This is a genomic window from Citrobacter sp. Cpo109 (genome assembly GCF_030332565.1).
Classification (GTDB): domain Bacteria; phylum Pseudomonadota; class Gammaproteobacteria; order Enterobacterales; family Enterobacteriaceae; genus Citrobacter; species Citrobacter portucalensis.
In genome coordinates, this window is record NZ_JAOWHQ010000042.1 from 112570 (window position 1) to 339172 (window position 226603).

244 protein-coding genes, 2 tRNA genes and 7 pseudogenes (1 of these 253 cut by a window edge) are annotated in these 226603 nt (G+C 51.5%); 153 read left to right on the forward strand and 100 right to left on the reverse strand.

The genetic code is table 11. The annotated features are described in order from the left end of the window. Positions 1-9 precede the first annotated feature (9 nt). Positions 10-83, forward strand: a tRNA-Cys gene (locus OGY71_RS01910). Positions 84-95: 12 nt separating this feature from the next. Beyond that, positions 96-182, forward strand: a tRNA-Leu gene (locus OGY71_RS01915). A 156-nt stretch (positions 183-338) separates the two neighbouring features. Here the strand turns inward: OGY71_RS01915 and OGY71_RS01920 are convergent. Beyond that, positions 339-683 (reverse strand): hypothetical protein, encoded by a 345-nt coding sequence (locus OGY71_RS01920; RefSeq protein ID WP_286612731.1) that lies wholly within the window; start codon positions 681-683, stop codon positions 339-341. 204 nt (positions 684-887) lie between these two features. On the opposite strand from OGY71_RS01920, the gene OGY71_RS01925 reads away from it, so the two are divergent. The 6 genes from OGY71_RS01925 (at position 888) to OGY71_RS01950 (ending at position 4899) form a co-directional block, all read left to right on the forward strand. Continuing rightward, a complete protein-coding gene (locus OGY71_RS01925; RefSeq protein WP_206159602.1) occupies positions 888-1577 on the forward strand; it encodes a LolA family protein in 690 nt (229 codons plus the stop codon). Positions 1578-1590: 13 nt separating this feature from the next. Continuing rightward, positions 1591-2061, forward strand: a complete 471-nt coding sequence (locus OGY71_RS01930; RefSeq protein ID WP_003833916.1) for an SRPBCC family protein — start codon at positions 1591-1593, stop codon at positions 2059-2061. Positions 2062-2269: 208 nt separating this feature from the next. Continuing rightward, the gene (locus tag OGY71_RS01935) at positions 2270-3412 is read left to right on the forward strand and encodes a transglutaminase-like domain-containing protein (RefSeq protein ID WP_032943816.1); all 1143 of its coding nucleotides are present in this window, start codon (positions 2270-2272) and stop codon (positions 3410-3412) included. Next, positions 3390-3746, forward strand: a complete 357-nt coding sequence (locus OGY71_RS01940) for a mercuric transporter MerT family protein (RefSeq protein WP_003833912.1) — start codon at positions 3390-3392, stop codon at positions 3744-3746. Before OGY71_RS01935 ends, OGY71_RS01940 begins: the two co-directional genes overlap by 23 nt. Next, positions 3743-4024, forward strand: a complete 282-nt coding sequence (locus OGY71_RS01945) for a heavy-metal-associated domain-containing protein (protein WP_003833910.1) — start codon at positions 3743-3745, stop codon at positions 4022-4024. Before OGY71_RS01940 ends, OGY71_RS01945 begins: the two co-directional genes overlap by 4 nt. A gap of 209 nt (positions 4025-4233) precedes the next feature. Continuing rightward, positions 4234-4899 (forward strand): YecA/YgfB family protein, encoded by a 666-nt coding sequence (locus tag OGY71_RS01950; protein WP_003034581.1) that lies wholly within the window; start codon positions 4234-4236, stop codon positions 4897-4899. A gap of 26 nt (positions 4900-4925) precedes the next feature. On the opposite strand, the gene tyrP is transcribed toward OGY71_RS01950, so the two are convergent. Then, entirely contained in the window at positions 4926-6137 is a 1212-nt protein-coding gene (gene tyrP, locus OGY71_RS01955) for a tyrosine transporter TyrP (RefSeq protein WP_063940420.1), read from the reverse strand. Positions 6138-6362: 225 nt separating this feature from the next. Between tyrP and OGY71_RS01960 the strand changes: the two genes are divergently transcribed. Next, positions 6363-6602: a YecH family metal-binding protein gene (locus OGY71_RS01960; RefSeq protein ID WP_003034586.1), complete on the forward strand. Its 240-nt coding sequence runs from the start codon at positions 6363-6365 to the stop codon at positions 6600-6602. 45 nt (positions 6603-6647) lie between these two features. Here the strand turns inward: OGY71_RS01960 and ftnA are convergent, their stop codons facing one another. Both ftnA and yecR read right to left on the reverse strand, forming a co-directional pair. Continuing rightward, positions 6648-7145, reverse strand: a complete 498-nt coding sequence (gene ftnA, locus OGY71_RS01965; protein WP_003833905.1) for a non-heme ferritin — start codon at positions 7143-7145, stop codon at positions 6648-6650. A 194-nt stretch (positions 7146-7339) separates the two neighbouring features. Then, positions 7340-7675 (reverse strand): YecR family lipoprotein, encoded by a 336-nt coding sequence (yecR, locus tag OGY71_RS01970; RefSeq protein WP_008785081.1) that lies wholly within the window; start codon positions 7673-7675, stop codon positions 7340-7342. 267 nt (positions 7676-7942) lie between these two features. On the opposite strand from yecR, the gene OGY71_RS01975 reads away from it, so the two are divergent. Continuing rightward, positions 7943-8581 (forward strand): RpiB/LacA/LacB family sugar-phosphate isomerase, encoded by a 639-nt coding sequence (locus OGY71_RS01975; protein ID WP_003034591.1) that lies wholly within the window; start codon positions 7943-7945, stop codon positions 8579-8581. A gap of 33 nt (positions 8582-8614) precedes the next feature. Here the strand turns inward: OGY71_RS01975 and OGY71_RS01980 are convergent, their stop codons facing one another. Continuing rightward, entirely contained in the window at positions 8615-10036 is a 1422-nt protein-coding gene (locus OGY71_RS01980) for an MFS transporter (protein WP_003833901.1), read from the reverse strand. Between the two features lie 129 nt (positions 10037-10165). Between OGY71_RS01980 and OGY71_RS01985 the strand changes: the two genes are divergently transcribed. Continuing rightward, positions 10166-10417, forward strand: a complete 252-nt coding sequence (locus OGY71_RS01985; protein ID WP_286612734.1) for a DUF2766 family protein — start codon at positions 10166-10168, stop codon at positions 10415-10417. Positions 10418-10556: 139 nt separating this feature from the next. Here OGY71_RS01985 and OGY71_RS01990 read toward each other — a convergent pair whose 3' ends face one another. Beyond that, complete coding sequence (locus OGY71_RS01990) at positions 10557-11060, reverse strand: non-heme ferritin-like protein (RefSeq protein WP_003034597.1); 504 nt, start codon at positions 11058-11060, stop codon at positions 10557-10559. A 553-nt stretch (positions 11061-11613) separates the two neighbouring features. On the opposite strand from OGY71_RS01990, the gene OGY71_RS01995 reads away from it, so the two are divergent. From OGY71_RS01995 to otsA, 6 genes are all read left to right on the forward strand, one after another. Next, entirely contained in the window at positions 11614-12171 is a 558-nt protein-coding gene (locus tag OGY71_RS01995; RefSeq protein WP_003833898.1) for a DJ-1/PfpI family protein, read from the forward strand. A gap of 318 nt (positions 12172-12489) precedes the next feature. After that, positions 12490-13479 carry an arabinose ABC transporter substrate-binding protein gene (locus OGY71_RS02000; RefSeq protein WP_003833897.1) on the forward strand — a complete coding sequence of 330 codons (990 nt, stop codon included), beginning with the start codon at positions 12490-12492 and terminating at the stop codon, positions 13477-13479. 132 nt (positions 13480-13611) lie between these two features. After that, complete coding sequence (gene araG / locus OGY71_RS02005) at positions 13612-15126, forward strand: arabinose ABC transporter ATP-binding protein AraG (RefSeq protein ID WP_126317812.1); 1515 nt, start codon at positions 13612-13614, stop codon at positions 15124-15126. 14 nt (positions 15127-15140) lie between these two features. Then, positions 15141-16127, forward strand: a complete 987-nt coding sequence (gene araH / locus OGY71_RS02010; protein WP_003034609.1) for an L-arabinose ABC transporter permease AraH — start codon at positions 15141-15143, stop codon at positions 16125-16127. A 127-nt stretch (positions 16128-16254) separates the two neighbouring features. After that, positions 16255-17106, forward strand: a complete 852-nt coding sequence (gene otsB, locus OGY71_RS02015) for a trehalose-phosphatase (protein ID WP_267965259.1) — start codon at positions 16255-16257, stop codon at positions 17104-17106. Further along, entirely contained in the window at positions 17081-18502 is a 1422-nt protein-coding gene (gene otsA / locus OGY71_RS02020) for an alpha,alpha-trehalose-phosphate synthase (RefSeq protein WP_032943805.1), read from the forward strand. Before otsB ends, otsA begins: the two co-directional genes overlap by 26 nt. A gap of 17 nt (positions 18503-18519) precedes the next feature. Here the strand turns inward: otsA and uspC are convergent, their stop codons facing one another. Beyond that, positions 18520-18948, reverse strand: a complete 429-nt coding sequence (gene uspC / locus OGY71_RS02025; RefSeq protein ID WP_063940887.1) for a universal stress protein UspC — start codon at positions 18946-18948, stop codon at positions 18520-18522. A 793-nt stretch (positions 18949-19741) separates the two neighbouring features. Here uspC and flhD point away from each other — a divergent pair. The 6 genes from flhD to cheW all read left to right on the forward strand — a co-directional run bounded on the left by flhD (position 19742) and on the right by cheW (position 25167). Then, entirely contained in the window at positions 19742-20083 is a 342-nt protein-coding gene (flhD, locus tag OGY71_RS02030) for a flagellar transcriptional regulator FlhD (RefSeq protein WP_003034622.1), read from the forward strand. Beyond that, positions 20080-20664, forward strand: a complete 585-nt coding sequence (flhC, locus tag OGY71_RS02035; protein ID WP_008785071.1) for a flagellar transcriptional regulator FlhC — start codon at positions 20080-20082, stop codon at positions 20662-20664. The genes flhD and flhC overlap by 4 nt, the downstream gene beginning before the upstream one ends. Before the next feature lie 124 nt (positions 20665-20788). Then, a complete protein-coding gene (motA, locus tag OGY71_RS02040; RefSeq protein WP_003034628.1) occupies positions 20789-21676 on the forward strand; it encodes a flagellar motor stator protein MotA in 888 nt (295 codons plus the stop codon). Next, the gene (motB, locus tag OGY71_RS02045) at positions 21673-22602 is read left to right on the forward strand and encodes a flagellar motor protein MotB (RefSeq protein WP_003034631.1); all 930 of its coding nucleotides are present in this window, start codon (positions 21673-21675) and stop codon (positions 22600-22602) included. The genes motA and motB overlap by 4 nt, the downstream gene beginning before the upstream one ends. A 4-nt stretch (positions 22603-22606) precedes the next feature. Beyond that, on the forward strand, positions 22607-24643 hold the full coding sequence (gene cheA, locus OGY71_RS02050) for a chemotaxis protein CheA (RefSeq protein ID WP_193134121.1): 2037 nt from the start codon (positions 22607-22609) through the stop codon (positions 24641-24643). Between the two features lie 20 nt (positions 24644-24663). Continuing rightward, a complete protein-coding gene (gene cheW, locus OGY71_RS02055; protein WP_003034638.1) occupies positions 24664-25167 on the forward strand; it encodes a chemotaxis protein CheW in 504 nt (167 codons plus the stop codon). Positions 25168-25243: 76 nt separating this feature from the next. On the opposite strand, the gene OGY71_RS02060 is transcribed toward cheW, so the two are convergent. Further along, complete coding sequence (locus OGY71_RS02060; RefSeq protein ID WP_003833882.1) at positions 25244-26503, reverse strand: dicarboxylate/amino acid:cation symporter; 1260 nt, start codon at positions 26501-26503, stop codon at positions 25244-25246. 406 nt (positions 26504-26909) lie between these two features. Between OGY71_RS02060 and tar the strand changes: the two genes are divergently transcribed. From tar to bglB, 10 genes are all read left to right on the forward strand, one after another. Beyond that, positions 26910-28565 (forward strand): methyl-accepting chemotaxis protein II, encoded by a 1656-nt coding sequence (tar, locus tag OGY71_RS02065; protein WP_003833879.1) that lies wholly within the window; start codon positions 26910-26912, stop codon positions 28563-28565. Positions 28566-28608: 43 nt separating this feature from the next. Further along, positions 28609-30210 (forward strand): methyl-accepting chemotaxis protein IV, encoded by a 1602-nt coding sequence (gene tap / locus OGY71_RS02070; protein WP_286612738.1) that lies wholly within the window; start codon positions 28609-28611, stop codon positions 30208-30210. A gap of 19 nt (positions 30211-30229) precedes the next feature. Then, positions 30230-31102 carry a protein-glutamate O-methyltransferase CheR gene (gene cheR, locus OGY71_RS02075; protein ID WP_032943796.1) on the forward strand — a complete coding sequence of 291 codons (873 nt, stop codon included), beginning with the start codon at positions 30230-30232 and terminating at the stop codon, positions 31100-31102. After that, entirely contained in the window at positions 31099-32148 is a 1050-nt protein-coding gene (locus OGY71_RS02080) for a protein-glutamate methylesterase/protein-glutamine glutaminase (RefSeq protein WP_003833872.1), read from the forward strand. Before cheR ends, OGY71_RS02080 begins: the two co-directional genes overlap by 4 nt. A gap of 17 nt (positions 32149-32165) precedes the next feature. Continuing rightward, positions 32166-32555: a chemotaxis response regulator CheY gene (gene cheY, locus OGY71_RS02085; RefSeq protein ID WP_003034656.1), complete on the forward strand. Its 390-nt coding sequence runs from the start codon at positions 32166-32168 to the stop codon at positions 32553-32555. Positions 32556-32565: 10 nt separating this feature from the next. Continuing rightward, entirely contained in the window at positions 32566-33210 is a 645-nt protein-coding gene (gene cheZ / locus OGY71_RS02090; RefSeq protein WP_003034659.1) for a protein phosphatase CheZ, read from the forward strand. A 158-nt stretch (positions 33211-33368) separates the two neighbouring features. Next, a complete protein-coding gene (gene flhB / locus OGY71_RS02095; protein ID WP_286612740.1) occupies positions 33369-34520 on the forward strand; it encodes a flagellar biosynthesis protein FlhB in 1152 nt (383 codons plus the stop codon). Beyond that, entirely contained in the window at positions 34513-36591 is a 2079-nt protein-coding gene (flhA, locus tag OGY71_RS02100) for a flagellar biosynthesis protein FlhA (protein WP_003034666.1), read from the forward strand. The genes flhB and flhA overlap by 8 nt, the downstream gene beginning before the upstream one ends. Further along, positions 36591-36983, forward strand: coding sequence for a flagellar protein FlhE (flhE, locus tag OGY71_RS02105; protein WP_003833862.1), 393 nt, complete (start codon positions 36591-36593; stop codon positions 36981-36983). The genes flhA and flhE overlap by 1 nt, the downstream gene beginning before the upstream one ends. Before the next feature lie 306 nt (positions 36984-37289). Then, positions 37290-38429 (forward strand): beta-galactosidase BglB, encoded by a 1140-nt coding sequence (bglB, locus tag OGY71_RS02110; RefSeq protein ID WP_125112496.1) that lies wholly within the window; start codon positions 37290-37292, stop codon positions 38427-38429. On the opposite strand, the gene mrdA2 is transcribed toward bglB, so the two are convergent. Continuing rightward, positions 38401-40338, reverse strand: coding sequence for a peptidoglycan DD-transpeptidase MrdA2 (gene mrdA2 / locus OGY71_RS02115; protein WP_286612742.1), 1938 nt, complete (start codon positions 40336-40338; stop codon positions 38401-38403). The two genes, bglB and mrdA2, sit on opposite strands and share 29 nt — an antisense overlap. Before the next feature lie 230 nt (positions 40339-40568). Next, positions 40569-42302: an arginine--tRNA ligase gene (gene argS / locus OGY71_RS02120; RefSeq protein WP_003833857.1), complete on the reverse strand. Its 1734-nt coding sequence runs from the start codon at positions 42300-42302 to the stop codon at positions 40569-40571. A gap of 238 nt (positions 42303-42540) precedes the next feature. Here argS and OGY71_RS02125 point away from each other — a divergent pair, with 238 nt between their 5' ends. Then, positions 42541-43107 (forward strand): VOC family protein, encoded by a 567-nt coding sequence (locus OGY71_RS02125; RefSeq protein WP_003833855.1) that lies wholly within the window; start codon positions 42541-42543, stop codon positions 43105-43107. Positions 43108-43109: 2 nt separating this feature from the next. Continuing rightward, positions 43110-43856 carry a copper homeostasis protein CutC gene (gene cutC / locus OGY71_RS02130; RefSeq protein ID WP_286612744.1) on the forward strand — a complete coding sequence of 249 codons (747 nt, stop codon included), beginning with the start codon at positions 43110-43112 and terminating at the stop codon, positions 43854-43856. Positions 43857-44090: 234 nt separating this feature from the next. Here the strand turns inward: cutC and cmoB are convergent, their stop codons facing one another. The 14 genes and pseudogenes from cmoB to rdgC all read right to left on the reverse strand — a co-directional run bounded on the left by cmoB (position 44091) and on the right by rdgC (position 52898). After that, the gene (gene cmoB, locus OGY71_RS02135) at positions 44091-45059 is read right to left on the reverse strand and encodes a tRNA 5-methoxyuridine(34)/uridine 5-oxyacetic acid(34) synthase CmoB (protein ID WP_003833851.1); all 969 of its coding nucleotides are present in this window, start codon (positions 45057-45059) and stop codon (positions 44091-44093) included. Next, the gene (gene cmoA / locus OGY71_RS02140) at positions 45056-45799 is read right to left on the reverse strand and encodes a carboxy-S-adenosyl-L-methionine synthase CmoA (protein ID WP_003034686.1); all 744 of its coding nucleotides are present in this window, start codon (positions 45797-45799) and stop codon (positions 45056-45058) included. Before cmoA ends, cmoB begins: the two co-directional genes overlap by 4 nt. Positions 45800-45839: 40 nt before the next feature. Further along, the gene (locus OGY71_RS02145; RefSeq protein ID WP_003833847.1) at positions 45840-46235 is read right to left on the reverse strand and encodes an MAPEG family protein; all 396 of its coding nucleotides are present in this window, start codon (positions 46233-46235) and stop codon (positions 45840-45842) included. A gap of 52 nt (positions 46236-46287) precedes the next feature. Then, positions 46288-47061, reverse strand: coding sequence for a DUF72 domain-containing protein (locus OGY71_RS02150; protein ID WP_166465560.1), 774 nt, complete (start codon positions 47059-47061; stop codon positions 46288-46290). Continuing rightward, positions 47040-48353 carry a tyrosine-type recombinase/integrase gene (locus tag OGY71_RS02155; protein WP_048216129.1) on the reverse strand — a complete coding sequence of 438 codons (1314 nt, stop codon included), beginning with the start codon at positions 48351-48353 and terminating at the stop codon, positions 47040-47042. The genes OGY71_RS02150 and OGY71_RS02155 overlap by 22 nt, the downstream gene beginning before the upstream one ends. Before the next feature lie 58 nt (positions 48354-48411). Then, positions 48412-48648: an excisionase family protein gene (locus OGY71_RS02160; protein WP_003839185.1), complete on the reverse strand. Its 237-nt coding sequence runs from the start codon at positions 48646-48648 to the stop codon at positions 48412-48414. Positions 48649-48687: 39 nt separating this feature from the next. Then, positions 48688-49257 carry a 3'-5' exonuclease gene (locus tag OGY71_RS02165; RefSeq protein ID WP_286612747.1) on the reverse strand — a complete coding sequence of 190 codons (570 nt, stop codon included), beginning with the start codon at positions 49255-49257 and terminating at the stop codon, positions 48688-48690. A gap of 1 nt (position 49258) precedes the next feature. Next, positions 49259-49870 carry a hypothetical protein gene (locus OGY71_RS02170; RefSeq protein WP_286612748.1) on the reverse strand — a complete coding sequence of 204 codons (612 nt, stop codon included), beginning with the start codon at positions 49868-49870 and terminating at the stop codon, positions 49259-49261. Next, entirely contained in the window at positions 49867-50103 is a 237-nt protein-coding gene (locus tag OGY71_RS02175) for a hypothetical protein (protein ID WP_044701701.1), read from the reverse strand. The genes OGY71_RS02170 and OGY71_RS02175 overlap by 4 nt, the downstream gene beginning before the upstream one ends. Position 50104: 1 nt before the next feature. Beyond that, positions 50105-50620, reverse strand: a pseudogene (locus OGY71_RS02180) (hypothetical protein); the annotation flags it as partial. A 20-nt stretch (positions 50621-50640) separates the two neighbouring features. After that, a complete protein-coding gene (locus tag OGY71_RS02185; RefSeq protein WP_286612751.1) occupies positions 50641-50895 on the reverse strand; it encodes a hypothetical protein in 255 nt (84 codons plus the stop codon). Then, the gene (locus tag OGY71_RS02190) at positions 50892-51068 is read right to left on the reverse strand and encodes a hypothetical protein (RefSeq protein WP_001253787.1); all 177 of its coding nucleotides are present in this window, start codon (positions 51066-51068) and stop codon (positions 50892-50894) included. Before OGY71_RS02190 ends, OGY71_RS02185 begins: the two co-directional genes overlap by 4 nt. Continuing rightward, positions 51056-51595, reverse strand: coding sequence for a hypothetical protein (locus OGY71_RS02195; RefSeq protein WP_104651387.1), 540 nt, complete (start codon positions 51593-51595; stop codon positions 51056-51058). Before OGY71_RS02195 ends, OGY71_RS02190 begins: the two co-directional genes overlap by 13 nt. A 385-nt stretch (positions 51596-51980) precedes the next feature. Next, the gene (gene rdgC, locus OGY71_RS02200; RefSeq protein ID WP_086538506.1) at positions 51981-52898 is read right to left on the reverse strand and encodes a recombination-associated protein RdgC; all 918 of its coding nucleotides are present in this window, start codon (positions 52896-52898) and stop codon (positions 51981-51983) included. Between the two features lie 425 nt (positions 52899-53323). On the opposite strand from rdgC, the gene OGY71_RS02205 reads away from it, so the two are divergent. After that, positions 53324-53824, forward strand: coding sequence for a hypothetical protein (locus OGY71_RS02205; protein ID WP_048217444.1), 501 nt, complete (start codon positions 53324-53326; stop codon positions 53822-53824). 414 nt (positions 53825-54238) lie between these two features. Here the strand turns inward: OGY71_RS02205 and OGY71_RS02210 are convergent, their stop codons facing one another. After that, the gene (locus OGY71_RS02210; RefSeq protein ID WP_032140310.1) at positions 54239-54958 is read right to left on the reverse strand and encodes a LexA family transcriptional regulator; all 720 of its coding nucleotides are present in this window, start codon (positions 54956-54958) and stop codon (positions 54239-54241) included. 69 nt (positions 54959-55027) lie between these two features. Here OGY71_RS02210 and OGY71_RS02215 point away from each other — a divergent pair, with 69 nt between their 5' ends. From OGY71_RS02215 to OGY71_RS02295, 17 genes and pseudogenes are all read left to right on the forward strand, one after another. Beyond that, entirely contained in the window at positions 55028-55285 is a 258-nt protein-coding gene (locus tag OGY71_RS02215) for a transcriptional regulator (protein WP_024195799.1), read from the forward strand. A 31-nt stretch (positions 55286-55316) separates the two neighbouring features. Continuing rightward, positions 55317-55880, forward strand: coding sequence for a YmfL family putative regulatory protein (locus OGY71_RS02220; RefSeq protein WP_016240141.1), 564 nt, complete (start codon positions 55317-55319; stop codon positions 55878-55880). A gap of 175 nt (positions 55881-56055) precedes the next feature. Further along, on the forward strand, positions 56056-56235 hold the full coding sequence (locus OGY71_RS02225) for a DUF4222 domain-containing protein (protein WP_071840634.1): 180 nt from the start codon (positions 56056-56058) through the stop codon (positions 56233-56235). Further along, positions 56225-57100 (forward strand): conserved phage C-terminal domain-containing protein, encoded by an 876-nt coding sequence (locus OGY71_RS02230; protein WP_115207171.1) that lies wholly within the window; start codon positions 56225-56227, stop codon positions 57098-57100. Before OGY71_RS02225 ends, OGY71_RS02230 begins: the two co-directional genes overlap by 11 nt. Further along, a complete protein-coding gene (locus tag OGY71_RS02235; protein WP_286612756.1) occupies positions 57100-57546 on the forward strand; it encodes a hypothetical protein in 447 nt (148 codons plus the stop codon). The genes OGY71_RS02230 and OGY71_RS02235 overlap by 1 nt, the downstream gene beginning before the upstream one ends. Continuing rightward, positions 57546-58214 (forward strand): MT-A70 family methyltransferase, encoded by a 669-nt coding sequence (locus tag OGY71_RS02240; protein WP_286612758.1) that lies wholly within the window; start codon positions 57546-57548, stop codon positions 58212-58214. Before OGY71_RS02235 ends, OGY71_RS02240 begins: the two co-directional genes overlap by 1 nt. Then, positions 58201-58419, forward strand: coding sequence for a hypothetical protein (locus tag OGY71_RS02245; RefSeq protein ID WP_196027084.1), 219 nt, complete (start codon positions 58201-58203; stop codon positions 58417-58419). Before OGY71_RS02240 ends, OGY71_RS02245 begins: the two co-directional genes overlap by 14 nt. A gap of 1 nt (position 58420) precedes the next feature. Next, on the forward strand, positions 58421-58741 hold the full coding sequence (locus OGY71_RS02250; RefSeq protein WP_009364418.1) for a LexA family protein: 321 nt from the start codon (positions 58421-58423) through the stop codon (positions 58739-58741). After that, a complete protein-coding gene (locus OGY71_RS02255) occupies positions 58738-59127 on the forward strand; it encodes a RusA family crossover junction endodeoxyribonuclease (RefSeq protein WP_286612762.1) in 390 nt (129 codons plus the stop codon). Before OGY71_RS02250 ends, OGY71_RS02255 begins: the two co-directional genes overlap by 4 nt. A 16-nt stretch (positions 59128-59143) precedes the next feature. Then, a pseudogene (locus OGY71_RS02260) lies at positions 59144-59798 on the forward strand (phage antirepressor KilAC domain-containing protein). Next, complete coding sequence (locus OGY71_RS02265) at positions 59795-60784, forward strand: DUF968 domain-containing protein (RefSeq protein ID WP_286612764.1); 990 nt, start codon at positions 59795-59797, stop codon at positions 60782-60784. The pseudogene OGY71_RS02260 and the gene OGY71_RS02265 overlap by 4 nt, the downstream one beginning before the upstream one ends. A gap of 14 nt (positions 60785-60798) precedes the next feature. Further along, positions 60799-61377, forward strand: coding sequence for a DUF1133 family protein (locus tag OGY71_RS02270; RefSeq protein WP_033558943.1), 579 nt, complete (start codon positions 60799-60801; stop codon positions 61375-61377). Positions 61378-61544: 167 nt separating this feature from the next. Then, positions 61545-62042 (forward strand): hypothetical protein, encoded by a 498-nt coding sequence (locus OGY71_RS02275; protein WP_247754133.1) that lies wholly within the window; start codon positions 61545-61547, stop codon positions 62040-62042. A gap of 444 nt (positions 62043-62486) precedes the next feature. Then, the gene (locus tag OGY71_RS02280; RefSeq protein ID WP_016150433.1) at positions 62487-62765 is read left to right on the forward strand and encodes a phage holin; all 279 of its coding nucleotides are present in this window, start codon (positions 62487-62489) and stop codon (positions 62763-62765) included. Beyond that, a complete protein-coding gene (locus tag OGY71_RS02285) occupies positions 62737-63285 on the forward strand; it encodes a lysozyme (RefSeq protein WP_115601849.1) in 549 nt (182 codons plus the stop codon). The genes OGY71_RS02280 and OGY71_RS02285 overlap by 29 nt, the downstream gene beginning before the upstream one ends. Continuing rightward, positions 63282-63797 (forward strand): DUF2514 domain-containing protein, encoded by a 516-nt coding sequence (locus OGY71_RS02290; RefSeq protein ID WP_142710296.1) that lies wholly within the window; start codon positions 63282-63284, stop codon positions 63795-63797. The genes OGY71_RS02285 and OGY71_RS02290 overlap by 4 nt, the downstream gene beginning before the upstream one ends. Continuing rightward, positions 63794-64024 (forward strand): hypothetical protein, encoded by a 231-nt coding sequence (locus OGY71_RS02295; protein ID WP_000990801.1) that lies wholly within the window; start codon positions 63794-63796, stop codon positions 64022-64024. Before OGY71_RS02290 ends, OGY71_RS02295 begins: the two co-directional genes overlap by 4 nt. Before the next feature lie 75 nt (positions 64025-64099). Here OGY71_RS02295 and OGY71_RS02300 read toward each other — a convergent pair whose 3' ends face one another. After that, positions 64100-64273 (reverse strand): YnfU family zinc-binding protein, encoded by a 174-nt coding sequence (locus tag OGY71_RS02300; protein ID WP_213083834.1) that lies wholly within the window; start codon positions 64271-64273, stop codon positions 64100-64102. Between the two features lie 141 nt (positions 64274-64414). On the opposite strand from OGY71_RS02300, the gene OGY71_RS02305 reads away from it, so the two are divergent. From OGY71_RS02305 to OGY71_RS02455, 33 genes and pseudogenes are all read left to right on the forward strand, one after another. Then, positions 64415-64612, forward strand: a complete 198-nt coding sequence (locus tag OGY71_RS02305) for a hypothetical protein (protein WP_024174517.1) — start codon at positions 64415-64417, stop codon at positions 64610-64612. Positions 64613-64640: 28 nt separating this feature from the next. After that, a pseudogene (locus OGY71_RS02310) lies at positions 64641-64805 on the forward strand (DUF2514 family protein); the annotation flags it as partial. Positions 64806-65184: 379 nt separating this feature from the next. After that, positions 65185-65397 carry a cold shock protein CspG gene (gene cspG / locus OGY71_RS02315; RefSeq protein WP_000066494.1) on the forward strand — a complete coding sequence of 71 codons (213 nt, stop codon included), beginning with the start codon at positions 65185-65187 and terminating at the stop codon, positions 65395-65397. 10 nt (positions 65398-65407) lie between these two features. Further along, positions 65408-65596 carry a cold shock small protein YmcF gene (gene ymcF, locus OGY71_RS02320; RefSeq protein ID WP_057069020.1) on the forward strand — a complete coding sequence of 63 codons (189 nt, stop codon included), beginning with the start codon at positions 65408-65410 and terminating at the stop codon, positions 65594-65596. A 73-nt stretch (positions 65597-65669) separates the two neighbouring features. Then, complete coding sequence (locus OGY71_RS02325; RefSeq protein WP_286612767.1) at positions 65670-65900, forward strand: hypothetical protein; 231 nt, start codon at positions 65670-65672, stop codon at positions 65898-65900. A 204-nt stretch (positions 65901-66104) separates the two neighbouring features. Continuing rightward, the gene (locus OGY71_RS02330) at positions 66105-66278 is read left to right on the forward strand and encodes a GnsA/GnsB family addiction module toxin (RefSeq protein ID WP_001100119.1); all 174 of its coding nucleotides are present in this window, start codon (positions 66105-66107) and stop codon (positions 66276-66278) included. A 441-nt stretch (positions 66279-66719) separates the two neighbouring features. Beyond that, positions 66720-66884 (forward strand): YnfU family zinc-binding protein, encoded by a 165-nt coding sequence (locus OGY71_RS23160; RefSeq protein ID WP_213090494.1) that lies wholly within the window; start codon positions 66720-66722, stop codon positions 66882-66884. Positions 66885-66971: 87 nt separating this feature from the next. Continuing rightward, positions 66972-67310: an HNH endonuclease gene (locus OGY71_RS02335; RefSeq protein ID WP_165712277.1), complete on the forward strand. Its 339-nt coding sequence runs from the start codon at positions 66972-66974 to the stop codon at positions 67308-67310. A 120-nt stretch (positions 67311-67430) separates the two neighbouring features. Beyond that, positions 67431-67895, forward strand: a complete 465-nt coding sequence (locus tag OGY71_RS02340; protein WP_286586593.1) for a phage terminase small subunit P27 family — start codon at positions 67431-67433, stop codon at positions 67893-67895. After that, on the forward strand, positions 67849-69594 hold the full coding sequence (locus OGY71_RS02345; protein WP_286586592.1) for a terminase large subunit: 1746 nt from the start codon (positions 67849-67851) through the stop codon (positions 69592-69594). Before OGY71_RS02340 ends, OGY71_RS02345 begins: the two co-directional genes overlap by 47 nt. After that, positions 69594-70898, forward strand: coding sequence for a phage portal protein (locus tag OGY71_RS02350; protein ID WP_286586591.1), 1305 nt, complete (start codon positions 69594-69596; stop codon positions 70896-70898). Before OGY71_RS02345 ends, OGY71_RS02350 begins: the two co-directional genes overlap by 1 nt. Before the next feature lie 13 nt (positions 70899-70911). Then, entirely contained in the window at positions 70912-71760 is an 849-nt protein-coding gene (locus OGY71_RS02355) for a head maturation protease, ClpP-related (RefSeq protein ID WP_181617480.1), read from the forward strand. Between the two features lie 9 nt (positions 71761-71769). Beyond that, the gene (locus OGY71_RS02360; protein ID WP_286612769.1) at positions 71770-72987 is read left to right on the forward strand and encodes a phage major capsid protein; all 1218 of its coding nucleotides are present in this window, start codon (positions 71770-71772) and stop codon (positions 72985-72987) included. A gap of 46 nt (positions 72988-73033) precedes the next feature. After that, positions 73034-73306: a DUF7210 family protein gene (locus OGY71_RS02365; RefSeq protein WP_286612771.1), complete on the forward strand. Its 273-nt coding sequence runs from the start codon at positions 73034-73036 to the stop codon at positions 73304-73306. 9 nt (positions 73307-73315) lie between these two features. Then, on the forward strand, positions 73316-73645 hold the full coding sequence (locus OGY71_RS02370; protein WP_165712289.1) for a head-tail connector protein: 330 nt from the start codon (positions 73316-73318) through the stop codon (positions 73643-73645). A gap of 1 nt (position 73646) precedes the next feature. Beyond that, positions 73647-74060: a phage head closure protein gene (locus OGY71_RS02375; protein ID WP_286586948.1), complete on the forward strand. Its 414-nt coding sequence runs from the start codon at positions 73647-73649 to the stop codon at positions 74058-74060. Then, a complete protein-coding gene (locus OGY71_RS02380) occupies positions 74035-74538 on the forward strand; it encodes a hypothetical protein (RefSeq protein WP_286586949.1) in 504 nt (167 codons plus the stop codon). Before OGY71_RS02375 ends, OGY71_RS02380 begins: the two co-directional genes overlap by 26 nt. Next, positions 74538-75098: a phage tail terminator protein gene (locus tag OGY71_RS02385; protein ID WP_286612773.1), complete on the forward strand. Its 561-nt coding sequence runs from the start codon at positions 74538-74540 to the stop codon at positions 75096-75098. The genes OGY71_RS02380 and OGY71_RS02385 overlap by 1 nt, the downstream gene beginning before the upstream one ends. 8 nt (positions 75099-75106) lie before the next feature. Next, positions 75107-75283, forward strand: coding sequence for a DUF2635 domain-containing protein (locus OGY71_RS02390; RefSeq protein WP_000497746.1), 177 nt, complete (start codon positions 75107-75109; stop codon positions 75281-75283). Continuing rightward, complete coding sequence (locus tag OGY71_RS02395) at positions 75273-76772, forward strand: phage tail sheath subtilisin-like domain-containing protein (protein ID WP_234662053.1); 1500 nt, start codon at positions 75273-75275, stop codon at positions 76770-76772. Before OGY71_RS02390 ends, OGY71_RS02395 begins: the two co-directional genes overlap by 11 nt. After that, positions 76772-77128: a phage tail tube protein gene (locus tag OGY71_RS02400; RefSeq protein WP_234662052.1), complete on the forward strand. Its 357-nt coding sequence runs from the start codon at positions 76772-76774 to the stop codon at positions 77126-77128. Before OGY71_RS02395 ends, OGY71_RS02400 begins: the two co-directional genes overlap by 1 nt. Then, entirely contained in the window at positions 77128-77451 is a 324-nt protein-coding gene (locus tag OGY71_RS02405) for a phage tail assembly protein (RefSeq protein WP_086550240.1), read from the forward strand. The genes OGY71_RS02400 and OGY71_RS02405 overlap by 1 nt, the downstream gene beginning before the upstream one ends. An 84-nt stretch (positions 77452-77535) precedes the next feature. Continuing rightward, positions 77536-79443, forward strand: a complete 1908-nt coding sequence (locus tag OGY71_RS02410; protein WP_286586951.1) for a phage tail tape measure protein — start codon at positions 77536-77538, stop codon at positions 79441-79443. A gap of 109 nt (positions 79444-79552) precedes the next feature. Beyond that, the gene (locus tag OGY71_RS02415; RefSeq protein WP_086550238.1) at positions 79553-79744 is read left to right on the forward strand and encodes a hypothetical protein; all 192 of its coding nucleotides are present in this window, start codon (positions 79553-79555) and stop codon (positions 79742-79744) included. A 120-nt stretch (positions 79745-79864) separates the two neighbouring features. Next, a complete protein-coding gene (locus OGY71_RS02420; protein WP_286612775.1) occupies positions 79865-81166 on the forward strand; it encodes a DNA circularization protein in 1302 nt (433 codons plus the stop codon). Continuing rightward, positions 81163-82242 (forward strand): phage baseplate assembly protein, encoded by a 1080-nt coding sequence (locus OGY71_RS02425; protein ID WP_286612778.1) that lies wholly within the window; start codon positions 81163-81165, stop codon positions 82240-82242. Before OGY71_RS02420 ends, OGY71_RS02425 begins: the two co-directional genes overlap by 4 nt. Further along, complete coding sequence (locus OGY71_RS02430; RefSeq protein WP_286612780.1) at positions 82242-82844, forward strand: phage baseplate assembly protein V; 603 nt, start codon at positions 82242-82244, stop codon at positions 82842-82844. Before OGY71_RS02425 ends, OGY71_RS02430 begins: the two co-directional genes overlap by 1 nt. Next, positions 82789-83214, forward strand: a complete 426-nt coding sequence (locus OGY71_RS02435; protein ID WP_049015482.1) for a phage GP46 family protein — start codon at positions 82789-82791, stop codon at positions 83212-83214. Before OGY71_RS02430 ends, OGY71_RS02435 begins: the two co-directional genes overlap by 56 nt. Continuing rightward, a complete protein-coding gene (locus OGY71_RS02440) occupies positions 83201-84259 on the forward strand; it encodes a baseplate J/gp47 family protein (RefSeq protein WP_234662048.1) in 1059 nt (352 codons plus the stop codon). Before OGY71_RS02435 ends, OGY71_RS02440 begins: the two co-directional genes overlap by 14 nt. Beyond that, positions 84250-84831 (forward strand): YmfQ family protein, encoded by a 582-nt coding sequence (locus OGY71_RS02445; RefSeq protein WP_270422746.1) that lies wholly within the window; start codon positions 84250-84252, stop codon positions 84829-84831. Before OGY71_RS02440 ends, OGY71_RS02445 begins: the two co-directional genes overlap by 10 nt. Before the next feature lie 11 nt (positions 84832-84842). Then, positions 84843-85149 (forward strand): annotated as a pseudogene (locus OGY71_RS02450) (gp53-like domain-containing protein); the annotation flags it as partial. A 605-nt stretch (positions 85150-85754) separates the two neighbouring features. Then, positions 85755-86006: a gp53-like domain-containing protein gene (locus OGY71_RS23255; RefSeq protein WP_479915586.1), complete on the forward strand. Its 252-nt coding sequence runs from the start codon at positions 85755-85757 to the stop codon at positions 86004-86006. 4 nt (positions 86007-86010) lie between these two features. Further along, entirely contained in the window at positions 86011-86442 is a 432-nt protein-coding gene (locus OGY71_RS02455; protein WP_257680066.1) for a tail fiber assembly protein, read from the forward strand. Between the two features lie 68 nt (positions 86443-86510). Here OGY71_RS02455 and OGY71_RS02460 read toward each other — a convergent pair whose 3' ends face one another. Next, positions 86511-86753 carry a DinI-like family protein gene (locus tag OGY71_RS02460; RefSeq protein WP_200015075.1) on the reverse strand — a complete coding sequence of 81 codons (243 nt, stop codon included), beginning with the start codon at positions 86751-86753 and terminating at the stop codon, positions 86511-86513. Positions 86754-86831: 78 nt separating this feature from the next. Here OGY71_RS02460 and OGY71_RS02465 point away from each other — a divergent pair, with 78 nt between their 5' ends. Together OGY71_RS02465 and OGY71_RS02470 are read left to right on the forward strand one after the other, a co-directional pair. Beyond that, on the forward strand, positions 86832-87164 hold the full coding sequence (locus OGY71_RS02465; protein ID WP_286612784.1) for a hypothetical protein: 333 nt from the start codon (positions 86832-86834) through the stop codon (positions 87162-87164). A gap of 191 nt (positions 87165-87355) precedes the next feature. Next, on the forward strand, positions 87356-87766 hold the full coding sequence (locus OGY71_RS02470; protein WP_001017846.1) for a hemerythrin domain-containing protein: 411 nt from the start codon (positions 87356-87358) through the stop codon (positions 87764-87766). Between the two features lie 85 nt (positions 87767-87851). On the opposite strand, the gene OGY71_RS02475 is transcribed toward OGY71_RS02470, so the two are convergent. From OGY71_RS02475 to OGY71_RS02485, 3 genes and pseudogenes are all read right to left on the reverse strand, one after another. Then, complete coding sequence (locus tag OGY71_RS02475; protein ID WP_000497460.1) at positions 87852-88091, reverse strand: DinI family protein; 240 nt, start codon at positions 88089-88091, stop codon at positions 87852-87854. Positions 88092-88352: 261 nt separating this feature from the next. Then, a pseudogene (locus OGY71_RS02480) lies at positions 88353-88448 on the reverse strand (hypothetical protein); the annotation flags it as partial. Further along, positions 88445-89011: a hydrolase gene (locus tag OGY71_RS02485; RefSeq protein WP_003833842.1), complete on the reverse strand. Its 567-nt coding sequence runs from the start codon at positions 89009-89011 to the stop codon at positions 88445-88447. The gene OGY71_RS02485 and the pseudogene OGY71_RS02480, both read right to left, overlap by 4 nt. Positions 89012-89298: 287 nt before the next feature. On the opposite strand from OGY71_RS02485, the gene aspS reads away from it, so the two are divergent. From aspS to ruvB, 6 genes are all read left to right on the forward strand, one after another. Continuing rightward, positions 89299-91071, forward strand: a complete 1773-nt coding sequence (gene aspS, locus OGY71_RS02490) for an aspartate--tRNA ligase (RefSeq protein ID WP_003833841.1) — start codon at positions 89299-89301, stop codon at positions 91069-91071. A gap of 1 nt (position 91072) precedes the next feature. Beyond that, positions 91073-91516, forward strand: a complete 444-nt coding sequence (gene nudB, locus OGY71_RS02495) for a dihydroneopterin triphosphate diphosphatase (RefSeq protein WP_003833839.1) — start codon at positions 91073-91075, stop codon at positions 91514-91516. A gap of 28 nt (positions 91517-91544) precedes the next feature. Further along, positions 91545-92288 (forward strand): YebC/PmpR family DNA-binding transcriptional regulator, encoded by a 744-nt coding sequence (locus OGY71_RS02500; RefSeq protein ID WP_003833836.1) that lies wholly within the window; start codon positions 91545-91547, stop codon positions 92286-92288. Positions 92289-92322: 34 nt separating this feature from the next. Beyond that, a complete protein-coding gene (gene ruvC / locus OGY71_RS02505; RefSeq protein WP_003034867.1) occupies positions 92323-92844 on the forward strand; it encodes a crossover junction endodeoxyribonuclease RuvC in 522 nt (173 codons plus the stop codon). Positions 92845-92924: 80 nt separating this feature from the next. Further along, positions 92925-93536 (forward strand): Holliday junction branch migration protein RuvA, encoded by a 612-nt coding sequence (gene ruvA, locus OGY71_RS02510; protein ID WP_003034869.1) that lies wholly within the window; start codon positions 92925-92927, stop codon positions 93534-93536. Positions 93537-93544: 8 nt separating this feature from the next. After that, entirely contained in the window at positions 93545-94555 is a 1011-nt protein-coding gene (ruvB, locus tag OGY71_RS02515) for a Holliday junction branch migration DNA helicase RuvB (protein ID WP_003034872.1), read from the forward strand. Between the two features lie 78 nt (positions 94556-94633). On the opposite strand, the gene znuB is transcribed toward ruvB, so the two are convergent. Both znuB and znuC read right to left on the reverse strand, forming a co-directional pair. After that, entirely contained in the window at positions 94634-95419 is a 786-nt protein-coding gene (znuB, locus tag OGY71_RS02520) for a zinc ABC transporter permease subunit ZnuB (RefSeq protein WP_003833831.1), read from the reverse strand. Further along, positions 95416-96171, reverse strand: coding sequence for a zinc ABC transporter ATP-binding protein ZnuC (znuC, locus tag OGY71_RS02525; RefSeq protein ID WP_286612787.1), 756 nt, complete (start codon positions 96169-96171; stop codon positions 95416-95418). Before znuC ends, znuB begins: the two co-directional genes overlap by 4 nt. Positions 96172-96249: 78 nt before the next feature. Between znuC and znuA the strand changes: the two genes are divergently transcribed. The 3 genes from znuA to lpxM all read left to right on the forward strand — a co-directional run bounded on the left by znuA (position 96250) and on the right by lpxM (position 99621). Continuing rightward, the gene (znuA, locus tag OGY71_RS02530; RefSeq protein WP_003844151.1) at positions 96250-97194 is read left to right on the forward strand and encodes a zinc ABC transporter substrate-binding protein ZnuA; all 945 of its coding nucleotides are present in this window, start codon (positions 96250-96252) and stop codon (positions 97192-97194) included. Between the two features lie 15 nt (positions 97195-97209). Beyond that, the gene (gene mepM, locus OGY71_RS02535) at positions 97210-98529 is read left to right on the forward strand and encodes a murein DD-endopeptidase MepM (protein ID WP_003833825.1); all 1320 of its coding nucleotides are present in this window, start codon (positions 97210-97212) and stop codon (positions 98527-98529) included. A 120-nt stretch (positions 98530-98649) separates the two neighbouring features. After that, positions 98650-99621, forward strand: a complete 972-nt coding sequence (gene lpxM / locus OGY71_RS02540; protein ID WP_020996628.1) for a lauroyl-Kdo(2)-lipid IV(A) myristoyltransferase — start codon at positions 98650-98652, stop codon at positions 99619-99621. A 46-nt stretch (positions 99622-99667) separates the two neighbouring features. Here the strand turns inward: lpxM and pyk are convergent, their stop codons facing one another. Together pyk and OGY71_RS02550 are read right to left on the reverse strand one after the other, a co-directional pair. Beyond that, positions 99668-101110 (reverse strand): pyruvate kinase, encoded by a 1443-nt coding sequence (pyk, locus tag OGY71_RS02545; protein WP_003833821.1) that lies wholly within the window; start codon positions 101108-101110, stop codon positions 99668-99670. 119 nt (positions 101111-101229) lie between these two features. Continuing rightward, positions 101230-102099: a MurR/RpiR family transcriptional regulator gene (locus OGY71_RS02550; RefSeq protein ID WP_032934480.1), complete on the reverse strand. Its 870-nt coding sequence runs from the start codon at positions 102097-102099 to the stop codon at positions 101230-101232. Between the two features lie 364 nt (positions 102100-102463). Here OGY71_RS02550 and zwf point away from each other — a divergent pair, with 364 nt between their 5' ends. The 3 genes from zwf to kdgA all read left to right on the forward strand — a co-directional run bounded on the left by zwf (position 102464) and on the right by kdgA (position 106660). After that, positions 102464-103939 carry a glucose-6-phosphate dehydrogenase gene (zwf, locus tag OGY71_RS02555; protein ID WP_003833817.1) on the forward strand — a complete coding sequence of 492 codons (1476 nt, stop codon included), beginning with the start codon at positions 102464-102466 and terminating at the stop codon, positions 103937-103939. A gap of 233 nt (positions 103940-104172) precedes the next feature. Next, entirely contained in the window at positions 104173-105984 is a 1812-nt protein-coding gene (gene edd / locus OGY71_RS02560; protein WP_003833815.1) for a phosphogluconate dehydratase, read from the forward strand. Positions 105985-106018: 34 nt separating this feature from the next. Beyond that, positions 106019-106660 (forward strand): bifunctional 4-hydroxy-2-oxoglutarate aldolase/2-dehydro-3-deoxy-phosphogluconate aldolase, encoded by a 642-nt coding sequence (gene kdgA / locus OGY71_RS02565; protein WP_003034901.1) that lies wholly within the window; start codon positions 106019-106021, stop codon positions 106658-106660. Between the two features lie 67 nt (positions 106661-106727). Here kdgA and purT read toward each other — a convergent pair whose 3' ends face one another. After that, entirely contained in the window at positions 106728-107906 is a 1179-nt protein-coding gene (gene purT, locus OGY71_RS02570; protein WP_003833812.1) for a formate-dependent phosphoribosylglycinamide formyltransferase, read from the reverse strand. Between the two features lie 132 nt (positions 107907-108038). Here purT and yebG point away from each other — a divergent pair, with 132 nt between their 5' ends. The 4 genes from yebG to ptrB all read left to right on the forward strand — a co-directional run bounded on the left by yebG (position 108039) and on the right by ptrB (position 111699). Continuing rightward, complete coding sequence (yebG, locus tag OGY71_RS02575; RefSeq protein ID WP_003833810.1) at positions 108039-108329, forward strand: DNA damage-inducible protein YebG; 291 nt, start codon at positions 108039-108041, stop codon at positions 108327-108329. A 121-nt stretch (positions 108330-108450) separates the two neighbouring features. After that, a complete protein-coding gene (gene yebF / locus OGY71_RS02580; RefSeq protein ID WP_003833808.1) occupies positions 108451-108804 on the forward strand; it encodes a protein YebF in 354 nt (117 codons plus the stop codon). A 94-nt stretch (positions 108805-108898) separates the two neighbouring features. Continuing rightward, a complete protein-coding gene (locus OGY71_RS02585; RefSeq protein ID WP_003833804.1) occupies positions 108899-109558 on the forward strand; it encodes a tellurite resistance TerB family protein in 660 nt (219 codons plus the stop codon). A gap of 86 nt (positions 109559-109644) precedes the next feature. Further along, positions 109645-111699, forward strand: a complete 2055-nt coding sequence (ptrB, locus tag OGY71_RS02590) for an oligopeptidase B (protein ID WP_196776255.1) — start codon at positions 109645-109647, stop codon at positions 111697-111699. Here the strand turns inward: ptrB and exoX are convergent. From exoX to OGY71_RS02605, 3 genes are all read right to left on the reverse strand, one after another. Further along, positions 111690-112352 (reverse strand): exodeoxyribonuclease X, encoded by a 663-nt coding sequence (gene exoX, locus OGY71_RS02595; RefSeq protein ID WP_003833802.1) that lies wholly within the window; start codon positions 112350-112352, stop codon positions 111690-111692. The genes ptrB and exoX overlap by 10 nt on opposite strands. Positions 112353-112375: 23 nt before the next feature. Then, positions 112376-113032, reverse strand: a complete 657-nt coding sequence (locus tag OGY71_RS02600) for a carbon-nitrogen hydrolase family protein (RefSeq protein WP_003833801.1) — start codon at positions 113030-113032, stop codon at positions 112376-112378. A 106-nt stretch (positions 113033-113138) separates the two neighbouring features. Beyond that, entirely contained in the window at positions 113139-113369 is a 231-nt protein-coding gene (locus OGY71_RS02605; RefSeq protein WP_003833800.1) for a DNA polymerase III subunit theta, read from the reverse strand. 143 nt (positions 113370-113512) lie between these two features. On the opposite strand from OGY71_RS02605, the gene yobA reads away from it, so the two are divergent. From yobA to pphA, 4 genes are all read left to right on the forward strand, one after another. Continuing rightward, a complete protein-coding gene (gene yobA, locus OGY71_RS02610) occupies positions 113513-113887 on the forward strand; it encodes a CopC domain-containing protein YobA (RefSeq protein ID WP_003833799.1) in 375 nt (124 codons plus the stop codon). Positions 113888-113890: 3 nt separating this feature from the next. Next, entirely contained in the window at positions 113891-114763 is an 873-nt protein-coding gene (copD, locus tag OGY71_RS02615; RefSeq protein ID WP_218667370.1) for a copper homeostasis membrane protein CopD, read from the forward strand. A 20-nt stretch (positions 114764-114783) separates the two neighbouring features. After that, positions 114784-115122, forward strand: coding sequence for a YebY family protein (locus tag OGY71_RS02620; RefSeq protein ID WP_003833793.1), 339 nt, complete (start codon positions 114784-114786; stop codon positions 115120-115122). A gap of 412 nt (positions 115123-115534) precedes the next feature. Beyond that, positions 115535-116176 (forward strand): protein-serine/threonine phosphatase, encoded by a 642-nt coding sequence (gene pphA / locus OGY71_RS02625; protein WP_003833791.1) that lies wholly within the window; start codon positions 115535-115537, stop codon positions 116174-116176. Here pphA and OGY71_RS02630 read toward each other — a convergent pair whose 3' ends face one another. From OGY71_RS02630 to yebS, 5 genes are all read right to left on the reverse strand, one after another. Then, entirely contained in the window at positions 116177-116368 is a 192-nt protein-coding gene (locus OGY71_RS02630) for a YdfD/YebW family protein (RefSeq protein ID WP_003833789.1), read from the reverse strand. A 102-nt stretch (positions 116369-116470) separates the two neighbouring features. After that, positions 116471-116707 (reverse strand): YebV family protein, encoded by a 237-nt coding sequence (locus tag OGY71_RS02635; protein WP_029139506.1) that lies wholly within the window; start codon positions 116705-116707, stop codon positions 116471-116473. A gap of 100 nt (positions 116708-116807) precedes the next feature. Further along, positions 116808-118229 carry a 16S rRNA (cytosine(1407)-C(5))-methyltransferase RsmF gene (gene rsmF / locus OGY71_RS02640; protein ID WP_286612792.1) on the reverse strand — a complete coding sequence of 474 codons (1422 nt, stop codon included), beginning with the start codon at positions 118227-118229 and terminating at the stop codon, positions 116808-116810. Positions 118230-118311: 82 nt separating this feature from the next. After that, positions 118312-120945 (reverse strand): PqiB family protein, encoded by a 2634-nt coding sequence (locus OGY71_RS02645; RefSeq protein WP_063940870.1) that lies wholly within the window; start codon positions 120943-120945, stop codon positions 118312-118314. Then, complete coding sequence (gene yebS, locus OGY71_RS02650; RefSeq protein WP_286612794.1) at positions 120914-122197, reverse strand: membrane integrity lipid transport subunit YebS; 1284 nt, start codon at positions 122195-122197, stop codon at positions 120914-120916. The genes OGY71_RS02645 and yebS overlap by 32 nt, the downstream gene beginning before the upstream one ends. A 128-nt stretch (positions 122198-122325) precedes the next feature. Between yebS and msrC the strand changes: the two genes are divergently transcribed. The 4 genes from msrC (at position 122326) to htpX (ending at position 126748) form a co-directional block, all read left to right on the forward strand. Beyond that, positions 122326-122823 carry a free L-methionine (R)-S-oxide reductase MsrC gene (gene msrC / locus OGY71_RS02655; RefSeq protein ID WP_003833782.1) on the forward strand — a complete coding sequence of 166 codons (498 nt, stop codon included), beginning with the start codon at positions 122326-122328 and terminating at the stop codon, positions 122821-122823. A gap of 96 nt (positions 122824-122919) precedes the next feature. Further along, positions 122920-123606 (forward strand): RNA chaperone ProQ, encoded by a 687-nt coding sequence (gene proQ, locus OGY71_RS02660; RefSeq protein ID WP_003833781.1) that lies wholly within the window; start codon positions 122920-122922, stop codon positions 123604-123606. Positions 123607-123625: 19 nt separating this feature from the next. Then, the gene (gene prc, locus OGY71_RS02665) at positions 123626-125674 is read left to right on the forward strand and encodes a carboxy terminal-processing peptidase (RefSeq protein ID WP_048235216.1); all 2049 of its coding nucleotides are present in this window, start codon (positions 123626-123628) and stop codon (positions 125672-125674) included. 192 nt (positions 125675-125866) lie between these two features. Continuing rightward, positions 125867-126748 (forward strand): protease HtpX, encoded by an 882-nt coding sequence (htpX, locus tag OGY71_RS02670; protein WP_003034964.1) that lies wholly within the window; start codon positions 125867-125869, stop codon positions 126746-126748. 47 nt (positions 126749-126795) lie between these two features. Here the strand turns inward: htpX and OGY71_RS02675 are convergent, their stop codons facing one another. After that, a complete protein-coding gene (locus tag OGY71_RS02675; protein WP_286612796.1) occupies positions 126796-128169 on the reverse strand; it encodes an MFS transporter in 1374 nt (457 codons plus the stop codon). Between the two features lie 174 nt (positions 128170-128343). Between OGY71_RS02675 and kdgR the strand changes: the two genes are divergently transcribed. Continuing rightward, positions 128344-129135 (forward strand): DNA-binding transcriptional regulator KdgR, encoded by a 792-nt coding sequence (gene kdgR, locus OGY71_RS02680; protein ID WP_003833778.1) that lies wholly within the window; start codon positions 128344-128346, stop codon positions 129133-129135. A gap of 114 nt (positions 129136-129249) precedes the next feature. Here the strand turns inward: kdgR and OGY71_RS02685 are convergent, their stop codons facing one another. Continuing rightward, positions 129250-129489 (reverse strand): YobH family protein, encoded by a 240-nt coding sequence (locus tag OGY71_RS02685; protein ID WP_003034975.1) that lies wholly within the window; start codon positions 129487-129489, stop codon positions 129250-129252. A 164-nt stretch (positions 129490-129653) separates the two neighbouring features. On the opposite strand from OGY71_RS02685, the gene mgrB reads away from it, so the two are divergent. The 6 genes from mgrB (at position 129654) to rlmA (ending at position 133995) form a co-directional block, all read left to right on the forward strand. Then, the gene (gene mgrB / locus OGY71_RS02690; protein WP_003833775.1) at positions 129654-129797 is read left to right on the forward strand and encodes a PhoP/PhoQ regulatory lipoprotein MgrB; all 144 of its coding nucleotides are present in this window, start codon (positions 129654-129656) and stop codon (positions 129795-129797) included. 74 nt (positions 129798-129871) lie between these two features. Continuing rightward, positions 129872-130156 (forward strand): YebO family protein, encoded by a 285-nt coding sequence (locus OGY71_RS02695; RefSeq protein WP_003833774.1) that lies wholly within the window; start codon positions 129872-129874, stop codon positions 130154-130156. A 635-nt stretch (positions 130157-130791) separates the two neighbouring features. Then, positions 130792-130935: a DUF2627 domain-containing protein gene (locus OGY71_RS02700; protein WP_003034983.1), complete on the forward strand. Its 144-nt coding sequence runs from the start codon at positions 130792-130794 to the stop codon at positions 130933-130935. Positions 130936-130947: 12 nt separating this feature from the next. Continuing rightward, a complete protein-coding gene (gene cspE, locus OGY71_RS02705; RefSeq protein ID WP_001062678.1) occupies positions 130948-131157 on the forward strand; it encodes a transcription antiterminator/RNA stability regulator CspE in 210 nt (69 codons plus the stop codon). A gap of 219 nt (positions 131158-131376) precedes the next feature. Beyond that, entirely contained in the window at positions 131377-133122 is a 1746-nt protein-coding gene (gene ftsI2, locus OGY71_RS02710) for a peptidoglycan DD-transpeptidase FtsI2/PBP3(PARA) (protein ID WP_003833773.1), read from the forward strand. A 63-nt stretch (positions 133123-133185) separates the two neighbouring features. Further along, positions 133186-133995: a 23S rRNA (guanine(745)-N(1))-methyltransferase gene (rlmA, locus tag OGY71_RS02715; protein WP_048235218.1), complete on the forward strand. Its 810-nt coding sequence runs from the start codon at positions 133186-133188 to the stop codon at positions 133993-133995. On the opposite strand, the gene mntP is transcribed toward rlmA, so the two are convergent. The 5 genes from mntP to manX all read right to left on the reverse strand — a co-directional run bounded on the left by mntP (position 133992) and on the right by manX (position 138196). After that, on the reverse strand, positions 133992-134558 hold the full coding sequence (gene mntP, locus OGY71_RS02720; protein ID WP_286612798.1) for a manganese efflux pump MntP: 567 nt from the start codon (positions 134556-134558) through the stop codon (positions 133992-133994). The two genes, rlmA and mntP, sit on opposite strands and share 4 nt — an antisense overlap. A 433-nt stretch (positions 134559-134991) precedes the next feature. Continuing rightward, positions 134992-135450, reverse strand: coding sequence for a DUF986 family protein (locus tag OGY71_RS02725; protein ID WP_003021010.1), 459 nt, complete (start codon positions 135448-135450; stop codon positions 134992-134994). A 60-nt stretch (positions 135451-135510) separates the two neighbouring features. Continuing rightward, entirely contained in the window at positions 135511-136362 is an 852-nt protein-coding gene (locus OGY71_RS02730; protein WP_003833769.1) for a PTS mannose transporter subunit IID, read from the reverse strand. Between the two features lie 12 nt (positions 136363-136374). Further along, on the reverse strand, positions 136375-137175 hold the full coding sequence (locus OGY71_RS02735) for a PTS mannose/fructose/sorbose transporter subunit IIC (RefSeq protein WP_003021004.1): 801 nt from the start codon (positions 137173-137175) through the stop codon (positions 136375-136377). Between the two features lie 58 nt (positions 137176-137233). Next, entirely contained in the window at positions 137234-138196 is a 963-nt protein-coding gene (gene manX / locus OGY71_RS02740) for a PTS mannose transporter subunit IIAB (protein ID WP_003833768.1), read from the reverse strand. Between the two features lie 313 nt (positions 138197-138509). Between manX and OGY71_RS23260 the strand changes: the two genes are divergently transcribed. Together OGY71_RS23260 and yoaE are read left to right on the forward strand one after the other, a co-directional pair. Continuing rightward, a complete protein-coding gene (locus OGY71_RS23260; protein ID WP_370766360.1) occupies positions 138510-138668 on the forward strand; it encodes a protein YoaL in 159 nt (52 codons plus the stop codon). Further along, entirely contained in the window at positions 138656-140215 is a 1560-nt protein-coding gene (gene yoaE / locus OGY71_RS02745; protein WP_008785026.1) for a CNNM family cation transport protein YoaE, read from the forward strand. Before OGY71_RS23260 ends, yoaE begins: the two co-directional genes overlap by 13 nt. 6 nt (positions 140216-140221) lie before the next feature. On the opposite strand, the gene pdeD is transcribed toward yoaE, so the two are convergent. The 4 genes from pdeD to pabB all read right to left on the reverse strand — a co-directional run bounded on the left by pdeD (position 140222) and on the right by pabB (position 145445). Then, positions 140222-141823, reverse strand: coding sequence for a cyclic di-3',5'-guanosine monophosphate phosphodiesterase PdeD (gene pdeD / locus OGY71_RS02750; protein ID WP_286612800.1), 1602 nt, complete (start codon positions 141821-141823; stop codon positions 140222-140224). A 130-nt stretch (positions 141824-141953) separates the two neighbouring features. Beyond that, on the reverse strand, positions 141954-143318 hold the full coding sequence (gene sdaA / locus OGY71_RS02755; protein ID WP_003833765.1) for an L-serine ammonia-lyase: 1365 nt from the start codon (positions 143316-143318) through the stop codon (positions 141954-141956). 183 nt (positions 143319-143501) lie between these two features. Further along, positions 143502-144080 carry a CoA pyrophosphatase gene (locus OGY71_RS02760; protein WP_003020991.1) on the reverse strand — a complete coding sequence of 193 codons (579 nt, stop codon included), beginning with the start codon at positions 144078-144080 and terminating at the stop codon, positions 143502-143504. Positions 144081-144083: 3 nt separating this feature from the next. After that, positions 144084-145445, reverse strand: coding sequence for an aminodeoxychorismate synthase component 1 (pabB, locus tag OGY71_RS02765; protein ID WP_197385807.1), 1362 nt, complete (start codon positions 145443-145445; stop codon positions 144084-144086). Between the two features lie 83 nt (positions 145446-145528). Here pabB and OGY71_RS02770 point away from each other — a divergent pair, with 83 nt between their 5' ends. Next, entirely contained in the window at positions 145529-145708 is a 180-nt protein-coding gene (locus OGY71_RS02770; RefSeq protein WP_003020986.1) for a YoaH family protein, read from the forward strand. A gap of 6 nt (positions 145709-145714) precedes the next feature. Here OGY71_RS02770 and OGY71_RS02775 read toward each other — a convergent pair whose 3' ends face one another. Beyond that, positions 145715-146059, reverse strand: coding sequence for a RidA family protein (locus OGY71_RS02775; protein ID WP_003020984.1), 345 nt, complete (start codon positions 146057-146059; stop codon positions 145715-145717). A 141-nt stretch (positions 146060-146200) separates the two neighbouring features. On the opposite strand from OGY71_RS02775, the gene yoaA reads away from it, so the two are divergent. The 5 genes from yoaA (at position 146201) to rnd (ending at position 152634) form a co-directional block, all read left to right on the forward strand. Then, positions 146201-148111 (forward strand): DNA repair helicase YoaA, encoded by a 1911-nt coding sequence (gene yoaA / locus OGY71_RS02780; protein ID WP_003833760.1) that lies wholly within the window; start codon positions 146201-146203, stop codon positions 148109-148111. A 58-nt stretch (positions 148112-148169) separates the two neighbouring features. Continuing rightward, on the forward strand, positions 148170-148865 hold the full coding sequence (gene tsaB / locus OGY71_RS02785; RefSeq protein WP_257661921.1) for a tRNA (adenosine(37)-N6)-threonylcarbamoyltransferase complex dimerization subunit type 1 TsaB: 696 nt from the start codon (positions 148170-148172) through the stop codon (positions 148863-148865). Positions 148866-148959: 94 nt separating this feature from the next. Next, the gene (locus OGY71_RS02790; RefSeq protein WP_003833754.1) at positions 148960-149544 is read left to right on the forward strand and encodes a Slp family lipoprotein; all 585 of its coding nucleotides are present in this window, start codon (positions 148960-148962) and stop codon (positions 149542-149544) included. A gap of 204 nt (positions 149545-149748) precedes the next feature. Then, the gene (fadD, locus tag OGY71_RS02795; RefSeq protein WP_122973958.1) at positions 149749-151434 is read left to right on the forward strand and encodes a long-chain-fatty-acid--CoA ligase FadD; all 1686 of its coding nucleotides are present in this window, start codon (positions 149749-149751) and stop codon (positions 151432-151434) included. A gap of 84 nt (positions 151435-151518) precedes the next feature. Continuing rightward, complete coding sequence (gene rnd / locus OGY71_RS02800) at positions 151519-152634, forward strand: ribonuclease D (RefSeq protein WP_003833751.1); 1116 nt, start codon at positions 151519-151521, stop codon at positions 152632-152634. Between the two features lie 49 nt (positions 152635-152683). Here the strand turns inward: rnd and OGY71_RS02805 are convergent, their stop codons facing one another. From OGY71_RS02805 to OGY71_RS02820, 4 genes are all read right to left on the reverse strand, one after another. After that, a complete protein-coding gene (locus tag OGY71_RS02805) occupies positions 152684-153649 on the reverse strand; it encodes a PDR/VanB family oxidoreductase (protein ID WP_003833748.1) in 966 nt (321 codons plus the stop codon). A gap of 71 nt (positions 153650-153720) precedes the next feature. Then, positions 153721-154845 carry a carnitine monooxygenase, oxygenase subunit YeaW gene (gene yeaW / locus OGY71_RS02810; protein WP_003833746.1) on the reverse strand — a complete coding sequence of 375 codons (1125 nt, stop codon included), beginning with the start codon at positions 154843-154845 and terminating at the stop codon, positions 153721-153723. Between the two features lie 44 nt (positions 154846-154889). Continuing rightward, positions 154890-156491 carry a BCCT family transporter gene (locus OGY71_RS02815; RefSeq protein WP_286612802.1) on the reverse strand — a complete coding sequence of 534 codons (1602 nt, stop codon included), beginning with the start codon at positions 156489-156491 and terminating at the stop codon, positions 154890-154892. Positions 156492-156742: 251 nt separating this feature from the next. Then, complete coding sequence (locus tag OGY71_RS02820) at positions 156743-157825, reverse strand: tartrate dehydrogenase (protein WP_164562678.1); 1083 nt, start codon at positions 157823-157825, stop codon at positions 156743-156745. 103 nt (positions 157826-157928) lie between these two features. Here OGY71_RS02820 and OGY71_RS02825 point away from each other — a divergent pair, with 103 nt between their 5' ends. Beyond that, the gene (locus tag OGY71_RS02825; protein ID WP_003833741.1) at positions 157929-158846 is read left to right on the forward strand and encodes a LysR family transcriptional regulator; all 918 of its coding nucleotides are present in this window, start codon (positions 157929-157931) and stop codon (positions 158844-158846) included. 86 nt (positions 158847-158932) lie between these two features. Here OGY71_RS02825 and minE read toward each other — a convergent pair whose 3' ends face one another. The 3 genes from minE to minC are packed head-to-tail and all read right to left on the reverse strand — an operon-like array spanning position 158933 to position 160746. Further along, a complete protein-coding gene (gene minE, locus OGY71_RS02830) occupies positions 158933-159199 on the reverse strand; it encodes a cell division topological specificity factor MinE (RefSeq protein WP_003833739.1) in 267 nt (88 codons plus the stop codon). A gap of 3 nt (positions 159200-159202) precedes the next feature. Then, positions 159203-160015, reverse strand: a complete 813-nt coding sequence (gene minD / locus OGY71_RS02835) for a septum site-determining protein MinD (protein ID WP_003020956.1) — start codon at positions 160013-160015, stop codon at positions 159203-159205. A gap of 23 nt (positions 160016-160038) precedes the next feature. Further along, a complete protein-coding gene (minC, locus tag OGY71_RS02840) occupies positions 160039-160746 on the reverse strand; it encodes a septum site-determining protein MinC (protein WP_003833736.1) in 708 nt (235 codons plus the stop codon). Between the two features lie 126 nt (positions 160747-160872). On the opposite strand from minC, the gene OGY71_RS02845 reads away from it, so the two are divergent. From OGY71_RS02845 to ycgN, 3 genes are all read left to right on the forward strand, one after another. Then, positions 160873-161166: a YcgL domain-containing protein gene (locus tag OGY71_RS02845; RefSeq protein WP_003833735.1), complete on the forward strand. Its 294-nt coding sequence runs from the start codon at positions 160873-160875 to the stop codon at positions 161164-161166. Positions 161167-161235: 69 nt separating this feature from the next. Beyond that, positions 161236-161895, forward strand: a complete 660-nt coding sequence (locus OGY71_RS02850) for a fumarylacetoacetate hydrolase family protein (RefSeq protein WP_003833734.1) — start codon at positions 161236-161238, stop codon at positions 161893-161895. 92 nt (positions 161896-161987) lie between these two features. Next, positions 161988-162434 carry a cysteine cluster protein YcgN gene (gene ycgN / locus OGY71_RS02855; RefSeq protein ID WP_003020944.1) on the forward strand — a complete coding sequence of 149 codons (447 nt, stop codon included), beginning with the start codon at positions 161988-161990 and terminating at the stop codon, positions 162432-162434. A 29-nt stretch (positions 162435-162463) separates the two neighbouring features. Here ycgN and OGY71_RS02860 read toward each other — a convergent pair whose 3' ends face one another. From OGY71_RS02860 to nhaB, 3 genes are all read right to left on the reverse strand, one after another. Then, positions 162464-162805: a TehB family protein gene (locus tag OGY71_RS02860; protein ID WP_003020940.1), complete on the reverse strand. Its 342-nt coding sequence runs from the start codon at positions 162803-162805 to the stop codon at positions 162464-162466. A gap of 110 nt (positions 162806-162915) precedes the next feature. Then, positions 162916-163446, reverse strand: coding sequence for a disulfide bond formation protein DsbB (dsbB, locus tag OGY71_RS02865; RefSeq protein ID WP_003844060.1), 531 nt, complete (start codon positions 163444-163446; stop codon positions 162916-162918). A 141-nt stretch (positions 163447-163587) separates the two neighbouring features. Continuing rightward, positions 163588-165132 (reverse strand): Na(+)/H(+) antiporter NhaB, encoded by a 1545-nt coding sequence (gene nhaB, locus OGY71_RS02870; RefSeq protein ID WP_286612805.1) that lies wholly within the window; start codon positions 165130-165132, stop codon positions 163588-163590. Positions 165133-165368: 236 nt separating this feature from the next. Here nhaB and fadR point away from each other — a divergent pair, with 236 nt between their 5' ends. Continuing rightward, positions 165369-166088 (forward strand): fatty acid metabolism transcriptional regulator FadR, encoded by a 720-nt coding sequence (gene fadR / locus OGY71_RS02875; RefSeq protein ID WP_003833559.1) that lies wholly within the window; start codon positions 165369-165371, stop codon positions 166086-166088. A gap of 102 nt (positions 166089-166190) precedes the next feature. On the opposite strand, the gene OGY71_RS02880 is transcribed toward fadR, so the two are convergent. Further along, a complete protein-coding gene (locus OGY71_RS02880; protein ID WP_003833557.1) occupies positions 166191-167723 on the reverse strand; it encodes a SpoVR family protein in 1533 nt (510 codons plus the stop codon). Positions 167724-168045: 322 nt separating this feature from the next. On the opposite strand from OGY71_RS02880, the gene OGY71_RS02885 reads away from it, so the two are divergent. The 3 genes and pseudogenes from OGY71_RS02885 to OGY71_RS23265 all read left to right on the forward strand — a co-directional run. Beyond that, a complete protein-coding gene (locus OGY71_RS02885; protein WP_003833553.1) occupies positions 168046-169344 on the forward strand; it encodes a D-amino acid dehydrogenase in 1299 nt (432 codons plus the stop codon). 12 nt (positions 169345-169356) lie between these two features. After that, positions 169357-170427: a catabolic alanine racemase DadX gene (dadX, locus tag OGY71_RS02890; protein WP_240389410.1), complete on the forward strand. Its 1071-nt coding sequence runs from the start codon at positions 169357-169359 to the stop codon at positions 170425-170427. 9 nt (positions 170428-170436) lie between these two features. After that, positions 170437-170550, forward strand: a pseudogene (locus OGY71_RS23265) (hypothetical protein); the annotation flags it as partial. Here the strand turns inward: OGY71_RS23265 and OGY71_RS02895 are convergent. Further along, positions 170509-172224 (reverse strand): annotated as a pseudogene (locus OGY71_RS02895) (potassium/proton antiporter); the annotation flags it as partial. The pseudogenes OGY71_RS23265 and OGY71_RS02895 sit on opposite strands and share 42 nt — an antisense overlap. Before the next feature lie 97 nt (positions 172225-172321). Then, a complete protein-coding gene (ldcA, locus tag OGY71_RS02900; protein ID WP_240389411.1) occupies positions 172322-173236 on the reverse strand; it encodes a muramoyltetrapeptide carboxypeptidase in 915 nt (304 codons plus the stop codon). 98 nt (positions 173237-173334) lie between these two features. Here ldcA and emtA point away from each other — a divergent pair, with 98 nt between their 5' ends. After that, on the forward strand, positions 173335-173946 hold the full coding sequence (gene emtA / locus OGY71_RS02905) for a membrane-bound lytic murein transglycosylase EmtA (protein WP_003020914.1): 612 nt from the start codon (positions 173335-173337) through the stop codon (positions 173944-173946). A gap of 11 nt (positions 173947-173957) precedes the next feature. Here the strand turns inward: emtA and ycgR are convergent, their stop codons facing one another. Continuing rightward, positions 173958-174692, reverse strand: a complete 735-nt coding sequence (gene ycgR / locus OGY71_RS02910; protein WP_003833545.1) for a flagellar brake protein YcgR — start codon at positions 174690-174692, stop codon at positions 173958-173960. Positions 174693-174893: 201 nt separating this feature from the next. Here ycgR and OGY71_RS02915 point away from each other — a divergent pair, with 201 nt between their 5' ends. Next, positions 174894-175148 (forward strand): GlsB/YeaQ/YmgE family stress response membrane protein, encoded by a 255-nt coding sequence (locus OGY71_RS02915; RefSeq protein WP_003020908.1) that lies wholly within the window; start codon positions 174894-174896, stop codon positions 175146-175148. A gap of 41 nt (positions 175149-175189) precedes the next feature. Here OGY71_RS02915 and OGY71_RS02920 read toward each other — a convergent pair whose 3' ends face one another. From OGY71_RS02920 to OGY71_RS03010, 19 genes are all read right to left on the reverse strand, one after another. Next, positions 175190-177160: a TonB-dependent receptor plug domain-containing protein gene (locus tag OGY71_RS02920; protein WP_267440925.1), complete on the reverse strand. Its 1971-nt coding sequence runs from the start codon at positions 177158-177160 to the stop codon at positions 175190-175192. Positions 177161-177183: 23 nt separating this feature from the next. Next, entirely contained in the window at positions 177184-178041 is an 858-nt protein-coding gene (gene modD, locus OGY71_RS02925; protein WP_267440926.1) for a ModD protein, read from the reverse strand. After that, positions 178038-178850: a class I SAM-dependent methyltransferase gene (locus OGY71_RS02930; protein WP_164562680.1), complete on the reverse strand. Its 813-nt coding sequence runs from the start codon at positions 178848-178850 to the stop codon at positions 178038-178040. Before OGY71_RS02930 ends, modD begins: the two co-directional genes overlap by 4 nt. 9 nt (positions 178851-178859) lie before the next feature. Further along, the gene (locus OGY71_RS02935; protein WP_003833537.1) at positions 178860-179621 is read right to left on the reverse strand and encodes an ABC transporter ATP-binding protein; all 762 of its coding nucleotides are present in this window, start codon (positions 179619-179621) and stop codon (positions 178860-178862) included. Next, positions 179618-180577: a FecCD family ABC transporter permease gene (locus OGY71_RS02940; RefSeq protein WP_370613464.1), complete on the reverse strand. Its 960-nt coding sequence runs from the start codon at positions 180575-180577 to the stop codon at positions 179618-179620. Before OGY71_RS02940 ends, OGY71_RS02935 begins: the two co-directional genes overlap by 4 nt. Positions 180578-180603: 26 nt before the next feature. Then, positions 180604-181626 (reverse strand): ABC transporter substrate-binding protein, encoded by a 1023-nt coding sequence (locus tag OGY71_RS02945; RefSeq protein WP_286612810.1) that lies wholly within the window; start codon positions 181624-181626, stop codon positions 180604-180606. A gap of 207 nt (positions 181627-181833) precedes the next feature. Next, entirely contained in the window at positions 181834-183546 is a 1713-nt protein-coding gene (locus OGY71_RS02950) for an alpha,alpha-trehalase (protein WP_286612812.1), read from the reverse strand. A gap of 170 nt (positions 183547-183716) precedes the next feature. Then, positions 183717-185147, reverse strand: a complete 1431-nt coding sequence (gene dhaM, locus OGY71_RS02955) for a dihydroxyacetone kinase phosphoryl donor subunit DhaM (protein WP_063940851.1) — start codon at positions 185145-185147, stop codon at positions 183717-183719. Between the two features lie 10 nt (positions 185148-185157). Then, complete coding sequence (gene dhaL / locus OGY71_RS02960) at positions 185158-185790, reverse strand: dihydroxyacetone kinase subunit DhaL (protein ID WP_020996617.1); 633 nt, start codon at positions 185788-185790, stop codon at positions 185158-185160. Between the two features lie 11 nt (positions 185791-185801). Continuing rightward, on the reverse strand, positions 185802-186872 hold the full coding sequence (dhaK, locus tag OGY71_RS02965; RefSeq protein WP_003833521.1) for a dihydroxyacetone kinase subunit DhaK: 1071 nt from the start codon (positions 186870-186872) through the stop codon (positions 185802-185804). A gap of 275 nt (positions 186873-187147) precedes the next feature. After that, positions 187148-189259, reverse strand: a complete 2112-nt coding sequence (locus tag OGY71_RS02970; protein WP_063940849.1) for a hypothetical protein — start codon at positions 189257-189259, stop codon at positions 187148-187150. A gap of 38 nt (positions 189260-189297) precedes the next feature. Then, on the reverse strand, positions 189298-191157 hold the full coding sequence (locus OGY71_RS02975) for an STY4199 family HEPN domain-containing protein (RefSeq protein ID WP_286612813.1): 1860 nt from the start codon (positions 191155-191157) through the stop codon (positions 189298-189300). 395 nt (positions 191158-191552) lie between these two features. Next, complete coding sequence (locus OGY71_RS02980) at positions 191553-192827, reverse strand: Glu/Leu/Phe/Val family dehydrogenase (RefSeq protein WP_032943729.1); 1275 nt, start codon at positions 192825-192827, stop codon at positions 191553-191555. Between the two features lie 322 nt (positions 192828-193149). Then, on the reverse strand, positions 193150-194118 hold the full coding sequence (locus OGY71_RS02985; RefSeq protein ID WP_063940847.1) for a Csu type fimbrial protein: 969 nt from the start codon (positions 194116-194118) through the stop codon (positions 193150-193152). Between the two features lie 13 nt (positions 194119-194131). Next, positions 194132-196417: a fimbria/pilus outer membrane usher protein gene (locus OGY71_RS02990; RefSeq protein ID WP_063940846.1), complete on the reverse strand. Its 2286-nt coding sequence runs from the start codon at positions 196415-196417 to the stop codon at positions 194132-194134. 55 nt (positions 196418-196472) lie between these two features. Beyond that, positions 196473-197195, reverse strand: a complete 723-nt coding sequence (locus OGY71_RS02995; protein WP_003833508.1) for a fimbrial biogenesis chaperone — start codon at positions 197193-197195, stop codon at positions 196473-196475. A gap of 14 nt (positions 197196-197209) precedes the next feature. Next, positions 197210-197740, reverse strand: coding sequence for a Csu type fimbrial protein (locus OGY71_RS03000; protein ID WP_275145753.1), 531 nt, complete (start codon positions 197738-197740; stop codon positions 197210-197212). A gap of 309 nt (positions 197741-198049) precedes the next feature. Further along, a complete protein-coding gene (locus tag OGY71_RS03005; protein ID WP_008784993.1) occupies positions 198050-198781 on the reverse strand; it encodes a MerR family transcriptional regulator in 732 nt (243 codons plus the stop codon). Between the two features lie 203 nt (positions 198782-198984). Further along, entirely contained in the window at positions 198985-200214 is a 1230-nt protein-coding gene (locus OGY71_RS03010) for a diguanylate phosphodiesterase (RefSeq protein ID WP_048224091.1), read from the reverse strand. A gap of 318 nt (positions 200215-200532) precedes the next feature. Between OGY71_RS03010 and ycgZ the strand changes: the two genes are divergently transcribed. The 4 genes from ycgZ (at position 200533) to OGY71_RS03030 (ending at position 202067) form a co-directional block, all read left to right on the forward strand. Then, complete coding sequence (ycgZ, locus tag OGY71_RS03015; protein WP_003833500.1) at positions 200533-200769, forward strand: regulatory protein YcgZ; 237 nt, start codon at positions 200533-200535, stop codon at positions 200767-200769. A gap of 40 nt (positions 200770-200809) precedes the next feature. Next, complete coding sequence (locus OGY71_RS03020) at positions 200810-201082, forward strand: hypothetical protein (RefSeq protein ID WP_003833498.1); 273 nt, start codon at positions 200810-200812, stop codon at positions 201080-201082. A gap of 34 nt (positions 201083-201116) precedes the next feature. Next, entirely contained in the window at positions 201117-201383 is a 267-nt protein-coding gene (locus OGY71_RS03025; RefSeq protein WP_206159782.1) for a biofilm/acid-resistance regulator YmgB/AriR, read from the forward strand. A gap of 132 nt (positions 201384-201515) precedes the next feature. Continuing rightward, a complete protein-coding gene (locus OGY71_RS03030; protein WP_206159579.1) occupies positions 201516-202067 on the forward strand; it encodes a LuxR C-terminal-related transcriptional regulator in 552 nt (183 codons plus the stop codon). 76 nt (positions 202068-202143) lie between these two features. On the opposite strand, the gene OGY71_RS03035 is transcribed toward OGY71_RS03030, so the two are convergent. The 3 genes from OGY71_RS03035 to OGY71_RS03045 all read right to left on the reverse strand — a co-directional run bounded on the left by OGY71_RS03035 (position 202144) and on the right by OGY71_RS03045 (position 205883). Then, a complete protein-coding gene (locus OGY71_RS03035) occupies positions 202144-203403 on the reverse strand; it encodes an MFS transporter (protein WP_193134056.1) in 1260 nt (419 codons plus the stop codon). A 65-nt stretch (positions 203404-203468) separates the two neighbouring features. Beyond that, positions 203469-204416 (reverse strand): PfkB family carbohydrate kinase, encoded by a 948-nt coding sequence (locus OGY71_RS03040; protein ID WP_286612816.1) that lies wholly within the window; start codon positions 204414-204416, stop codon positions 203469-203471. Between the two features lie 30 nt (positions 204417-204446). Next, positions 204447-205883, reverse strand: a complete 1437-nt coding sequence (locus OGY71_RS03045; RefSeq protein ID WP_286612818.1) for a glycoside hydrolase family 32 protein — start codon at positions 205881-205883, stop codon at positions 204447-204449. A 174-nt stretch (positions 205884-206057) separates the two neighbouring features. Between OGY71_RS03045 and OGY71_RS03050 the strand changes: the two genes are divergently transcribed. After that, entirely contained in the window at positions 206058-207053 is a 996-nt protein-coding gene (locus tag OGY71_RS03050; protein WP_003833484.1) for a LacI family DNA-binding transcriptional regulator, read from the forward strand. Positions 207054-207253: 200 nt separating this feature from the next. Here OGY71_RS03050 and ychF read toward each other — a convergent pair whose 3' ends face one another. Continuing rightward, on the reverse strand, positions 207254-208348 hold the full coding sequence (gene ychF, locus OGY71_RS03055) for a redox-regulated ATPase YchF (RefSeq protein ID WP_003020818.1): 1095 nt from the start codon (positions 208346-208348) through the stop codon (positions 207254-207256). Between the two features lie 115 nt (positions 208349-208463). Then, positions 208464-209048, reverse strand: coding sequence for an aminoacyl-tRNA hydrolase (pth, locus tag OGY71_RS03060; RefSeq protein ID WP_003020814.1), 585 nt, complete (start codon positions 209046-209048; stop codon positions 208464-208466). A 274-nt stretch (positions 209049-209322) separates the two neighbouring features. On the opposite strand from pth, the gene ychH reads away from it, so the two are divergent. Beyond that, entirely contained in the window at positions 209323-209604 is a 282-nt protein-coding gene (gene ychH, locus OGY71_RS03065; protein ID WP_003833480.1) for a stress-induced protein YchH, read from the forward strand. 126 nt (positions 209605-209730) lie between these two features. Here ychH and lysC read toward each other — a convergent pair whose 3' ends face one another. Continuing rightward, complete coding sequence (gene lysC, locus OGY71_RS03070) at positions 209731-211092, reverse strand: lysine-sensitive aspartokinase 3 (protein ID WP_286612820.1); 1362 nt, start codon at positions 211090-211092, stop codon at positions 209731-209733. A gap of 608 nt (positions 211093-211700) precedes the next feature. Here lysC and OGY71_RS03075 point away from each other — a divergent pair. Beyond that, a complete protein-coding gene (locus OGY71_RS03075) occupies positions 211701-213086 on the forward strand; it encodes a diaminobutyrate--2-oxoglutarate transaminase (RefSeq protein WP_286612822.1) in 1386 nt (461 codons plus the stop codon). A gap of 15 nt (positions 213087-213101) precedes the next feature. Further along, positions 213102-214565, forward strand: coding sequence for a pyridoxal phosphate-dependent decarboxylase family protein (locus tag OGY71_RS03080; protein WP_410198768.1), 1464 nt, complete (start codon positions 213102-213104; stop codon positions 214563-214565). Positions 214566-214662: 97 nt separating this feature from the next. On the opposite strand, the gene dauA is transcribed toward OGY71_RS03080, so the two are convergent. From dauA to lolB, 4 genes are all read right to left on the reverse strand, one after another. Next, complete coding sequence (dauA, locus tag OGY71_RS03085) at positions 214663-216345, reverse strand: C4-dicarboxylic acid transporter DauA (protein WP_071692414.1); 1683 nt, start codon at positions 216343-216345, stop codon at positions 214663-214665. A 124-nt stretch (positions 216346-216469) separates the two neighbouring features. Continuing rightward, on the reverse strand, positions 216470-217417 hold the full coding sequence (gene prs, locus OGY71_RS03090) for a ribose-phosphate diphosphokinase (protein ID WP_001518537.1): 948 nt from the start codon (positions 217415-217417) through the stop codon (positions 216470-216472). Positions 217418-217686: 269 nt separating this feature from the next. Further along, positions 217687-218538: a 4-(cytidine 5'-diphospho)-2-C-methyl-D-erythritol kinase gene (ispE, locus tag OGY71_RS03095; RefSeq protein WP_003833423.1), complete on the reverse strand. Its 852-nt coding sequence runs from the start codon at positions 218536-218538 to the stop codon at positions 217687-217689. After that, positions 218535-219158, reverse strand: a complete 624-nt coding sequence (lolB, locus tag OGY71_RS03100) for a lipoprotein insertase outer membrane protein LolB (protein ID WP_003833422.1) — start codon at positions 219156-219158, stop codon at positions 218535-218537. Before lolB ends, ispE begins: the two co-directional genes overlap by 4 nt. 211 nt (positions 219159-219369) lie before the next feature. Between lolB and hemA the strand changes: the two genes are divergently transcribed. From hemA to kdsA, 6 genes are read left to right on the forward strand one after another with little or no spacing between them, the layout of a single operon-like run. After that, entirely contained in the window at positions 219370-220626 is a 1257-nt protein-coding gene (gene hemA, locus OGY71_RS03105) for a glutamyl-tRNA reductase (RefSeq protein ID WP_003833420.1), read from the forward strand. A gap of 41 nt (positions 220627-220667) precedes the next feature. Further along, complete coding sequence (gene prfA / locus OGY71_RS03110) at positions 220668-221750, forward strand: peptide chain release factor 1 (protein ID WP_003020786.1); 1083 nt, start codon at positions 220668-220670, stop codon at positions 221748-221750. After that, positions 221750-222583, forward strand: coding sequence for a peptide chain release factor N(5)-glutamine methyltransferase (prmC, locus tag OGY71_RS03115; protein WP_003833416.1), 834 nt, complete (start codon positions 221750-221752; stop codon positions 222581-222583). Before prfA ends, prmC begins: the two co-directional genes overlap by 1 nt. Next, positions 222580-222972, forward strand: a complete 393-nt coding sequence (sirB2, locus tag OGY71_RS03120; RefSeq protein WP_003833414.1) for an invasion regulator SirB2 — start codon at positions 222580-222582, stop codon at positions 222970-222972. Before prmC ends, sirB2 begins: the two co-directional genes overlap by 4 nt. A 2-nt stretch (positions 222973-222974) precedes the next feature. Then, the gene (gene sirB1, locus OGY71_RS03125) at positions 222975-223784 is read left to right on the forward strand and encodes an invasion regulator SirB1 (protein WP_003020775.1); all 810 of its coding nucleotides are present in this window, start codon (positions 222975-222977) and stop codon (positions 223782-223784) included. A gap of 35 nt (positions 223785-223819) precedes the next feature. Further along, complete coding sequence (gene kdsA / locus OGY71_RS03130; RefSeq protein ID WP_003020772.1) at positions 223820-224674, forward strand: 3-deoxy-8-phosphooctulonate synthase; 855 nt, start codon at positions 223820-223822, stop codon at positions 224672-224674. Between the two features lie 67 nt (positions 224675-224741). On the opposite strand, the gene bdcA is transcribed toward kdsA, so the two are convergent. Continuing rightward, the gene (bdcA, locus tag OGY71_RS03135; protein WP_003833410.1) at positions 224742-225455 is read right to left on the reverse strand and encodes an SDR family oxidoreductase; all 714 of its coding nucleotides are present in this window, start codon (positions 225453-225455) and stop codon (positions 224742-224744) included. A gap of 72 nt (positions 225456-225527) precedes the next feature. Here bdcA and OGY71_RS03140 point away from each other — a divergent pair, with 72 nt between their 5' ends. Both OGY71_RS03140 and OGY71_RS03145 read left to right on the forward strand, forming a co-directional pair. After that, positions 225528-226121, forward strand: a complete 594-nt coding sequence (locus OGY71_RS03140) for a TetR/AcrR family transcriptional regulator (protein ID WP_206159575.1) — start codon at positions 225528-225530, stop codon at positions 226119-226121. 186 nt (positions 226122-226307) lie between these two features. Then, the gene (locus tag OGY71_RS03145; RefSeq protein ID WP_236115527.1) at positions 226308-226391 is read left to right on the forward strand and encodes a hypothetical protein; all 84 of its coding nucleotides are present in this window, start codon (positions 226308-226310) and stop codon (positions 226389-226391) included. A gap of 54 nt (positions 226392-226445) precedes the next feature. On the opposite strand, the gene chaA is transcribed toward OGY71_RS03145, so the two are convergent. Further along, positions 226446-226603, reverse strand: partial view of a sodium-potassium/proton antiporter ChaA gene (gene chaA / locus OGY71_RS03150; protein WP_003833407.1) — the final stretch only. Its footprint extends 943 nt past the window's final position; only the last 158 of its 1101 coding nucleotides appear in the window; its start codon lies off the right edge, out of view; its stop codon occupies positions 226446-226448.

Below are 226603 nucleotides of genomic sequence, written 5' to 3' on the forward strand. Positions count from 1 at the left end.
GAAGATTTCGGCGCGTTAGCAAAGCGGTTATGTAGCGGATTGCAAATCCGTCTAGTCCGGTTCGACTCCGGAACGCGCCTCCAATTTCTTCCCGAGCCCGGATGGTGGAATCGGTAGACACAAGGGATTTAAAATCCCTCGGCGTTCGCGCTGTGTGGGTTCAAGTCCCACTCCGGGTACCATGGGAAAGAACAGAATAATCAAAGCAATAAGCAGTGTCGTGAAACCACCTACGGGTGGTTTTTTTGTGCCTGTTTTTTACAAGCATAGATACTTTGCGTCAAGCAGCCTGCCAGAAACGTAAACTGCCCTCTATATACTCACTATTGCTAATCAATCTATCGCCGAATCGGCGCGTTAAACATAAAGCCCCCTCGGGCAGGGTTGTTGATAAACCCATCGCGGGCGGGATTGTAGTTGTGGTCCTGGAAACTATTCATCAGGATGGGATCGCCAAAGCCATCCTGTAGCGCCAGCTGTCTGTGGATTCGGTTTCGTGCCCTGAACGTGAAAGCGAAATCACCCGTCCCGCCAATGATGAACACACCATTACCAGCTCGAAGTGCCGCGCTCAACTCTTGCTCTCTGACGGCCTGGTTTTCTAACGCGCTGGCTGTGGCAGACGATGACGCCAGCAGCAGTAATATGAGAACGGCGCATGAAAATACCGATGGCAGTTTCATGATTAATACATATTAAAAGTATGGCTATTAAAGTATAGCTTTATGTTGTCATCTCAACTGAAAACATAACCAATAATGTAAACCTGCTGTCCATACTGTATTTAAAAGACCGGAAGAGTAGTGCTGCGCAGTTAAGAACTATAATAAAAACAGTCAACAGGTGATTACTTCTGTTTGCAGACAGTGCTGGTTCAGGGGGCTGCTATGAACATTTCATCTTTTCCGATAGTCATGTTCGCAGCATTGCTCACCCTTAGTGGTGCAGCATATTCGGTGGAAAAAGAAGATATCTTTTCGCAGAATGCCAGGGCTACGGATCCCATCGCATTTTCTCAACAGTCATTTAATAACCTGAGGTCTTATCAGGTTATGATGCGCTCCTCGTCGCCATCCGATGAAAGCAAAATTATTCGCTATAGCTTTCAAAAGCCTGGGTATGTGCGGATGGATTTTACCCAACCGCATTCAGGTGCGGTGCTTATCTTTAATCCTGTCAGCGGTAAAGTGACGTTATGGCCATTTGGTGTGGGTACATTGCCCATTTTGCACCTGTCGCCTACTAATTCATTGATCCAGAATGAGCGTGGTCATCGGGTGGATCGCTCTGATATCGGCGTGTTGTTGGGCAATATTCGTCATCTGCAACGCGAAGGGACAACAACCACAGTTGGTAAGGAAAACCTTGCAGGACGGGCGACAATGCACTTATCTGTGGTTGGGCCTGGAACAATGGTGATTGATGGTGTTCACCGCTATGACGTCTGGCTGGATAATTATCACGGACTCCCTGCCAAAGTGATCAGCTATGCGCCAGATGGGCAGCGATTAGAAACCGTGCTTCTGGATGCTATGGTCATTAACATCCGTTTTCCCGCCAATTTCTTCTCGCCTTGAGGGAGTCTGTATTATGGCTAACTATCGGTTTTCCACCGTCTGGCGGGTTGAGGCTTCTATTCAGGAGGTATGGGATGTTTTTTCTCATCCCGATCAGTGGCCTGAATGGTGGGAAAGTCTGGAACGCATTGTTGAGATTAAAAAAGGTGATATACAGGGCATTGGGGCGCTACATCGTTATACCTGGAAAGGAGCGCTTCCTTATCGCTTAACCTTTGACATCAACGTGTTGAATATTCTGCCCTGCTCGCTGCTTGAGGGGCAAGCCAGCGGGGCGGTTGAAGGGCGAGGCGTGTGGTCTTTTTCTGCAAGTGGTGCAGAAACTATCGTCAGATATGACTGGAATGTACGTACCACGATCCGCTGGATGAATTATCTTGCCCCGCTGGCGGCACCTGTTTTTCGCTGGAATCACGATATGGTTATGCGCGAAGGGGCCAGAGGGTTAGCCCGTAAGCTGGCAACGAATGTTTATATATTCTGAACTCGCTCTCACGGCTGTACTTTTTGCCTGCCTATGGCTTACTATCTGTCGCGCAGTTTCTTATTTCATTCACAGTTAACAGGTCTGTTATTGATGAATAACCTCCATCGGCTCACCTTTTTATGTCAGCGTCTGTCTGCTGTGATGATCGCACACGGTTTTTACCTTCTTAGCCGTAGCTCAACTCTTACAACATGGACAGACAGCAATGCAACGTCGACAATTTCTCAAAAATAGCGTTCTCCTTTCCGCCGCCGGTTTAGTCGGTCCTGCGGTTATTAGCCAGACGGTTCACGCCGCTGAGCCATCCGTTGCACCAGTCGCGCGTCGGCGCTTTGTGTTATCCCAGACGTATAAACTTAACCCTCCTAAGGGATCGAGCGGCGTGGTAAAACTGTGGATCCCGCTTCCGGTAGATACCGCGTTTCAACAAATGACGGCGCTTGCCTTTAGCGGAAACTACAAGCATGCGTACGTTACCACTAATAATACTTATGGCGCGAAAACGCTGTTTGCCACCTGGCCTGACTCGCAGGGCGAACTGTTGATTAACGTTGATATCGACATTGAAACCGCCGACTGGGAGCCGCTGAAGCAGGATGCGCTGAAAACCTGGCAAGCGCCGGAGCAGATTATTTATCCGCTGGATGTAAAACCGTACCTGCTGCCGACGACACATACCCCAGTTGATGGGCAGGTTCTGGAAACCGCACGTAAAATTACCGGTAATGAGCAGGATCCGCTGAAAAAAGCACGCCTGATTTACGAGTGGGTGAGTAGCCATATGGAGCGCGATAACGACGTTATCGGCTGCGGCACGGGGGATGTGGCGGAGATCTTAAAAAGCGGTAAGCTCAAAGGAAAATGCACCGACATGAGCTCCGTTTTTGTTGCTCTGGCACGGGCCAGCGGTATTCCGGCACGCGAACTGTTTGGCATCCGTCTGGGCAAAGCCAATAAGCTCGAACGCTACTCGAAAAGCGCTTTTGGCAAAGCTGACAGTGCAGGTGTCGCTGATGTGAGTGGCGGACAACATTGTCGCGCCGAATTCTATCTGGCCGGTTACGGCTGGTTACCGTGCGATCCTGCTGATGTGACCAAAATGCGTCTGGCAGAGAAAAAGTCGCATCAGGACGCCGATGTCCAGGCGGTAAACACTTACCTGTTTGGTAACTGGGAAATGAACTGGGTTGGATTCAACTACGGGCGTGATTTCGAGCTGTATCCGGCAACGGAGCAGGGAGCCATGAACAACTTTGGCTATCCTTACGCTGAAGTCGATGGTGACCCGATCAATTTCTATGATCCTAAAGCGTTCTCCTACAGCTATGTCGCCACAGAACAACGCTAAAGGGGCGGGACTCACCCTGTTGACGGCCGCGGCTGCTGCCGTCACCGCTGGCTTATGCTGCGTTGGACCGCTGCTCTATCTGCTGTTTGGTATTTCGGCGGCGAGCTTTGCTGTTTTCACCCAGTTTGAGTTTTTGCGAATTCCCCTGATGCTGGTGTCATTGGGTTTATTACTGCGCGTCTTCTGGCGGCTCTATTTTTCCAGGCGGCTGTGGTGCTCCGGATGGTTAACGTTGAAGCAAGCGCGCGTTCTCTACTGGTGCGCGCTGGCGTTGATTTTGCCGGTGCTATTTTATCCAACGCTCGTTGCCTGGTTTTATGAGGTATTTGAATGAAAATCTTCACATTAGTTGCATGCTTGTTGCTGCCGCTGTGGGCTCAGGCGGCCAATCAAAAAGTGGTGCTGGATATACAAAATATGACCTGCTCGCTGTGCGTTATTTCGGTCAATCAGGCGCTACGTGAAACCGATGGTGTGATTAAAGCAAAATCCTCCCTAAAAACCCGACAAGCAGAAGCGATTGTGCCAGAAGGTTTCCCAACCGATACGTTACTTAACGCGGTAGCGAAAACGGGCTATACCGCAACGCTCAACCGTATTGAACAACAGTAAACCACCTACGGGTGGTTTTATTGTGTTTTCCCGGTATGATGCCCGGCGGCTTAGTGTTCTCTTTTGTGCGTTAACTTCCGGAATTCCCCTCGTTTCCTGTTAACCTGAACAGGCGGCAGCTATATGCCGCATATGCCCATTTTTATCTGTTATCCCTCCAGCCATGTAGGATGATCACAGGCAAGATTTTTTGACTAAGGAAAAGCGTTATGAAAACGGGACCATTAAACGAGAGCGAACTGGAATGGCTGGATGATGTACTGACTAAGTACAATACAGACAAGGCTATTCTGGATGTGTCAGAACTGGATGGTTTGCTGACGGCGGTGCTGAGTTCACCGTATGAAATTGAACCAGAGCAGTGGCTGGTCGCAATTTGGGGCGGCGCGCAGTATGTCCCTCGCTGGTCCTCCGAAAAAGAAATGACGCGTTTCATGAACCTGGCGTTTCAACATATGGCGGATACGGCCGATCGTCTGGATGAATACCCTGAGCAGTTTGAGCCGCTGTTTGGTTTGCGTGAAATTGACGAGCATGAACTGACCATCGTTGAAGAGTGGTGCTTTGGTTATATGCGCGGCGTCGCACTGTCAGACTGGTCCGCGTTACCGGACACGTTAAAACCAGCACTTGAAGCTATTGCGCTGCACGGCACGGAAGAGAACTTTGCGGTGGTTGAGAAACTAACGCCGGAAGCGTTTGAAGAGAGCGTCGATGCCATCCGCCTGGCAGCGCTGGACCTGCATGCTTACTGGATGGCGCATCCTCAGGAAACGCCGGTCAAAGTACCGGTGAAAGTGGATGCCAAAGTAGGACGCAATGACCCTTGCCCATGTGGCAGCGGAAAGAAATATAAGCAGTGCTGTTTGCACTAACAGAAAGGGGCGAAAGCCCCTTTGTTTTAACCCACTTCTGGTAGTAATCCTGCTGCAATAGAAAACTGTACTGCTATCACCACAATGCCGCACAAAAATACCAGCGCCAGCGCCGGAGCACCGCCTGCTACGCGGTAGTTGGCCTGCGGATTATGTTTTCTGCTCTGCCAGGCCAGCATCGAGGGAATGAGCAGCGCCAGCACCGCCAGGGCAACGCCCGCATACCCTAATGCCATGACAAAACCACGCGGATAGAACAGCGCGAATGCCAGCGGCGGCAGGAAGGTCACCGCGCCGGTTTGCATTCTTCCCGCTACGGTATTGCGGCGCTGGAAGAGGTCGGCCAGGTAGTCAAATAATCCCAATGCAACGCCGAGGAAAGAGGTCGCCAGCGCGAGGTCAGCAAACAGATGCACCGCCAGTTCGACGTGCGGCGAAGCCACGACTTCACGCAATGCCTGCAATAAGCCGTTTAAGCCTGCGTGATTGGCTAAAAGCCCCATGAATGTTGTCGAGTTAATGCTACCAAGCGTCGCCAGTTGCCAGAAGATATAGGCGACCAGAGGAATAGCGCTACCCGTAATAAACACCCAACGCAGTTTACGGATGTTACCGTTCATATAGCTGACGATACTGGGAACACTGCCGTGAAAACCGAACGAGGTGAAGATGACCGGGATTGCGGAGAGCGCCAACCCCTGTTGCAGCGGTAGCGTAAGCAGGTTCACTTTATGAATATGCGGCATTAACAGAGCCAGCATCGCCACCAGGAAGATTATCTTGGCACTGAATAGCAGACGGTTGAACAGATCGACCAGCGAGGTCCCCACGCAAACCACGCCACCGGCAACAAAGGTGAACAGCAGTACGCCTGTCGTCGGAGATATATTTGTTCCAGTCCAGTCGCTGATGCTGGAGGCCAGCAGTTCACCTGCACCACTGATGTACGCCGCCGTCAGGGCATACATTAAAAACATCATGCTAAATCCCGTTACCCATTGTCCGTAACGACCAAGATAACGTTTTGCCAGTGTACCCAGCCCGGTGTCAGCCGGGACATGTTGATACACTTCAAGCAGCAACAGCGCGGTGTAGCACATCAACGCCCAAAGACTGATTAACAATACCAGCGTGACGCTAAACCCCACGCCTGCCGCAGCCAGCGGCATTGCCAACATACCGGCACCAATCGTGGTTCCCGCCACGATAAAAATACTACCCAGGGTTCTGTTTTTCACGCTTTCCTCTGTCCCAGAGATAATCAATGGTTATATCTGCGGCGCAGATTAAGGCAAAACGCTATTTTCGTCAAATCACCGTTACAATGGCTGTACATTAACGTTTACGATGCTTTGACCATTAAGATGTATAACAAATGACATTTATCTGCTGATAAACCTGCGTTAGCGCAAAGCGGCGCCGTGCGGTTCACATTAGGCTACGGACTTTATTAAGGAGGTAATATGGAATCTATTCACGGTCACGAAGTGCTCAACATGATGATTGAATCTGGCGAGCAGTATTCAAATGCCAGCCTTGAAGCGGCGATTACGGCACGTTTCGGCGAGCAGGCGCGTTTTCACACTTGTTCTGCGGCGGATATGACAGCAGGCGAGTTGGTGGCGTTTTTAGCGGCGAAGGGAAAGTTTATTGCAAAAGAAGACGGCTTCTCTACGCACGAAAGCAAGATCTGCCGTCACTGATTTCAAGGGGTAATGATGGCGGGCTGCCATCATTACCCTAAAATATTAATTCTGTGTATCAAGCGTAGCCAGTTCTTTGTCGATGAAATAAAGACCTTCGCCACTTTTTCCTGCCAGCGACAGCTTATCAATAACAGATTTAAATAATTTCTCTTCTTCATGCTGCTCGGCAACATACCATTGCAGGAAATTAAAGGTTGGATAATCCTGGTGGGTCATTGCCGCGTGTGCCAGCTCATTAATTTTCTGGGTGATTAACTGCTCGTGTTCGTAAGTAACACGGAACAGTTCATCCAGAGACGCATATTCAGCAAAGGGTGAAGAAACGGTATTAATACGCGGCAAACTGCCGGTATCGGTCAGGTAGTCGAACAGACGCTGCATGTGCGTCATCTCTTCCTGAGCGTGACGGCGCAAAAATGCGGCGGCACCTTCGAAGCTGTGATAGCTGCACCACGCGCTCATCTGTTGGTAGAGCAGAGATGAATATAATTCAAGATTCATTTGCTCATTCAGTTGGTTGATCATTTCTGTTTTCAGCATGGTTCTGCTCCACAAACGTTATTATATATTGACGTGGCGCCACTATAATTTGTTATTTAATTATTTGCAAAAGGTAAAATAATAAATTTATTTATTAAAAATGCGAATGGGAATAAAACGCATTAACGATATTAAACGGAGGATATAAATAATAAAGTGGTAAAAGACCAGCAAAAATGAGCTGGTCGGAAATATTAATAATTGAAAGAAGGTGATTGGGGCACCGCGACACCATGACACTGCCAGGCGAGTGTAATTTTGGTATTTAAGCACAGAGAGCCAGCATACACGCTACAGGTTGACACCGGCTGACCAAACGCTTCTGCGCTGGCATAGCCCAGGCGCTGACACTCTTTGGTGGCTGTCCCTTGGGTAACGTAGTCATCGGTACGTGCTGTTTGTAACATGGCCTGATTATAAGTGAGGCGAACCACACCAGTGATGGCGCTGGCTTCGCTGACCTGTGCCTGTTTTGTGATTGTGCATCCTGTCAGCATGAGCGGCAAAAGCGCCAGGATAAAAGTCTTCATGAGATCGCTCTGAAAGTTCGAAGATACACTATCATGGCATACAGAGACCCTCATCAATGGCTTGAATAGCCCGAAGATCACCTGCGATTAATCACAACGAGGTCATTTGTTTGCGGCAATTCTGAACTGTTCAGACAGGAATGTGAGCGCAACTTTGTTTTTTAAAACAAAATTTCATTAAATTTGAAAGTGAGATTGCAAAATAGTAATGTGGCTGAATGTTATGACTTTCAGCGGGCTACCGCAGCGCATTCAGGAGAGTACAGAATGAAAATTGCATTGATGATGGAAAACAGCCAGGCAAGCAAAAACGCCATCATCCATAACGAGCTTAAGGCCGTTGCGGATGAGAAAGGTTTTCCGGTCTATAACGTTGGGATGAGCGACGAAAATGATCATCATCTGACCTACATCCATTTAGGAATTATGGCCAGCATCCTGCTTAATTCCAAAGCTGTAGACTTTGTTGTTACAGGTTGCGGTACGGGCCAGGGGGCAATGATGTCACTGAATATCCATCCGGGTGTGGTGTGTGGTTATTGCCTCGATCCTGCAGATGCGTTCTTGTTCTCTCAGATTAACAACGGCAACGCGCTTTCTCTGGCATTCGCCAAAGGTTTTGGCTGGGGTGCTGAGCTGAATGTGCGCTATATGTTTGAAAAAGCGTTCACCGGGCGTAACGGTGAAGGCTACCCACCGGAGCGTAAAGAGCCGCAGGTGCGTAACGCCGGTATTCTGAATCAGGTGAAAGCGGCTGTGGTAAAAGAAAATTATCTGGACACGCTGCGCGCGATCGATCCTGAACTGGTGAAAACCGCTGTATCAGGCCCGCGCTTCCAGCAGTGCTTCTTTGAAAACTGCCAGGACAAAGCAATCGAAGCGTTTGTACGCGAGGTGATTGGCTAAATCCTGTTGGCCCGGCGGCGTTCACCCTCCGGGCTACCTGTTCTTGTTCGATACTGCGCTTCCTGCATCATGGGTGAGCCGCAGCGTATCCACCATACCTACCAGACAAATAATGGCAATAGCGACAAAGGCCAGCCGGAAACTGATCCCCGGAACATTGCCCAATGCCAGCTTTTCACTGACCACATCGCCAATGCGGATGCCAATAGCGGCTAAAGAAATGCCCAACCCCACCGCTAATTGTGTCGCCGTACTGAACAGCGTATTAGCGTAGCTCATTTGTGCCGCGGGGACGTCAGCGAAGGCAAGTGTGCTGACGCCGGTAAACTGAATTGAGCGGAACACGCCGCCCAGATACAACACCAGCAAAATAACCCACACGGGGGTCTGTGGCGTAATTAATGCACAGGCCAGCAGCGCCAGAACGTTAAGTGCACCGTTAATCAACAGCAGTTTCTTAAAGCCCAGCCAGCGTATCAACGGTGTGGTGGCAGGTTTAATCGTCAGATTGCCGACAAATACCGCCAGTACCAGCGAACCCGCGTGAAAAGCGTTCATGCCAAAACCTACCTGAAACATTAACGGCAGCAGAAACGGTACGGCGCTGATAGAGGCACGAAACAGCGATCCGCCATACATGGTGACGCGAAAAGTAGGGACGTTCATGGCATCAAGGCGAATCATTGGCCAGGCGGTGCGATGAAAATGATGCAGTGCAAACAGAAAGGTCACTGTTCCTAGCGCCAAAAGTCCGGCGGTCAGCCAGCCCTGAGGCTGTTGGGTTCCCAGTAACTCCATGGCATACACCAGGCTCACCATCGCAACAGAGGTTGCGATAAATCCCGTTATATCAAATGGGCGGCGCTCGTCGTCATGAATATCCGGAATAAAACGTAGCGCCAGCGCAATCGCCAGTATTCCGAGCGGTACATTAATGAAAAAGATCCAGCGCCAGTTGGCATAGCTGGTAATGAATCCGCCAAGGGGAGGGCCAATGATGGGTGCGACTAACGCGGGCCAGGTCAGGGTCGCAATAGCGGTGATCAACTGATGTTTAGGCGTGGTTCGTAATACCGCGAGTCGGCCAACCGGAACCATTAGCGCACCACCTATACCCTGTAAGATTCGCATGGCGACAAAGCTCTCAAGGCTTTCGGACAAACCGCATAAAACCGAGGCGAGAGTAAATATCGCCAGTGCAAGGGTAAACACCTTTCGGGCGCCGAAGCGATCCGCAATCCAGCCGCTGGCGGGGATCAGTACCGCGAGGGTGATCAGATAGGCGCTGATACCTATGTTTAGGTCAACTGCCTGCACGCCAAAACTTTTCGCCATGTCGGGCAGTGCGGTGGCAATCACCGTGCCGTCAATAAACTCCATAAAGAAAGCCCCGGCAACCAGTAATGCCGCCGGGGATAGACCGCGTTTGTTCTCAACCGCAAAATGTTCACTCATGTTGTGCTTGCCATCTCAAAAGAAACTGACTGGAACTATTTTTATTTTCAGCGCATTCGGAAGGCATGCGCGGCTATCGTTTCGTTCGTTGAATGGGTACTATGACGACCTTTCTATAAGGAGCTCACTATGTCCCAAACACTGAATGCCGATCAGGAACTGCTCTCGGACGTTGTTGCCTGTCAGCTGGTTATCAAGCAGATTCTGGATGTTCTTGATGTTATTGCCCCAGTAGAAGTTCGGGATAAAATGTCCAGCCAGCTGAAAAGCATCGACTTTTCCAGCCATCCTGCAGGTGCCGATCCGGTCACTATGCGCGCAATACAAAAAGCGGTTGCCTTGATCGAGTTGAAATTCACGCCGCAGAATGAATCTCACTAAAATAAACCGTTGTTTCAGGTTTTAGAAAGGTTTTTTTGCGCCTCGCAGAATGAGAGGCGTGAGCGTAGAGAAAATTAAGCACCAGCCGGATAAGGTGCGTCGCATCGTTATCCGGCATTAACACGATGAAAATTGAAGATTAGTGATGTTGATAGTTCACGACGTTCAGCAGGTGCTTATCGGTTTGCGCCATGCACAGTCCCGCACGTTTAGCGCTGCGGACTTCATCAAGAATCGTCTGTAACAGCACGCCATCCTGCTGCTGCTCTTTTTCCAGATCGTGAAGAAAATCAATGGTTGTTGCATCATTCAAGGCTTCTGCTTCATTGGTTAAGCGTGATAGCTTGCTGTAGCGCTGTTGGTATTCATCCAGCGTTTTCTGGAACAGTTCTTCAAGGGAAGTTAGTTCATCACCCGGAACATCAATAGCCTTGACGATAGGGTTAGCCCCGGCACTTTTCATAAAATTAAACATACGCATCATTTGAGTCACGTTACCTTGCGCCTGGGTGCGTAGAAAGGTTGCGGTGCCAGTCAGGCTGTGTTCGTAGCACCATTCACTAAGATGCAGGTAAAGATTCGATGCGTAGAACTCGAGGTTCATTTGTGTGTTGAGTTTATGAACAATTCCAACTGCAGCCATATCAATATCCTTATTTCCAGAAAGGGGGATGTACGTTACTAACGTAAGTGCAACGGGCTGCCGCTACACGTCACCACTACGTACAATTAAAACTGTTAGCAGAATAAATCCGTTCCGCCGGTCCTTTAGTGATCACGAATTATATTCGCTCCCGATCGAGATTCAGCATAACTCCAGTCCCGACATAAGAAAATCCTTAAATCTGCGTATTTATGATTTTTTACATATTGTCATAGCAATATTAGTGATTTTTCCGCTTGTGTATATAAATGATGTGAATATAACAGATTGATATTTATGGGATTAAAGTAAAATATTGATAATGAAATGATGTTTCATATCACGAAATGGAATTTCACAATCAGGTATTGTCTGTCGCCAGATGATTATCTGGTCTTCGGATGAAGAAATTTCACCATTGACCCGCGTCGGTGAACGCTATCTGCTGGCTAATTTTTTGCGCCAGATCAGTTTTGTGGAAATTAATAAAGTTAAGCGCCTGAATGATTCGGCATTTATTGTTTGGTGTATTTGGAAAAATCGAGGAGTGTGTATGAAAAAGGTTGCCGTGCTACTGGCACCTGGTTTTGAAGAGGCGGAAGCCATTGTTACCATTGATATTCTGCGCCGCCTGCAGATCGAAGTTGAAACACTGGCCTGCGCCGAGTCCCGTGCGGTGGTGAGCTACCATGACGTGCCGATGGTGACGGACAGCACGCTGGCTGCGCGTCAGACGGATCTTTATGATGCCGTTGTGTTACCCGGCGGGCCGCAGGGCAGTGTTAACCTTGCCGCCAGTGAGGCTGTCACCCAGTTTATCGCTCGCCATGACGATGCAGGAAAACTCATTTGCCCGGTGTGTTCTGCGGCGGCGCGTGTGCTGGGCGGCAACGGCCTGCTGAAGGGGCGCCGCTATGTGTGTTCGGGAGATCTGTGGCAAAACGTCGCGGATGGAGAATATATTGATGCGCCGGTTGTTGAAGATGGCAACCTTATTAGCGGCAAAGGGTTAGGGCATATTTTCGATTTTGCTTTCACGCTTTCAGCGCGTCTGCTGGAAGATGACATTCCGGTTCGCGATCATGCTGACCACATTTATTACAGATGGTAATCATTGTGCTCCCGAATGCTTCGGTATTCGGGAACAAGGATTCGTTGGCTGATGTTATGGACTAATCTGCTATCCCTCTTTTTTCCCGTCGACAAAACCGCGTTTTTTTATGTCATTTCCCGCTGAATTTATGTACGCAATTACTGTAATTCTGTGGTGTGATGCCGCTCTCTTATGGAGAATCAATTTCCCGCTAAAAATACTCTCAGCACTGGCATTGATCTTATCAATAAAAGGTAATGCCTTGTTTTACGTCCGAATTACAAAAAATCGTCTGATTTTACCCTACATAAAAGAACGTTAAAGCTGGAGTTAACCATGCACAAATTCACTAAAGCGCTGGCTGCCATCGGTCTGGCTGCCATTATGTCACAATCCGCTATCGCTGAATCCATGAAGCTCGGTTTCCTGGTCAAACAGCCGGAAGAACCGTGGTTCCAGACTGAATGGAAATTTGCCGATAAAGCCGGTAAAGACCTTGGTTTTGAGGTGATTAAAATTGCCGTTCCGGATGGTGAGAAAACCCTTAACGCCATCGACAGCCTGGCTGCAAGTGGAGCAAAAGGGTTTGTGATTTGCACGCCAGATCCAAAACTGGGACCAGCCATTATGGCTAAGGCGCGTGGCTACGATATGAAAGTTATTGCCGTCGACGACCAGTTTGCCAACGCTAAAGGTAAGCCGATGGATACCGTGCCGCTGGTGATGATGGCGGCAACCAAAATTGGTGAACGCCAGGGCCAGGAGCTGTACAAGGAGATGCAAAAACGCGGTTGGGATGTGAAATCCACCGCCGTAATGGCCATTACCGCCAACGAACTGGATACCGCACGTCGTCGTACTTCTGGTTCAATGGAAGCGCTTAAAGCCGCAGGCTTCCCGGAAAAACAGATTTACCAGGTCCCAACAAAATCGAATGACATCCCCGGCGCATTTGACGCCGCCAACTCCATGCTGGTTCAGCATCCTGAAGTCAAAAACTGGCTGATTGTCGGCATGAACGACAACACCGTGTTGGGTGGCGTACGTGCTACCGAAGGGCAGGGCTTCAAAGCACCAAACGTGATTGGTATCGGGATCAACGGCGTTGACGCGGTTAGCGAGCTGTCTAAAGGCGAAGCGACCGGGTTCTACGGTTCACTGCTGCCAAGCCCGGACGTGCACGGCTATAAATCCAGTGAAATGCTCTACAACTGGGTAACGAAAGGTGCAGAGCCACCGGCATTCACTGAAGTGACGGATGTGGTGCTGATTACCCGCGATAACTTCAAAGAAGAGCTGGCGAAGAAAGGCTTAGGCGGTAAGTAACAGAAATGCTGCGATGTTGTAGGCCGGATAAGGCGAAGCCGCCATCCGGCGCAATGCCCGGTGGCGCTGTGTTTACCGGGCCTACGTCCGGCGGTTTTCCAGGCCGGTAAAATCCTGACTCACGGAGACGTTATGCAACAGTCTACCCCGTATCTCTCATTTCGCGGCATTGGCAAAACGTTCCCGGGCGTTAAGGCGCTGACGGATATCAGTTTCGACTGCTATGCCGGACAGGTGCATGCGCTGATGGGCGAAAATGGCGCCGGGAAATCAACACTCTTAAAAATTCTCAGCGGTAACTATGCGCCAACAACGGGATCTCTGACGATCCGCGGACAGGAAGTTTCGTTCGCGGATACCACTGCCGCACTCAACGCCGGTGTCGCCATTATTTATCAGGAACTGCATCTCGTCCCGGAAATGACCGTTGCCGAGAATATTTACTTAGGGCAGTTACCACACAAAGGCGGGATTGTGAACCGCTCGCTGCTGAACTATGAAGCAGGAATCCAGCTGAAGCATCTGGGGATGGATATTGATCCCGATACCCCACTGAAATACCTCTCCATTGGCCAGTGGCAGATGGTGGAGATTGCAAAAGCGCTGGCTCGAAACGCCAAAATTATCGCCTTTGATGAACCAACCAGCTCCCTGTCGGCTCGCGAGATTGAGAATCTGTTTCGCGTTATCCGTGAGCTGCGCAACGAAGGACGTATCATTCTGTACGTTTCGCACCGTATGGAGGAGATTTTTGCTCTCAGCGATGCCATCACCGTGTTTAAAGATGGTCATTACGTCAAAACGTTCTCGGACATGCAGCAGGTCGATCACGATGCGCTGGTGCAGGCGATGGTCGGGCGTGACCTCGGGGATATCTATGGCTGGAAATCCAGACCGTATGGCACAGAGCGTCTGCGGCTGCATGAAGTCAAAGCTCCAGGCGTGCGTACGCCAATCAGCTTATCTGTGCGAAGCGGTGAAATTGTCGGGCTGTTTGGCCTGGTGGGGGCCGGACGTAGCGAATTAATGAAAGGGCTATTCGGCGGTACGCGTATCACGGCGGGCCAGGTATTTATTGATGAACAGCCTATCGATATCCGTAAACCAAGCCATGCCATTGAAGCGGGTATGATGCTGTGCCCGGAGGATCGCAAAGCCGAAGGGATCATTCCGGTCCATTCAGTGCGCAACAACATCAACATTAGTGCACGGCGTAAGCATGTTCTGGGGGGATGCGTGATCAACAACGGCTGGGAAGAGACCAATGCCGATCACCATATTCGTTCACTCAACATCAAAACGCCGGGTGCAGAGCAACTGATCATGAACCTCTCCGGCGGGAATCAACAGAAGGCTATCCTCGGTCGTTGGTTATCGGAAGAGATGAAGGTGATTTTGTTGGATGAGCCGACACGCGGCATTGATGTGGGCGCCAAGCATGAAATTTATAACGTGATTTATGCCCTCGCGGCGCGCGGTGTGGCCGTATTGTTTGCTTCCAGTGACCTGCCAGAAGTGCTCGGTGTCGCCGACCGTATTGTGGTGATGAGAGAAGGCGAAATTGCCGGTGAGTTACTTCATGAACAGGCGGATGAGCGCCAGGCGTTGAGCCTTGCTATGCCTAAAGTCAGCCAGGCTGTAGCCTGAATAAGGAGAGTATGATGTCTTCCGTTTCTACATCGGGTTCAGGTGCTGCGAAGTCGGCGCTAAATCTGGGCCGCATTTGGGATCAATACGGCATGCTGGTGGTGTTCGCCGTGCTGTTCCTGGTTTGTTCCCTCTTTGTGCCAAACTTTGCCACCTTCATCAATATGAAGGGACTGGGGCTGGCAGTATCGATGTCGGGCATGGTCGCATGTGGGATGCTGTTTTGTCTGGCATCCGGTGATTTCGACTTGTCTGTCGCATCTGTGATTGCCTGTGCTGGTGTTACCACTGCCGTAGTCATTAACATGACCGAAAGTCTGTGGATTGGTGTGGCTGCCGGGCTGCTGCTCGGTATTCTGTGTGGCCTGGTGAATGGGTTCGTGATTGCGCGGTTAAAAATTAACGCCCTGATCACGACTCTTGCGACGATGCAGATTGTACGTGGTCTGGCCTACATTATCTCCGACGGTAAGGCTGTCGGGATTGAAGACGAGCGTTTCTTCACACTCGGCTATGCTAACTGGTTTGGTCTGCCGGCGCCTATCTGGATCACGGTCGTTTGTTTCATTGTCTTTGGCTTACTGCTGAACAAAACCACGTTTGGGCGTAATACCCTGGCCATTGGGGGCAATGAAGAGGCGGCGCGCCTGGCTGGGGTTCCGGTTGTTCGCACCAAGATTATTATCTTTATTCTTTCCGGTCTGGTATCCGCCATTGCCGGGATTATCCTCGCATCGCGTATGACCAGCGGCCAGCCAATGACCTCAATCGGTTATGAGTTGATCGTTATTTCGGCCTGCGTGTTAGGGGGCGTTTCGCTTAAAGGCGGCATCGGAAAAATCTCATATGTGGTGGCCGGGGTGCTGATCCTGGGTACAGTTGAGAATGCGATGAACCTGCTGAATATCTCTCCGTTCGCGCAGTATGTGGTACGTGGCCTCATCCTGCTGGCGGCGGTGATCTTCGACCGTTATAAGCAAAAAGCGAAGCGTACCGTTTGATGATTTAAACCCCAACTTTTTAGTCTAGCTTCTGCCCGTCGCCAGCCGCTACCCGGCTGGCGATTGTTTTTTCAAATGGCGAGCATGGTCACACTGTCTATACTTATATCCGTCATACATCATCTATATGCCGCGATCCGCGTGGCGTTCTGACCATGATGAGGAGGATAACCGGGTGACAGCATCACTGACTTTACCCCCTGAACAATCTGCAAACTGTGCTTACTTTTTTGATCTCGATGGGACACTTGCTGAGATTAAACCCTTTCCCAACCAGGTCGTTGTCCCGAAGACAATCCTGCAATGTCTACATCAGTTAGCGACGCAGAATGCGGATGCGCTGGCATTGATTTCAGGGCGCTCAATGGTTGAGCTTGACGCACTCACTACTCCGTTTCGTTTTCCGCTTGCCGGAGTACATGGGGCAGAACGCCGTGACATCAATGGTCAGACGCACATAGTAAACCTGCCTGAAGGTATCGAACGTGAAGCCGGGGCGTTATTACACGCAGCGTTGGTGACGTTACCGGGGGTAACACTTGAAACCAAAGGCATGGCCTTCGCGTTGCATTATCGCCAGGCACCCGAACACGAAGCGGCGCTGGTTACCCTGGCTGAAGGCATCACGCGCAGATGGCCGCAGCTTGCTCTGCAGCACGGAAAATGTGTCGTGGAAATAAAGCCTAAGGGCAGCAATAAAGGCGACGCGATAGCTGCATTTATGCAGGAAGCGCCTTTTGCTGGCCGGATCCCTGTGTTTTTCGGTGATGATCTGACAGATGAAACAGGGTTTGCTGTAGTTAACCGCGCTGGCGGTATTTCCGTGAAGGTGGGGATCGGGCCGACGCAGGCGACATGGCGTCTGGATGGCGTCAGGGATGTCTGGCGCTGGCTGGAGAAAATTAACTCTTCGCAGCAAGAACCGAAAGCAACGAATAACAGAAGAGGTGGCTATGAGTCGTTTAGTCGTAGTATCTAATCGTATCGCCTCACCAGATGACAAAGGGAGCGCGGGTGGGCTCGCGGTCGGTGTACTGGGCGCGTTAAAAGCTGCTGGTGGTTTATGGTTTGGCTGGAGTGGTGATACAGGTAATGAGGATAAACCGTTAAAAAAGGTCACGCGTGGCAATATCACCTGGGCCTCGTTTAATTTGAGTGAGCAAGATTACGAAGAGTATTACTGCCAGTTTTCAAATGCGGTTTTATGGCCCGCGTTTCACTATCGACTGGATTTAGTTCAGTTTCAGCGCTCTGCCTGGGAAGGCTACCAACGGGTTAATGCCTTATTGGTGGATAAACTTCTGCCGTTGCTTGGCGATGACGACATTATTTGGGTTCATGATTACCATCTGTTGCCGTTTGCCTGCGAGTTACGTAAGCGCGGCGTGCGTAATCGCATCGGTTTTTTCCTGCATATTCCGTTTCCGACGCCGGAAATTTTTAATGCGCTCCCTCCACATCTGGCGCTGCTTGAGCAAATGTGTGATTTTGATTTGCTTGGTTTCCAGACCGAAAACGATCGCCAGGCTTTTCTGGACTGTCTCGCAGCCCAGACTCGGGTGACCACGCATAAAGATAAGCAGCACCTGGCATGGGGAAAAGCGTTTCGCACTCAGGTCTATCCCATCGGTATTGAACCGGATGAGATTGCTCGACAGGCGTCCGGTCCGCTGCCACCAAAACTGGCACAGCTAAAAGCGGAGCTTAAAAATGTGCAGAATATTTTCTCCGTGGAGCGTCTGGATTACTCCAAAGGCTTGCCGGAGCGCTTTCAGGCCTATGAGGCCTTACTGGAACATTATCCGCAGCACCACGGTAAAATTCGCTATACGCAGATAGCACCGACCTCGCGTGAAGAGGTGCAGGCCTATCAGGATATTCGCCACCAACTGGAAACAGAGGCGGGGCGAATCAACGGCAAATATGGGCAACTGGGCTGGACGCCGCTTTACTATCTGAACCAGTATTTTGATCGTAAATTGCTGATGAAGATCTTCCGCTACTCGGATGTAGGGTTGGTGACCCCGTTGCGCGATGGTATGAACCTGGTGGCGAAAGAGTTTGTGGCCGCACAGGATCCTGCTAACCCTGGCGTGCTGGTTTTATCGCAATTTGCCGGGGCGGCGAACGAGCTAACCTCCGCGCTTATTGTTAATCCTTATGATCGGGATGAAGTGGCAGGCGCATTAAACCAGGCGCTGACGATGCCACTTACCGAACGTATCTCGCGCCACGCTGAAATGCTTGAGACTATCGTCAAAAACGATATCGACAACTGGCAGGCGACGTTCATTTGCGATCTTAAAACGGTCACGCCGCGTCGGAGTCAATGCCAACTGCCAGACAATATCTCTTCCTGTTCTAAACTCGCATGAAGTCGTGGCACTGTGGATTAATCTCCAGCTAGCGGAACCAGAAGAACGTCCACCTGGCTGGTATGAATCACGCTTTTCGCTGAACAGGCAGCGCGCGAAAAAAAACTGTGGTTATGGTTGCCGTAAATGACCAGATCAACGGCGTGTTTGCGGCATACATCCAGGATATGTTCATTCAGAGCCCCATAGGTAATAAAGGTATGTTCAATGGGGTATTCTGCTTCTTTGCTAAGTTTGTCGATAAAATCCTGAGTCTCTTCCTGCATGACTTCACGCAGGTCTTCCAGCATAGGGGCAGCAAACTGGTTATACAGTTCGGGGTCTGAGACCAGTGTAATCAGGCTAATTCGGGCGTTGACAGGGCGAGCGATAGAAACCGCCTTGTCTAACAACTGCTGACTTTCAGGGGTGGCGGCAACAGCAACAAGAATGTGCGAATAGCTCATAACTCGCTCCTTTTTTTCAAGAATTATGAGAGGGCTTTTCAGCTTTACTCAGCTTACTCCATACTGCAACGTTTCCTTCCTTCATAGTGTGAATGTCATCATGATTATTCATTAATTATTCTTATAAATAGAATAATCGATTCATATTAGTTGCAGATATGTTCAAGTTACTTAAGTGAAACCCACTGCTAATGAAAACAATGTGTTAATAGAAATTAAACATATATTAACATTTGCAAGGTCGTCACATCGCGGTATTAATTAATCACTCTAAATATTTAACTTATTGTTTATAAAGAATTTAATTAAAAAAGTTTTTTGAGTTAAATATGTGATCCAGCTCGCTATTTCACGGCGTGATATTAACGGATGTGAACAAAATACTATTCGCTTTTATTGCAAGAATATTCGTACATCAGGAATTGAAATGGATGATGGCAGAGTAAAAAATAAGCAAAGTAAAAGCTACGCTGATGGATTTATGTTAAGTGTTTGGCTGGTTTATGTGATCTTGATCACATATTCTTTAAATTCGCAGCATAGCTCCGTTGTATGTGTAACTGACGGCGGGTAGAGTTGCGTCGAATTAGGAAAAATCTTAGACATTTGTAAGAATTGATGTGAGCTTGTAAGGGACGCTGCCTTCTTAAAAGGGAATGTTTAGACAACGCGTAAGTGTCGTCACGCTGCTATGTATTTGACCTTTTGCTTTTTTTTACCGGGCCTTCCCGGCGACATCACGGGGTGCGGTTTTACCGCATGAAAACAATGTTGGTTATTATGGATGCAAATAATGCATACATCCGAGTTGCTGAAACACATTTATGACATCAATTTGTCATATTTATTGCTTGCACAGCGTTTGATCGTTCAGGACAAAGCATCTGCGATGTTTCGCCTTGGTATCAGCGAGGAAATGGCGGACACGTTGGCAACATTAACACTTCCTCAAATGGTCAAACTGGCCGAAACAAACCAACTGGTATGTCATTTCCGTTTCGACGATCACCAGACTGTTACTCGCCTGACGCAAGACTCCCGCGTTGACGATCTTCAGCAAATTCATACTGGTATCATGCTTTCAACACGCCTGTTAAGCGACATCGATGATGCAGCACGTAAGAAAAGGGCTTGATGATGAGCGAAAAAAGCATTGTTCAGGAAGCGCGTGATATCCAGTTGGCAATGGAATTAATCACATTGGGCGCCCGTTTGCAAATGCTGGAAAGCGAAACGCAATTAAGCCGTGGTCGATTAATCAAGCTGTACAAAGAATTACGCGGTAGTCCTCCGCCAAAAGGGATGCTCCCGTTTTCCACCGACTGGTTTATGACGTGGGAACAAAATATTCATGCGTCGATGTTTTGCAATGCATGGCAATTCCTGCTCAAAACGGGTCTCTGTAGCGGCGTGGATGCCGTGATCAAGGCGTATCGGTTATATCTTGAGCAGTGTCCGCAGCCTGAAGAAGGGCCACTGCTGGCGTTAACCCGCGCGTGGACGCTGGTGCGATTTGTCGACAGCGGATTGCTGGAGTTGTCTCAATGCAATTGCTGCGGTGGGAATTTTATCACCCACGCACACCAACCCGCAGGCAGCTTTGCCTGTAGTTTATGCCAACCGCCATCACGGGCCGTAAAAAGACGTAAACTTTCCCAGAATGCTGCCGATATTATTCCACAACTGCTGGATGAACAGATCGAACAGGCTGTTTAACTGATACGGTGTGGATGAACACTCCAGCAGCGGTAAGCAATTACCGCTGCTTTTTTTTGTCCTGACCTTACGTTAATTGCCCGACTGCGCATCCTGTCATAGTCAATTGCGAAAGGATGATGTCGTGCTTATCTTATTAGGTTACCTGGTTGTTATTGGTACAGTTTTCGGCGGTTACATGATGACCGGCGGACACCTTGGGGCACTCTATCAACCGGCTGAGCTGGTGATTATCGGTGGTGCGGGTATTGGGGCATTCATCGTCGGCAATAACGGGAAAGCCATCAAAGGGACGATGAAAGCGATCCCGTTGCTTTTCCGTCGTTCGAAATACACCAAAGCGATGTATATGGATCTGCTGGCGCTCTTGTATCGCCTGATGGCCAAGTCGCGTCAACAGGGCATGTTCTCGCTTGAGCGCGACATCGAAAACCCAAAAGAAAGTGAAATCTTCGCCAGCTATCCGCGCATTCTTGCGGATGCTGTAATGCTTGATTTTATTGTCGATTATCTGCGCCTGATCATCAGCGGCAACATGAATACGTTTGAAATTGAAGCGCTGATGGACGAAGAAATTGAGACTCATGAGAGTGAGGCTGAAGTCCCGGCGAATAGTCTGGCGATGGTCGGCGACTCACTACCGGCATTCGGGATCGTCGCGGCCGTTATGGGGGTTGTGCATGCGCTGGCTTCTGCCGATCGCCCGGCAGCAGAGCTGGGTGCGTTGATTGCGCATGCGATGGTGGGAACATTCCTCGGTATTTTGCTGGCCTATGGATTTATTTCTCCGCTTGCCAGCGTTCTGCGACAGAAAAGCGCTGAAACAACCAAAATGATGCAGTGCGTGAAGATAACGCTGCTCTCCAATCTGAATGGTTACGCGCCGCCGATTGCCGTTGAATTTGGTCGTAAAACACTGTACTCCAGCGAACGTCCTTCGTTTATCGAACTGGAAGAACATGTTCGTGCGGTGAGAAATCCAACTGCGCAACAGACGACCGAGGACGCATGAAAAATCAGGCCCATCCCATTATCGTTGTAAAGCGACGCAAGCATAAGAATCACGGTGGTGGGGCGCATGGCTCGTGGAAAATCGCCTACGCCGATTTTATGACCGCGATGATGGCCTTCTTTCTGGTGATGTGGCTCATTTCTATTTCCAGCCCTAAAGAATTGATCCAGATTGCCGAATATTTCCGTACACCGCTGGCCACCGCAGTGACCGGGGGAAATCGTATTTCGAATAGCCAAAGCCCGATTCCAGGCGGCGGGGATGATTACACCCAGCAGCAGGGCGAGGTGAACAAACAGCCGAATATTGATGACCTGAGAAAACGTATGGAACAGAGCCGCTTGAGCAAACTTCGCGGCGATCTCGATCAACTGATTGAATCCGATCCCAAACTGCGAGCGCTGCGTCCGCATTTAAAGATTGATTTAGTTCAGGAAGGGCTGCGGATACAGATTATCGACAGTCAGAATCGTCCGATGTTTAAGACCGGTAGCGCTGAAGTTGAGCCGTACATGCGCGATATCCTGCGCGCGATTGCACCAGTGCTCAACGGGATCCCTAACCGGATCAGCCTTTCCGGTCACACGGATGATTACCCTTACGCGAATGGTGAGAAAGGGTACAGCAACTGGGAATTGTCTGCCGATCGCGCAAATGCATCGCGTCGCGAGCTGGTTAGCGGCGGTCTGGATGATGGAAAAGTATTACGTGTGGTAGGTATGGCCGCCACGATGCGTCTGAGCGATCGCGGTCCTGAAGACGCTATCAACCGCCGTATTAGCCTGCTGGTTCTCAATAAGCAGGCAGAAGAGGCCATTTTGCATGAAAACGCTGAAAGCCAGAATGAGCCGGTAAGTGTCTTACAACGGCCAGCGGAACTCCCGCCGGTAAGCGTTCCCACATCGCCACCAGCCAATCCGAGGTGATAGCGTGAGCATGGATATTAGCGATTTTTATCAGACATTTTTTGATGAAGCTGACGAACTGTTGGCTGATATGGAGCAACACCTGCTTGATTTGGTTCCTGAAGCCCCGGATTCCGAACAGCTGAATGCCATTTTTCGTGCAGCGCACTCGATTAAAGGCGGGGCGGGCACCTTCGGCTTTACCATTTTGCAGGAAACGACCCATCTGATGGAAAACCTGCTGGATGAAGCGCGGCGTGGCGAGATGCAGCTCAATGCCGACATTATCAACCTGTTTTTGGAAACGAAAGATATTATGCAGGAACAGCTCGACGCCTATAAAAGCTCAGTGGAGCCTGATGCCGACAGTTTTGAGTATATCTGCCAGGCGTTACGGCAGTTAGCGCTCGAAGCGAAAGGTGAAACCGCACCGGCAGTTGTCAACCCAGCAAAACTTAGCGTTGTTGACAGCGCCGCGATGCAGGAAGAGGCGGTTGCAAAGCCTGAACCCGCCAGTGAAGAGAGCAAAAAACGCATTACTCTCTCGCGCCTGAAAGCCAGCGAAGTGGATTTACTGGAAGAGGAACTGGGGAATCTGGCGACCTTAACCGATGTGGTAAAAGGAAGCGACACGTTATCAGCAACGCTTGATGGCAACCTCGCAGAAGATGACATCATCGCGGTGCTTTGCTTTGTCATTGAAGCCGACCAAATTGAATTCGAAACCGTCAGCGCAGAGCCTGTGGCAGCTGAAGCTGATGAGGTGGCTGTTGTCACTGAGCCGCAGCCGGTTGCTGTGGCACCTGCGGTGAAAGCTACCGCCAGTGAAGCACCACATAGCCGCGCGGAACGTGAAAAACCCGCCCGCGCCAGCGAGTCGACCAGTATCCGCGTAGCAGTTGAAAAGGTTGATCAGCTTATTAACCTGGTTGGCGAGTTGGTGATCACGCAGTCGATGCTGGCCCAGCGCTCTAACGAACTGGATCCTGTCAATCACGGCGATCTCATCACCAGTATGGGTCAGTTACAACGTAACGCCCGAGATTTGCAAGAGTCGGTGATGTCGATTCGTATGATGCCAATGGAGTACGTGTTCAGCCGTTTCCCTCGTCTGGTGCGCGATCTGGCCGGTAAGCTGGGTAAACAGGTCGAGCTGACGCAGGTTGGTAGCTCAACCGAACTCGATAAGAGCCTGATTGAACGCATCATCGATCCGTTGACGCACCTGGTGCGTAACAGCCTCGACCATGGTATCGAATTGCCGGAAAAACGCCTTGAATCCGGCAAAAGCCCAATCGGCAATCTGACGCTTTCCGCGGAGCATCAGGGCGGGAATATTTGTATTGAAGTGACCGATGATGGCGCTGGCCTGAACCGCGAACGTATCCTGGCTAAAGCTGTCTCTCAGGGCATGCCGATCCACGAAAACATGAGCGATGACGAAGTGGGTATGCTGATCTTCGCTCCAGGCTTTTCGACCGCCGAACAGGTGACGGATGTTTCCGGACGCGGCGTGGGTATGGATGTGGTGAAGCGAAATATCCAGGAGATGGGCGGCCATGTTGAGATCCAGTCTAAACAGGGACAGGGGACCACTATTCGCATTCTGCTGCCGCTGACGCTGGCGATCCTCGACGGGATGTCCGTGCGTGTGGCCGATGAGGTCTTCATTCTGCCACTGAATGCCGTTATGGAATCGCTGCAACCGCGCGAAGAAGATCTCCATCCGCTGGCCGGAGGAGAGCGCGTTCTGGAAGTGCGTGGCGAATATTTACCGCTGGTTGAGTTGTGGAAAGTCTTTGAGGTTGAAGGCGCTAAAACTGAAGCGACTCAGGGCATAGTGGTCATTTTACAAAGTGCAGGGCGTCGCTATGCGCTGCTGGTGGATCAGTTAATTGGTCAACACCAGGTGGTGGTCAAAAACCTGGAAAGCAACTACCGCAAAGTGCCAGGTATTTCTGCTGCAACGATCCTCGGCGACGGCAGCGTCGCGCTGATTGTCGATGTCTCTGCATTGCAGGGGTTAAACCGCGAACAACGTGTGGCGATCACAGCCGCCTGATTGAGTGAGAAGGGAATAATATGACCGGTATGAGTAATGTAACTAAACTGGCCGGCGAACCGTCAGGTCAGGAATTCCTCGTGTTTACGCTGGGGGATGAAGAGTACGGTATCGATATCCTGAAAGTGCAGGAAATCCGTGGTTATGATCAGGTGACGCGCATCGCTAACACGCCAGCGTTTATCAAAGGCGTCACAAACCTGCGTGGTGTGATTGTGCCTATCGTCGACCTGCGCGTGAAATTTAGCCAGAGCGATGTGGATTACAACGAAAACACCGTGGTGATCGTGCTGAATCTGGGTCAGCGTGTGGTTGGCATTGTGGTAGATGGCGTCTCGGATGTTCTGTCGCTGACGACGGATCAAATCCGTCCTGCACCGGAGTTTGCGGTCACGCTGTCTACGGAATATTTGACGGGATTGGGGGCGCTGGGTGACCGGATGCTGATTCTGGTCAACATTGAGAAGCTGCTGAACAGCGAAGAAATGGCGCTGCTGGATATTGCCGCTTCCCACGTCGCATAATCGCCATAACTCATCCGGCCTACAATGATTGCTGTTGCAGGCCGGATTAGCGTAGCGTATCCGGCAGATTTCCCTCTTACGCTTCCCGCTCAACCAGCTCGGGTTCTTCTTCCAGTAAACCTTCATCCTGCGCCAGCATCGCCGTTGCAATCCCGTTACCTAATACGTTGATTGCTGAACGTCCCATATCCAGGAAGTGGTCAATTCCCATCAGCAACAGGATCCCGGCGACCGGAATGTTAAAGCTCGGGATGGTTGCAGCCAACACTACCAGTGCTGAACGTGGCACACCGGCAATCCCTTTGGACGCCAGCATCAGCGTCAGCATCAGGACGGTGATTTCTGCGAAGGAGAGGTGAATATTATAGGCCTGCGCGATAAACATGGAGGCAAATGAACAGTAGACCATGGAACCAACCAGGTTAAACGAATAACCGATAGGTAGCACGAATGACACGATGTTGGGTGAGCAGCCAAATTTAGTTAATTGCTCCAGCGTTTTCGGATAAGCGGCCTCAGAGCTGCTGGTGGTGAATGCGACCAAAACCGGGTCTTTCAGCATGCTCACCAGGCGAAATACCTCTTTTTTCAGCATGACATATCCCACAGCCAGCAGAACCAGGCAGGTCAGCAAAATCGCCACATAGTAGCCGCCGATAAACGACGCATAGTTAAGCAGGATCCCCAGCCCTTGGGTGGAGATGACGGAAGAGATGGCGGCAAAAATAGCCAGCGGCGCAACGTACATCACGTAGCCGGTCACTTTCAGCATAATGTGGGAAACCACATCCAGCGCGGCAACCAGTGGAGCGTTAAATTTCTCTCCGAGCGATGCGCCACCAATACCGAAGAACATTGAGAACACCACAATTTGCAGGATCTCATTGTTAGCCATCGCTTCGGCGATGCTGGTTGGAATGGTATGCGTCAGAAAACCTTTCAGGCTCATGCCGCCCACGGCGAGACCGGTGTCGGTGGCTTCCAGTGGGATCGCCAGGTTCAGCCCGCTGCCGGGTTGCTCAAGGGAAACCACAAACAGACCGACCAGGATAGACAATATAGAAGAGCTGATAAACCAGATCATCGCTTTCCCGCCCACACGACCGATGGTGGACGTTTCCCCCAGACGCATAATACCAACTGTCAGGGTGCTGAATACTAAAGGCGCGATCACCATCTTAATCAGACGTAAAAAGATGTCGGTGAGAAGCGTAATATTATCGGCCCAGGCGGTTACAACGCCGGGGGAGGCATAAGAGTGGATCACCGCACCCGACAGGATCCCCGCCAGCATGAAGATCACGATAAACAACGTGAGTTTGTTTGCATTTGCCACTAAAAAGCCCTCAGTAAGGATTTAACATTTATTGATCGGTTACTCATTTTTTATACTTATTAAGTGGTAACGAGGTATTCATCATATAAATTGGATTAAAGCGTAAGCGGATACAACTTTTTTTAATTTTTTATCCATTTTGTTGTGGTATTTACGATGCGTATGTGTGATCTCAATCACATAAAAATGCGTACTTCGGCCATTCTGGCCGTGCTCATCGATGAAAATAAATGTTATTTACATGATAATTATGGTGTTTTTATGTGAATGATTTGTGGTTGCTGCGCACCCGTTTTATCTTCCCCTCGCCAGGCTTCACATCCCTTCAGGATTTCCTTTTCGCAAACGTAAAGTTATCTCAGCGAGTGCCGATAACGTTGATAACTCGTTTTCAGGAAGGTGCCTTATGTTTAACCGTATCCGCGTTGTCACAATGCTGATGATGGTGCTGGGGGTTTTCGCACTGCTACAGCTTGTTTCCGGTGGTCTGTTGTTTTCTTCATTGCAGCAGAATCAGCAAAGTTTTGTTATTTCTAACGATCTTCGACAGCAGCAAAGTGAACTCACCTCAACATGGGATCTGATGCTGCAGACACGAATCAATTTAAGCCGTTCTTCTGCGCGCATGATGATGGATGCGTCTAACCAGCAAAGCAGCGCTAAAAACGATCTGCTGAAGAATGCGAAAGCATCGCTGGCGCAGGCTGAAACGCATTACGCAAAATTTAAAAACATCACACCGTTGCCGGAAATGGCAGAAGCCAGCGGCAACGTCGAGGAAAAATATCAGCAGTACCATGCTGCCCTGGCAGAACTGGTTCAGTTTCTGGAAAGCGGCAATATGGACGCCTACTTCGCGCAGCCTACGCAGGGAATGCAAAACGCGCTCGGCGAGGCGCTGGGCAAGTACGCCAGCGTTAGCGAAAAGCTTTACGTCCAGGCATTTGATCAAAGCGCGCGGGATTACCATTTCGCCCAATGGCAGCTTGGCGTGTTGGCCGTCGTGCTGGTGTTGATTCTGGTGGTGGTCTGGTACGGCATCCGTCATACCCTGCTTAATCCTCTGTCCCGTGTCATTGCCCATATCCGGGAAATCGCCAGCGGTAACCTAACCGCAACTCTCGCTGTTAGCGGTCGTAACGAAATCGGCGAGCTGGCCAGTACGGTTGATCATATGCAGCGCTCCTTGACGGAAACCGTCACCCTGGTGCGTGAAGGCTCTGATGCGATTTATTCCGGTACCAGCGAAATTGCCAGCGGAAACACTGACCTTTCATCTCGTACGGAACAGCAGGCGTCTGCACTGGAAGAGACCGCAGCCAGCATGGAACAGTTGACCGCAACCGTGAAGCAAAACGCGGACAACGCGCGTCAGGCCTCGCAACTGGCGAAAAGCGCGTCCGATACCGCGCAGCATGGCGGCAAAGTGGTTGATAGCGTGGTGAACACCATGCACGAAATCGCCGATAGCTCGAAGAAAATCGCCGACATCATCAGCGTCATCGATGGCATTGCCTTTCAGACCAACATTCTCGCACTGAACGCGGCGGTTGAAGCAGCGCGTGCCGGTGAGCAAGGCCGCGGCTTTGCTGTGGTGGCGGGTGAAGTGCGTAATCTGGCAAGCCGCAGTGCGCAGGCGGCGAAAGAGATTAAGGCATTGATTGAAGATTCCGTTTCCCGGGTTGATACCGGTTCCGTACTGGTAGAAAGCGCCGGCGAAACGATGAACGATATCGTCAATGCCGTGACGCGGGTGACAGACATTATGGGCGAGATTGCCTCGGCATCTGACGAGCAAAGCCGGGGGATTGATCAGGTTGCGCTCGCGGTCTCTGAAATGGATCGTGTTACGCAGCAAAACGCCTCATTGGTACAGGAGTCAGCTGCCGCAGCGGCCGCTCTTGAAGAACAGGCCAGTCGCTTAACGCAGTCGGTATCGACTTTCCGTCTTGCGTCACGTCCGGCCTCGACAAAACCGCGCGATACACGATTACCTGCAGCCCCGAGCGCATCCTATCCGCGCCAGAGCATTGAACAAGATACGAATTGGGAAACATTTTGACTGATAGTTAAACCGCGGCCAGTGCCGCCCGATGGGAGCGTTGATGTTTAATCGTATTCGAATTTCGACCACGCTGTTTTTGATTTTGATCCTCTGCGGAGTTTTGCAGATTGGCAGTAATGGCTTGTCCTTCTGGGCATTTCGGGACGGTTTTCAGAACCTGAATCAGGTCGAACTGAGTAATCAGCAACGCGCTGCGCTGGCCCAAACCCGCGCTGTGTTATTACAGGCCAGTACGGCCCTTAATAAGGCAGGGACGCTGACCGCCCTGAGCTATCCGCCAGAGGACATCAAAACGCTGATGACCCTCGCGCGCGATAGCCTGACGCAGTCTGAATTGATGTTTAAACGCTTTATGGCGACGTCGGATTCGACGGAGCAAGGCAAGGCGCTGTTTGGCGCAACGGAGAATAGCTTCAGCCAGTGGCACAGCGCTCTCGCGCATCAGGCAACCTGGCTTGAAAACAATCAGTTGTCAGATTTTCTGACCGCGCCGGTGCAGGCGGCTCAGGATGCTTTTGATGCGAATGTGAATGCGTGGCAGAGCAACATTGACAGCGTGTTGCAAACGGCGGGGGAGCAGAGTCAGCGTAATTACCATATGTCGGGGGTGATTTTCGCCACCATGGTGGTACTGGCGGCACTGCTCACCAGCGGTGCGCTGTTCTGGTCACGCAAGATGATCGTTCAGCCGCTGGCGATTATTGGCAGCCATTTCGACAGTATTGCCGCGGGGAACCTGGCACGACCGGTAGCAGTTTATGGGCGCAATGAGATCTCGGCTATTTTTGCCAGCCTGCAGAAGATGCAAAAGGCGTTACGCGAAACGGTAAGTGACGTTCGTCAGGGCAGCTCAGCCATGCATAGCGGTATTTCAGAAATCGCGATGGGCAATAACGATTTGTCTTCACGGACTGAACAGCAGGCGGCTGCGCTGGCGCAAACGGCGGCCAGCATGGAACAACTGACCGCCACCGTCGGCCAGAACGCTGATAACGCACGCCAGGCATCAGGAATCGCCAAAAGTGCGGCAGACACAGCGCATAAAGGTGGCGAGCAGACGTCCCGGGTCGCCAGCACCATGCATGAGATTTCTGCCAGCTCGCAGAAAATCGGCGACATTATCGGGGTGATTGACAGCATTGCCTTCCAGACCAATATCCTGGCGTTGAATGCCGCGGTAGAGGCCGCCAGAGCGGGGGAGCAAGGGCGTGGTTTTGCCGTCGTCGCCGGAGAAGTGCGCAATCTGGCAAGCCGTAGCGCACAGGCGGCGAAAGAAATTAAGGGACTGATTGAGGAATCCGTCACCCGGGTGCAGCAGGGATCGCAACTGGTGGATATGGCGTCGCGCACGATGACGGAAATTGTCAGTTCGGTGACCCGGGTTAACGACATCATGGGCGAGATTGCCTCGGCATCCGATGAACAGCGCAGAGGCATTGAGCAGGTGGCGCAGGCCGTCAGCCAGATGGACTCCGTGACGCAGCAAAACGCCGGTCTGGTGGAAGAAGCCGCATCCGCCGCCGGACAACTTGCGACGCAGGCCGATCATCTTTCTGCTTGTGTCGCATTTTTTAAACTTGAAGAGCAAACCGTAGCAAAACAAGAGTTGGCGCAGCCTCAGGTTGCGCCCGTTGTATCCTGAATGTGATTGAGAAGGCGCTATGACATCATCTCTGCCCTCCGGGCAAACGTCATTATTGTTACAGATGACACAGCGCCTCGCGCTGTCTGACGCGCATTTTCGTCGGATATGTCAATTAATCTACCAGCGTGCGGGGATCGTACTGGCCGACCATAAGCGGGACATGGTTTATAACCGCCTGGTTCGTCGTCTGCGTACCCTGGGGCTGGATGACTTTGGTCGCTATCTCAGCATGCTGGAAGCTAACCAGAACAGCGCTGAGTGGCAGGCTTTTATTAACTCCCTGACAACCAACCTGACCGCGTTTTTTCGCGAAGGGCATCATTTTCCGGTGCTGTCAGATCACGCTCGTCGGCGCAGCGGTGAATACCGCGTCTGGAGCGCGGCGGCGTCAACCGGAGAAGAACCCTACAGCATTGCGATTACGCTTGCCGATACCTTAGGTATGGCACCGGGCCGCTGGCGTGTTTTTGCCAGCGACATTGATACCGAAGTGCTGGAAAAGGCCAGAAACGGCATTTACCGCCTTGATGAGCTAAAGACGCTGTCACCCCAGCAGTTGCAGCGTTATTTCATGCGCGGCACCGGGCCGCATGAAGGGCTGGTACGCGTTCGGCAGGAACTGGCAGGGCATGTTGAATTTTCCAGCGTGAATTTACTGGATAAGCAGTACAACGTACCCGGACCGTTCGACGCCATATTTTGTCGTAACGTGATGATCTATTTCGATAAAACGACTCAACAGGACATTTTGCACCGTTTTGTTCCACTTCTTAAACCTGACGGGCTGCTGTTTGCAGGTCATTCAGAAAACTTTAGCAACCTTGTGCGCGAGTTTAGCCTGCGTGGACAGACCGTGTATGCGCATGCGCCAGGTAAGGATAAAGCATGAGTAAAATCAGGGTGTTGTCGGTAGATGATTCTGCATTGATGCGTCAAATCATGACCGAAATTATTAATAGTCACAGTGATATGGAAATGGTGGCGACGGCGCCGGATCCGTTGGTCGCCCGGGATTTAATCAAAAAATACAATCCCGACGTCCTGACGCTGGACGTGGAAATGCCGCGCATGGACGGCCTCGACTTTCTTGAGAAGTTGATGCGTCTGCGTCCGATGCCGGTAGTCATGGTTTCTTCGCTGACCGGTAAAGGTTCAGAGGTCACGCTGCGGGCGCTGGAGCTGGGGGCGATTGATTTTGTCACCAAACCGCAACTGGGGATCCGCGAAGGAATGCTGGCGTATAGCGAGATGATTGCGGAGAAAATCCGCACCGCATCGCGGGCAAAACTGGCGGCCCATAAGCCCATGGCTGCACCGACGACCTTGAAGGCAGGGCCATTACTCAGTTCGGAAAAATTGCTGGTGATTGGGGCGTCAACCGGAGGAACAGAGGCAATTCGCCATGTACTCCAGCCATTGCCGCTTTCAAGTCCGGGTATTCTTATTACCCAGCATATGCCGCCAGGATTTACCCGTTCGTTCGCAGAACGTCTGAACAAACTGTGCCAGATAACCGTGAAAGAGGCAGAGGACGGAGAGCGCGTACTTCCAGGGCATGCGTATATCGCGCCGGGTGACAAGCATATGGAACTGGCGCGCAGCGGCGCGAACTATCAAATCAAAATTCATGACGGTCCGCCGGTTAATCGGCATCGGCCTTCAGTGGATGTGCTGTTCCATTCGGTGGCGAAACATGCGGGGCGCAATGCCGTCGGGGTGATCCTGACCGGTATGGGCAACGATGGCGCAGCCGGAATGTTAGCGATGAATCAGGCGGGAGCCTGGACCATTGCGCAAAACGAAGCAAGTTGTGTGGTGTTCGGCATGCCGCGCGAGGCCATCAATATGGGTGGCGTAAGCGAAGTGGTCGATCTTAGCCAGGTGAGCCAGCAAATGCTGGTGAAAATTAGTGCCGGACAGGCAATACGTATTTGAATCAGGAGTTTATTTTTATGGCGGATAAAGAGCTTAAGTTTTTGGTTGTGGATGACTTTTCCACCATGCGTCGCATCGTGCGTAACCTGCTTAAAGAGCTGGGATTCAACAATGTTGAAGAGGCTGAAGATGGCGTGGATGCGCTGAACAAGCTGCAGGCTGGGGGATTCGGCTTTGTTATTTCTGACTGGAACATGCCGAACATGGATGGACTGGAACTGCTGAAAACCATCCGTGCCGATGGCGGGATGGCTTCTCTGCCGGTGCTGATGGTCACGGCAGAAGCGAAAAAAGAGAACATCATTGCGGCAGCACAGGCAGGTGCCAGTGGCTATGTCGTGAAACCGTTCACGGCGGCGACGCTGGAAGAAAAACTGAATAAAATCTTTGAGAAACTGGGCATGTGAGGATGTGATGATGATGCAACCACAAATTAAACCTGCTGACGAACACTCTGCCGGGGACATCATCGCGCGCATCGGCAGTTTGACCCGAATGCTCCGCGACAGCTTGCGTGAACTGGGGCTGGATCAGGCCATTGCCGAAGCGGCAGAAGCGATTCCTGATGCCCGCGATCGTCTCGATTATGTTGTGCAGATGACCGCGCAGGCGGCGGAGCGTGCGCTAAACAGCGTAGAAGCTTCGCAGCCGCATCAGGACGCGATGGAAAAAGGGGCCAAAGATCTGACCAAACGCTGGGATGAATGGTTCGAAAATCCGATCGAACTGTCCGATGCTCGTGAACTGGTCACCGATACCCGTCAGTTCCTTGGTGATGTGCCTGGACATACCAGCTTTACCAATGCCCAGTTGCTGGACATCATGATGGCGCAGGATTTCCAGGATCTCACCGGACAGGTCATCAAGCGCATGATGGATGTTATCCAGGAAATTGAACGTCAGCTGCTGATGGTTCTGTTGGAAAACATTCCGGAACAGGGCGCACGTCCAAAACGTGAAAACGAAAGCTTGCTTAACGGCCCGCAGGTTGACGCCTCGAAAGCCGGTGTAGTGGCAAGTCAGGATCAGGTTGACGACCTGCTGGATAGCCTCGGGTTCTGATGAGTATTTGCCGGATGTGAGGCGTGGGCCTCTCATCCGGCTTACGCGCAATTCTGCTTAAAGCCATAAATCCCGTCTTTTTTACCGCTTACTCTTCCCATTGCTGGATAGCTGTTCTGGCATCATTCTCGCCTATATCTCTATCCAGGGTCTGATGCGTGGCAGAAGAAAGCGACGACGACAAAACAGAAGCCCCCACACCCCACCGACTTGAAAAAGCGCGGGAAGAAGGGCAGATCCCCCGATCCAAAGAGCTAACCTCACTGCTCATTTTGCTGGTGGGTGTGTGCATTATCTGGATAGGTGGGGAGTCGCTTGCCCGCAGACTGGCTGGCATGCTGTCGGCCGGATTACGTTTTGACCATAGCATGGTTAACGACCCGAATCTGATCCTCAGCCAAATCATCCTGCTGATTAAAGACGCGATGATTGCGCTGTTGCCGTTGATTACCGGCGTCGTTTTGGTGGCTTTAATCTCCCCGGTGATGCTTGGCGGCTTGATTTTCAGCGGTAAATCCCTGCAACCCAAATTCTCGAAGCTGAATCCGCTGCCGGGCATTAAGCGCATGTTTTCCGCGCAAACCGGCGCAGAACTGCTCAAAGCGATACTGAAGTCCACGTTAGTGGGAAGCGTGGCCGGATTTTATCTCTGGCATAACTGGCCGGCGATGATGCGTCTGATGGCGGAGTCACCGATTACGGCGATGGGCAACGCCCTGGATTTAGTCGGTATGTGTGCACTACTGGTGGCACTTGGCGTTATTCCGATGGTGGGGTTCGACGTCTTTTTCCAGATCTATAGCCATGTGAAAAAGCTACGTATGTCGCGTCAGGATATCCGCGATGAATTTAAGCAAAGCGAAGGTGACCCGCACGTTAAGGGCAAAATTCGTCAAATGCAGCGCGCGGCCGCTCAGCGTCGCATGATGGCGGATGTGCCGAAAGCAGACGTTATTGTCACTAACCCTACGCACTACTCAGTGGCGTTGAAGTATGACGAGAACAAAATGAGTGCCCCGAAAGTTGTCGCTAAGGGGGCCGGGTTGGTTGCACTGCGCATCCGTGAAATTGGCGCAGAGCACCGTGTCCCGACATTAGAAGCGCCGCCACTGGCGCGTGCGCTCTATCGCCATGCTGAAATTGGTCAGCAAATACCGGGTCAATTGTATGCCGCCGTTGCTGAAGTACTGGCATGGGTATGGCAGCTAAAACGCTGGCGTCTGGCTGGCGGCAAGCGTCCACCACAACCTGAAAACCTTCCGGTGCCTGAAGCACTGGATTTCATGAACGAGAAGAATACTGATGGCTAATCTGGTCGCGATGCTGCGTCTGCCCAGCAACCTGAAATCCACGCAATGGCAAATCCTTGCCGGACCGATCCTCATCCTGCTGATCCTGTCGATGATGGTGCTGCCGCTGCCGGCTTTCGTCCTCGATTTGCTGTTCACATTTAACATTGCGCTGTCGATCATGGTGCTGCTGGTGGCGATGTTCACCCAGCGTACGCTGGAGTTTGCCGCATTCCCGACGATTTTGCTGTTTACCACATTATTACGCCTGGCGCTGAACGTCGCGTCGACCCGTATCATTTTGATGGAAGGACACACCGGCGCAGCGGCGGCGGGGAAGGTAGTTGAAGCCTTTGGTCACTTCCTGGTGGGCGGTAACTTCGCGATCGGTATCGTGGTCTTCGTGATTCTCGTCATCATTAACTTTATGGTAATCACTAAAGGTGCAGGACGTATCGCCGAGGTAGGCGCGCGCTTTGTACTGGACGGAATGCCCGGCAAGCAGATGGCGATTGATGCAGATTTGAATGCCGGTCTGATTGGCGAAGATGAAGCTAAAAAACGACGCTCGGAAGTGACCCAGGAAGCGGATTTTTACGGCTCAATGGACGGTGCGAGTAAATTCGTCCGTGGAGACGCCATCGCCGGGATTTTGATCATGGTGATCAACGTGGTCGGCGGTCTGTTAGTTGGGGTGTTGCAGCATGGTATGAGCATGGGCAGCGCTGCGGAAAGTTATACCCTGCTGACCATCGGTGACGGGCTGGTGGCACAAATTCCTGCGCTGGTTATCTCTACCGCGGCGGGCGTTATCGTGACCCGCGTGAGTACCGACCAGGACGTAGGCGAACAGATGGTGACCCAACTGTTCAGCAATCCTAGCGTTATGCTGCTCAGTGCGGCGGTGCTTGGACTTTTGGGTCTGGTTCCGGGCATGCCGAATCTGGTGTTTCTGATGTTTACCGCCGCGTTACTGGGTCTGGCCTGGTGGATGCGCGGGCGTGAGCAAAAAGCGCCGGATGAACCGCAGCCGGTGAAAATGCCGGAAAACAACTCCGTGGTGGAAGCCACGTGGAACGACGTGCAACTGGAAGACTCCCTGGGAATGGAGGTAGGTTATCGCCTGATCCCAATGGTGGACTTTCAGCAGGATGGTGAGCTGCTGGGGCGAATTCGCAGTATTCGTAAGAAATTTGCTCAGGATATGGGCTTCCTGCCGCCCGTGGTACACATCCGCGACAATATGGATCTGCAGCCGGCTCGCTATCGAATTTTGATGAAAGGGGTTGAAATAGGCAGCGGTGACGCCTATCCGGGACGCTGGTTGGCCATTAACCCGGGTACTGCCGCCGGGTCGCTGCCGGGAGAGAAAACGGTCGATCCGGCTTTCGGACTGGACGCTATCTGGATTGAAAGCGCATTGAAGGAACAGGCGCAGATTCAGGGTTTTACGGTGGTTGAAGCCAGTACTGTTGTCGCTACGCATCTAAACCACCTGATTGGGCAGTTCGCCGCTGAGCTGTTTGGCCGTCAGGAAGCGCAGCAGTTACTGGATCGAGTGTCGCAGGAGATGCCAAAGCTGACGGAAGATCTGGTGCCGGGCGTTGTGACGCTCACCACGCTGCATAAAGTGCTGCAGAACTTACTGGACGAGAAAGTACCGATTCGCGATATGCGCACCATCCTTGAAACACTGGCGGAACATGCGCCGCTGCAAAACGATCCGCATGAGCTTACCGCGGTCGTCCGTGTTGCGTTAGGACGCGCCATCACTCAGCAGTGGTTCCCGGGTAATGAAGAGGTTCAGGTTATCGGTCTTGATACTCCGCTCGAGCGTTTGCTGCTGCAAGCGCTGCAGGGGGGCGGCGGCCTGGAGCCTGGGCTTGCAGACCGACTGCTGGCCCAGACTCAGGAAGCGCTGTCCCGGCAGGAAATGTTGGGCGCGCCGCCAGTCTTGCTGGTTAATCACGCGTTACGTCCGTTACTGGCGCGGTTTTTACGTCGCAGCATCCCGCAGTTGGTGGTGTTATCGAATATGGAGCTTTCCGATAACCGCCATATCCGCATGACGGCGACCATTGGAGGTAAATAATGCGTAAGTTACTGTGGTTGTTGTTTTTTCCTCTGGTGGCGCAGGCCGCTGGAGAAGGGGCCTGGCAGGCAAGTGGTATGGGGATCACCTTAAATCACCGTGGCCAGTCAGCCTCGTCTGATCCTTTGGTTCCCAGCCAGCCGGTCTCAGGCTTGATGACGCTGGTGGCCTGGCGCTATGAGCTGAATGGCCCCACGCCCGCAGGTTTGCGGGTGCGTTTATGTTCTCAGTCCCGTTGTGTCGAGCTGGACGGGCAAAGTGGGACCACCAACGGGTTCAATAACGTTCCGGCCATTGAACCGATGCATTTTGTCTGGGAGGTCCCCGGCGGTGGTCGCCTGATCCCCGCGTTACGCATTCAGAGCAATCAGGTGATTGTGAACTACCGTTAACACCCTCCGTCATTCAGACCAGCAGTTGAAACTGCTGGTTGTTTCAACATTTCAGTCTCTCACTCAATTAAATAGAAGCGCCGTTTTATAAAATAAGTGACGTACGTTGCCGGACTCTTTGTATTCTTGCCATTTCACGAATCCTTCTGGCAGAAATAGAAAGGTTTCACTTCCTGTTAGCTTTTACTGTGACCCTATAAGGATGCCCATTGTCAAAGCGAGGATTGCGGGGCCTCCAAAAAAGCTGCTGCGCCGTAACAGGGGCAAGTCTCAGCATTGAATCCGACATTGACAGAGGTTAAGTAAATGATTGTTTACCCGGTTAAACATAGCCCGTTATTGCGCCAGCCAGAACATTTTATTGCCAGGGATGAATTAAAAACGCTGATCAAAAAGGTGACGCATAACCTGGTCAATATTCATGACGAAACCGGCGAGTTCTTGCTGCGTCTGGACGATGGACGCGTAATTGATACTAAAGGCTGGGCGGGATGGGAGTGGACACACGGCGTCGGCCTGTACGGGATGTATCAGTACTATCTGCAAACCGGCGATGAAACGATGCGCGATATCATCGATAGCTGGTTTGCCGAGCGTTTTGCTGAAGGTGCGACCACCAAAAACGTGAACACCATGGCGCCATTTTTAACGTTGGCGTATCGCTATGAAGAGACGCGTAACCCAGCGTTTCTGCCGTGGCTCGACAGCTGGGCTGAGTGGGCAATGCATGAGATGCCGCGTACCGAATTTGGTGGTATGCAACACATCACGCTGGCGGAAGAAAACCATCAACAGATGTGGGATGACACGCTGATGATGACGGTTTTACCGCTGGCGAAGATTGGCAAGCTACTCAATCGCCCGGACTACATCGAAGAGGCAACGTATCAGTTCCTGCTGCACGTGCAAAACCTGATGGATAAAGAAACGGGGCTGTGGTTCCACGGCTGGAGCTATGAAGGAAATCATAACTTTGCTAATGCCCGCTGGGCGCGTGGCAACAGTTGGTTAACTATCGTGATCCCGGACTTCCTCGAATTACTTGATTTACCGGAAAACAATGCTGTTCACCGCTATCTGGTACAGGTCCTGAACGCGCAAATCGCGGCGCTGGCGAAATGCCAGGATGAAAGTGGGTTGTGGCATACCTTGCTGGACGACCCTCAGTCGTATCTGGAAGCATCGGCAACTGCCGGATTTGCCTATGGGATCCTCAAAGCAGTACGTAAACGCTATGTTGGGCAAGAGTATGCACTGGTGGCCGAAAAAGCCATTCGCGGCATTGTGCAGCATATTTCACCGGAAGGTGAACTGCTGCACACCTCGTTTGGTACCGGGATGGGACATAATCTTGATTTCTACCGCAACATCCCTCGGACCTCCATGCCTTACGGACAGGCGATGGCGATGCTGTGCCTTACCGAATACTTGCGAAAGTATTTTTGATATCGGTATTCAATGGCGATACCGCTATCGGACCTGATGGTTCAGCCGTCACTGTTTGTACCGTGTTGTCCTGCGGGGCAAACAGATGATCCATGATTTGACGCATAACCGGCGCGGCGGTGACACCATCGCTGCCGCCGTTTTCCAGAATTAACGCCACCGCGACCTTCGGGTTCTTATAGGGTGCAAATGCGGTATAGAACACGTGGTCGCGCAAGCGGACAGGGATCATCTTCGCATTGTAGGTCTGATTTTCTTTCAGGCTAAAGACCTGCGAGGTGCCGCTTTTTGCCGCAATGCCGTAAGGCGCGGTGTGAAAGAACTTATAACCTGTACCATTTGGTTCATTCGCCATGCCGAACATCGCCTGACGCACCAGTCCCCAGTAGGGCGATGAGGCCGAGGCGATTTGTGAAGGTGCTTCTGGAGCCTGATACGGCGTGATGGTTTTGCCGCTCTCTTCATCGAGCAGCAGGTGAGGGACGATAACCTTGCCGTTGTTAATCAGTGCGACCATGGCTTTTACCATCTGGATAGGCGTGGCAATCCAGTAGCCCTGACCGATGCCAACTGAAATAGTGTCCCCCTGATACCAGGCTTTTTTGTGTACTTTTTGCTTCCATTCACGGCTCGGGAGCAGGCCGTTATACTCCTCATCAAGATCGATGCCGGTCGGTTTACCGTAACCAAACTGGCTGAGCATGCTGTTAATCCGGTCGATCCCCATCATATACGCTACCTGATAGAAGAACGTATCGGCAGACTCTTCTATCGCTTTGGTGACATCCAACATACCGTGGCCCGTTTTTTTCCAGTCACGGTAATGTCGCTCGGTGCCGGGTAGCGTCCAGGTAGGGGCACCGAAGAAACTGGTCTGCGGCGTGATCACACCGTTCAGTAATGCCGACATCGCCATATACGGTTTGACCGTTGAAGCGGGAGGGTACAATCCCTGCGTGACGCGGTTGATTAATGGCAGGTCTTTATCCTGGAGTAGCTTGTTATAGTCCTGATAGCTGATGCCTTTGACAAACGGATTAGGGTCGTAGCTGGGGTTTGAGACCATCGCCAGTACGGAACCGTCGTGTGGATCTTCAACCAAAACGGCGGCACGCTGGCCAGCCAACAAGCTCTCAATGTATTGCTGTAAATGTAAATCCAGCGTCAGATGGATATCTTTTCCGGCAACGGGCGGCACATCTTTGATCAGGCGTACGATGCGTCCGTGGTTATCTACTTCCACCTCCTGATAACCGGTCTTTCCATGCAGTTCGTTTTCGTAATAGCGCTCAATACCTTGCTTACCGATGTTGTGATCGGCGGCGTAGTTCTCCGCCAGACCTTTTTGATCCAGTGCTTTCAGGTCGTTGTCATTGATTTTTGAAACATAACCCAGGACATGCGCCAGCGCCGCGCCATAGGGATACTGGCGGTCTTCGTAACTATTGATGTTGACGCCGCTAAAATGAAACTGGTTTACCGAGAAACGGGCGATTTCGACATCAGTTAGCGCATTTTTTAGCACCACAGGACGATAGCGGCTGCTGGTTTTCAGCTCATGGCGAAACTGGTCTATGTCATCAGGAGTGAGGTCAACGATCGGCGTGAGCTGCTGGAGTAACGCATTCATATCGCTGATTTTATACGGCGTAACAGAAATATCGTACCAGGTAACGTTGCGCACTAGCGGGATGCCGTTGCGATCGTAAATCATGCCGCGCGTTGGGGCGACGGGCAGCATTTTGATGTCGTTTGCATTCGACCGGGTGGTGTAATACTGGTGCTGACAGATTTGTAAGTTATACAGATTGTAAATCAGGATGCCAAAACAGATGACTACCAGGCCAAAGGCCACCAATACACGCCGCTGGAAGAGCTTTTCTTCCGCTTCAAAATCTCTGAATGTCATTGACCCGTACCCGATTAATTCGCCGCCTAATGATACGGAGGCTTAGACGGGATGACAGGCAAAAGATGTTCCATATCTCTAGGGAAATGTGTCATTCCTTGTGGGTTGTTACAAATTACAGTGAACGTAGCCGTTTCTCGTCGGCCTGATAGTGCTGCCTACGAGGGCGGTAATTCGGGGAAATAAAAAAACCCGCGACATAGCGCGGGCTTTCATATTACTTGAGGTGATTACATACGTTCTACTGTTTCGATACCCAGTGTATCCAGACCCAGCTTCAGCGTTTTCGCCGTCAGCTGTGCCAGTTTCAGTCGGCTGTTACGAATCTCTTCGTTTTCAGCGCTGAGAATAGGGCAGTGCTCGTAGAAGCCGGAGAACAGACCAGCAACGTCGTACAGGTAAGCACACATCACGTGTGGCGTACCTTCACGTGCAACGACGGTCAGCGTTTCTTCAAACTGCAGCAGACGTGCCGCCAGTTGAGCCTCGCGATCTTCGCTGATGACGACCTGCGCATTTGCCAGCGCGCTTTCGTCGATATCTGCTTTACGGAACACGGACAGTACGCGGGTATAAGCGTACTGCATATATGGCGCGGTGTTACCTTCGAACGCCAGCATGTTGTCCCAGTCGAAGATGTAGTCGGTAGTACGGTTTTTGGACAGATCCGCGTATTTCACTGCGCCGATACCGACCGCATTTGCCAGTTTTTCCAGTTCGTCGGCAGGCATGTCCGGGTTTTTCTCCGCGACCAGACGACGTGCGCGCTCCAGCGCTTCATCCAGCAGATCGGCCAGTTTAACCGTGCCGCCCGCGCGGGTTTTGAACGGTTTACCATCTTTGCCCAGCATCATACCGAACATGTGGTGTTCCAGCGGCACTGAATCCGGCACATACCCGGCTTTACGTACGATGGTCCAGGCCTGCATTAAGTGCTGATGCTGACGGGAGTCGATGTAATACAGTACGCGGTCGGCATGCAGGGTTTCGTAACGATACTTGGCGCAGGCGATGTCGGTTGTGGTGTAGAGATAGCCGCCATCTTTCTTCTGAATGATAACGCCCATCGGTTCGCCTTCCTTGTTCTTATACTCATCAAGGAATACGACGGTAGCGCCTTCGCTTTCAACAGCCAGGCCTTTCGCCTTCAGATCGGCGACGATGCCAGGTAGCATCGGGTTGTACAGGCTTTCGCCCATGACGTCGTCACGGGTCAGGGTAACGTTGAGGCGATCGTAGGTTAACTGGTTCTGCGACATAGTAATGTCGACCAGTTTGCGCCACATCTCACGGAAGTATTCGTCACCGCCTTGCAGTTTCACGACATAACTACGGGCGCGTTCCGCGAAGGCTTCATCTTCGTCGTAATGTTTTTTCGCATCACGGTAGAAACCTTCCAGGTCAGCCAGCGCCATCTCTCCGGCATTTTCCTGCTGCTGTTTTTCCAGCCATGCGATGAGCATACCGAACTGAGTACCCCAGTCGCCGACGTGGTTAGCGCGAATAACGTTGTGACCGAGGAACTCCAGCGTACGCACCGCCGCGTCACCGATGATGGTGGAACGCAGGTGACCAACGTGCATCTCTTTCGCTACGTTAGGCGCGGAGTAGTCAACCACGACGGTTTGTTTAGCCGGTTGAGTGACGCCCAGACGATCGGAAGCCAGCGCCTGCTGAACGTGCTGCGCCAGAAATGCCGGATCGAGAAAAATATTGATAAAGCCCGGGCCTGCAATTTCAACTTTGCTGGCAATCCCGTTGAGATCCAGATGAGTCAGCACCTGCTCAGCCAGTTGTCGCGGCGCCATACCCAGTTTTTTAGCGACAGCCATCATGCCGTTAGCTTGATAGTCGCCGAACTGTACTTTTGCTGACTGACGAACCTGCGGTTCGCAATCTGCAGGCGCACCTGCAGCAATCATGGCCTGACTGACTTTTTCTGAGAGAAGAGCCTGAATATTCACCGGAATACCTTACATTTATGAAGCGGCCTAAAATTCACCGCACCAGTTTAAGAATTAAGGGCGGGAGTATACTGCAAATGCCCGTTGCCGTCAGCATTGTGTGTACCGCCAGTAGCCTGAAATATAAACAATGCAATGGCGTAAATTTATTCATGATGTGTTCGGAGAAAACAGCGGTTGGATGGCGCAGCGCAACAGAGTAAATTAGCGACTTTGAACATGGATATGAGCTTTTAATATGGCGAACTGGCAAACCGTTGCAGAACTACAGGATATTTCTGCAGATTTACCGCATTTCACGCAGGCATTAACGGAACTTTCTACCCGTCTTGGGCTGGATATCACAGGCCTGGAAGCCGATCACATTTCCTTGCGTTGCCATCAAAATACCACCGCAGAGCGCTGGCGTCGTGGGTTTGAACAGTGCGGTGAATTGTTGTCAGAAAACATCATTAACGGCAGACCTATTTGTCTTTTTAAACTGCATGAGCCGGTTTGTGTGCAACATTGGCAATTTTCCATCGTCGAACTGCCGTGGCCGGGCGAAAAACGCTACCCACATGAAGGCTGGGAACATATTGAAATTGTTCTGCCGGGAGAGGCGGAAACGCTGAATGCGCGCGCGCTGGCGCTGCTTTCCGATCACGGTCTGAGTCAACCGGGCATTTTTGTGAAAACCAGCTCGCCAAAAGGAGAGCGTGAGCGTTTACCGAATCCGACGCTGGCGGTTAGCGATGGCAGCGTGACGATAAAATTCCATCCGTGGTCGATTGAAACCATTGTGGCAAGCGAACGTCAGGAGTGAGCATGGCTATACTGGAAATCTGCTGTTACAGCATGGAGTGCGCGCGCACGGCGCAGCAAAACGGCGCGGATCGTATTGAGCTTTGTTCGGCACCCAAAGAAGGGGGCTTAACGCCGTCACTGGGTGTCTTGCGTTCTGTTCGCCAGCACATTTCGATTCCCGTCAATCCCATTATTCGCCCACGTGGAGGGGACTTTTGCTACACCGAAGGTGAATTCGCTGCAATGCTGGATGATATTGCGATGGTCAGGGAACTGGGATTCTCAGGGCTGGTGACCGGCATTTTAGATGTGGATGGCAATGTCGATATGCCGCGCATGGAGAAAATAATGATTGCCGCCGGTTCGCTGCAAGTCACTTTTCATCGGGCCTTTGATATGTGTGCTAACCCACTCAATGCGCTTAAAAAATTAGCTGATTTGGGCGTTGCCAGAGTACTCACTTCAGGGCAAAAATCAGATGCGGCGCAAGGTTTAACAAAAATAATGGAACTTATTGCGCAGCCCGGTGCTCCAATCATTATGGCCGGAGCGGGGGTTCGCGCCTCGAATTTGTCCCTGCTCCTTGATGCTGGAGTGCAGGAAGTCCACAGTTCTGCCGGAGTATGGCTGGCTTCACCAATGCGTTATCGCAATTCGGGGTTGTCGATGTCTTCGGATGCGCAGGCGGATGAGTATTCGCGCTATGCGGTAGACGGGACGGCGGTTGCTGAAATGAAAGCAATCATTGCACACCATCAGGCCAGCTGATTTTACCGTTGCATCATGTCGCCCAATATGATGCTTGCTCGTACCAGGCCCCTGCAATTTCAACAGGGGCCTTTTTTTCTCCTTCATATTTCAAGCCGCAGCAGCGTTGGCCGCCTCGCGCACCCCGGTCACGTAGTTATCTACGCTCCCGGGGATTTTCTGCGTTGCCGCCTTGCTGCAACTTGAACTATTTTGGAGAAACGGTGCTATACGTAACGGTCATTCGGCAATCTATTACGGCTTACGCGCAATCAATACTGCACGTAATGGGGCGGGGTAGCCTTCCACCGTTTTGCTGTGGTCGTTCGGATCGAGGAAGTCGGCCAGCGACTCGGTTACCATCCACTCGGTGCGGCGTTGCTCTTCGGTGGTGGTGACGCAGACATCGGCGATGCGCACATCAACAAAACCACATTTTTCCAGCCAGTTTTTTAGCGCCAGCGCAGACGGAATAAAGTAGACGTTACGCATCTGCGCGTAGCGATCGCCCGGCACCAGTACGGTATTTTCATCACCTTCGACGACCAGCGTTTCCAGCACCAGTTCGCCATCTTTAACCAACTGATCTTTTAACTGCCACAGGTGTTCCAGTGGCGATCGGCGGTGATAAAGCACGCCCATGGAGAACACAGTGTCAAAGGCGTTGAGCGCTGGAAGTTGCTCAATGCCCAGCGGCAGCAGGTGAGCGCGCTGGTCATTGCCCAGCAGTTTACGCACCGCCTCAAACTGGCACAGGAACAGTTGCGTAGGATCGATGCCAACCGCCAGATGCGCCCCCGCGCCAATCATGCGCCACATGTGATAGCCACTGCCGCAGCCGACGTCAAGAATGGTCCGCCCGGTGAGATCAGACAAGTGCGGCAGGACACGATCCCATTTCCAGTCGGAACGCCATTCGGTATCGATGTTGACGCCGTACAGCGAGTACGGTCCTTTACGCCATGGCATCAGGTTCCGCATCAGGGTGTCGATGCGTTTAAGCTGGCCTTCGCTGAGCGGTTCTTTACTTTCTGCGGTAACGCTGTGTAGTAAGTCCAGACGATGCGGCGTCAGCTCGGGCAGAAACTCGACGGCGTTTGACCATTGCTTAAAAAGACCGTGCTGATCGCGCTGCCAGGCAGCGATTTGCGCCGGAAGCGTTTCCAGCCAATGGGACAGATGATTTTTGGCAATCAACTGATAAAAGTTACCAAAATCGATCATGCGCTAACCTCAGCTTTCAACGCCACCAGAGAGCCAAAGTTGAAGCACTGGAACCACAATTCGCTGTGCTCAAAGCCGGCTTGATGCAGTCGCGCTTTGTGCGTTTCTACCGAGTCGGTCAGCATCACGTTTTCCAGCATGCTGCGTTTCTGGCTAATTTCCAGTTCGCTGTAGCCATTGGCCCGTTTGAAGTCGTGGTGCATGTTGAACAGCAACTCGCCAACGTTAGCGTCTTCGAAACTGAATTTTTCAGACAGCACCAGCGCGCCGCCGGGATTCAACCCTTGATAAATCTTATCCAACAATGCCTGGCGCTCAGGTGGCTCAAGGAATTGCAGGGTAAAATTCAGCACCACCATCGAGGCGTTTTCGATAGTAATGTTGCGAATATCGCCTTCGACAACCTCAACCGGGGTCGGTGCCTTATAGGCATCAATATGACGACGGCAGCGCTCAACCATCGCCGGGGAGTTATCGACGGCAATAATTTTGCAATTCTCGTGATGAATATTGCGACGCACCGAGAGCGTCGCCGCGCCCAGAGAACAGCCCAGATCGTAGACCTGCGTGTTGGGTTGTACGAAACGTTCGGCCAGCATGCCAATCATAGATATGATATTGGAATAGCCAGGAACGGAACGCTGGATCATATCCGGGAAGACTTCAGCTACCCGTTCATCAAAGGTCCAGTCACCCAGACTGGCGATAGGCGCAGAAAAAAGCGTGTCGCGGTGAGACATAACGTAAAAATCCGGGAAAAATAAAGTGGCGTATTGTGCGCTAATGCAGGGAGAAAACCAACTCCCAGGGCATATACCAAAGATTCGCCAGCACCATTAGCAACAGCGAACACCAGGTTGCGCTCATGCCTGAACGGCGCCAGCGGAAGAGCCGGTGGTGGAATCCGTAATAATGCATCAGACGTCCGGCAATCAACATCAGCCCGCAAATATGCACCATCCACGTCTCTGCGCCGTTCATTTCCATAAATAACAGCAGCACTAACGCGACGGGAATATATTCCACCGCATTACCGTGAATGCGGATAGCGCTTTGCAGTTCACTAAAACCTCCATCGCCATAGGCAACGCGATATTGCATGCGCAGGCGAACGACGTCAAAGGAGAACTTTATTAACAATAACGCACCCAATACGGCATAAAGCGCGCTTACCATACAAACTCCCTTTTAAAATGGCTGCTGGCACTGACTATGATAGGTGGCATTTTCAGAAAAGAGAAGATTGCTGTGGAATAGAGGGTGCTGATCCGATCTCTGGCAGAGCACTGTGTAAATCTGCCCATAGCGTATCAACAAGCTCCGGGGCTTGCGCGATGTCCGGCGTATGCAAAAACAGATACGGCGTCGTGGTGCGTTGCCATAGCGGCAGCTTGGTCAGCCAGACGGCAAAAAGGGCGCTGTTTTGTGCCATATCATCGCTACCGATAAAGCGTACCATCGGATGGTTTGCCGTCACCACAGCATGCACCGGAACCTTCGGTTTTTTGCGCTGAGCGTCACGTATTGCTTCAGTATGTGGGATTGCGGCATGCACCGGGCGGCTGTCCAGAATCACCCGGTTTACTCCACGCTCGTGTAAACCGCGATTAAATAGCTGTTCGGCTTCGCCTTTGGCAAAGAAGTCTGGATGGCGAACTTCCACACCGTAGGTAAAGGGTTTCGGGAGCGCATCGAGAAACTGCCACAGGGCAGGCAGGTCGCGTGGGCTAAAGGTCGCGGGTAATTGCAGCCAGTATTGTCCAATGCGCGATTCCAGCGGCGACATACGCGTAAAAAATTCCTGTACCAGGTCATCACAATTACGCAGCGCGGCCTGGTGCGAGATGGTCGCCGGAAACTTAAAACAAAATCGAAACGCATCGGTGGTCTGCGCCTGCCAGCGGGCAACAATATCGGCTTTAGGCAGCGCATACAGCGTGGTATTGCCCTCCACGCAGTTAACATGACGGGCGTTAGGGGTTAACTTACTGATTTTAATAATCCTCCCGTACTGTTCTCGTGGCTATGGGGCATCAATGGGGCAAAATCTGCCAGCTTCTGATTCAGCATTGCGATCTGCTCTGCGCTGCTGTCAGCCATCCATGCACCGTAAACATTGAACACCATCTGCGCGCTCGCATGCCCCATCTGACTGGCAATAAAACTCGGGTTTGCACCAGCAGATAATGACCAGCACGCATAGGTATGTCGTGACTGGTACGCCTTTCTGTGTCTGATCCCCGCGCGCTTTAGTGCCGCTTCCCATGAGTCGCCTACTGAATCGACCCGGTAGATAAATCCGACCTGCTTACTGCGTCTGACTACATGCGGGTTAAAGACGAATGTACACTCATGGTTCACCGAACGGCCGTACTCACGTAACTGCACTTCAATGTGATATTGCCTGCCCAGCCTTGTCATTTCAGCCTGATTTTTCAGGATACTGATTGCGGGCTGGATAAGATGCACTACTCGATCTGTGCTTGCCTCGGTTTTCGGTAGAGTGAACTCACCAAGTTTCGTATAATTACGCCTGACGGTAATTGTTCCCGCCTTCAGGTCGATATCTTCCCAGGCCAGGGAGACCAGTTCCCCGTGACGCATTCCTGTGTACACTGCTAATGACCACAGGTTTTTCGTCTGCTGATGCCGGCATGCATCTATCAGGCGAATAAATTCATCACGAGACAGAGGATCTGGTTCTGCCCTGGCTTTTTTCAGAGGCTTAATTCCCTCGAATGGGTTCACCTCTAAGTAACCGTGATCCGCAGCAAACTGAAACATTCCGGCCATTGTCGTCATGTAATAGTTCACGGTAACAACGCTTCGCCCTTTTGCCGGGACTTTGTTTTTCGTCGGATTCTGGTAACCAGTTAGCAAATCTTTCCTGAGATACAGCAATTCCTCTTTGGTTACTGCTGATACCAAGCGATTACCTCCGATCCTCGGCACCATATTCCTTGCGACAGACTCATAGCGATTGAATGCGTTCGCGCAGATTTCCATCCGTTTCAGATCCAGCCATTTTTCTTCAAGTTCTTTCACTGTAATGTCTTTTTTACTTACACCAAAAGCCTTGAGGTTAGGGGAGTCAGGAAACTGGGTTGCATAATCAAAGGTTCCTGTGCGGATGGCAAAACATACTGATGTCCGCAGTTCCCCGGCTATCTTCCTGTTCTTAGCGGTGTCAGGGACACCGAGACTTTCCCTGACACGCTTACCTTTAAAATTAAACCAGATGCGTAAAGTGCCACCGTGGTTTTCGACGCCTGTTGGATATGTGACTTTATCCATTGGTGTTACCTCCAGACGCCCAAGAGCGATACGAGCTTACCTTTTTCATGGCATCAAATCACCCTGGCTGCTTGCTTTTCATTGAAGCGACCCAGGCATCTACAGCCTTTCTGTTATACATGCACTCACTGGAAGGTTTAGGATTTCCGTCAGGCGATACGTGGATATACTCCCTCCCAATCATCCAGCATTCTTTTCTGGCACGGAGGATGGTTCCGGGTTTGAGCCCGGTAACCGCGATCAGAACGCTTTCACAAACCCAATCGTTGGGAGCTAACTGGAAAATATTGCTCATAGTTATTTCTCCATTATCCCGGCTGCACCCGGGGAAACTTTAGCTGTTGCTGGTGGTTGGTATTAGTTTCTGCCAAATCGCTGAAACATATTTCGCCTGGTGGCGGGCATCAGCCAGTGCGTTATGTGCTACCCCATCAAATGGCATATCACGCTTAGGATCGAAACCTACAACTCTGCCTAATGTGACGATGGTTCTGACGTCGTGATCATTCCAAAATTGCCATGGGCAAACCTGGCCGGCACGCTCATATGCGCCGCGCAATATAACGTTGTCGAAAGTAGCTCCATTGCCCCAAACTTTTAAATATTTCGGGTTATCAGAATGCCGGTTAATGAAATGGCTCAGTTCAGATAGGGCAGACGATATCGGCATCGCATCATCAACACAGATTGCTGATCGTGCTTCTGAGCTTTGTCTTAACCACCACAGAATAGTGTCACCATCCGGCACCGCTCCCTGCTCCATAGTGCTTTCAAGGTTAACGGCGGTGTAAAACTCCTGACCCAGTTCACCGCTTTGCGGATCGAAGAACACGGCACCAATGGAGACGATAGGGGCATTCGGTTTTTTGCCCATGGATTCGAGGTCGATCATTAAATTGTTCACGTTATACATTCTCCTGCTGCGGTGCTGCTGCGAAATGCTCGACACCTTTAGCCCAAATAGCCTTGATATTCGTCCAACTGACTGGCACTGTTATCTCAATTCGACCGCTGCCGTCGCATGTTTCGCAATCATCATCACCAAAACACTCTGGGCAGTTTATAAATTTCGTTTCTGAAAACTCACCGGACAGCACTCTTTTTGCGCCGTTCTCAGCGGTTAGTTTCTTCGGGACCAGCACGTAACCATCCTGAGTTACCGGAGAGTTGCCAGCCTGAGCAGTAGGCGTGTTCATGTGGTTATTCCATGAGCCAATTTCGTCAGTCGCTTGGCGGTGAACGTAAAGCGGAATCACAGCATCTCCCATTGGCTGAGACAGGCACTTAAGATGAAGTTCACCCATCTTGGCATAAGCCAGAGTTTCCTCAGCGGCATAAAGCACAGGCTCAGCACCAAACACTGCTATAGCCCCATCAATCACCTTCACAGCATCAGCCATTGCGTATCCGAGATTACCGCCGTCGCTTTGTGCTGCTGCTTTGCTGAGTATTTCGCTTATCTGGTGCAGGCGATCGAGTGATACAGGACCGTGCGCCGGGTGGTTGTTAGTTGTCATGGGTTAGTCCTCACGGTTCTAAACAATACTGATTGCTGAAAGCCGGTAAGAAACCATAGCCCATCGACTCGCTGGCTCATCTCGTACCAGTCTTCCGGGTTAAGGTCGGACACGAGGTTGTCACCACAAATACAAATATCAGGTCCGCGTTTCTCGGAATCATAAATATCACCTGGTGAAAACCACTCAGGATTAGTGGAATGAACGCACTCCATTTTGGTTACGTCAGCCATCTCACTCCCCCTTCACGCCAATGCCAGCGAGCCAGTTACGAACGCTGATAAACTCGGCATTCCTAAATCCGCTTTTGACGTAGATGAATGGCAGTCGTAGGTTGTGGCCATTACATGCCAGGTAGTCATTGCATCCCTGTTCGGTGAAACAGCAGGTAACGAAATCATCAATTTCTTTCACGGCAACTCTGCGCCATTTTTCAGGTGGTTCACGGAAGTTTTCATGGAGCAATTCAAGGCGCATTCGTTGGCGCTCATTAGCTTCGTTACCATCTTCATCAATCCAAACGATGCGGTCATAGTCGTAATCAGCATCAACAACGATTTCGCGCTTTTGGTAAACGCAAAACATCGGGTCGGATGTAATACGGTTATCCTGCGATAAAATGTTTTTGCCGATGACACTGAACGATTCTGGCGCGGATTTTGCCTCCAGTTCTGTGATAAGTGCCATGGCTTCACTTTCCTTCAAAATTACGGAGTCATAGCTTTCAATCTGCTTTTTGATTTTGGCAATTAGCACTTCAAGTGATTTGCTCATTGTGCAGTTCCCTGTCTTGCTCTATTCAACAGCTGGTTAAACATCATGGTTAGGCTGTTACTGCATCCAAACGGCATATCGTTAACACGGTATGTTGGAATGCCCTTGCGAACACCAGACTTCACGATCCTGCCAGTGGTAAAGAGTTGCGATAACGAACCAGCGATCGAAGCTGTTTTTTTGTTTAAACCCTTAGCTATTTCAGCGCTGGTGGCGTTGGGGTGAGCCTGGAGATATTCAAATACGGTCATGGCGTTTTACCTTTACGTTCCTGTTCCAGTTGCACCAGAGACTCTTTTAATGCTGCGAACGTAGCTTCCAGTCTGGTGGCGACTTCGCGCATAAGCGGTGCATGCTTTGGTGGCAATTCAGCAACGGAGGCAAAAGCCTCCGCTACGAGTTCTTTTACCTTCATGCGGCGCATTGGCGCAGCTCCACCAGTTCGTTAAAGCGATTCATGAACAGGCCATAGGCTTGACCAGGACGGAGAGGAATAACCTGAACGAGATCAGAGCAGGGAATACCTTCGAGAATTTCCCACTTCGAACCGTCATCGATTTCCAGATCACGGCGCTCGGTAGCTAACATGGTTAGATCGGCATATTTCACGACGGCAGCTTGCTCAAGCTGGATACCGAATTTAAAGCGGATAAGACCATCAATATAAGTTTCCATGCGCTGGTAGTCAGGCAGCAAGGCTTTGAGCGGGGCTGGAATATCCTGGCAATATGCCTCCGCAGCGTCGTGCATCAGCGCTTCAAAGGCGAACTCTGGCGGAACAATCTGGCTTACAAGCACAGAGTGCTGGGCCACGCTGTAGAACTCTGGCAGATGCCCAGCGAATCGACAGATGTTGGAAAGAGCAGTCGCGATATCCTCAACATCGATATCGTCGATAGTGGCGGTCAGGTAGTTAAATTTTTTACCGGATAATGTCTGAATGTAGCTCATGGTTTTCTCCATATTGGCGCGCTGCACCGCGCAAACTTATTGGCCTGAATATTTAAAACAGACCACCTTGGTTTTTAGGTTGATTGCGTTTACTTTTCGTGACTTCAGTTTTCGAAACCTGTTTATCTGCCCATGCTTTCGCATGCCTCATCACGTCATCAAAAATTGCACCCTTTTTACTGGCTTGTGACATGCGCTTATATAAATCAATCGCTTGCCATGCCCCCCCTGCGCTACTGAAGAAGAAAAGCCTTGTTTTATAAGGATTTCCCTGACATTCTTCTCAATAAATTCGATATGATTCATCTGCCCTCCGAACCAACCTTCGCCAGATTTGGAGTGCAGCAACCCAACCCATGCTTATGGGGTAATTGCTGCCTGGTGTTTATCGCTTGGCTTCGCCGCCGAGAGAGGTTGTTAATCCGTTAATGAGAGAGATAAGCTCGCCGGTCATTAGAACAAAGTCAGCGTCGAACCGCTGAGCCGCATCCTCACGGTCGATATCGTCGTTTTGTTCTGTAATCTCATTAGAGAACTTAAGGCGTTTGATGCTGCCGTCATCGCAAAGAACGAACTGAATGCGCTGTTGCCAGTCGATAGACAGCTTTGTAACTACTTTGCCAGCTTCCAGATGCACATGAATTTCGTCGCTGACCAGAGCCTGTTTTTTAAAGCGTCCGATACCGCCATTTTCAAGAATGGCTTTCAGTTCGGCTTCATCACCCAGGCCAAAGCCAGCAGGCGCACTACCGGAACGAACCCATTCGGTCATAGTTAGTTCGATCGGCGTTTCCATAGTCAGCGGTACCACCGGGAGAGAACCGAGAGTTTTACGAAGCAGGGCCAGTGAGTCTTCGGCACGTTTAGCGCTGGCTGCATCAACCATGATCAGACCGTCGGTGACGTTGATCCACAAACTAACAGTCGAGTTTTTGGAGAACGCCCGAGGAAGCAGGGAGTGCAACACTTCATCACGCAGCGAATCTTTCTCAGTTTTTTTGAGGCGACGCCCCTGATCGGATTCCAGACGCGACACACGCTTGCGCAGTTCTTCAGCAATGACAGGAGATGGCAGTATTTTTTCTTCCCGGCGAATAACCAACAACACTTGATTATTGACAGTGTGATGCAAGCGATCTGACAGCTGACCAAGTGGTGATACCCAACCGGTTTTTGCCATATCCTGGCTACCGCAAGGAGTGAAGCGAAATAGTTCAAGCTGCTGTTCCAGCTCTTCCTGGTTGATGGTGAAATCGCGACTAATGCGATACACCAACATATTTTTGAAAAACGGATTGTTCATTCTCGGTTCCTCAACGCCTCTGCACCGGCGCTAAAAAGTTAGTTTCTCCATACACAACAGAGAAGGGCACCTGCATTGGTCGGCGGCTTGCAGAGACCGCTTTCTTTTTGCCCGGGTGGATTGGGTTATGAGCCCGTCGCCCGGTGATGCCCTTTTCTGTTGTGCCCTGAAAAAGGCTGGCGGTTACCGGACAAACGGGAAAACACCGGGCCGCCAGAACAGGGAGTTAATTGTTATTGCTTTGGCCTGCTTTTAACCACATCAGGCGCGGTGGATCCTGCTATTCCCCAACAGTCAGGAATGCGATAATCTGGATACCCCCAATAGTCATAAGGAACTGAGATGCAATATCTTGATTACGAAGAGAAGCACATGCCGGTTCAGCAAAGGCCACCGGCTCCACCAAAAGAAGACTGAGGTGTTATATGAACCGGGACGATTTGGAGTTTGATATCAACTATTCGTATTTCATTGAAAAAATGAATTACACCCTTCTGAACCGAATAGATAAAAGCATTACCCTTATCCTTATCGTCTTGGGCTTTTCTGTCTTTGCTCCATTCAGCAATATGTTTATTTTTGGTGTTTCTGTTGCCGTTCTGTCTGTACTTCAGCTGGTTTATCAATTTGGGCAAGAAGCGGGGTTATCTAAGGAGCAAATGAGGCAATACAAGCGTTTACTTGTTGAATTCTCAATTCTTCCTGATGATGAACTAAGAGCCAGATATCTGAAGATCCAGGATGCCGACAGTAACCCTTGGCGGTCGCTGCAAGATGCTGCATTTAAGCGAACCTGCATCGCTCTGGGACGTAATGATGATTCTGAAATATCATTCATACACAGCGTGATTGCCTGGATTGCGGGTGACCTGCCCCGAACAAAAAAGGTGAAAAAAGATGTCAAAACCCGTGCCGATAATTCCTAACCATCGTCCCCCGAAACCCAGACCACCAGCACCTAAAGGATGAGATTTTACTGATGGACCACTCATCTCCTCATCCAGACAGGCATGGACACGTACCTACACAACCGCGTCCTCCTGCGCCACCAAGTAAATAAACAATTACTTTGGTTGGGGTATCCAGATTGTTAAAGAGCTAAGCGTCCGATGGGCGCTTTTTTGTTGCCTGCGAATCATCCGGTTATTCATACGCCACCGGCGGCTACTTCGTGGGCGTCCTGCCTGTTCGCTTTCGATGCAATGACTATAGCTACTTTAAGTAGATAATTGCAACAACAAAAAGTAGAAAAATGAAATTTTTAGTAGTGTAGTGTTATGAGGTGAGGAATTGGAGGCGTAAAAAAACCGGCTTTCGCCGGTTTCTTGATGAATTAATTATTAGCCAAACTCTATCATTTTTAGAGGTAAGCATCTGATTAGCTTGCCGAATATGTATAGTTCATTCATTTCATGCTCCTCTATGAAGAAGGGCGGGTAATGTTCATTGTCTGAAAGAACTGCCAGTCGGCGCCCTTTTACCTTCTGCAAACGTTTAACGAACGTACTGTCTTCAAAATTGAACACATAAACGCCGTCGCCGCTGAATTGTTCAACCTTGCTGTCTATGAAAAGCAGGTCCTTTGGGCAAAGCGTGGGCATCATGCTATCGCCATCAACATTTATCATGACGATGCCATCAAGGCTTCTACGACCAAACAACTCGAAGATCCTCTCTTCTGGAATCTCTATTGAGCTCACTATTGTAGGGAATGGTTGGTTTATATATCCGGAACCGGCTGAAGCATGAACATCCAATTGCTCTATTCTGACCGTGCCTTTGGCTGGCGCGTCGCCACCATTAACAGGCACACCATAATCAAGATAAGCCGGTGAGACGGCAAGTCTTTCTGCAATTCGAATCATCTTCTCATCTCTCGGCTTTGCAGTACCAAGAGTGTAGCGCCGCGCCATCTCATACGAGACACCACTGAACTCTGACAATTCTTTAACTCCAATAGATTGCTCTTGGAGAGACCTGTTTAGCCTTTCGGCAAAGTCTTTGTATTTAGCATTTTCCACCATAAGTAGAAGATTAAGCGCACAAGGCATAGTTGTCATTTCTATTTTAAGTTGCTAATAATTGCTACTATAAGTAGTATTGATGCAGGCTTAGTCATAGGAGAACACATGTCATCTCAACACAAGAATGTAACAGCTAAAGCTGTGAAGGCGATCGGGTCGATTTCAGAGGTATCAAGGCGGTTTGAATTCCAATCAGTTCAATCTGTTGCGAACTGGATTGCAAAGAACCGAGTACCTTCTGAAAGAGTTATTCAACTCTGCCAATGGGGCGGATGGGTAGTAACTCCCCATCAATTACGACCTGATATTTATCCGAACAAAAATGACGGCATACCTTCCGCTAACAACAATAGTCAACTTTAAGTTGATTATTAACTACCAGAGGGAAATCAACATGGTAGACAGCATAAATACAGCAATCCGCCTGATGTGTAAGGCACACAAGCATGGTCGCTTAGGTATGGCTTCCGATTTAGGGATGACTATCGACCAGTTCCACAACCACCTGTACCAGAAGTGTGGCAGTCGGTTCTTTACCTTGGCAGAACTGGAACGGATGGAGGACCTGTCTGGTTCTTGTTACTTGGCCGAGTACCAGGCGAACCGCAAAGGGAAATGGCTGGTGGATGTTCCAACTGCTGAGAGCCTGGATAACGTTGAGCTGTACAGCATTGAGATGAAAGCGGCAGCAGCATCTGGTGAGCTGGCTAATGCCAAGATGGCAGCAGCGGCTGATGGGGTAATTGATTCATCAGAGCGCAAAACGCTTTCAGAATTATTCAGTAAGAAGCTCCGCCACCAGATTCACGGGTTCCTGGGATTTATGGCGCTTTATGGGGTTGGTGTTTCAGATCAGGCGATTGACGTATTCGTTTCAACAGGCAGAAAAGGTGACGCCCGCGAGTGTGCAGCTCCGGGCGCCTTGGCGTGTCGTATCAGTGGAGAAACTAACGCATGAACAGTGTAAACCGATTCAGACCAGCTAAGCAATTCAGATGTTTGCCGCCGGTGGGTAAAGATGCCCAGTTCGGCTATGTGGAAATCATAAATAACGCGGCTGATGGAGGCAACTACCAGCCAGCAGACTTGATGGTAGAAGCATTTGTTCAGATGAACGAGAAGGGGCGCGAGGAATGGCTGAAGTTAACCGGCGGTTCAGAGATCACTACGGAGTTCCCGTCAGAGTTGTCCGCTGGGAGCCAGATACACAGCGCGTTATATACCTTCGCGAAGGGTACGATCATGAGTGCTTCAGCCCTCTTGAACAATTCCAGCGTAAATTTACAGAATTAAAGGACGACCATGAGCACTAAATTAACCGGTTACGTATGGGATGCATGCGCTTCGTCAGGCATGAAGTTATCCAGCGTTGCCATCATGGCGCGTCTGGCCGACTTCAGTAGTGATGAGGGTGTTAGCTGGCCGTCTATTGGCACGATCGCACGTCAAATCGGTGCTGGAGAAAGTACGGTAAGGACGGCCCTTGCTCAGCTTGAGAAGGATGGCTGGCTTTCCCGTAAGCAGCGCCGTAATGGGAACCGTAACGCATCGAACGTATATCAGCTTAACGTCGTTAAGTTGCGAGAGGCTGCTTTTTCTCACCTGTCAGAATCTGACGCATCAAAATCTGACCCGTCAAAATCTGATGCATCAAAATCCGACCCGTCAAAATTTGAGGCGTCGAAATCCAGCAAAAAAGGCGGTTTTGACCCGTCAGAATCTGGTGGGGATCCGTCAGTAAAATCAAAACAAGAACCACAAGTAAATTCAAAACCTATTAGTCCGGTTGCGAGGCAACCAGACCAGGTCGATTCAGAATCTCTGGTCCTGGATCATTTCAATCGGGTAACGAACTCAAACTACGGGAAGGGTGGCAGAACAAAATCCACGTTGGGTTATATCCGTGGACGCCTGGCTGAAGATTACAGCCCTGAAGACCTGATACTGGTGGTCGATTACCTGAACGAGAAATGGGCGAACGACCCAAAAATGTCGGATTACCTGCGTCCGAAGACGCTCTTTGCTCCTGAGAACTGCGTTGAGTATTTCGAGAAAGCCAAGAAATGGGATTCAGCTGGACGCCCATCCTGGATGAACGGGAAGTGGGAACGCGAAGCCGCAGGCTTCAAATCCAAATACGAATGTGATACCCGCATTCCTGATGGATTCAGGGGGTAATGATGAGCATTCTGAAAACGGTACAGATGTTTATTGCCATGAACCCCGGCTCCACGACCAGGGACATCATCGAAGGTCTGACCCAGTTCAGCCAGGACAGGCTCCAACTCGCCGTTTGCCGCCTGCATGGTTCTGGAATGGCAACGCGCAAACGCGACGGGCGACAATTCCGTTACTACGCGGAACCGCCAGCAGATTGCCACTTCGAAGTGTTTGAACCAACTCCTGAAGTCAGCGCCCTGATGGAAACGGCAAAAGGTCTGGAGTCGAAAGGTCTTTTTCACCGTGCCGCGACAATTTACATGGAGGCGTTCAGCGCATCAGCCATTGAATCAGAGCGAGCAGCAATACTGGCAGAACGTCAGCGCTGTCTTGGCCTGGCTAAGCCTGTAGTTATTGCCGACGACGGATGTTATCTGGCTGGTCGATTTTCGGGAGGTCGCTAATGGTCTACTCACTGATTTACGCCGATCCGCCGTGGGAATACGGAAACACCATCAGCAATGGTGCAGCGGAAAACCATTACGGCACGATGAAACTCATCGACATAAAACGCCTGCCTGTCTGGGAGCTGGCTGCGGAAGATTCCGTTCTGGCCATGTGGTTCACTGGTACACATACACGTGAAGCGATCGAACTTGCTGAGGCATGGGGTTTTAAGGTTCGGACCATGAAGGGATTCACCTGGGTGAAGTTTAACTCACTGGCTGAGCAGCACATCAACAAAGCGCTTCAGGCTGGTGGAGTAGAGGACTTTTACGACTTCCTCGACCTGTTGAACGCTCAGACACGAATGAACGGTGGTAACCATACTCGCGCCAATACCGAGGATCTGCTAATTGCCACCAGAGGGAAGGGTCTTGAGCGTCAGAACGCCAGCATAAAACAGGTTATCTACAGTCCACTCGGCGAGCACAGCCAGAAGCCTGCAGAAGCGCGTTACCGTCTGGAGCAATTATACGGCGATGTTCCACGCATTGAGCTGTTCAGCCGTTGCAGTGCACCTGGCTGGCACCACTGGGGAAATCAGGCAGAAAACCCTGATGTAATCATGTCTCCTGGTTACGTTGGTAAACCTGCTCCGCTGCTGGAGGTGGCTTATGCAGGACGTTGAAGCACGTAACGCCCTTCGTAACATCGCCAGAAGATGCAACGAGGAAATAACCGCTAAACGCAAGGCTAACCCTGGTATGAATTGTGACGAAATAGCCAGGCCAATTTTTAACGATGCCATGGGGATGGTTAAGCAGCTCGGCTTTACGCCATCTCATTTGTATCTCGAAGTCGGGATTCTGAACAAGCGGATTAAGGAGCGCTGAAGTGAACAAACTTACCGTGAGACAAAGTGAAGTACTTGGTTCGATCGTGAACTATCAGCGCCGGTTTGGATTCCCACCAACGATATGTGAGCTGGCAGGGCTAATTGGTTGCTCATCACCAAACGCGGCAGCGGAGCATGTGAAGGCCATAGCGAAGAAGGGATATATCTCAGTAGCGCCTGGAGTTTCCAGGGGGATTACCGTTATTTCAGCAAACGATGAGGTAGACGCGATATCGATCATCAAGTCACTCATTAACGGTGATAGCGATTCAAGAGAACGCGCCTTGTCATGGCTGGAAGCGAGAGGTGTTCAGCAATGAAATTAACGTTGCCATTCCCGCCAACAGTTAACACCTATTACCGGGCCCCTGATCGTGGGGCGTTAAAGGGTAAGCATCTGATCAGTGAGATGGGGAGGAAGTTCAAGAAGAACGTTTATGCCTCTGTTGTTGAGCAGTACGGCGGCATACCGAAACCAGTTAACGTCAACGTTGAGATAAACATAGTTCTTTTCCCGCCAGATAACAGACGGCGGGATCTGGACAACTACAACAAAGCACTGTTCGACGCACTGACGAATGCCAGAGTCTGGGAAGACGACAGTCAGGTTAAACGGATGGCTATCGAGTGGGGGCCGGCAGTAAAGCCTGGAAGGGTAGAGATAACGATCAGTCGATTTGAAACCGTGGCGGGTGCAGCCGCCTGATAAGTGGAGACAGAGCATGCAACAGATGAGCATAACAGTAACATGTCCGACCCATCATGCAGCGACAGTAGGGCAGCAGATCACCATGTCCAGCCGTGAGATTGCGAAACTGGTTGATTCCCGTCACAGCAATGTCTGCGTAACGATAGAGCGCCTCATGAATTCCGGTGTGATTGGAGGGTATGCTGCATTGCAGTACACCCATCCCCAGAACGGTCAGACCTACCATCACTACGAAGTGAACAAACGAGACAGCTATGTGATCGTTGCCCAGTTATCGCCGGAGTTTACCGCCAGACTTGTTGACCGTTGGCAGGAACTGGAGAGCAGCGGTGGAATGATTGTTCCACGGTCACTTCCTGAAGCTTTGCGCCTTGCTGCTGATCTGGCAGAACAGAAACAGCGCCTGAGTGAAGAACTGGCAGTAGCGGCACCGAAGGCCGAGTTCGTTGATCGGTATGTGACGGCTACTGGTTCAATGACTTTCCGACAGGTGGCCAAGCTGCTTAACGCCAAAGAGCAAGCATATCGAAGCAGGGCGCTTCGAGGTGAAGACGGGCACGACAAACCAGACAAATTACGCGTTCAATCAGTCCCGCTTCACCGCCAAGGGTGTTCGTTGGATTGGTGGTCTGTGGGCAGAGCATATTGCTAAGGGGCAGGTAGCGTGAGGGCATTACTGACACCTGAAGTGGCACCGATGACCGGGGTAGTGTTATTTCGCCCAGGCAGTGAACTGATGCATCTGTTCAGACGTGGGCGTGTTCTTATCGAGCCACAGGCAGAGTCAATGGCTGAGTTACCGTCTGGTCTGCTGCCTGAGACAACTCAGGAGCTTCAGAATGATCCGTTAATGCGTGATGTCTTCGAAAATCAGAAGGTCATACATCGTGCAGGTGGACTCAATTCACTGGATGTTTGGCTCGAAAGAAAACTGGAATGTCAGTACCCACACAGCGAGTGGCACGATCGCAACTACACCATAACCCGGCATGCACCTGGCTCAATCCGCACGTGCTGGGGCTGTGACTTAAAAATTCGTGATCAGTTCACTGAAGGTCTGGCGGGTATAGCCCGTGAAAACCTGGTATCCTGGCTACTGAAGGTTGTAAACGGCCAATTAGGTTTCAGTGAGGACCACATTCTGACGCTGCCGGAGTTTTGCTGGTGGATGGTCAGGAACGACCTGGCTGACGAAATACCTGAAGCCTTAGCCCATAAAGCTCTTCGTCTGAATGAAGAGACTCACCAGTCGGTAACACGTGAAAGCGATATTGTTCCGGCATTACCCGCCAAACAACTGGTACAGGAGAAAGCGAAAAAGATAGTGGCAATGAAGGTTGACCCAGAGACGCCGGAATCCTTCATGCTTAAACCCAAGCGTCGCCGCTGGGTGAATGAGAAATACACGAGATGGGTTAAGGCCCAGCCGTGCGTCTGCTGTAACAAGCAAGCTGACGACCCCCACCATCTGATTGGCCACGGGCAGGGTGGAATGGGTACAAAGGCACACGACCTGTTTGTGATTCCTCTGTGCAGAGAGCATCACGACGAGTTGCATGCTGATCCTGTGGCATTTGAATCGAAATACGGTGACCAACTGGCCCTGGTGTTTCGGGTTATAGATCGTGCGCTGGCAATCGGCGTACTGGCGTAAGTGGAGAACTCTAAATGATTAATCCTTCTGAAGTTGGTAAATCTGGTGAAATGGTTCGTCTTCGTACTCTGGAAAGCATCTGGATACAGGGTAAGTTGCGCATGTGGGGCCGCTGGTCTTATATCGGCGGTGGTAGTGGCGGGAATATGTTTAACCAGCTACTGGCATCAGGAAAAATCACCAAGACAGCTATCAATGATGCTCTGCGCAGAATGAAGAAATCAGGAATCACCAAGCCTGAACTTGAAGCGTACCTGCGTGAAATCCTCAACAGCAAAAATAAAAGCGGCCTGGCGTTCTGTTCGGACGAAGAAGGGTTGTTAGTGGACGGTGTCATTGCTTCTGTACTGATGAATGATGACTACCGATCGCTCTATAGCGTGATTGTCGACCGCCATCGCCTACGTAAGAGCAAGTTGCAGATGGCCAATGAACTGCAGGCTAAACATCCTGATTGGCCACTGATCACCTGCCGTCGTCGCATTGACACTTGGCTAAGTCTGGCAGAATCGATCCTGTACGCTCCAGTTTGTGACGCATTCGGCACAAATAGCGACAGATTTAAGTTGCAGAGTGAGCAAGAAAGTGCTTAAATTGTGGTAGGCTCGGGACGTTAAAGCGAACTGAGCAACAGAACAAAAAATAAACCCGCCATCGTGCGGGTTTTTGCTTTTCGCACTCAGTGTAAGTGAAATATAACCATGTGCTTTCAGGGTGAGTTACTATGCAGATTCCTTTCAAAAGTTGTCTGGAGAGTGGCATGGAATTAACATTTAAGGATCTGAAAGAAAAACGCACTAAACTGGTCGAGGCGCAATGGAAGTTACAGGATAAACTTCAGGAGAAGGCGAGCGAACTACTACGAGAGTATTCAGGTTCTCTTGATCTTACATCTCGTGAGTGGACTGGTTCTGACGGAACAAGATGGCCTTATGTGGACATTGGTATTTGGGAGGAGGAGGGGAAGTTCTTTCCTGTCTTAATCCCCCAACTCAATATGGACAGCCGTTACCACTTGAATTTCGTGATTGCAACCACTCTTGATGATTCTCCGCTAACAGGTGGCTACAGGCAGGGCGTAAGCATCTCACTCTGGTATGAGAACTCATCATTTTATGCTGAAGTAGGCTCAGGAGACGACGTCTCCCGTTTTTCTGTCTCATCTCAGCAGGGTGGATTTTATCAGGTATGCAACGCTATTAAGGCGTTAATTAGCTCTTCTATGGATCGCGCCATGCCAGATATTCCAGCGAATTAATAAAGCATAAACATCTTTCAGGGCTATGCAAATGCATGGCCTTTTCTATATCCCGTTGTGAAATGTTCGTGAGGCATGGGTTGTCAGCCAAAGGATCACCGGGAGACACCCGGCACCACGCATCCATTATTGCATAGCAAAAAGGCTCACAACGGTGGAACTTTTAGCAGGGCGAAAAAAAGCCCGCATTGGGTTGCGGGCATAACAGAGAACAAATAGCTAATATTCAAGTTGTCTTTCATCAACTTGTCAGAAGAATTTAACCTTAAGAAAAATTGATGTAAAGACAATATTGATTTCTGGTTACAGGCTGCGCATTTGCGTGGCCTTTTCTATTTCAGGCTCACGGGAATCATCCGCTACGTGCTTTGTTGATAAATCCAGCCCGTGAAGCCTGACCTTTTCATCACACACAGCGCCATCCGAAAAATCGGAGGTGAGGCTATGACCAGAATGAGCACCATTTACAGCAGACTTTCATATGGATCAGGAACCACGCTTGCCGGCTGCGGTGTATCAGCGAAGGCATATGCCGAAACAGCTAAAACAGCAAAAGAGGTGTCCTGGATGTTGGCCGACAGAATTGCAGGGTTAAGCCTGAGCGACTGGGCAATTATTGTCGGTATCGCATGCACCGTTATCACCTGTGCAGTGAACTGGTATTTCCGCTGGAAAGAACGGGAGGATCGGCGCAATGGCTATGCCACCAAAGCTGAAGAATAAACTGAGTGCAGCGGTCGTTGGTTTAATTCTTGCGGGGGCTTCCGCGCCCGTGATTCTCGATCAGTTTCTGGATGAGAAAGAAGGCAACAGTCTGACCGCATACAAGGATGGCTCCGGCATCTGGACTATTTGCCGTGGCGCCACGATGGTTGATGGTAAGCCAGTAGTTCAGGGCATGAAGCTGTCTGCTGAGAAATGCGATCAGGTAAACGCCATTGAGCGTGATAAGGCACTGGCGTGGGTTGACCGAAATATCAAAGTACCACTGACCGAACCACAGAAAGCCGGGATCGCGTCTTTCTGCCCATATAACATCGGTCCCGGAAAATGTTTCCCATCTACGTTCTATAAGCGAATAAATGCTGGCGACCGTGAAGGTGCCTGTGAAGCGATCCGCTGGTGGATAAAAGACGGTGGTCGCGATTGTCGTCTGACCAAAGGGCAGAAGAACGGTTGCTATGGTCAGGTTGAACGGCGAGACCAGGAAAGCGCGTTGACGTGCTGGGGGATAGACCAGTGAGCCTGCGCTATCAGTTCATTGTTATTTTGTTGCTGGTGGCCGTTGCATTCTTCGCGGGTAGTGTATGGAGCAGCCGCGGTTGGGAAAAGAAGTGGGCCGAGCGTGACAGCGTAGAATCATCGCAAACAGCGAACGCACAGACCGCCGCTCGCATGATTGAACAAGGGCGTATTATTGCCCGTGATGAGGCTGTAAAAGATGCACAAGCACAAGCCGCTAAATCCGCTGCCACTGCTGCTGGCCTGTCTGCCACTGTTAACCAGCTGCGTACCGAAGCAACAAAGCTTGCCACTCGCCTGGACGCCGCAAAGCACACCGCAGATCTTGCCACTGCCGTCAGAAGCAAAACAGCCGGAGCCGACGCCGCAGTGCTCGCCGACATGCTCGGACGCCTTGCAGAAGAAGCTCGATATTATGCTGAGCGATCTGACGAAAGCTACCGGGCAGGAATGACGTGTGAGCGCATTTACGACTCAGTGAGGCAGTCAAACAACAACAGGGTTAGAAGATGAACGCAGAAAACCTAAGTGAAGCGTATTACCTCAATAACGATATAAAAGAACTACAACTTCAGAAAAGCATACTGGAAAGTGGTGCCGGACTTGGTGTGACAATCCAGTCTACCTATCAGGATAACGCCTTTCTTGATGCCATACGCCCGCATGCAGTGGCTGAACTTGATCGCCGTATTGTGGAGAAGAAAAAAAACCTCTCCACTCTGGGTGTTACATTCTCTTAAATGAGAACAACAATAAAAGGTTATGTCTGCTTTGCCACATTCTGAGAGTATGAGTTTTATTTGGTAGTCAATCAGTTACTTTATTGGTTTGCTTTCCGATGGAAGATAGATGTTTCCACAGAAGGGGCAAATTAACGTTATATTGTTTTTTATTCTCGACAGACTGTGCTTTGACTGGCGGGAGCAATGAGGACAAGTACTTTTCACATGGCGTAAAGTACGCATCTTGATATCTTTGAGTATCGACATGTTGATTGTCCTGGTGGGCGGTTAACAACCATACACCACATGTTGGCTAATAGCTTCTTTTATAACCGTTACGATGTAGTCGTTAGCCATAATCAATCAAGCCTCGCAATAGCGGGGCTTTTTAACAACTGAGGAATGAGCATTACAGTAGTTCTTACAGCTAAGCAGATTGAAGACCTGGCTGCCTTCGCAAAAGAAGATGGCCAGCCACAATATACCATCACTACCGGAACAATCCCTGAGTTCGAAGCGGATGATGGCGAGGTTATCCCTGAGTACACCGGGCTGATTGCCTATTCCGAGTCGCTAGAGCATAGCGTTCTACAGCTCGATAACTAACGAATCAACATAACTTTCCATCCGCCATGACACCACAATGCTCGTAGACATGCCAGGAAGCCTGGCAGAAGAAGCTCGATACCATGCTGAACGCGCTGATGAAAACTACCGAGCAGGAATGACATGTGAGCGGATTTATGAGTCCGTAAAAATACTAACAATGAACCGTAGAGGAAAAATAATAGCTCTATAAATTAAGATGTTGACGGTTTTCGTGGATAAATTTGTGAATTTTTACTATGAAGGAAATACGACTCTTCCTTGAGTCAAAATCCCTGACAACTTAGGGTGATAGATAAAGGTCTTACGCAGCATGACATAATTTTCGATTTAAGCTATTTAAATTAATTTTTAAGATCAAAACCCACTGAGATTTACTTACAAAACTAAACCTTGCTATGTCTGGTTAATCATGCGTTAATGAATGTCTGGTTTGTAACGAATTTATCTGAAGCAGTCGCTGTAATAATTTTATTCCTTGTTCCTGTTGAGATTTCCTTGTTAGCTTTTCTCTCTGATAATTTTTTTTCGGACCATTCTGCCCAAGGGCTTACTCAATAAAGGTAATGTTTATGTCTAATAAAATGACTGGTTTAGTTAAATGGTTTAATCCTGAAAAAGGTTTTGGTTTTATCACTCCAAAAGATGGTAGTAAAGATGTGTTTGTTCACTTCTCTGCTATCCAGAGTAATGATTTCAAGACGTTGAATGAGAATCAGGAAGTTGAATTTAGTGTTGAACAGGGACCTAAAGGCCCCACGGCAGTTAATGTCGTGGCTGTATAAGGTAACTGTTATTACTAATAATATTCACTTCAGATGTCCGTGTTGCCACGGATCTCAGTACCGAACGTCAAACTTTGATGTTACTGAAAAAAATCCTTTCGGAGCAAAATGTATTTTTTGCAAATCAACAATGATTACATTTGATAATATTGCACTGTACATTCGTTCTGGTCAGTCTTCGTTAGAATTCAGAAAATAAATTTCAGGCTCCTTATGGAGCCTTTTTTGTATGCTGAACCGACAATCTCTGTAAGAGACATCACGGTAAAATTATGAAAAAAGTCATCGTTTTTTTTAATGCAGAACCAGCAGTTGTTGTAACCGTAATGAAAGGTATTACTACGATAATGCGTGAGTTTCCCAATGGGGAAAAAGCACACCTAGCCGTGATGTCAGCGGGATTTCCATCTCTGACAGGAGACCATAAAATAGTTTATGTAGCCTCTGATCGTGATGTCAGTTCAGAAGAGATCCTCGAGGCAGCCTCGAAGCTTTTGAAATGAGATCTGGTTGTTTCGTGACCGACCCGGATTTTAGTACAGTGGTTTGTGTGGTCGCGAGCTCTTTTGCATGAAGATTGTACTGCAAACTATTGATAATTGAGTCTTTCTATTCTATCTTTTAAACATATCAGCGCTTATACAAGTGCTCTACGGGGAATGTAACATGCCTGGCGTTGATACGTTAGAGATCAAGAGAGGTAAACAATGAACGTCGAAGATTTAAAAAGAAAAACTGAAGCGGATATTTCTGAATTCATCACAAAAAAAATTATTGAACTCAAAAAAAAGACAGGAAAAGAAGTTTCCGATATCCAGTTTAATGCTCGTGAAAAAATGACTGGGCTTGAAAGCTATGATATTAAAATCACATTAATCTAATTGTTATAAGACTCAGTTCGAGTGAAAAAGCATTATCTTGAAAGGTAATGCTTTTTTATTTCTGTCATAAAATTTAGAACGTTGTCAAAGCCTTCACTTCTAACCACAGATTTTCTGCTTACCTTTTAACGGGTCCTCCTTGACGATTCTGACCATCGAGGGGCAGCAGCGGCGCGGGATTTGGAGCATTTTTGATTCTTCACGCAACCATTTCAGCATTTGATGCTGATGACGGAACACTATCCCCGAATACACTGGGTTTGTTGCATTCTCTGATTCAAAAGAACACGGTGTGCTTCAACTTGGCTGAGCAGGCATTACAGCAGACATTCACTGAGTGCCTGCGACAAAGTTAAATGGCATCAAGCATGCGATGATGATTGATTAATAATTGAGCTATGCATGGTATAATAAGCCCCATTCATTGAAAGGTTAACCACCATGTCATTTTTCGATTATGCAATGCAGCGTGTTGGGCTTGCAGCCAATACGACTGTCATGTGCCCGATATGCGGACATAAATCCACACACTCGACCACGAAAGTACGCCAACAACAGGCGTTACTTTGCCCTAAATGTAAATCTCTGTTTGTCATTCACAGGTAGTGGGTCGCGATACAAATAACCCCAGGCCTCGCAATTGCGAGGCTTTTTTATGCGCATCGCACGCGCACATCAAATACAGGAGAAGACATGTCCGAGCCGCGTATCTATAACAGTCGCTGGGACAAAGCCAGGCTCTCATTTCTGAAATCTAATCCTCTATGTGTCATGTGTCGTCGCCAGGGCAGGGCAATCCCTGCAATGGTGGTTGACCACATAAAGCCACATAAGCTGAAGGAAGCACTTAAGGGTGGCAATCAGGAAGAGATAGCGAAGGCACGGAAGCTCTTCTGGGATAAGGGTAACTGGCAACCCCTCTGTAAACAGCACCACGACTCCACCAAACAACGTGAAGAGAAACGCGGTCACGTGATCGGATGTGATGAGAACGGGCTGCCACTCGACCCACAGTCGCACTGGCGAAGGTGAGATGACACGAGCGCGAAGGGGAGGGCGGGTAAAGAGTTCAGGAGACATCGCTTCCCTGACCGCCAGCCCCCCTTTTTGTGCACAACCGCGAAATGAAAAGTTTTTTTCCGGGAGGTTCCGATGGCAGGAAGACGCCCGAAACCATCCCACCTGAAGGTGGTAACTGGTAACCCGGGCAAACGTAAACTTAACAACAAAGAACCCACCCCGATCAGAGAAATTCCAAGCCCACCTGCACACCTCACAGACTGGGGGAAAGTCGCATGGGGAAAACTTACCGTACTGCTTGATGGTATGGGAGTCCTCACCGTCGCAGACGTGCTTGCGCTTGAACGCCTTTGCGATATTTACGCCGATATTCTGCAGTTGCGTTTGACGATCGCTGATGAGGGCAGAACTTATACCGTACAGACGGATGGCGGTTTTTTGATTAAGGCAAATCCTGCTGTAGCTATGCTGGCAGATGCAGATCGCCGCTTTAAAAGTTACCTGGTCGAATTCGGTCTTACCCCGGCCGCCAGAACGAAGGTGAAAGTTGATGGTGGAGAAAAAGAAGAAGACTCGCTCAACCAGTTCTTCGGTTGACCCAGCCACACAGTATGCGCTGGATGTCACAACCGGGAAGATACTTGCCGGGCCGGATATCCGTAATGCCTGCGCACGTCACCTCCGCGATCTGGAAAACGGGCCGGCGCGGGGACTTACCTGGGACATTGAATCCGCGCAACGAGGAATCGATTTTTTTGCAAAAGTTTTGAAGCTCAACGGCGGTGAGCATGAGGGGAAGCCCTTTATTCTACTACCCTGGCAGTGTTTCATTGTGGGTTCTATTTTTGGCTGGAAGGCCAGTGATGGATACCGACGCTTTCGCATGGTCTATGTTGAGTCTGGCAAGGGTTCCGGTAAATCCCCTCTCGCTGGTGGAGTCGGATTATATTGTCTGGTCGCCGACAAAGAACCACGCGCTGAAGTGTATGCCGCCGCCACCAAAAAAGACCAGGCGATGATCCTATTCCGGGATGCTGTGGCGATGGTGGATCAGTCTCCCGCTCTGTCTCAGCGAATTCATAAATCAGGTGGTACTGGGAAAGAATGGAATCTGGCGTTTGTTCAGACTGGTTCGTTTTTCCGGCCAATCAGTTCTGATGATGGTCAGTCAGGCCCCCGTCCACATTGTGCTCTGATTGATGAAGTTCACGAACATAAAAGCAATCAGGTCGTTGAGATGATGCGCGCTGGCACAAAGGGGCGCCGGCAGGCGTTGATGTTCCTTATTACCAACAGCGGTCACGATAAAACCAGTGTTTGTTTTGAGTATCACGAGTACGGACGCAAAGTTGCCTCCGGTGATCTGGAAGATGACAGCTTCTTCAGCTTCATCTGCTCGCTGGATGAAGGAGACGACCCGTTTAAAGATGAATCCTGCTGGGGTAAGGCTAATCCGTCACTGGGGCACACCTTCACTGAGAAATATTTGCGTGAGCAGGTGACGCAGGCGCGCGGGATGCCGTCGAAAGAGAGTATTGTCCGCCGCCTTAATTTCTGTCAGTGGGTGGAATCTGCTGATCCTTGGGTGGACAGCGAGACGTGGATGAAATGCGAGCAGGATTTCGACCCTGAAGAACTGACAGGTGAGGAGTGCTATGGAGGTCTGGATCTTTCCGGCTCCCGCGACCTTACCTCGCTGGCACTTTACTTTCCAAAATTTAAAAAATTGTTGGTCGAATTCTGGACGCCAAAAGACACACTGCTGGATCGCGCCAAAACTGACCATGTTCCCTATGACGCCTGGCTGCGTAACGGGTTTATTCATGCTCCACCGGGTAAGGCTGTTAACTACGGGTTTGTGGCTGACCGCCTCGGGGAGTTAACGCAAAAGCACAATATCAGGTGCATTGCCTGCGACCAGTACCGTATTAAATACCTTGAAGTTGAACTGGCGAACCAGTCCGTTGATGTTGAACTGGTTCCGCACGGCCAGGGTTTTTACAAGGCTCAGGAGTCTGGGTTGTGGATGCCGCGATCAATTGAGTTATTTGAAGAGCACCTTAACAGTGGCGAACTAATTATCCGTACTAACCCCTGTCTGCGCTGGAATGCGGCATCTGCAGTTCTGGAAGCCGATCAGAAAGACAACCGTATCTTTGCCAAGAAGAAGAGCACTGGCCGTATTGATGGCGTGGTGGCTTCCGCTATGGCTATTGGCGCGGCGGAGGATGCGGTTCTTGTAGAGACTGGCGACCCTGATGATTTTTTTGATGATCCGATCATGGTAGGTATCTGATGAAGGAAAAAAAACGGCCTGGCCGCATCAAAACCGCGATTGTTAACTGGCTTGGCGAAACAATTGGACTGAATGACGCAGCCTTTTGGCAGGAGTGGTATGGCACCAGTAGCAGTGGAAAAGTCGTTACAGCAGAAAAAGCGCTGGCACTGGCTTCTGTCTGGGCCTGTGTACGTCTGCTGAGTGAATCAGTTTCAACCCTGCCGATGAAGGTATACGAACGGGCGGCTGATGGTTCCCGCAAACTGGCACTTAATCATCCTGCTTATCAGGTGTTATGTCGCCGCCCCAACAGTGAAATGACGCCGTCGCGCTTTATGCTGATGGTGGTTGCCAGTATCTGCCTTCGGGGTAATGCCTACGTAGAAAAAAAGTTGATTGGTACCAAACTGGTTTCACTGGTGCCGTTGCTGCCTCAGTGCATGAAGGTGGATCGGCTGGAGATTGGCGAACTGCGTTATACATACACAGAGAAAGGCGTAGCGCGCATCATCCCGGTTAAAAACATGATGCACATCCGGGGCTTTGGCCTTGATGGTGTCTGCGGGATGATGCCGATGCGTACCGGGCGTGACGTGTTTGGTGCGGCGATGGCGGTTGAAGAGTCCGCAGCGAAAATTTTCGAAAACGGTATTCAGACATCCGGATTTTTCCTGTCAAAGAATCTTCTGACCAAAGAGCAGCGCCAGAAAAACCGTGAAAACCTTAACCGCTTCGTCGGCTCTAAAAACGCCGGAAAAGTGATGGTGCTGGAGGGGGATATGTCCTATCAGGGCATAACTCTGAATCCTGAAGATGCGCAGATGCTGGAATCACGCTCATTCAGCATCGAGGAAATCTGCCGCTGGTTCCGGGTACCTCCCTTTATGGTAGGACACACGACGAAGCAGAGCAGTTGGGCATCGAGCGTTGAAGGGATGAACCTCCTGTTCCTGACTAATACACTGCGCCCAATGCTGGTCAATATTGAGCAGGAGATTTCACGCTGTCTTCTTAACGGAGATGAGGATTTATTTGCGGAGTTCTCAGTAGAAGGCCTGCTCCGTGCCGACAGCGCAGGGCGTGCGGCGTACTACACTACCGCACTGCAAAACGGATGGATGTCGCGTAATGACGTGCGACGCCTTGAAAACCTTCCACCGATTGACGGTGGGGATATTTACACCGTTCAACTGAATCTCACCCCGCTTGAAGACTTGCGTAAAAACAGTACAGCCGAAAAAGCTAGACTGCTTCGTGAAGTCCATAATGCGGTTTTCCCTGATATTCCTTTCGAACAATCTCCACTGAAACAGGCCGCTTAGGAGCAATTTCCTGATGAGCAAAAAACAACTTCCGGTAGCACCGGCGGGTCGCCCCTGTGCGCGCGTTACCTGTGAAACCTTACCGTCTGCACTGGACCGCTGGGACGGCGGGATTAAAGCTGCGTCCACCGACGATAACAGCATTTCTGTTTTTGATGTTATCGGACAGGACTACTGGGGCGAAGGGGTGACAGCCAAACGTATTGCCGGTGCACTTCGGGCGATGAATGGTGCCGACGTTACGGTGAATGTCAACTCACCAGGCGGCGACATGTTCGAAGGCCTGGCAATTTATAACCTTCTCCGCGAGTACGAAGGCCGTGTAACTGTGAAGGTGCTGGGTATTGCCGCCAGTGCTGCCTCGATAATTGCGATGGCCGGGGATGATATTCAGATTGGTCGTGGAGCCTTCCTGATGATCCACAACTGCTGGGTATACGCGATGGGCAACCGCCATGACTTTGCTGAACTGGCACAGTCACTGGAGCCATTCGATACCGCAATGGCTGATATCTATGCAGCGCGCTCTGGCCTTGATATGGCCGCCGTGCATAAGCTGATGGATGCTGAAAGCTATATCGGTGGCAGTGATGCCGTGGCGAAAGGGCTGGCAGACAGCCTGCTTTCTGCTGATGCAGTAAGCGATGGCGATGAATCACCCGCCGCCGCGCTTCGAAAGCTTGATGCATTGCTGGCTAAAACCAACACCCCGCGCTCTGAGCGACGAAAACTCATTAAATCCTTATCCGGTGGCATGCCTGGCGCTGTCACCCACAACGACGGTACGCCGGGCGCTGCCGAAGATATCAAACCTGAAACCATCAATTCACTTGAAAGCGCTCTGGCGGCGTTAGTCAAATAAGGACCCTTTATGTCTGAAGTAAACGATATTCTGAAAAAAGTCACTGCCAGCATTGAAGAGGCAACCAGTAAGTTCAACGCGAAAGCAGAAGACGCACTCAAAGAAGCGACAAAGTCCGGCCAGCTTTCAGAAGAAACGAAGGCGGCTGTCGACAAAATGGCGTCTGAATTTAACGCCCTTCGCGAAGCTGAAAAAACACTAAAAGCAGCCGTTGGTGACCTTGAACAACATGTAGCGCAGATGCCACTGGCAAATGCAAAACAGGTTGTCGAGACTGTTGGGCAGCAGGTTATTTCTGCTGAAGCGTTGAAAACGTTTGCTGCCAGTGTTGAAGGCAACAAGCGCCTGAGCATTCCTGTTAGTGCAGCTCTGTTGTCAGTGAATGTCCCTGGTCAGATTGTTGCGCCAGACCGTCTTCCTGGCATTGATACACAGCCGAAGCAGCGCCTTTTTATTCGCGATCTGATCGCGCCTGGGCGCACCGAGTCCAATACCATTTACTGGGTGCAGCAGACCGGATTTACCAATAATGCTAAAGCGGTGGCGGAAAATACTACCAAGCCGTACAGCGATATTGCGTTTGCTGAAAAAATTACGCCGGTTCGCACCGTTGCCCACCTGTTCAAAGCGGCGAAACAGATCCTCGACGATATGCCACAGCTTCAGTCCACTATTGATGCTGAGCTTCGTTATGGACTGAAGTATGTCGAAGAGCAGGAAATCCTCTTTGGGGATGGCACTGGAGCTCACCTTGATGGCATCGTTCCTCAGGCTTCAGCTTTTGCTGCGGCGTTTGCTGTTGCACAGCAGAACGGTATTGATGATCTTCGCCTGGCGATGCTGCAGGCGCAACTGGCACGCTTCCCGGCTTCCGGTCACGTTCTGCACTTCATTGACTGGGCGAAGATTGAGCTGACTAAAGACAGTCTGGGTCGCTATATCCTGGCGAACCCTGCGGCACTGGCGGGACCGACACTTTGGGGACTGCCGGTTGTTGCCACCGAAGCTGCTGCCTTCCAGGGTAAATTCCTGACAGGCGCATTCAACGCTGGAGCGCAGATCTTCGACCGTGAAGATGCGAACGTGGTTATCTCCACAGAGAACGCCGACGACTTCGAGAAAAACATGATTTCGATCCGCTGTGAAGAGCGTCTGGCGCTGGCGGTAAAACGCCCGGAGGCGTTTATCTATGGCTCCTTTACAGCACCTGCGCCTGGCGGCGTGTAATTCATAACAGCGGCCTTCTGGCCGCTTTCACCCTGAGGAAACCGAAATGAAAATGCGATCCCTTAAACCGGTTTATTTCAACGGTACTGTACAGACTGAAGGTAGCGAGTTTGAAACGCTGGAGCAGCATGGCCGGGAGCTGATCAGAAAAGGTTATGCGGAATGTGTGAGCGAGGATACTCCTGCAGAGCAGGCAGAGCAGGCAGAGCAGGCAGAGCAGGCAGAGCAGGCAGAGCAGGCAGAGCAGGCAGAGCAGGCAGAGCAGGCAGAGCAGGCAGAGCAGGCAGAGCAGGCCAAAAAACGAACGGATAAAAAATAAGGGGGCAGGATGTTACTTACGCTTCCAGAAATAAAAGAACAGTGCCGTCTTGAGGTGGATTTTACGGACGAGGATATGCTACTGACCCTGCTTGGTGAAGCTGCGGAAGCAAAGGCTACAACCTATCTGAATCGTAATCTTTACCCAACAAAAGACGTAATTCCTGACACTGATGATGACGGCATAACCCTTACCAATGATATCAAGCTGGGGATGCTGATGCTAATCAGTCACTGGTATGAAAATAGAAGTTCAGTATCAGAACTGGAAATGTCAGAGACTCCTCAGGCTTTTGAATTTCTGTTATACCCACGGCGGTTACCAGTATCGGGTTTTTAGTATGAAGAGACGGTCAACTAATACCAGCGCCCTCTATACCATGCCTGATCCCGGGGAACTTGATCAGCGAGTGGTTCTCAGGGAAAGAGTGGATGTTCCTGCTGATGATTTCGGTACCGAGCCTGAATACCCGGTTTCATTCAACGCATGGGCAAAGGTGCTGCAAACCAGTGCCACCACATACCAGGAAACGGCGCAGACGGATAACGCTATCACACATTACATCACCATTCGCTGGCGTCGTGGGATTACCACTGATTTTGAGGTGGCTAATGGTGACGAGGTGTACCGCGTGAAACGTGTTCGCGATCTAAACAGTAAACGGCGATTTCTGCTTCTTGAGTGCACCGAACTGGGGTCATTTACAGAAAATAGCGGAGGTATTTCCAGTGACGGGACCCTTTTTTCACGTTGATTTTCAGCAGCCGAACGAAATGCGCTTTAACCGCTCGCGTGTCCGGCGGGCATTTATCACTATTGGTCAGCGTCATATGCGCGATGCACGCCGTCTGGTCATGCGGCGCGGTCGCTCTGAGCCCGGGGAAAACCCCGGATATCAGACGGGGCGGCTGGCAAAATCCATTGGTTATATGGTGCCAAAGGCCAGTAAGAAGCGTCCTGGCTTTATGACTAAAATTGCACCAAACCAGCGGAACGGACACGGAAACCGGCTGATTAAGGGCGATTTCTATCCGGCTTTCCTGTTTTTCGGTGTACGCGGTGGCGCAAAACGTCGGCGCAGTCATCACCGTGGCGCTTCTGGTGGTAGCGGCTGGCGGCTGGCTCCGCGTAATAATTTTATGGTTGAGACACTCAACAAAAACAACCCGTGGACGCGCTATTACCTTGCGCGTGAATTGCGGCTCTCACTCAAACCGGAGAAACGACGCTGATGAAACTGGCCCCAATTATTGCTGCACTGCGGGCACGTTGCCCCATCTTTGAAAACCGTGTTGCTGGCGCAGCCCAGTTTAAGGATTTACCGGAAGTCGGAAAGATGAAACTGCCGGCGGCTTATGTTGTTCCCGGAGATGATTCGCCAGGGGAACAGAAGAGCCAGACTGACTACTGGCAGGATTTAACCGAAGGGTTTGCCGTCATTGTGTTTGTCAGCAATGGCAGGGATGAGCGCGGTCAGTTTGCCTCATATGATGTTGTTCACGATGTACGACAGTCACTGTTTAAAGCGCTCCTGGGCTGGAATCCTGAAGAGCGTGGAAACCCGATCACCTATGCAGGCGGCACGCTGCTTGATGTGAACCGGCATGAACTGAGCTACCAGTTCGACTTCTCTGTGTTGAAAGAGCTTTCAGAAGATGACACTCGCCAGCAGGATGAACTGAACGATCTGGATGATTTTAAAACGCTGGCGATTGATGTTGATTTTATCGATCCGGGACATGGCCCCGACGGGAAGCCCGAACATCACACAGAGATAACTCTCCCCTCCTGAGGAAAACCATGTTTGTAAAACCCCAAAAAGGGCGGTCAGTACATGACCCTGCCCGAGGTGACCTTTTGCCTGTTGAAGGGCGAAATGTTGAAGAAAGCAGCTACTGGCTGCGCCGGGAAGCCGCTGGCGATATCAGGCGCGTGAACAAAGTTAAACAAAAAAAGGTGGAAACCAATGACCGTTAGTTTCAGCACTATCCCGGCAAATACGCTGGTGCCACTGTTTTATGCTGAGATGGATAATTCGGCGGCAAATACAAGTCAGGAATCAGCGCCGTCGTTGCTGCTGGGGCACGCAAATACCGGTGCGGCAATTGAGCCTGATTCGCTGGTACTGATGCCCTCCGCTGATTACGCAAAGCAGATTTGTGGCCCCGGTAGTCAGCTTGCGCGCATGGTTGCTGCGTACCGCAAAACCGATCCTTTTGGTGAGCTTTACATCATTGCTGTCCCTGAGCCAGCAGCAGGAGTGGCGGCCACGTATACCCTGACCGTAACAGGCGCAGCAACTGAGAGCGGCACGGTGAATGTTTATGTCGGGCGTACTCGTATTCAGGCAGCAGTTGTAAGCGGTGATGATGTTGAGGCTGTGGCATCGGGCATTAAAGATGCAATCAATGCTGATCCGACATTGCCGGTTATCGCTTCGTCTGCTGCTGGCGTGGTCACTCTGACAGCGCGTCACAAAGGTCTGAGCGGGAATGACATCCCCGTGGTTCTGAATTATTACGGGTACGGTGGCGGGGAAGTTTTGCCCGCAGGCATAGCTGTAGCCGTCGCTGCAGACACTGCCGGAACGGGGGCTCCGGTACTCAACGGTGCTATTGCCGCCATGGCCGATGAGCCGTTTGATTATATTGGTCATCCGTTCAGCGATTTGGCTTCGGTGAATGCATTTGTCAGCGAAATGAACGATACCAGCGGTCGCTGGAGCTATGCGCGCCAGCTTTATGGCCACGTTTATACCGCAAAACTCGGAACGCTTTCTGATCTGGTTGCCGCAGGTGATCAGCTTAACCAACAGCACATCACCCTGGCCGGGTACGAGAAAGAAACTCAGACCCCGGCGGACGAACTTGCATCCAGCCGAACAGCGCGCAATGCCGTCTTTATCCGTAACGATCCAGCGCGTCCAACGCAAACGGGTGAACTCGTAGATATGCTGCCAGCGCCGAAGGGCAAACGCTTCACGATGACCGAACAGCAGTCTCTGCTATCGCATGGTATTGCAACGTCATACGTTGAAAGCGGTACGCTGCGCATTCAGCGCGACGTTACTACGTACAAGAAAAACGCCTACGGCGTTGCAGATAACAGCTATCTCGATAGTGAGACGCTGCATACCAGCGCATACGTTCTGCGTAAGCTGAAGTCAGTTATAACCAGCAAATATGGTCGCCACAAACTGGCAAACGATGGTACCCGTTTTGGCCCCGGTCAGGCGATTGTTACTCCGGCGGTTATCAAAGGTGAGCTTCTGGCAACCTACCGCCAAATGGAGCGCGCCGGGATCGTTGAAAATTACGACCTGTTCAAGCAATACCTGAAGGTTGAACGCGACGCGACAAACCCAAACCGTATCAACACTCTGTTCCCGCCTGACTATGTTAACCAGCTGCGAGTGTTTGCGGTCGTTAACCAGTTCCGCCTTCAGTATCAAGAGGAGTCCGCATAATGGCGCGCATTGCAGGTACCTGTTATTTCAGAATTGATGGTCAGCAATTATCCATGACCGGAGGTATTGAGGTGCCGATGAACACGAAGGTCAATGATGATGTCATTGGCCTTGATGGCTCGGTGGATCGTAAAGAAACCCACCGCGCGCCCTATATCAAAGGCACCTTTAAAGTGCCGAAAGATTTTCCGGTCAACAAGGTCACTACCTCAGACCAGATGACCATTACAGCCGAACTGGCAAACGGTCAGGTTTATGTCCTGTCGTCAGCCTGGCTGCACGGTGAAGCAAACCACAACGCCGAAGAAGGTACGGCGGATCTTGAATTCCACGGTGAAGAAGGGGATTACCAGTAATGAAAGAACTCAAACTCAGCAAACCGGTTAAAGCTCATGGTGAAGATCTCCATGTACTGGAGTTACGGGAACCCACATATGACGAAATAGAGGGCGTGGGATTTCCGTTTACAGTATCTGCGGATGGTGGTGTCAGACTGGACAGCGCTGTTTCGCTGAAATACATCCCTTTACTTGCCGGGATCCCCCGTTCTTCTGCAGCGCAGATGGCTAAGCTTGATATTTTTAAAGCCTGCATGTTGATCCTGAATTTTTTTACCCGATCGGGGACGGAGCAAACCTCCGACAACGCTTCTACAACACCGCTTACTTCTGGCGAATAAACCCTCTTGATCTCCGGCGGACGGCGATTTCTGAGTTCCTGACGCTGGAGTCAGAGGCTGTTCGCATCAACGAGGAAATAAAACATGGCTGATGACTTTCAACTAAAAGCGATTATTACCGCCGTTGACCGGTTGTCTGGGCCAATGAAGGGAATGCAGAAAAAGTTAAAGGGATTTCAGAAGGAAATGGCCGGACTGTCAGTGGCCGCTACCGCTGCCGGGGCGGCCATTCTCGGTGCGCTGGCTATGCCTGTTACTGCGGCGATGGGTTTTGAGTCGAAGATGGCTGACATCCGCAAGGTTGTTGACGGTCTGGACGACAGGAACGCATTTGCCGCAATGAGCGATGATATCCTGACGCTCTCCACTCAGTTACCGATGGCAGCGGAAGGGATTGCAGAGATCGTCGCGGCAGGTGGTCAGGCGGGCATCGCGCGAAGCGATCTAATGCAGTTTGCCAGCGACGCGGTAAAAATGGGCGTGGCGTTTGACACCACCGCTGAAGAGTCTGGTCAGATGATGGCGCAGTGGCGAACGGCGTTTAAACTGACCCAGGATGATGTGGTTGTTCTGGCTGATAAAATTAACTATCTGGGGAATACCGGGCCAGCAAATGCCGGAAAAATATCAGAGATTGTGACCCGAATTGGACCTCTTGGTGAGATTGCGGGAGTTGCTTCGGGGGAAATTGCAGCATTAGGTGCAACGATTGCCGGTATGGGTGTGGAGCCAGAAATTGCTGCAACGGGCATCAAAAACTTCATGAAAGCCTTAACGTCAGGCGGCGCGGCAACCAAAGCGCAGAGGACGGTTCTTGCTGCGCTGAAGATTGACCCGAAAAAGCTGGCTGCAGATATGCAGAAAGATTCGAAAGGCACGATGCTGAAGGTGCTTGACGGGATATCAAAAATCCCGAAAGAAAAGCAGGCTGCGGCAATGAATATGTTGTTTGGCAGTGAGTCTGCTGGTGCGATAGCACCGCTTCTCACCAATATGGACCTGCTGCGTATCAACTTTGAGCGAGTGGCAGACGCCCAGCAGTACGGTGGCTCGATGCAAAAGGAATATGCTTCTCGTGCGGCTACCACTGAAAACCAGTTAACCCTCCTGAGAAACAGTGTTAACGCCATTTCTGTCACGCTGGGGGATACCTTTCTTCCGGTTATCAACGAGGCCGCCGAAGCTGTGATGCCGTGGCTGGAGCATGTCCGCGAACTGGTAAGAGAAAACCCAGAGATGGTGAAGTCAGTCGCGAAATTCGGTGCGGCACTCATTGTGGCTGGCGGGGCCGTTGGCGTTCTTTCTCGTGCCTTCCGGATACTGAATAGCGTTATCAATCTTTCGCCCGCAAAACTGGCAATTGCGGCACTGGCAGGAGGCGCTCTGCTCATTATCGAGAACTGGGATGATGTCGCACCGGTGATCAAATCTGTCTGGCTGGAGGTGGATAATGTCGCACAGGTAATGGGAGGGTGGGAAACTGTACTGGGTGGTATTGGGATGTACATGACTGGTGCATTTGCAGTGAAAACCATCGGTTCGCTGCGTACAGCCTTTGCTCTCGCCAGTCAGCTATCGGGTGTTCTTGGGAAAATCGCCATGCTGGGAGCCACGACAGTTCAGATAGGGGTTGCCATTTATATGTTTGAGCAACTCAAGGAAATCGCCGATGCGGCAAAAGAGGCCGATCATACCGACTCATTCTGGGATTCCCTGAAGAATCGCTGGAATTCAGGCGGCTGGTATAACAACAAGCAGCAAAGGGAAATGTTTGGCGGACAGACGACCAGGGATAACTATCAACCCGCGGTTCCACTACTGAGGCCCGGTGCCGTTATGGATCGGGCGCAATCCCCACAGACGCAGCGTAGCGAACTTAACGTGTCTTTCGATAATGCGCCTCCAGGAATGCGCGTTGCGACACCTGCCGGAAGTGCGACACCGTGGCTTTCTTATGATGTGGGATACAGTCGCTTTAGCAGAGATAGTTAACCCATCTGTCATGTTCAGTGTAACCCGCCAGAGTGGGTTTTCCACACCCTAACGGGTATGCTATTTTTTATGCAATCAGAGCGATGATCAGGATGCCGCTGGGGAGAACATGGATTCAACGCACGACGAAGAAAAACGCACAGAATTTGAAAAATTCATCATTGAAAGGTTTGGCGATGCAGTTGATCTCCGCCGGGCGACAAATGGCGATAACGGATATATATCATGGGAGGCAGCGGTTGCCTGGATTGTCTGGCAGGAACGCTCGTTGCATCATGAAATAACTTCTGCCGTGGACTGAGCGGGACGTGAGTTAGGTATAAGCATCGTTTCCGGTTTTGGCTACCATACAGGCGATATGTGAATTCCCATATCGATAATTTAACCCGCTTCGGCGGGTTTTTTAATGCCCGGAGTTTATATGGCGTGGAAAGACAGACTTCAGGATGCGTCATTCCGTGGCGTACCATTTAAGTTCGAAGGTGAAGGGGCGGCGGTTGGCCGTCGAGTTGAAGCACACGAATACCCCAACCGCGATAAACCCTACACCGAAGATCTCGGTAAGGTCACCTTCCGGCCAAATATCACCGCCTATGTCGTCGGCGACGATTGTTTCGAACAGCGTGACAGACTAATTGAAGCACTGAATAAACCAGGACCTGGCACTCTGGTACATCCAACATATGGTGAGCTTAACGTCTGTGTTGATGGTGAGATCCGTGTTGGCACGACCAGTAGTGAAGGGCGGATGGTGCGCTTTGATCTGCAGTTCGTCGAAGCGGGTGAACTTGAATATCCAACGGCTGGCGCAGCAACAGCTAACACGCTGGTATCTTCCTGTTCAGCACTTGATGATTGTATCAGCGACAACTTTGAACAGTTCGGCATGGATGGTTTGCCTGACTTCGCTCAGGGAGATGTGCTTGAGCGTGCCACTGGCATCCTGGACTTTGTTTCTGATTCTATGGCGATGGTCGACAGCTATGTCGCAGACGCAGCGAGACTTATGCAGGGTGATATTTCTGTTCTTCTTCCTCCTCCGTCATCAGGAAAAGGATATGTCGAAGCTATTCAGAAAGTGTGGCGCACGGCGAACAGACTATCCGGAAATGCTTCTGACGTTATGAAAATGATTAAGGGGTTCGCCGGGATTTCGTTGGGATCAGATATGGCCCCGCGAGGTATATGGAAAACGGACAGCAAAAGCACACAGCTCAGTAAGGAACAGGGGAATTATGTTGCCAGTGCAGTACGCACAACAGCCATAAGCGAAGCGGTTTACGCTGTCACAACGTTACCCGCGCCAGTTATCACCACAAGCGAACAAAGCCAGCAGTCCACTGGCTGGCCTTCTGTTACTCATCCTGAGCTGAATAACGCACCAGATGAAACGGCGGCGGTTGATGTGCCGACGTGGGATGACCTCGTTGATATCCGCGACACGCTGAATACTGCTATTGATAAAGAACTATCCCGCACGACCGATGACCGTTTGTTTCTGGCTTTGCGCCGGGTGAAATCTGACCTTAACAACGACATAAAACACCGCCTGGTGCAGACCCAAAAGACCGTCATCAGAACGCCTGATGAGGTAACTCCGGCACTGGTTCTGGCAGCAACCTGGTTCGATAACGCTTCACGGGAGTCTGACATTGTCAGGCGCAATGCTGTGGCTCACCCCGGCTTTGTGCCGGTATCTCCGCTGAGGGTTCCTGTACGATGAGCGATAACGTAACTCTCCGTGTTAACGGTCGTGAGTGGGGGGGCTGGACGTCAATTCGTATCGGTTCCGGGATTGAGCGTCTGGCTCGAGATTTTAGTGTAGAGATCACCCGACAGTGGCCCGGTGGTGATGGTGTTGCGTCACTTCAGCCCAGGGTTAAAAACGGCGACAAAGTCGAGGTTCTAATCGGTGATGATCTGGTGGTCACTGGCTGGATTGAAGCAACGCCGGTTCGCTACGATGCTCGTTCAATTAGTGTCGGAATTAGCGGGCGCAGCCTGACTGCTGATCTGATTGATTGCGCTGCTGAGCCGACACAATTCAATGGGCAATCACTCGTTCAGGTGGCCTCAGCGCTTGCCAGACCTTTCGGTATAGCGGTTGTAAACGCTGGTGCACCGGGTGGCGCTATTCCCGGTGTACAACCCGATCACGGTGAAACGGTTATTGAAGTCCTGAACAAGATGCTTGGACAGCAGCAGGCGCTTGCCTACGACGATCCGCGCGGAAGGTTGGTTATCGGCGGCATTGGTAGCACGCGTGCTCATACAGCTCTGGTGCTGGGGAAAAACATTATTTCCTGCGACACCGAGAAAAGCATCCGTGAACGTTTTTCAACGTACCAGGTATCGGGGCAGCGCGCAGGAAATGATGATGATTTTGGTGCTGCTACCACAACGGCTCTTCGTGCAAAAACAACAGATGCCTCAATTGGCCGCTATCGTCCCATGGCAGTACAGCAGACGGGGCAGTCCACTGGAGCCAGTTGCATTGCGCGTGCTGAATTCGAGGCGCGCCAGCGAGCTGCACGTACCGATGAAACCACGTACACGGTGTGGGGTTGGCGACAGGGGGATGGTTCTCTTTGGCAGCCAAACCAGCGGGTTATTGTTTTCGATCCGGTCTGCGGATTCAACAACCGCGAACTCCTCATCTCTGAAGTCTCATTCACTAAAGACAATAACGGCACCCTGACAGAGTTACGAGTCGGGCCGCCGGATGCCTATCTTCCTGAGCCCGAAGAGAGCAGTCAGAAGCGTGCTAAAAAACGCAAAGTTAAAGAGGACCCGTTCTAATGGGAGTAATGCAAAGCCTTCAGAGACAGGTTCTGGGACTCATTGGCCGCGCTGTGGTGAAGAGTATCAACGCGGCTTCTAAGTGCCAGATGATAGATGTTGAGTTACTGGCTGGGCAGCAAAAGGCGGACATTGAGCACCTTGAACCCTATGGCTTCACTTCTTGTGCAATAGCGGGTGCTGAGGCTGTTGTTCTTTTTCCTGATGGCGACCGTTCTCACGCCGTTGCGATCAACGTGTCTGATCGTCGCTATCGCATGAAGGGACTCAAAACGGGGGAGGTCGCTCTCTACGATGACCAGGGACAGTCAGTCACGCTGACGCGCTCCGGGATTGTTGTTGATGGTGGTGGCAAGGTGATTACGTTTAAAAACGCGCCTAAAGCCCGCTTTGAAATGGATATTGAGTCAACGGGCCAGATCAAAGACCTCTGTGATACTTCTGGCCAGACAATATCGGCGATGCGTGTTGCTTATAACGGGCATAAACACAGAGAAAACGGGCAGGGCAATAACACGGATAAACCTGATAAACAAATGGGGGGTGATGGAACTTTGGCTTACGGTAAATGGGAAACGGGTAAGCGCCGGTTCTCAACTTGATCCGCTCACCCGCGCTGTAGTGATTTCTTTATTCACCCACCGCCGCGCCGATCCTGATGATAACGCTGATGTTCCGATGGGGTGGTGGGGCGATACCTGGCCGGTTGTCGCGAACGACCGTTATGGTTCGAAATTGTGGCTACTCCAGCGGAGCAAGCTCACGAACGCCCTGGTGAATACCGTACGCAACTATCTGCGTGAAGCTCTTCAATGGATGTTGGATGACGGTGTGGTATCTCGTATCGACATTGATATCCAGCGAACCGGTATTAATGAACTGGGGAATAAGATTGTTCTCTGGCGACGGGATGGTCCGGTAACGATTTCTTTTAATGATCTGTGGAGTGTAATCACCAATGGCGGACAGTGAATTTCAGCGGCCAACATTGGCCGAAAACATCAGCATGATCCGCACAGACCTTTTTGCACGCCTTGACATCAATGATGAGCTTCGCCGCATGGATGAAGATGTCAGGGCCAAGGTTTATGCCGGGGCGCTGCATACGGTTTATGGCTATATCGATTATCTGGCGATGAATATGCTGCCTGACCTGTGCGATGAGTCATGGCTTTATCGGCATGCTGCTATGAAGCGATGCCCGAGAAAAGATGCCGTAGCCGCATCAGGTTTTATGCGCTGGGATGGCGTAACGAACGGGCTGAAGGTGAGCGCCGGCTCGGTAATTCAGCGTGACGATCTCGTCCAGTACATCGTTCAGGCAGACGCAACAAGTGCCGGTGGCGTGCTTCGTGTACCCGTTGTCTGCAGCATGACAGGTATGACCGGAAACATGGATGATGGTGAGGCGCTCTCACTGGTTACGCCGGTTAACGGACTTCCTTCCGGCGGCATGGCCGATACGGTCACTGGCGGTTTTGATATTGAAGACCTTGATGTCTGGCGTGCCCGTGTCCTGGAACGCTACTACTGGACCCCGCAAGGCGGCGCTGACGGAGATTATGTTGTCTGGGCAAAAGAAGTGCCCGGCGTAACACGCGCGTGGACTTACCGGCACTGGATGGGGACGGGAACGGTCGGCGTTATGATTGCCAGTAGCGACCTGATTAACCCGATTCTTGATGATGCAACAGTTGCTGCGGCTCAGGCACATATTGAACCGTTGGCGCCCGTAGCGGGTTCAAACCTCTATGTATTTAAGGGGACGCCAAAAACGGTCAACTACACCATTGACCTGAACCCGGATACTCCTGAAATACGTGCCGCAGTTGAGGCCGAGCTTCGTTCATTCCTGCTGCGTGACGGCTATCCGGAAGGGACGCTTGAGCTGTCCCGTACAAGCGAGGCGATTTCTATAGCTGCCGGTGAGCACAGCCATAAGCTACTTTCTCCAACAGTTGATACGCCAGTTGCAAAAAATGAACTGGCTGTACTGGGGGTAATAACGTGGGCGTGAGTAATGACGATTATGTCCAGTTACTGAGTGCGCTGCTTCCACCAGGACCTGCATGGTCAGTTGACGATGTTGCAATAAGTGGCGTAGCTCCTTCTTTGTTCAGGGCGCATCAGCGTGTTGATGAACTCATGCTGGAGCTTGATCCGCGTACCACAGCAGAACTTATTGACCGATGGGAGCGGTGCTGCGGTCTGCCTGATGAATGCATTCCTCCAGGAACCCAGACGTTACGGCAGAGACAGCAGCGGCTGGATGCAAAAGTTAATCTTACTGGAGGAATCAACGAAGATTTCTACCTTCGCCAACTGGCTGCACTGGGAAAACCCGACGCCACTATCACGCGCTATAACAAGGGACCTTTCAATTGTACGTCGCCGTGTGTGGAGGCGACCTATTCAATTGAATGGCGTTATTACTGGCAGGTGAATATGCCTGCTTCAACAGATGCCACCTGGATGACCTGCTCGGACAATTGTGAAACACCGATTCGTTACTGGGGTGATACGGTAGCTGAATGCGTGATCAATAAACTCTGCCCGTCCCATACCTACGTAATCTTCAAATATCCGTAACCGGAGACATTATGCATCGTATTGACACACCTACTGCGCAGAAAGATAAATTCGGCGCGGGCAAGAACGGCTTTACCCGTGGAAACCCGCAAACAGGAACGCCTGCCACTGATTTGGATGACGACTATTTCGACATGTTGCAGGAAGAACTGGCGGGAGTGGTCGAAGCAAGCGGCGTTAACCTGGAAAAATCAAAACATAACCAGTTACTGACTGCCATGAAAGCACTGCTGCTAAGCCGCGCACATCCTTTTGCAGATATTAAAGCAGACGGAGCTGCAGCAATTGCAGAGGCTCTCTCAAACCTTGGATTGCCGACACTGGGAATCGCGGGGACTGGGGATATACTGACTGCACTTGACTGGCAGCAGTTTAATTTTGTCCCCGGAGCAAGATATTTCATAAAATCGTCTGACATGAGTAATGTACCGGCTCAGATTGTTATTACTCAGCCAACATTTAATGCTGTCATGGATGTTATTGGATATGACGGTATAACCCGACATGTGGACATCTGGTTCTCATCGACACCGGATGAGTATTTTAGTCGTTATCAGGTCATGATTGCAGGGCATCAGGGCTCAAGAACATTCTCTGTGCGCAGAATCTGGACCTCATCTGAGCCTGTCCCTTTATCTGGAGGTGGAACCGGGGCATCTACACCTGCTGGAGCTCGATCCAATTTAGAGCTTGGCGGTCTTTCCGTTGAAGACATCGCCCCAATAAATAAGGGAGGTACCGGGGCAGACAACGTCAGTTCCGCTCTTAATAATTTTGGTATTGGCCCAATAGCAAACGCCTCAGAAGTTACTGCGGGTACGTCGAAAAAGCTGATAGACGCCGCATTGCTGAAAGCATTTCTTCCGAAGCGGAGTTTTCAGGCTAATGATGTCATAAGAATACCAGACCAACCTGGTGGGCTGATGGTTCAGTTTGGGACGCTGACAGGTGTCAGTGGCTCAGATGTTATTTCTTCAACTCTCACTTTCCCTGAATTATTTCCCAACGCATGCCTTGCCGTCATCCCTGTTGCAGTTTCTTCGGATACGGGGGGAGGAATGGTCGGTGTTCAGGTAAAGACACCGACACGCTCAAATGCTGATATTTTTATTTACGAAAGAAACGGTGGAGCCATTGCTGCTCACAGCGTTCAATATATAGCTATCGGATGGTGATAATATGAACTTTTACTATACGGCCGAATTTAATTCATTTATCAGTGAAAAATATAAAACTGATGGTACATATACGGATAAGTCATGGCCCGCAGATGCTGTGCTCTGCACTGCTGAAGAAGTGAATATATATCGGGGAACAACGCCGCCAGCAGGTATGAAACTTGGTTCTGTTGCGGGTAGGCCTGCATGGGTTGACGTTCCTCCATTAACGCGGGCTGAGATGATCGCTATCGCTGAAAATGAGCGGCAGCGATTAATTGTTAATGCTGACGCTATTATGCTCGACTGGCGCACAGAACTAATGCTCGGTGAAATCAGCGACGCCAACAGAGCGAAGTTGTCGGCGTGGCTGGCCTATAAAAATAAAGTGAAATCCATCCCGGCGGAAGAGGCTATTACCGCTGAATTTAGTTGGCCAGACCAACCTGCATAGGAACGTTTACGAAAATGAATATCCGCCACAGCGTAATCAAACGTAACTGTGGCGGGCATTGAAAATCTTTACTCACTCACTAACCAGAATTCAGCCTCTTCAAACATTTCCTGAACCACACGGCTAATCTGCTCCTTCTCATGCTTGCTGGCGTCAGTATTGATCGCCGGCAACGTCATCATAGGTTTCACCCTCACATCAGCATCAGGGAAGATACGGTGAACCCTCCTGGTCAACTCGCCCAGAATGATATCTTTTGCACCGGGCAGACCATCAAAATTCCTTTTGTCATAAACGAGTTCCACGAACATTGCTCATTGCTCCTTTACTGTATGGGTATACAGTATTTATACTGTGTTTTTATCCAGCATTCAAGAGAGGGCGTAAACATGGGCTTTCCTTCACCATCTACCGACTATATAGAGCAGCGGGTTACGCCAGCCAGTGTCTGCATGACTCCCGACAGTCGCATCCTCGAGACGTCGGCGGGTTATGCGATCATCGTCCCGGTCACGCGCCCACAGCAGGGTGATGCGCTGTTGATTCTGTCCGGAGGTCGGACGCAGTTTGCGAAGCTTAGGGGGAAAGCGTTAATCACGGATGACGGCGAAGCGATCGAAGGTGATGCAGCTGAAGAGGCTGAGGTTATGAGGCGGGTGACGCACTTTATCAACAGCACTGATGCTGCGATATTTCTTGAGGCGGCATTGGCGCAGTTTTGAGACATATGTACGATAGAAAAATTCCGAAGATTGGCAATAGATCTCTTTATATTTGCATTCAAATTTTGTTTATTATGTATTTACATAACGTAAATTTATAAAATTTAATAAAAACAACTCAGATTGCTTATTTTTAAAGATGCATTTAATATATATGTTATAAATTGCAAAGCTCATTAAGGGATTCCCCAGTGAATATTGATAAAATGAAGATCCAGCATGCCGAGATTATCCATAAAATTAGCCGCCTCAGGGAGCTTAGCCGGGCGGGTGTGACGGCTCATGCGCAAGAAATCGCTCAAACCGTTATCAGTATGAGTTCTGTGATTAAAGTACACCTTTCTACCGAAGATCAGTTTTTATATCCTTATCTGGAAAAGGTGAACGATCAAAAGCTAAAAACAATGAGCGTAAATTTTCAGCGCGAGATGGCTGATATTGTTGCCGAGTATGAAAAGTTTTCCCGTCGCTGGAATACGGCAAATAAGCTTATCAATTGTGACGAGGCATTTCGCCGCGACGCGAATGTAGTGTTGCGCAAGGTGCATGAACGAATGCAGCGCGAGGATCATAATTTTTATCCGCTGGTAGAGCAGCTTTAAAAAAGGGCGGCAATGGTTCATCCAATACGGGAATTTGGTTTCCCGTATCCAGAAAGGTATGAAAAGGACTTGGTAAAAGCTGGCACTACTCCGAAACTAACCACATATCGGATTCTTCAAACATTTCCTCCAGCATGCGGTTCAGCTTCTCCCGATCGCTTTTGCTGGCATCGCTGTTTAAGCCGTTCGCCTGCATCGGCTTAACCTTCACTTCTGCATCCGGAAAGATCCGGTGCACTCGCTTTGTTAACTCATTCAGAATTATTTCTCTGGCACCTGTTAATCCTTCAACATTCCGTTTGTCGTACACCAACTCAACGAACATACCGCCTCCAAAGCAACAATGATTTTGCACGCAATTTATACTGTTTATTTATACAGCGTCAACGGTTGGGCACGTAGCTTTTTAAGGAAGGTTTTTGGGGCATGTATGGGGCATAAATGCCAGTTTTGGGGCATGGTTGGGACATTTTAACTCATATGAACTTAACCGAATTTCATATGGAGGCGTCTTATAATGCACTGATTAACCTAAAGAAAACACATGCTCTTGGGCGTTCTTTAGTGATTTTAAAAATTACCGCGTCACGCAGTTAAAGTGGCGGGCATATTCTTCAAGGCTGGTGATCCCCAGACGCACCCATTTTGGATGCGACCACTGGGGTAAACCGATATAGATCATAGCGCTTGCAGAATCTCCTCCACGCTGCGAACGCGCGCAATGCGCGGGAAAATGTGAGTCATGCTGCCCTGGTGTTGTTCAGCACTGGCGGCGCTACAGGCATCCTCTGCAATGATCAGACTGAAACCCAGCTCCCACGCATTTCTCGCCGTTGACTCCACGCCAATGTTAGTTGAGATGCCGCACAGGACGATGGTATCGATGCCCCGGCGACGCAGCTGCAATTCCAGATCGGTGCCATAGAAGGCTCCCCACTGGCGTTTAGTCACTTCGATATCGCTGGCGCATTTCCCCAAAGCAGCCGGGTAATGCCACCAGTTTTCGGGCAACGCTTTTGCCGGAGTATGAGTATCTACCGGTTGTTTCAGCGCTTCGGCGTAATCGTCAGACCAGCCAACGCGCACCATTACCACCGGGGAACCGTGGGCACGGAATTTTTCCGCCAACTGCGCGGCGCGGGTAACCACATCCTGTGCCGTATGAGGTCCGCCAGCGAAAGGCAGGATCCCTTCCTGTAAATCAATCACGACAAGGGCGGTTGTTTTAGCGTTCAATTCCAGCATGGTCACTCCAGTAATAAAAGAATTCCGTTACACCTTAATCGCGAATCAGTGTGAAAGGGGCGACAATTTTTGTTATTTTTTGTGAGATTACGCAATGCCCGTCCAGGAAACAGGCGTACAGTCAGTACCGGACTGAGAGTCTATCCCAGTAGGCTCTTATCGTGCGGCAGAATTTCCAGTATAATAGCCGCCTTTTTTCATTCAGTTGTGACATTCAGCTAAAGCTGCGACTTCGTCATCTGCGAGACAGGTGACAATCCGCCTGCGGCAAAGTTAAGGGATATCTCATGCGTACAGAATATTGCGGACAGCTACGTCTGTCCCACGAGGGGCAGCAGGTGACTCTGTGTGGTTGGGTCAACCGTCGTCGTGATCTTGGTAGCCTGATCTTTATCGATATGCGCGACCGCGAAGGTATCGTGCAGGTATTTTTCGATCCGGACCGTGCGGACGCGTTAAAGCTGGCCTCCGAACTGCGTAATGAGTTCTGCATCCAGGTTACGGGCACTGTGCGTGCGCGTGACGCGAAAAACGTCAACGCCGATATGGCGACGGGCGAAATTGAAGTACTGGCCTCCGATCTGACCATCATCAACCGTTCAGACTCGCTGCCGTTGGACTCTAACCACGTCAACACCGAAGAAGCGCGACTGAAGTATCGCTATTTAGATCTGCGTCGCCCTGAAATGGCGCAGCGCCTGAAAACGCGTGCTAAAATCACCAGCCTGGTGCGTCGTTTTATGGACGACCACGGCTTCCTCGACATCGAAACACCGATGCTGACCAAAGCAACGCCGGAAGGCGCGCGCGATTACCTGGTACCTTCTCGCGTACATAAAGGTAAATTCTACGCGCTGCCGCAATCACCTCAGTTGTTTAAACAGCTGCTGATGATGTCTGGCTTTGACCGCTACTATCAGATCGTAAAATGCTTCCGTGATGAAGACTTACGAGCTGACCGTCAGCCTGAATTTACCCAGATCGACGTTGAGACTTCCTTCATGACCGCACCGCAGGTGCGTGAAGTGATGGAAGCGCTGGTACGTAACCTGTGGCTGGAAGTTAAAGGCGTGGATCTGGGTGATTTCCCGATCATGACCTTTGCCGAAGCTGAGCGTCGCTACGGTTCCGATAAACCAGACCTGCGTAACCCGATGGAGCTGGTGGACGTTGCCGATCTGGTGAAAGACGTTGAGTTTGCAGTGTTCTCTGGTCCGGCAAACGATGCGAAAGGTCGCGTAGCTGCTCTGCGTGTACCGGGCGGTGCTGCACTGAGTCGTAAGCAGATCGACGATTACGGTAACTTTATCAAGATTTACGGCGCGAAAGGCCTGGCTTACATCAAAGTCACCGAACGTGCGAAAGGTCTGGAAGGTATTACCAGCCCAGTTGCTAAGTTCCTGAACGCAGAAATTGTGGAAGCGATTCTGGCACGTACCGGTGCACAGGACGGCGACATGATTTTCTTCGGTGCCGACAACAAGAAAGTAGTTGCCGACGCGATGGGCGCGCTGCGTCTGAAACTGGGTAAAGACCTGAACATCACCGACGAAGCCAAATGGGCGCCGCTGTGGGTTATCGACTTCCCAATGTTTGAAGACGATGGTGAAGGCGGCCTGACCGCAATGCACCACCCGTTCACCGCGCCGAAAGATATGACGGCTGCTGAGCTGAAAGCTGCGCCGGAAGACGCGGTTGCCAACGCGTACGATATGGTCATCAACGGCTACGAAGTAGGCGGCGGTTCCGTGCGTATTCACAACGGCGACATGCAGCAAACCGTATTCGGTATTCTGGGCATTAATGAGCAAGAACAGCGTGAGAAATTCGGCTTCCTGCTGGATGCGCTAAAATATGGTACACCGCCGCATGCGGGCCTGGCGTTTGGTCTGGACCGTCTGACTATGCTGTTGACCGGTACTGACAACATTCGTGACGTTATTGCTTTCCCGAAAACCACGGCTGCAGCGTGTCTGATGACTGAAGCGCCAAGCTTTGCCAACGCAGCTGCGCTGGCGGAACTGAGCATTCAGGTTGTTAAGAAGGCCGAGAATAACTGATATGACATATAAACAGCCTGTCTCGGTGTTAGTCGTGATTTATGCAAAGGACACCGGGAGAGTGCTGATGTTACAGCGACGCGACGATCCTGATTTCTGGCAGTCGGTCACCGGCAGCCTTGAAGAAGGTGAAACCGCGTCGCAAGCCGCTATGCGCGAAGTAAAGGAAGAGGTCGCCATTGATGTTGCATCTGAGCAACTGACCTTAATTGACTGTCAGCGCACGGTGGAGTTTGAGATTTTTAGCCATTTACGTCATCGCTATGCACCGGGAATTGAACGTAATACTGAATCCTGGTTTTGCCTGGCACTTCCCTCAGAACGAAAGATCGTGTTCACCGAACATCTGACCTATCGTTGGGTTAATGCGGTTGAAGCCGCCCAATTAACCAAGTCGTGGAGTAACCGGCAGGCGATTGAAGAGTTTGTAATTAACGTCGCCTGAAAAGGCGCGCTTTTTGGAGATATTATTTATGGCAGGTCATAGTAAATGGGCCAACACCAGACACCGTAAAGCAGCGCAGGATGCTAAACGCGGTAAAATTTTCACCAAAATAATTCGTGAGCTGGTGACGGCGGCTAAACTGGGCGGCGGCGATCCGGATGCTAACCCGCGTCTGCGTGCAGCGGTTGATAAAGCGCTGGCTAACAACATGACCCGTGACACCCTGAACCGTGCAATCGCGCGCGGTGTGGGTGGTGATGAAGATTCCAACATGGAAACCATCATCTATGAAGGTTACGGTCCTGGCGGTACAGCCGTTATGATTGAATGTCTGTCTGACAACCGTAACCGTACCGTTGCGGAAGTGCGTCACGCGTTCACGAAAACGGGTGGTAACCTCGGTACCGACGGTTCCGTGGCTTATCTGTTCAGCAAAAAAGGCGTAATCTCCTTTGAACAGGGCGACGAAGACGCCATCATGGAAGCGGCGCTGGAAGCAGGTGCTGAAGACGTTGTGACCTTCGACGACGGCGCAATTGACGTTTACACCGCGTGGGAAGAGATGGGCAAAGTACGTGACGCGCTGGAAGCGGCTGGTCTGAAAGCGGACGCAGCTGAAGTGTCTATGATCCCATCCACCAAAGCGGATATGGATGCAGAAACAGCGCCGAAGCTGATGCGTCTGATCGATATGCTAGAAGACTGCGACGACGTGCAGGAAGTTTACCACAACGGTGAAATCTCCGATGAGGTTGCTGCCACCTTAGAATGATGTGGTTAAGCCATAAAATAACAGGAGATGCGTGATGTCTATTATTCTCGGCATTGACCCGGGGTCGCGCATCACCGGTTATGGTGTTATTCGTCAGGTCGGCAGGCAGCTGACCTACCTCGGCAGCGGCTGCATTCGCACCAAAGTCGACGATCTACCGTCACGTCTGAAGTTGATTTACGCGGGCGTGACGGAAATCATCACCCAGTTTCAGCCGGACTATTTTGCCATTGAGCAGGTTTTTATGGCGAAGAACGCCGACTCGGCGCTAAAGCTGGGACAGGCTCGCGGCGTGGCAATCGTTGCGGCGACCAATCAGGATCTACCGGTCTTTGAATACGCGGCCCGCCAGGTAAAACAGACCGTGGTGGGGATCGGTAGCGCGGAAAAAAGCCAGGTCCAGCATATGGTACGCACGCTGCTAAAACTCCCGGCGAATCCGCAAGCGGATGCTGCGGATGCACTGGCGATTGCCATTACCCACTGCCATGTCAGTCAGAACGCCATGCAAATGAGCGAGTCGAGGCTGAATTTGGCGCGAGGTCGATTACGTTAGTGACAAATGAGGCTGGATATCTATCCAGCCTTTTTTTATGATAGCGCATTACCTTTTAGCCCTTAACGCAGGAGCGTCACGTGATAGGCAGACTCAGAGGCATCATTATTGAAAAACAACCCCCGCTGGTCCTTCTGGAAACGGGCGGGGTAGGCTATGAAGTGCATATGCCGATGACCTGTTTCTACGAGTTGCCGGAAGCCGGGCAAGAAGCGATTATTTTCACCCATTTTGTGGTGCGAGAAGATGCTCAGCTATTGTATGGCTTTAACAACAAGCAAGAGCGCACGCTGTTTAAAGAGTTAATCAAAACCAATGGCGTGGGACCGAAGCTGGCGCTGGCGATCCTCTCCGGTATGTCTGCTCAGCAGTTCGTTAATGCCGTGGAGCGCGAAGAGCTGGGCGCGCTGGTGAAATTACCGGGTATTGGTAAAAAAACCGCAGAACGCCTGATTGTAGAAATGAAAGACCGCTTTAAAGGTTTACATGGTGATCTCTTTACGCCAGCAGCGGATCTGGTCCTGACGTCTCCGGCAAGTCCGACAACGGACGACGCCGAGCAGGAAGCGGTTGCTGCGCTGGTGGCGTTGGGCTATAAACCACAGGAAGCCAGCCGCATGGTGAGCAAAATTGCCCGCCCTGATGCCAGCAGTGAAACCCTGATTCGTGAAGCGCTTCGCGCGGCATTGTGAGGTAACGGATGATTGAAGCAGATCGCCTGATTTCGGCTGTCAGCACTACCCCTGAAGATCTGGTGGATCGTGCGATTCGCCCAAAATTGCTGGAAGAGTATATTGGCCAGCCTCAGGTCCGTTCGCAAATGGAGATTTTTATCCAGGCGGCGAAGCTGCGCGGTGATGCTCTCGATCACCTGCTGATTTTCGGTCCTCCTGGTCTGGGTAAAACTACGCTTGCCAATATTGTCGCTAATGAAATGGGTGTTAACCTGCGCACCACGTCCGGTCCGGTACTGGAAAAAGCAGGGGACCTGGCGGCAATGCTTACCAACCTTGAACCCCACGATGTGCTGTTTATCGATGAAATTCATCGTCTGTCACCAGTGGTGGAAGAGGTGCTGTATCCGGCGATGGAAGATTATCAGCTGGATATCATGATTGGTGAAGGGCCGGCTGCCCGTTCGATTAAGATCGATCTGCCGCCGTTCACGCTAATCGGGGCGACGACGCGCGCCGGGTCGTTAACCTCTCCGCTGCGTGACCGTTTTGGTATTGTGCAGCGCCTGGAGTTCTATCAGGTGGCAGACCTGCAGCACATTGTTGGGCGTAGCGCACGCTTTATGGGCCTGGAAATGAGCGATGAAGGCGCGCTGGAAGTGGCACGCCGCGCCCGCGGTACGCCGCGTATCGCCAACCGTTTATTACGCCGGGTACGCGATTTCGCTGAAGTGAAGCATGACGGCACGATTTCGGCTGATATTGCCGCCCAGGCGCTGGATATGCTCAATGTGGATGCGGAAGGATTCGATTATATGGACCGTAAGCTGCTGCTGGCGGTTATCGATAAATTCTTTGGCGGACCGGTAGGACTGGATAACCTGGCAGCGGCGATTGGGGAAGAGCGTGAAACCATTGAGGACGTGCTGGAGCCGTATCTGATTCAGCAAGGTTTTCTGCAGCGTACGCCGCGTGGACGTATGGCAACCGTGCGCGCCTGGAACCATTTTGGCATTACACCGCCACAGATGCCTTAGTGCCTGATGTCGTGACGCTCATCAGGCCTGGGCGATTTTGTAGGCCCGGTAAGCGCAGCGCCACCGGGCAACGCATGCTTAGTTCGCCTGCTTTTTCATCATGCTGAAAATAAACAGCAGCGCGGCGCACAGCACCACGGAGGGACCTGCCGGGGTGTCATAGAAGGCCGAGAAGGTCAGCCCGCCTGTAACCGCTATCATTCCCACTCCAACGGCAACCCCTGCCATCTGCTCCGGCGTACGGGCAAAGCGACGGGCGGTCGCCGCAGGGATGATAAGCAGTGAGGTGATAATCAGCGCCCCGACAAACTTCATCGCCACACCAATCGTTAACGCCGTAACTAGCATCAGCAGCAGCTTCACGCGTTGCAGCTTCACACCATCGACAAATGCCAGATCAGGACTGATGGTCATCGACAGCAGGTTGCGCCACTGCCAGAACAGAATCGCCAGAACAATAACCACGCCGATGGCGATGGAGATAAGATCTTCTGGCGTCACGGCGAGCAAATCACCAAACAGGTAAGCCATCAGATCCACACGGATGTTGGACATCAGGCTGACAACAACCAGCCCCAATGACAACGCGCTGTGCGCCATAATACCCAGCAAGGTATCGATCGCAAGGTGAGGGCGCTTCTCCAGCCATACCAGACCGCCAGCCAGCAACAGGGTGACGGCGATAACCGCATAGAAAGGGTTTACATCCAGCAGCAGGCCAAAGGCGACCCCCAGCAGCGAAGCGTGGGCCAGCGTATCACCGAAATAAGACATTCGACGCCAGACTACAAACGAGCCGAGTGGGCCAGCGGCACAGGCCAGCATGATCCCGGCTAACCAACCGGGTAATAACAATTCAATCATGAGTGACCATTTCCCCGGCGTAAGACGATACGACCCTGTAAATCGTGGCGGTGATTGTGATTATGACGGTAAATTCCGAGTTGTTCGGCGCCGCGTTGCCCGAACATTGAGATGAATTCCGGGTGCATAGAAACCACTTCCGGCGCACCGGAACAGCAAATATGATGGTTCAGGCACAGTACCTCATCGGTTTTGGCCATCACCAGATGCAGGTCATGGGAAACCATCAGTACGGCGCAATCCAGTTCACGTCGCAACTGGTCGATAAGGTCGTACAGTGCGACCTGCCCATTGACATCCACGCCCTGGGTTGGTTCATCGAGCACCAGTAGCTGAGGTTTATTCAATAAAGCACGGGCCAACAGGACGCGTTGTGTTTCCCCGCCAGAGAGCTTTTGCATCGGCGCATCCATCAGATGCCCGGCCTGAACGCGCTTCAGTGCCGGAAGGATATCCTCTTTTTTGGTACCGGGACGTAAGCGCATAAACCGACTTACCGTCAGTGGCAGCGTAGTATCGAGGTACATTTTTTGCGGTACATAGCCAATCCGCAATTGACCATTACGCTTGATTACTCCCTCATCAGCCGCTACCAGCCCTAATACAACGCGCACCAGCGTAGACTTCCCGGCGCCATTTGGGCCGAGAAGCGTTAAAATTTTACCGGGTCGAAGTTCAAGCGATACGTCAGACAGGACGCGGCGTTGACCATAAGAGACCGAGACATTTTCCAGTGAAACCAAAGTCGTCATATCAATTTTAGTCTTGCAGAAGTTATAGAATGTTATAATATCACATTTCTTACATTCATTACGATGATTGGTCGCATTATGTTACATAAAAATACGCTTCTTTTCGCAGCATTATCCGCTGCTCTTTGGGGTAGTGCAACACAGGCAGCAAATGCCGCTGTGGTGGCCTCGCTCAAGCCGCTGGGGTTTATTGCTTCAGCCATTGCAGACGGGGTAACAGACACTGAGGTTCTGTTGCCTGATGGGGCTTCCGAACATGACTATTCACTGCGTCCATCAGACGTAAAACGCTTACAGGGCGCGGACTTAGTTGTTTGGATTGGGCCTGAGATGGAAGCGTTTATGGAAAAGTCAGTCAAGAATATTCCTAACGCGAAACAGGTAACGATTGCGCAGCTCAATGACGTGAAACCGTTACTCATGAAAGGTGCTGATGACGACGATGACGATCATGGACACAATGATGCTGGCAGTGAAAAAAGTGACGAGCATCACCATCATGGCGATTACAACATGCATCTTTGGCTTTCCCCAGAGATAGCGCGGGCCTCAGCGGTTGCAATCCATGAAAAATTAGTGGAACTTATGCCGCAAAGTCGAGCCAAACTTGACGCCAACCTGAAGGATTTTGAGGCACAATTAGCCGCAACCGATAAGCAGGTAGGTAACGAGCTCGCACCGCTCAAGGGAAAAGGTTATTTCGTTTTTCATGACGCCTATGGCTACTACGAAAAACACTACGGACTAACACCGCTTGGTCACTTTACCGTGAACCCTGAGATTCAACCTGGTGCGCAGCGTTTACATGAAATAAGAACACAGTTGGTTGAGCAAAAAGCAACCTGCGTTTTTGCTGAGCCACAGTTCAGGCCAGCGGTCGTTGAAGCCGTCGCGAGAGGGACATCCGTTCGAATGGGAACGCTGGATCCGCTCGGAACGAATATCAAACTGGGTAAAACAAGCTATTCAGCGTTTTTGAACCAATTAGCCAACCAGTATGCGAGCTGCCTGAAAGGAGATTAATGAGGAAGTGAATACGTGCAACAGATAGCCCGCTCTGTCGCTCTGGCATTTAATAATCTGCCGCGACCCCATCGCGTTATGCTGGGGTCGCTTACCGTACTGACATTGGCCGTCGCCGTCTGGCGGCCTTATGTTTACCATCCCGATTCTGCACCCATCGTTAAAACTATCGAGCTGGAAAAAAGCGAGATTCGTTCGCTGTTGCCTGAGGCCAGTGAACCTATCGATCAGGCCGCGCAGGAAGACGAAGCCATTCCGCAGGATGAACTGGATGACAAAACGTCTGGTGAAGCCGGCGTGCATGAGTATGTCGTCTCCACAGGCGATACGCTGAGCAGTATTCTTAATCAGTACGGCATCGATATGGGCGACATCAGTCAGCTCGCTGCTTCCGATAAAGAACTGCGCAATCTGAAAATTGGTCAACAGTTATCCTGGACGTTAAGCGCGGAAGGTGACCTGCAGCGCCTGACCTGGGAAGTGTCCCGCCGTGAAACCCGCACTTACGATCGCACCGCGACGGGTTTCAAGATGAGCAGCGAAATGCAGCAGGGAGATTGGGTTAACAGCCGAATCAAAGGCACCGTGGGCGGAAGCTTCGTCGCCAGCGCCAAAGAAGCCGGACTCACCAGCTCTGAAATCAGCGCGGTGATTAAGGCCATGCAGTGGCAGATGGATTTCCGCAAACTGAAAAAAGGCGATGAGTTCTCAGTGCTGATGTCTCGCGAAATGCTGGACGGTAAGCGCGAGCAAAGCCAGCTGCTGGGCGTGCGTTTACGTTCTGAAGGCAAAGACTATTACGCCATCCGTGCTGAAGACGGTAAGTTCTATGACCGTAACGGTACCGGGCTGGCGAAAGGCTTCATGCGTTTCCCGACGGCGAAACAGTTCCGTATCTCCTCGAACTTTAACCCGCGTCGCCTGAATCCGGTGACTGGACGCGTAGCACCGCACAAAGGTGTCGACTTTGCGATGCCGCAGGGGACGCCAGTACTGTCGGTAGGCGATGGTGAAGTGGTCGTAGCGAAGCGTAGCGGCGCTGCCGGATACTATGTTGCGGTACGTCATGGTCGCACCTACACCACCCGTTATATGCACCTGCGTAAGCTATTGGTGAAACCAGGTCAAAAAGTGAAACGTGGCGATCGTATCGCGCTGTCAGGTAACACCGGGCGTTCAACCGGTCCGCACCTGCACTACGAAGTGTGGATCAACCAGCAGGCCGTGAACCCTCTGACGGCGAAACTGCCGCGTACAGAAGGTCTGACCGGCTCGGATCGCACCGATTATCTGGCGCAGGTGAAAGAAGTTATGCCTCAGCTACGTTTTGATTAATTAGCACACTGATAAAGCCGGTACGCGATGCGTGCCGGCTTTTTTTATTTTGTACGGCGCATCGTGCGCCGCTACACTATCAGCAGATCTACTTTTCGCCGCACCAGACACTGGAAGAGCATGGAAACGAAAAAAAAGAATATTGAGTATATCCCTGAGTTTGATAAATCATTTCGCTATCCGCGCTACTGGGGCGCCTGGCTGGGTGTAGCGGCGATAGCTGGGATTGCGTTAACGCCGGCGTCATTTCGCGATCCTATTCTGGCAAAGCTCGGACGGATGGTTGGACGTTTGGGAAAAAGCTCTCGTCGCAGAGCACTGATCAATTTATCCCTTTGTTTTCCTGAACGCAGCGAAGCTGAGCGCGAAGCCATTGTCGATGAGATGTTCGCGACAGCCCCTCAGGCGATGGTCATGATGGCGGAACTGGCCCTGCGCGGTCCGGAGAAAATTCAGAATCGGGTTGACTGGCAGGGCCTTGAAATCATCGAAGAGATGCGCCGCAACGATGAAAAAGTGATTTTTCTCGTTCCTCATGGCTGGGGTGTAGATATCCCGGCGATGCTGATGGCTTCCCAGGGACAGAAAATGGCAGCAATGTTTCACAATCAGGGGAACCCGGTATTTGATTACGTCTGGAACACGGTGCGCCGTCGTTTCGGAGGCCGATTACATGCACGTAATGATGGCATCAAACCGTTTATTCAGTCTGTACGTCAGGGATATTGGGGATACTACCTGCCGGATCAGGACCATGGGCCTGAGCACAGCGAGTTTGTCGATTTTTTTGCTACCTATAAAGCAACGTTACCGGCAATTGGTCGCTTGATGAAGGTTTGCCACGCGCGTGTAGTGCCGCTGTTTCCGGTGTATGACGGTAAAACGCACCGCCTGACGATTAAGGTCCGTCCTCCGATGGATGACATCCTGACAGCGGATGACCACACCATTGCCAGACGAATGAACGAAGAGGTGGAAATTTTTGTCACGCCTCATGTCGAACAATACACCTGGATACTGAAACTGCTTAAGACGCGTAAACCCGGCGAGATTGAGCCCTATAAGCGCAAAGATCTCTATCCGAAGAAATAAAAAAAAGCCTCTCAAACGAGAGGCTTTTTTACATCAAACGCTGGCGTTACTCGACGGTCAGAATACGCGTGGTGTTAGTTGAGCCAATAGTGCTCATCACATCGCCCTGTGTCACAATCACCAGATCGCCGGAAACCAGATAGCCTTTATCGCGCAGCAGGTTCACTGCTTCATTGGCGGCAACGACGCCATCTGTTTCGCTGTCAAAGTGAACCGGGGTGACACCGCGATACAGAGAGGTCAGATTCAGCGTACGTTCATGACGAGACATCGCGAAAATTGGCAGACCGGAACTGATACGAGAAGTCATCAGCGCAGTACGACCAGACTCCGTCATAGCGATAATAGCGGTGACCCCTTTCAGGTGGTTAGCAGCGTACATCGCTGACATCGCAATCGCTTCTTCAACGTTATCAAACTGCACGTCAAGGCGGTGTTTAGAGACGTTGATGCTTGGGATCTTCTCTGCACCCAGGCAAACGCGCGCCATTGCCGTGACGGTTTCCGCCGGGTACTGACCTGCTGCTGTTTCGGCAGAGAGCATCACGGCATCGGTACCGTCGAGGACGGCGTTAGCCACGTCCATCACTTCCGCACGAGTCGGCATTGGGTTGGTGATCATCGACTCCATCATCTGTGTGGCGGTGATGACCGCACGGTTCAGCTGACGCGCACGGCGAATCAACGCTTTCTGAATACCTACCAGCTCAGGGTCACCGATTTCAACACCCAAGTCGCCACGGGCTACCATCACTACGTCAGAAGCCAGGATGATGTCATCCATCGCATTCTGGTCGCAGACGGCTTCTGCACGTTCTACCTTGGCGACAATTTTCGCATCGCAACCGGCGTCGCGCGCCAGACGGCGGGCATAGTTTAGATCTTCGCCGCAGCGCGGGAAGGAGACAGCCAAATAGTCAACGCTGATTTGCGCTGCGGTAATGATGTCGGCTTTGTCTTTTTCGGTGAGGGCTTCAGCAGAGAGACCGCCGCCCAGTTTGTTGATGCCCTTGTTATTGGACAGCGGGCCACCGACAGTGACTTCGGTGAAGACTTTCATGCCCTGAACTTCCAGCACTTTAAGCTGTACGCGACCGTCGTCGAGCAGCAGGATATCGCCAGGCACGACGTCTGCAGGCAGTCCCTTATAATCAATGCCGACTTTTTCTTTGTCGCCTTCGCCTTTACCGAGGTTGGCGTCTAACAGGAACTTGTCGCCAACATTAAGAAAAACTTTACCTTCTTTAAAGGTAGATACGCGGATTTTAGGTCCCTGCAGGTCACCCAAAATAGCTACATGACGTCCCAGTTTTGCGGCAATTTCACGGACCTTATCCGCCCGCAGTTTGTGATCTTCTGGAGAGCCGTGGGAAAAGTTCATACGTACGACGTTCGCACCCGCGGCGATAATCTTCTCAAGGTTGTTATCGCGGTCAGTTGCCGGGCCTAACGTGGTAACGATTTTGGTTCTGCGAAGCCTTCTGGACATGTAATACTCCGTTGACTGAAACAACTAGGTGTTGCGTGAACATTAATCCGGCCGTTCTCAAACATTAACGGTAAAATGAACGACCCGGATGATAAAAGGGTAGAACATTGTTATTGCTTTTAGCGGTCATCACTCTTGATGAGTAATTCTTTATCAAAACGCGATTCCTTGAGCGCTTCCTTGACACGCTTCAAGTTATCTCTAAATTTTGCCCCTCGGCGCAAAGTAAATCCTGTAGCCAGCACATCTATCACGGTCAGTTGAGCAAGTCGAGAGACCATGGGCATATAAATGTCAGTATCTTCCGGTACATCGAGGGTAATAGCCAGCGTGGCTTCACGCGCCAGTGGCGTGCCGGGAGAGGTGAGGGCGATAACCATAGCGTCGTTTTCCCTTGCTAACTGCGCCAGTTCAACCAGACTTTTGGTTCTTCCGGTATGAGAAATAAGCACAATGACGTCGTCGTCGCTACAATTCATACAACTCATCCGTTGCAGGACAATGTCGTCGGAATAGATTACCGGTACGTTAAAGCGGAAAAATTTGTTCATCGCGTCGTGCGCGACCGCGGCGGAAGAACCTAAACCAAAGAAGGCGATTTTCTTCGCCTGGGTTAACAAATCTACCGCCCGGTTTACCGCTGTGTTATCCAGCGACTGACGAACGTGGTCAAGGCTTGCCATCGCCGATTCGAAGATTTTCCCCGTATAAGATTCTACGCTGTCATCCTCATCCACATTGCGATTAACATAAGGGGTACCATTTGCCAGACTTTGTGCCAGATGCAGTTTAAAATCAGGGAAGCCGCGCGTATCCATGCTACGACAGAAACGGTTCACCGTCGGTTCGCTGACGTTGGCTTCTACAGCAAGCGTGGCGATGCTTGAGTGAATTGCCCGCTCGGGAGAGGCAAGAATAATGTCGGCGACTTTACGCTCTGACTTGCTCAAATGTTCCAGTTTTAACTGGATTTTTTCCAGCATATTCATGATGTAGGTAGACTCATGGGTCATGGGCAAAAACGATTTCAACGATAAGGGGAAATCGAGTGGTAACTCTGGTAGATAGTACCCCTGCTAGTGCAGCAACGGGGCAAAATGGACAAAATAGTTGTTGTTTTTTTTCATTACATGATCGGAGTCGGATTTTCATACTTCTTCATGGGTACGAAAAAGACGACTTTTTTATCCATTTTGATGGGTTATACGCCAATAAAGCGGCTGTTCGCGGTAACAGCACGGCTGGATAAGCGTTTACGGTTTCCGGATTCACGTAAAAGCAGTACAGTGCACTGTAATAAAATTACAACCAGTGTCTGGCAAAAGCACCAGGCACTTAATTGAGGAGAATGACATGGCGGTAACGCAAACAGCCCAGGCATGTGATCTGGTCATTTTCGGCGCGAAGGGCGACCTGGCGCGACGGAAATTGCTGCCTTCCCTGTATCAACTGGAAAAGGCCGGCCAGATTAACCCGGATACCCGCATCATTGGGGTTGGGCGTGCCGACTGGGACAAAGCAGCCTATACCAAGGTTGTGCGCGAAGCGCTCGAAACCTTCATGAAAGAAAAAATTGATGAAAGTTTGTGGGAAACCCTCAGCGGTCGTCTTGAGTTTTGTAACCTGGACGTCAACGACACCGCCGCGTTTAAGCGTCTGGGCAAAATGCTGGATCAAAAATCGCGTACCACCATCAACTATTTTGCAATGCCGCCGAGCACCTTTGGCGCGATCTGCAAAGGTCTGGGTGAAGCAAAGCTGAATGCTAAGCCTGCCCGCGTGGTGATGGAAAAACCGCTGGGTACATCACTGGCAACATCCCGTGAAATCAACGATCAGGTTGGCGAGTATTTCGAAGAGTGCCAGGTTTACCGCATCGACCACTATCTCGGCAAAGAGACGGTACTGAACCTGTTGGCACTGCGTTTTGCCAACTCCCTGTTTGTGAATAACTGGGATAACCGCACTATCGACCACGTAGAAATTACCGTGGCGGAAGAAGTGGGCATTGAAGGGCGCTGGGGCTACTTTGACCAGGCCGGTCAAATGCGCGACATGATCCAGAACCACCTGCTGCAGATCCTGTGCATGATCGCGATGTCTCCGCCGTCCGATCTGAGCGCCGACAGCATCCGTGATGAAAAAGTGAAAGTACTGAAATCACTGCGTCGTATCGATCGTTCGAACGTACGTGAAAAGACAGTTCGTGGTCAGTACACCGCCGGTTTTGCCCAGGGCAAAAAAGTTCCGGGATACCTGGAAGAAGAAGGCGCGAACAAGAGCAGCAACACGGAAACGTTTGTGGCGATCCGCGTGGATATCGATAACTGGCGCTGGGCGGGCGTACCGTTCTACCTGCGTACCGGTAAGCGTTTACCGACCAAATGCTCTGAAGTGGTGGTTTACTTCAAAACGCCTGAGCTGAACCTGTTCAGAGAATCCTGGCAGGACCTGCCGCAGAACAAGCTGACTATCCGTTTGCAGCCTGATGAAGGTGTCGATATCCAGGTACTAAACAAAGTGCCGGGGCTGGATCACAAGCATAACCTGCAAATTACCAAACTTGATCTGAGCTACTCCGAAACCTTCAACCAAACGCATCTGGCCGACGCTTATGAGCGCCTGCTGCTTGAAACGATGCGCGGCATTCAGGCGCTGTTTGTGCGTCGAGATGAAGTTGAAGAAGCATGGAAGTGGGTCGATTCTATTACTGAAGCCTGGGCAATGGACAACGACGCACCTAAACCGTATCAGGCCGGGACCTGGGGACCGGTTGCCTCTGTGGCCATGATTACCCGTGATGGTCGTTCCTGGAACGAATTCGAGTAAAATATCATCTAGCCCATAGGTGTTATTTTACCGGTAACATGATCTAACACAGATTGTAGAATAATTTTTGCACTTTTAAGCTCCGCGTGGATTCACCCGCGGGGCTTTTTTTATTACACTGCCTGAAACGATTTTGCCCCTGAGCTACGGCTAACAAGCGATTCAGCTGCTTTTAACCCAACTGAAACACATTGTTGATCCAACGCTCTGACAGATAAATTTTAGGAGCCTCTATGAATCCGAATTTGTTACGCGTAACAAAGCGTATTGTCGAACGTTCTCGCGACACGCGTTCCGCCTACCTTGCCCGTATTGAACAAGCGAAATCGACTACCGTTCATCGTTCACAACTGGCGTGCGGTAACCTGGCGCATGGTTTTGCTGCCTGCCAGCCAGATGACAAGGCCTCGCTGAAAAGCATGCTGCGTAACAATATCGCGATCATTACCTCCTATAACGACATGCTTTCCGCGCATCAGCCGTACGAACATTATCCGGACATCATTCGTAAAGCGCTGCATGAAGCCAATGCGGTAGGCCAGGTCGCTGGCGGTGTTCCTGCGATGTGCGACGGTGTGACCCAGGGACAGGATGGGATGGAGCTTTCGTTACTGAGTCGCGAAGTGATTGCGATGTCGGCTGCTGTCGGCCTCTCACACAATATGTTCGACGGCGCGTTATTCCTTGGCGTGTGCGACAAAATTGTCCCGGGTCTGGTGATGGCGGCACTGTCATTTGGTCATCTGCCTTCGATCTTTATTCCCTCCGGCCCGATGGCGAGTGGTCTGGCGAACAAAGAAAAAGTGCGTATCCGTCAGTTGTATGCTGAAGGCAAAGTCGATCGCATGGCGCTGCTTGAATCCGAAGCGGCGTCTTATCACGCACCGGGGACCTGTACGTTCTATGGTACGGCAAACACCAACCAGATGGTGGTGGAGTTTATGGGGATGCAACTGCCAGGGTCCTCATTCGTACACCCGGATGCCCCGCTGCGCGAAGCGTTGACCGCCGCGGCTGCTCGTCAGGTAACGCGTCTGACCGGTAACGGCAATGAATGGATGCCGATCGGTAAAATGATCGATGAAAAAGTAGTGGTGAACGGTATTGTCGCGCTGCTGGCGACCGGGGGGTCAACCAACCATACAATGCACCTGGTTGCGATGGCGCGCGCAGCCGGGATTCTGATTAACTGGGACGACTTCTCCGATCTGTCCGATATCGTGCCGTTGATGGCGCGTCTGTATCCGAATGGTCCGGCAGATATTAACCACTTCCAGGCAGCGGGTGGCGTGCCGGTGTTAATGCGCGAACTGCTGAATGCGGGTCTGCTGCATGAAGATGTGAACACCGTTGCTGGGTTTGGTTTGTCGCGTTACACCATGGAACCCTGGCTCAACGAGGGTGAACTGGACTGGCGCGAAGGGGCAGCGAAGTCGCTGGACAGCAATGTGATTGCTACCATCGATCAGCCATTCTCCCACCACGGCGGTACCAAAGTGCTGAGCGGTAACCTCGGACGTGCGGTGATGAAAACGTCGGCGGTTCCGGTAGAAAATCAGGTAATTGAAGCGCCCGCGGTTGTTTTTGAAAGTCAGCATGATGTATTGCCGGCCTTCGATGCGGGACTGCTCGACCGTGATTGCGTAGTCGTTGTGCGCCATCAGGGACCAAAAGCAAACGGAATGCCAGAATTACATAAACTCATGCCGCCACTTGGTGTATTATTGGACCGTTGTTTCAAAATTGCGTTAGTTACCGATGGACGACTTTCAGGTGCTTCAGGTAAAGTGCCTTCAGCAATCCATGTAACCCCAGAAGCCTACGATGGCGGGCTGCTGGCAAAAGTACGCGATGGCGACATCATTCGTGTGAATGGACAGACAGGTGAATTGACGCTGCTGGTTGATGAAGAGGAACTTGCTTCTCGTCAGCCTCACATTCCTGACCTCAGCGCATCGCGCGTGGGCACAGGCCGTGAAATGTTCAGCGCGTTGCGTGAAAAGCTGTCCGGTGCGGAACAGGGCGCAACCTGTATCACTTTTTAAGACTTATTTTGTAATCAGGCGAGAGAAAACTCTGATGAAAAACTGGAAGACAAGTGCAGAAGCAATCCTGACCACTGGCCCGGTTGTACCGGTTATCGTGGTTAATAAACTGGAACACGCAGTGCCGATGGCAAAAGCGCTGGTTGCAGGCGGCGTGCGCGTTCTGGAAGTGACCTTACGTACAGCATGTGCGATGGATGCCATTCGCGCGATCGCAAAAGAAGTTCCGGACGCTATCGTTGGTGCAGGTACTGTACTGAATCCACAACAGCTGGCTGAAGTTACCGAAGCCGGTGCACAGTTTGCTATCAGTCCGGGTCTGACCGAGCCGCTGCTGAAAGCCGCGACGGAAGGTACTATTCCGCTGATCCCTGGTATCAGCACCGTGTCTGAACTGATGCTGGGTATGGACTACGGTTTGAAAGAGTTCAAATTCTTCCCTGCTGAAGCAAATGGCGGTACCAAAGCGCTGCAGGCAATTGCGGGTCCGTTCTCTCAGGTGCGTTTCTGCCCAACCGGCGGTATCTCTCCGGCGAACTACCGTGACTACCTGGCACTGAAAAGCGTGCTGTGCATCGGTGGTTCCTGGCTGGTTCCGGCGGATGCGCTGGAAGCGGGTGATTACGATCGTATTACCAAGCTGGCTCGTGAAGCAGTAGAAGGCGCGAAGCAGTAAGCCGTTAATGCGTAAACCGTAGGTCGGATACGGCATCAATGTTTTATCCGGCCTACGGGTCTGGTTTTTATCCTGCGACTTTCACCTGTGCGGCTGCGTCTTTCGCGCGTATCACCGCATCTTCAATGCTCTGTGCTGTGGCCAGCACAACGCCCAGACGACGGCTCCCGTCGATTTCCGGCTTGCCAAAGAAACGCACTTGCATACCCGCACCTACAGCGGCTTGTACGTTATCAAATGTGATATTCTGGCTGGTAAGTTGCGGCAGAATAACGGCGGAAGCAGAAGGTCCATACTGGCGGATTTCGCCAACGGGCAGACCGAGAAATGCACGTACGTGCAGGGCAAACTCAGATAGATCCTGCGAAATTAAGGTCACCATACCCGTGTCGTGAGGGCGAGGGGAGACTTCGCTGAAAATCACCTCATCACCGCAGACAAACAGCTCCACGCCAAACAGTCCGTGACCGCCCAGCGCCAGTACCACCTTGCGGGCTATTTCCTGCGCGCGCGCCAGCGCCAGGTCACTCATCTGCTGCGGCTGCCAGGACTCGCGATAATCGCCATCTTCCTGGCGATGACCTACCGGCGCGCAGAAATGCACACCATCAACGGCGCTGACGGTTAGCAGGGTGATTTCAAAATCAAAATTCACTACGCCTTCGACGATAACGCGTCCGGCGCCTGCCCGGCCTCCCTGTTGAGCATAGTTCCACGCCTCGGTGAGCTGATCGGCTGAACGGATAAAGCTCTGCCCCTTGCCGGAAGAACTCATGACCGGCTTCACAATGCAGGGATAGCCGATTTCGGCAACGGCCTCACGAAAGCGTGTTTCGGTGTCTGCAAAACGGAAAGATGATGTAGGTAAAGACAATTCTTCGGCGGCGAGACGACGGATTCCTTCCCGGTTCATGGTCAGTTGGGTCGCTCGTGCGCAAGGCACAACGTGTTGACCTTCCTGTTCCAGTTTGACCAGCATATCCGTGGCAATCGCCTCTATTTCCGGCACGATGTAATGTGGTTTTTCACGCTCGACAAGCTGGCGTAATGCCTCGCCATCCAGCATGTTAATTACGTAGGAGCGATGGGCAACGTGCATGGCTGGCGCGTCGGGGTAACGATCCACGGCAATGACTTCCACACCCAGGCGTTGGCATTCAATCGCCACTTCTTTACCCAGTTCACCTGAACCTAATAACATCACTCGCGTTGCTGCGGGACGCAGCGCTGTGCCTAATAGCGTCATAAATTAATCCCCTGTTTTATCTGGGCGCAGTATATACGAAAACGTTTGCGTCTGTCTTTATTACCAGGTTGATTTCAGAGCTTAAAAAGAATATACTGTACATAAATACAGTTAATTTAAGAGGCTGCAAAAATGGCGGTTGAAGTTAAATACGTAGTCATTCGAGAAGGTGAGGAAAAAATGTCGTTTACCAGCAAAAAGGAAGCCGATGCGTATGACAAAATGCTGGATACAGCAGATCTGCTCGACACATGGCTGGAGCAATCGCCGGTAGCGCTCGAAGACGAGCAGCGTGAAGCTCTCTCCCTGTGGCTGGCTGAGCAAAAAGATGTGCTGAGCGCCATTCTGAAAAACGGCAAGCTGCCTTCGCCACAGGCTGTCGAAAACGATGCGCACGCTGAGGATGATACTCAGGCTGCCTGAAACGACTTGCGCTCCTGACGTTTTGTACCATGCTTTTCCCTGAATCATTGTGCAATTCCTGACGTTATTTCACGTTGCCGCAGGCAACCTGAAGGACGAAGGGGAGATTAAGGAGAAAAGAATGTATAAAAAAAGAGCGTTATTGAGCCTGCTGTTATTGTCTGCCAGCGTATCGGTATTTGCGGCAAATATGGAAAGCAAGAATGTTCAGTTCCCCAAGTGCGAAGGACTGGATGCTGACGGTATTGCGGCAAGCGTGAAACGTGACTATCAGCAAAATCGCATCGCGCGCTGGGCTGACGATCAAAAACGCGTCGGTCAAGCCGACCCTGTCGCCTGGGTTAGCACGCCCGATATTACGGGCAAAGACGCGAAATGGTCAGTTCCCCTGACGGTTCGTGGTAAAAGCGCAGATATTCACTACCTGGTGAAAGTCGACTGCAAAGCCGGAACGGCCGAGTATCAGCCGCAGTAACGCAGGTATTTGCACATCTTTTGATGACCTGAACACTTCCTGACATCCCCTCGGGTACGCTTTGATGATTATTCGTCTGTACTTGAGGGGCAAAATGGCTAATTGGCTGAATCAACTACAATCTCTTCTTGGGCAAAAAGGATCCTCCGCGTCATCTTCTGGCGAGCAAGGGCTGAGTAAACTTCTGGTTCCAGGCGCGTTAGGCGGTCTGGCAGGATTACTGGTTGCCAACAAATCTTCACGAAAATTGCTGAGCAAATACGGCACCAGCGCGCTTCTGGTGGGCGGCGGTGCGGTTGCCGGTACCGTGTTATGGAACAAATACAAGGATAAGGTTCGCGCTGCGCATCAGGATGAGCCGCAGTTTGGCGCACAAAGTTCACCGCTGGATGAGCGCACCGAGCGTCTGATCCTGGCGCTGGTTTTTGCGGCGAAAAGCGATGGACATATTGATGCCAAAGAACGAGCGGCCATTGAACAGCAGCTCCGTGAAGCGGGCGTGGAAGAGCAGGGCCGCGTTCTTATTGAACGTGCTATTGAACAACCGTTAGATCCTCAGCGTCTGGCGCAAGGGATCCGTAACGAAGAAGAAGCACTGGAAATTTACTTCCTGAGCTGTGCGGCGATTGATATCGACCACTTTATGGAGCGTAGCTATCTCAATGCGCTGGGCGATGCGTTGAAGATCCCGCAGGATGTTCGTGAAGGCATTGAACAGGATCTCAAAGAACAAAAACAGGCTTTACCGGGTTAATTACTTACCGCTAAGGCGCATGTTTCGCTTGCATCATTGCTGTCTTTTGCCACCCTTATAGGATGTTTAAGCAAAAGAACAATGACATGCTACCAAAAGCTTCTCGTATTCCTCACGCCATGACGCAGCATGGCGATACTCGTGTTGATAATTACTACTGGCTGCGAGATGACACCCGCTCGCAGCCAGAAGTGCTGGATTATCTGCAACAAGAAAATGCGTATGGCCGCCAGGTTATGGCCTCGCAGCAGGCTTTGCAGGATCGCGTCCTGAAAGAGATTATCGACCGTATCCCGCCTCAGGATGCATCAGCCCCCTATGTGAAGAATGGTTATCGCTACCGGCATATTTATGAACCGGGGTGCGAATATGCTATTTATCAGCGTCAGTCTGCCCTCAGTGAAGAGTGGGATGATTGGGATACTCTATTGGATGGGAACCAGCGCGCGGCACACAGCGAGTTTTATACGCTGGGTGGACTGGCGATATCTCCGGATAACACCATCATGGCGCTGGCGGAAGATTATCTCTCTCGCCGGCAATATGGCGTGCGTTTTCGCAACTTGCAAAGCGGCAACTGGTATCCGGAAGTGCTGGAAAACGTCGAAGCGGATCTGGTCTGGGCGAATGATTCTCAGACTTTCTATTACGTGCGCAAGCACGAAACAACGTTATTGCCGTATCAGGTGTGGCGACATACGGTCGGCTCGCCATCGTCATTGGATGAGCTGGTGTATGAAGAAGCCGATGATATGTTTTATGTCAGCCTGCATAAAACCACCTCGCTACACTATGTGGTTATTCATATCGCCAGTGCGACCACCAGTGAGGTTTTACTGCTTGACGCAGAACTGGCGGATGCCGAACCGTTGGTCTTTTTAGCGCGACGCAAAGACCATGAATACAGTCTCGATCACTATCAACACAATTTTTATCTGCGCTCCAACCGTCAGGGGAAAAATTTCGGCCTGTATCGTACCCGCGTTCGTGATGAGCAAGCCTGGGAGACGCTGATCCCAGCGCGCGACAACGTGATGCTGGAGGGCTTTACGCTATTCACTGACTGGCTGGTGGTAGAAGAGCGTCAGCGGGGCTTAACCAGCCTACGACAGATTAATCGTAAAACGCGCGAAGTGGTCGGGATCGCCTTTGACGATCCGGCTTATGTGACCTGGCTTGCCTATAATCCAGAGCCTGAGACATCGCGCCTGCGCTATGGTTATTCCTCCATGACCACCCCGGACACGTTGTTTGAACTGGATATGGACACCGGGGAACGTCGTGTGCTTAAGCAGACGGAGGTCCCCGGATTTGATGCGGCGAATTACCGTAGCGAACACCTATGGATAACTGCGCGTGATGGCACCGAGGTTCCGGTTTCGCTGGTTTATCATCAAAAGTATCTCCTGAAAGGAAAAAATCCGTTACTCGTTTATGGCTATGGCTCATATGGCGCCAGCATGGATGCCGATTTCAGCAGCAGCCGTTTGAGCTTACTGGATCGCGGCTTTGTTTATGCTATTGCCCATGTGCGTGGTGGTGGTGAATTAGGACAACAGTGGTACGAGGACGGTAAGTTTCTGCACAAGAAAAATACTTTTAATGATTACCTCGACGTCTGTGATGCGCTGCTAAAAATGGGCTATGGCGCGCCTGAGTTATGTTATGGCATGGGCGGAAGCGCCGGAGGCATGTTAATGGGCGTCGCCATTAATGAACGCCCGGAACGCTTCCATGGTGTTATTGCTCAGGTGCCGTTTGTCGATGTGGTAACCACTATGCTCGATGAATCAATTCCCCTGACGACCGGTGAGTTTGAAGAGTGGGGTAATCCGCAGGACGAAGAGTATTACACCTATATGAAAAGCTACAGCCCGTATGACAATGTAACCGCGCAGGCATACCCACATCTGCTGGTCACGACGGGATTACACGATTCCCAGGTGCAATACTGGGAACCAGCAAAATGGGTGGCAAAACTGCGTGAGCTGAAAACGGACGATCGTTTGCTGCTACTTTGCACGGATATGGATTCCGGACACGGCGGTAAATCCGGGCGTTTTAAATCTTACGAAGGCGTGGCCCTTGAGTACGCTTTTTTGATTGGACTGGCGCAGGGAACACTGCCTGCTCAGGCGTGATCCAAATAGTGTTTTAGCGTTAATCGTAGTTCCGGGCTCATATTGTCAAGGTTATTAAATAACCAACGTAGATAGCCCGGATCGCGTTCAGCCACTTCTGATACCGGTTTTCCGCGGTACTTACCAAAAGTGAAAGTAGTGAGTAAGGCGGGACGGCCGGTAATATCGACCATTTGATCGGCTGTCCAGCCTGACGTCTGCATGATGTCGATCAGCAGTGCCGCAGTGATGTAGCAATCGTACAGGGCGCGGTGATGGTGGAGACCCGCTGGTGTCTGGACGCTCAGCTTGCGCGATTTATACAACGCCATGTTGCTGTATTTGATCCCCGGCCACAACCGACGGGAGAGCTTCATGGTGCAAATCCATTCCCCGGGCATATCGGGCAATACGCGGCGGTCAAAGCTGGCATTGTGCGCCACGTACCATTCGCTGCCGTAATACTGCGGGATGACGTCTTCAATCCATGGCTTATCGGCCACCATTGCTTCAGTAATGCGATGGATAGCCATTGCTTGTGGGCTGATGGGGCGGTCAGGGCGTACCAGGTGGCTCATGGGGTTGACTATTTTTCCGTCAACCACGTCGACAGAAGCAATTTCAACAATGCCTCCCTGTAGACCACAGGTTTCTGTATCTATTATGCGCAACATGCCATGCTCCTGACCCAAAACGACTAGCGTAATGGAATGATATCACCTTGCCAACCCCGTGGCGTGCGTTGGCCGGTTAACAGCAACGAACCGCTGTCTGCGCGAACAATCAATCGACCTCGTTCATCCCATAACGCACTGCTACCCCGCGCATTGGCCATTAATACCGCGATGGCGAATTTATGTGAGAAACTTTGTAGGCGAGATGTAGAGGAGAGCAGTTCCGGTTCACTGACCGACTGGCAGCTGGTGAACAGCGAAAAAGCCGGGTCGATATCAATGCCTTCCGGTTGGCTATCTACAACGCTGATGGCATTTCGCTGTCTGGCAATACAGGCCCCGTGGCTCTGATGGAAGGTTAATGGCGAAGTCATCCAGGGAGAGAAAAGCGCAATGCCTTTCACGAACCGGTTGTTATGTTCTACCGGTAGTCCCGCAATTATCGTCATGCGATAAGTCGCGGCGGCATGTGCGAGAGGTTCTAACAGCGCTTCATCGGGTGGGGCAGGAAGCGCGTCATTCTCATCAACACAACCCAGCAATGAGAGGGAAGGGAAGACCAGCAATTCACATTGGCATTGAGCTGCCGCATGAATGAATTGCAGGTGATGCGCGACATGTTCGGTAACTGAGGTGTGAAGAGGTTCGTATTGTGCTGCTGCGATTTTCCAGTATGACATAATGATTTCCTTTTCATAGTGTCTACAACCATCCTTAATGTGTGGATTAAGAATATGCTTATACTGTAGCAGGCGTCATGTAAGGAATCGTAACGTAATATAAGTTTTATTTAACTTTAGGCTCGTATGGTAAACGTGAAAGCGTAACGGATGCCAGACGGTGCGCGATGAGTCTTTCGCGGAACCAGTCGCGTAAATGCTCTGGCTGTTCGCGTTCAACAACTTCTGCAACAACGGGCATATTGTATCGCTCCTTAAATGCCACTCCAGCCGCAGCCAGATCGACATTGACCTTATCCATTTCCGCTTGCTCAAGTTTGGCCAGATTGATGTTCATGGGCTTTTCCTTTTCTCTGTCTTTCGGCGCGCAAAGTTACTAAGAGTGTGCGTTAATGGCAAGACAGAAATGATGATTCTCGACTCGACCATTGTAGAAGGTTATTCTCTACAGGTTAGACATAACAAAAAGGAATAGTTGAAATGGCTTCATCTGCATCTATGCTTCGCAACGCGCTCATCGTACTCGCCAGCGTTCTGGCAACACCTGCGGCATTGGCGCATGCCCACCTCACAAAACAAAGTCCGGCGGCTAACGCTGAAGTTGCGGCATCTCCTCAGGCGTTGACGCTGAATTTTTCTGAAGGCGTAGAGCCGGGATTCAGCGGTGCAACGCTGACCGGTCCTAACAAAGAACAGATCAAAACGGGCAAGGCATCGCGCAGTGAGCAGGACAAAACGCAGCTGATTGTTCCGCTTGATCAAACACTTGAAGCAGGAAAATATACGGTCGACTGGCACGTTGTCTCCGTGGATGGTCACAAGACGAAGGGGCAATATACCTTTAGCGTGAAATAACCAATGCTGGCATTTACCTGGGTTGCACTACGGTTTATCCATTTTACCGCTTTGATGCTGGTGTTTGGCTGTGCGCTTTACGGCGCATGGCTGGCTCCCGTTTCGGTTCGTCGTTTAATGATGCGTCGTTTTTTACGTCTGCAACGGCATGCTGCGACGTGGAGCTTTATCAGCGCGACGCTGATGCTGGCGATTCAGGGTGGGTTAATGGGCTCAGGCTGGCGGGATGTTGTCTCTACTGACGTTTGGCTCGCCGTGTTGCAAACGCAATTTGGTGGCGTCTGGTTATGGCAGATTATCCTCGCGTTGGTCACGCTGGTGGTGACCATCATGGTGCCGCGCAGTATGCCGCGACTACTGTTAATGCTGGCTATTGCGCAGTTTATTTTGCTGGCTGGCGTCGGACATGCGACGCTGCACAGCGGTATCCCTGGCGCAATCCAGCAGGTTAACCACGCTTTACATTTGGTATGCGCAGCCGCCTGGTTCGGCGGTTTGCTGCCCGTACTTTACTGTATGCGAATGGCGCAAGGTCGCTGGCGGGAACAGGCCATCAGTACCATGATGCGCTTCTCACGCTATGGACATCTTTTCGTTATCGGTGTTTTACTAACCGGTATTATGAATGCGCTGTTTATTGTCGGTTTTTCTGTTCCCTGGCACATGGCTTACGGGCGACTGCTTTTGTTAAAAGGTGCCCTGGTCATGCTAATGGTGGCGATTGCGCTGGTGAATCGGTATGTTCTGGTACCACGCATGCGGCAGGATAACCGCGGCATGACTCTCTATTTTATTTGGATGACCAAGCTGGAATGGGGTATAGGAGCCGTTGTTCTGGCGATTGTCAGCCTGTTTGCAACCCTCGAACCTTTCTGATTGATGGACTGGCGAAACGCATGAAAAAAATCATTATCTCTTTATTACTCCTGGCAAGCTCCGGAGCCGCGCTGGCTGCGCCGCAGGTCATTACCGTCAGCCGTTTTGAGGTTGGCAAAGATAAGTGGGCGTTTAATCGGGAAGAGGTGATGCTGACCTGCCGTCCAGGTAACGCGCTGTATGTCATCAATCCCAGTACGCTGGTGCAATACCCGTTGAATGATGTCGCCAGACAGCAGGTGGAGAGCGGAAAAACCACGGCAAAGCCGATAGAGATTATCCAGATTGATGATCCGGCGAAACCGGGCGAAAAAATGAGCCTGGCACCGTTTGTAGAGCGTGCAGAAAAGCTCTGTTAATTGTCAGATGTAGCGCTCTGATTTCCAATAAAAAACCGCAAGGATCTCGCAGGAGAACTTGCGGTTTTTGCGTTTGGATGCGTAACAAACGTCCTTTTTTTCCGGCCACTTTAGCCGCGGACTGGAAAACCTGGCGCTGTCATCTATTCTTAAATGGCAGGGTAACTTAGCCTGCATTAATGCCAACTTTTAGCGCACGGCTCTCTCCCAAGAGCCATTTCCCTGGACCGAATACAGGAATCGTATTCGGTCTCTTTTTATGTGGCGAATGCGATGCCATCCAGGGCAAAACACGGCGTATTGCATGCTGCATTCTCCATAAACCATACCATACTCCTGCCCACGATCGTCCAGGCTTTTTTACCATCATTGCTAAAATTATAATCAGGTACCCTTGTAATCTGGAGGCGACATGGGACGACCTGGCAATATCTATCAACGAATCGACGGTACGCAGTGGCGTCACGTCTGGGTGGTTGGGGATATCCACGGATGCTTCTCGATGCTGATGGCTAAACTGCGCCAGTACCGTTTTGATCCCTGGCAGGATCTGCTGGTTTCAGTGGGGGATGTTATCGACCGTGGACCAGACAGTTTGCGTTGTCTGAAACTACTGCGTAAACGCTGGATTGTCGCGGTCAGGGGGAACCATGAACAGATGGCGCTGGACGCGCTGGCGACGGGGGATCAATTCATGTGGTTTATGAATGGTGGCTCGTGGTTCGAGCAGGCGGAGCAACCGGCAGCGAAATTTGCTCTTGAAGGGTGTTGGCAGTTACCCTGGATTCTGGAGCTGCATTGTCAGAACGGTATACACGTTATTGCTCATGCCGATTACCCGGATGATGATTATCAGTGGCTAAAAGAGATCGATTTACAGCGCGTGCTGTGGGACCGCTCGAGACTGATGAACAGTGGTTGTGCGATTCGCGGCGCGGATCACTTCTGGTTTGGCCACACGCCGTTGCGCCATCGGCTGGATCGCGAGAATCTACACTATATTGATACCGGCGCTGTATTCGGCGGCGAGTTAACGCTGGTACAACTGCAATAATCAAAAATCGCTGTATTCCTGGGCCGGATGCCAGAAACTGTCGATGTAGTCGTCCGCAGGTAAACATCCGCCGTTACGAATACGTTGATCGTCCATCGATATCAGGCACTGCCGCTCAGTTTTGTAGACATCAACCACGATATCTTCACAACCGCCATCCAGATAGCACACAAAAAGAACCAGCGTGAACATTCCATCCTCAAATGGTAAAGCCATACCTGTAGTGTAGAAGATGTTGATAGGTGAGGGAAATTAACCAAGAAATAACCCGTCTGGCGACGGGTTCTTTTTGAATCAGGCAAGGCGCATGATCCAGGCATCTGACTTACGATCGTAGTGTTCGCGAAATAGTACTGAATGTTCTCCGTTCAACAGGGCCGGGACGCTGGTGTCGGCATCCCAGGCATCCAGTTGCATACATAAATCTGGATCGGATTTACACGGAATGGTTAACGTTCGGTCCCCCGGCGATTCGCCATGTAACTCGGCGTCGTCGATTTCAAAAGCGCCAATGCGCACACTGGTTTTCATCATCGTGCTCTCCGTTAATTTGCTGGTTGTGGTACGACCAGTTAGGCCGTCCATTTTTCAGCGTAGTCAACGTTAGCAAAAGCGCCAGTAAAAACGTGCGTTATCCCATAAAGAGTTTGCCATCCCGGACAAGATCGCGCGGATAGCTATTCTTCAGTCGCGATCCAATGCGTTTTGCCAGACCGATCGGCTGATGCTGGAACGTAACCAGTACGTCGTCACTCGTCGGTGCGGTTTGCGGGTAAACATCTCTACCGCGATACCACTCTTCCGCTTCGGCAAGGGTCAGCTCGAATGCATGGCTGTGGTTCGGATCGGCGAGGGCGATAACGGCCTCATGCTGCCAGCGATACCCTTTGTTGTGGGTTTCAGCCAGTTTGATCCCGAGTCGAGAAAAGCGAACCTTGCCAATCAGAGGTTCAATGTCAGTCGGGAACAGCCAGATCTCTTTATCGCGCTGCCACAGGCGCAAATTATCTTCCCACTGCAGTCCACAAGCGCTCGCGGCTTGCGTGACAAGCGCGGACTCGCGTCCTTTAAGCGGGCTAAACGGGAAGTTTCCGACTTTGTACTTCGGCGCAGGTAGTGCAGGGATTGCAGCTGTTTTGCGCAAACGCGCAACGAAGAAACCTTCGCAATCGTAAATCTGCGGGAATACATGCAGGAATCCTTCCGGCGTCAGGGCGCGTTCGGCCTGCGGAAATAAATCACCCAGAGGTAAAAACTCGACGGCATCAGGATAGGTCTCAATCAACCACTGCATGATATTTTCATTTTCGTCACGATTAAGCGTACAGGTCGAGTAAACCAATGTGCCACCGGGACGCAGGGCGTGGAAGGCGCTGTCGAGTAATTCGCGCTGGGTCGCGGCAATTTCCAGATTACTTTCTACAGACCAGTTTTTTAGCGCATCAGGGTCTTTACGCACCACGCCTTCACCGGAACACGGTGCGTCGAGCAATATGGCATCAAATGACTCCGGCAACGCAGCGCCAAATACGCGTCCGTCAAAATGGGTCAGGGCGACGTTGGCTATCCCGCAACGGCTGACATTGGCATGCAGGACTTTGACGCGACTGGCAGAAAACTCATTCGCCAGAATGGCGCCTCGATTATTCATTTTTGCGGCAATTTGCGTGGTTTTGGAGCCGGGGGCTGCCGCAACATCCATTACGCGTTCCGGGGTATTGCCTTCGGCGAACAGCGCGGAGACTGGCAGCATTGAGCTGGCTTCCTGAATATAAAACAGGCCGCTTAAATGTTCTGCGGTGCTGCCGAGCGGCACTGACTCTTCATCATCGCGTTCAATCCAGAAACCTTCCGTACACCAGGGAACCGGAGTGAGAGACCAGTTGTAAGGTGCTGTCAGCGCGAGGAAATCGGCAACGGAGATTTTCAGCGTATTGACGCGAATGCTGCGGCGCAACGGGCGCTGACAGGCAGCGAGAAATTCATCGAATGAGAGCGTGGAAGGCATTGCTTCACGCATTTGAGTCAGAAAGGCGTTGGGAAAATAAGCCACTTGGTACCACCGGCAAAAAAACAGGTGCGCAGTGTAGCATAACTGCTCCGGCGTACGTACTCGCGCCGGAGCAGTGGATACATTAACGTGGCAGGGCGGTGCCCCATTCACGCCACTCTTTCGGTTCGCTTTCCAGCAACAGGAAGTGTTTACCTGCCTGTGCTTTAGGTGCCAGCGGTGTACCTGGTGGAGTCGCGAAGGCGATGCCGCCGCGAATGAACTGGTTGAAGGTACCAGTCTTCACGACACCGCCGGTCAAACCGAAGTCGAGATTGTAGCCGGATGCCAGCCAGAACACGGAGTTGTTGCGTACCAGATGCTGATAGCGTTGGCTAATGCGCATGGCAACCATCACACGATCGGAAAGCGAGCCCAGCGTCAGCCCAGTGACGGTCCCCACTTCAATACCTCTGAACAACACCGGGGTTCCGATATTCAGCGAACCTGCTTCTGGTGCTTCAACCACAATACTCAGACCATCGAGGTAACGAGAGTCGGTAATGGTGGCTTCCTGCAGCTCAAAATCACGGCGCGGATTACCGCGTCCGGGTTCAACGTTGATATACGGCTGCAGGATTGTATCCAGATGCTCCACGCCCGCTGCCGAAATTTGTGGGGTGATCACAGAGAAACGGGTACCGCTTCGCGCAAAGGTCTGCACGTATTCCGGGTACAGAACCGCTTTTGCCTGAACTTCGTTACGGGCGGTGATCAGCTCAAGCGTTTGGATCTGGCCGATATCGATTCCCAGGTAGCGAATCGGCATGCCTGCAGCGAGTTTACCGGCATCGAACGCATGCAGCGTTATCTGGCCGCCGACCGCACGCGCGGCGGTTTCCGAAGCATACAGAATACGCTTGTCGCCTTTACGTTGGCTGGCGCTGGCACCGCTTAAATTATCGAAGCTAATCGCCCCTTTAAGCGCGCGTGAAAGGGGAGATGCCTGTACGGTTAATCCGCTGCCGTTAAGCTGAACTTTTGCTCCGCCTTCGGCCCAGAACACGCTGTTGCTGGTCAACAGGTTGCGATATTCCGGTTTGATATGCAGATCGATATCAAACGCATCGGCGCGAGGACGAACGCTAATCACTTCACCGACCTCGAATTTGCGGTAAAGCACCACCGAACCGGCCTGCACATCAGGTAGCGTTTCGGCGCTCAGGCTGACCGTGGTGGTTGGCAGATCGCTCAGGCTGTTTTCAATGGCTTTCTCCAGGTTAGCGTAAAGCGGGTAGCTTTTTTTCATTTCGCCCTTGGTTCCGGGCAAAATACGAATGCCGCCGCTGAGCCACTCACTGGCGCTGGCGCCAAGGAACTCCACGCCATCAAGTCCAACTTTGACATCCACGCGGCTGTTCACCACGAACTTACTGTCACCCTGCACCAGGTCACGATGCTGTGGTTCAACAGCAACGGTAAATGAGACGCCTTTGCTGGAAAGCGTACGCTCAATCACTTGACCGACCTGTACGCCGTGAAGAATTAGCGGCTGGCCAGCATCAATACCGTAACTCTCCGGCGCTGTCAGCGTAAACGTCATGACGCCTGGGTCGTGTAACAATGACTTCTCAGCGGGGATAACGACAAACTGGTTACGCGGCTCGCCTTCGCCAGGTACCAGCTCGAAAGTTTTACCTGTCAGCAGCGAACTGAGATTCACATCGCTTAACGATAATTTAGGGCTGTGTAACTCAATTCGTGTGTTGTCACGCAGTAGCGTTACGACGCTGGGATCGACCGTCATTTCGCCGGTGACTTTACCGCCTGGGTTTAAATCCAGTTTTGTGAGCTGACCGACTTCTAATCCTTGATACATCAGCGATGTTGAGCCTGCTTTGAGTCCATCTCCGCTGGGTAAATCAAGCTTGACGATTACTCCGCGCTGGCTATGCGCGAGATCCTGATATAGACCAAACGTGTCGTCTGCCGCAGCAGGTTTTGAGTCTTCGGGTGAATCAAAAGCAATGGCACCGTTGACCAGCGCCGCCAGACTCTCCAGTTTTACCTTCGCACCGCTAAGGCTGACATCCGCATTTACACCGGAGACGTTCCAGAAGCGGCTGCCTTTTTTCACCAGATTGGTGAAGCGACGTTCAATCAATACATCGATGGTTACGCCCTGATGGTTCGGGTTGATGGTGTAGTCATAGACCCTGCCCACCGGAATCTTACGGAAATAAACCAGTGAACCGCTATTAAGCGATCCGAGATCAGGGGCGCGCAGATGCAGCATTAAATCGCCATTATCCAGACGATACTTGGGCTGGGTGTCGAGGGCGACGAAATGATCCTCTGCCTCGCCAGTACCGGGCATCATGCCGATATAATTGCCGCCAACCAACGCATCCAGACCAGAAACCCCAGCCAGCGACGCCTTCGGCGTGACCAGCCAGAACTGGGTATCTTTGCGCAGAGCATCTTTCATGCTCGATTTGATGCTGACGCGGACTTCAATTTTGCGTAGATCTTTGCTGAGGTTGATATCCTGCACCGTGCCCACTTCAACGCCCTGATAGCGAACGGGAGTACGGCCTGGCACAATGCCGTCCGCAGACATAAAGTCAATGGTCACGGTATTGCCACGATCTTCATAGCTTCCCCAGATAAGCCATCCTGCGATCATCAGCGCGATGAACGGCAGCAGCCAGAAAGGGGAGATACGGCGTTTTGTTTTAATCTGCGCTTCAGTCTGCGAAGCGGGCGTTTCCTGACTCATGTGCATCCCAAAGTAAGCGGCTGTCCAGCCATTCCACAGCAAGAATAGTCAATATTACCGCTGCGCCGAAATAAAACGCAGCCGGTCCCATAGTAAAAGCAAGTATCTGATCGCGATTTATCAGCGACATGGTTAACGCGATAACAAAGAGATCCAGCATCGACCAGCGGCCAATCCAGGTCACCATACGCAGTAGTTTTATACGGGTGCGCAACCCTTGTTCACAATTAAAGTGGATGCTGAATAGCAACGTAAACATCACAATCACTTTGGTAAATGGCACTAATATACTGGCGATAAACACGATCGCCGCTACGCCGACATTACTGTTTGCCAAAGACATTATGCCTGACAGGATTGTGTCTTCCTGCCGGCCGCCGTTGACATAAATTACCGAGATGGGCAGCAGGTTAGCGGGTAAAAGCAGGACAATCGAGGCCAGCAGAGCCGCCCAACACTTTTGGATACTTTGATTTCTGCGCCAGCGCAACGGAATATGGCAGCGGGGGCAGCGACCGCGGGCGTCCGGATAACCTGTAAAATGGCAGCCAAGGCAGACGCGGAGCTTATCATCGGGCCGACGAGCCGGTCTTTGCGGGTAGAAACGGTCCCAAAGCTGTTCAACGTTAAGATGCGACAGCGTCAAAATACTGAGGATCACCAGCGCAATAAAAGCAAACAGCCCCACGCCAGGCTGCAAAAAAGCATAGTCCTGAACCTTGATTGATGCGACACCGATACCCACCAGGTAAATATCGAGCATCACCCACTCTTTGAGCCTTTCCAGCATCAGCAGCACCGGGCGCAGGTTCATCCCGAGAATATTACCAAACCACAGATAAGCGATTGAAGTCACAAGAATTAGCGGCGCACCAGCGACGCAAAAAAGCACGAAGGAGGCGGTAAGGGGGTCACCTTGTCGGGTCATTTGCCAGATGCCTTGCATCACATTGGCATCAATGCGCACGCCTAATAAATAGATGTGCAGGAGTGGCTCTCCCCAGGCAAAGGGCATCAGCAGCAACATGGTGAAAGCCATGGCCGCCAGTCGCGTTAACGACCAGTCGCGTCCGTCACGAATTTTTGCCTGGCAGCGTGGGCAAAAGGCACTTTGGTGCGAACGCATTTTAGGCAAGCTAAATATCAGGTCACATTCAGGGCAGCGGTGATAATGTGCACGAGGTAGTGCCTCACCGATGGACCTGATGGCTATTTTTTTAGTTGGCGTGATGCGTGCTGTCGTTAAGGCCATGTATCGCGAATCAAATTGTTGAAGTAATGTTATCTTAACTCATGACGGGAATGATCTTGAGCATTAACGCATTTAATGTTTATTTTAGTAGGCTGCAGTTTTAAGTAAGACAACTAAGTGATTATATAATGAACAAAATAGAGCTATACACGGATCTGAACCGTGATTTTCAGGCATTGATGGCAGGTGAAACCAGTTTTCTGGCAACGCTGGCGAATACCAGCGCATTGTTGTACGAGCGTCTTGCAGAAGTGAATTGGGCCGGTTTTTACCTGCTTGAGGACGATACGCTGGTGCTTGGTCCCTTCCAGGGCAAAATTGCCTGCGTGCGGATCCCGGTAGGGCGCGGTGTGTGCGGTACCGCAGTGGCGCAGAACCAGGTTCAGCGTATTGAGGACGTACATGCTTTTGATGGGCACATCGCCTGTGATGCCGCCAGCAATGCTGAAATCGTCCTGCCGATCGCTGTCGACAATCAGATAATAGGCGTGCTGGATATTGATAGCACGGCATTTGGCCGCTTTACTGAAGAAGATGAACAAGGTCTGCGTACGCTTGTGGCACAGCTTGAAACCGTGCTTGCAACGACGGATTACAAAAAATTCTTTGCGCGCGTCGCAGGATAATCAACGGATAACGTAGCAATTACTGATGACGTCATTATAATGTCGCCTGTTCATGCCTGCGCTTGTTGGCTACGTCCGTTGTAATCAGGAAATTTCATGGAAAATCAACCTAAGTTGAATAGCAGTAAAGAAGTCATCGCGTTTCTGGCCGAACGCTTCCCGCAGTGTTTTAGTGCGGAAGGCGAAGCGCGCCCACTGAAAATTGGCATTTTTCAGGATCTGGTAGAGCGTGTTGAGGGTGAAATGAACCTCAGCAAGACTCAGCTCCGTTCTGCCTTACGTCTCTATACTTCAAGCTGGCGCTATCTGTATGGCGTTAAATTGGGCGCAACGCGTGTTGATCTCGACGGCAACCCTTGTGGTGAGCTGGATGAACAACATGTTGAACATGCTCGCAAACAGCTGGAAGAAGCTAAAGCCCGTGTTCAGGCGCAACGCGCAGAGCAACAGGCGAAAAAACGCGAAGCGGCCGCTGCCGCCGGTGAAAAAGAAGACGCACCGCGTCGCGAGCGTAAGCCGCGTCCTGCACCGCGTCGTAAAGAAGGTGCTGAGCGTAAACCTCGCGCTGAAAAACCAGCAGCAAAAGCACCGCGTGCTCCTCGCGAAGAACAGCATACCCCGGTATCTGATATTTCAGTACTGACGGTAGGGCAGTCTCTGAAGGTGAAAGCAGGAAATAATGCGATGGATGCCACCGTATTAGAAATCACCAAAGATGGCGTCCGTGTACAGCTGAATTCGGGTATGTCTTTGATTGTACGCGCAGAACACCTGGTGTTCTGAAACGGAGGCCAGGCCTGGCATGAACACTTTTTTTAGGCTTACTGCGTTAGCTGGTCTGCTTGCATTAGCAGGCCAGGCACTTGCTGTGGAAGACATCACGCGTGCCGATCAAATCCCCGTTTTAAAGGAAGAAACCCAGCATGCGACGGTAAGCGAACGTGTGACGTCGCGTTTTACGCGATCACACTATCGCCAGTTCGATCTGGATCAGGCGTTTTCGGCAAAAATTTTTGACCGCTATTTGAATTTGCTCGACTACAGCCACAACGTGCTGTTGGCGAGCGATATCGAACAGTATGCAAAAAAGAAAACGGTCCTCGGCGATGAACTGCGCACCGGCAAGCTGGATGTCTTTTACGATCTCTATAATCTGGCGCAAAAACGCCGATTTGAACGTTATCAGTACGCATTAAGCGTACTGGCACGTCCAATGGATTTCACCGGTAACGACACCTTTAACCTCGACCGAAGCAAAGCGCCGTGGCCGAAGAGCGAAGCAGAGCTTAATGCGCTGTGGGACGGCAAGGTTAAATTTGACGAACTCAGCCTGAAGCTGACCGGTAAAACCGATGCGGAAATCCGCGAAACGCTGACGCGCCGCTACAAATTTGCGATTCGCCGTCTGGCACAGACCAACAGCGAAGATGTGTTCTCACTGGCGATGACAGCGTTCGCCCGTGAAATCGACCCGCATACTAACTATCTCTCTCCGCGCAATACCGAGCAGTTCAATACTGAAATGAGCTTGTCTTTGGAAGGTATTGGCGCGGTTCTGCAGATGGATGATGACTACACCGTCATTAACTCCATGGTGGCAGGTGGTCCGGCAGCCAAGAGCAAAGCGATCAGCGTTGGCGATCGTATTGTCGGCGTCGGACAGACGGGCAAGGGCATGGTCGATGTGATTGGCTGGCGTCTGGATGATGTCGTGGCACTGATCAAAGGGCCTAAAGGCAGCAAGGTACGCCTTGAAATTCTGCCTGCCGGCAAAGGTACCAAGACGCGCACCGTGACGCTAACGCGTGAACGTATCCGTCTCGAAGACCGCGCCGTTAAAATGTCCGTGAAAACCGTCGGCAAAGAAAAAGTTGGCGTACTGGATATTCCTGGCTTCTATGTAGGCCTGACTGATGATGTCAAAGTCCAGTTGCAGAAACTGGAAAAACAGAACGTCAGCAGCATCATCATAGATCTGCGTACCAACGGCGGTGGAGCGCTGACCGAAGCGGTTTCGCTTTCCGGTCTGTTCATTCCATCCGGCCCGGTGGTTCAGGTTCGTGACAATAACGGTAAAGTGCGTGAAGACAGCGATACCGACGGCGTTGTGTACTACAAAGGCCCGCTGGTGGTATTGGTCGATCGCTTCAGCGCCTCAGCATCAGAGATTTTCGCTGCGGCAATGCAGGATTATGGCCGAGCGCTGATCGTTGGTGAACCCACCTTCGGTAAAGGCACAGTTCAGCAGTATCGCTCCCTGAACCGTATTTACGATCAGATGCTGCGTCCGGAATGGCCAGCGCTGGGTTCTGTTCAGTACACGATCCAGAAATTCTACCGCGTAAACGGTGGCAGCACGCAGCGTAAGGGTGTTACGCCAGATATCATCATGCCGACAGGTAATGAAGAAACTGAAACCGGCGAGAAGTTTGAAGATAACGCGCTGCCGTGGGACAGCATTGATGCGGCGACCTACACCAAGTCAGATAATCTGACGCCGTTCGGACCTGAATTGCTGAAAGAGCACAATGCACGTATTGCGAACGATCCTGAGTTCCAGTACATCATGAAGGACATTGCGCGTTTCAATGCGATGAAGGATAAGCGCAACATCGCTTCTCTGAATTACGCTCAGCGTGAAAAAGAGAATAACGAAGATGACGCAATGCGTCTGGCGCGTATTAACGATCGGTTCAAGCGTGAAGGCAAACCGCTGCTGAAGAAACTGGACGATCTACCGAAGGATTACCAGGAGCCGGATCCATACCTGGATGAAACGGTAAAAATCGCGCTCGACCTGGCGCATCTTGAAAAAGAAAAGCCAGCGGAACAGCCCGCAACCAGTCAATAACCTCGAACAGGCACAAGAAATTGTGCCTGTTTTTTTAACAAGTGCATGAAGACGTCAGTCTGATACGATAAAATGTAAAGTTGTGTCTTTCTGGTGACTTAGCACCTATGGATGCTTGAAAATAGTCATAAGACCCATACGATATGGGTAATCGCATAGTGCGTTTTGTTAAATTGAGGTTAAAAGAAAATTATGATGCGAATCGCGCTCTTCCTGCTGACGAACCTGGCTGTGATGGTCGTTTTCGGGCTGGTATTGAGCCTGACAGGGATTCAGTCAAGCAGCGTTCAAGGCTTGTTGATCATGGCACTGCTGTTTGGTTTTGGTGGTTCCTTCATTTCGTTGCTGATGTCCAAATGGATGGCGTTAAAGTCCGTTGGCGGGGAAGTGATCGAACAGCCTCGCAATGAAAGAGAACGCTGGCTGATGAATACAGTTGCGAACCAGGCCCGCCAGGCCGGGATCGCTATGCCGCAGGTTGCAATCTACCATGCGCCAGATATTAACGCGTTTGCTACCGGTGCGCGCCGGGATGCCTCGCTGGTGGCTGTAAGTACTGGCCTGTTGCAAAACATGAGTCCGGATGAAGCCGAAGCGGTTATCGCGCATGAGATCAGCCACATTGCTAATGGCGATATGGTTACCATGACGCTAATTCAGGGTGTGGTGAACACCTTCGTTATCTTTATCTCACGTATTCTGGCGCAGATTGCCGCTGGGTTTATGGGCGGTAACCGCGATGAGGGAGAGGGTAGCAACGGTAACCCGTTAATCTACTTTGCGGTAGCGACGGTACTGGAGCTGGTATTTGGTATTCTGGCGAGCATTATTACGATGTGGTTCTCACGTCATCGTGAATTCCATGCGGATGCAGGCTCAGCGAAACTGGTGGGTCGTGAAAAAATGATCGCCGCGCTACAGCGCCTGAAAACCAGCTATGAGCCGCAGGAAGCGACCAGCATGATGGCGTTCTGCATCAACGGTAAATCCAAATCGTTGAGTGAGCTGTTTATGACTCACCCGCCGTTGGACAAACGTATTGAAGCGCTGCGCAGCGGTGAATACCTGAAATAATTGGCAGCAGACTAAAAATAAAAAGCGCGTCGACAGACGCGCTTTTTTTATGCCTGAACTCGCGGTTGTGTGATACGTAAGCCACTCACGATTGCGGCCAGCGAAGCCAGAATACCCGCTGTTATCAGCGAGGCGTGTGTTCCGTTGTCACCAAACTGATTTAGCATCAGCGCAACCAGTGCGGCCCCGGTACTCTGGCCCAGTAAACGCGCCGTTCCGAGCATACCGCTCGCGCCTCCGCTACGATCACGCGGCGCGGAGGTGATGATGGTGTGATTATTCGGTGACTGGAACAAGCCAAAACCCGCACCGCACAAAATCATTGGCCAGATGATATTAAAATCAGAAGGTGATGCGGGCAGCAACACCAGCGAAAACAGCCCACACGCCATTACTGCCATGCCCAGCGCGCCCAGCAGACCCGCATGAACACGTTCAATCAGATATCCCGCCAGTGGGGCCATCACCATGGTTGCCAGCGGCCACGGCGTCAGTAGCAGGCCCGTTTCAACCTCGCTGCGCCCGAGAACCGTTTGCATGAAAAAGGGGAGAGAAACCATTGCCAGCATTTGTGCGCTGAATGAACAGATTGAGGTGCAAATAGAGAGTGAAAACAGCGGAATGCGTAGCAGATCAACCGGCAATAACGGTACTGGCAATGCGAGTTGGCGGCGGATAAAGAAAAACCCTACCACGAGAAGCCCCACCAGTTCAGCACCAATCAATTTTAGCGACTGTCCCTGTGCAAACCCGCTGAGTGCCGTGATTAACAAACCGAATGTTAAGGCGTTCATTACTGCGCTGGGCAGATCAAAGCGCGGTTTATTGCTACGTGAAGAATTGGGGGGCAAAAAACGCATAGCCAGTAGCAGGGCGATGATCCCCAGCGGGACGTTAATCAGAAATAGCCATTTCCACGAGGCAATAGAGAGAATTGCCGCCGCAATAGTCGGACCCGCTGCCGAGGAGACTGCCACAATAAAGGAATTAATTCCCATTCCGCGGCCAAGCTGGCGCTGAGGATAAATGAGTCGGATCAATGCCGTATTAACGCTCATCAGCGCCGCGCCGCCAAACCCCTGAGCCACGCGCGCTAACGTCAGCATATGTAGCGAGTCTGACAAGGCACAAAACAGCGACGCCAACAGAAACACGACCAGACCACACTTATAAATGCGTCGGTAGCCAAACATATCACCTAAAAAAGAGAGCGATAACAGCGAAACAACGATCGCAATTTGGTAGGTGTTCACAATCCAGATTGAGCTGGCGGGTGAGGCCTGAAGATCGGTGGCGATAGTGGGGAGGGCAACGTTCGCTATTGCGCCATCGAGTACTGCCATAGAGATGCCAATAACAATGGTTAAAATTGCGCCATATCGCTGGGGCAATGGCAGACCATCGGTCTGAGTTTTTTCCATAGGAAGTCAATATTGTCGGAATTTATGATGAGAATAATAATTTTAGCATTGATATTCAGGCGTTAGGTCGCAGATTTGTAACTAAGTAAGCAAAGAGCGATTGCGAGGGCTGATACGTGAAATTATAATAAAAACCGGTTCTGATTTTTATAAAACACTCGAAAGGGGTGATAAATGGCAATCGCAGATCTGGATAAACAACCCGATTCTGTATCTTCCGTGCTGAAGGTTTTTGGCATCCTGCAGGCGCTGGGTGAAGAGCGCGAAATTGGTATTACCGAGTTGTCGCAACGCGTCATGATGTCAAAAAGCACCGTTTATCGCTTTTTGCAGACCATGAAAACGCTGGGTTATGTGGCACAAGAAGGGGAATCTGAGAAATACTCACTGACCCTGAAATTATTCGAGCTGGGTGCTCGCGCGTTGCAAAACGTCGATCTTATCCGTAGCGCTGATATTCAGATGCGCGAACTTTCGCGCCTGACCAAAGAGACAGTACACCTTGGCGCACTGGATGAAGACAGCATCGTCTACATTCATAAAATCGACTCCATGTACAATCTGCGCATGTATTCTCGCGTAGGTCGCCGTAATCCACTGTACAGCACGGCTATCGGTAAAGTTCTGCTGGCATGGCGTGACCGCGATGAAGTGAAGCAAATTCTGGACGGTATTGAGTACAAACGCAGCACCGACCGTACTATTACCAATACTGATGAACTGCTGGTACTGCTGGATAAAGTCCGTGAGCAGGGCTACGGTGAAGACAACGAAGAACAGGAAGAAGGTCTGCGCTGCATCGGTGTGCCGGTGTTTGACCGTTTCGGTGTGGTGATTGCAGGCTTGAGTATTTCATTTCCGACGCTGCGTTTCTCTGAGGAACGTTTGCACGAGTATGTGGCGATGCTGCATACGGCTGCGCGTAAAATTTCAGAACAAATGGGTTATAACGACTATCCGTTCTAATCTGGCGTAATAGCGTCAACGTTAAAACCCCAGGTATTTTTGTATCTGGGGTTTTTTATGAACAGTCATAAAGTTAGTTGGTGCAAATAACGTAGCGTATGTATTGTTGCTATATTAACCGTTATCAATAATGACCGTACTTTTTCTTAACAAAGGGCAATCCGACAGGCCAATGATACCGCTGTTTGTGTGGACGTATTGTGCGGTGCTGGTTCCGCGGGCGGTCAGATATTGGCATTGCAAGCCCAGACCCGCTGCATTCTCCTTACTTCCAATCAAAATTCCATAGCCGCTCAGTAATAAACCGATCCAAACCAGAGCTAACAACACAATAGCGCGGATTATCAGACGCATTACAACCTCTTATCTTTTCTCGTTATTATTAGATTAGCCTGTACATGGGATGAAACAAGTGAATCATTCCTAAAAAGATTGAATGCCGATACAGTTAACTCTGGGTTTAGGTAACGCATGATAATTTATAGACATAAGATGTAGATTCGAAGAGTGGAGCTGGAGTGAAAAAAATTCGCTGGGTAGTGCTGATAGTTGTCGTGCTGGTATGCATACTGATGTGGGCGCAAGTGTTCAACATCATGTGCGATCAGGATGTACAATTTTTCAGCGGTATTTGTGCCGTTAATAAATTTATTCCCTGGTAAGCGCATTTTTGCCACAGTTGATTACCTTCTTGTGCGGCAGTGGTAAACTACGCTGTCTACATTGAGGTGGTAAAATGAACGAAGTTTTGAATTCTGGCGCGTTGAGTTTGGCGTCTTTGGCTGTATCGGTGGTGATTCTGGTTGTCGGGCTTGTACTGTGGTTTTTCGTCAATCGGGCAAGTTCGCGTACTAATGAGCAGATTGAGCTGCTCGAAGCATTGTTAGATCAGCAAAAAAGACAGAACGCATTGCTCCGTCGCCTTTGCGAAGCGAACGAACCTGAAAAAGCGGCAGAGCCTGCTGCGGTCACAGCGAAGGATGAAGATGATGACATCATCCGCCTGGTAGCTGAGCGGTAAAAACGGTATGACAGGATGAGGATCTGTTGCTTTTGTTCTCAGATGTTTCATCCTGTCGCCAACGTGCCAGATTATTTTCTTCTGTACATGTCGTGTAATTAGCACTCTGATACGCGTCTAAACTCAGTATTTTCAGATGCTCCAACCAATTAATATCTTATCCCCGGTCTGATATAAATATAATTTCCCATACGATAAAAATATGATTATGTCATTTTTGTGATAGCGATCGTTTTATTAACAGCGAAACGTTTCTCTTACTTTTTTGTGCATTGTCATCATTCTTTCATTATTTTGGTGCAAAAGCAGAAGGCGGATCTCATTTTTACGCTTGTGACATTTTATGCATTACTAAGCATAAAAAATGATATCCGGCACACCCTGTAACAGCTAATCTGGAATAACCGAAGCTATTGAGCTATGGTAGAAATGTCCCGGCAATGGTGCAAGCCAGGCGGGGGATGGGGCGAGCGGCGGGAATATAACACTACTCGGTGTGGCGCATAACTGTGCAGTTGCTGTTTGATGAACGACGGGATTTGTGCGACCGATCGAGACACGTTTAAAAATGGCTTGCCATTATTAACGTTGTATGTGATAACACGTTTTGGGTTAAACGAGGTACAGTTCTGTTTATGTGTGGCATTTTCAGTAAAGAAGTCCTGAGTAAACACGTTGACGTTGAATACCGCTTCTCTGCCGAACCTTATATTAGTGCCTCAAGCAGTAATGTCTCAGTTTTATCTATGTTATGCCTGCGGGCGAAGAAAATACTCTAAGGAATTTTGCAAATGGCAAAGATTAAAGGTCAAGTTAAGTGGTTCAACGAGTCTAAAGGTTTTGGTTTCATTACTCCGGCTGATGGCAGCAAAGACGTGTTCGTACACTTCTCCGCTATCCAGGGTAACGGCTTCAAAACTCTGGCTGAAGGCCAGAACGTTGAGTTCGAAATTCAGGACGGCCAGAAAGGTCCGGCTGCTGTTAACGTAACAGCTATCTGATCGACACCACTGATTTGAAGCGCATATGCGCAACCATCTCAGATATAAAGCCTCGCCTATGCGGGGCTTTTTAATTCAAAATACGTCTAAATATTTCTAAATGCCCTTCCATTAGCGCTTTGTTGCAAAGGCGTGATGTTCGTAGCATAGTTTTCCCCGCTTTCTTACGACATTTCTCGTTAAATCAGACACCTGAAAAACTATCTTGCTGGAGACCAGGTGAAAAAGAAAAACGACGGCGACGCGCGCAATTTTACTCCCGTACGTTTTGCCCTGCTTTGTGTGGCAATATTATTGAGTCTGGGATTGCTGCTGGGTCGGGTTGCGTGGCTGCAAATTGTCACGCCGACGAGTCTGGTGAAACAGGAAGACATGCGTTCGTTACGTGAGGTAACTATTGCCTCGCCGCGCGGGATGATTACCGATAGAGAAGGGCGACCGCTGGCGGTAAGTGTTCCGGTTAACGCCGTATGGGCCGATCCTAAGACCATCATCAGCAAGGGAGGCGTGGGTTACAACGAACGCTGGCAGGCTCTGGCAAGGACTCTGCATTTGTCACTTAGTACGCTGGCGGAACGCGTTAACAGTAATCCTGGCGGACGTTTTATTTATCTGGCACGACAAATTTCCCCTCAGCAGGCTGAGTGGGTCGATGATCTTAATCTCCCGGGCATCAACCTGCGCGAGGAATCCCGCCGGTTCTATCCCGCAGGCCACGTAGCGGCGAATCTCATTGGTTTTACCAACATTGATGGACAAGGCATTGAAGGGCTGGAAAAGAGCTTTAATAACCAACTGATGGGTAAACCTGGCTCCCGTCTGGTACGTAAAGACAAATTTGGCCATGTCATCGAAAATATCACCGAAGTTACGCCTGTTCCTGCACACGAATTACAGCTCAGCATCGATGAGCGTCTGCAGACGGTCACCGAAGATGCGTTGGACAATGCCGTTACGTGGAATAAAGCGGAATCAGGAGCCGCAGTGCTGGTCAACATTGCTACCGGTGAAATACTGTCCATGGCGAGCTTTCCTGACTTCAACCCCAATAATCGTGATGGCGCTGTACTGGATGATTTTCGTAACCGTGCAATTAGCGATACGTTTGAACCCGGTTCAACCGTTAAACCGCTGGTGATCATGACTGCACTCCAGCAGGGGATAGTACAACCCGACAGCGTGATTGATACCCATCCTTTTTACCTTGATGGACATCGCATTCGCGACGTCGGATTTTACCCGGAACTGTCGCTGACCGGGATTTTACAGAAATCGAGCGATACCGGCGTGTCGCACCTTTCATTGGCTATGCCTGTCCAAAAATTGCTGGATACCTATAAAAGCTTTGGTTTTGGCGATCCAACCGGACTGGGATTAACCGGTGAAAGTAGCGGTTTAATGCCTCAACGCCGCTACTGGAGCGATTTGGATCGCGCGACCTTTGCATTTGGTTATGGATTAATGGTAACGCCGCTGCAGTTGGCGCACGTATATGCAACCATTGGTAGTTTTGGTATCTATCGGCCCCTTTCGATTACCCGTATTGACCCGCCGGTAATCGGTACCCGAGTGATGCCGGAGGCGCTGGTTCACCAGGTTGAACATATGATGGAAAGCGTTGCGTTACCCGGTGGTGGGGGAACTAAAGCCGCGGTCAGAGATTATCGCGTGGCGGTTAAAACAGGAACGGCAAAGAAAATTGGTGATGACGGTAAGTATGTCGATAAATACGTGGCCTACACGGCAGGTGTTGCGCCAGCGAGCGACCCGAAATTCGCATTGGTTGTCGTCATCAATAATCCGCAAAACGGTGCTTATTATGGTGGGGCTGTCTCTGCGCCTGTCTTCAGCCAGATAATGGGTGATGTCCTGCGTCTGGAGAACGTTAAACCGGATGGCATGCCTGCTGACTCCGATCATCTGCTGGTGATGCACGGCAGCAACGTATCCTCGCCGTCGTTGTAAGTTATTTTCCCAGGGCGCAATTCGAGTTACACTTGCGCCCTTAAGTCACCTGCCGGAGTTGTCATGTCGTTTTCCTGTCCTCTTTGCCACCAGCCTCTTACTCAAGCGAATAACAGTTTTGTCTGCCCCGGGCGGCACCAGTTTGACGTGGCGAAAGAAGGGTATGTCAACTTACTGCCGGTTCAGCATAAACGATCGCGCGATCCGGGTGACAGCGCTGAGATGATGCAGGCGCGACGGGCATTTCTTGATGCCGGGCACTATCAACCGTTGCGTGATGCGATTGTGAATGTGCTGAAAGAGAAGTCGACTTCAGAAGATGCAGCAATCCTGGATATTGGCTGTGGGGAAGGGTATTACACCCATGCGTTTGCCGACGCGCTGACGGGTTGTACAACCTTTGGTCTTGACGTCTCCAAAGTGGCAATTAAAGCTGCAGCCAGACGCTATCCGCAGGTGACCTTTTGCGTTGCCTCCAGCCATCGTCTGCCGTTCGCAGATGAGTCAATGGATGCCATCATCAGGATCTACGCGCCCTGTAAAGCGCAAGAGCTGGCACGCGTGGTTAAACCGGGGGGATGGGTTATCACCGCCACGCCGGGACCGCGTCATTTAATGGAACTGAAAGGGCTTATTTATGATGAGGTGCGTTTGCATGCGCCGCACACAGAGCAACTGGACGGTTTTGTTCTGCAACAGAGTATTGCGCTGGGGTATCAGATGCAGCTTCAGGGCAGCGAGGCCGTTGCGTTACTGCAAATGACGCCGTTCGCCTGGCGGGCAAAGCCGGAGGTGTGGGAAACGTTAGCGGAGAAAACGACGTTTGACTGCCAGACCGACTTTAGTATTCATGTCTGGCAGCGTCTGAATTAACTGTGGAAGTGTGCCCAGAGGATCTGGGCACCGATACCAATCAGCACCACCCCACCCAAAATTTCTGCTCGTTTGCCCAGCATCGGGCCAATGAAACGACCAATCATCATTCCGAGCGTGGACATAATCAATGTGGCGCAGCCGATGGCCAGCGCGGTGGCAATAATGTTGACCTGCAGGAAAGCCAGGCCCACCCCGACGGCCATTGCGTCGAGACTGGTGGCAATGGCGGTGGTGACCAGCAGCCAGAAACCATGACGGCGCTGCGGTTCTTCCTCTTCATCACCGTTGTCGCGAAAACCTTCGATTATCATTCGCCCGCCTAAAAAAATCAGCAGAATGAAGGCGATCCAGTGGTTCCACTCCAGCACGAATTTGCTGGCCAACATACCCATGCCCCAGCCAATCAGCGGCGTAAGCGTTTCAACTGCGCCGAATATCAGACCTGTGCGCAATGCTTCAGAAAATTTGGGTTTATGCAGTGTGGCGCCTTTGCCAATTGATGCAGCGAAAGCATCCATCGACATGCCGAAAGCGAGAAGAACGGTAGCGGTGAGATTCATAACAGCGTCCTGACCGGGGTATCCATAAAACACATCACTGCCCCCAGTAACCATGCATACAGGCCGGAATCACTGTAAATACAGCGCCATTCAGATATGCATTGCAGTTGATGTGCCTATGGTCTCGCCTGACTGAACCTGTAAATTCAGTCCGTACGCGCCACGTTTTTCAACGAGTATGTTGACACGTACATTTCCGGAGTCTGGAAATCGGCTACTCCCCAACGACGGGCGCAACCTTAACATATTTTGAGAATATAAAACAAGAAACGCAGAAATAATATTTGACTTCTAATTGAAAACGATTTTCATTTAGATTTATTTTTAAATAAAACGTTAAAATAAATAACATTGCGGACAGTGAAATATAGCCTTGGCTATGTTTATTTTTATGCTGATATATAAAAAACATAGTTCAGGCTATATTTATAACTTATTGATTTGAAATTAAAAGTTTATATATTCTCTCAAGATCGTCTATATTTCGTACGCGAATCAACAATCTTCGATGTTCTAATTGCATCACTAATACACCGTCTTCAGATAAATTCATCTCTTTAATGCGGTTATATTCAATCCAGACGTTGGCGAAGAAAAAACCTTTCTGCTTGAAGATGATTTTTGGCGTACGGATCCAGAACAGATACAACCCCATCAATACCAGTGCACATAATAACCATGTGGTAAATTGCGCGCCGTGGCTGGTGATGTTGTTGTAGATAAGAATAGCTACCAAGCCAAGGAAGATAACGCTGTCGACTCTGCTGCGGGGAAGCAGGGCGACAGTAAGCAGAGTAGGGCCATTACGGCGGGGCATGATGAACTGATCGTAAATGGCATACGCCAGCAGCGAAAAGATAAATAGAACCAGCACCAGGTCCGTGATAGTCATGAATCCTCAACCCTCTAAATAGAAAAACCGGGAGCAAGCCCCCGGTGATGTACAACAGTCTTACAGGCCGAGCAGTCCGACAGCGTAGCCTGCGATACCGATGACGAAGAAGCCAACGATGATCCACAGCGGGTTCACTTTCTTACGCAGCAGCCACATACAGGCGAATGTCAGCAGCAGAGGAACCAGACCCGGCATCAGCTGGTCAAGGATAGTCTGCACGGTGGTAACACGAGTCTGACCATCCTGACCGGTGATAGTAGAAACCACCAGTGGGATGTTTACGTGCGTCCACTTGTTAACCAATGCTCCCATGACAAACAGGCCGAGGATTGACGCCCCCTCAGTCAGTTTCTGCAGGAAGCCGCCGCCCATATCTTTAACGATATCGACACCTTTACGGTAGCCATATGCCACACCGTAATAACGGGTTGCCAGACGAACCAGGTTAAACAGGATGAAGAACAGCAGTGGCCCCAGCAGGCTGCCGCTCATCGCGATACCTGCGCCGAGTGCGGCGAAGACCGGACGTACGGTACCCCAGAAGATCGGGTCACCGACGCCTGCCAGCGGACCCATCAGACCAACTTTGATACCGTTGATGGCACCATCGTCAATCTCTGCGCCGTTTGCACGCTGTTCTTCCATTGCCAGCGTAACGCCCAGTACTGGAGCCGCTACGTACGGATGGGTGTTAAAGAATTCCAGGTGACGCTTAATCGCTTGCTTACGTGCATCGTTGTTTTCCGGGTACAAGCGGCGGATAGCCGGTACCATGGAGAAACAGAAACCCAGCGCCTGCATACGTTCGAAGTTCCATGAACCCTGAAACAGGTTAGAACGAATGAACACGCCACGAATGTCACTCGGAGTGAGTTTTTTCTCGGTGGTAGTTTTAGTCATATCAACCATTTCGCTCACCTGCTAGTCCAGTTCGTTATCGAGATCGTTATTGCCAGCCGCCGCAGCAGGTGCACCGGCTACGCGGTTATATTTCGGGCTCAGCTGAATGTAGAGGATGGCCATGACTGCGCCAATCACACCCAGAGCAACCAGGTTGAAGTTAGTAAATGCCGCGGTGACGAAGCCGAGGTAGAAGAATGGCATCAGATAGCCTGCGCGCATCATGTTGATGACCATCGCATAACCAACCACTACGATCATTCCGCCTGCGATGTTCAGACCACCGGTTACGACTTCCGGAATGGCGTTAAGCATGCTCTGAACTTCACTGGTACCAACAGAAATCGCTACGATTACCGCCGGGATAGCGATACGCATAGCCTGCAGGAACAGAGAGGATACGTGCAGCCAGGAGAGCGCCGTCAGGTTACCGTTTTCGGCCGCCTTATCCGCTGCGTGCTGGAATGCTACGGTGATAGTACGAACGATAATGGTCAGTACCTGGCCTGCTGCTGCCAGTGGGATAGCCAGCGCGATACCGGCACCAATGCTTTGGTGACCCGCGATAACCAGAACGGTAGAGATAATTGAGGCCAGCGCGGCATCTGGTGCAACCGCAGCACCGATGTTCATCCAGCCCAGGGCGATCATTTCCAGGGTACCACCGATGATGATACCGGTTTTCATATCCCCGAGAACGGCACCAATCAGCGTACAGGCCACCAACGGACGGTGGAACTGAAATTCATCGAGTACCGACTCCATACCCGCGATACATGCGACGATGAACACCAGCACAATCTGAAGAGTGGTAATCTCCATTGTACTTCTCCTATTGCTATACAGACTTAAGTGTGAAAACTAAGTAAATGCCAGGGAATTATTTCACCTTGGCAATCAAATCCATCATTTTCAGTTTCTGATCGGTAGAAACCTTACGGGCCTCAAGCTCAATACCGCGTTCGTTGAGTTTCTTGAAGGCTTCGATGTCTTTGTCATCGACAGAAATTGCGTTGTTTACCTGCGTTTTACCCTGACGGAAAGCCATACCGCCAATGTTTACGGAGGTAATTTTCACACCACCTTCAACGATACGTTCTACGTCGGTTGGGTTGGTGAACAACAGCATCACACGCTCACCTGCATATTTCGGGTTGTTGTAGACGCGGATCATTTTCGCGACATCAACCACATGCGCCGTCACACCCGGAGGTGCTACCTGAGTCAGCAGCGTTTTACGCACGGTATCGGCGGCAACTTCATCACTGACGACGATAATGCGCGTTACGTTGGTTTCTTTGGTCCAGCGAGTTGCCACCTGACCATGGATTAAGCGGTCATCAATACGCGCCAGGCCGATCTGCATATAATCGTTCGGCCCCATCGGTTTCGCGGGGGTTGCTGCTTTCGGTGCCGCGACGGGGGCAGGAGCGGCTTTTTCCACCGGTTTTGCTTTCAGCGCTTTCACGCCTTCACTACCGGTTTCAACGGCCAGTGCCACTAATTCATCAAAGCTTGGGTTGTCATCACGCGCCATGAAGGTCTCAACCAGCATGGGAATGTTCACACCGGCGATTACTTCGTAATGCTCTTTATCGACGACAATGCGGCTCGCAGCGTTAAACGGGCTGCCTCCCCATGTGTCAACGAGAAACAGCACGCCTTTACTGGTATCGAGTTTTGCCAACTGAGCGTTGTACTTTTCGATCAGCGTTTCAGCATTTTCGCCTGGAACGAAATCGATCCAGCCGACGTTTTCCTGCTCGCCTAACAGCATCTCTGCCGTCTTAAGTAACTGCTCTGCAGCCCAACCATGTGTGCCTATTACAATAGCAATGGTCACTTGCTACCTCCTTTATTATCGTTAACACATCAACGTGAAGATGTATTTGAATCGTCGTCCGCAATCGAATCGATTCAGATAAGGGTTACAAAGAAAAACCTATGATTTTCGTGAATTATTTTAGATATCGAAAAAAATATTTTATGTGATGAAGATCCGTAATTTAACTTCCGATAAAAAGAAATTTCGAAGGGTAAAATATCTCCGAAACAACTTATTGCAAAGGAAGGTAAATCTTTGCTAAAAACAGCTTCTCTCTGTTATGTTTAGCATCTGTTTAATTACTCAGGAGTATAGGGCAGTAGCCCACCATATGGATCGTCACCGACGTCATTTCACCTTCAGGCCGTATCAAGCCTGTCAGATTGGCACTTTTTGCCACAAATTTTCTCTGCATATCGCTTTAACGCCTGAGATCCTCAGCGCGCAGTTTGGTCATTCCTTAAGCAGGAGCTTGTCATGGAATTATTAATGGACCCGCAGATTTGGGTGGGTTTGCTCACGCTTGTCGTTCTCGAAATTGTTCTGGGTATTGATAACCTGGTCTTCATTGCGATCCTGGCTGATAAGCTGCCGCCGAAACAGCGTGATAAAGCGCGTTTAATCGGTTTGTCACTGGCACTGATTATGCGTCTGGGCTTGTTGTCCGTGATTTCGTGGATGGTGACGCTGACAAAGCCGCTGTTCACGGTAATGGACTATGCGTTCTCGGGGCGCGATCTGATTATGCTGCTGGGGGGTATCTTCCTCTTGTTCAAGGCTACGACAGAGCTGCATGAGCGGCTGGAAAACCGTGAACATGATACCGGGCAGACGAAAGGGTATGCGAGCTTTTGGGTTGTCGTAACGCAGATTGTCATCCTCGATGCGGTGTTCTCGCTGGATGCCGTGATTACGGCGGTCGGCATGGTCAACCATCTGCCAGTGATGATGGCGGCAGTAGTGATTGCCATGGCCGTGATGCTGCTGGCCTCTAAGCCGCTGACACGATTTGTGAACCAACACCCGACGGTGGTGGTGCTGTGTCTGAGCTTCCTGTTGATGATTGGTCTGAGCCTGGTTGCCGAAGGGTTTGGCTTCCATATTCCGAAGGGCTATCTGTATGCGGCGATTGGTTTCTCGATCATCATCGAGCTGTTTAACCAGATTGCCCGTCGTAATTTTATTCGCCACCAGTCGACGCTGCCGCTGCGTGCACGTACTGCCGATGCAATCCTGCGTCTGATGGGCGGTAAACGTCAGGCCAGCGTGCAGATGGAATCCGATAACCCGGTGCCGGTTCCTGTCCCGGAAGGCGCGTTTGTGGAAGAAGAACGCTATATGATCAACGGCGTCCTCTCCCTGGCGTCGCGTTCGTTACGCGGCATTATGACGCCACGTGGTGAAATCAGCTGGGTTGATGCCGACCTGAGCGTGGCGGAAATTCGCGAGCAGTTGCTCTCTTCACCTCACAGCCTGTTCCCGGTGTGTCGTGGCGAACTGGATGAGATCATCGGTATCGTGCGTGCTAAAGAGCTGCTGGTGGCGCTGGAAGACGGTGTGGATGTGGCGGCGATTGCCTCTGCTTCTCCGGCTATTGTTGTTCCGGAGACGCTGGACCCGATCAATCTGTTAGGCGTACTGCGTCGTGCCCGCGGTAGCTTCGTTATCGTCACTAACGAGTTTGGCGTAGTACAGGGTCTGGTCACGCCGCTGGACGTATTAGAAGCCATTGCTGGTGAATTCCCTGATGCCGATGAAACACCTGAAATTATTGCTGATGCAGGTGGTTGGTTGGTCAAAGGCGGTACCGATCTGCATGCGTTGCAACAGGCGCTCGACGTGGATACGTTAGTGAATGAAGACGAAGACATCGCCACGGTGGCAGGTTTAGTCATTGCGGCTAACGGCCATATTCCACGTGTAGGTGATGTTATCGAAGTCGCACCGCTGAGCATTACGATTGTCGAAGCGAATGACTATCGTGTGGATTTAGTTCGCATTGTTAAAGAACAACCCGCTCACGACGAAGACGAGTAACCGGGTTTAGCGAAACGGCATGACGGGCATACTGTGTCGCCCGTTATGTCGGGTGGGCGGCGGCGTGCTGCCCGCCAGCCATTTTGGGAAATCACGCAGCGGCATTGGCTTTGCGTACAAAAAACCTTGCAACAAATGTACGCCGTGTCGGCGCAAATGCTGAGCCTGCGCCTGGGTTTCAACGCCTTCCGCCACCAGTTCTATATTCAATTTTTTCCCCAAAGCGATAATGATGTCTGTGACGGTTGAGTTCACGGCGTCTGTTCCTATGGCCGAAGTAAATGATTTATCGATCTTCAGCACATCCGGGCGGAGTTTTTCCAGCCAGGAGAGCGAGCTGTTACCGGTACCGAAATCATCAATCGCCAGTTTTACGCCAAGCCGATTTAATTCGCGTACGACCCGATAATCCACATCCAGTAACGCATCGCGTTCGGTCAGTTCGATAACCAACTGCTGGATTGGGTGCTGGCTGAACCAGTACTGATTAAGATCTTTTAGCAGCGTGCCGTTACGAAAATGGCTGGCGGCGACATTAATCCCAATATGAAACTGACTGCTCATCGGGAAAACGTGTCTTTGCTGAATGGTTTCTGCGATGACATGACGGGTTAGCGGCACAATCAGGTTGTGCTCCTCAGCGATGGGAATAAACACTTCCGGAGAGATCCAACCCTGGCGTGGGTTATTCCAGCGTAGAAGAATCTCCACGCCCATGCCTTGCTGGGTTTGCGCATTAAGCAGCGGCTGGCAAAATAGCTCGAATTCCCGAGCAGCAAGGGCCAGATTAATCTCCCAGGAAAAACTCATTCTGCTGGCGGTCGCCAGCCATGCCAGGTAACCCACTAATAAACTTAGGATCACCGCCAGCGGCAGCTGTGTTGGCAGATGTTTAATCGCCAGTTCACTGGGACCGGGGCCGGTGACGCTAATGGTAAACGGGAAATGTTGAGATGACAGCTGGTAGCGTTTTTCATCATTTAGCTTAGGCAGAGTATCGACCACACCCTGATCATACAGTAGATGCCGATTACCAACGGTTAAGCTGGCATCGGTGATCTGCGGCGGCTGGGGTTCAAGCAACATAGACGACAATAAATCAATATTGACGATTTCCAGCACGCCATCTTCACCATCAGCAGAGGACGGGTACCACTGCGTCAAAATCGGACTCCCTTTAATCAGCGAATGGTCAGTAGATAGCAGCAGTTGCGGTTCCCGGCTGGGTAATTCGGGCTGTAGTTGACGAATGGGGACATTGCGATACCCAAAAATGCTGGAGCAATAGAGGATCCCGCTTTGAATCAGATTAATAGAACGCACCGTTTGCAGTCTTGCGGCATGTTTGCTTAAGGGTAAACGCGCCACTGAGCAGGGGAGGCCAATTAACGGCAGCAATACATCACGTCCGGTCTGCAAGGGTAAAAGCACGTCATCCAGTTCTTCTACAGCATGGTTGGCAAAGGTGACGATATTTCGGTGATTTAAATTACGCTCCGAAATAAATCGGACAGTTAATGTGAGGATGAGCGTCAGTAGTGCACATACTGTGCAGACGATTAAGCGATTCCGGCGATAATTTTTAATGATCCGTTGTGCTGTTTGCATGCGGGCCGCCCGATAAGCCGTTGGTCACAGAAGCCAACAGCAACAGAGCAAGTGTAGTGGGGAAAATTACAGTAGACGAGGGAGAGGGGGCAAATTCGCCCATCCGTCGCAGATGGGCGAAAATTAAGTATTAGTCACATTGAACTTTGATTGCCAGGCCACCGCGTGACGTTTCGCGGTATTTGGCGTTCATGTCTTTACCTGTTTCGTACATGGTCTCAATGACTTTATCCAGCGAGACGCGCGGCGCGCTGGTACGGCGCATTGCCATACGCGCAGCGTTGATCGCCTTCACTGAAGCAATGGCGTTACGCTCAATGCACGGAACCTGTACCTGACCGGCAACCGGATCGCAGGTTAAGCCGAGGTTATGTTCCATGCCGATTTCGGCAGCAACACACACCTGCTCAGGGCTCGCGCCCAACAGTTCAGCCAGACCCGCGGCAGCCATGGAGCAGGCTACGCCCACTTCACCCTGACAACCTACTTCTGCACCAGAGATTGAGGCGTTCATTTTGTACAACGCGCCAATTGCACCGGCCGCCAGGAAATAGCGGGTATAGATATCCGGGCTGACGGACTCGATGAAATGATCGTAATAGGCCAGTACCGCAGGCACGATACCGCAGGCACCGTTGGTTGGCGCTGTCACTACGCGACCGCCTGCGGCGTTTTCTTCGTTAACGGCCAGCGCGAACATGTTAACCCAGTCGATCACGTTCATCGGATCGTTGGACAGCTTATCGCTGGAAACAAGCATACGACGCAGAGCTGAAGCACGACGAGGAACGCGCAGCGGACCCGGCAACACACCTTCGGTGTTCATGCCACGATCGATACAGGCCTGCATGGTTTGCCAGACGTGGCCAAAGTACTCTTCAATCTCTTTTTTGCTGTGCAGAGCAAGTTCGTTCTGCATAGCCATGCCAGAGAGAGACAGGCCGGTGCTGTTGCAGTACTCCAGCATTTCAGTCGCGGATTTGAACGGATAAGGCACGCTGACCTCGCCCGCGGCATCCTGACCAAAATGTTCTTCATCAACGATGAATCCACCGCCGATTGAGTAGTAGGTTTTGCTATAAATGACGGTTTCGCCATTGTACGCATGGATCTGCATTCCGTTTTCATGCAGCGGCAGGTTGCCGTTGTGAAAACGCATCCCATCATTCTGCGGGAAATCCACTTCGTGCTGACCCTGCGCAAGCAGCAGGCGTCCACGCGTTTCTACGTCGCGGATAAATCCGGGGATGCTATCAATATCCACGGTAGCAGGCTCATTGCCCGCCAGACCCATAATAATGGCGATATCGGTGTGGTGACCTTTACCCGTGAGCGACAGTGAACCATACACGTCGACGGCGACACGAGTAACGCTGTCCAGTAATCCTTTTTCGACCAGGTCATCGACGAACTGTTTACCCGCCTTCATAGGCCCTACGGTATGGGAAGATGAGGGACCAATCCCCACCTTAAACATGTCGAATAGACTAATCACGATAATACTCCTACAGGGCGACTGGGCTTTCCAGTAACGATGTTATAACTGCGCATAGTGTAAGAGGGAACGCGGCGATCGGCTTAACTATTCACATGAATTAAACTAATAGATAACCGCGGTTTTACTAATGTTGTGACCTGAGTTTCAAGTTGTCTATGGCGCGCGTAAAGATAAGTATAGTCAGGGCTTGACGCCAATTTGCAGCGCCAGCTCACGAATTATTCCGGCAGTCATTCCCCAGACGAAATATTGCTCATACCAGGAAAGCCATACGCGATGTGAATCGCCACGACGGTAAATATCCAACGGGTGGTAACGACCTAAATGCAGGGCCTGGGCCAGCGGCATTTCGAACACTGCTGAAACTTCATCTTCACTGGCGCGATACGGCAGATTAGGCGGGATAATGCCTACCACTGGGGTGACCTGGAAACCGGTCACGCTGTCGACCGGCGGCAGAACGCCGATCACTTCTACGCATGAAGGTGGGATCGCCACCTCCTCCTGTGCCTCGCGAAGGGCGGCGGCAATTAACGAGGCATCACTGCTATCCACCGCCCCACCGGGGAAGGCGACCTGTCCGGCGTGCTTGCGTAGGTGAACGGAACGCTGGGTTAACAACAACCCCGGCTGTGGACGACGCACGACGGGGATCAGTACGGCGGCCTGGCGCTGGTTTAACGCGGCATGATTGACCTGCGGACGCAGGAGTTGAAAGCGCGATAAGAAATCATCAAGCGTCAGGCTGCTGTATTCCACGTCTCAGTTCTCCAGTTGGTGCAAAATACGATTCACTTTATCAAATGTTTCCTGATATTCAGCGTCTTCCTGACTGTCCGCCACTATGCCGCCGCCAGCGGAACAATAAATTTGCCCGTTTGTGGCTGTCAGCGTGCGAATGGTGATGCTGGTATCCATATTGCCGCAAAAACTCAGATAACCGATGCTGCCACACCAGGCATTACGTCTTTGTGGCTCCAGTTCGTCAATAATTTCCATCGCCCGCACTTTCGGCGCACCGGTAATAGAGCCGCCGGGGAAGGCTGCGCGTAGCAGATCGGTGGCGTGTAATGACTCTGGCAGACGTGCGGTAATGGTGCTGACCAAATGATGAACGGCAGGGAACGGTTCTACGACAAACAGCTCCGGAACCTGTACCGAACCCGGTACGGCAACGCGGCCAATATCATTACGCATCAAATCGACGATCATCAGGTTCTCCGCACGATCCTTCGGCGAATTCGCCAGCCGCCGGGCCTGCTCACGATCGGCATCGGCATCTTCAAGCCTGGGCAACGTACCTTTAATAGGACGCGTCTGGATATGCTGATTCTCCAGCAGAATAAAACGTTCCGGCGAAAGACTGAGGATAACGCCTTCCTCAAGACGAATAAACGCGCTGAACGGGGCGCGGTTAGCGTGATTGAGTTTGACGAATGCCTGCCACTCATCCCCCTCGTAATGCGCTTGAAAACGCTGCGCGAGGTTGACCTGGTAACAATCGCCGCTGTGCAGATAGCCCTGTACCTGGCGGAATTTTTCGCCGTACCGGGCGCGGCTCATATTGGACTGCCACGCCGAGGTCAATGTAAACGGCTCACGCGTTGGCGGTTGTTGCGCATCGAGCCACTTCAGGCGAGCCTCGACATCGTTATGGCTGAGCAGCGATACGGTCTGCAACTGGTGATCGACAATCAGCGCCCAGTCGTAAATGCCAACGGCCATATCCGGTAGCGTAATATCGCGCTCAGCAATAGTCGGCAGAGATTCAAAGCGTCGGCCAAGGTCGTAGCCAAACAGACCTAACGCGCCGCCCTGAAACGGCAGATCCGGGTGATACTCGGGGTGAATCTTGTGTGCAGCTAGCGCGGAATGTAATACCGTCATTGGATCATCAAGCGAGCGCGTGATTGCGTGCCCGTTCTGCACTACGGTCTCTTCAGCACGTGTAACCAACGTGGTGACGGGGTCCGCCACCAGAATATCAAAGCGGTTATGCGGATGGTCGGCTTGACCTGAATGCAACAGCATCGCCCAGGGCAGATGGCTTAATGTCGAAAAATAGCGTTCAGCGGCGTCCTGACGCCAGGGTAATGTGATTACTACGGGAGATAACGTCTTCATCAGTCCTGACTCGTTGCTACTCTACTGGCTAACTGCCCGGTAGCATGAAATAATTAGCGCAGACAATTTAGCAGGAGTTAACAATGTTTGCAGGTTTACCTTCACTCAGTCATGAGCAGCAGCAAAAAGCGGTAGAGCGTATTCAGGAGCTGATGTCACAGGGGATGAGCAGCGGACAAGCCATTGCTCTGGTTGCTGAAGAGTTACGCGCCAGTCATACCGGTGAGCGGATCGTGGCGCGTTTTGAAGATGAAGACGAATAACGCAGCTTAAACTGCAGCGATTATCTTAATCTCAACTTTGTATTTCGGGTTCATCAATCCGGCCTGAACGGTACAACGTACCGGCGCGTGGCCAGCAACGACCCACGCGTCCCAGGCTTTGTTCATGGCGGCAAAATCGTTTTTGTCTGCCAAAAACAGGGTGGCATCAAGAATACGTGACTTGTTGCTGCCTTGTTTTTCCAGCACCGCATCAATTTGCGCCAGCGTATTTGCCGTCTGCTCAAAGGCGTCTGCATCCAGATTTTCCGGCACGCCGGTGTAATACAGCGTGTTGTTGTGGATTACCACGTCGGACCAACGCGCTTCGGCATCAATGCGCACAATCGTCATAAATCATTCCTCGTTTACGTTTTTTCATAATAGCTTTGGGTTGCGCCAAGACTGCCATAATGTTGTGCCCACGTCACCTCTTCAACTGGCGAAAGACCCGCTGGCCTGACATAATCCCTGTTCAAATGAACAGGGGGCAGTGTGACGGACGATTTTGCAGCAGACGGTCAGTTGGCTAAAGCGATACCGGGTTTTAAACCGCGAGAACCACAGCGGCAGATGGCCATCGCCGTCAGTCATGCCATCGAAAAATCACAACCGCTGGTGGTAGAAGCCGGAACCGGAACGGGTAAAACCTACGCTTATCTTGCTCCAGCGCTGCGTGCCGGAAAGAAGGTCATTGTCTCCACGGGCTCGAAGGCGTTGCAGGATCAGCTATACAGCCGCGACCTCCCGACTGTCGCTAAAGCACTGAAGTTCACCGGTAAACTGGCGCTGCTGAAAGGGCGTTCAAACTATCTGTGCCTCGAACGTCTCGAACAGCAGGCGCTGGCGGGTGGCGACTTGCCGGTACAAACGTTAAGCGACGTCATTCTGCTGCGCTCCTGGTCAAATCAAACCCTTGATGGGGACATCAGCACCTGCGTCAGCGTGGCGGAAGACTCGCAGGCCTGGCCGCTGGTGACCAGCACTAATGACAACTGTCTGGGCAGCGACTGCCCGCTGTATAAAGAGTGTTTTGTCGTTAAAGCGCGTAAAAAAGCGATGGATGCGGATGTTGTCGTGGTTAACCATCATCTGTTTCTCGCCGATATGGTGGTAAAAGAGAGCGGGTTTGGCGAACTGATCCCGGAAGCTGATGTGATGATCTTCGATGAAGCGCATCAGTTACCGGATATCGCCAGCCAGTACTTTGGTCAATCACTCTCCAGTCGCCAGCTGTTAGACCTGGCGAAAGACATCACCATTGCCTATCGCACCGAGCTGAAAGACACTCAGCAGCTGCAAAAGTGCGCCGATCGCCTTGCACAAAGCGCTCAGGACTTCCGCTTGCAGCTTGGTGAGCCGGGTTATCGCGGAAACCTGCGGGAACTGCTGGCCGACCAGCGCGTACAGCGCGCGTTTTTGCTGCTCGATGACACGCTGGAGCTGTGTTATGACGTGGCGAAGCTGTCCCTCGGGCGTTCGGCGTTGCTGGATGCCGCGTTTGAGCGCGCCACGCTTTATCGTGCGCGTCTGAAGCGCCTGAAAGAGATCAACCAGCCAGGCTTCAGCTACTGGTATGAATGCACCTCCCGCCATTTCACCCTCGCGCTGACGCCGCTTACGGTGGCGGATAAATTCAAAGAAGTGATGGAACAAAAGCCGGGCTGCTGGATTTTTACTTCCGCCACGCTGTCGGTAAACGATGACCTTCATCATTTCACCGCACGACTGGGTATTGAAGATGCCGAGTCGATGCTGCTGCCGAGCCCTTTTGATTACACGCGCCAGGCGCTGCTGTGCGTGCCGCGTAATCTCCCGCAAACCAACCAGCCGGGGGCTGCACGCCAGTTAGCATCCATGCTGCGACCTATTATCGAAGCGAACAACGGTCGCTGTTTTATGCTGTGTACTTCGCACGCGATGATGCGCGATCTGGCGGAACAATTCCGCGCTACTATGACGCTTCCCGTACTGCTGCAGGGCGAAACCAGCAAAGGACAACTGCTACAGCAGTTTGTCAGCGCAGGTAATGCGCTACTGGTTGCCACCAGCAGCTTCTGGGAAGGCGTGGACGTGCGCGGCGATACGCTGTCGCTGGTGATAATCGATAAACTGCCGTTTACCTCGCCGGACGACCCGCTGTTAAAAGCCCGAATGGAGGATTGTCGACTGCGCGGCGGCGATCCGTTCGAAGACGTCCAGTTGCCGGATGCGGTAATCACACTGAAGCAGGGGGTAGGGCGTCTGATACGTGATGCTGACGATCGCGGCGTGCTGGTGATTTGCGACAATCGTCTGGTTATGCGGCCTTACGGCGCCACCTTCCTGGCGAGTCTGCCACCTGCTCCACGGACGCGTGACATTGCTCGCGCGGTTCGCTTTCTTGCCATACCAACGGCTGAGTAATTTGTTACGGAGTGTGGTAAGATGCGCGCCAAATTTATTGATCTGATCACAAACACCCATGCGAATTCTGGCTATCGATACCGCCACAGAGGCGTGCTCTGTTGCCCTGTGGAATGAAGGTACTATCAAGGCTCACTTTGAGCTTTGCCCACGAGAACACACCCAACGAATTTTACCGATGGTTCAGGAAATCCTGGCCGCTGGCGATCTCACGTTAACCGATATCGACGCCCTGGCGTTTGGTCGCGGTCCCGGCAGTTTCACCGGCGTGCGTATCGGTATTGGCATTGCTCAGGGGCTGGCGTTAGGCGCAAACTTACCGATGATCGGCGTCTCCACCCTGGCGACCATGGCGCAGGGCGCCTGGCGTAAGTCGGGCGCGACTCGCGTACTGGCGGCGATTGACGCGCGAATGGGCGAAGTCTACTGGGCTGAATATCAGCGTGATGACAACGGTAACTGGCACGGTGAAGAAACCGAAGCGGTGTTAACCCCCGAGCAGGTACATGAGCGTTTATTGCAGCTTTCTGGCGACTGGGTGACGGTCGGGACGGGGTGGCCGGCATGGCCTGAGCTTGGTAAAGACAGCGGTCTGACGTTCAGCGATGGTGACGTGCTGCTTCCAGCGGCTGAAGACATGCTGCCCGTCGCCACGCAAATGCTGGCTGCGGGTGAGACCGTAGCGGTCGAACACGCTGAACCGGTTTATTTACGTAACACCGTGGCGTGGAAGAAACTTCCCGGTAAAGAATGAATCTTAGTAGTAGAACCCCGGCTAAGACCTACAGTCGTCAGTGAACAGCATTGTGAACAGGCCGGGGCAGAAGCTAAGAAAAGGGAGTCACAATATGGCGGTGCAAAAGCAGTTAATAAAGGGTGTGTTGGCGGGGGCCTTAGCGTTAATGCTTAGCGGCTGCGTCACCATTCCGGATGCGATTAAAGGTTCGAGCCCGACGCCGCAGCAGGATCTGGTGCGGGTGATGAATGCGCCGCAGCTGTATGTCGGACAGGAGGCGCGTTTCGGCGGCAAAGTGGTGGATATTCAGAACCAGCAGGGAAAATCCCGTCTGGAAATTGCCACCGTTCCGCTCGATAGTGGTGCGCGTCCAGTGCTGGGTGAAGCCTCTCGCGGGCGGATATATGCTGATGTAAATGGCTTCCTCGACCCGGTGGACTTTCGCGGGCAACTGGTCACCGTCGTCGGTCCGATTAGCGGTACGGTGGACGGAAAAATCGGTAATACGCCGTATAAATTCATGTTGATGCAGGTAACCGGTTATAAACGCTGGCATATTACTCAGCAGATTGTCATGCCGCCTCAGCCTATCGACCCCTGGTTCTACGGTGCGCGTGGCTGGCCTTACGGTGGCTACGGCGGATGGGGCTGGTACAATCCCGGCCCGGCACAGGTTCAGACCATAGTAACAGAGTAACTCTTTGTTTTATTGGTAAAAGAAACAGCGGCTCGTCCGCTGTTTCTGCATTAACGTGGATATAAGAAAAATAAATAGTGACGTGCTTCGCAACCTTGTCGTTGTGTAATAAACAAACTGGTACGCTGAGTTAATATTATGTTAACAGTTTGTTTATTGCCTGGGGTTGTGATGACGACGAATACGCATTTTAGAGGTGATGTATTGAAAAAGGTTTGGCTTAACCGTTATCCCGCTGGTGTTCCTGCGGAGATCAATCCTGACCGTTATCAATCCCTGGTGGAACTCTTTGAACACTCAGTAAGACGGTATGCCGATCAGCCCGCGTTTGTAAACATGGGGGAGGTGATGACCTTCCGCAAGCTTGAAGAGCGGAGCCGGGCATTTGCGGCCTATTTACAACAAGGCCTGGGGCTGAAAAAGGGCGATCGCGTCGCGCTGATGATGCCGAACCTGCTGCAATATCCGGTCGCACTGTTTGGGATTTTACGTGCCGGCATGATCGTCGTGAACGTTAACCCGCTTTACACGCCTCGCGAGCTGGAACATCAGCTCAACGATAGCGGCGCGTCGGCGATTGTCATCGTATCTAACTTTGCTCATACGCTGGAAAAGGTGGTCGACAAAACGTCTGTGCAACACGTGATCCTGACGCGTATGGGCGATCAGCTGTCGACCGCAAAAGGGACGCTGGTCAACTTTGTCGTCAAGTATATCAAACGGCTGGTGCCGAAATATAACCTGCCGGATGCCATCTCGTTTCGCAGTGCGCTGCAAAACGGTTACCGCATGCAGTATGTGAAACCCGAAGTGGTGTCGGAAGATCTGGCGTTCCTGCAATATACCGGCGGGACAACCGGCGTGGCGAAAGGCGCGATGCTCACGCACCGCAACATGCTGGCTAATCTTGAGCAGGTTCATGCTACCTACGGTCCGTTGCTGCATCCGGGTAAAGAATTGGTGGTGACGGCGTTACCGCTGTATCACATTTTTGCGCTAACGATGAACTGTCTGCTGTTTATTGAGCTAGGCGGTCAAAACCTGCTGATTACTAACCCGCGTGATATTCCGGGGCTGGTAAAAGAGCTGGCGAAGTATCCGTTTACCGCGATGACCGGCGTCAATACGCTGTTTAACGCGCTGCTGAATAACAAAGAGTTCCAGCAACTGGACTTCTCGTCACTGCATCTCTCGGCAGGTGGCGGAATGCCGGTTCAACAAGCGGTAGCTGAACGCTGGGTGAAGCTGACGGGGCAGTATCTTCTGGAAGGTTATGGCCTGACGGAGTGCGCCCCGCTGGTGAGTGTTAACCCTCACGATATTGACTACCACAGCGGAAGTATCGGTTTACCGGTTCCCTCCACTGAGGTCAAGCTGGTGGACGACGACGACAACGAAGTGCCACCGGGAGAACCGGGTGAGCTGTGTGTGAAAGGTCCACAGGTGATGCTGGGCTACTGGCAGCGACCAGACGCCACTGACGAAATCATCAAAGACGGCTGGTTGCACACTGGCGATATTGCGGTGATGGATGACGAAGGCTTTCTGCGTATTGTCGATCGTAAGAAAGATATGATCCTGGTGTCCGGCTTTAACGTCTACCCTAATGAAATTGAAGACGTGGTTATGCAACACCCTGGCGTGCAGGAAGTGGCTGCGGTTGGGGTTCCGTCCGGCAGCAGCGGTGAAGCGGTGAAAATTTTCGTGGTGAAGAAAGATGCCTCGTTAACCGATGAAGCGCTGGTCACTTTCTGTCGTCGTCACCTGACGGGCTATAAAGTACCGAAGCTGGTGGAGTTTCGCGATGAGTTGCCGAAATCTAACGTTGGTAAAATTTTGCGACGAGAATTACGTGACGAAGCGCGTGCCAAAGTGGACAATAAAGGCTGAGCGTTAAGTCAGCCAGTAGAAAACGCCGGGTAATCCGGCGTTTTTTTTGGCGCAAACCTAAGAGAGCACGATTTGAATTATCAAATGATCACCACGGACGACGCGTTGGCCACGCTGTGCGAAGCCGTCCGTGAATTTCCGGCGATAGCCCTGGATACAGAATTTGTTCGCACGCGTACCTATTATCCGCAGTTGGGGCTGATCCAGCTGTTTGATGGCAAACACGTTGCTCTGATTGATCCGCAGGGGATCACCGACTGGTCGCCGCTGCGCGATATTCTGCGTGATACTGCCATCACCAAATTCCTGCATGCGGGTAGCGAAGATCTGGAAGTGTTTCTCAACGCTTTTGGCGAACTGCCGCAGCCGTTGATTGATACACAAATTCTGGCTGCTTTTTGCGGTCGTCCGCTGTCGTGGGGGTTTGCCGCGATGGTGGAAGAGTTTACGGGCGTGGCGCTGGACAAAAGCGAATCCCGCACCGACTGGCTGGCCAGACCGCTGACCGAGCGTCAGTGTGAGTACGCGGCGGCTGATGTCTGGTATCTATTACCGATCACCACAAAACTGATGGTCGAAACTGAAGCCAGCGGCTGGCTGCCAGCCGCACTGGACGAGTGCCGCTTAATGCAGCAGCGTCGCCAGGAGGTTCTGGCGCCTGAAGACGCATGGCGCGATATCACTAACGCCTGGCAGCTGCGTACCCGTCAGTTGGCCTGCTTGCAACTGCTTGCCGACTGGCGACTGCGTAAAGCGCGTGAGCGCGATCTGGCAGTGAACTTTGTGGTGCGTGAAGAACACCTGTGGTCGGTCGCTCGTTATATGCCGGGGAGTCTGGGTGAACTGGACAGCCTAGGCCTTTCCGGTAGTGAAATTCGCTTCCATGGCAAAACGCTGATTTCTCTGGTAGAAAAAGCGCAGGCTTTACCGGAAGAATCACTGCCACAGCCGCTGCTGAATTTGATGGATATGCCAGGATACCGCAAAGCGTTCAAAGCCATCAAGGCGCTGGTTGCCGAGGTGAGTACTGAGCATAATCTTAGCGTCGAACTGCTGGCTTCACGCCGTCAAATCAACCAGCTACTCAACTGGCACTGGAAATTAAAGCCGCAGCAGACCCTGCCGGAGTTGGTTTCCGGTTGGCGTGGCGAACTGATGTCCGATCGTCTCAACGCGCTGCTGCAGGAATATCCGCAGTAAGTCACCAGGCTCGCCGGGTTGCGCCATTGCTAACCCGGCCTGCGCAACGCTACAAATCAAGCACCAGGCGCTTACCTTTGGCGCGAGAGCAGCAAATGAGCATGCTCTGCTGGCTGGCTTTTTCGTCGTCGCTGAAATACTGATCGCGGTGATCCGCTTCCCCTTCAAGAATCGTTGTTTCGCAGGTGCCGCACACGCCTTCCCGGCACAGGCACTCAACGCGCGCGGCTTTGTTATTTTCGATAACCTGCAAAATGGTCATCTCTTCCGGGACCACAAACTCGCGTCCTGAACGCGCCAGCACCAGGGTAAAGGCATCACCGCTTTTATCTTCCAGCGCAAATTGTTCGAAATGTAGCGTATTGCTGTCCAGTCTATGGAGGGAAGCCGCTTCTCTGACGGCATCGTTGAGCACTGCTGGCCCGCAGGTGTAAATATGTGTGCCGGGTTCGACATCGGCCAGCAGGCGAGATAAATCAAGGCGGGTTCCTGCGCTTGACAGATGCAGATGAATACGATCGACGCTGGGGTGCTGCAGGAGTTCGTCATAAAACGCGCAGTTGTCCTGACTGGGAGAGCAATAATGCAGTTGCCATTCTGCCTGAGAGTGTTCCAGCTCCGGGATCTGCGATAAAAACGGTGTGATGCCGATACCTCCGGCAATCAACAGATGTTGTTGTGCCTGAGGGGCGAGGGCGAACAGATTGTTAGGCGTAGAAATCGTGAGCGTGTCGCCGGGTTTCACCTTTTGATGCAGATAACGTGAGCCGCCTTTGGACGCCTCTTCCAGTCGTACGGCGATTTGCCAGGCGCTGGTATCGAAGGGTGAACTCATCAGCGAGTACGCATTGCTGTATAGATTCTCGCCATCGCGAATCTGCACGATGATATGGCTGCCACCCTGAAACGCAGGCAACGGCTGGCCTGAGGTCGCCATTAGGGTGAAGCGTTTTACCTGCGCGGTAATGGTCTCAATCCGACTGACCCGGACTTCTTGCATTTGATAATCAGACATTGCGGCACTCCCTAAAAAATCTGTCCGGCGCGGCTTAACGATGCGCCGGAACCTGTCGTTACAGCCTCTGGTTATTCCTGAAACACCTGCGCGACCAGATTATGGAAATGGGCAATGCCATGTTCGGAGATACCGCTGCCGCTGGTGTCGGCCATAATGCGGCCCTGACCGCGATACCCGCGCGATTTCAGCCCCTTTTGCACGCTTTCAACCAGACGTAAATCTTCAGGACGAAAGACGTTGCGATACCATTCGATCAGTTGTTTCTGCTCTTCGGTCAGCTCTTCGTTGGTGAAGTAAATGTCATAGTTTTGCAGCGTAGTTTCTGCATCCACTGGAAATTCATAGATAACGGTCATCATGCCTTTGATTGGCGTAACGTTGAGCATGGTGCACGGCCACAGCCAGAAACCGTGGAAGGCGGCATCAACACCTTCTTCGAACTTAAATGACTGCTCTGACGGTTTGGCGAAACCGTATTGTAGCGTCCAGTTGCCGTGCATAGTATGCCAGTAACGATCAACCTGAACCGAGTCGGAAAAACCAGGGTGAGCCGGGCCACAGTGGTAGCACTCCAGATAGTTATCGACAATATTCTTCCAGTTGGCTGGAGTTCGGGTCGTAAAGCGCGCCGCCAGCTTCAGGTCATGCACATCAGGGCAGGCTTCGATAACTTTGTCTGCAAGACCTGGGAGTTGTTCTTCCACGCTGCCCGCGTTCGGATCCATGTTGATAAACACGAATCCGGCATACTCTTCCAGACGTACAGGTGTAAGGTGCGCTTTTTCGCTGTCGAAGTTGGCGACATTTTCGCAGTTACGCGCATGCGCCAGATTGCCGTCAAGTTTGAACGCCCATGCGTGGTAAGGGCAGGTAATTACATTTTTCGCTTTCCCTTCGCCGCTCAACAGCTGATGACCACGATGCGGGCAAACGTTGTAGAACGCGCGCAGCACGTTATCGCGACCCCGTACCAGCACGATGTTCTCGCCAATCACTTCCCGGGTAACATAATCATTGGGCTTTGCCAGCTCGCTACTGTGGGCGACGCAAATCCAGCTTTTAGCAAACACTTTCTCTTGTTCGTGCTCGAAGGCCTGATGGTCGGTATAGAACCGGGCAGGGATAGTCCAGGCGTCCTGCGGGTTGGCACAGAAATTTTGCGGCAGAATAAACTCAGGGCTCAGATTGCTCATTGGAATACCTTTAATTTGTGAGTAAGAGGATTTTTTACTGGCGCTTAATTGTCGCCTTTGAGTAATGTCCCGGCCGGTGGCGCAACGGGGGCGTTAACTGGCGTTTCGGGAAGATGACTTTCAATTTGATGCGCAGGAACGTGGGCATAGTCCTGCCGTACCCAACGAAGAAAACCGCCAACCTTCACCAACAGAATGGCGAGGAAGGGAAGTGCGGTCAGAACCACCGTGGTCTTCATGGTTTCCAGGGACGCGCCGGTGAATAAAATCGATAAGGGGATCAGGGTGATGACCACGCACCAGAACAGACGTAAGCTACGCTGCGGATCTTCCCCTTCCTGCAGGTTACGCGTGCTGGTGGCCGCCATGGTGTAGGCGACGGCATCCATATGCGAGGCGAGAAAAATAATCATGATCGCCAGATACGCCACCAGGAACAGTTTCCCGGCAGGCAACGACATCAACACTTGCTGTACGGCTGTTTCGCCGCCTAACGTGGCCATAACCTGCGGTACGTCGATCACACCGTTCACAAACTGGTGAATGGAGTAGCTTTCCATCACGCCAAAGAAGAACCAGCAGCCAACGGTACTACCTAAGATTAATGCCCAGATAACCTCTTTGATTTTGCGACCACGGGATACGCGAGTGACAAACATTGCCACGCCAGGGGTGTAGGAGATCCACCACAGCCAGTAGAACACCGTCCAGTTGCGGGTGAACTCACCGTTGCCAAGTGGATCGGTGAACAGGCTCATCTGCAAAAAGTTTTGCGTCGTCAGACCAATGGCGTTGACGATGTTATTGGTGATGAATTCGGTCGGGCCGACAATCAGCACCAGCAGCGGCAGTAAAAACGCCCCCCAGCCGACCATTTTGCTCAGACGTTGCAAGCCGTTGTTGATGCCAATCCAGGAGCTCAGACAGAAAATGCCGCCAGAGAACAGGATAACAAACGCCTGTACGGTGAAGTTATCCGGTAAACCCGTGAGAGCAGATAAACCACGGGTAAAGGTGGCGGCGGTGACAACCAGAGAGATGGTTAACGCGCCAACTGTTGCGATCAGGAACATCAAATCAACCAGCCGGCCCCACACGCCCTGCGGATGCACGCCGGTGATAGCGGCGATTATTCCGGACAGGCTCAGCCCTTTGTTTTTCCGCACATGAAAGTGGTAGGCCATGGTTAATGAAGCCAGCGTATAGGTCGCCCAGGCGCTGATTCCCCAATGGAAAAAAGAGTAGGGTAAGCTGTATTCCAGCGCTTTTTGCGAGTGCGGAGCGATATTAAGACCCGGGGTCTGGTAATAATAGGCCCACTCAGCAACGCCCCAGTAGAGCGTGGAGGAACCTAGTCCGGCACAAATAAACATAAACAGCCAGGACAGCGTGCTGTATTCCGCTTTTCCTTCTCCCAGACGAATGTTGCCGTATTTGCTGGTGGCCAGCCAGACGACCAGACCCATCGCCATCAGAACGAGGATCTGCACGGCGGAACCCAGCATCCGGGTAACGCCGTTAAAAAGGGTATTTGCAACTTGTGCAGACTGCTGAGGGAAGAGACTAAGTGTGGCGGCGATGAAAAGAATAGCCACCAGGCTGATGGCTATCAGCGGCATGTCTTTTTTCTTTACGTTGCTCAACATGGGATCTCCTGGGCACAGTTGCCCGCGTATGGCATTAGCCTGTCGTTGTTATCATGCTGTAGGGAATTAGTGATTTTGTGTTTAACAATTTTATTATTTGTTCTTTACATGAATTAAACAATTGCCCGATACGTGAAGCAATAAAACACGGAACGGAAATAATAAAAGGTGAATTGGCGCAGGTTTTTGGCGACATAAAGCGCATAAAAAAGCCGCGTCAGTGACGCGGCTCATATTTCGTGGTTTGACCTCTAACGCAGTGCCTGAGCGATGGCTTCACCTACCTGTTGGGTGGTGGCGTTGCCTTTCATATCTGGCGTTTTCGGGCCGCTGGCAATAACATGCTCAATTGCTGCCAGAATACCGTCGTGGGCGGCTTTATAGTTGGCATCACCGTTGCCAAGGAAGTCGAGCATCATGGCGCCAGCCCAGATAGTCGCTATAGGGTTGGCGATGTTCTTGCCGTAGATATCGGGGGCCGAACCGTGTACTGGCTCGAACAGGGACGGGAAGGTGCGTTCCGGGTTTAAGTTGGCTGAAGGCGCAATGCCAATCGTTCCGGTACAGGCTGGACCCAGATCGGAAAGGATGTCGCCAAACAGGTTGGAGGCAACCACCACGTCAAAACGCTCCGGCTGCATCACAAAGCGGGCGCAGAGTATATCAATATGCTGTTTATCCCAACGGATCTCGGGATAGTTAGCCGCCATTGCTTCCACGCGCTCGTCCCAGTACGGCATGCTGATGGCCAGTCCATTGGATTTAGTCGCCGAGGTCAGGGTTTTGCGCGGGCGGTTTTGCGCCAGCTCGAAAGCGTAACGCAATATACGATCCACGCCGCGACGGGTGAAGACCGACTCCTGGATAACCACTTCGTGTTCTGTACCTTCGCTTACGCGTCCGCCGAGTGAAGAGTATTCTCCCTCGGTGTTCTCGCGCACCACATAGAAATCAATGTCGCCAGGCTGCTTGCCTGCCAGCGGGCAAGGTACGCCTGGAAACAGGCGTACCGGGCGCAGGTTGACATACTGGTCGAATTCGCGGCGAAACTTAAGCAGTGAACCCCATAATGAGATGTGGTCCGGTACGGTTTCCGGCCAGCCAACGGCACCAAAATAGATAGCATCGAAGGATTGTAACTGCTCATGCCAGTCATCCGGCATCATCTTCCCGTGATGGGCGTAGTACTCGCAGCTGGCCCATTCCATTTGCTCAAAGCTGAGTGACAACCCCCAACGCTCGGCGGCTGCCTGCAACACCTGAATGCCTTCAGGCAGGACTTCTTTACCAATGCCATCTCCGGGGATAGCGGCAATACGACAGGTTTTCTTCATAGCAGCTCTCACTTGTACGCCATCAAAATTGACTTTCCCCGTATCCTATAATTGACTGATTAATAGTTAATCCCCCTAACTGGTGAAACATAAAACACAGATCATGAATAATCTGCCGCTGTTAAATGATTTACGCGTCTTTATGCTGGTTGCCCGTCGTGCGGGATTTGCCGCCGTTGCCGAAGAGCTGGGCGTATCTCCGGCTTTTATCAGTAAGCGCGTTGCCCTGTTGGAACAAACGCTGAACGTGGTGCTGTTGCACCGAACAACGCGGCGCGTAACCATCACGGAAGAGGGGGAGCGGATCTACGAATGGGCACAGCGGATCCTGCAGGATGTCGATCAGATGATGGACGAGCTGTCCGATGCCAGGCAGATCCCGCAGGGGATGCTACGAATTATCAGTAGCTTTGGTTTTGGCCGCCGGGTGGTCGCTCCGGCGCTGTCTGCGCTGGCAAAAGAGTACCCGCAGTTAGAACTGAGGTTCGATGTTGAAGACCGTCTGGTAGATATGGTCAATGAGGGCGTCGATCTTGATATTCGTATCGGGGATGATATCGCGCCGAACCTGATTGCCCGCAAGCTGGCGACTAACTACCGTATTCTGTGCGCCTCGCCGGAATTTGTGGCGCAGCATGGAGTGCCGAAACAACTGAACGATCTTTCTACTTTTCCCTGCCTGGTTATTAAAGAACGCGACCATCCGTTTGGTATCTGGCAAATGCGTAATAAAGAGGGCGCACACTCAATAAAGGTTACGGGGCCGCTGTCGTCTAACCATGGCGAAGTGGTACATCAATGGTGTCTGGATGGGCAGGGAATTGCTTTGCGTTCGTGGTGGGACGTTTGCGACAACATTGCCAGCGGACATCTGGTGCATATATTGCCTGAGTATTATCAACCCGCCAATATATGGGCGGTTTATGTCTCCCGGCTGGCGACGTCGGCAAAAATCCGTATTACGGTTGAGTATTTGCGCCGCTATTTTGCCGAAAACTACCCAAAGTTTACTTTAGAATAAATGCTCGATAGGTTAGTCAGAGATAGAAAATAAAAAAGGCAGAATAATCTGCCTTTTTCGTAACCATGATTTAGCGACAAAAGAGCTTATTTAGACTCTTCCGCTTCAGGTAATGTCACGTTAAGTTCGAGGATCGAAATATCGCCGTCTTTTTGTTCAAGTTGTACCGTGACCATTTCGGGATCAATTTGTACATACTTGCAGATAACGTCGAGAATATCCTTGCGCAGCTGCGGTAAATAATGTGGCTCGGCGTCACTACGACGACGTTCCGCAACAATAATCTGCAGTCGCTCTTTAGCGATGTTCGCTGTGCTCTTTTTCCGCGAGAGAAAAAAATCCAGTAATGCCATAACTTATCCTCCGAACAGGCGTTTGAGGAAACCTTTCTTCTCTTCTTCAATGAAGCGGAAAGGACGTTCTTCTCCCAACAGACGGTCTACGGTATCAGCATAGGCTTTACCGGCATCAGCATTGATGTCGAGAATAACCGGCTCACCCTGGTTAGACGCGCGCAGGACTGACTGATCTTCAGGAATCACGCCAACCAGCTTGATTCGCAGAATTTCCAGTACGTCTTCCATGCTCAGCATGTCACCTTTATTTACGCGGCCAGGGTTGTAGCGCGTAAGCAGCAGATGCTCTTTAATTGGATCTTCACCGTTTTCCGCGCGACGAGATTTCGACGCCAGAATACCCAGAATACGGTCAGAGTCACGTACAGAGGAGACTTCCGGGTTGGTGGTAATAATCGCTTCATCGGCAAAATAGAGGGCCATCAGCGCACCGGTTTCAATACCCGCCGGAGAGTCGCAGACGATGAAGTCGAATTCCATCGTTTTCAGATCGTCCAGAACTTTCGCGACGCCTTCACGCGTCAACGCGTCTTTATCGCGAGTTTGTGAGGCCGGAAGAATAAAGAGATTTTCGGTACGCTTATCTTTGATTAGCGCCTGATTTAACGACGCATCGCCCTGAATAACGTTGACGAAGTCGTAAACGACGCGGCGTTCACAACCCATAATCAGATCAAGATTACGCAGGCCGATATCAAAATCAATAACGACAGTTTTCTTTCCCTTCTGGGCCAAACCTGTAGCGATGGCCGCGCTGGAGGTGGTTTTGCCAACGCCCCCTTTACCCGAAGTAACAACAATAATGCGTGCCATAGAAATTCCTTGTTAAAAAGGGATCAATTCAACGGTTGAACTGTCAAAGCGTTTTCTGCTAATTGCAGACGTGCCGCTTTGCCATAAAATTCTGCTGGGATTTTATCACTCAGCCAATAAACACCTGCGATAGACACCAGTTCTGCCGTCAGATGGGTACAAAAAATTTGCGCTTCCCGGTCACCGCTTGCGCCTGCCAACGCACGGCCTCTCATCATTCCATAAACATGAATATTGCCATCAGCGATAAGCTCTGCGCCTGCACTGACGTGGCTTGTAACAATCAGATCACATTGTGGTGCATAAATGCGCTGACCGGAACGAACCGGCACATTTATTAATCGTGTTTTTGTGATGGGAGTAACGTTTTGTGGCGGAGCGACGGGAGCCGGGGCCTCAACGGGCGCAGGACGAATAGCTTTTTCTTTACCTTCAGTCAGTAAAGGAAGACCCATTTCGTCGATTTCAGCCTTGAGTCTGGCGTCTTTGCATCCGCTAACGCCGATAATGCGCAATCCGGTAGACGCGACAACCTTCTGCAGCGCTGACCAGTTTACCGGGCTTTCAAGACCACTCACGTTAACCACTACGGGAGCATGTTTTAAAAAAGCAGGTGCCTGCGCGATTTTGTCTTCCAACGCCTGACGAATAACCTCGGGTTCTGCTTCATGTAAATGAACCACTGATAAGGTGAAGCTACTGCCTTTAAGCTCGATTGGCGTGTTTGACATCCTGGCCTTACTCAATTTGCTATTTATCATCCCCAGCGCGGGGTGATATTCCGAAGACTATAAGGCATGTTATAGTCAGTATTATATTGAGGCAAGCCACCATTCCGTGAATTCAGAGTAAAAGATATGTTTTGTGTGATCTACCGAAGCAGTAAACGTGACCAGACCTATTTATATGTCGAAAAAAAAGACGATTTCTCGCGAGTTCCTGAAGAACTGATGAAAGGATTTGGTCAGCCGACGCTGGCAATGATGTTGCCGCTTGATGGCCGTAAAAAGCTGGTTAATGCCGATCTGGAAAAAGTAAAACAGGCACTCACCGAGCAGGGCTATTATTTACAAATACCACCGCCGCCAGAAGATTTACTTAAACAGCATCTGGCCGCGACGAAACAAAATACACCAGACGATAAACGTTAAACTGCATCCGGCAGCAGCACGCCCCATCGATGCAGTACCTGAAATTGATAACTACGTTAGGGGAAAGTAATGTATCAACATCATAACTGGCATGGTGCTCTGCTGGATTATCCGGTGAGTAAGGTGGTTTGCGTAGGGAGTAACTATGCCAACCATATTAAAGAGATGGGTGGAACGCCTCCGGAAGAGCCGGTGCTGTTTATTAAACCGGAAACCGCGCTGTGCGATTTGCGTCAGCCGCTGGTTATCCCATCTGATATGGGTTCGGTTCACCATGAAGTTGAGCTGGCTGTTTTGATTGGCGCGACCTTACGTCAGGCGACGGAAGAACATGTGCGCAAAGCCATCGCGGGCTATGGCGTCGCGTTGGATCTGACCCTGCGTGATATTCAGGGCAAAATGAAGAAGGCGGGGCAGCCATGGGAAAAAGCGAAGGGTTTTGATAACTCTTGCCCGCTGTCAGGGTTTATTCCGGTGGCGGAGTTTAACGGCGATCCACAGGATACGATGCTCGGATTAACGGTCAACGGTGAACAGCGTCAGCACGGCACCACGGCGGATATGATCCATCAAATCGTTCCTTTGATTGCCTACATGAGTCGTTTCTTTACCCTCAAAGCGGGCGATGTTGTGTTGACGGGGACGCCAGCGGGCGTTGGGCCGTTAAACAGCGGTGATGAACTGGCTATCAGTTTTCATGGTCAAACGCTGACGACACGCGTGCTGTAATCTCTTCTTGCCGCCTTTTCGGGCGGCAAAACTTGCATCAGCGTGCCAGACTGGTTATAAGGTGCAGCTTTATTGCAATAGCGGATACCCTGATGAGCGACATACCTTTCTGGCAAAGTAAAACCCTGGATGAAATGACCGATGCCGAGTGGGAGTCATTATGTGACGGGTGTGGTCAATGCTGCCTGCATAAGCTGATGGATGAAGACACCGACGAAATCTATTTTACTAACGTCGCGTGTAAGCAGCTCAATATCAAAACCTGTCAGTGCCGTAATTACGAACGTCGATTCGAGTACGAGCCTGACTGTATCAAACTGACGCGCGATAATCTGCCTACCTTTGAATGGCTGCCGATGACCTGTGCGTATCGTCTGCTAGCGGAAGGTAAAGGGCTGCCGGAGTGGCATCCACTGCTGACGGGATCAAAAGCGGCGATGCACGGTGAACGTATTTCAGTACGTCATATTGCGGTGAAAGAATCGGAAGTGCGTGACTGGCAGGATCATATTCTGAACAAACCTTCATGGGCGGACTAAGCCGCCCATCGATTAGCAGGCGTTAAGGCTTAAGACTTTTTCGCCTGATACATCTCATCTCCATGGTTGTCATCTTCAACCCAGAAATTGATGTTGAATTGGGCGTCGTCGCTTAATTCAACGCGATGCCAATACTGCGGTGGACTGGTCGCAAACTGACCTGCATTAATCACCACTTTTACTTCAGGCTCTTTTGCGTCTTCATTGGCAAAGCCGTAATACGTTACCGTACCTTCCATCACACAAAGCTGGCCAAAAACGCCTGCTGCAGTGTTATGGTGAGAAAGCAGTGCTGCAGGGACGTTGTCTTTGGTAAAGAAGGGAGTAGAGCGTTTAACTTTCCAGTTTGCCGGGATGCGTAAATGGGACATAAGACATCTCCTTGGTGTGGCATCTATAAGATGTATTTAATATACATCTTATAGATGCCAGCAGGCAATGAATTTAAGGCAAAAAAAACGCTCCCGAAGGAGCGTCTCTATTAGCGACCGAAGAGGTCACGTTTTTTCGGCTTGAACGGCTGTGCTATCACCACCAGCACGGCGACCACCAGGTAGGCGGCGAAGATCCCCAACAGCCACTGCGGCATTTCCAGGGTTAAAAAAGACCACTGGCGCTCAGCACAGTCACCGGACGCTAAAAACACCTGCGGCAGCCATTTGTCCAGTGGCAGCCAGCTTGGGAAGCGTGCGGCAAAATCACAGGTCATAAACGGTGATGGGTGCAGCTGAATCATGGTGTGCTCATACGCTAACTGAAGTCCGCGCCAGGCACTGTAAATCCAGATTATCATCGCCACATAGCGCAGCGGTGTTTTTGGTGCGATAGCACCAACCAGCCCTGCACCCATCACGCCGAATAATGCGCTACGTTCGTAAATACACAACACGCAAGGTTTTAGCAGCATGACGTGCTGGAACCACAGCGCGACGAGCTCCAGCGCAAAGGCGGTTAACGCCAACAATAACCATGCTCCACGACCTCGGGAGCACTGGTTTAAAAATCGCAACATAATCATTTCCCTGCAACATGCGTAGAGACCGCAGTTTAAACCAATTCACTTTATGCGCCACTAGCGGGAATTGAAAATTTGCGTAATCGGATATTTATCATGCAAAAAGTCAAACCGGGCAGTGATTTGCCCGGTTAATTGTTATGAAAGTGTAGCTAACCAGCCCGTTTGAGTCATCCACTCGGTCACCGGTACCAGCGTGAACTCGACGCAAAGCAGACCAACGAGCGTCAGGACGAGAGTATACGGCAGAGCCATCCACACCATGCGGCCATAAGAGAGGCGAATCAATGGTGCCAGCGCGGAGGTCAGCAGGAACAGGAACGCCGCCTGACCGTTTGGTGTAGCCACGGAAGGCAGGTTGGTCCCGGTATTAATCGCTACCGCTAACAGTTCGTACTGGTTGAGGCTGATGGTCCCTTGTTCCAGTGCGGCTTTGGCTTCGTTAATGTAAATAGTGCCGACAAAAACGTTATCAGAGATCGAAGACAGCAGGCCGTTGAAGAGATAAAACAGCGTCAGTTGAGCATGCTCAGAAGACTGCAAAACAAACTGAATTATCGGCGAAAAGAGCTGTTGATCGATAATCACCGCGACAATAGAGAAGAACACGGTCAGCAGCGCGGTGAAGGGTAGCGACTCGGTAAAGGCTTTACCTATCGCATGTTCGTCGGTGACGCCGGTCAACGAGGTTGCCAGAATGATGACCGACAAACCGATCAATCCGACTTCTGCCAGGTGCAGGGCCAAAGCAACGACCAGCCAGACGCCAATAATCGCCTGGACAATCAGTTTGATTTTGTCCTGACGGGTACGTTGTTGGCGGCTCTGATCGTCAAACTGTTGCAGGACATCACGGACGGTCTCCGGCAGCGTTTCGCCATAGCCAAACCAGCGTAATTTCTCGACCAGCACACAGGTTAACAGGCCGCAAATCAGTACCGGGACGGTAACCGGCGACATGCGCAGGAAGAAGTCACCAAAATGCCAGCCAGCTGCTTTGGCGATAATCAGGTTTTGTGGTTCGCCCACCATGGTCATCACGCCGCCTAACGCCGTACCGATACCCGCGTGCATCATCAGGCTACGCAGAAAACCGCGGAACTGCTCAAGTACGACTTTATTGTGCTGATCGATATGGCTGTCATCGAGCATGTTGTTGTCTTCCGCGCGAGAAGAAGCAACGCGATGGTAGATACCATAAAAACCGACCGCAACGCTGATCACCACGGCCACGACGGTCAACGCATCGAGAAACGCCGAGAGGAAAGCGGCTGCAACACAAAAAGACAGCGACAGCAGCGTCTTGGAGCGAATAGTGAGCAGCAGACGCGTGAAAATAAACAGTAATAACTGCTTCATAAAGTAGATGCCTGCCACCATAAACATCAGCAGCAATAACACCTCAAGGTTTGCGGCAACCTCTTCACGCACATGCGTGGCGCTGGTCATGCCAATAATGACAGCTTCGATAGCCAACAGCCCGCCTGGCAGCAGTGGGTAGCATTTTAACGCCATCGCCAGCGTGAAAATGAACTCGGCCACCAGCAACCAGCCGGCGATAAAAGGGTTGATGAAAAAAATAATCGGGTTGACGACTAAGAAGACAAGCAGTGCAAGTTTGTACCAGTCTGGTGATTGACCTAAAAAATTGCGCCACATCGCGCGGCCCCATGATAGCTCCATGGTGATTTCCCTACCTTTAAAAATGAAATCATGTTTTTATGTTTGACAGCAAAGCTTAGCGGGAGGAGGGAGTACAGGCAAGCTATTCACGAGACTGACAAGGTTGGCTGTACTGTAGCGTTATTTGGAAAATGAAGCCTTGATCCACTTTTTCTTCATTGCGTCAGCTATCAGCTAAGATACCCATCTGGTATGATGTGTGTAACTATGTTTTGCTGTGTAATGGAATTTTTACTATGGTCATTAAGGCGCAAAGCCCGGCTGGGTTCGCGGAAGAGTACATCATTGAAAGTATCTGGAATAACCGCTTCCCACCTGGCACTATTTTGCCCGCTGAACGTGAACTCTCCGAACTTATTGGGGTGACACGTACCACGCTACGCGAAGTATTGCAGCGGTTGGCGCGAGATGGCTGGTTGACCATTCAACACGGCAAACCGACGAAGGTGAATAACTTCTGGGAAACCTCCGGGCTGAATATTCTTGAAACGCTGGCGCGTCTCGATCACGAGAGTGTCCCGCAGTTGATTGATAATCTGCTGTCTGTGCGTACCAATATTTCAACGATCTTTGTTCGTACTGCGTTTCGCCAGCATCCTGATAAAGCGCAGGAGGTTCTGGCGACGGCAAATCAGGTGGCCGACCACGCTGACGCATTTGCCGATCTGGATTATAACATTTTCCGCGGTCTGGCATTTGCCTCCGGCAATCCGATTTACGGTTTGATCCTCAACGGTATGAAAGGATTATATACCCGCATTGGCCGTCATTATTTTGCCAATCCGGAAGCGCGCGCGCTGGCGCTGAGCTTCTACCGTAAACTGTCAGAACTCTGCGAGCAGGGCGCTCATGAGCAGGTGTATGAAACGGTGCGCCGCTATGGTCACGACAGCGGCGAAATTTGGCATCGTATGCAGAAGAGCCTGCCGGGCGACTTAGCTATTCAGGGCCGTTAATCGCTCCATGCCGGATGGCGACGCCAAAGCGTCTTATCCGGCCTACAATACGTGCACTTCGTAGGCCGGATATGGTGTTTACACCGCCTCCGGTAATAAGATTTACAGACCGTTCATCCTTGGCGGGCAACGCTCCAACAGCTCCACGCTGCCATCTTCATTCTGTTGCTCCAGCATCACGTCAAAACCCCAAAGCCGGTGTACGTGCTTGAGCACTTCTTTGCGTCCTTTATCCAGCGGCGCGCGGTTATGCGGAATGTAGCGTAAGGTGAGCGAACGGTCGCCACGCAGATCGACGTTCCAGATTTGAATATTCGGCTCCAGGTTGCTGAGGTTGTATTGCGACGACAACCTGTTGCGGATCTCACGATATCCTTCCTCATTATGAATCGCAGATATCTCCAGGTAGTTGTGACGATCGTCATCCAGCACGGTGAACAGACGGAAATCACGCATCACCTTTGGTGACAGGAACTGGCTGATAAAGCTCTCATCTTTGAAATCGCGCATCGCGAAATGCAGGGTTTCCAGCCAGTCAGAACCCGCTATGTCCGGGAACCAGTATTTGTCCTCCTCGGTCGGCGACTGACAAATACGTTTGATATCCTGGAACATGGCAAACCCCAGGGCATAAGGGTTTATCCCGCTATACCACGGGCTGTTGTAGGGCGGCTGAAATACCACATTGGTATGGCTATGCAGAAACTCCAGCATAAACCGCTCGGTGACTTTACCCTCATCATAAAGGTGGTTCAGGATGGTGTAATGCCAGAAAGTGGCCCAGCCTTCGTTCATCACCTGCGTCTGTTTCTGCGGATAAAAATACTGGCTGACCTTGCGTACAATGCGCAGCACTTCGCGTTGCCAGGACTCCAGCAGCGGGGCGTTCTTCTCCATGAAGTACAGCAGGTTTTCCTGTGGCTCAGAGGGATAACGCCGGGCTTCCGCCACAGTTTTCTCTTCCTCTTTCTTCGGCAGCGTGCGCCACAACATATTCACCTGGCTTTGCAGATACTCTTCACGGCTTTTCTGACGGGCTTTCTCTTCCTGTAGGGAGATTTTTTGCGGGCGTTTGTAACGGTCAACGCCGTAGTTCATCAGCGCATGGCAGGAGTCGAGCAGCTTTTCGACTTCATCCACGCCGTAACGCTCTTCACACTGGGTTATATAGTTTCGCGCGAAGATCAGGTAATCGACAATGGAACTGGCATCCGTCCAGCTTCGGAACAGGTAGTTGTTTTTGAAGAAGGAGTTGTGTCCGTAGCAGGCATGCGCCATCACCAGCGCCTGCATGGTGATGGTGTTCTCCTCCATCAGATACGCGATACACGGATTGGAGTTGATAACAATCTCATAGGCCAGTCCCTGCTGACCATGCTTATACAAGCGCTCGGTTTCAATAAACTTTTTACCAAACGACCAGTGAGGATAGTTGATCGGCATCCCGACGCTGGAGTAAGCGTCCATCATCTGTTCGGAGGTGATCACCTCGATTTGGTGCGGGTAGGTGTCCAGTCTGTAGAGTTTCGCCACGCGGTCTATCTCTGCCAGATAGACATCCAGCAGATCAAACGTCCAGTCGGGTCCATCGCTTAACCGTGTGCTGTCCTTGTTCATGGAATCAATCGTAGCCATTCGCGCACCCTCATTGTTGGCGGCACTCTCTGTCTGGAGTACCTCATGTCAAGCATAGATCATGGTGTTAAAAAACGTGCTGCGGCAGAAATTTTTTCTTTGCGATTTCACGTTAGCGAGGCGTCGAAAAATGGCATGGCCGCAAAATTTTATGCTGGATAAAAATAACGCACAGCAGGAGATGCCAAAGCGGAGAGTCCCCAGCCATCACCGCTATATGTGAGGTAAGTCACCATAAAAAAGCCATATGTTGAATAATATTTTCAACTGAGTTATCAAGATGTAATTAGATGATTGTTCTTTTACTGTTAACGGAGTGGCTATGCGAGTTGTCATACTGGGAAGTGGTGTCGTTGGCGTGACCAGCGCCTGGTACTTAAGTCAGGCTGGACACGATGTCACCGTCATTGATCGTGAGCCCGGTCCGGCACTGGAAACCAGTGCGGCGAACGCGGGGCAAATCTCTCCAGGTTATGCAGCACCATGGGCGGCACCAGGCGTACCGCTAAAAGCAATTAAGTGGATGTTTCAGCGCCACGCTCCGCTGGCCGTCCGTCTTGACGGAACCCAGTTCCAGTTGAAATGGATGTGGCAGATGCTGCGCAACTGCGACACCAGCCACTATATGGAAAATAAAGGACGCATGGTGCGGCTGGCGGAATACAGCCGTGATTGCCTGAAAGCGCTGCGCGCCTCTACCGGTATCGAGTACGAAGGACGTCAGGGCGGAACCCTGCAACTTTTCCGTACTGCCCAACAGTATGAGAACGCCACTCGCGACATCGCCGTGCTCGAAGACGCTGGCGTGCCATATCAACTGCTAGAAGCAAACCGTCTGGCGGAAGTCGAACCCGCACTGGCAGAAGTGGCGCACAAACTGACCGGTGGTCTGCGCTTACCGAATGATGAAACCGGCGACTGCCAGCTGTTTACCCAGCGTCTGGCGCAGATGGCGGAGCAGGCAGGCGTTAAGTTTCGCTTTAATACCCCGGTCGATAAGCTGCTGAGCGATGGTGAGCAGATTTATGGCGTCCAGTGCGGCGAAGAGATAGTTAAAGCCGATGCCTATGTGATGGCGTTTGGTTCGTACTCCACGGCAATGCTGAAAGGGATCGTTGATATCCCGGTCTATCCGCTCAAAGGCTATTCGTTGACCATTCCGGTGGCGCAAGATGACGGTGCGCCGGTTTCTACTATCCTTGATGAAACCTACAAAATCGCTATTACCCGCTTTGACAATCGTATTCGCGTAGGCGGTATGGCGGAGATTGTCGGCTTTAATACAGAACTGCTACAACCTCGTCGTGAAACGCTGGAAATGGTCGTACGCGATCTCTTCCCGCGCGGCGGCCATGTGGAGCAGGCAACCTTCTGGACCGGACTGCGTCCGATGACGCCGGACGGAACGCCGGTGGTGGGGCGCACCCGCTTTAAGAATCTGCTGCTCAATACCGGCCACGGCACGCTGGGTTGGACCATGGCCTGCGGCTCCGGTCAGCTGCTGAGCGATATCCTTTCTGGCCGCACGCCAGCCATACCTTATGACGATCTGAGCGTGGCGCGTTACAGTCCGGGGTTTACCCCCTCTCGTCCACGGCATTTACATGGCGCACATAACTGATAAGGACGTGAGATGACCCGCCCGATACTGGCCAGCATTGACCTGCAGGCGTTGAAACAAAATCTGACCATTACCCGCCAGGCCGCGCCGGACGCCCGCGTCTGGTCGGTGGTAAAAGCCAATGCGTATGGACACGGTATTGAACGCGTCTGGAATGCGTTGGGCACAACCGATGGTTTTGCCATGCTCAATCTTGAAGAGGCGATAACCCTACGCGAGCGTGGATGGAAAGGCCCGATACTCATGCTGGAGGGTTTTTTCCACGCTGAAGACCTGACTGTATATGACAATTATCGACTAACCACCTGTGTACACAGTAACTGGCAGCTAAAAGCATTGCAGAATGCGCGCCTGAAGGCGCCGCTCGATGTTTACCTGAAGGTGAACAGTGGTATGAACCGGCTTGGGTTTTTACCGGAAAGAGTTCCCACGGTCTGGCAACAGCTGCGGTCGATGCCCAACGTCGGTGAAATGACGCTGATGTCGCATTTTGCCGATGCGGAGCACCCGGAAGGTATTCAGGAAGCTATGGCGCGTATTGCGCAGGCAACTGAAGGGCTGGAGTGCAGACGATCGCTGTCGAATTCGGCCGCCACGCTGTGGCACCCTGAAGCGCATTATGACTGGGTTCGTCCGGGCATTATTTTGTATGGCGCATCGCCTTCGGGACAATGGCGAGACATCGCTAACACCGGCCTGAAGCCAGTGATGACTTTGAGCAGCGAGATAATCGGAATACAAACGCTGAAAGCTGGCGATCGGGTGGGCTACGGTGGACGTTACACTGCCAGCGGCGAGCAGCGCATTGGCATTGTAGCGACCGGCTATGCAGACGGTTATCCACGCCATGCGCCAAGCGGAACGCCTGTGCTGGTGGATGGTGTACGTACCGGGACGGTGGGGACAGTCTCAATGGATATGTTGGCGGTAGATCTGACACCGTGCCCGCAGGCAGGGATCGGGACGCCGGTAGAGCTGTGGGGCAAAGAGATTAAAATTGACGATGTGGCCACCGCCGCAGGTACGGTAGGCTACGAGTTAATGTGTTCTCTGGCGCTGCGCGTGCCAGTTGTGACGGTGTAACTTTATTTAGTGCATTTTGTAGGCCGGGTAAGGCGCAGCCGCCACCCGGCAAAAACATCCGCTTTACTCATCCTCATCTTCAGCAACGCGAACACCAACCTTCAGCACTGCATTATCTTCTTTCTCGGCCACAGTCCAGATCATACCAGCGAATTCCACCTGGTCACCGACGACCGGCGCGGCACCAAGCAGATGCTGGACAATTTCACCCAGCGTTTGTTGCTTATCACGATATTCGGTGCCATCATCCAGGCCATAAATCAGCGCCACATCGGCATATTTTGCGCTGGCTTCAAGAATAAAATCACCGAAGAAGCGCTGGTCTAACGACACAGGTGGCGACTGGCTGAACAGCTTGCCAAGAGCCGGGAGATCGCGCTCGCGGCCAATAACACACAATACATCGCCTTCGCGAAGACGCGTACTGCCGGAGGGGTGAAACAGCACGTTGTCACGAAACAGGGCGGCTATTCGCGTTTCTTCCGGCATATGCAGGTCGCGCAGTGCGGCGCCCACACACCACTTATCCGCGCTGAGCTGATAAACAAACTGCTCCCACGGGTTATCCGGATGAATATCCAGACCAATGCGCGACACGGGCCAGCCGACGGGAGGGACCACCACTTTGGCTTTTTTAGCAGCCCATGAAAGCGACGTTCCCTGAAACAGCAACGAGATAAGTACCACGAAGAAGGCGACGTTAAAGAACAGGCGCGCGTTCTCCAGACCCGCCATCATTGGGAAGACGGCGAGGATGATGGGTACCGCACCGCGCAGACCCACCCAACTGATGAAAATGCGCTCGCGCAAATTAAAGCCACGAAACGGCAGCAGTCCCGCGAAGACCGAAAGCGGGCGGGCAATGAATATCATCCACGCAGACAAAATCAGTGCCGGGATTGCGATAGGCAGCAGGTCGGATGGCGTAACCAGCAGTCCGAGCACCAGGAACATGGCGATTTGCGCCAGCCAGGCCAGACCGTCGAAGTTTTGCAGAATGCCAAACCGGTTGCGAATAGGGCGATTACCCAGCAGGAAACCACACAGATAAACCGCCAGAATACCGCTGCCTTCCAGCGCAGTGGTCAGGGCAAAAATCAGGATCCCACCGCTTAACGCCAATAGCGGATACAGTCCGGCAGGCAGCGAAATGCGGTTAATCATCTGCTGGAGCATATATCCACCGCCAAGACCGATAATGATGCCTAAGCCAAACTGCTGGATAATGTGCACCGCGAACATCCAGCTTAAACCGGTCTCGTGGTTTTGGATCATGGCGATGAGCGTGATGGTCAAAAACACGGCCATCGGGTCATTACTGCCGGATTCAATTTCCAGCGTAGAGCCAACGCGTTCGTTAAGCCCCTTACCGCCAAGCAGGGAAAAGACCGCCGCGGCGTCGGTTGAACCAACAATCGCGCCAATCAGGAGTCCTTCGATAAGATCCAGATGAAACAGCCACGCGGCCATCATGCCGGTGAGTCCGGAAGTAATCAGCACACCGACCGTCGCCAACGATAGCGCCGGGCCTAACGCAACGCGAAAAGAGCTGGCCTGGGTGCGCATCCCGCCGTCGAGCAGGATAACCGCCAGTGCCAGGTTACTCACCATGTAGGCGAATGGATAGTTATCGAAAGGTATGCCGCCTATACCATCCACGCCCGCTAACATACCGATAGCGAGAAATATCACCAGAATTGGGATACCGAGACGTGATGAGAATGAACTGAGTAAGATACTGCAGGTGACGAGAACGGAACCCAAAATAAAAAGGCTAATAATTGCTGCGGCATCCAACGTTCGGTTACTCCTGAATTACGCTGTTTCGTATTAATAAACCCTACCATAATAACGACAGAAACAGCGTTTTACTTAGCCCTATTAGCCGCTTTTTTTACGATTTTAGTACCGGATGCCCACTTAAGGTGAGCTGAGTGCCGTTTTTATCATTTTTCAGCACCGCATTGGCTCCCAAAGGCAAGGTGACAGTGCGTTGTTCATGGCCAAAATCGAGGCCGCAGATCAACGGTACTGATAATCTGGCGCGCAGAAAATCACAAACTGAATCAAGATTGTAACCGGCATCGTAATCATTGGGTGCGCTACCGCTAAAACTGCCAAGAATAATGGCGTTTTGCTGGGCCAGTATTCCGGCGTGGTACAGCTGCAGCAGCATACGCTCGACACGGAATGGATGCTCGTTAATGTCTTCCAGCACCAAAATGCCGTTTTTGATAGCCGGCATCCACGGTGTACCCATCAGCGAAATGATCATCGCCAGATTTCCGCCCCACAGTGTACCTTCAGTTGCGCACTGCGGACCCTCACCCTGCCATTCGAGGGTAAATTGGGCATTACGCAAAGCCTGCCAGAAATGGTACTCGGTGAATGCGTTCATTTCTTCGGCGCCGAAGTTCGCCGCCAGCATCGGGCCGCTGAAGCTAATCACATTCCCCTGTGCCAGCAGACCACACTGGATCGCCGTAAAATCGCTGTGTCCGCACAGCAGCAACGGATCTTGTTGCTGGCGGGCTGCCAGCCCCTGCCAGTCAATTTCTGCCAGTAAACGGCTCGCGCCATAGCCGCCGCGTACCGCCATCACAATAGTATCGGGGGTTTTCAGATTAACGAGCGAGTTAACATCAGCAAGCCTTTCTGCCTCTGTACCTGCAAAACGCTGGCAGCGGCGCGCAATGACTGCTGAATTGTCGACCTGATGACCGGCCTCAATAAGACGCGCAAGCCCACGTAAGGCAGCCTGCTGATTGATACAGTAGCCCGACGGGGCAATTAAGTGAAACCGGGACATGGCATTTCCTTGCTACAACTAAAACCAAATGTATATCATGCCGCGTAGGTATGTCGTTGTCACCTCAGCGACAGGTTCCGGCTATAAGGATAGATGACGTGAAATTGAGATGGTTTGCTTTTTTGGTTGTATTACTTGCGGGCTGTAGTTCAAAACATGATTACAAAAACCCGCCGTGGAATGCTGAAGTTCCGGTTAAACGCGCAATGCAATGGATGCCGATCAGTGAAAAAGCCGGTGCGGCCTGGGGTGTCAGTCCACAATTGATTACCGCTATTATTGCCATTGAATCAGGCGGAAATCCGAATGCGGTCAGTAAGTCCAATGCGATTGGTCTGATGCAGTTGAAAGCCTCAACTTCAGGACGCGATGTTTATCGCCGCATGGGTTGGAGCGGAGAGCCGTCGACCAGCGAGTTGAAAAACCCCGAACGCAATATCTCCATGGGGGCCGCATACCTGAGTATTCTCGAAACCGGGCCGCTGGCAGGGATTGAAGATCCGCAGGTGATGCAGTATGCGCTGGTAGTATCGTACGCCAACGGCGCGGGCGCATTGCTGCGAACGTTCTCTTCCGACAGGAAGAAAGCCATCAATAAGATCAACGATCTCAGCCCGGATGAATTTATTGAACATGTTGCGGACAATCATCCGGCGCCGCAGGCCCCGCGCTATATCTGGAAGCTTCAACAAGCGCTGGATGTGATGTAGTTCGTGTGAGTTTACTCGCGCACCTTATTCGATTTTTCCCGGGCCTCGCGTTCAAGGGAAAAAATAATCCGCTGTAAGTTCCGCTCCACCGCCGGGCCGACGTTGAGAAAACGAAAGCTCAGGCGGGGAGTGGTAATGGTTTCGTTTTTGCTGTCGATAACTTTGCGCTCGCTAATGGAAATGAGCTGGGCGTCAACGTGATACACCCCCCATTGCTCCATATTCAGTTCAACCTGCGCGAAGCGTATACCTTCTACCAGTCCTTCTGGTTTTGCCGTTTCTAACAGCCCGCCCATACCGCCAAGCGATAAATCGAATAAGCGAAAGCACAGCGTGCTGTTGTCCGGCATTTTTGCCGTGCAGCGATAGGGAGGATGCAGCGGAGCGCCGATGCGGAAATATTCGCGACGCTGCACAAACCACAGAGAAGGCGGCAAGGATGAAATAAACGCCGGCAGTTGCTGATACTCGCCTTTTTTCAGCTGTGGCAGGGTGAATTCTACTTTGGCTCCCTGCGTTTCGGCGATAATCGAGATCTGGCTGGCCCGCTGTACGGCCTGGTTTTCATATTCCTGGCTGCCAAAATCCATGACCAGCTCGTCCGGGCTGACGGCCAGAACTTTGCTGATGAACTGGCCGCCCGACCAGGAGATACGCAGTGGAACCTGCTGCGACTTTAAGTCCCGAAGTACACCTAACACCGCTAACGGATTTTGCTTCAGGAACTGCTCATTGTAGTTACTCACACCTAATGACTCCTGGATGCCTGGTTTGTCGTTGGGTTATCGGCATCAATCGACGGAACTTAATACAAATGGATGAAATTTTTTACCAAACCCAATGAATTAAGTCTGCGTGATAAAAGCATGTCGCGACGGCTTGCCTATACTTTAAGTGCTGGCGCAGGAATGTCTTGCGCGTGCGTTCACTGGAAAGAGGGCCTGAAAATGGGAATTATTGCCTGGATTATTTTTGGTCTGATTGCGGGGGTTATCGCCAAACTGATTATGCCGGGGCGCGATGGCGGGGGATTTATCCTGACCTGTATTCTGGGTGTCGTCGGTGCTGTGGTCGGTGGATGGCTGGCAACGATGTTTGGTATTGGCGGCGATGTCAGCGGGTTTAATCTCCACAGCTTCCTGGTGGCCGTGGTCGGCGCGATTGTTGTGCTGGGTGTCTTCCGGCTTGTACGACGAGATTAATCGAACGGCCCCTGTGGGGGCCGTTTCTCTATATGGCTAAGTCAGAACTGGTACTCAATCCCAGCCCAGTAATTACGGCCTTCTTCGATAAATCCTTCGCTGTACACGTATTGTGTATCGAACAGGTTATTGACCGAAGCGTTGACGCTAAACCCGTGACCGATGGCGTAGTCGGCGCGTAAATGGGTAATGGCGAAACCTGCGGCTTTCTGCGAGCCGTCGCTATTGCTATAGCTCGATGAGCGGGCCTCTTCAGACAGCGTAATGCTCAGCGGATCCCACGGTTTCAGCGTCATCCATGCGGTGAGGGTTTGCGTCGGCAAATCGGTTATTTTGCCGATGTCGCTGCGTTTGACATCCGCATGAATCAGGCCATAGCTCAGCCCAACATCCAGCATATCAAAGACTTTACCTTTAACGCCTGCATCCAGACCGGTGTAATCCACCCGGCCGCTGTTCTGATTCTGGATGGTATCGGCATCAATATTGTGCGAAAGAATGGCATCGCTGATGCGGTTGTAATAGACGCTGGCTTCGAATCCCCAGTCTTTGCCAAGTGAACCATTCCAGGTCAGATCCACGCTGCGGGCGCGTTCCGGTTTAAGCTGCGGATTGACCAGCGCCACCTGGTTATAGGCCGGTTTCGAGGTTGTGTAGCGCTCTTTCAACGTCGGGAAACGCGTTCTGTCAGAGTAGGACAGCGCTAATGTGTCTGAATTTTCAAAGTGATATTTGGTCATCATCTGCCAGTTGAAGGCCGACTGATTGTTGTCATCATAGTGGGTGACGCTGCCATTTTTCTCGTGCTTCATGCCTTCCAGACTGTCGCGCCAGTCATAGCTTATTCCCGCCACTACATCGACATTATCCGCCGCTGCCCACTGGTATTCGCTGGCAACGGACCAGGTGCGGTCTTCGTAACGGTCGTAAGACGCATTAGGTGCGCCTTTCTCGCGGTGAACATCATCCTTCCAGTTCACCGCGAAAGAGAGCTGGTCGTTTTCACGCATATCCGCAGCGAGCTGCAGACCAGCCCCATCGCTATAGTCTGAATAATGACTGTAGCTGCCTTTTTTGTTTTTCAGATCGGCAAGCGAGTTGTACATCATCAACGTATTTTCAAATGTGTCGCGATACAGACGGCTTTTCAGGGTAAAACGATCGCCCAGATGGGTAGTGCCCTGATAGTAATAGCTCTCTTTATCGTACTGTGGCCATTGCCAGTAGCGTGATTTCTGACTGCTGGTTCCAGCGTACGGAGGGTTATCTTTTTCACCGTCCTGATTAATATAGGTCAGCACATATTCGTCATCACCACGTGGGGTAAAGCCCAGCTTCACGATGCCGCGTTTGTCATCGGCAGAGGAGTTGATCATCTTGCCGTTGTTGCCCGCAATAGGGTTGTCCACGCCATGCGGTAGGCCAAGGAATTCCTGCTTCAACTGACTGCCGCTGAGCTGGATGTAACCGAGATCGTTGCTGGCGCCAAATGAAGCATGCATATCGTGGGCGTTGTCTTTGCTACGACTCCAGCCCTGGCGATAGCCAATGCTGCCTTCAACCGGTTTGGTAGGTCTTTTGGTGGTGATATTGATGGCGCCGCCCATCTGGTTCGGCCCTTGTAGCAGAGACGAGTAGCCTTTGGAGACTTCAACCGAAGCGATATCGGAGGTTAGAAAACGGCCTAAATCGAGGTTGCCGTCATAGGGGATGTATACCGGCACGCCGTCAAAATAGACGGGAACCTGACGGCTGTCAAAACCGCGGACTTTCACCTGCTGCTCATTGCGGTTGCCTGACTTTTGCAGCACGACGCCGGGGACAACGCTCAGCGCCTGCGCCACGTTTTGCTTATCCAGTTGCTGCATCGTTTCCTGGCCGAGAACCGTAGTGGTTGCCGCGGAGGCCGGGCTTGACCAGACGGTCATGGTTTCGCTTTCCTGCCCAGCAAAAGCACTGTGCGCGAAAGCAAACGACAGGGCTGTGTAAAGACAACTTTTGTTGAAATTCATTATTTTTAGTCCATTTATTAATGTTATATGCCACGTGCGTCCGGGCTCAGGCTTACTTTGATATCCGCAGGCGGAGCGTAGTAAGGCGCGGAAGTGATGAAAAGTCTGATGCCACAGTCGAGATAACTCGCCAGCGAGGCGAGGGTAATGCCGCCAGTCAGCGCCAGCGTGCAATGGGGGGCCAGAGAAGGGGCCTGGCGGACAATTTCTGTTGCTTGCTTAGGGGTAAATTTGTCGAGTTGCAGGACATCGGGCGCGGCGCGTAGCGCGGCTAATGCCTCATCTGGCGTATCTGCTTCAACCACGATCTTTTTTTCTGGCGCATGGCTGCGTAAGCGCGCAATCGCGCCGGCCCAGTCGTTTGGGTTGGTAAGAAAATGGCGGTGATTAGCAAACAGCAGCACCGTTTCGGCGCAGCCTCCGCGATGGATAATGCCTCCCGCGGCGAGTATTGCCTGAGTCGCCAACAAACGTGTGCCGGGAATGGCTTTGCGGGTGCAGGCAATCTGCCCATCAGGATAGCGTTGGCGCAGTTGGCTCAACATGCTCTCAAGATAGCCCGAAACCCCGCAGCTCCATTCCAGGACATTTTGTACCGCTTTCCAGCCCTGATGCAGCGCCGCCGCATTCCCATGTGCGCAAATCAATCGCTGTCCTGCACTTACCTGTTCACCATCGGCAACCATGTCGCTGATGGTCAGCCCTAATGAGGCGAGCATTTGCCTGGCAACGGCGGTGCCGCTAACGCACCCGCCCTGGCGATGGTAAAATTCCATAACGCCCGGCTGTGCGCCAATACCCAACGCGCGGGTAGTCAGGTCGCCGCCCTGAATATCTTCCAGCAGCAGCGCGTCGGTTTGCGCCTGCGAAAAGTAGATCATTGCAGTGCCTCCCGCGGAACGCTGTCCCACCAGATAAGCGCCCAGTCACGGCTGGCGGGGGCAATCGTGCGTGGATCCTGCTGTTGATACCAGGTTTCCAGACGTTCGACCTCGTCGGCGCTCAGTTCACCCATACTCCAGCGCACGTTTTCCAGAAAACGCGTCCAGGTACTGTTGTCCTGCTGGCAGTTGGGTCCGCGGATAAAATCAACATGCGCGTGGATCCCCATCTGATACAGGACATTAAGCGCATAGATATAGTTGGGAAGCTCAATCACTTCGCGGCCCAGTGCACGCTGAATTGTGGGGGAAACGAAAGATGAACTGACGAGATGAGTGGTGTAAACCCGCAGTCGGGCCTGATTATTCAGTTTGGTCATCGCCTGGCGCATATCGGCAACCAGCGTAGAGCGCGAAGCGACGGCGATATCGCACTGGGGTAAATCATCCCAGTGTTCCTCCCAGGCCCGCTGCACCCACTGCACGTGACGGGCGTTCATTTGCGCAGCGCGGCGGGCAGCTACGCCAAGCATTCCCTGGCTGTAATCTACTCCGTAAACTATTGGCATCTTTTTAGCCAACGCCAGCGAAACCGTACCGGGACCGCAGCCCATATCAAACAGCGACTCCGCCCCTTTCAGGTCGATTTTTCCCAACAGCTGTAGCAGATAGCTGTCGGTTAATGAGGCGCAATTCTCTGCCATTTTTTCCGCACGCTTATCCCAGTGCTCCGGTTTTTTCTCTGTTCTTTTCGCCAGCTGTAACTGTTTACGGTAAAGATCGGCAAAATCAATGTCGTCAATGAGCATTCTTATTCCTTAGTTGTGTGAGCCAAAGAGGTGATGGGCGATTTGTGACGGTGTAACGCGATACAGCGCTGCCAGACGATCGGTGGCGAGCTGCTGTTCAGGAAGCCCCTGCGACACTGCACCGTTCGGTTCAACGCGTACCACGCTGTCGGCGATTGCCCGGGCGTGCAACGGATGATGGGTCGACATCAGCAGGGCCATACCCGAGTTTTTCAGCGTCACCAGCGTGTCGAGCAGACGGATTTGATGCCCAAAATCCAGGCTGGAAGCGGGTTCATCCAGCAACAAAAGACGCGGACGCTGCGCCAGCGCGCGGGCAATTAACACCAGTTGCCGCTCTCCGCCGCTCAGCGTGTTCCAGCGTCGGGGCGCCAGGTGAGAGATTCCCAGCATCGTCATCTGCTGGTGCGCATTTTCACGCTCTTTAGCGCCGGGAACCGCAAATGCCGCCAATTGCGGGGCCAGCCCCATCATCACCATGTCCAGCGCAGTGAAGGCAAACGCGCCGTCATGTGCCTGAGGAACCCAGGCGATAGCGGCGGCGCGTTGCCGATCGCTGAGATGATTTATGGCGACGCCATCAAGCAGAATGTCACCGTGAAGCGGCGAAAGAACGCCGAGAATGGTGCGCATCAGGGTGGTTTTTCCACTGCCGTTGGCCCCAATCAGACAACAGACGGAGCCGGGCGAAACCTGAAATGAGACATCGCGTAACACGGGCTGGTGACTGTGGTATCCCAACGACGCATGGCGGAGGGTCAGAAGCGTCATGGGCGATTTCCCCGTAGCAAAAGTAGCAAAAAGAACGGTGCGCCAATAAATGCCGTCAGGATCCCCAGCGGGATTTCTGTGCTGCTCAGCGTGCGGGCAAGAGTATCGGTGAGCAGTAGCAAAATGGCGCCGATCCCCATGGAAACTGGCAGCAACTGCTGGTGGTTATTGCCACTGAGGAGTCTGCCGATGTGCGGTACAACCAGCCCAATCCAGCCGATAATGCCCGCGATGGCGACGGTACAGGCGGTGATTAACGTAGCGCAGACGATCAGTCCCAGCCGCAATCGCGAGACGTTGATCCCAAGCGATCGTGCTTCATCATCCGACAGGGTGAGCAGGTTCATGCGCCAGCGCAGCAGCAATAGCGGGACGAGTCCTGCGAAGATCAGCGGTGCCGAGAACCACAGGTCGTGCAGCGTGATCGTCGATAAACCGCCAAGCAGCCAGAAAGTGATAGAGGGGAGTTGGGTATACGGGTCGGCCAGCGTTTTGATGAGTGAAATTCCCGCACCGCATACCGTACCCAGCGCAATCCCGACCAGCACCAGTGTTAACACCGGGTCGTGTCGCTTGACTCGCCGGGTAATTAACCAGACACCGGCGACCACGAATAAACCGCCCATGAACGCATACAGCTGAATGAACAGGATCGGTAAACCTAACAGGATAGCTAAACAGGCACCTAAACCCGCACCCGCCGCCACGCCGAGAATGTCTGGCGAGACCAGCGGGTTGCGGAACATGCCCTGATAGGTGGTTCCTGCGCCCGCCAGCGCCGCGCCGAGCAGCAATGCAGCCAGTATGCGCGGCAGGCGGATTTGCCAGAAGACGATTTTGTCCTGCATTGGAACGCCATCTGTACCGGCCACGAGATTCAGAACCTGCTGTGCATCCAGGTGATACGCGCCTGATACCGCGGCGACGCTCGCGCAAAGCACCACCGCAGCAATCATCAGAAAACCTAGGGTTGATGTTTTCATCAGACTGCCACCAACCTTTGATAATGTGCGTCGCTTAGCGTGGCGTGCCAGAACAATTCACTGTAGCGCTGCATATCAGCTTTAAAGCTCGCGTTAACCTGAGGATCAAGCCAGGCGTGCAGGCGGCGTAACCCCAGTAAACGGTTGATGCCGGGAGGTGCATCCAGCCAGCCAAACGGCAGACCGCTGAGAAACAGAATGCGCCGGTCAGCAACCGCTTTGACTCCTTGCCAGACCGGATCTTCTCGTAGGAACTGCGCTGTCACCGCATCCTGTACCAGGATAATATCCGGCTGCCAGCTGAGCAGATTTTCCATTGAGACCTGTGTGAGCCCCTGTCGTCCGGGGATGTGCGCCACATTGTGCAACCCCAGCAGTTCTGCCGCTTCGGTATGCAGAGAACCTTGTAAACCTGTCTCCAGTCCTCTGGCACCGCGCGCGGCATAAAAACGCAGATTCGCCGCGGGGGTATGCGAGAAAGCCATCGCATCATCGATAAATCGACGGGCCAGTGCGGCCTGCATTGCGGTACGCGAGACGACGCCCAATGCTTCACCGGCTGCGCGCAACTGTTCTGGGGTATGGCGCAGTTCGCCGTTAATCAGCAGCCAGGGAATGTGTGTTTGTGCGCTCACTTGTCTGGCCTGAGAAAGCCAGGTTTCATCGGCATTACCGCAGTCAATAACCAGGTCAGGTTTGAGCGCCAGGAGTGCTTCAAGCGAGAGCGTGCTGGCGCGGCCCGCCAGCCTGCCGAGTTTCGGCAAGGTCCGAATATCGTCGTGAAACGGAATGGCGGTCTGGCGAGAGAAATCAAAGGAGGAAAAACCCACCACTTTTTCCGGTGCGACGGCCAGCAGCAGCATGTCAGCGGGCGCGCCAGCACTGACCACGCGTTGGGTTTTCTCTGGCTTCGGAGAGTCTCCAATGGCCACGGTCAGCGGCGTTTGAGCAAACGCGGGAAGATGGCGTAGCAGCAGTGCAGATGCCACGAGTTGGGCAAACATCCGTCTTGTCAGTGGCATTATCGGTATCCTGAAGGTTACAAAATCGCTATATATTTACATATACAGCGAATAAAAACATGTTCAGAATCAAATTCTCACGGATGAAAACACCGGATACCCCATAAGGGCTAGAGGGGATAGAGACAGCTTAAATGGCGAAAAATATGACAGAAAAATCCGCGACGAAGCGCGGATTCAGGGTGTAAAACGACTCATGTAATGACGTTATGGCGTCGGTTGAGTCTGTTTTTTAGACTCGACTGGCGCTGTACTTGCAGGGGTAGGTCGCGACGTGGGTACGTTGTCACAGGGCTTTTCTTTGGCGCAAATCAGGTCGAGCATTTTCAGCGTTACGCCGTTGGTCCAGCCGAAACCATCCTGCAACGGATACTCACCGCCGCCACCGCCGGTTCCAGTGGTGCTCACGTCATACTTCTCAACCAGCTTTTTCTCGCGATCGTAGGTGTGTTGAACATTGGTGAGGAATCGCCAGGTTACGTCCATGGCGACGTTATCCTGACCGTAATTCTGTAACCCGGATGCTGCGACCCACTGGAGCGGGGCCCAGCCATTGGGGGCATCCCACTGCTGGCCGCTTTTCACCGACGTGGTAGCAAGGCCGCCCGGTTGCAGTAGATGTGCCTGGGTGGCCGTGGCGACTTTACTGGCGCGATCTTTTGCCGCTGCATTGACATATAGCGGGAACAGGGCGGCAGCCGTGAGCTGGTTGCGTACTTTGTGGCTTTTCAGATCGTAGTCGGCATACCAGCCTTCTTTGTCGTTCCACAGGTACTTCTCGATCCCTTTTTGTCGGGCATTAGCGAAGCCATCGTACTGCGCCGCTTTGGCATCATCACCGGCAGCCTTGCTGGCGAGGGCGATCATTTTTTCCATTTTGTACATCAACGCATTGAGATCGACCGGAACGATGCTGGTGGTGCGCAGAGTGCCCAGCTGATTAGGATTGTCCATCCAGCGGGAACTAAAATCCCAGCCGGACGCGGCAGCTGAACGCAGGTCGCGGTAGATTTCTGTGGCCGGGCGGTTTGGGTTGCTTTTAGCGGTGGCAATATCCTCTACCCACGACTCTGGCCGAGGCGAATCGCGCTCATCCCAGTAGCGGTTCAAAATGGTGCCGTCATCCAGTTTAACCACGCGCTTATTTTGCTGACCGGGCTGGAGTGTTTCGATGCCCTCCATCCAGTAGCTGTACTCTTTGAGCATCTGCGGGAGGTATTTTTTCAGCGCATCATTCCCGTCGTGCTGCGCCAGCAGTTCAACCATAAAGGCAAAGAACGGCGGTTGCGAACGGCTCAGGTAGTAGGTGCGGTTACCGTTAGGAATGTGTCCCCAGGAATCAATCTCGTAAGCGAAGTTTGCCACCATGTCCGAGACTTTATCCCAGTGATTGCTCTCGGCAAGCCCCAGCATGGTGAAATAGCTGTCCCAATAATATATTTCGCGAAAACGCCCGCCTGGTACCACATACGGCTCCGGGAGCGGCAGCAGCGAATCCCATTTTTCAGCGGTGGTGGTCGAACGAGTGAGTACTGGCCACAGTCCGTCAATATGTTCGCGTAGTGATTGCCCGGCCGGGGGCACGTATTTCTCGCCGTCTTTCGGCAAGGTGAAATTCACTTGCACAAAATGGCGTAAGTCGAATCCGGACTGGTTTTTCTGCATCCGGTAATCGGCAAGGATCATTAATGGATCGCTGTTTGGCACCGCGTCGGCAAAGGTTTTCTGGTCAGGAAACAGTTTGGCTGTTTGTACATCGTTAAACAGGGGACCAAGCAGAATATCAGGCGGCGCAGGCGTAGCGGCTGGTGCGTCCTCGGCGTTGACGGTAAAAGAGGAAAGGGCAAAAAAGGTGCTTGCGAGCGTCAGTTTTATTGCAACAGAGAGCAGGCCAGGATGGCGAGTTGCTGGCGTTATCATCGGTTAATCTCCTTAGCGGCGTGCCGAAGTAGCGGCACTTACCATGAGAAAACCTTAGTTCAGGAATGACCGTTGCGCGTGATCGGCTCCCCATTTTGCGAATAAACAGACATTTCCCGACGTGAATAGAGAAGAAGCACACCCTTTGTTGGAAAGGGTGTGCTTCGGAATCAGTTTGCGCGGGTTATCCGCTGTGTGACACAGTCAATGGTCAGAGTATCGCCCATCTTGATGCTATCGAGAGCCGCGCCTTGCTGACACATCCAGCACAGACCCATTTCACGAGCGATAATCGCCGGATGCGAGGCTTCGCTGCCGTCCCGCAGGCAGATACCTTTGATGGTCTTCGGATCGAGTTGCAGTACCGTAGACGGATAAATGACATCAGCGACCAGGATAGTGGGGCGCAAAAATGCGGGAATTTGTGCGCTCTCTCCCGTCAAATGCTGCAGTGAACGAGACAGCAAATCTTCAATATCAATGTATCGCGCCTGCAGATAAGGATCATCGAGCTGTAAATACTGCTGGCTGAGATCGCTCAGCACCTGATGCCAGGCCCAGGCGGCGCTGCACTGCTTTTCGCGCATTACATCGCAGGCCATTTCAAAAAGTTCAGGATCGTCCAACAGCGTGTGGTGACCGGAGAAGATGGCAGCGATATCTGCGGAATATCGTTCTTCAGCAAGTGCGGTGAGTTCGCTCAGATCGTTCAGCGTACTTTGGATGGCGGTCTGTAATCGCTGCTGCTCAGCCTGGAGTGATGCGGCTAACTGCGGGTTTACCTCGGGTGAGAACGGCGTGTAACAGAATGCCGTCCCCGTGACTTTTGAGGGAGCCTGAGCTGCCTTGTTATCAGCATTAGCGGACTCGAGCGATTCACCAAAATTCTCTGCTGCCAGCTGTTTAAATGCGGCTAGCGCATCCTCTGCCTGTTCGCCTTTGGCAATCAGGCGCAGCGTGTCATTACAGCGAACCTGCAGCAGAGCTATCTGATTCAGGCTATCAGGAACCACACACTTGCCGTTTTTCTCCAGCCACATGTCGGCGTTAAAACCAGACAACGCGGAAACCAGCCGCGAAGCCGGGCGAACGTGGATGCCGTTAGGGTTTTTCACCACAATGGCAACAGAACGGGCATCTGCATCGGGAGACTGTACAGCAGATGCGGGTTTCGCTGCGGATGGCGAAGGTAAACCCAGTTGCTCACATTTGGCGTCGAGGGCGTTCATGGCATCACGGATGACCCGATCGATATCAGCACCCGCGGCGGCGCTAACCGTCGCGGCCAGTGTGCCTTCAACCAGTGGCGCTGCGCACAAACGCACTTTGGCGGCAATGCCAGGGTCGAGCAGTTCCAGCGCGGTTTCCGCACTCAGTAATGCACTACCGATATCCATCATCACCAGCACGTGGTCCGTATCGGCCACGGACTCGATGGCTTCCATCACCTTGATCGGATCGGTGCCAATCGGATTCTCAGGATCATCAATGCCTGCGGCAATGGCGATTTTGCAATCACCGCCCATTAACATCTGCCGGGCCAGCGCACCGACGCCTTCGCCCAGTTGGGCGCTGTGAGAAACAATAACCAGGTTTACCATCGCTTTATCCTTACTCTCTGGACGCCTGAGCCAGCATTTGCATCATAAACATCACCGACGTTGCGCCGGGATCCTGATGCCCAATACTGCGCTCACCAAGATAGCTGGCACGGCCTTTGCGAGCCTGCATGGTGATGGTGCTTTGTGCTGCGGCTTCCGCTTGCTGGCTTGCCGCTTCCAGCGCTGCTTGTACACTCAGTTTCTGCTCGCAGGACTGGCGTAAGGACTCGACTACTGGCAGCCAGACGTCGCACATGGTTTTGTCGCCAGGTTCAGCCTTACCGCGGCTAATCACACCTTCTGCGCCATCACGCATCATTTGATACAGCTCTTCAAGCGTCAGGCTTTGATGAGCCTGAGTCACCTGAGCGGCGCGAATAAAAAAGGTGCCAAACAGCGGTCCACTGGCCCCGCCGACGCTTGAGAGCAGCACCATACCGGTGTTTTTCAAAATAAAGCCGATGTCTTTGTCTGCGATGGACGGCAGCTTTTCAACGACTTTGCTGAAACCACGATGCATGTTCAGACCGTGGTCGGCATCGCCGATCTCCCGGTCAAGTCCGGTGAGAAAATCACTTTCTGTGGTGAAAATCTCGCCGCAACGATAGAGCCAGTTAACAATTTGCGTTCTGTTGAGGGACATCATAAATCTCCTTATTTACCCCAGTTGAGAGCAGGGGTGTGAACCGGTGCATCCCATAAGCTCAGCGTTTCGTCATCTACCTGTAACAGGGTGATCGAGAAACCGGTCATATCCAGAGAGGTACAGTAAGAGCCGATCAGGTTGCGCTCAATGACAATGCCTGCATCCTGACAACGGCTTTCGAGGCGGTTATATACGCCGAAGAGTTCAGACAACGGCGTCGCGCCGAGATTATTGACCAGCGCAATAACGCGATCGCCACTCTGTAACGCCCGCTTGCTTTCTTTACCTTCCTGCCACGCGCCCTGGACGTTGTCCCAGTGGCGGAGTGTACGGCTGTAGTTACCGTTTTCCAGCAGGGTATCGAACATTTCATCAACGGTCTGATCGAGAGAGGTGAAGGGGCGACGGTCTATGCCCGGTTCCCCGTGGATACCTACGCCAAATTCCATTTCGTTATCCTGCAGCGTGAAAGACGGTTGTCCGGCGGCTGGAACGGTACAGGCACCAATGGCTATGCCAATGGAGTGGCCCTGGTTATTCAGCTTACGGCCCAACGCCGCACAGGCTTCCAGCGAATCACCACGTTCGGCGGCCGCGCCGACCAGTTTTTCGATCAATACGGTATTCGCCACGCCACGTCGACCGGCGGTATACAAACTGTCTTTCACCGCCACGTCGTCATCCACCACCATGGTGGTGACTTTGACACCGCTTTCGTGCAGCAGCTCGGTAGCGGTTTCGAAATTAAGAATGTCGCCGGTGTAATTTTTGATTATCAGCAGCACGCCTTCGCCACCGTCAATTTGCATGGCGCATTCGAACATTTTATCCGGCGTGGGTGAGGTAAAAATCTCACCCGGGCAGGCGCCAGAGAGCATGCCCTGACCAATGTAGCCGCAGTGCATAGGTTCGTGTCCGCTGCCGCCACCGGAAAGCAGTGCCACTTTGCCCATCACCGGCGCATCTGCGCGGGTGACATATACCGGATCCTGATGCAATGCCAGGGAAGGATACGCTTTCGCCAGTCCGGCGAGTTGTTCATTCAGTACGTCTTCAACACGGTTGATCAATTTTTTCATTATTTATGCTCCGCAGACAGTCCTGGATGGCTGCCAAATTCGGGCAGGCATCTGATGTAGGGTATCGGTTGGTTCAACGTCACGGCGACCGCTCGCTGCCGATAAGGTAATTTTGCACACGGGTACGCAAAAGAAAATTGCTGTGAAGGGCGTTTCAATACGGAACATTAGCATCTTTTAATGTTCCATATTGAAACGTGGTGGTGCATAAAACAGCGGAAGTGAGAGATGCGGCAAAGTTTATGCTGACGGCATCATGAGTAAAACGTTATCCCTTACTCTTCTTTGCCATTAAAATCGAAAAACCAGAACAAGATAAAACCAATAAAACCAAAAATTAGCAGAATAGCCAGGGTATAGACTTCATATCGCGCGGCATCTGCAGCAATCGCCTGTAACTTGTCCATTGCTGGGGCTGGCTGCTCTTTGAATAGCATGAGTTGCCATTCATAAAGGTTTGTTGTTTTTATCTCTTTAATCGGTTCCCAAATATGGTTAGCCGCCGCGCCGAGTGCTAAAGCAGAAAACAGTGCGCCGTAAATACGTTGGCGTTTTTCCTGACGCTGACTAATAGCCTGGCGCATGAGCTGATCCAATTGCTCTATCTGCGTCATGAGCTCCTGACGTTGCTCAGACAATCCCCACTGCCGAGAGAGATCTTCACTCAGCTGGTTATGTAGGGCATCGTTGCCGACTAAAGCACCTTTATTCATGGCTTTTAGCGCCTGGGCTTTGGTTTCCAGCATCATTTCGGACCAGTCAGATAGACGACGAATTTTTCCCTTTCGGTTGTGTTTTTGCTGCGACTCGAGCAGATCCTTGAGCCACTGTTCAATCTGTTGGGCAGAGTTCGCCAGAAAATTTTCATACTCATGGCTTACATCCGCTACAGAAATGGCCGCTTTAATCAGTATCGCCAGATGTTTATCCTCTTCTTCGCGACAGAAGATTGTGACGCCATGACGGTGAGCGACAACCAGAATATTGCTGTACCATTGGCAGTGGTACTCGCTGGTGGGGGGGAGATCCGCAGGACTCCTAACGACGCGCGTGCTATCGCTCTGTGCTGCCAGCCACGCATGAAAGGTGGGGGTATCGATCATTCGCATCAGCGGGACGATCGTAATATCACCACCCTCCGGGATGCGATGCTGATAGACACGAATGCATTTACCTTTTGTGCGGCAATCAAGTTCGGGTAAAGCTATTGGCACAATGGCGTTATCAAGATAACGGGTAAAATAATTTTCCCAGATTGCGGGCAAAACGTCTTTTTGCCAGGTCAGTTTCGAGCCGGGCTCTCCGGGCGCAAGCTGCTTCGGTGCCGCAATTAGCGTCATTCTGCCTTGATCGTCGTACCAGGGTTGGTTCGGTGCGCCTGGGATCAATTTATCGCTTCCGGCCAGGCGATAGCTTTCGAGAAAACGCGGAGTATCGTGCGGGCGTAGTCCTTGCCAGGCCACATCTTCACGTTGTTCCAGAGCGGACCACAGGGCATCAAGGCGTGTCCCCTGAATCGGGTTGAGCGAAATAACGATATCATTTCCCGTACCCACTTCTCGCGGTCGATAAATGGCCAGCAACCCAAATCCATTGTGCGTCCAACTGCGTTCTTTATCGCAGCGCGCGAGAATTTTCAACATCCCAGAAGGGAGCGTTTCGGTAATAAACAATGCATCAACCACCGTTTGCCGCCGGCCTGTGCCGAGATCCAGCAGGAGTTGGCAGGTAACCGAACGCTTGATCACGTGTTGGTAAATCTGTTGCTCATACGCCAGACTTGCGACCGCACTTGCATAACATTGCGTGTGCATGGGCATAATGCCTGCGGTGGGGTCTGGGTTGGCTATCATCATATCGCTCAACAGGCGAAGGCAGGCCAGCATGTTGTGGCGAACAACGACAGTATCATCCATGGATTGCTCGCACAGGCTGCTATGCGCGAGTGCGGATAACAAGCAAGCGGCAGAACGAGTTGTATCATCACCGTCCAGATAAATACCGCTTTCCCATGCGGTGACGTATTCCAGCCACGGATGTGTTGATAGCGACAGCGAACCAGCGGCATCGAGATGGTTCAAAAACAGCAACAGCGTAAAACAGGTATCCAGAGAGAAATCTTCGATAACGATTCGTTGTATTCCCTGGACACTTGAGAGTTTACTGCGCCATATAGACCATTGACGATCGTCGGCATTTGCCACCAGTTCACTCACCGAATTGTAGTGACCTGCACGGTATCCTTTGTTATTGAGCGCGACACCCTTATGGCTTTCCGTATCATTGCCGTCGCCCAATCCGATCAGTAGGCTGCCTGCCGGTGCATCACGCTGCGACGGATTGAACTCGAAAGTAAACAGCGGCCATGCATTATTGAATGCGAACATATAATTCTCTTTCGATGAATGTGTTGTTGGATCGCTCATTATTTGACTACGTTATAAATGACCCATTGTGAGCGACTCCAGTTATCGCCAATCGCAATATTGGGTTCATGGTTTTCTTGTTTTACGCAGTAGTTCTTAACCAGGCTTTTTAACTCTGCCTCGTTGAGTGTGCCGAACATCAGACGCGTATTCAGTTCTTTCAATAACACATCATGGAGTGAATAAGTGGTCGGTCTTTGCAGTGAAAATTGCGCCGCGTCAGCCAGTAACTCACGCGCATTATCGGCCATCAGACGGCGCTCACAGCGACCTGCAGGTTCATTTTTGGCCATTTCTTCATCGTAAGCTTTCTTCTGGGCTTTCTCAAAATTAAGCGCTCTGTCGAGTTCCGCTTTAATACCCTGAACATCCTTGGCAGAAGAACAGAATGTTTTTAAATAACGAATCTGTATGGGGGTCAGCGTGCCATTGTGGTCCGCTTGCTGACGTAATTTACCGGCCATTCTGAGGCAGCCGTTTTTTTCATCCATCAACGATGCTGATTGTAATAGGGCATTCAACGTTTCCTGACGATCTTCCAGTAATGCGGCTTCGGCATAATACAGTTTCCAGCGCATGCCTCCGGCAAGAAACAGATTGACAACCTGGGTATCACCGCGATCGATAGCGGCGCGAAGATTTTTTTCATCCCAGGCAATGCCGATATTCGCCAGTTCTTTACGCGGATCGTTACTGGTTTCTTTTTTCGCCCCAGCAACCGTTTTACCCACTTCCCCGAGATCGCTACGGATGGACTCCGTATTCACCAGCGTCTTGGTTGAGGTTCCGAAAGTCAGTACTGAGCCAACAATAATGACGACGATACCGCCCAGCACCCAGGCTACTCGATTGCGAATGATGCGCGTATCAATTTTGATTTTTCCAATATCCTGAGCCTGAGCCACCAGATCATCCTTTATTTCCTGAACGTCACCGCCGAGATCTTCAATTTTTTGGGCTGTCTGTTCGAAATAGTGAGCAACCTCAGCATTGCTGTCATCAAAAAAGCGATCAGGGTTAACTTTTACCCGGCCTTCGTCGAAGGCCTCCTGTACCGGCTCAGTAATTTCTTGGTAATAGTAATTCACCAATGTTGTTTGGACGGAGGTTACCCGCTTATGATGCGCCAGACGGTTGCGAATTACGCGAATATCGTCAAGAAAGGTATTCAGTGTTCTACGTTTATCGTTAACAAAGCTGAGCAAAGGGGTATATTGATAAAGTGGAGAGTAGTGGATGGGATATTCGTCTTTATCAATAAATAGTGAGGCGAGTTCACTGAAAAGGGTACCGCTCAATACGTCATCACGATCGGCAACGTTGAGCCATTTTTTTACACGTTCCTGACCAAATAGTTTGTTTAGGTGCTCAAGTAGGGCTTGTTGGTTATTGTACGCTTCATTAATTAAACTACGAATGGTCAGCTCTAATGCTCGTACCTGCTGCAAACTACGTAACTGCTTTTCTTCGCCTTCGTTATGCAGCGTCGTTGAATAAGTTAATTGAGGCTGTTTTTCTCGCAAATATTCGAGCTGCCACAAAAAACGCAACGCGGCAATGGTCAGATTTCTGTCGGCAGGCTGGCCATCTGTATTTCTGCCGAGCCATTTGTTCAAGGTGCGTAATGCCGCAAGAAAGCTCGCCATTTCCTGCTCATTATAGTTAAACCGGGCCGCTACACTGCTCCAGTTGCCCAATCTCTCTCGGGCTTTATCAAGTGAATAATAAAACGTATCAGGCGAAAGTTGCGCGGGGGCTGGCATACCCAGCAGGGATAAGATTTGTGGAAATGCGCTGTCGAAAAGAGACAGGCAACGAGTAAAATCGTTGTGCTCAGAAGCAGATGAATGATCGACCATTATATTCTCACGTGGTTATTCGCTGAGTTTTCCCGGCCCGATCTAATCGCACTGTGTCAGGCAACTTTCCCTGCAGCCAGAATGCCATAATTCGACAATTATTCGGGATTTTTAATCAGTTCGTCAATATATATGGGGGCGTAATATTGGTAGTAGACATTGCAACCAATAATGCGTTGCTATGGGTTCTTAACGCAAATTATGGTTGCAGCGATGGAATTTAATGTTTATTGGCTAACAAAATGCGCAGATATTGGGTAAGTAAAATGCAGAAAGCGGGGCAGATGAATCAGGCTACTACACGCCAATAATGCCACAAATAATGCAGCATTATTGGCGTAACTCACGACTGGCGTTTATCGTCGGTCAAAAACGTTGGCGTATCTGACGTCGTATTAGCCCGGATAAATTCCGCGATCTTTACGTGCCAGCAGAATGCGTTCGCAGGCAACAATGTAGGCTGCGGTACGCAGGGAGCAGGATTTCTCAGCTGCTTTTTCCCATACGTGCACCATCGCATCAGTCATGATTTTGTCCATGCGATTGTTGATCTCTTCTTCACTCCAGAAGAAGCTTGCCATGTCCTGGACCCATTCGAAGTAGCTGACGGTTACGCCGCCTGCGTTACATACGACGTCAGGTACCACGATGATACCGCGGCTTGCCAGCATATCATCGGCATCCGGGTAAGTCGGGCCGTTAGCGCCCTCAAGTACCAGTTTGCAGGTCAGTATTTCTGCACGCTGACGGGTAATCTGTCCTTCCAGCGCGGCAGGGATCAGGATATCCATCTCCACGCTCCAGAAGGCTTCGCTGGCGATGGTTTCAGCGCCTGGGAAACCGGCAATCTGTTTGTGCTCTAACTGCCAGGCAGACAGCGCGGTCATGTCGATACCCGTGGAGTTAAACAGCGTTGCGGTGTGATCCTGAATTGCGACGACACGCGCACCCGCTGCGGCGAACAGGCGGGCGGCTTCGCTGCCGACGTTACCGAAACCTTGTACCGCCACGCGAGCGCCTTCAACTTCAATGTTCGCACGACGCGCAACTTCCAGACCGCTGACGAAAACGCCGCGACCGGTGGCTTTATCACGGCCTAACGAGCCGCCGAGGTGAATAGGTTTACCGGTGACCACACTGGTCACGGTGGTGCCGTGGTTCATGGAGTAGGTATCCATCATCCAGGCCATGACTTTTCCGTTCGTACCTACATCCGGCGCAGGAATGTCTTTCTGCGGCCCAATGATAATGCCGATTTCGCTGGTATAACGGCGGGTTAAACGCTCCAGTTCACCTTCAGAAAGTGAGAACGGATCGACGCGCACACCGCCTTTGGCTCCGCCGTACGGCAGATTCAACGCTGCGCATTTGATGGTCATCCATGCAGACAGGGCCATCACTTCATTAAGATCAACATCAGGATGATAACGCACACCGCCTTTGCCCGGACCGCGGGAGAGGTTATGTTGCACGCGATACCCTTCAAAATGACGGATAGTGCCGTCATCCATCTGCACCGGGATATCGACAATCAGCGCGCGTTTTGGGTGGCGCAGGGTATCCACCCAATGGGAAAGTTCGCCCAGGTAAGGGGCCACACGCTCGATTTGTTGCAGGTAGGTATTCCAGGCAGATGTGCTGCTATCTGAAGCGTAAGATAACTTATCCATGATAAACCTTAGTTTTAAAAGTAATATGTTCTTAATTTGGCCGTGGTATACAGTGAATCTCACCATATAAACCTAAATTTAACATTTTTTTCATAGAACAGCCTGCCTGGCTAACACGGATTATCGGTATGAGTAGTGTGGGTTTTGGCTTGGTGGTGAATAGTTATTCTTTATTTTGGCTGTCATCGCGGTTTTTTTGCGGTTTATGTGGTTTAATATGCATAACTTGTAAAAATCGCAATTTGTCAGATTTATGACGCACCTCTAAAAGTAAATAATATGATAATAAAATGTGTTTGCTTTATTGCTGCTAAGCTGGGCGTCAGTAGGTCACGGCGATGGTGACAGTATCGGCATAGTTGTCTGGCGTGTAGTTCGCGCTGGGAACGGTGGCGTAAACCGGGTAGGTAGTCGTTGTCCCCGTGCCGCTGCCCGCAACGGTATTAAGCGCAGTATTACCCCAGATCGTACCGGAAGGACCTGGCGTCGAACTAAGCTGGTAGGGGACTTTATCCGTATTTGACCCCGTGCCTGCCATCACGCCGCTGCCTGCCGTATTGCCGTTGGAGGGTTGAAGTCCGATGGTGTAAGGCGTGTTATTAGAGCAGGCTACGCCTACGTTATTTGACGCCGTGAGATTACGACCCGTTCCGCTGGTGGGAGCAAAGCTGATGTTAGTCGCGGAGGTGATATTACACTGTTTGCTGACAGCAGCTGTGACGGTGAAAGGAAACCTGGCGGCAACGGTATCACCACAGGTGGTCGGCGGGAAAAGCAATCCAGGATTAAGGGTGACAAGGGCTGTCGCCGCCGTATAGCTATCCTGATAGTTTCCGGGGACGGCGGCGATTTGTGGCGTGACGATCTGCGCCGATACCGTGAGTGAACCTGTCACTGGCGTCAGATTCAGCAGGTTAAGCTGTACCATGGGAAAAGTGGTTCCCGACTGATACTGGCTGCCCCAGACTTTGGTGCGCCCGCTATCCTGGTAAAGCTGGTATGCCAGCGTTCTGGCAGGCGTGCCGATTAACGACATATTTCGCGGTGTCACCTGGCCACTGACGGCCGAGGCGCCAATATTAAAACAGAGATTGATCCCTGCCAGCGCGTCACCAAGCTCTTTGGTGCAAGTGTAACTGAACGTCATTGATGACGTTGCGCCTGTCGCAGACAGTGGATTGACCGAACCTAAATTTATGGGTTGCACATTGCTCACCGAACAGGTTACCGCATGGCTAATTGCCGGACAAAAAAGTATGGCAGCGATGAGTAGCAGATGTCTTAACCTCATGAGCGCACTCCTGTTAGTGTGGGCGACAAACCAGTGGGCCTATTTGCGTAATCCCCTTTGCTGACGCGGGATAGTCAAATTGCACGCGACAACTACCGGTGTCCGTCTCAACGCGCAGCGTGTTGTGCTGCTCCAGGGTGTCGAACCATGTCATTCCATCAAAGCCAACGACAGACGATTGTCCTTTTCCGTTGATGGCGTAAGCCATGCTGCCTTCAGGAATTGGCTTACCCTGATTATCGACGAGGATAATCTGCGCAGCGCGGACGGGGGTGATGCCAAAGCTAACCAAAGTACCGGAACGATCGGCTGGCGTGGCATTCGTCTCAACGCGTGCGATCCGCACATTGGTGGGGAGATCCATCGGGTCAATACTGATCAGGTTTTTTTGATAACTGTTGAGCGGCGTGACCAACAGTAGTCCCTGGTCATCGCTGCGACCAATCAGGTTATTTTGCAATTTGACCGGAACATCAGGCACGCCGTCAGTTGAAACCACGGCAAAACCATTATTGATTTCTCTTGCTGCAAACAGGCCGCCTCCCATGGTCACCAGCGATCCGGTTGCGCCGGCATAACCGTAATGGTTATCCGGTAAACGGCTGAATCCCGCGTACGCTTTACCATAACGTCCCAGATATCCCACTTCTCCCTGGCCACTTTGCCGGGAAGCCTGCTGACTGGCGGCCAGATTCCAGCCCCAGCCGCCGTCGACAGGGGGCGTCAGGCTGGCATTGAGCTGGTAGCCGGTTTCGTCGTTGGTATGTTGTAGGGTGCTGCTGGCGCTCAGATTGTTGTCGGTCGTGATCGTCACCATCAAATAGAGACTGCGATCGCGGTTATCGTCAATGTTCTGATTGAATCCGGCATTCAGTGAGATGTTGTCTGTAACAGACTTAAACCAGCTGGCGTTGGCGTAGCGCACCGCATTTTCGTGTGGATAACGAAACTGCAAATAGCTCAGGCTGACATTACCGGCTGCTTCCAGCGAATAGCCAATAACAGTGTTGCTGTTAAGCGTGGGGGGCGGCTCGCCGTAATGGGTGGCGACATCGCGATAATCGCCGGAAGTTGCCGTGGTACTGGTACTGAAATTAAACCGTTCACCGGACCAACGGTAACCAAAACTGTACAAATAACCGTTCTTTCCTGAGTCGGTACTTGCGGCAAGTGAGGTCGAAAACGTGCCGCTGCGGGTTCCCGGGATCCAGTCGTTACTGAAGCCCGCGTTAATCAGTGCATCGCTGGTTTCCGCATGAGTCCCGGCGGTGAACGTATTGCGAAACCCGCGACGCCACGTAGCGCTCAATACTGGTGCGCTGGCATAATCAAAAGAGGAGTAACCATAATTTTCGCGTACCGTGCCTAATTCTGCCGACCAGGCGGTTAATCCTTCCCGCAGGAGTTGCTGATCGTTGTAGAACGAGAAATTTTGTACGCTCGTTCTGCCCAGCGCATCTGTCATCATTACCTGACCCGTTCCCGCGCCGCTGATGTTAGGCATTGTGTTGATCTGAAAGCTACCTGCGGGGACTTCTCCGTTGTAGTACCTGACGCCGTCGACGTACAGCTCAACGTTTGACGGTAACGTCGCGGATCCCAGATATGCTGGAAGCGGGGTGGTTGGCATATAGGGCTGCAACCCAAAATCGGTGCCTATCTGAATGCCGCCGATTCGCGTCGGTCGGGACCAGATGAGTGAACTTGTCAGGGTATCGCCAACGGTTAACGCCAACATCGAATCAGGAAATGGCGTACGCCAGCTGGTATCAAGGCGCTCAACGCTGTTATCGGCATATTCCTCGGTAGAGTACTGCGTCAACTGGGTGGTGCTGAGCACGCCGGCCGCATTGAAGGCGCGAATTTCGCTGAAGGTATTGATTGCGCTTTCATCCCCCTGTTGCGTATAGATATCATAATTGAGCAGCGCCCCGCGTGATGTTGTTGCCGTTGGCACGGTTTCGGTGGGCGAGTTAAGCTGCGTGGTCGCAAGATCGAGTGAACTGAGTGGCGCAGTAAGCGAGAGCGTTTGCAACTGAACGTTGTAGTCAATGGTTAGCTGGGGGATATCGTTCAGGCCGACGGCGTTAGTGGCGTCTGGAGCAAAGCGAAAGCCCATTTTACGCAGAGTATCTGCTCCTGCATAAAGCTTTCCATTATCGTAGCCAAAATGTACCAGCCCAACGGGATTTCCATTTAAGGTGACGTCGAGATACAAATCGACACCCGTAATCTGCGAGGCGCTATTAATAACACTACTTTCATTCTGGTTATTATTCAGCGTTTGTGCGCAAACCATTCCCGATATTAATACTCCATTGAGAAAGCAATATTTCACCAGAAGCCAGGATCTGTTACAGATCTTGTACTGTTTTTTGGCCATTGATTGTGACTTCAACTTTCCCGCCATAATGATTATTCCTGGCTGACGGGGAGACTATCCAGCGCATTGTTGAGCCGGGTAAAACGTAGCCTAATAGTCCGGGTGTAATGACTTTTTTAGTACCATCAGGGCTTATAAATGTTGCAGCAGATAACTGTGCATGCCCATTTCCCTGATTACTGACTTCAATAAATTTTTTGCCATCCAGTTGTTGTAATTTCCATTGTAGTTTTGCCTGCGTTTGTGCCGCTGATGTTGGTTGAATGAAAACAGGAACAGAATAATGCAGCACAAACTGAAGCTTGTTTTTTTCGACTTTTGCAGGCGGTAACTCATCTATCGATAAACGATAAGCGTCTTCGGCATGTGCCGAGGGAGGGCTTGTGCGAATAACTCGAATCAACTGACGTTCTCCTGGGGCTAATGCCAACATCGGCGGGCTAATCACCAGCCCCTGAGAGGGGGAAAGTTTGTCGTCATAAGCGCTTTGACTCCAGCGAAAAACCCGAACCTGGGCATTGAGCACATTTTCACCCGCGTTACTCAGCCAGATACCATCGGCATTTTGCGTCGCTTGCAACGTTAACGTGACCGGGGCTATTTGCAGTCCGCTGGCGGTGGCTAGATTGACGCTCGCAACCATCCCTAGCAGGCATGCGCAGGCACACTGCTTTACAGGCAGTTTTACTCTCATATGGCTTCCAGAAGTTAGTAGTTAACGTTAACCGTTACCGTATCGGCATAGTCGTCAGGAGTGAAGTTGGCGCTCGGTGCGGTGGCATAAACAGTATACGTTTGCGCCTGACCTGTACCCGTCGCCGCTACCCCATTTCCTGGTGCGGTGTCGGTGGCGGTATTCCCCCACACCGGACCTGTTGCTGACGTACGATTTAGCTGATAGGGCACTTTATCGGTATTGGTGGCAGCGTTAGCTACGGAGGACATGGCGCCCGAACCCGTTGTCGTCCCTCCATTGGCAGCCGACGGTGCCAGACCGATAAAATAGGGCGTGGTTTTTGAGCAATTAATTGAAATAGTGTTGCTTGCACTGGTATTTGTCGCCGTGGTATTCACCGGACCAAGTGTAATATTTGAAGCCGAACCGGCAGTCACGGTACAGGCCTTTTGAATCGTCATCAGCACCTGAAATGTTCCGTTAACGGTTGCTGCATTTGCCACAGAATTAATGGAAAAGGCGCAGCAACAAAGAATTAAGCGTTTGTCTAAGACTAGAGCCATATCCTTTACCTTTTTCAAATAACCACATTTATTACTTTAGAAAAACAATAATGTGGCACAAGAAGACATAATTTAACCCTAGAATAAGTATTAGACGTACGCCAGTTGATCTAATGAATTTTACTTAGGAAAAAGGTGATATCGTCTGCAAAAAAATAATACCAATGGGTTAGTATATTGTTTTGTTTTTATGCTATGGCCGAGGTTAAGTCAGGAGGATAGAGGGCAACATATTCCTTGGATGGTACTCAAAATAACCACCCACAAAATGAGAGTTGTATGATTTATCTTACACGTATTACGTGTAGGTTATGGGCTGTGGAAAATGACCTTATAACCTTGTTCATTCCAGTGCTGGAGCAGTTCATTTTGTCTGCGGGTTGGCGTAATACCGGTCCAGACAAAAAGGGTTTGCCCAGGGAAAAGTTCGGGTCTTGGCGATTCAATGGGTTCAGCCAGAACGGCAATGTGCCAACCAGATTGCGATAAGCGCCAGGCTTCGAGCCACAGACGGGTTCTGTCTTCAACATCCCAGGCCATCAGGAGGGCATCCTTTCCTGACTTGCGCCGTGTTTCAGACAGCAGTGTGGCAACATATTCAATCAATGCGCCATCAAGCATGCTGTTCATTATGCGGGATGTATTATGGTCAAGTATCAGCCGTTGACGTACGGGGAGATAAACGTGATCGATCAGCGCATCTACAGGGTGAACACGACCGAGTGCGGTAATTTTGGCTCGCAGCTTCGGTGGATGCGCCATGCGAAGAATGCTCATCATCTCTTCTTGTAATTGATTCCAGTCGTCGTCAGCTTGACGGGTACTGGTTTCCAGCAATGCCTTAACTTTCCCAACAGGTATGCCATTGCTAATCCAACGTTTTATTTCTTCAATACGCTGAATATCTTCTTCATCAAAGAGTCGGTGGCCACCTTCACTGCGTTGAGGTTTGAGTAAACCGTAACGTCGTTGCCATGCCCGAAGGGTGACAGGATTTATCCCGCAACGTTCTGCGACATCCCCAATGCTGTAATAAGCCATAGTTCCCCCGGACACTCCTGATTCTCCGTCACCGATATGCGGTTCCTGTTACTTTGTACAACATGCATCAAATTGTACAAAACATACAGAGGATTCTAGCAAAAATAAGATTTACTTTACTATCACGCAGGGAGTAAATGCTGAATTTTTATGTTCAGCATGAGGGCGGTTGTGGTGATTGTTTATTTATAACAATGCGTTAGTTATTTTGACGCTGAGAAATCATTTTTCTCTGGCCATGCAACAGACGGAATACCATTCAGGCAGGCTTGTGCAAAAAGGTTACCCTGGAAGATTTCAATACCTGCGGACTCAAGCCACATCCACTCTTCAGGTTTTTCAACGCCGACAGCGGAAATCATGATTTCCAGTGAAGTGCAGCATTTGATAATTGCCTGAATGATGGCCTGTCTTGGTCCACTTTTATGCACATCCGTGATCAGCTCGCGGCTTATCTTAATTCGGTCGGGTTGAAAACGAGACAGAAGCTGAAGCCCGGCAAAACCTGCCCCAAAATGATCTATCGCCACACAGATCCCCGCAGCCTTGAGTGACTTTACAGCCTGCGCGAACGTATCAAAGCGCGATATAACTTCGCTTTCGGTAAACTCTACAATGATTTGTTCAGGCACCAGTCCGTGCGCCGCGATTTCGTTTATCAGAAAGCTGACTGCATCGGGTTTGTTTACCAGGGTCATGGGGAGCAGATTGACTGACAGCATTTTGTCGTTAAGTCCCAGCGCGCTTGCCATTGCAAAAGCAGTCTTTTTGCTTTGCAGATCCGCGGTATACAGTTCTTCAGGATTTAAGTTGCCAAAATAAGTTGCGGGCGTTTCACCGTCTCTACCACGAATAAGTGCTTCCAGAGCAATGACGCGCTGCGACATAGGATCGATAATGGGTTGAAAAGCAAAGCTGAAATCGATATTGGACGGGAGTGTGCTTTCATCCAGGAGAGTACAAGAGTTGTCGGCAATAAAACTCCAGTAATCAGGAGCAGGTATTTCAAAATAACTCGATTTTTCCGTCGCAAGGACAAATGTGCGGAAAAACTGTAATGCCCGGTCATCATAGGTGAGCTGAAATTTTGATGTTCCCTTGTTAAGTACCGCTTGCAGGACGTCATTGCGTTCATGTTTTTGTAAATCAAATAACTCCATCCCCACCTTTCCGAATCTTCTCGCAGGCGCGTAATCACACATCAGCTCAACGATATTGTGGTGCCGTGGATCGTTACATATACAACGATAAATCTCTTTTACCTGCTCCTCAGGACCTTCAAGCAGTTGGAAAAAGTGGCGGCCATTAAAGAGTAAAATCCCCGTAACATCGGATCGCCGGTTTTTTAGATTTGCGGCTGTCACCATATCCTCAAGCGCTCTGAGGGGGGCGTCATCACGTAGATGGCTACGGTAAATAATGGTCGTGAGCATGGGCAGTCCGGGATCAAGGGAAGGGAAGAGGTATGTACAGTATCAAACAAACCAGCTTATGTCCTGATTCTAATACATTATTCTAACTTTATTTTTACAAACAAAGGTCCTTAAACAGATCGAATTCATTTGTTAAAAGAAGTGAATTGTACAAATGAATTTGATTTTATGTGGTTGTGTATTAATACAAGTTGTTGATTGTATTGATTTAGCACTTTTTGATAAAAATTTATGGTTCGTGTTGTACACATTTTTGGTACAACTTTGCTACTGTTATAAAACTTAATATTCACCAGCATTTTGTTACAGGAGCATGACATGCAGCAGCATACCGTTCGCACTGATACTGCAAGCGCGATTTCTCGTTACTTTGCGAAGGCGCATCTGCCAACTCAACAGGAAACATTGGGAGAAATCGTCACTGAGATTCTCAAGGATGGACGAAATCTGAACCGCAAATCACTTTGCACCAAGCTTCTGTGTCGTCTTGAAAAAGCATCCGGGGAGAAAGAACAGAAACATTACAATGCGTTAATTGGCCTGCTTTTTGAATAAAACAAACCCCTTACTTATAGGGGTAAGTAGTGAAGGAGTTATGAAGAAAACTGATAGTGAACGCCTGAAACATGAAATTACAGGTTTGGCTGTGCTAGAAATTTTGCGAATGCATACAGACGTTTCGTTAGCTGCAGTGATTAAGCAATTGCGACTTATGCAGGCCAGTGAAATAGATAGCACACGCAAGCAATTAATTGACAGCGTTATCAATGATTTTACAAACATTAATCCGGGGAAGATAAGTAGAAAACCGGATAAAACCAGAGATGAGAGTGCTTTCAGTGCCAGCAAAAACCCTAAATTACATTAAAGATAATCTTCCAGACTATACAAGCGAGGTTACCATGCTTCATGAAATTAATGTCCACAGTGTAATGGCGGATAAAGCTTTATCAAGTTACTTCCATAATGCAGGTGAGCTATTAGCAGATGAGTCTGCGGTATTGGGGCAGGCGGTAACAAATGTAATTCTTGCAGGTGATAATGTTAATAATAAAAACATCATTTTAAGCCTGATTGGTTCTCTGGAGTCAACAGTTGACGTTGTTCAGGCCGATATTATCAGAAAGACCCTGGAAATAGTGTTACGCTACACAGCTGACGATGTCTAAAAAGTCTTCATATTAATATAATATGTACAGCACCTTTGTTATATGCTGAAAGCACTCATGCTGAGCATTTTTTGATTAAGACTATACATAGCACCTTCTCTAGAACAATTGTGATTTTTCATTGAGGCCATAATGATGAACATCGTTCAGGAATACACTGGAAACGCAGAGTTATGGATTGATGATATTTTTATCAGGCAAGGGTTAAAGAATATTCTTGCAGATATCGTTTTTGAAGATGATAAGGCGCGACTGGTGTTCTTTACCGCGAATCACTTTAACGCGGTAAAAAGACAAAATTACGATCTGAGTACGCATCGTCTGGTACTGCTGATTGATGGTCATCTGTACAGATATCTCAATGATTTATCACTTTACAGACTGCCAATAGATGTTAGCGTTGCCACCTTCAAACAATTTATTATTGATATTACTCGTTCTGGCAGTATACACGACAATCAGTCGGAACTAAATATTTCGCTGACTGCGCGAGATAAATATATTCTAACGCAGTTAGGAGAAGGTCGAACTATTGTTGAGATATCCGCCTTGTTAAATCTACATTTGAAAACGATTTACCAGGCCAGGCAGAATCTGATCAAGAAGCTTGGTTGTTCTGGGCTGATTGATTTTCAGGGAATACTGCGAGCGAAAATATTCCGTAACTGGCTGGAACATGCCTGAGTAAATCGACAATTCGTACTTACTGTTGGGGGATACGACAGGGCCAATGGCCCTGTCCGGTATATTTTAAACTTCGCTACTCTGTCACCAGTTCATTTCCCATCTTCTGCTGATGATGCTTTTTGCTCAACGAGAAGTAGCCAAATATTAGCGTTATTACCACAATGCTGGCCATAATCAGGAAGATTTCCTGATAGCCCACTTTATCAAACAACTTACCGACAGGCAGTGACAGCACGATGATGCCGATGGAACTGGCGATATTGAAGCCAATAAGGTATATCGTTGACGACAGGCGCTTATCAAAATTCGCTACGCTGAATTTAAACACTGAAATAACAAACAGTGGGACTTCCAGCGCATGGAGCATTTTAATCAAGGAGATAATATAGATATCGGTGAACAGTGCTGAACCCAGGATTCGACAGGTCATGATTGTGCCGCCCAGCAGCAATGCGGATTTAGGCCCGATGCGGTTAATCAGGAATGGAACCAGCGCCATACCGACGGCTTCCATAAAGACCTGTACCGAGTTGAGGTAGCCGTATACGCGTGGTGCCAGTTCAGGATCGTCAAATAAGCTGGCGTAAAACACCGGGAACATCTGCTGATCGTAGATGCTATAGAACGACCAGGTACCGACGACAAAGATGACGAAAAACCAGAACTGCGTATCTTTAAAGATAGTGAGAAAATCATTTCGGGTCAGCGCGTCGGGTTCAGGAGAGCGCGTTTTTACAGAAGATGGGGCGGATGAGTTGGTTTTGAACAACACGTTAATCAACAGGAATAATACCCCCATTACCGATACGCACCAGAAGTTAATGTGTGGGTTGATGCTGAAGAAGATACCGCCAACAAATGTCCCTGCGGCGTAGCCAAGCGATCCCCACAAGCGGGCGGTACCGAATTCAAAGTTGAATTTGCGGCTCACTTTTTCGACGAAGCTTTCTACCAGACCACAACCCGCGAGGTAGCCAAGGCCAAAGAAAATGGCTCCCAGCGCCATACCAAGCTTGAAGTTGGAGGTCAGCAGCGGTTCGTAAACATAAATCAGGAACGGGCCGCTGAGCGTGATGACTATCCCCATCAGCCAGATAAGGTGTTTGCGGGTGCCGAGCTTATCCTGCAGAAAACCGTAGACCAGCATAAACAGCATGCTAAAGAACTGGTTAACGGCATACAGCATTCCCAGCTCTGTTCCGGACAGGCCAAGTTTATTTTTTAGCCATATCGCGTAAAAAGACCACCACAACGACCAGGCGGCAAAGAAAAAAAGCAGGTACCCGGATGAGTACCGATATTTGTCATTACTGAACGGCATATTTATCTTCATGTTTTTTCCAATCCAGATCAGGTCATTGTAAGGTCTTTCTGATACGACGTAACGAGTTCGCTTTATTACGGGATAATCGTTCTCCGTAACGATGGTTGTGACTGAATAAAGCTGCTCAGGTGTTGGTTGTCGGGAAACGCGCTTAGCGCGCCACGCCGGGTGGTCGCCAGAGCACCACAAGCGCTGGCCTGCTCGATAAGTGGAAGTAGCGTTGACGTCGATGTGGGCCAGCCTTCCTCGGCGAGTGCAGCCAGCAGCCCGGCCATAAAGGCATCACCGGCGCCAGTGGTATCGATACTTTCGACGTTATAGCCGCTTAAAGTTAGCCTGCTGTTTTGCCAGAAAGCGATAGCGCCGTCGGCACCGCGGGTGACGATTTTCAGGCGTGCAGGAAAATCAACCAGACGTTCGCAGGCGCTACTGAGACAGTTGGTCTGTGTTAGCCACAGCAGCTCTTCTTCTGACATCTTCAGAATGTCGCTCTGCCGGGCAAACTCGTTGACAAGGTCAAACATCTGCATCTCGTTGCTCCACATCTGCGGACGCAGATTGATGTCAAAGCTCAGAGTACCGCCGGTCTGTCGCAATGCGGCCATTGCCTGGGCGAGGGTGGCGCGGCAGTCAGGGGCAACCAGCGCCAGCGAGCAGAAGTGCAGAATATCGGCACCAAAGTCGGGCAGACTCGCCGGGCTGAGAAATTGATCTGCAGACGGATTGACCAAAAACTCAAACTGCCGCTCGCCGTTGGGAGCCAGTGAAACCAGTACGGTACTGGTGTGCTGATGTGCATCAAACTCCAGACTTCCTGTATCCACCTGCGCTGTTTCCAGCGTCTGATGCAGAAAGCGACCAAAAGTGTCATTGCCCACACGGCCAATAAAACCGCTGGCGCGGCCAAGGCGAGCGACGCCGATTGCCACATTGAAGGGAGCGCCTCCCGCACAGGCTTCAAACTGCATATTGTCGCGCGGCAATAAATCCACCACGGCGTCTCCGAGCGTCCAGATAGTCATTATTTTTCCCCAAAGCAGTAAGACGGGTGTTTATTTGGCGCTGAGCGGCCAGGCCTGCCCTTGATTAAAAATGGCGTGTCCGTTCTGGCTGAATAAGGTCAGCTGGCGATCGTCCGGTTCAGGATAAATACGACTGCTAAGGGTATATTCACCGTGATTGACAAATACCTCTACCGAGGAGCTGTCGATAAATAAGCGCAGATCCAGCCGGTCACCAACTGGCAGCGGCACGCTGCGATAACCAGAGAGACCATGCTGCGGGTAGCGACGATCCAGCACCAGACGCTGTGCCTGGCTATCGACGTAGATGCGCATCCCGTCACCCAGCGCGATACCATATTCTTCAGCACTGCTGCGGGCGATATCGAGGCTCAGTTCGACTTCAATAGCGTGCGCCTGCTCCTCTACCATCAGGGTGCGATTGTGCAGTTCGCTAACTGGCCAGACATGGAGCGGACCGCGCAATGATTCCAGTTCTTTAATTGGGTTCATACGCAGCCGCTGATCGGTATCGAGCGTCACCTCGCGGGGGAGGGTAAGCATGCCCGCCCAGCCGTCGGCTTGTTCTGGCATTGGCGATTCCCACATCGACAGCCAGCCAATCACGATGCGGCGCCCATCCGGGGTGGTAAATGACTGGGGGGCGTAAAAATCATGCCCGTGATCCATCTCCTGGAAGGCGTGGGTGACGTGAAAATGGAGATTATCCTGCCATTCGCCGACCATATAGCCGCTCTGGAACAGGTTACGGCAATCGTATCCGTCTGCGGCGATGCCCTGCGGCGAGAACATGAAGACGAGCTTATCGTTGAGTGGGAAGAGGTCCGGGCACTCCCACATGTAGCCCATGCCGTCATCGGCCCTGCCGAGCGTGCTGGCAAACTGCCAGTGCTGTAGATCCTGCGAGCGATAGAGCTGCACTTCGCCCACTTCATCGACCCGGGCGCCCACCACCATGTACCAGCTGTCTCCCTCTTGCCAGACTTTCGGATCGCGAAAATGGTGTACGCCTCGCGGGGTATCCAGAATCATGCCCTGGCGTTCAAAGTGAATCCCGTCGGTGCTGGTGGCCAGGCACTGTACCTGATACAGGTTTTCCTCTTTCGCCTCGCCGTCAAACTTATGTCCGGTGTAGATCAGAGCCAGCTTATTGCCTTCAACCACCGCTGAACCGGAAAAACAGCCGTCTTTATCTTCCGGCCCTTCTGGTGCCAGTGCGATGGGCAAGTGCTCCCAGTTCACCATATCGCGACTGCGCGCATGGCCCCAGTGCATTGGTCCCCAGACCGGCTGCCACGGATAGTGCTGATAGAACGCATGGTAGTAACCATCGAACCAGGACAGACCGTTGGGATCATTCATCCAACCCGCCGGTGGCGCCAGGTGATAGCGTGGATACCAGCGCGGGTTTACAAGGTCTTTCTGCTGGCTTAAGGCTTCGTTGGCTTTGGAAAGTAGTGACGTCATTTGCTTGTCCCTGTAAGTTAATTGTTCAAAAGATAACGTTAACATTCTCGGTTTTCTCGCAGATTTGATGGTAATATCGATGTTAATCACAAAAGTTAACGTTAACATTTTGCGGGTGTTATCGAGATCGCATTTTCAGACCCCGGCAAAGTGAACATCGGCGAAGGAGAGGGTATGGCATCTTTAAAGGATGTGGCGCAGCGGGCTAACGTCTCGTTAATGACCGTATCGCGGGCGATTAACGAGCCCGAACGACTACGGCCTGAAACCTATAAAAAGGTGATGGAAGCGGTAGATGCACTGGGGTATGTCTCCGATCTCTCCGCTAAAAAAATTCGTGGCGCGAAAACCACTGCTAACACGATTGGGGTGCTGGCGCTGGACACCATGACTACGCCATTTTCCGTGGAGATAACGCTCTCTATCGAAGAGACCGCGCGGGCGCACGGTTGGAATAGCTTTGTGGTGAATATGTTCAGCAATGACAAGCCAGAGAAAATGGTTGATCTGCTGTTGGCACATCGCCCGGACGGTATTATCTACACCGCGATGGGACTGCGCCAGGTACCGGTACCGGAAAAGCTGCATAAGTATCGCTGCGTGCTGGCGAACTGCGAAAGCACAAGCGGCCCTTTCCCCACCTATATTCCCGATGATGAACAAGGGCAATATCTTGGCGTGAAAGCGCTGTTGGCCGCAGGCTATCGCCGACTGCTGTGCATCCACCTGCCGAAAGGAATTGTGGCGACCGATCGCCGTCGGGCGGGAATGGAGAGGGCTTGTCGTGAAGCGGGTGTCGACCCTGATGCAATGTTCCACCACTATCTTCCGCCGGGCGAGCGCCACCATATTGATGCGGCGGAGATTGCCGGGCATTACCTGAGAGGCGCGTGCCCGATGTTCGATGCGGTGGTGTGCGGTAACGACCGCGTGGCTTTTGTTATCTACCAGCTCTTGCTGGGGCGAGGGCTGCGCATTCCGCAGGACGTCGCTGTGCTGGGCTATGACAATATGGTGGGCACCGGCGAGCTATTTTTGCCGCCGCTATCAACGGTACAGCTGCCGCACTATGAAATCGGTCGTCTTAGCGCGCTGCATCTTATCCAGGGGCTCGATCACCGGGATACAGTGCGGGTAGACAGCCCCTGGCTTCCGCGCGCCTCAATATGAGTACGCTCACGTGGCTACTGCTGTTTTGCCAAAATAGCTCAGCCTTTTTGGTCATCGTGTTTGGTGCCAACTTTCAGATGCGCAGCAGCGGGAGCCTCTGAGATGCTATGAAATGAAAAATCCACGCAATTGCGTGGATTTTATAGAGTTTTACCGTTGTCATGAGATTCAGTCAAACCTCATGAGACAACAAAACTTATTTAGACGTTGAACAGGAAGTTCATGATATCGCCATCTTTGACGATATAGTCCTTACCTTCGGCACGCATTTTCCCAGCTTCTTTCGCACCTTGCTCACCTTTATAGGTGATGAAATCTTCAAACGCGATGGTTTGTGCGCGGATAAAGCCTTTCTCGAAGTCGGTATGGATTTTACCGGCCGCCTGTGGAGCCGTGGCACCGACAGGAATGGTCCAGGCACGGACTTCTTTCACGCCAGCAGTGAAGTAGGTCTGCAGGTTCAGCAATTCGTAGCCAGCACGGATAACGCGGTTCAGGCCCGGCTCTTCCAGACCCATTTCAGCCATGAATTCTTCACGGTCAGCATCATCGAGTTCAGCGATGTCAGCTTCAACGGCAGCGCAAACGGCAACCACAACAGAACCTTCGGCAGCCGCGATTTCGCGCACTTTATCTAGGTATGGGTTGTTTTCAAAACCGTCTTCGTTGACGTTGGCGATGTACATTGTTGGCTTCAGCGTCAGGAAGCTCAGGTATTTGATGGCCGCTTTGTCTTCGTCAGTCAGCGTTTTCAGCGCGCGCAGCATGCCAGCGTTTTCCAGCTGTGGCAGGCATTTTTCCAGCGCAGCCAGCTCTGCTTTAGCGTCTTTGTCGCCGCCTTTGGCCTTCTTCTGCACGCGATGGATAGCGCGCTCACAGGTATCGAGGTCGGACAACGCCAGCTCGGTATTGATAACTTCAATGTCGTCAGCCGGATCCACTTTGTTATTAACGTGGATGATGTTGTCGTTTTCAAAGCAACGCACCACGTGGCCGATAGCTTCGGTTTCACGGATGTTGGTCAGGAATTGGTTACCCAGACCTTCACCTTTGGACGCACCTTTTACCAGACCGGCGATGTCGACGAATTCCATCGTTGTTGGCAGGATACGCTGCGGTTTGACGATTTCGGCCAGCTGATCCAGACGCGGATCGGGCATCGGGACAACACCGGTGTTCGGCTCGATAGTACAGAACGGGAAGTTTGCCGCTTCAATACCCGCTTTTGTGAGCGCGTTGAACAGGGTGGATTTGCCTACGTTTGGCAAACCGACGATACCGCATTTGAATCCCATGTTTAAATCACCTTAATCTTTTGATATTCAACCTGTTATGGAAAACAGATTGTAGAAATGTAAATAACTTTGCCTATTATACACAGCACGCGAGAAAAATGCCGCACATCGCTGCTTATTGCGCTTTAAAGGTGTGTAACCGGCTCGTCGCTTTGGTCAGGCCGTCTTTGAACAAAATCTCGGTACAACGTGCCGCTTCGTCAATTGCTTCATCAATTAACTTCTGTTCTGAAACAGGCGGTTTGCCTAAAACAAATCCGACAACTTTGTTTTTATCGCCCGGATGGCCAATTCCAACGCGTAAACGATGAAAGTTGGGGTTATTACCTAACTTGCTGATGATGTCTTTCAGGCCATTATGTCCGCCATGACCGCCGCCAAGCTTAAATTTGGCCACGCCAGGGGGCAGGTCTAACTCATCGTGTGCGACCAAAATTTCATCGGGGTTAATACGATAAAAACTGGCCATCGCACCGACAGCCTTGCCGCTCAGATTCATAAATGTGGTTGGTACCAGCAGACGGACGTCTTCACCTTCAAGCGTAACTCTGGAGGTGTAGCCGAAGAATTTCGGCTCATCGCGCAGGGGAGCGCGTAATCTTTCTGCCAGCAGATCGACATACCATGCGCCTGCATTGTGTCGCGTTGCCGCATACTCTGCGCCGGGGTTCGCCAGGCCGACAATCAATTTAATCGCCACGTGTTTTGTCCTGAGTGTTTCGATAAACGACGTGTAGTTTACTGTCTGACGCTGCTGTTGACAAAAAACTGCGTGCTTATCGCCAAAAGCTGAATAATTGCACGAATGGACTATTAGAAAATGAGTATGTTCAGTGGCTTATTTGTAAAGTTTTGTTGCATGAGTGTTTGTAATTGTGATCGCTCCCGCACTTGCGAACGGCAGTGTTGTCTATACTTTACACATAAGGATTAGGGGTATTCCCTGTAACAACCCAAAGTTCCGGAGGTGACACATGAAACGCAAAAACGCTTCGTTACTCGGTAACGTGCTCATGGCTTTAGGGTTGGTGGTGATGGTGGGTGGTGTTGGTTACTCTATTTTAAACCAACTGCCGCAATTTAATCTGCCACAGTTTTTCGCACATGGTGCCGTGCTCAGTATTTTTGTTGGTGGTGTCCTTTGGTTGGCGGGTGCCAGAGTGGGGGGGCACGAACAAATCAGCGATCGTTACTGGTGGGTGCGCCACTATGACAAACGCTGCCGTCGCGGTGATACCAATCATCGGCATAACTAAATAGCTCTCCCAACTCGGAGTGCGGTTGTTTGAACACAAAGTCCTGGTTTAAAAACCAGGGCTCTGCTTTTTCGTCAGTACTGGATTAAACGACTTCTACCTTTGGTGGCATACTACAAAGAAACGTTATTCGAATAACCGATAATGTAACGCTTTGATCGCGCTGTCTGCATTGTCAGCCGGTAACAGGATGCTCAGGTTGTCGTTTGACGCCCCATGGCAAATCATTCGTACCGTATGCTCTTCAAGCCAGGCAAAAACGTCTTTGCAAACTCCCGCAGCCTGTGTGAGTTGATTCCCCACCAAAGTGACCAACGCCAGTCCGGTTTCCACTTCCACACGACAGTGGGAGGACAAGGCGGTAAACAATGCGGTGGTCAGCACATGGTCTTCACCTGAGGTTGCATGAGTGGCGTCCAGCGCCAGCGCAATACTATTCTCTGAGGTTGTAACCAAATCCACCGCGACCGCATGGCGAGCTAAAATGGCGAAGGACTGCGCCAGGAAAGAACAGGAAGGTTGCTTCTCCAGACTGTGTAACCGCAACAGCGTCTGTTTACGACGAACTGCGAGCGCACGATAGCGAGGTGGATTATCGGTGGTGTTGTGCACCAGCGTACCTCCGGCGGCAGTATCCTTACTTGAGCCAACAAAGACCGGAATGCTTTTACGCATTGCCGGGAGCAGTGTCGCCGGGTGGAGGACCTTCGCACCGTAGGCGGCCATATCGCTGGCCTCGGAAAATGAGATATGGTCGATTCGTTTGGCCCGCGGCGCAATGCGTGGGTCGGTGGTGTAGATCCCTGCGACGTCGGTCCAGATGTCAACGCGTGCGGCGTGAAGCGCCTCACCGAGAAGCGTAGCCGTGTAATCACTACCGCCGCGTCCAAGCGTTGTGGTGTGTCCTGCGGCATCACGCCCGATAAATCCCTGAGTCACCATAATCGCTTGCTCAAGACGAGGGCGCAGGTGAGTCTCCACCTGGTGGTACAGTGTGCCAAGCTCGGGTTCGGCACAGCCGAAGTTCGAGTTAGTACGCATCACACTACGGGCGTCAAACCACCCAGCCTCGGCATGCCGTTCACGTAAGACTTCAGTAAAAAGTAGCGAGGACATCAGCTCGCCATGGCTGACTAATTCATCGCTTAACGCATCAGACGGCGAAACCATCGCCGTTTGTGCAAGACGACGTATGTTGTTGAGAAGATTATCGATTTCCGTGCTGATAACGGACGGCTGCTTCAGGCGGGAAATAATGTTGTATTGAATGGCGCGTAAAGTCTCAATCTTATCTAATTGTTGATGTGTTTCCAGACCTTCAGAAAGCTCAACCAGTAAGTTTGTCACGCCTGCTGAAGCAGACAAAACGACTAAACGGACATCTTGATCAGCAAGGACAATGCTGGCGCTTCGATTCATCGCATCAAAATCAGCGACGCTGGTGCCGCCAAATTTGGCAACGACGGATGGTGGATAAATGCGAGTCATAACAATCTCATATCAGGGCGCCATAAAAGTATGGCTAGAAAATTTTCATTCTCGGCATAAGGGAACGAAGTTCGCCTTACGAAATGTCCGCCCGCGAACATTTCTGCTGACAACCCAGGGAATACCTGTTGTCGATAACGCGTGTCGCCTGTACGCGTTATCGGGTGCTGCGCATTAATTTTATCTACATAGCCTGTAAATAAGCGCGCCATACTAAGTGATTTATATTTAGGGATCGACTTTTTTATTCGATTTATCGACAAATAAGTGAAAAATCATGTCATCACAAGATATCGCGAGCATCATTAATGGTAAAAACGTGTAAAAAAATAATAAAAACACGAAAATCTCATGGTTTTTATTAGATTGTCTGCGTTGCAATTAGCTACAACATTGTTAATTAAATAGATATATTTCTTTAGGATTTAGTAATGGCAAATGGTTGTTACGCTTTGAATTTTAAGGGGAAAGTTGTTATTTTTAATGCCGAAAAATAAATGATTGAGTCCTAAGCTAAAACAACATATATTAGCCGCGCTTTTTTACAGGTAATCCTTATAACCATTTATTCAATCAGGTGTTAATCTACACTTGGTTGTAGGAGTGATATGATGACGGATAAAGTCCGTATTGATACTTTAAGTGCTAATTCATTACCACAGAGCAATGATACCTTTTTAGCAAGACAGGCTGAGTTTGAATCTAATGTCCGCAGCTATCCACGTAAACTGCCATTAGCGATCGCTAAAGCGCAGGGCGTCTGGATTACTGATGTAGAAAATAATCAATATCTTGATTGCCTGGCAGGTGCCGGAACCCTGGCGCTTGGTCATAACCATCCTGAAGTGCTGCAGAGCATTCAAAGTGTCATCACAAGCGGCTTACCGTTACATACGCTTGACCTTACCACGCCGTTAAAAGATGAATTCTCATCATATTTACTTTCTTTATTACCGGGTCAGGGCAAAGAATATTGCCTGCAGTTTACCGGTCCCTCCGGCGCAGATGCTGTTGAAGCAGCGCTGAAGCTGGCGAAGAAAGTCACCGGCCGTTCCAGCATCATCAGTTTCTCCGGCGGCTACCACGGGATGACCCACGGCGCGCTGTCCGTGACCGGCAACCTGTCGCCGAAAGAAGCGGTCAGCAACATGATGGCGGAAGTGCAGTTTATGCCGTATCCGCATCAGTACCGTTGCCCGCTGGGTATCGGCGGCGACGCTGGCGTCAAAGCATTAACCTACTACTTCGAAAACCTGATCAACGACGTTGAAAGCGGCGTGCGTAAACCGGCTGCCGTGATCCTCGAAGCGGTGCAGGGTGAAGGTGGCGTGAACCCGGCTCCGGTCGAGTGGCTGCAGCGCATTCGTAAAGTGACGCAGGAGCACGGCATTCTGCTGATCATCGATGAAGTTCAGGCGGGCTTTGCACGTACCGGTAAACTGTTCGCCTTCGAACACGCCGGTATTGAGCCAGATATCATTGTGATGTCCAAAGCGGTTGGCGGCGGTCTGCCACTGGCGGTGCTGGGCATTAAAAAGCAGTTCGATGCGTGGGCTCCGGGCCACCACACTGGTACTTTCCGCGGCAACCAGTTGGCGATGGCGACCGGTCTGACAACGCTGAAGATCCTCAAAGACGACAAGATTGCCGATAAAGTTGCTGCCCAGGGCGAGTGGCTGAAAGGCAAACTGGCTGACCTGCAGAAACGCTACCCGGTTATCGGCCAGGTGCGCGGTCTGGGTCTGATGCTCGGTCTGGAAATCGTGAAGCCGAACGAAGCGCAGGATCACATGGGCTGCTACCCGGCCGATGGCGAGCTGTCCGCGTTGCTGCAGAAAAAATGCTTCGAAAATGGGCTGATTCTGGAGCGTGGTGGCCGCAACGGTTGCGTGCTGCGCCTGTTGCCGTCACTGCTGATCACCAACGCTGAGCTGGAAATCTTCCTCGATAAATTCGAAAACGCCCTGCTGGGCGCTGGCGTGAAGCCGGTTTAAACGGAGTTGGATCGAATGTCAGACGTAAACCCGATTCTGTCCGGCTCGGCGCAAAGCATTGCAGCTTATCAGGACGCTATCGAGCAGAGTACGCAAGCGGTCGTTGAATGGTTGAAGCAGCCTGAGATGTATCAGGGTAAAACCGTTGAGCAACTGCGTGAACGTATCAACCTGAATTTTACGTCTCAGGGCCTGGGCAACCAGGCCGCTATTGAGCGTGCGGTTGAATACTTTCTCAAAGACAGCTTGTTGGTTCACCATGCGCAGTGCGTGGCGCATCTGCACTGCCCGAGCCTGGTAATAAGCCAGGCGGCGGAAGTGCTGATCAACGCCACCAACCAGAGTATGGACTCCTGGGACCAGAGCCCGTCGGCCACCATCATAGAGATCAAGCTAATCGAGTGGTTGCGTGAGCAGGTTGGATACCCGGCAGGCGATGCGGGCGTATTCACCAGCGGCGGTACACAGAGTAACCTGATGGGCCTGATGCTGGCGCGTGATGCTTTCTTCGCTCGCCAGGGGCACTCCATTCAGCAGGATGGTCTGACCGGTGATCTGAGTAAAATCAAAGTGTTCTGCTCTGAAAGCGCGCACTTCTCTGTGCAGAAGAACATGGCGCTGATGGGGCTGGGCTACCGTTCCGTCACCCAGGTGAAGACCGATGCGTTTTCACGCATGGATCTGACTGACCTGAAAGACAAGCTGGCCCAGGCGAAAGTCAACGGCGAGCAGGTGATGGCAATTGTCGCCACTGCCGGTACTACCGATGCGGGCGCAATCGATCCGTTAGCGGATATTGCAGCGCTGGCGGCAGAACATCAGATCTGGATGCACGTGGATGCAGCATGGGGCGGGGCGTTACTGCTTTCTGAGAAGTACCGTGACTTCCTGAACGGCCTTGAGCTGGCCGATTCCGTGACGCTGGATTTCCACAAGCAGTTCTTCCAGACCATCAGCTGCGGTGCGTTCCTGTTAAAAGATGCGCGCCACTACGAGCTGATGCGTTACCAGGCGGCGTATCTGAACTCTGATTTCGATGAAGAGGCTGGCGTACCAAACCTGGTATCGAAGTCGCTGCAGACCACGCGTCGTTTCGATGCGCTTAAGCTGTGGATGGGCCTCGAAGCGCTGGGCAAAAAGCAGTATGCCGAGATCATTGATAACGGTGTGACGCTGGCGCGTGATGTTGCTGAGTTTGTCAAAACCCAGCCGCATCTTGAACTGGTGATGGAACCACAGCTGGCAAGCGTGCTGTTCCGCTTCCGCCCGCAAAGTGACGACGTGGCATTTGTCGCGCTGCTGAACCAGCGTATTGGCGACGTTCTGCTGGCTTCTGGTAGCGCCAACGTCGGCGTGACCGAAGCCGATGGTGTCACCTGCCTGAAGCTAACGCTGCTCAATCCGACGGTATGTCTGGAGGATGTCAAAGTCCTGCTGGCAAGCGTGAAGGCAACGGCTGAGCAACTGCTGAACGCGTAAGCAATAAGCTTGTTATAAAAATGGCTCCCACGTACGGGAGCCATTTTTTTGTCTGTCATTTGTAATCCGGCGGCGTTTCGCCTGGCCGGGCTACACGTTAGCGGATATCTGCTAGCGCAGCATCTTTATTCGGGAAGAACGTCAGACGCCCGGCAATCGGCTGAATACCCGCGCGCGCCATGGTACGTAGCGGCTGGAATTCCAGATTACTGATGCGTAATTCACAACCTTCCGGCAGACGTTTTACAAAGCGCTGGAAGGCGTCCAGACCACCGGCATCCAGTACCGGGACCGCGTCCCACTTCAAGACTACAATGCGTTTACCTTCAATACGCGACTCGAGATCGGTAAATAATCCTTCCGCCGCGGCAAAGAACAGCGGACCAATAACGCGCAGCACCAGCACATCGTCCGGTACGTCTACGTTGACCGGCGCCAGACGCGTCATGCGCGCAATACGACGCATAAACAGCAGAGAAGCGAGAACAATACCGACGCTGATGGCAATAACCATGTCGAACAGCACCGTCAGCGACATACACATCAGCATGACAATGATGTCGTCTTTCGGCGCATGACGCAGCAAATCCACCACTTTATGCGCTTCACTCATGTTCCATGCCACCATCAGCAGTAGGGCGGCCATGGCGGAAAGCGGTAACCAGGAAAGCAGCGGTGCAAGTACCAGCAGGGCGAGGATCACCAGAATCGCGTGGATAACCGCAGAGATTGGCGAGGTCGCCCCAGCGCGGACGTTTGCCGCAGAGCGGGCAATTGCTGCTGTGGCGGTGATGCCGCCAAAGAACGGTGCCACGATGTTACCCAGCCCCTGGCCAATCAACTCGCTGTTAGCTTTATGCTTGGTGCCGGTCATCCCATCGAGTACGACGGCGCACAGCAGAGATTCAATTGCCCCCAGCATCGCCATCGAGAAGGCTGCCGGTAACAGCGCCTGTAACGAGCTCCAGCTCAGGGTAAAGTTTGATTCCGGCATATTCCACGGCAGGACCAACTGCGGCAGCAGTTGTGGGATACCGTTACCCTGTGAGCCGTCAGCCAGAATGTAGTGGAACTGCGAACCAATGGTGGCGACATGGCCGCCGGTCAGGTTCACGATACCCATTACCGCACAGCCAGCCAGCAGCGCGGGAAGGTGGCCCGGCAGTCGGATCCCCAGGCGCGGCCAGAAAATCAAGATCCCTAGCGTCACTACGCCAATGGCGGCATCACCGAAGTTAATGGTTGGCAAGGCCATAAACAGCGCGCCAACCTTCTGCAGATAGTGCTCCGGGACATGGGCCATCTGCAGGCCAAGAAAATCTTTAATCTGCATGGTACCGATGGTGATACCAATACCCGATGTAAAACCTAACGTTACCGACACGGGGATATATTCGATCAGGCGGCCAAAACGAGCGAGGCCGAAAAGGATCAGGAATATCCCGGACATCAGCGTGGCAACCAGCAGGCCTGCCAGCCCAAACTGTTGCGACACCGGATACAGAATGACCACGAAGGCGGCGGTTGGGCCAGATACGCTAAAGCGCGATCCCCCGGTAAGGGCGATAACAATCCCAGCGACGGCTGAGGTATACAGGCCGTACTGCGGCGCAACGCCACTGCCTATTGCCAGGGCCATTGCCAGCGGAATGGCGATGATCCCAACGGTTATCCCGGCGATCAGGTCACGGGTAAAGCGAGAAGCGGTATATTTTTCTTTCCAACAAGCGTCGATGAGGGCGCGGAAAGGCATCACATGTGAGGAAAATAATCTGTTCACAATAATGTTTCATCCATGAGCGCATCATCTGTCAACTAAATGGCAGGTGAAGGAGGCATAAGTCATACAAATAAGTATTGCAGATAAAAAAACCCGCCGCAGCGGGTTTTTGAGCCGGGCTCGATTAATGCTCGAACATAGCAGAGATGGATTCTTCGTTGCTGATACGACGAATCGCTTCGGCCAGCATACCCGACAGGGTCAATGTACGCACGTTTGGCAGCGCTTTGATTTCGTCAGTCAGTGGAATAGTGTCACAGACAACGACTTCATCAATCACTGAGTTGCGCAGGTTGTTTGCCGCATTACCTGAGAAGATCGGGTGAGTAGCGTAAGCAAATACGCGTTTAGCACCACGTTCTTTCAGTGCTTCTGCTGCTTTGCACAGCGTACCGCCGGTATCGATCATGTCATCAACCAGAACACAGTCACGACCTGCAACGTCACCAATAATGTGCATCACCTGAGAAACGTTCGCACGCGGGCGACGTTTGTCGATGATAGCCATGTCGGTATCGTTCAGCAGTTTAGCGATAGCGCGGGCACGCACGACACCACCGATATCCGGAGAAACCACAATCGGGTTGTCCAGGTTCAGCTGCAGCATGTCTTCTAACAGGATCGGGCTACCGAATACGTTATCAACCGGTACGTCAAAGAAGCCCTGGATCTGTTCAGCATGCAGGTCAACGGTGAGGACGCGGTCAACGCCAACGCTGGACAGGAAATCAGCGACGACTTTAGCGGTAATCGGTACACGAGCGGAACGTACGCGACGATCCTGACGTGCATAGCCGAAGTAAGGAATAACGGCGGTGATACGGCCTGCGGAAGCACGGCGCAGCGCATCAACCATAACGACCAATTCCATCAGGTTGTCGTTAGTAGGGGCACAAGTGGACTGGATGATGAAAATATCACCACCGCGTACATTTTCATTAATTTGTACGCTGACTTCGCCGTCGCTAAAGCGACCTACAGCGGCGTCGCCGAGTGAAGTGTACAGGCGGTTGGCAATACGTTGTGCTAGTTCCGGGGTGGCGTTACCAGCAAAAAGCTTCATATCAGGCACGAGAAGAACCTCAGGCATGCGTCCATTGGTGGAAAGAATCTGCCGAAAACTGTGCGGGCCAGGCAGTATCCTCTCCATGCGGTGTATTAAAGAGCGCGATGCAACGTCTGGAACAGGGTGACGTTGTCACCGCAACTCAGCTTGCCCGGCTTACTCTTTATCTTTCGCGTTTCATTTGCGCTGGCATCAATTCCTCACACCAGTTACATACTGAAGTTGTATGCACCTGGCGATTCGTCGTTTCGCCATTTTCCTGAAACCCGAAGGATTTAGAGTAACGCTCTGTGCAATGGGGAGAGGTTGACGCCTTTCGCCACAAAGCCTTTGAGCCATTCCGGGGCTTGCTCAAGCACCTGGCGAGCACGAGACTCAGTGTCAAATTCAGCAAAGACACAAGCCCCTGTACCAGTCAGGCGCGACGGCGCGTATTCTAACAGCCAGGAAAGCGCCGCATCAACCTCGCGAAAACGTTTTCTTGCGATAACCTCGCAATCATTGCCGAATTCACATTTTAGTAACGTTTTTATTGACCTTTTTGGCGTGTTGCGGGGGAGGTCGGGATCGTTAAAAATCACCGGTGTCGGAATACTGACTCCCGGATGTGCAACCAGATACCACTTTTCCTCAGGCTCGACCGGCGTCAGAATTTCGCCAACACCTTCGGCAAAGGCCGCATGGCCGCGCACGAATACGGGAACATCCGCCCCCAGCGTTAAGCCGAGTGCCGCCAGTTCATCAACCGAAAGTCCGCACTGCCAGAGATGATTCAACGCCACCAGAACGGTTGCCGCATTAGACGAACCTCCGCCAAGACCGCCGCCCATCGGCAGGCGTTTGTCGATACTGATGTCCGCACCACTCCCTTTGGGAAGGCGATTGCTTTCAGATGCCGCTTTCATCAGCGAACGTGCCGCACGGACGATCAGATTGTCTTCATGCGCAACGCCTTCCACTGGGGTTAACAGGTGAATTTCGCCGTCGCTACGCGGTGTAATATCTATCGTGTCGCCATAATCAAGAAACTGAAATAAGGTCTGCAGCGTGTGGTAACCGTCCGCACGCTGTCCGGTGATGTATAAAAACAAATTCAGTTTTGCCGGAGAGGGCCAATGGGTCATCATTTCACAATCCAGTTATCCATTTTCAGCTTAATACGCTGGGAACCGTCGGACAGCTCCATGTTTGCTGGCATCGCAGGCTGGGTTTTGCTGTCGTAGGCGCTATAGACCACTTTCCAGTTTTTACCGTCTTTGCTGTAGTTCACTTCACTCAGACGATATTGGTCGTCGAGCTTATAATCGGTGGCGTCACCTGGCAGACCAAGGATCCATTGGCGCAAGCTGTTTAATGGGATAGGCATGCCGGTCAGTTTGCCAATCATCTCTTCAGCGTCGTCGGCGGTGTAATGCTTGCCTTTGTTATCGACCAGTTCGACGTTGCCAGGCTGCGCATTAAGTTCCAGTTCCGTGCTGCCCAGTGGGTTGGTCAGCAGGAGACGATAGCGATCCTGACCGGTTTGCTGCCAGAAAAAGCGGGCATACACTTTCTGTTGATCGGAAATATAGGCAAACGCACCACGCGTCTGATACTGGTTCAGGGCGCGAACTTCCTGTTGGTGCTGGCGCCACTGCGGAGAATCGGGGCTTTTACCGGGACCTTTAGGCGCGTTGAGCGTACAGGCAGTAAGAACCAGGGCCGCCAGCGGCAGCAGGCGAATCAGGCGAAAATCAGGCAGGGTCATAATGATGACAAATCCTTGAGATACGTTGCAGTTATAACTCTTAATGCTAGCGCCGCCATCAGACATCGTCTACGTTCAAGTTATCTTAAATCGCTTAAATTTGTGCACTAAGCTATTACTCCAAAAGGGGTCAGTCTCTTTTATTGACCGCACGCATCCTGTATGATGCACCCAGTCTAACCTTATCAACGCTGGTACTATTCCCGCACACATGACCCTTTTAGCGCTTGGTATTAACCATAAAACGGCACCTGTATCGCTGCGAGAACGCGTAACGTTTTCGCCGGATACGCTCGATCAGGCGCTGGACAGCCTGCTCGCGCAGCCAATGGTGCAGGGTGGGGTAGTGCTGTCGACGTGTAACCGCACGGAGCTGTATCTCAGCGTTGAAGAGCAGGATAACCTGCAAGAAGCGCTGGTTCGCTGGCTGTGTGAATACCATAACCTCAATGAAGAAGATCTGCGCAACAGCTTGTACTGGCACCAGGACAACGACGCAGTCAGTCATTTGATGCGTGTTGCCAGCGGTCTGGATTCACTGGTGCTCGGTGAACCGCAAATTCTGGGGCAGGTGAAAAAAGCGTTTGCGGATTCGCAAAAAGGTCACCTGAACGCCAGTGCGCTGGAACGCATGTTCCAGAAATCATTCTCTGTCGCAAAACGTGTACGTACAGAAACTGACATCGGCGCCAGCGCCGTGTCGGTGGCGTTTGCCGCCTGTACCCTGGCGCGGCAGATATTTGAATCGCTCTCCACGGTAACCGTGCTGTTAGTCGGTGCGGGCGAAACCATTGAGCTGGTAGCGCGACATCTGCGCGAGCACAAAGTCAAGAAGATGATCATCGCCAACCGCACTCGCGAGCGTGCGCAGGTGCTGGCGGATGAAGTCGGCGCCGAGGTGATTTCACTGAGTGATATAGACGCGCGTTTACAGGATGCCGATATCATTATCAGTTCTACCGCCAGTCCGCTGCCGATTATCGGCAAAGGAATGGTGGAACGTGCGCTTAAAAACCGCCGCAATCAGCCTATGTTGCTGGTGGATATCGCCGTACCGCGCGATGTCGAGCCGGAAGTGGGTAAATTGTCTAACGCCTATCTGTACAGCGTTGATGACCTGCAAAGCATTATTTCGCATAACCTGGCCCAGCGCAAAGCGGCGGCGGTGGAAGCCGAAACGATAGTGGAGCAGGAAGCCAGCGAGTTTATGGCCTGGCTACGCGCCCAGGGCGCAAGCGACACTATCCGCGAGTATCGCAGTCAGTCAGAACAGATCCGTGATGAACTGACCGCCAAAGCGTTGGCCGCTCTTCAACAGGGCGGTGATGCGCAAGCCATTATGCAGGATCTGGCCTGGAAACTGACCAATCGCCTGATTCATGCACCAACCAAATCACTTCAACAGGCCGCCCGTGACGGGGATAGTGAACGCCTGAATATTCTGCGCGACAGCCTCGGGCTGGAGTAGCAGCACACCAATCTTATTTTTTACAGGGTGCATTTACGCCTATGAAGCCTTCTATCGTTGCCAAACTGGAAGCCCTGCATGAACGCCATGAAGAAGTTCAGGCGCTGCTCGGTGATGCGGGGACTATCGCAGACCAGGATCGCTTTCGTGCGCTGTCGCGCGAATATGCGCAATTAAGCGATGTATCTCGCTGTTTTACGGACTGGCAACAGGTTCAGGAAGATATCGAGACGGCTCAGATGATGCTCGACGATCCTGAAATGCGTGAAATGGCGCAGGATGAACTGCGCGAAGCAAAAGAGAAATGTGAGCAGCTGGAACAGCATCTGCAGGTCCTGCTATTACCTAAAGATCCCGATGACGAACGTAACGCCTTCCTCGAAGTGCGCGCGGGAACCGGTGGTGATGAAGCGGCGCTGTTTGCCGGCGATCTGTTCCGCATGTACAGCCGCTACGCTGAATCGCGTCGCTGGCGGGTTGAGATCATGAGCGCCAGCGAAGGCGAGCATGGCGGGTTTAAAGAAGTCATTGCCAAGATTAGCGGCGAAGGCGTTTACGGGCGACTGAAGTTTGAGTCTGGCGGCCATCGCGTGCAGCGCGTACCTGCGACGGAATCGCAGGGGCGTATTCATACCTCTGCCTGTACGGTCGCGGTTATGCCGGAACTGCCGGATGCCGAACTGCCGGACATCAACCCGGCCGATCTGCGTATTGACACCTTCCGTTCATCAGGTGCGGGCGGTCAGCACGTTAACACCACCGACTCCGCAATCCGTATTACCCACTTACCGACCGGTATCGTGGTGGAATGCCAGGACGAACGTTCACAGCATAAAAACAAAGCCAAAGCGATGTCGGTGCTGGGGGCGCGAATTCGTGCCGCCGAAGTGGCAAGACGTCAACAGGCGGAAGCCTCTGAACGTCGTAACCTGTTGGGCAGTGGCGATCGCAGCGATCGTAACCGTACCTATAACTTCCCGCAGGGTCGTGTGACCGATCACCGCATTAACCTGACGCTCTACCGTCTGGATGAAGCGATGGAAGGCAAACTGGATATGCTCATTGAGCCGATTGTCCAGGAATACCAGGCCGACCAACTGGCGGCGTTGTCCGAGCAGGATTAATGGATTATCAGCACTGGCTGCGTGAAGCAATTAGCCAATTACAGGCAAGCGAAAGCCCGCGCCGTGACGCCGAGATTTTACTCGAGTTTGTTACTGGCAAAGGGCGCACCTTTATTCTGGCTTTCGGCGAAACGGAGTTAACCGAGGCGCAGCGTCAACAGCTTGATACGTTACTGGAGCGGCGTCAGCGGGGAGAGCCGGTGGCGCACTTAACCGGCGTGCGTGAGTTCTGGTCGCTGCCGCTATTTGTGTCTCCAGCCACGCTTATTCCGCGTCCGGATACCGAGTGTCTGGTGGAGCAGGCGCTGGCTCGCCTGCCGGCCTCAGCGTGTCGTATTCTTGATTTAGGAACCGGCACGGGTGCCATTGCGCTGGCGCTGGCAACCGAGCGTCCAGATTGTGCAGTGACTGCTGTAGACCGCATGCCTGATGCCGTGGCACTGGCTATTCGCAACAAGCAGCAACTGGGCATCGACAATGTTTGCGTGCTGCAAAGCAACTGGTTCAGCGCATTGCAGGGACAGCAGTTTGACATGATTGTCAGCAATCCGCCGTATATCGACGAGCAGGATCCGCACCTGGCACAAGGCGACGTTCGCTTTGAACCGCTGTCGGCACTGGTGGCGAGCGATCAGGGGCTGGCGGATATCGTGCATATCATTGACCAGTCTCAGCGCGTATTAACGCCCGGCGGCTATCTGTTGTTGGAACATGGTTGGCAACAGGGCGAGGCCGTCCGTGACGCTTTTACTCGTGCAGGTTACCTGGCGGTTGAAACCTGTCGTGACTATGGCGGCAACGAGCGAATTACGCTTGGACGCATCCCATCATGAGTACCTTCGGTGTGTTACTCAACGTCCATCTCATCAGCATTGCGCTTTCGGTTGGTTTGCTGACGCTGCGATTTTGGTGGCGTTACACCGACTCGCGCCTTGCCTGCGCGCGCTGGACGCGCATCGTGCCGCCGGTTGTCGATACCGTTTTATTACTCAGCGGCGTAGCGTTAATGGTTAAAGCGCACGTCCTGCCATTCACTGAGCACGGGACATGGCTGACTGAAAAGCTGTTTGGGGTTATCATTTACATCGTTTTGGGTTTTATTGCGCTCGATTATCGTCGGGCGCGCAGTCAGCAGGCGCGATTAATCGCTTTTCCGCTGGCGCTGGTGGTGCTGTACATCATCATTAAACTCGCCACCACAAAAATACCGTTACTGGGGTAAGCATGAGGTCGTTAGCTGATTTCGAATTTAATAAAGCGCCATTGTGTGATGGGATGATCCTGGCGTCGGAGTCTATCCGTCTGGATTTTCCAACACAAACTGTCTATGACGAACTGGAACGTCTGGTCAGTCTGGCGCAAGAAGAAATTAGCCAGCTCCTGTCTCAGGATGAGCAACTGGAAAAACTGCTGGCACTTTTTTACGGCGAATGGGGGTTTACGGATACCCACGGCGTCTATCGTCTTTCTGATGCACTATGGCTTGATCAGGTACTGAAAAATCGTCAGGGCAGTGCCGTATCCCTGGGCGCGATCTTATTGTGGATTGCCAACCGACTGGAACTGCCGCTGGTGCCGGTGATTTTCCCGACACAACTCATCCTGCGTATTGAATCGCTCGATGGCGAAATGTGGCTAATCAATCCGTTCAATGGCGAAACGTTAAATGAGCACACGCTGGAAGTGTGGCTGAAGGGGAATATCAGCCCGGTCGCGGAGCTGTTTAACGAAGACCTGGATGAGGCGGATAATGCAGAAGTAATTCGAAAGCTGCTCGATACGCTGAAATCATCGCTGATGGAAGAGCGACAAATGGAGCTGGCGCTGCGTGCCAGCGAAGCACTATTACAGTTTAATCCTGAAGATCCGTATGAAATACGCGATCGTGGATTAATTTACGCGCAACTGGAGTGTGAACATGTTGCGCTGACCGATTTAAGTTATTTCGTTGAACAGTGTCCGGAAGACCCGATCAGCGAAATGATTCGTGCGCAGATTAATACTATTTCGCACAAGCAAATTGTATTGCATTGATTAATGACACTTTACCTACCGTTTAAGGCGATCCTATGAAACAAAAAGTGGTTAGCATTGGCGACATCAACGTGGCAAATGACCTGCCGTTCGTGCTGTTTGGCGGAATGAACGTGCTGGAATCCCGCGATCTGGCGATGCGCATTTGTGAGCACTACGTAACCGTTACTCAAAAGCTGGGTATCCCTTACGTGTTCAAAGCCTCCTTTGATAAAGCCAACCGTTCTTCCATCCACTCTTACCGTGGACCGGGCCTTGAAGAAGGGATGAAAATCTTCCAGGAACTGAAGCAGACTTTTGGCGTAAAAGTGATCACCGACGTTCACGAAGCCAGCCAGGCTCAGCCTGTTGCTGACGTGGTGGATGTGATTCAGCTGCCGGCCTTCCTCGCTCGTCAGACCGATCTGGTGGAAGCGATGGCGAAAACCGGTGCCGTTATCAACGTGAAAAAACCGCAGTTCGTAAGCCCGGGCCAGATGGGCAATATCGTGGATAAATTCCATGAAGGCGGCAACGACAAAGTAATTCTGTGCGACCGTGGCGCGAACTTTGGTTATGACAACCTGGTTGTGGATATGCTGGGCTTCAGCGTGATGAAGAAAGTTTCTGGCAACTCGCCGGTGATTTTTGACGTTACCCATGCGCTGCAATGCCGTGACCCGTTTGGAGCAGCAAGCGGCGGTCGTCGTGCGCAGGTTACCGAACTGGCGCGCGCAGGTATGGCGGTAGGTCTGGCCGGTCTGTTTATTGAAGCGCATCCGGATCCAGCCAATGCGAAATGCGATGGTCCATCCGCGCTGCCGCTGGCGAAACTGGAACAGTTCCTGACCCAGATTAAAGCGATTGATGACCTGGTAAAAAGCTTCGACGAGCTGGATACCGAGAACTAAGAAAGTATTGCAGTCCGGAGAGATATCTCTTCGGACTGCTGTTTAAGAAAAGTGTTAAGGGTGGCCGTCAGGCGCCAAACGCACCGTCAATTGTATGCATTGCCCCCGTCACAAACCCAGCCTCAGGGCCTGCAAGCCAGGCAACCATTCCCGCAACTTCCTCTGGACGGCCATGTCGTTTTAGCGCCATAAAACTGTGCATCACCTCTTTCAGTGGGCCATCTTCCGGGTTGGCATCGGTATCAATAGGACCCGGTTGAACCACGTTTACCGTAATACTGCGCGGGCCAAAATCACGTGCCAGCCCCCGGGCCAGCCCTTGCAGCGCTGATTTGCTCACTGCATAAGAGGCCAGGCCAGCAAGAGGCATACGGTCGCCATTCACAGAGCCAATAATGATAATGCGTCCGCCGTCAGGCATCTGTCGTGCCGCTTCCACGGCCGCATAGTATGGGGAGTGAATGTTAATTCGGAACAGGCGCTCAACGTCATCCGGATCCTGCTCCAGCGCATCACCAAACAGAATAATGCCTGCATTAACTACCAGCACGTCCAGCGGGCCGCTTTCGCGTACCCGGTTGATGACGGCGTTACGATCGGCGCTATCGGTTTGCGCTGTCTGGGTACCCGTCTCATCAGCAAGCGCTTTGGCAGCGTCAGGGGAGCCTGAATAGGTAAAGGTAACCGATGCGCCATCCGCGGCAAAACGGCGCACGATAGCCGCGCCAATCCCACGACTGCCGCCAAGAACCAGAACTGACTTGCCGTTAAAAGAAGACATGAGGTACTCCTTGAACAATTATGTAGTGATCGATATATAATAGGTGCACAGTTTTCTGTCAATGGATTTGTAATGAGCACTACAAAATGTACTCGTGCACCTGGACGCCCACGTAATTTTGATCCAGAAATGGCCGTTGCCAAAGTACAACCCTTGTTTCACGCACATGGCTATGACGCAGTTAGCGTGGCGGATGTCACCGCGGCGTTGTCGATCAAGCCCCCCAGTTTCTATGCTGCTTTTGGGAACAAAATCGGTCTTTATAAACGTGTTCTTGACCGCTACGTACAAACTGAGGCAATCCCTTTTGATGACATTCTGCGTCCCGACAAACCGGTTTCTGAATGTCTTACCGATCTGCTTGAAGAGGCGGCGCGACGTTATGCCGCAGATCCGCATGCGCCGGGATGTTTGGTCCTGGAGGGCACGCACAGTAACGATCCGCAGGCGAGGAAGGTCGCGTGGAATTTCTACTCGGCTGCCGAATATAAAATTCACGACTTTATCGCACAGCGGCATCCTAAAGAGGCTGACAGCCTGACTGATTACGTCAGTACCACAATGCTTGGCCTGTCGGGAAAAGCGCGTTGCGAGCATTCGTTCGAACGTCTGCTAGCCAGCGCGCGAATCGCCAGCGTAGCGGTGCGGCATCAGCTTTCCAGATGATCATCACATGATAAGGTAGATAAATATGATGGGGAAAATGGGAACTTAATCAGGCGGTGCCTCATATCAACCCGCATCAGAGCAGGGGGTTATCGTTGTAGGTGGTACTGATGCGACGCGGATTGGCATTGCTGAAGTTTGCGGGTAGGTAAGCTCGCCGATTTTGCGGTGCTTAATCAGGATATTATGGCTATTCCGGCAGATAAATTGCACCAAACGGAGTCGTTATTAATGTTTGTCGATGGCCAACAGGTTTATCCGGAGCAGTGAGCGGTAAAAGAAAACGGCCCTGCGAAGGGCCGTGGGTTCTACCAGAAAAACTAATCAGGCAAATATCGTCATCAGATAGGCGATAAACAGCGCCAGATGCGCCGCACCGTTAAGCACGTTGGTGCGTCCGGTGGAGAAAGAGATGTGGCACAGTACCAGTGATGAAACCATCACAATCATCTCTGGCGCGCCCAGCGCAAAGACCAAATCAT

Coding starts and splice junctions, on each gene's coding strand:
- aspS (WP_003833841.1), top strand. CDS start 89,299: ATGCGTACAGAATATTGCGGACAGCTACGTCTGTCCCACGAGGGGCAG.
- uspC (WP_063940887.1), bottom strand. CDS start 18,948: ATGAGCTATTCGCACATTCTTGTTGCTGTTGCCGCCACCCCTGAAAGT.
- minE (WP_003833739.1), bottom strand. CDS start 159,199: ATGGCATTACTGGATTTTTTTCTCTCGCGGAAAAAGAGCACAGCGAAC.
- OGY71_RS02430 (WP_286612780.1), top strand. CDS start 82,242: ATGGGAGTAATGCAAAGCCTTCAGAGACAGGTTCTGGGACTCATTGGC.
- OGY71_RS23260 (WP_370766360.1), top strand. CDS start 138,510: ATGGATCGTCACCGACGTCATTTCACCTTCAGGCCGTATCAAGCCTGT.
- nudB (WP_003833839.1), top strand. CDS start 91,073: ATGACATATAAACAGCCTGTCTCGGTGTTAGTCGTGATTTATGCAAAG.
- proQ (WP_003833781.1), top strand. CDS start 122,920: ATGGAAAATCAACCTAAGTTGAATAGCAGTAAAGAAGTCATCGCGTTT.
- znuA (WP_003844151.1), top strand. CDS start 96,250: ATGTTACATAAAAATACGCTTCTTTTCGCAGCATTATCCGCTGCTCTT.
- OGY71_RS02990 (WP_063940846.1), bottom strand. CDS start 196,417: ATGGTTTGCGCACAAACGCTGAATAATAACCAGAATGAAAGTAGTGTT.
- cmoA (WP_003034686.1), bottom strand. CDS start 45,799: ATGTCTCACCGCGACACGCTTTTTTCTGCGCCTATCGCCAGTCTGGGT.
- OGY71_RS02400 (WP_234662052.1), top strand. CDS start 76,772: ATGGCGCGCATTGCAGGTACCTGTTATTTCAGAATTGATGGTCAGCAA.
- OGY71_RS01995 (WP_003833898.1), top strand. CDS start 11,614: ATGAAAAAGGTTGCCGTGCTACTGGCACCTGGTTTTGAAGAGGCGGAA.
- OGY71_RS02820 (WP_164562678.1), bottom strand. CDS start 157,825: ATGAAGAAAACCTGTCGTATTGCCGCTATCCCCGGAGATGGCATTGGT.
- kdgA (WP_003034901.1), top strand. CDS start 106,019: ATGAAAAACTGGAAGACAAGTGCAGAAGCAATCCTGACCACTGGCCCG.
- yebG (WP_003833810.1), top strand. CDS start 108,039: ATGGCGGTTGAAGTTAAATACGTAGTCATTCGAGAAGGTGAGGAAAAA.
- OGY71_RS02930 (WP_164562680.1), bottom strand. CDS start 178,850: ATGCTCATTGACGACATTGATTTTGCCGATCTTTACCGTAAACAGTTA.
- OGY71_RS02230 (WP_115207171.1), top strand. CDS start 56,225: ATGAGCACTAAATTAACCGGTTACGTATGGGATGCATGCGCTTCGTCA.
- OGY71_RS02215 (WP_024195799.1), top strand. CDS start 55,028: ATGTCATCTCAACACAAGAATGTAACAGCTAAAGCTGTGAAGGCGATC.
- otsA (WP_032943805.1), top strand. CDS start 17,081: ATGAGTCGTTTAGTCGTAGTATCTAATCGTATCGCCTCACCAGATGAC.
- rdgC (WP_086538506.1), bottom strand. CDS start 52,898: ATGAACAATCCGTTTTTCAAAAATATGTTGGTGTATCGCATTAGTCGC.
- araG (WP_126317812.1), top strand. CDS start 13,612: ATGCAACAGTCTACCCCGTATCTCTCATTTCGCGGCATTGGCAAAACG.
- OGY71_RS02980 (WP_032943729.1), bottom strand. CDS start 192,827: ATGGATAAGTTATCTTACGCTTCAGATAGCAGCACATCTGCCTGGAAT.
- OGY71_RS02735 (WP_003021004.1), bottom strand. CDS start 137,175: ATGGAGATTACCACTCTTCAGATTGTGCTGGTGTTCATCGTCGCATGT.
- OGY71_RS02770 (WP_003020986.1), top strand. CDS start 145,529: ATGTTTGCAGGTTTACCTTCACTCAGTCATGAGCAGCAGCAAAAAGCG.
- tsaB (WP_257661921.1), top strand. CDS start 148,170: ATGCGAATTCTGGCTATCGATACCGCCACAGAGGCGTGCTCTGTTGCC.
- OGY71_RS02695 (WP_003833774.1), top strand. CDS start 129,872: ATGAACGAAGTTTTGAATTCTGGCGCGTTGAGTTTGGCGTCTTTGGCT.
- OGY71_RS01980 (WP_003833901.1), bottom strand. CDS start 10,036: ATGAGTGAACATTTTGCGGTTGAGAACAAACGCGGTCTATCCCCGGCG.
- OGY71_RS02210 (WP_032140310.1), bottom strand. CDS start 54,958: ATGACAACTATGCCTTGTGCGCTTAATCTTCTACTTATGGTGGAAAAT.
- zwf (WP_003833817.1), top strand. CDS start 102,464: ATGGCGGTAACGCAAACAGCCCAGGCATGTGATCTGGTCATTTTCGGC.
- ldcA (WP_240389411.1), bottom strand. CDS start 173,236: ATGTCCCGGTTTCACTTAATTGCCCCGTCGGGCTACTGTATCAATCAG.
- ruvB (WP_003034872.1), top strand. CDS start 93,545: ATGATTGAAGCAGATCGCCTGATTTCGGCTGTCAGCACTACCCCTGAA.
- motB (WP_003034631.1), top strand. CDS start 21,673: ATGAAAAATCAGGCCCATCCCATTATCGTTGTAAAGCGACGCAAGCAT.
- ycgZ (WP_003833500.1), top strand. CDS start 200,533: ATGCAGCAGCATACCGTTCGCACTGATACTGCAAGCGCGATTTCTCGT.
- copD (WP_218667370.1), top strand. CDS start 113,891: ATGCTGGCATTTACCTGGGTTGCACTACGGTTTATCCATTTTACCGCT.
- pabB (WP_197385807.1), bottom strand. CDS start 145,445: ATGAAGACGTTATCTCCCGTAGTAATCACATTACCCTGGCGTCAGGAC.
- OGY71_RS02160 (WP_003839185.1), bottom strand. CDS start 48,648: ATGAGCAATATTTTCCAGTTAGCTCCCAACGATTGGGTTTGTGAAAGC.
- OGY71_RS02630 (WP_003833789.1), bottom strand. CDS start 116,368: ATGTTCACGCTGGTTCTTTTTGTGTGCTATCTGGATGGCGGTTGTGAA.
- OGY71_RS02175 (WP_044701701.1), bottom strand. CDS start 50,103: ATGGCTGACGTAACCAAAATGGAGTGCGTTCATTCCACTAATCCTGAG.
- OGY71_RS02880 (WP_003833557.1), bottom strand. CDS start 167,723: ATGGCTACGATTGATTCCATGAACAAGGACAGCACACGGTTAAGCGAT.
- cheY (WP_003034656.1), top strand. CDS start 32,166: ATGGCGGATAAAGAGCTTAAGTTTTTGGTTGTGGATGACTTTTCCACC.
- nhaB (WP_286612805.1), bottom strand. CDS start 165,132: ATGGAGCTATCATGGGGCCGCGCGATGTGGCGCAATTTTTTAGGTCAA.
- OGY71_RS02620 (WP_003833793.1), top strand. CDS start 114,784: ATGAAAAAAATCATTATCTCTTTATTACTCCTGGCAAGCTCCGGAGCC.
- OGY71_RS02635 (WP_029139506.1), bottom strand. CDS start 116,707: ATGAAAACCAGTGTGCGCATTGGCGCTTTTGAAATCGACGACGCCGAG.
- OGY71_RS03140 (WP_206159575.1), top strand. CDS start 225,528: ATGAGCACTACAAAATGTACTCGTGCACCTGGACGCCCACGTAATTTT.
- OGY71_RS02385 (WP_286612773.1), top strand. CDS start 74,538: ATGAAACTGGCCCCAATTATTGCTGCACTGCGGGCACGTTGCCCCATC.
- msrC (WP_003833782.1), top strand. CDS start 122,326: ATGAACAAAATAGAGCTATACACGGATCTGAACCGTGATTTTCAGGCA.
- OGY71_RS02995 (WP_003833508.1), bottom strand. CDS start 197,195: ATGAGAGTAAAACTGCCTGTAAAGCAGTGTGCCTGCGCATGCCTGCTA.
- dsbB (WP_003844060.1), bottom strand. CDS start 163,446: ATGTTGCGATTTTTAAACCAGTGCTCCCGAGGTCGTGGAGCATGGTTA.
- OGY71_RS02220 (WP_016240141.1), top strand. CDS start 55,317: ATGGTAGACAGCATAAATACAGCAATCCGCCTGATGTGTAAGGCACAC.
- OGY71_RS02240 (WP_286612758.1), top strand. CDS start 57,546: ATGGTCTACTCACTGATTTACGCCGATCCGCCGTGGGAATACGGAAAC.
- htpX (WP_003034964.1), top strand. CDS start 125,867: ATGATGCGAATCGCGCTCTTCCTGCTGACGAACCTGGCTGTGATGGTC.
- ychH (WP_003833480.1), top strand. CDS start 209,323: ATGAAACGCAAAAACGCTTCGTTACTCGGTAACGTGCTCATGGCTTTA.
- tar (WP_003833879.1), top strand. CDS start 26,910: ATGTTTAACCGTATCCGCGTTGTCACAATGCTGATGATGGTGCTGGGG.
- OGY71_RS02155 (WP_048216129.1), bottom strand. CDS start 48,353: ATGGATAAAGTCACATATCCAACAGGCGTCGAAAACCACGGTGGCACT.
- flhE (WP_003833862.1), top strand. CDS start 36,591: ATGCGTAAGTTACTGTGGTTGTTGTTTTTTCCTCTGGTGGCGCAGGCC.
- OGY71_RS02000 (WP_003833897.1), top strand. CDS start 12,490: ATGCACAAATTCACTAAAGCGCTGGCTGCCATCGGTCTGGCTGCCATT.
- pyk (WP_003833821.1), bottom strand. CDS start 101,110: ATGTCCAGAAGGCTTCGCAGAACCAAAATCGTTACCACGTTAGGCCCG.
- dhaK (WP_003833521.1), bottom strand. CDS start 186,872: ATGAAAAAATTGATCAACCGTGTTGAAGACGTACTGAATGAACAACTC.
- flhA (WP_003034666.1), top strand. CDS start 34,513: ATGGCTAATCTGGTCGCGATGCTGCGTCTGCCCAGCAACCTGAAATCC.
- OGY71_RS02950 (WP_286612812.1), bottom strand. CDS start 183,546: ATGATAACGCCAGCAACTCGCCATCCTGGCCTGCTCTCTGTTGCAATA.
- yobA (WP_003833799.1), top strand. CDS start 113,513: ATGGCTTCATCTGCATCTATGCTTCGCAACGCGCTCATCGTACTCGCC.
- OGY71_RS02685 (WP_003034975.1), bottom strand. CDS start 129,489: ATGCGTCTGATAATCCGCGCTATTGTGTTGTTAGCTCTGGTTTGGATC.
- OGY71_RS02235 (WP_286612756.1), top strand. CDS start 57,100: ATGATGAGCATTCTGAAAACGGTACAGATGTTTATTGCCATGAACCCC.
- pdeD (WP_286612800.1), bottom strand. CDS start 141,823: ATGCAAACAGCACAACGGATCATTAAAAATTATCGCCGGAATCGCTTA.
- OGY71_RS02500 (WP_003833836.1), top strand. CDS start 91,545: ATGGCAGGTCATAGTAAATGGGCCAACACCAGACACCGTAAAGCAGCG.
- OGY71_RS01945 (WP_003833910.1), top strand. CDS start 3,743: ATGAAAATCTTCACATTAGTTGCATGCTTGTTGCTGCCGCTGTGGGCT.
- OGY71_RS02945 (WP_286612810.1), bottom strand. CDS start 181,626: ATGCCACTGACAAGACGGATGTTTGCCCAACTCGTGGCATCTGCACTG.
- cheZ (WP_003034659.1), top strand. CDS start 32,566: ATGATGCAACCACAAATTAAACCTGCTGACGAACACTCTGCCGGGGAC.
- cheW (WP_003034638.1), top strand. CDS start 24,664: ATGACCGGTATGAGTAATGTAACTAAACTGGCCGGCGAACCGTCAGGT.
- OGY71_RS02255 (WP_286612762.1), top strand. CDS start 58,738: ATGAAATTAACGTTGCCATTCCCGCCAACAGTTAACACCTATTACCGG.
- OGY71_RS02185 (WP_286612751.1), bottom strand. CDS start 50,895: ATGACCGTATTTGAATATCTCCAGGCTCACCCCAACGCCACCAGCGCT.
- OGY71_RS02300 (WP_213083834.1), bottom strand. CDS start 64,273: ATGTCGATACTCAAAGATATCAAGATGCGTACTTTACGCCATGTGAAA.
- OGY71_RS02355 (WP_181617480.1), top strand. CDS start 70,912: ATGAGCAAAAAACAACTTCCGGTAGCACCGGCGGGTCGCCCCTGTGCG.
- yebF (WP_003833808.1), top strand. CDS start 108,451: ATGTATAAAAAAAGAGCGTTATTGAGCCTGCTGTTATTGTCTGCCAGC.
- OGY71_RS02485 (WP_003833842.1), bottom strand. CDS start 89,011: ATGCTGGAATTGAACGCTAAAACAACCGCCCTTGTCGTGATTGATTTA.
- OGY71_RS02420 (WP_286612775.1), top strand. CDS start 79,865: ATGGCGTGGAAAGACAGACTTCAGGATGCGTCATTCCGTGGCGTACCA.
- mntP (WP_286612798.1), bottom strand. CDS start 134,558: ATGAATCTCACCGCTACCGTTCTTCTCGCTTTCGGCATGTCGATGGAT.
- OGY71_RS01935 (WP_032943816.1), top strand. CDS start 2,270: ATGCAACGTCGACAATTTCTCAAAAATAGCGTTCTCCTTTCCGCCGCC.
- OGY71_RS02935 (WP_003833537.1), bottom strand. CDS start 179,621: ATGACGCTTCTGACCCTCCGCCATGCGTCGTTGGGATACCACAGTCAC.
- OGY71_RS03005 (WP_008784993.1), bottom strand. CDS start 198,781: ATGGCTTATTACAGCATTGGGGATGTCGCAGAACGTTGCGGGATAAAT.
- OGY71_RS03030 (WP_206159579.1), top strand. CDS start 201,516: ATGATGAACATCGTTCAGGAATACACTGGAAACGCAGAGTTATGGATT.
- OGY71_RS01930 (WP_003833916.1), top strand. CDS start 1,591: ATGGCTAACTATCGGTTTTCCACCGTCTGGCGGGTTGAGGCTTCTATT.
- otsB (WP_267965259.1), top strand. CDS start 16,255: ATGCCGCGATCCGCGTGGCGTTCTGACCATGATGAGGAGGATAACCGG.
- OGY71_RS03080 (WP_410198768.1), top strand. CDS start 213,102: ATGTCAGACGTAAACCCGATTCTGTCCGGCTCGGCGCAAAGCATTGCA.
- bglB (WP_125112496.1), top strand. CDS start 37,290: ATGATTGTTTACCCGGTTAAACATAGCCCGTTATTGCGCCAGCCAGAA.
- OGY71_RS03025 (WP_206159782.1), top strand. CDS start 201,117: ATGCTTCATGAAATTAATGTCCACAGTGTAATGGCGGATAAAGCTTTA.
- OGY71_RS02700 (WP_003034983.1), top strand. CDS start 130,792: ATGTGTGGCATTTTCAGTAAAGAAGTCCTGAGTAAACACGTTGACGTT.
- OGY71_RS02345 (WP_286586592.1), top strand. CDS start 67,849: ATGGTGGAGAAAAAGAAGAAGACTCGCTCAACCAGTTCTTCGGTTGAC.
- OGY71_RS02860 (WP_003020940.1), bottom strand. CDS start 162,805: ATGTCCCATTTACGCATCCCGGCAAACTGGAAAGTTAAACGCTCTACT.
- OGY71_RS02465 (WP_286612784.1), top strand. CDS start 86,832: ATGGGCTTTCCTTCACCATCTACCGACTATATAGAGCAGCGGGTTACG.
- OGY71_RS02350 (WP_286586591.1), top strand. CDS start 69,594: ATGAAGGAAAAAAAACGGCCTGGCCGCATCAAAACCGCGATTGTTAAC.
- OGY71_RS02475 (WP_000497460.1), bottom strand. CDS start 88,091: ATGTTCGTTGAGTTGGTGTACGACAAACGGAATGTTGAAGGATTAACA.
- OGY71_RS02395 (WP_234662053.1), top strand. CDS start 75,273: ATGACCGTTAGTTTCAGCACTATCCCGGCAAATACGCTGGTGCCACTG.
- OGY71_RS02645 (WP_063940870.1), bottom strand. CDS start 120,945: ATGAGTCAGGAAACGCCCGCTTCGCAGACTGAAGCGCAGATTAAAACA.
- OGY71_RS02845 (WP_003833735.1), top strand. CDS start 160,873: ATGTTTTGTGTGATCTACCGAAGCAGTAAACGTGACCAGACCTATTTA.
- OGY71_RS01975 (WP_003034591.1), top strand. CDS start 7,943: ATGAAAATTGCATTGATGATGGAAAACAGCCAGGCAAGCAAAAACGCC.
- OGY71_RS02225 (WP_071840634.1), top strand. CDS start 56,056: ATGGCTGAAGTTAACCGGCGGTTCAGAGATCACTACGGAGTTCCCGTC.
- OGY71_RS01940 (WP_003833912.1), top strand. CDS start 3,390: ATGTCGCCACAGAACAACGCTAAAGGGGCGGGACTCACCCTGTTGACG.
- cutC (WP_286612744.1), top strand. CDS start 43,110: ATGGCTATACTGGAAATCTGCTGTTACAGCATGGAGTGCGCGCGCACG.
- OGY71_RS02410 (WP_286586951.1), top strand. CDS start 77,536: ATGGCTGATGACTTTCAACTAAAAGCGATTATTACCGCCGTTGACCGG.
- ycgN (WP_003020944.1), top strand. CDS start 161,988: ATGAGCGACATACCTTTCTGGCAAAGTAAAACCCTGGATGAAATGACC.
- sirB1 (WP_003020775.1), top strand. CDS start 222,975: ATGAGGTCGTTAGCTGATTTCGAATTTAATAAAGCGCCATTGTGTGAT.
- OGY71_RS02850 (WP_003833734.1), top strand. CDS start 161,236: ATGTATCAACATCATAACTGGCATGGTGCTCTGCTGGATTATCCGGTG.
- OGY71_RS23255 (WP_479915586.1), top strand. CDS start 85,755: ATGGTTCAGTTTGGGACGCTGACAGGTGTCAGTGGCTCAGATGTTATT.
- OGY71_RS02295 (WP_000990801.1), top strand. CDS start 63,794: ATGAACGCAGAAAACCTAAGTGAAGCGTATTACCTCAATAACGATATA.
- OGY71_RS03020 (WP_003833498.1), top strand. CDS start 200,810: ATGAAGAAAACTGATAGTGAACGCCTGAAACATGAAATTACAGGTTTG.
- OGY71_RS02985 (WP_063940847.1), bottom strand. CDS start 194,118: ATGAGGTTAAGACATCTGCTACTCATCGCTGCCATACTTTTTTGTCCG.
- OGY71_RS01950 (WP_003034581.1), top strand. CDS start 4,234: ATGAAAACGGGACCATTAAACGAGAGCGAACTGGAATGGCTGGATGAT.
- OGY71_RS02550 (WP_032934480.1), bottom strand. CDS start 102,099: ATGAATATGCTGGAAAAAATCCAGTTAAAACTGGAACATTTGAGCAAG.
- OGY71_RS03035 (WP_193134056.1), bottom strand. CDS start 203,403: ATGAAGATAAATATGCCGTTCAGTAATGACAAATATCGGTACTCATCC.
- OGY71_RS02920 (WP_267440925.1), bottom strand. CDS start 177,160: ATGAATTTCAACAAAAGTTGTCTTTACACAGCCCTGTCGTTTGCTTTC.
- yeaW (WP_003833746.1), bottom strand. CDS start 154,845: ATGAGCAATCTGAGCCCTGAGTTTATTCTGCCGCAAAATTTCTGTGCC.
- OGY71_RS02790 (WP_003833754.1), top strand. CDS start 148,960: ATGGCGGTGCAAAAGCAGTTAATAAAGGGTGTGTTGGCGGGGGCCTTA.
- OGY71_RS02245 (WP_196027084.1), top strand. CDS start 58,201: ATGCAGGACGTTGAAGCACGTAACGCCCTTCGTAACATCGCCAGAAGA.
- OGY71_RS02080 (WP_003833872.1), top strand. CDS start 31,099: ATGAGTAAAATCAGGGTGTTGTCGGTAGATGATTCTGCATTGATGCGT.
- OGY71_RS02585 (WP_003833804.1), top strand. CDS start 108,899: ATGGCTAATTGGCTGAATCAACTACAATCTCTTCTTGGGCAAAAAGGA.
- modD (WP_267440926.1), bottom strand. CDS start 178,041: ATGATCTACTTTTCGCAGGCGCAAACCGACGCGCTGCTGCTGGAAGAT.
- OGY71_RS02125 (WP_003833855.1), top strand. CDS start 42,541: ATGGCGAACTGGCAAACCGTTGCAGAACTACAGGATATTTCTGCAGAT.
- OGY71_RS03000 (WP_275145753.1), bottom strand. CDS start 197,740: ATGGCTCTAGTCTTAGACAAACGCTTAATTCTTTGTTGCTGCGCCTTT.
- OGY71_RS02440 (WP_234662048.1), top strand. CDS start 83,201: ATGGCGGACAGTGAATTTCAGCGGCCAACATTGGCCGAAAACATCAGC.
- ychF (WP_003020818.1), bottom strand. CDS start 208,348: ATGGGATTCAAATGCGGTATCGTCGGTTTGCCAAACGTAGGCAAATCC.
- prfA (WP_003020786.1), top strand. CDS start 220,668: ATGAAGCCTTCTATCGTTGCCAAACTGGAAGCCCTGCATGAACGCCAT.
- OGY71_RS02915 (WP_003020908.1), top strand. CDS start 174,894: ATGGGAATTATTGCCTGGATTATTTTTGGTCTGATTGCGGGGGTTATC.
- minC (WP_003833736.1), bottom strand. CDS start 160,746: ATGTCAAACACGCCAATCGAGCTTAAAGGCAGTAGCTTCACCTTATCA.
- OGY71_RS02195 (WP_104651387.1), bottom strand. CDS start 51,595: ATGAGCTACATTCAGACATTATCCGGTAAAAAATTTAACTACCTGACC.
- ispE (WP_003833423.1), bottom strand. CDS start 218,538: ATGATGACCCATTGGCCCTCTCCGGCAAAACTGAATTTGTTTTTATAC.
- OGY71_RS03010 (WP_048224091.1), bottom strand. CDS start 200,214: ATGCTCACGACCATTATTTACCGTAGCCATCTACGTGATGACGCCCCC.
- OGY71_RS02375 (WP_286586948.1), top strand. CDS start 73,647: ATGAAGAGACGGTCAACTAATACCAGCGCCCTCTATACCATGCCTGAT.
- rlmA (WP_048235218.1), top strand. CDS start 133,186: ATGTCGTTTTCCTGTCCTCTTTGCCACCAGCCTCTTACTCAAGCGAAT.
- OGY71_RS02205 (WP_048217444.1), top strand. CDS start 53,324: ATGAACCGGGACGATTTGGAGTTTGATATCAACTATTCGTATTTCATT.
- OGY71_RS23160 (WP_213090494.1), top strand. CDS start 66,720: ATGTCATTTTTCGATTATGCAATGCAGCGTGTTGGGCTTGCAGCCAAT.
- prc (WP_048235216.1), top strand. CDS start 123,626: ATGAACACTTTTTTTAGGCTTACTGCGTTAGCTGGTCTGCTTGCATTA.
- OGY71_RS03075 (WP_286612822.1), top strand. CDS start 211,701: ATGATGACGGATAAAGTCCGTATTGATACTTTAAGTGCTAATTCATTA.
- dhaL (WP_020996617.1), bottom strand. CDS start 185,790: ATGTCCCTCAACAGAACGCAAATTGTTAACTGGCTCTATCGTTGCGGC.
- lysC (WP_286612820.1), bottom strand. CDS start 211,092: ATGACTCGCATTTATCCACCATCCGTCGTTGCCAAATTTGGCGGCACC.
- OGY71_RS02885 (WP_003833553.1), top strand. CDS start 168,046: ATGCGAGTTGTCATACTGGGAAGTGGTGTCGTTGGCGTGACCAGCGCC.
- OGY71_RS02365 (WP_286612771.1), top strand. CDS start 73,034: ATGAAAATGCGATCCCTTAAACCGGTTTATTTCAACGGTACTGTACAG.
- ruvC (WP_003034867.1), top strand. CDS start 92,323: ATGTCTATTATTCTCGGCATTGACCCGGGGTCGCGCATCACCGGTTAT.
- yecR (WP_008785081.1), bottom strand. CDS start 7,675: ATGAAGACTTTTATCCTGGCGCTTTTGCCGCTCATGCTGACAGGATGC.
- OGY71_RS02390 (WP_000497746.1), top strand. CDS start 75,107: ATGTTTGTAAAACCCCAAAAAGGGCGGTCAGTACATGACCCTGCCCGA.
- znuB (WP_003833831.1), bottom strand. CDS start 95,419: ATGATTGAATTGTTATTACCCGGTTGGTTAGCCGGGATCATGCTGGCC.
- dhaM (WP_063940851.1), bottom strand. CDS start 185,147: ATGGTAAACCTGGTTATTGTTTCTCACAGCGCCCAACTGGGCGAAGGC.
- kdsA (WP_003020772.1), top strand. CDS start 223,820: ATGAAACAAAAAGTGGTTAGCATTGGCGACATCAACGTGGCAAATGAC.
- OGY71_RS02455 (WP_257680066.1), top strand. CDS start 86,011: ATGAACTTTTACTATACGGCCGAATTTAATTCATTTATCAGTGAAAAA.
- prmC (WP_003833416.1), top strand. CDS start 221,750: ATGGATTATCAGCACTGGCTGCGTGAAGCAATTAGCCAATTACAGGCA.
- cmoB (WP_003833851.1), bottom strand. CDS start 45,059: ATGATCGATTTTGGTAACTTTTATCAGTTGATTGCCAAAAATCATCTG.
- minD (WP_003020956.1), bottom strand. CDS start 160,015: ATGGCACGCATTATTGTTGTTACTTCGGGTAAAGGGGGCGTTGGCAAA.
- OGY71_RS02435 (WP_049015482.1), top strand. CDS start 82,789: ATGGAACTTTGGCTTACGGTAAATGGGAAACGGGTAAGCGCCGGTTCT.
- OGY71_RS02730 (WP_003833769.1), bottom strand. CDS start 136,362: ATGGTTGATATGACTAAAACTACCACCGAGAAAAAACTCACTCCGAGT.
- OGY71_RS02190 (WP_001253787.1), bottom strand. CDS start 51,068: ATGCGCCGCATGAAGGTAAAAGAACTCGTAGCGGAGGCTTTTGCCTCC.
- yebS (WP_286612794.1), bottom strand. CDS start 122,197: ATGGCCTTAACGACAGCACGCATCACGCCAACTAAAAAAATAGCCATC.
- OGY71_RS02605 (WP_003833800.1), bottom strand. CDS start 113,369: ATGAACATCAATCTGGCCAAACTTGAGCAAGCGGAAATGGATAAGGTC.
- OGY71_RS02775 (WP_003020984.1), bottom strand. CDS start 146,059: ATGACGATTGTGCGCATTGATGCCGAAGCGCGTTGGTCCGACGTGGTA.
- OGY71_RS02325 (WP_286612767.1), top strand. CDS start 65,670: ATGAAAAAAGTCATCGTTTTTTTTAATGCAGAACCAGCAGTTGTTGTA.
- cspE (WP_001062678.1), top strand. CDS start 130,948: ATGGCAAAGATTAAAGGTCAAGTTAAGTGGTTCAACGAGTCTAAAGGT.
- OGY71_RS02145 (WP_003833847.1), bottom strand. CDS start 46,235: ATGGTAAGCGCGCTTTATGCCGTATTGGGTGCGTTATTGTTAATAAAG.
- ptrB (WP_196776255.1), top strand. CDS start 109,645: ATGCTACCAAAAGCTTCTCGTATTCCTCACGCCATGACGCAGCATGGC.
- rnd (WP_003833751.1), top strand. CDS start 151,519: ATGATCACCACGGACGACGCGTTGGCCACGCTGTGCGAAGCCGTCCGT.
- lpxM (WP_020996628.1), top strand. CDS start 98,650: ATGGAAACGAAAAAAAAGAATATTGAGTATATCCCTGAGTTTGATAAA.
- OGY71_RS01990 (WP_003034597.1), bottom strand. CDS start 11,060: ATGGCTGCAGTTGGAATTGTTCATAAACTCAACACACAAATGAACCTC.
- mrdA2 (WP_286612742.1), bottom strand. CDS start 40,338: ATGACATTCAGAGATTTTGAAGCGGAAGAAAAGCTCTTCCAGCGGCGT.
- pphA (WP_003833791.1), top strand. CDS start 115,535: ATGGGACGACCTGGCAATATCTATCAACGAATCGACGGTACGCAGTGG.
- fadR (WP_003833559.1), top strand. CDS start 165,369: ATGGTCATTAAGGCGCAAAGCCCGGCTGGGTTCGCGGAAGAGTACATC.
- tap (WP_286612738.1), top strand. CDS start 28,609: ATGTTTAATCGTATTCGAATTTCGACCACGCTGTTTTTGATTTTGATC.
- OGY71_RS01920 (WP_286612731.1), bottom strand. CDS start 683: ATGAAACTGCCATCGGTATTTTCATGCGCCGTTCTCATATTACTGCTG.
- OGY71_RS02415 (WP_086550238.1), top strand. CDS start 79,553: ATGGATTCAACGCACGACGAAGAAAAACGCACAGAATTTGAAAAATTC.
- OGY71_RS01985 (WP_286612734.1), top strand. CDS start 10,166: ATGTCCCAAACACTGAATGCCGATCAGGAACTGCTCTCGGACGTTGTT.
- OGY71_RS02970 (WP_063940849.1), bottom strand. CDS start 189,259: ATGTTCGCATTCAATAATGCATGGCCGCTGTTTACTTTCGAGTTCAAT.
- OGY71_RS02360 (WP_286612769.1), top strand. CDS start 71,770: ATGTCTGAAGTAAACGATATTCTGAAAAAAGTCACTGCCAGCATTGAA.
- lolB (WP_003833422.1), bottom strand. CDS start 219,158: ATGACCCTGCCTGATTTTCGCCTGATTCGCCTGCTGCCGCTGGCGGCC.
- OGY71_RS02170 (WP_286612748.1), bottom strand. CDS start 49,870: ATGACAACTAACAACCACCCGGCGCACGGTCCTGTATCACTCGATCGC.
- OGY71_RS03040 (WP_286612816.1), bottom strand. CDS start 204,416: ATGACTATCTGGACGCTCGGAGACGCCGTGGTGGATTTATTGCCGCGC.
- OGY71_RS02940 (WP_370613464.1), bottom strand. CDS start 180,577: ATGATTGCTGCGGTGGTGCTTTGCGCGAGCGTCGCCGCGGTATCAGGC.
- OGY71_RS02270 (WP_033558943.1), top strand. CDS start 60,799: ATGATTAATCCTTCTGAAGTTGGTAAATCTGGTGAAATGGTTCGTCTT.
- kdgR (WP_003833778.1), top strand. CDS start 128,344: ATGGCAATCGCAGATCTGGATAAACAACCCGATTCTGTATCTTCCGTG.
- OGY71_RS02280 (WP_016150433.1), top strand. CDS start 62,487: ATGACCAGAATGAGCACCATTTACAGCAGACTTTCATATGGATCAGGA.
- OGY71_RS02425 (WP_286612778.1), top strand. CDS start 81,163: ATGAGCGATAACGTAACTCTCCGTGTTAACGGTCGTGAGTGGGGGGGC.
- hemA (WP_003833420.1), top strand. CDS start 219,370: ATGACCCTTTTAGCGCTTGGTATTAACCATAAAACGGCACCTGTATCG.
- OGY71_RS03145 (WP_236115527.1), top strand. CDS start 226,308: ATGGCTATTCCGGCAGATAAATTGCACCAAACGGAGTCGTTATTAATG.
- OGY71_RS01925 (WP_206159602.1), top strand. CDS start 888: ATGAACATTTCATCTTTTCCGATAGTCATGTTCGCAGCATTGCTCACC.
- OGY71_RS02600 (WP_003833801.1), bottom strand. CDS start 113,032: ATGTCATACTGGAAAATCGCAGCAGCACAATACGAACCTCTTCACACC.
- OGY71_RS02370 (WP_165712289.1), top strand. CDS start 73,316: ATGTTACTTACGCTTCCAGAAATAAAAGAACAGTGCCGTCTTGAGGTG.
- OGY71_RS02815 (WP_286612802.1), bottom strand. CDS start 156,491: ATGTTGAGCAACGTAAAGAAAAAAGACATGCCGCTGATAGCCATCAGC.
- flhD (WP_003034622.1), top strand. CDS start 19,742: ATGCATACATCCGAGTTGCTGAAACACATTTATGACATCAATTTGTCA.
- cheR (WP_032943796.1), top strand. CDS start 30,230: ATGACATCATCTCTGCCCTCCGGGCAAACGTCATTATTGTTACAGATG.
- ftnA (WP_003833905.1), bottom strand. CDS start 7,145: ATGCTGAAAACAGAAATGATCAACCAACTGAATGAGCAAATGAATCTT.
- OGY71_RS02460 (WP_200015075.1), bottom strand. CDS start 86,753: ATGTTCGTGGAACTCGTTTATGACAAAAGGAATTTTGATGGTCTGCCC.
- OGY71_RS03050 (WP_003833484.1), top strand. CDS start 206,058: ATGGCATCTTTAAAGGATGTGGCGCAGCGGGCTAACGTCTCGTTAATG.
- OGY71_RS02275 (WP_247754133.1), top strand. CDS start 61,545: ATGGAATTAACATTTAAGGATCTGAAAGAAAAACGCACTAAACTGGTC.
- OGY71_RS02805 (WP_003833748.1), bottom strand. CDS start 153,649: ATGTCTGATTATCAAATGCAAGAAGTCCGGGTCAGTCGGATTGAGACC.
- OGY71_RS02975 (WP_286612813.1), bottom strand. CDS start 191,157: ATGGTCGATCATTCATCTGCTTCTGAGCACAACGATTTTACTCGTTGC.
- araH (WP_003034609.1), top strand. CDS start 15,141: ATGTCTTCCGTTTCTACATCGGGTTCAGGTGCTGCGAAGTCGGCGCTA.
- OGY71_RS02285 (WP_115601849.1), top strand. CDS start 62,737: ATGGCTATGCCACCAAAGCTGAAGAATAAACTGAGTGCAGCGGTCGTT.
- OGY71_RS03045 (WP_286612818.1), bottom strand. CDS start 205,883: ATGACGTCACTACTTTCCAAAGCCAACGAAGCCTTAAGCCAGCAGAAA.
- OGY71_RS02825 (WP_003833741.1), top strand. CDS start 157,929: ATGAATAATCTGCCGCTGTTAAATGATTTACGCGTCTTTATGCTGGTT.
- znuC (WP_286612787.1), bottom strand. CDS start 96,171: ATGACGACTTTGGTTTCACTGGAAAATGTCTCGGTCTCTTATGGTCAA.
- exoX (WP_003833802.1), bottom strand. CDS start 112,352: ATGTTGCGCATAATAGATACAGAAACCTGTGGTCTACAGGGAGGCATT.
- OGY71_RS02340 (WP_286586593.1), top strand. CDS start 67,431: ATGGCAGGAAGACGCCCGAAACCATCCCACCTGAAGGTGGTAACTGGT.
- dadX (WP_240389410.1), top strand. CDS start 169,357: ATGACCCGCCCGATACTGGCCAGCATTGACCTGCAGGCGTTGAAACAA.
- OGY71_RS01960 (WP_003034586.1), top strand. CDS start 6,363: ATGGAATCTATTCACGGTCACGAAGTGCTCAACATGATGATTGAATCT.
- OGY71_RS02330 (WP_001100119.1), top strand. CDS start 66,105: ATGAACGTCGAAGATTTAAAAAGAAAAACTGAAGCGGATATTTCTGAA.
- OGY71_RS02725 (WP_003021010.1), bottom strand. CDS start 135,450: ATGACTATCACGGACCTGGTGCTGGTTCTATTTATCTTTTCGCTGCTG.
- OGY71_RS02405 (WP_086550240.1), top strand. CDS start 77,128: ATGAAAGAACTCAAACTCAGCAAACCGGTTAAAGCTCATGGTGAAGAT.
- purT (WP_003833812.1), bottom strand. CDS start 107,906: ATGACGCTATTAGGCACAGCGCTGCGTCCCGCAGCAACGCGAGTGATG.
- bdcA (WP_003833410.1), bottom strand. CDS start 225,455: ATGTCTTCTTTTAACGGCAAGTCAGTTCTGGTTCTTGGCGGCAGTCGT.
- cspG (WP_000066494.1), top strand. CDS start 65,185: ATGTCTAATAAAATGACTGGTTTAGTTAAATGGTTTAATCCTGAAAAA.
- yoaE (WP_008785026.1), top strand. CDS start 138,656: ATGGAATTATTAATGGACCCGCAGATTTGGGTGGGTTTGCTCACGCTT.
- sirB2 (WP_003833414.1), top strand. CDS start 222,580: ATGAGTACCTTCGGTGTGTTACTCAACGTCCATCTCATCAGCATTGCG.
- edd (WP_003833815.1), top strand. CDS start 104,173: ATGAATCCGAATTTGTTACGCGTAACAAAGCGTATTGTCGAACGTTCT.
- OGY71_RS02335 (WP_165712277.1), top strand. CDS start 66,972: ATGTCCGAGCCGCGTATCTATAACAGTCGCTGGGACAAAGCCAGGCTC.
- OGY71_RS02675 (WP_286612796.1), bottom strand. CDS start 128,169: ATGGAAAAAACTCAGACCGATGGTCTGCCATTGCCCCAGCGATATGGC.